Annotated in this window: 172 protein-coding genes and 3 tRNA genes (2 of these 175 running past the window's edge); 66 read left to right on the top strand and 109 right to left on the bottom strand. The window is 63.7% G+C overall.

Going from position 1 to position 230686, the window contains the following annotated elements; all coding sequences use genetic code 11:
• On the bottom strand, nucleotides 1-797 hold the 5' portion of the coding sequence (locus CLAM6_RS02735) for an oxidoreductase (RefSeq protein ID WP_153635100.1). It extends 355 nt beyond the left edge of the window; only the first 797 of its 1152 coding nucleotides appear in the window; its start codon is at nucleotides 795-797; its stop codon lies beyond the left edge, outside the window.
• Nucleotides 798-1083: 286 nt separating this feature from the next.
• On the opposite strand from CLAM6_RS02735, the gene CLAM6_RS02730 reads away from it, so the two are divergent.
• The 7 genes from CLAM6_RS02730 (at nucleotide 1084) to glpQ (ending at nucleotide 9594) form a co-directional block, all read left to right on the top strand.
• A complete protein-coding gene (locus tag CLAM6_RS02730) occupies nucleotides 1084-1749 on the top strand; it encodes an NAD(P)-binding oxidoreductase (protein ID WP_153635099.1) in 666 nt (221 codons plus the stop codon).
• 184 nt (nucleotides 1750-1933) lie between these two features.
• Nucleotides 1934-3880: an exoribonuclease II gene (locus tag CLAM6_RS02725; RefSeq protein ID WP_153635098.1), complete on the top strand. Its 1947-nt coding sequence runs from the start codon at nucleotides 1934-1936 to the stop codon at nucleotides 3878-3880.
• 290 nt (nucleotides 3881-4170) lie between these two features.
• Nucleotides 4171-4548 (top strand): hypothetical protein, encoded by a 378-nt coding sequence (locus CLAM6_RS02720; RefSeq protein WP_153635097.1) that lies wholly within the window; start codon nucleotides 4171-4173, stop codon nucleotides 4546-4548.
• Nucleotides 4549-5271: 723 nt separating this feature from the next.
• The gene (locus CLAM6_RS02715; RefSeq protein WP_153635096.1) at nucleotides 5272-6396 is read left to right on the top strand and encodes a glycosyltransferase family 4 protein; all 1125 of its coding nucleotides are present in this window, start codon (nucleotides 5272-5274) and stop codon (nucleotides 6394-6396) included.
• Nucleotides 6389-7231, top strand: coding sequence for a DUF2334 domain-containing protein (locus CLAM6_RS02710; RefSeq protein WP_153635095.1), 843 nt, complete (start codon nucleotides 6389-6391; stop codon nucleotides 7229-7231). The genes CLAM6_RS02715 and CLAM6_RS02710 overlap by 8 nt, the downstream gene beginning before the upstream one ends.
• Before the next feature lie 63 nt (nucleotides 7232-7294).
• Nucleotides 7295-8299: a lysylphosphatidylglycerol synthase transmembrane domain-containing protein gene (locus tag CLAM6_RS02705; RefSeq protein WP_043333997.1), complete on the top strand. Its 1005-nt coding sequence runs from the start codon at nucleotides 7295-7297 to the stop codon at nucleotides 8297-8299.
• Nucleotides 8300-8433: 134 nt separating this feature from the next.
• Nucleotides 8434-9594, top strand: coding sequence for a glycerophosphodiester phosphodiesterase (glpQ, locus tag CLAM6_RS02700; RefSeq protein WP_197738701.1), 1161 nt, complete (start codon nucleotides 8434-8436; stop codon nucleotides 9592-9594).
• A 158-nt stretch (nucleotides 9595-9752) separates the two neighbouring features.
• Here glpQ and CLAM6_RS02695 read toward each other — a convergent pair whose 3' ends face one another.
• From CLAM6_RS02695 to sdhC, 10 genes are all read right to left on the bottom strand, one after another.
• On the bottom strand, nucleotides 9753-10295 hold the full coding sequence (locus tag CLAM6_RS02695) for a DUF302 domain-containing protein (protein ID WP_197738700.1): 543 nt from the start codon (nucleotides 10293-10295) through the stop codon (nucleotides 9753-9755).
• A 298-nt stretch (nucleotides 10296-10593) separates the two neighbouring features.
• Nucleotides 10594-11466 carry a succinate--CoA ligase subunit alpha gene (sucD, locus tag CLAM6_RS02690; protein WP_043333998.1) on the bottom strand — a complete coding sequence of 291 codons (873 nt, stop codon included), beginning with the start codon at nucleotides 11464-11466 and terminating at the stop codon, nucleotides 10594-10596.
• A complete protein-coding gene (gene sucC / locus CLAM6_RS02685) occupies nucleotides 11466-12632 on the bottom strand; it encodes an ADP-forming succinate--CoA ligase subunit beta (protein ID WP_043333999.1) in 1167 nt (388 codons plus the stop codon). Before sucC ends, sucD begins: the two co-directional genes overlap by 1 nt.
• 108 nt (nucleotides 12633-12740) lie before the next feature.
• Nucleotides 12741-14180: a dihydrolipoyl dehydrogenase gene (gene lpdA / locus CLAM6_RS02680; protein ID WP_043334000.1), complete on the bottom strand. Its 1440-nt coding sequence runs from the start codon at nucleotides 14178-14180 to the stop codon at nucleotides 12741-12743.
• Between the two features lie 113 nt (nucleotides 14181-14293).
• Complete coding sequence (odhB, locus tag CLAM6_RS02675; RefSeq protein WP_153635094.1) at nucleotides 14294-15874, bottom strand: 2-oxoglutarate dehydrogenase complex dihydrolipoyllysine-residue succinyltransferase; 1581 nt, start codon at nucleotides 15872-15874, stop codon at nucleotides 14294-14296.
• 51 nt (nucleotides 15875-15925) lie between these two features.
• Entirely contained in the window at nucleotides 15926-18760 is a 2835-nt protein-coding gene (locus CLAM6_RS02670) for a 2-oxoglutarate dehydrogenase E1 component (RefSeq protein ID WP_043333104.1), read from the bottom strand.
• A 227-nt stretch (nucleotides 18761-18987) separates the two neighbouring features.
• Nucleotides 18988-19692, bottom strand: coding sequence for a succinate dehydrogenase iron-sulfur subunit (locus CLAM6_RS02665; RefSeq protein WP_043333105.1), 705 nt, complete (start codon nucleotides 19690-19692; stop codon nucleotides 18988-18990).
• 159 nt (nucleotides 19693-19851) lie between these two features.
• Nucleotides 19852-21624, bottom strand: a complete 1773-nt coding sequence (gene sdhA / locus CLAM6_RS02660) for a succinate dehydrogenase flavoprotein subunit (protein ID WP_043333106.1) — start codon at nucleotides 21622-21624, stop codon at nucleotides 19852-19854.
• Between the two features lie 3 nt (nucleotides 21625-21627).
• Nucleotides 21628-21975, bottom strand: a complete 348-nt coding sequence (sdhD, locus tag CLAM6_RS02655) for a succinate dehydrogenase, hydrophobic membrane anchor protein (protein WP_043333107.1) — start codon at nucleotides 21973-21975, stop codon at nucleotides 21628-21630.
• A complete protein-coding gene (gene sdhC / locus CLAM6_RS02650) occupies nucleotides 21969-22346 on the bottom strand; it encodes a succinate dehydrogenase, cytochrome b556 subunit (RefSeq protein WP_043333108.1) in 378 nt (125 codons plus the stop codon). The genes sdhD and sdhC overlap by 7 nt, the downstream gene beginning before the upstream one ends.
• Before the next feature lie 391 nt (nucleotides 22347-22737).
• On the opposite strand from sdhC, the gene gltA reads away from it, so the two are divergent.
• Nucleotides 22738-24024: a citrate synthase gene (gene gltA, locus CLAM6_RS02645; protein WP_043333109.1), complete on the top strand. Its 1287-nt coding sequence runs from the start codon at nucleotides 22738-22740 to the stop codon at nucleotides 24022-24024.
• 253 nt (nucleotides 24025-24277) lie between these two features.
• A complete protein-coding gene (locus CLAM6_RS02640; protein ID WP_043333110.1) occupies nucleotides 24278-25165 on the top strand; it encodes an NAD(P)-dependent oxidoreductase in 888 nt (295 codons plus the stop codon).
• Between the two features lie 530 nt (nucleotides 25166-25695).
• On the opposite strand, the gene CLAM6_RS02635 is transcribed toward CLAM6_RS02640, so the two are convergent.
• The 3 genes from CLAM6_RS02635 to gltX all read right to left on the bottom strand — a co-directional run bounded on the left by CLAM6_RS02635 (nucleotide 25696) and on the right by gltX (nucleotide 27556).
• A tRNA-Glu gene (locus tag CLAM6_RS02635) sits at nucleotides 25696-25771 on the bottom strand.
• Between the two features lie 18 nt (nucleotides 25772-25789).
• A tRNA-Ala gene (locus tag CLAM6_RS02630) sits at nucleotides 25790-25865 on the bottom strand.
• A 215-nt stretch (nucleotides 25866-26080) separates the two neighbouring features.
• A complete protein-coding gene (gltX, locus tag CLAM6_RS02625; protein ID WP_043333111.1) occupies nucleotides 26081-27556 on the bottom strand; it encodes a glutamate--tRNA ligase in 1476 nt (491 codons plus the stop codon).
• A 257-nt stretch (nucleotides 27557-27813) separates the two neighbouring features.
• Between gltX and cydD the strand changes: the two genes are divergently transcribed.
• From cydD to CLAM6_RS02610, 3 genes are read left to right on the top strand one after another with little or no spacing between them, the layout of a single operon-like run.
• Nucleotides 27814-29652, top strand: a complete 1839-nt coding sequence (gene cydD / locus CLAM6_RS02620; RefSeq protein ID WP_052384462.1) for a thiol reductant ABC exporter subunit CydD — start codon at nucleotides 27814-27816, stop codon at nucleotides 29650-29652.
• Complete coding sequence (cydC, locus tag CLAM6_RS02615) at nucleotides 29649-31556, top strand: thiol reductant ABC exporter subunit CydC (RefSeq protein ID WP_052384463.1); 1908 nt, start codon at nucleotides 29649-29651, stop codon at nucleotides 31554-31556. The genes cydD and cydC overlap by 4 nt, the downstream gene beginning before the upstream one ends.
• 37 nt (nucleotides 31557-31593) lie before the next feature.
• Nucleotides 31594-32406, top strand: coding sequence for an SDR family NAD(P)-dependent oxidoreductase (locus CLAM6_RS02610; RefSeq protein WP_052384464.1), 813 nt, complete (start codon nucleotides 31594-31596; stop codon nucleotides 32404-32406).
• A gap of 20 nt (nucleotides 32407-32426) precedes the next feature.
• Here the strand turns inward: CLAM6_RS02610 and CLAM6_RS02605 are convergent, their stop codons facing one another.
• The 3 genes from CLAM6_RS02605 to CLAM6_RS02595 form a co-directional block, all read right to left on the bottom strand.
• A complete protein-coding gene (locus CLAM6_RS02605) occupies nucleotides 32427-33326 on the bottom strand; it encodes a LysR family transcriptional regulator (protein WP_043333112.1) in 900 nt (299 codons plus the stop codon).
• Nucleotides 33327-33767: 441 nt separating this feature from the next.
• On the bottom strand, nucleotides 33768-34829 hold the full coding sequence (corA, locus tag CLAM6_RS02600) for a magnesium/cobalt transporter CorA (protein WP_084589333.1): 1062 nt from the start codon (nucleotides 34827-34829) through the stop codon (nucleotides 33768-33770).
• Between the two features lie 957 nt (nucleotides 34830-35786).
• Complete coding sequence (locus CLAM6_RS02595) at nucleotides 35787-36341, bottom strand: carboxymuconolactone decarboxylase family protein (RefSeq protein WP_043333113.1); 555 nt, start codon at nucleotides 36339-36341, stop codon at nucleotides 35787-35789.
• Nucleotides 36342-36638: 297 nt separating this feature from the next.
• On the opposite strand from CLAM6_RS02595, the gene CLAM6_RS02590 reads away from it, so the two are divergent.
• From CLAM6_RS02590 to CLAM6_RS02580, 3 genes are all read left to right on the top strand, one after another.
• A complete protein-coding gene (locus CLAM6_RS02590; RefSeq protein WP_043333114.1) occupies nucleotides 36639-37256 on the top strand; it encodes a TetR/AcrR family transcriptional regulator in 618 nt (205 codons plus the stop codon).
• 148 nt (nucleotides 37257-37404) lie between these two features.
• Nucleotides 37405-38412, top strand: coding sequence for a tRNA dihydrouridine(20/20a) synthase DusA (dusA, locus tag CLAM6_RS02585; protein ID WP_052384479.1), 1008 nt, complete (start codon nucleotides 37405-37407; stop codon nucleotides 38410-38412).
• A gap of 456 nt (nucleotides 38413-38868) precedes the next feature.
• The gene (locus tag CLAM6_RS02580; RefSeq protein WP_052384465.1) at nucleotides 38869-40266 is read left to right on the top strand and encodes a peptide MFS transporter; all 1398 of its coding nucleotides are present in this window, start codon (nucleotides 38869-38871) and stop codon (nucleotides 40264-40266) included.
• A gap of 128 nt (nucleotides 40267-40394) precedes the next feature.
• Here the strand turns inward: CLAM6_RS02580 and CLAM6_RS02575 are convergent, their stop codons facing one another.
• Nucleotides 40395-41420 carry a succinylglutamate desuccinylase/aspartoacylase family protein gene (locus CLAM6_RS02575; protein ID WP_043333116.1) on the bottom strand — a complete coding sequence of 342 codons (1026 nt, stop codon included), beginning with the start codon at nucleotides 41418-41420 and terminating at the stop codon, nucleotides 40395-40397.
• A gap of 233 nt (nucleotides 41421-41653) precedes the next feature.
• Between CLAM6_RS02575 and CLAM6_RS02570 the strand changes: the two genes are divergently transcribed.
• From CLAM6_RS02570 to CLAM6_RS02555, 4 genes are all read left to right on the top strand, one after another.
• Nucleotides 41654-42424 carry a sulfite exporter TauE/SafE family protein gene (locus CLAM6_RS02570; RefSeq protein ID WP_234368262.1) on the top strand — a complete coding sequence of 257 codons (771 nt, stop codon included), beginning with the start codon at nucleotides 41654-41656 and terminating at the stop codon, nucleotides 42422-42424.
• Nucleotides 42425-42538: 114 nt separating this feature from the next.
• Nucleotides 42539-42880, top strand: coding sequence for a DOPA 4,5-dioxygenase family protein (locus CLAM6_RS02565; protein ID WP_043333117.1), 342 nt, complete (start codon nucleotides 42539-42541; stop codon nucleotides 42878-42880).
• Nucleotides 42881-42994: 114 nt separating this feature from the next.
• Nucleotides 42995-43486 (top strand): CreA family protein, encoded by a 492-nt coding sequence (locus CLAM6_RS02560; protein ID WP_043333118.1) that lies wholly within the window; start codon nucleotides 42995-42997, stop codon nucleotides 43484-43486.
• Nucleotides 43487-43662: 176 nt separating this feature from the next.
• Nucleotides 43663-44154 (top strand): pyridoxamine 5'-phosphate oxidase family protein, encoded by a 492-nt coding sequence (locus CLAM6_RS02555; protein ID WP_043333119.1) that lies wholly within the window; start codon nucleotides 43663-43665, stop codon nucleotides 44152-44154.
• A gap of 174 nt (nucleotides 44155-44328) precedes the next feature.
• Here the strand turns inward: CLAM6_RS02555 and adhP are convergent, their stop codons facing one another.
• Nucleotides 44329-45357 carry an alcohol dehydrogenase AdhP gene (adhP, locus tag CLAM6_RS02550; protein ID WP_172978611.1) on the bottom strand — a complete coding sequence of 343 codons (1029 nt, stop codon included), beginning with the start codon at nucleotides 45355-45357 and terminating at the stop codon, nucleotides 44329-44331.
• A 319-nt stretch (nucleotides 45358-45676) separates the two neighbouring features.
• Nucleotides 45677-47197: an acetaldehyde dehydrogenase ExaC gene (gene exaC, locus CLAM6_RS02545; protein ID WP_043333120.1), complete on the bottom strand. Its 1521-nt coding sequence runs from the start codon at nucleotides 47195-47197 to the stop codon at nucleotides 45677-45679.
• 454 nt (nucleotides 47198-47651) lie between these two features.
• On the opposite strand from exaC, the gene CLAM6_RS02540 reads away from it, so the two are divergent.
• Complete coding sequence (locus tag CLAM6_RS02540) at nucleotides 47652-48455, top strand: response regulator (RefSeq protein WP_052384467.1); 804 nt, start codon at nucleotides 47652-47654, stop codon at nucleotides 48453-48455.
• Nucleotides 48456-48544: 89 nt separating this feature from the next.
• Here CLAM6_RS02540 and CLAM6_RS02535 read toward each other — a convergent pair whose 3' ends face one another.
• The 8 genes from CLAM6_RS02535 to CLAM6_RS02500 form a co-directional block, all read right to left on the bottom strand.
• Entirely contained in the window at nucleotides 48545-49861 is a 1317-nt protein-coding gene (locus CLAM6_RS02535; protein ID WP_240548686.1) for an Nramp family divalent metal transporter, read from the bottom strand.
• A gap of 259 nt (nucleotides 49862-50120) precedes the next feature.
• Nucleotides 50121-51605: an ATP-binding response regulator gene (locus CLAM6_RS02530; protein ID WP_052384468.1), complete on the bottom strand. Its 1485-nt coding sequence runs from the start codon at nucleotides 51603-51605 to the stop codon at nucleotides 50121-50123.
• Nucleotides 51595-52785: a nitric oxide-sensing protein NosP gene (gene nosP / locus CLAM6_RS02525; RefSeq protein ID WP_052384481.1), complete on the bottom strand. Its 1191-nt coding sequence runs from the start codon at nucleotides 52783-52785 to the stop codon at nucleotides 51595-51597. The genes CLAM6_RS02530 and nosP overlap by 11 nt, the downstream gene beginning before the upstream one ends.
• Nucleotides 52786-52897: 112 nt before the next feature.
• Complete coding sequence (gene recD / locus CLAM6_RS02520) at nucleotides 52898-55042, bottom strand: exodeoxyribonuclease V subunit alpha (protein WP_043333121.1); 2145 nt, start codon at nucleotides 55040-55042, stop codon at nucleotides 52898-52900.
• On the bottom strand, nucleotides 55035-59297 hold the full coding sequence (recB, locus tag CLAM6_RS02515) for an exodeoxyribonuclease V subunit beta (RefSeq protein ID WP_052384469.1): 4263 nt from the start codon (nucleotides 59295-59297) through the stop codon (nucleotides 55035-55037). The genes recD and recB overlap by 8 nt, the downstream gene beginning before the upstream one ends.
• A complete protein-coding gene (gene recC / locus CLAM6_RS02510; protein ID WP_052384470.1) occupies nucleotides 59294-63364 on the bottom strand; it encodes an exodeoxyribonuclease V subunit gamma in 4071 nt (1356 codons plus the stop codon). The genes recB and recC overlap by 4 nt, the downstream gene beginning before the upstream one ends.
• 204 nt (nucleotides 63365-63568) lie before the next feature.
• Nucleotides 63569-64906 carry an MFS transporter gene (locus CLAM6_RS02505; RefSeq protein WP_052384471.1) on the bottom strand — a complete coding sequence of 446 codons (1338 nt, stop codon included), beginning with the start codon at nucleotides 64904-64906 and terminating at the stop codon, nucleotides 63569-63571.
• A 561-nt stretch (nucleotides 64907-65467) separates the two neighbouring features.
• On the bottom strand, nucleotides 65468-65887 hold the full coding sequence (locus CLAM6_RS02500; protein ID WP_043333122.1) for a DUF1499 domain-containing protein: 420 nt from the start codon (nucleotides 65885-65887) through the stop codon (nucleotides 65468-65470).
• 415 nt (nucleotides 65888-66302) lie between these two features.
• On the opposite strand from CLAM6_RS02500, the gene CLAM6_RS02495 reads away from it, so the two are divergent.
• Nucleotides 66303-67721 (top strand): exonuclease SbcCD subunit D C-terminal domain-containing protein, encoded by a 1419-nt coding sequence (locus tag CLAM6_RS02495; RefSeq protein WP_064503257.1) that lies wholly within the window; start codon nucleotides 66303-66305, stop codon nucleotides 67719-67721.
• On the top strand, nucleotides 67718-71263 hold the full coding sequence (locus CLAM6_RS02490; RefSeq protein ID WP_153635093.1) for an AAA family ATPase: 3546 nt from the start codon (nucleotides 67718-67720) through the stop codon (nucleotides 71261-71263). Before CLAM6_RS02495 ends, CLAM6_RS02490 begins: the two co-directional genes overlap by 4 nt.
• A gap of 34 nt (nucleotides 71264-71297) precedes the next feature.
• On the opposite strand, the gene CLAM6_RS02485 is transcribed toward CLAM6_RS02490, so the two are convergent.
• The 3 genes from CLAM6_RS02485 to CLAM6_RS02475 all read right to left on the bottom strand — a co-directional run bounded on the left by CLAM6_RS02485 (nucleotide 71298) and on the right by CLAM6_RS02475 (nucleotide 74591).
• On the bottom strand, nucleotides 71298-72053 hold the full coding sequence (locus tag CLAM6_RS02485; RefSeq protein WP_043333125.1) for an endonuclease V: 756 nt from the start codon (nucleotides 72051-72053) through the stop codon (nucleotides 71298-71300).
• A gap of 53 nt (nucleotides 72054-72106) precedes the next feature.
• Nucleotides 72107-72679: a PRC-barrel domain-containing protein gene (locus tag CLAM6_RS02480; protein ID WP_043333126.1), complete on the bottom strand. Its 573-nt coding sequence runs from the start codon at nucleotides 72677-72679 to the stop codon at nucleotides 72107-72109.
• Nucleotides 72680-72884: 205 nt separating this feature from the next.
• Nucleotides 72885-74591 carry a DEAD/DEAH box helicase gene (locus tag CLAM6_RS02475; protein ID WP_043333127.1) on the bottom strand — a complete coding sequence of 569 codons (1707 nt, stop codon included), beginning with the start codon at nucleotides 74589-74591 and terminating at the stop codon, nucleotides 72885-72887.
• Between the two features lie 591 nt (nucleotides 74592-75182).
• On the opposite strand from CLAM6_RS02475, the gene CLAM6_RS02470 reads away from it, so the two are divergent.
• Nucleotides 75183-75704 (top strand): YaiI/YqxD family protein, encoded by a 522-nt coding sequence (locus CLAM6_RS02470; RefSeq protein WP_084589335.1) that lies wholly within the window; start codon nucleotides 75183-75185, stop codon nucleotides 75702-75704.
• 71 nt (nucleotides 75705-75775) lie between these two features.
• Here CLAM6_RS02470 and CLAM6_RS02465 read toward each other — a convergent pair whose 3' ends face one another.
• Both CLAM6_RS02465 and CLAM6_RS02460 read right to left on the bottom strand, forming a co-directional pair.
• On the bottom strand, nucleotides 75776-76786 hold the full coding sequence (locus tag CLAM6_RS02465) for a glutathione S-transferase family protein (protein WP_043333128.1): 1011 nt from the start codon (nucleotides 76784-76786) through the stop codon (nucleotides 75776-75778).
• A 155-nt stretch (nucleotides 76787-76941) separates the two neighbouring features.
• Nucleotides 76942-77847: a LysR family transcriptional regulator gene (locus CLAM6_RS02460; RefSeq protein ID WP_043333129.1), complete on the bottom strand. Its 906-nt coding sequence runs from the start codon at nucleotides 77845-77847 to the stop codon at nucleotides 76942-76944.
• 509 nt (nucleotides 77848-78356) lie between these two features.
• Between CLAM6_RS02460 and CLAM6_RS02455 the strand changes: the two genes are divergently transcribed.
• The gene (locus CLAM6_RS02455; protein ID WP_225347504.1) at nucleotides 78357-79970 is read left to right on the top strand and encodes a peptidoglycan DD-metalloendopeptidase family protein; all 1614 of its coding nucleotides are present in this window, start codon (nucleotides 78357-78359) and stop codon (nucleotides 79968-79970) included.
• 132 nt (nucleotides 79971-80102) lie between these two features.
• Here the strand turns inward: CLAM6_RS02455 and CLAM6_RS02450 are convergent, their stop codons facing one another.
• The 3 genes from CLAM6_RS02450 to CLAM6_RS02440 all read right to left on the bottom strand — a co-directional run bounded on the left by CLAM6_RS02450 (nucleotide 80103) and on the right by CLAM6_RS02440 (nucleotide 81886).
• Nucleotides 80103-80330: a hypothetical protein gene (locus CLAM6_RS02450; RefSeq protein WP_043333131.1), complete on the bottom strand. Its 228-nt coding sequence runs from the start codon at nucleotides 80328-80330 to the stop codon at nucleotides 80103-80105.
• 236 nt (nucleotides 80331-80566) lie between these two features.
• The gene (locus CLAM6_RS02445) at nucleotides 80567-80881 is read right to left on the bottom strand and encodes a hypothetical protein (RefSeq protein ID WP_043333132.1); all 315 of its coding nucleotides are present in this window, start codon (nucleotides 80879-80881) and stop codon (nucleotides 80567-80569) included.
• Nucleotides 80882-81523: 642 nt separating this feature from the next.
• Nucleotides 81524-81886 (bottom strand): hypothetical protein, encoded by a 363-nt coding sequence (locus tag CLAM6_RS02440; protein WP_153635092.1) that lies wholly within the window; start codon nucleotides 81884-81886, stop codon nucleotides 81524-81526.
• A 722-nt stretch (nucleotides 81887-82608) separates the two neighbouring features.
• Here CLAM6_RS02440 and CLAM6_RS02435 point away from each other — a divergent pair.
• A complete protein-coding gene (locus CLAM6_RS02435) occupies nucleotides 82609-83166 on the top strand; it encodes a PRC-barrel domain-containing protein (protein ID WP_153635091.1) in 558 nt (185 codons plus the stop codon).
• Between the two features lie 261 nt (nucleotides 83167-83427).
• Here the strand turns inward: CLAM6_RS02435 and CLAM6_RS02430 are convergent.
• A tRNA-Ile gene (locus CLAM6_RS02430) sits at nucleotides 83428-83504 on the bottom strand.
• A gap of 208 nt (nucleotides 83505-83712) precedes the next feature.
• On the opposite strand from CLAM6_RS02430, the gene CLAM6_RS02425 reads away from it, so the two are divergent.
• From CLAM6_RS02425 to fhuB, 9 genes are all read left to right on the top strand, one after another.
• Nucleotides 83713-84417 (top strand): hypothetical protein, encoded by a 705-nt coding sequence (locus tag CLAM6_RS02425; protein WP_043333134.1) that lies wholly within the window; start codon nucleotides 83713-83715, stop codon nucleotides 84415-84417.
• 277 nt (nucleotides 84418-84694) lie between these two features.
• Nucleotides 84695-86827: a TonB-dependent siderophore receptor gene (locus tag CLAM6_RS02420; protein WP_084589336.1), complete on the top strand. Its 2133-nt coding sequence runs from the start codon at nucleotides 84695-84697 to the stop codon at nucleotides 86825-86827.
• 444 nt (nucleotides 86828-87271) lie between these two features.
• The gene (locus CLAM6_RS02415) at nucleotides 87272-88906 is read left to right on the top strand and encodes a pyridoxal phosphate-dependent decarboxylase family protein (RefSeq protein ID WP_225347503.1); all 1635 of its coding nucleotides are present in this window, start codon (nucleotides 87272-87274) and stop codon (nucleotides 88904-88906) included.
• Nucleotides 88899-90485 carry a lysine N(6)-hydroxylase/L-ornithine N(5)-oxygenase family protein gene (locus CLAM6_RS02410; protein ID WP_064503259.1) on the top strand — a complete coding sequence of 529 codons (1587 nt, stop codon included), beginning with the start codon at nucleotides 88899-88901 and terminating at the stop codon, nucleotides 90483-90485. Before CLAM6_RS02415 ends, CLAM6_RS02410 begins: the two co-directional genes overlap by 8 nt.
• A complete protein-coding gene (locus CLAM6_RS02405; protein WP_052384473.1) occupies nucleotides 90482-93199 on the top strand; it encodes a GNAT family N-acetyltransferase in 2718 nt (905 codons plus the stop codon). The genes CLAM6_RS02410 and CLAM6_RS02405 overlap by 4 nt, the downstream gene beginning before the upstream one ends.
• Before the next feature lie 255 nt (nucleotides 93200-93454).
• Nucleotides 93455-94222: an RNA polymerase sigma factor gene (locus CLAM6_RS02400; protein ID WP_064503260.1), complete on the top strand. Its 768-nt coding sequence runs from the start codon at nucleotides 93455-93457 to the stop codon at nucleotides 94220-94222.
• 99 nt (nucleotides 94223-94321) lie between these two features.
• Entirely contained in the window at nucleotides 94322-95089 is a 768-nt protein-coding gene (locus CLAM6_RS02395; protein ID WP_043333135.1) for an ABC transporter ATP-binding protein, read from the top strand.
• A gap of 8 nt (nucleotides 95090-95097) precedes the next feature.
• Complete coding sequence (locus CLAM6_RS02390) at nucleotides 95098-96042, top strand: ABC transporter substrate-binding protein (protein WP_225347502.1); 945 nt, start codon at nucleotides 95098-95100, stop codon at nucleotides 96040-96042.
• Entirely contained in the window at nucleotides 96029-98149 is a 2121-nt protein-coding gene (gene fhuB, locus CLAM6_RS02385) for a Fe(3+)-hydroxamate ABC transporter permease FhuB (protein WP_225347501.1), read from the top strand. Before CLAM6_RS02390 ends, fhuB begins: the two co-directional genes overlap by 14 nt.
• Before the next feature lie 124 nt (nucleotides 98150-98273).
• On the opposite strand, the gene purU is transcribed toward fhuB, so the two are convergent.
• The 6 genes from purU to glyA form a co-directional block, all read right to left on the bottom strand.
• The gene (gene purU, locus CLAM6_RS02380; protein ID WP_043333136.1) at nucleotides 98274-99149 is read right to left on the bottom strand and encodes a formyltetrahydrofolate deformylase; all 876 of its coding nucleotides are present in this window, start codon (nucleotides 99147-99149) and stop codon (nucleotides 98274-98276) included.
• 240 nt (nucleotides 99150-99389) lie between these two features.
• Entirely contained in the window at nucleotides 99390-100091 is a 702-nt protein-coding gene (locus tag CLAM6_RS02375) for a sarcosine oxidase subunit gamma (protein WP_225347500.1), read from the bottom strand.
• Complete coding sequence (locus CLAM6_RS02370) at nucleotides 100084-103191, bottom strand: sarcosine oxidase subunit alpha family protein (protein WP_043333137.1); 3108 nt, start codon at nucleotides 103189-103191, stop codon at nucleotides 100084-100086. The genes CLAM6_RS02375 and CLAM6_RS02370 overlap by 8 nt, the downstream gene beginning before the upstream one ends.
• Nucleotides 103188-103514: a sarcosine oxidase subunit delta gene (locus CLAM6_RS02365; RefSeq protein WP_043333138.1), complete on the bottom strand. Its 327-nt coding sequence runs from the start codon at nucleotides 103512-103514 to the stop codon at nucleotides 103188-103190. Before CLAM6_RS02365 ends, CLAM6_RS02370 begins: the two co-directional genes overlap by 4 nt.
• A gap of 25 nt (nucleotides 103515-103539) precedes the next feature.
• Complete coding sequence (locus CLAM6_RS02360) at nucleotides 103540-104790, bottom strand: sarcosine oxidase subunit beta family protein (protein ID WP_043333139.1); 1251 nt, start codon at nucleotides 104788-104790, stop codon at nucleotides 103540-103542.
• 141 nt (nucleotides 104791-104931) lie between these two features.
• The gene (gene glyA, locus CLAM6_RS02355; protein ID WP_043333140.1) at nucleotides 104932-106242 is read right to left on the bottom strand and encodes a serine hydroxymethyltransferase; all 1311 of its coding nucleotides are present in this window, start codon (nucleotides 106240-106242) and stop codon (nucleotides 104932-104934) included.
• Between the two features lie 372 nt (nucleotides 106243-106614).
• Between glyA and CLAM6_RS02350 the strand changes: the two genes are divergently transcribed.
• A complete protein-coding gene (locus CLAM6_RS02350; RefSeq protein WP_043333141.1) occupies nucleotides 106615-107505 on the top strand; it encodes an AEC family transporter in 891 nt (296 codons plus the stop codon).
• Nucleotides 107506-108064: 559 nt separating this feature from the next.
• Here CLAM6_RS02350 and nhaC read toward each other — a convergent pair.
• Together nhaC and CLAM6_RS02340 are read right to left on the bottom strand one after the other, a co-directional pair.
• Nucleotides 108065-109597 carry a Na+/H+ antiporter NhaC gene (gene nhaC, locus CLAM6_RS02345; protein WP_052384475.1) on the bottom strand — a complete coding sequence of 511 codons (1533 nt, stop codon included), beginning with the start codon at nucleotides 109595-109597 and terminating at the stop codon, nucleotides 108065-108067.
• 215 nt (nucleotides 109598-109812) lie between these two features.
• Nucleotides 109813-110922, bottom strand: coding sequence for a hybrid-cluster NAD(P)-dependent oxidoreductase (locus CLAM6_RS02340; protein WP_043333184.1), 1110 nt, complete (start codon nucleotides 110920-110922; stop codon nucleotides 109813-109815).
• A 619-nt stretch (nucleotides 110923-111541) separates the two neighbouring features.
• On the opposite strand from CLAM6_RS02340, the gene CLAM6_RS02335 reads away from it, so the two are divergent.
• The gene (locus tag CLAM6_RS02335; RefSeq protein ID WP_043333142.1) at nucleotides 111542-112825 is read left to right on the top strand and encodes an aromatic ring-hydroxylating oxygenase subunit alpha; all 1284 of its coding nucleotides are present in this window, start codon (nucleotides 111542-111544) and stop codon (nucleotides 112823-112825) included.
• Nucleotides 112826-112972: 147 nt separating this feature from the next.
• Here the strand turns inward: CLAM6_RS02335 and cyoE are convergent, their stop codons facing one another.
• From cyoE to cyoA, 5 genes are read right to left on the bottom strand one after another with little or no spacing between them, the layout of a single operon-like run.
• Nucleotides 112973-113827, bottom strand: coding sequence for a heme o synthase (cyoE, locus tag CLAM6_RS02330; protein WP_043333143.1), 855 nt, complete (start codon nucleotides 113825-113827; stop codon nucleotides 112973-112975).
• Between the two features lie 13 nt (nucleotides 113828-113840).
• Entirely contained in the window at nucleotides 113841-114170 is a 330-nt protein-coding gene (gene cyoD / locus CLAM6_RS02325) for a cytochrome o ubiquinol oxidase subunit IV (protein WP_043333144.1), read from the bottom strand.
• On the bottom strand, nucleotides 114167-114778 hold the full coding sequence (cyoC, locus tag CLAM6_RS02320) for a cytochrome o ubiquinol oxidase subunit III (protein WP_378080002.1): 612 nt from the start codon (nucleotides 114776-114778) through the stop codon (nucleotides 114167-114169). The genes cyoD and cyoC overlap by 4 nt, the downstream gene beginning before the upstream one ends.
• Before the next feature lie 17 nt (nucleotides 114779-114795).
• The gene (cyoB, locus tag CLAM6_RS02315) at nucleotides 114796-116805 is read right to left on the bottom strand and encodes a cytochrome o ubiquinol oxidase subunit I (protein ID WP_052384476.1); all 2010 of its coding nucleotides are present in this window, start codon (nucleotides 116803-116805) and stop codon (nucleotides 114796-114798) included.
• A 3-nt stretch (nucleotides 116806-116808) separates the two neighbouring features.
• Nucleotides 116809-117777, bottom strand: a complete 969-nt coding sequence (gene cyoA / locus CLAM6_RS02310) for a ubiquinol oxidase subunit II (RefSeq protein WP_084589337.1) — start codon at nucleotides 117775-117777, stop codon at nucleotides 116809-116811.
• A 1493-nt stretch (nucleotides 117778-119270) separates the two neighbouring features.
• Here cyoA and CLAM6_RS02305 point away from each other — a divergent pair.
• Both CLAM6_RS02305 and CLAM6_RS02300 read left to right on the top strand, forming a co-directional pair.
• Nucleotides 119271-119900, top strand: a complete 630-nt coding sequence (locus CLAM6_RS02305) for a flavin reductase family protein (RefSeq protein WP_052384477.1) — start codon at nucleotides 119271-119273, stop codon at nucleotides 119898-119900.
• Nucleotides 119901-120132: 232 nt separating this feature from the next.
• The gene (locus tag CLAM6_RS02300) at nucleotides 120133-121713 is read left to right on the top strand and encodes a BCCT family transporter (protein ID WP_043333147.1); all 1581 of its coding nucleotides are present in this window, start codon (nucleotides 120133-120135) and stop codon (nucleotides 121711-121713) included.
• Between the two features lie 127 nt (nucleotides 121714-121840).
• Here CLAM6_RS02300 and CLAM6_RS02295 read toward each other — a convergent pair whose 3' ends face one another.
• The 3 genes from CLAM6_RS02295 to CLAM6_RS02285 all read right to left on the bottom strand — a co-directional run bounded on the left by CLAM6_RS02295 (nucleotide 121841) and on the right by CLAM6_RS02285 (nucleotide 127128).
• Nucleotides 121841-122080: a hypothetical protein gene (locus CLAM6_RS02295; RefSeq protein ID WP_043333148.1), complete on the bottom strand. Its 240-nt coding sequence runs from the start codon at nucleotides 122078-122080 to the stop codon at nucleotides 121841-121843.
• 261 nt (nucleotides 122081-122341) lie between these two features.
• Nucleotides 122342-125368 (bottom strand): molybdopterin-dependent oxidoreductase, encoded by a 3027-nt coding sequence (locus tag CLAM6_RS02290; protein ID WP_153635090.1) that lies wholly within the window; start codon nucleotides 125366-125368, stop codon nucleotides 122342-122344.
• Nucleotides 125365-127128 (bottom strand): NADH-ubiquinone oxidoreductase-F iron-sulfur binding region domain-containing protein, encoded by a 1764-nt coding sequence (locus CLAM6_RS02285; RefSeq protein ID WP_052384562.1) that lies wholly within the window; start codon nucleotides 127126-127128, stop codon nucleotides 125365-125367. Before CLAM6_RS02285 ends, CLAM6_RS02290 begins: the two co-directional genes overlap by 4 nt.
• Before the next feature lie 420 nt (nucleotides 127129-127548).
• Between CLAM6_RS02285 and CLAM6_RS02280 the strand changes: the two genes are divergently transcribed.
• On the top strand, nucleotides 127549-129138 hold the full coding sequence (locus CLAM6_RS02280; protein WP_043333742.1) for a BCCT family transporter: 1590 nt from the start codon (nucleotides 127549-127551) through the stop codon (nucleotides 129136-129138).
• Between the two features lie 153 nt (nucleotides 129139-129291).
• Here the strand turns inward: CLAM6_RS02280 and CLAM6_RS02275 are convergent, their stop codons facing one another.
• On the bottom strand, nucleotides 129292-129684 hold the full coding sequence (locus CLAM6_RS02275) for a DUF4168 domain-containing protein (RefSeq protein WP_043333741.1): 393 nt from the start codon (nucleotides 129682-129684) through the stop codon (nucleotides 129292-129294).
• A 684-nt stretch (nucleotides 129685-130368) separates the two neighbouring features.
• Here CLAM6_RS02275 and CLAM6_RS02270 point away from each other — a divergent pair.
• Entirely contained in the window at nucleotides 130369-131001 is a 633-nt protein-coding gene (locus tag CLAM6_RS02270; RefSeq protein WP_167333696.1) for a DUF4174 domain-containing protein, read from the top strand.
• Between the two features lie 103 nt (nucleotides 131002-131104).
• On the opposite strand, the gene CLAM6_RS02265 is transcribed toward CLAM6_RS02270, so the two are convergent.
• The 10 genes from CLAM6_RS02265 to CLAM6_RS02220 all read right to left on the bottom strand — a co-directional run bounded on the left by CLAM6_RS02265 (nucleotide 131105) and on the right by CLAM6_RS02220 (nucleotide 145047).
• Complete coding sequence (locus CLAM6_RS02265) at nucleotides 131105-131992, bottom strand: hypothetical protein (protein WP_043333740.1); 888 nt, start codon at nucleotides 131990-131992, stop codon at nucleotides 131105-131107.
• A gap of 33 nt (nucleotides 131993-132025) precedes the next feature.
• Nucleotides 132026-133480, bottom strand: a complete 1455-nt coding sequence (locus tag CLAM6_RS02260) for an electron transfer flavoprotein subunit alpha/FixB family protein (protein ID WP_064503289.1) — start codon at nucleotides 133478-133480, stop codon at nucleotides 132026-132028.
• The gene (locus CLAM6_RS02255; protein WP_043333739.1) at nucleotides 133477-135687 is read right to left on the bottom strand and encodes a (Fe-S)-binding protein; all 2211 of its coding nucleotides are present in this window, start codon (nucleotides 135685-135687) and stop codon (nucleotides 133477-133479) included. The genes CLAM6_RS02260 and CLAM6_RS02255 overlap by 4 nt, the downstream gene beginning before the upstream one ends.
• A gap of 88 nt (nucleotides 135688-135775) precedes the next feature.
• Nucleotides 135776-137854 carry a dimethylglycine demethylation protein DgcA gene (dgcA, locus tag CLAM6_RS02250; protein WP_043333738.1) on the bottom strand — a complete coding sequence of 693 codons (2079 nt, stop codon included), beginning with the start codon at nucleotides 137852-137854 and terminating at the stop codon, nucleotides 135776-135778.
• Nucleotides 137855-138132: 278 nt separating this feature from the next.
• Complete coding sequence (locus CLAM6_RS02245; protein WP_043333737.1) at nucleotides 138133-138669, bottom strand: DUF5943 domain-containing protein; 537 nt, start codon at nucleotides 138667-138669, stop codon at nucleotides 138133-138135.
• Nucleotides 138670-138768: 99 nt separating this feature from the next.
• The gene (locus CLAM6_RS02240) at nucleotides 138769-139779 is read right to left on the bottom strand and encodes a dipeptidase (protein ID WP_052384560.1); all 1011 of its coding nucleotides are present in this window, start codon (nucleotides 139777-139779) and stop codon (nucleotides 138769-138771) included.
• 248 nt (nucleotides 139780-140027) lie between these two features.
• Complete coding sequence (mtgA, locus tag CLAM6_RS02235; protein WP_084589412.1) at nucleotides 140028-140789, bottom strand: monofunctional biosynthetic peptidoglycan transglycosylase; 762 nt, start codon at nucleotides 140787-140789, stop codon at nucleotides 140028-140030.
• A gap of 293 nt (nucleotides 140790-141082) precedes the next feature.
• The gene (locus tag CLAM6_RS02230; RefSeq protein WP_043333766.1) at nucleotides 141083-142264 is read right to left on the bottom strand and encodes a GlxA family transcriptional regulator; all 1182 of its coding nucleotides are present in this window, start codon (nucleotides 142262-142264) and stop codon (nucleotides 141083-141085) included.
• Between the two features lie 688 nt (nucleotides 142265-142952).
• Nucleotides 142953-143816: an S-formylglutathione hydrolase gene (gene fghA / locus CLAM6_RS02225; protein ID WP_043333736.1), complete on the bottom strand. Its 864-nt coding sequence runs from the start codon at nucleotides 143814-143816 to the stop codon at nucleotides 142953-142955.
• Nucleotides 143817-143937: 121 nt separating this feature from the next.
• Complete coding sequence (locus CLAM6_RS02220; RefSeq protein WP_043333735.1) at nucleotides 143938-145047, bottom strand: S-(hydroxymethyl)glutathione dehydrogenase/class III alcohol dehydrogenase; 1110 nt, start codon at nucleotides 145045-145047, stop codon at nucleotides 143938-143940.
• 286 nt (nucleotides 145048-145333) lie between these two features.
• On the opposite strand from CLAM6_RS02220, the gene CLAM6_RS02215 reads away from it, so the two are divergent.
• Complete coding sequence (locus CLAM6_RS02215) at nucleotides 145334-146227, top strand: LysR family transcriptional regulator (RefSeq protein ID WP_043333734.1); 894 nt, start codon at nucleotides 145334-145336, stop codon at nucleotides 146225-146227.
• 137 nt (nucleotides 146228-146364) lie between these two features.
• Here CLAM6_RS02215 and CLAM6_RS02210 read toward each other — a convergent pair whose 3' ends face one another.
• Both CLAM6_RS02210 and CLAM6_RS02205 read right to left on the bottom strand, forming a co-directional pair.
• Nucleotides 146365-147891: an NCS1 family nucleobase:cation symporter-1 gene (locus CLAM6_RS02210; RefSeq protein ID WP_043333733.1), complete on the bottom strand. Its 1527-nt coding sequence runs from the start codon at nucleotides 147889-147891 to the stop codon at nucleotides 146365-146367.
• On the bottom strand, nucleotides 147848-148243 hold the full coding sequence (locus tag CLAM6_RS02205; protein ID WP_153635089.1) for a hypothetical protein: 396 nt from the start codon (nucleotides 148241-148243) through the stop codon (nucleotides 147848-147850). Before CLAM6_RS02205 ends, CLAM6_RS02210 begins: the two co-directional genes overlap by 44 nt.
• A gap of 487 nt (nucleotides 148244-148730) precedes the next feature.
• Between CLAM6_RS02205 and CLAM6_RS02200 the strand changes: the two genes are divergently transcribed.
• From CLAM6_RS02200 to preA, 4 genes are all read left to right on the top strand, one after another.
• Entirely contained in the window at nucleotides 148731-149633 is a 903-nt protein-coding gene (locus CLAM6_RS02200) for a nitrilase-related carbon-nitrogen hydrolase (protein WP_052384559.1), read from the top strand.
• An 84-nt stretch (nucleotides 149634-149717) separates the two neighbouring features.
• Complete coding sequence (hydA, locus tag CLAM6_RS02195) at nucleotides 149718-151160, top strand: dihydropyrimidinase (RefSeq protein ID WP_043333732.1); 1443 nt, start codon at nucleotides 149718-149720, stop codon at nucleotides 151158-151160.
• A 195-nt stretch (nucleotides 151161-151355) separates the two neighbouring features.
• A complete protein-coding gene (locus tag CLAM6_RS02190) occupies nucleotides 151356-152756 on the top strand; it encodes an NAD(P)-dependent oxidoreductase (protein ID WP_043333731.1) in 1401 nt (466 codons plus the stop codon).
• Nucleotides 152756-154120 carry an NAD-dependent dihydropyrimidine dehydrogenase subunit PreA gene (preA, locus tag CLAM6_RS02185; protein ID WP_084589409.1) on the top strand — a complete coding sequence of 455 codons (1365 nt, stop codon included), beginning with the start codon at nucleotides 152756-152758 and terminating at the stop codon, nucleotides 154118-154120. Before CLAM6_RS02190 ends, preA begins: the two co-directional genes overlap by 1 nt.
• A gap of 161 nt (nucleotides 154121-154281) precedes the next feature.
• Here preA and CLAM6_RS02180 read toward each other — a convergent pair whose 3' ends face one another.
• The 3 genes from CLAM6_RS02180 to CLAM6_RS02170 form a co-directional block, all read right to left on the bottom strand.
• Entirely contained in the window at nucleotides 154282-154902 is a 621-nt protein-coding gene (locus tag CLAM6_RS02180; RefSeq protein ID WP_043333730.1) for a TetR/AcrR family transcriptional regulator, read from the bottom strand.
• A gap of 170 nt (nucleotides 154903-155072) precedes the next feature.
• Entirely contained in the window at nucleotides 155073-156281 is a 1209-nt protein-coding gene (locus CLAM6_RS02175) for a CmpA/NrtA family ABC transporter substrate-binding protein (RefSeq protein ID WP_043333729.1), read from the bottom strand.
• A 50-nt stretch (nucleotides 156282-156331) separates the two neighbouring features.
• Nucleotides 156332-156907 (bottom strand): ANTAR domain-containing response regulator, encoded by a 576-nt coding sequence (locus CLAM6_RS02170; RefSeq protein ID WP_043333728.1) that lies wholly within the window; start codon nucleotides 156905-156907, stop codon nucleotides 156332-156334.
• Nucleotides 156908-157458: 551 nt separating this feature from the next.
• Here CLAM6_RS02170 and CLAM6_RS02165 point away from each other — a divergent pair.
• Nucleotides 157459-158817 carry a NarK family nitrate/nitrite MFS transporter gene (locus CLAM6_RS02165; protein WP_043333727.1) on the top strand — a complete coding sequence of 453 codons (1359 nt, stop codon included), beginning with the start codon at nucleotides 157459-157461 and terminating at the stop codon, nucleotides 158815-158817.
• A gap of 121 nt (nucleotides 158818-158938) precedes the next feature.
• Here CLAM6_RS02165 and CLAM6_RS17735 read toward each other — a convergent pair whose 3' ends face one another.
• Both CLAM6_RS17735 and CLAM6_RS02160 read right to left on the bottom strand, forming a co-directional pair.
• Entirely contained in the window at nucleotides 158939-159106 is a 168-nt protein-coding gene (locus CLAM6_RS17735) for a hypothetical protein (protein WP_166019763.1), read from the bottom strand.
• Between the two features lie 163 nt (nucleotides 159107-159269).
• On the bottom strand, nucleotides 159270-159719 hold the full coding sequence (locus CLAM6_RS02160; protein WP_167333695.1) for a GNAT family N-acetyltransferase: 450 nt from the start codon (nucleotides 159717-159719) through the stop codon (nucleotides 159270-159272).
• A gap of 45 nt (nucleotides 159720-159764) precedes the next feature.
• Between CLAM6_RS02160 and CLAM6_RS17730 the strand changes: the two genes are divergently transcribed.
• Entirely contained in the window at nucleotides 159765-160082 is a 318-nt protein-coding gene (locus CLAM6_RS17730) for a hypothetical protein (protein WP_167333694.1), read from the top strand.
• Here CLAM6_RS17730 and dbpA read toward each other — a convergent pair.
• Nucleotides 160072-161472 carry an ATP-dependent RNA helicase DbpA gene (gene dbpA / locus CLAM6_RS02155; RefSeq protein ID WP_043333726.1) on the bottom strand — a complete coding sequence of 467 codons (1401 nt, stop codon included), beginning with the start codon at nucleotides 161470-161472 and terminating at the stop codon, nucleotides 160072-160074. The genes CLAM6_RS17730 and dbpA overlap by 11 nt on opposite strands.
• 1107 nt (nucleotides 161473-162579) lie before the next feature.
• Here dbpA and CLAM6_RS02150 point away from each other — a divergent pair.
• A complete protein-coding gene (locus tag CLAM6_RS02150) occupies nucleotides 162580-164175 on the top strand; it encodes a hypothetical protein (RefSeq protein WP_197738699.1) in 1596 nt (531 codons plus the stop codon).
• A 342-nt stretch (nucleotides 164176-164517) separates the two neighbouring features.
• Here CLAM6_RS02150 and CLAM6_RS02145 read toward each other — a convergent pair whose 3' ends face one another.
• On the bottom strand, nucleotides 164518-164952 hold the full coding sequence (locus tag CLAM6_RS02145; RefSeq protein ID WP_043333725.1) for a hypothetical protein: 435 nt from the start codon (nucleotides 164950-164952) through the stop codon (nucleotides 164518-164520).
• Nucleotides 164953-165378: 426 nt separating this feature from the next.
• Between CLAM6_RS02145 and CLAM6_RS02140 the strand changes: the two genes are divergently transcribed.
• Both CLAM6_RS02140 and CLAM6_RS02135 read left to right on the top strand, forming a co-directional pair.
• Nucleotides 165379-165882 (top strand): hypothetical protein, encoded by a 504-nt coding sequence (locus CLAM6_RS02140; RefSeq protein ID WP_153635088.1) that lies wholly within the window; start codon nucleotides 165379-165381, stop codon nucleotides 165880-165882.
• A 203-nt stretch (nucleotides 165883-166085) separates the two neighbouring features.
• Nucleotides 166086-166400, top strand: coding sequence for a hypothetical protein (locus tag CLAM6_RS02135; RefSeq protein ID WP_043333722.1), 315 nt, complete (start codon nucleotides 166086-166088; stop codon nucleotides 166398-166400).
• Between the two features lie 336 nt (nucleotides 166401-166736).
• Here the strand turns inward: CLAM6_RS02135 and CLAM6_RS02130 are convergent, their stop codons facing one another.
• Genes CLAM6_RS02130 through CLAM6_RS02120 form a run of 3 tightly spaced genes read right to left on the bottom strand, consistent with a single transcriptional unit; the run spans nucleotide 166737 to nucleotide 169525 of the window.
• Complete coding sequence (locus tag CLAM6_RS02130; protein WP_153635087.1) at nucleotides 166737-167726, bottom strand: IS481 family transposase; 990 nt, start codon at nucleotides 167724-167726, stop codon at nucleotides 166737-166739.
• Nucleotides 167707-168276: a hypothetical protein gene (locus CLAM6_RS02125; RefSeq protein ID WP_153635086.1), complete on the bottom strand. Its 570-nt coding sequence runs from the start codon at nucleotides 168274-168276 to the stop codon at nucleotides 167707-167709. The genes CLAM6_RS02130 and CLAM6_RS02125 overlap by 20 nt, the downstream gene beginning before the upstream one ends.
• A gap of 4 nt (nucleotides 168277-168280) precedes the next feature.
• The gene (locus CLAM6_RS02120) at nucleotides 168281-169525 is read right to left on the bottom strand and encodes an AAA family ATPase (RefSeq protein ID WP_084589407.1); all 1245 of its coding nucleotides are present in this window, start codon (nucleotides 169523-169525) and stop codon (nucleotides 168281-168283) included.
• A gap of 514 nt (nucleotides 169526-170039) precedes the next feature.
• Between CLAM6_RS02120 and CLAM6_RS02115 the strand changes: the two genes are divergently transcribed.
• The 3 genes from CLAM6_RS02115 to CLAM6_RS02105 all read left to right on the top strand — a co-directional run bounded on the left by CLAM6_RS02115 (nucleotide 170040) and on the right by CLAM6_RS02105 (nucleotide 172895).
• Entirely contained in the window at nucleotides 170040-170930 is an 891-nt protein-coding gene (locus CLAM6_RS02115) for a pseudouridine synthase (RefSeq protein WP_043333721.1), read from the top strand.
• Nucleotides 170931-171072: 142 nt separating this feature from the next.
• Nucleotides 171073-172266, top strand: a complete 1194-nt coding sequence (locus CLAM6_RS02110) for a DUF3500 domain-containing protein (protein ID WP_197738698.1) — start codon at nucleotides 171073-171075, stop codon at nucleotides 172264-172266.
• Complete coding sequence (locus CLAM6_RS02105; RefSeq protein WP_043333720.1) at nucleotides 172263-172895, top strand: hypothetical protein; 633 nt, start codon at nucleotides 172263-172265, stop codon at nucleotides 172893-172895. Before CLAM6_RS02110 ends, CLAM6_RS02105 begins: the two co-directional genes overlap by 4 nt.
• Before the next feature lie 173 nt (nucleotides 172896-173068).
• Here CLAM6_RS02105 and guaA read toward each other — a convergent pair whose 3' ends face one another.
• Both guaA and guaB read right to left on the bottom strand, forming a co-directional pair.
• Nucleotides 173069-174643, bottom strand: a complete 1575-nt coding sequence (gene guaA, locus CLAM6_RS02100; protein ID WP_043333719.1) for a glutamine-hydrolyzing GMP synthase — start codon at nucleotides 174641-174643, stop codon at nucleotides 173069-173071.
• Nucleotides 174644-174808: 165 nt separating this feature from the next.
• Complete coding sequence (gene guaB / locus CLAM6_RS02095; RefSeq protein WP_043333718.1) at nucleotides 174809-176278, bottom strand: IMP dehydrogenase; 1470 nt, start codon at nucleotides 176276-176278, stop codon at nucleotides 174809-174811.
• Between the two features lie 426 nt (nucleotides 176279-176704).
• On the opposite strand from guaB, the gene xseA reads away from it, so the two are divergent.
• Entirely contained in the window at nucleotides 176705-178072 is a 1368-nt protein-coding gene (gene xseA, locus CLAM6_RS02090; RefSeq protein ID WP_043333717.1) for an exodeoxyribonuclease VII large subunit, read from the top strand.
• A gap of 200 nt (nucleotides 178073-178272) precedes the next feature.
• On the opposite strand, the gene glrR is transcribed toward xseA, so the two are convergent.
• The 6 genes from glrR to CLAM6_RS02060 all read right to left on the bottom strand — a co-directional run bounded on the left by glrR (nucleotide 178273) and on the right by CLAM6_RS02060 (nucleotide 186475).
• Nucleotides 178273-179640, bottom strand: a complete 1368-nt coding sequence (gene glrR, locus CLAM6_RS02085; RefSeq protein WP_043333716.1) for a two-component system response regulator GlrR — start codon at nucleotides 179638-179640, stop codon at nucleotides 178273-178275.
• 120 nt (nucleotides 179641-179760) lie between these two features.
• A complete protein-coding gene (locus CLAM6_RS02080) occupies nucleotides 179761-180327 on the bottom strand; it encodes a hypothetical protein (protein ID WP_052384557.1) in 567 nt (188 codons plus the stop codon).
• 4 nt (nucleotides 180328-180331) lie between these two features.
• On the bottom strand, nucleotides 180332-181888 hold the full coding sequence (locus CLAM6_RS02075; RefSeq protein ID WP_054555310.1) for a sensor histidine kinase: 1557 nt from the start codon (nucleotides 181886-181888) through the stop codon (nucleotides 180332-180334).
• A gap of 1089 nt (nucleotides 181889-182977) precedes the next feature.
• Nucleotides 182978-184288 carry an amino-acid N-acetyltransferase gene (argA, locus tag CLAM6_RS02070; RefSeq protein WP_043333715.1) on the bottom strand — a complete coding sequence of 437 codons (1311 nt, stop codon included), beginning with the start codon at nucleotides 184286-184288 and terminating at the stop codon, nucleotides 182978-182980.
• A 182-nt stretch (nucleotides 184289-184470) separates the two neighbouring features.
• Nucleotides 184471-185754, bottom strand: coding sequence for an inorganic phosphate transporter (locus CLAM6_RS02065; RefSeq protein WP_043333714.1), 1284 nt, complete (start codon nucleotides 185752-185754; stop codon nucleotides 184471-184473).
• Nucleotides 185755-185794: 40 nt separating this feature from the next.
• Entirely contained in the window at nucleotides 185795-186475 is a 681-nt protein-coding gene (locus tag CLAM6_RS02060; RefSeq protein ID WP_043333713.1) for a TIGR00153 family protein, read from the bottom strand.
• Between the two features lie 475 nt (nucleotides 186476-186950).
• On the opposite strand from CLAM6_RS02060, the gene CLAM6_RS02055 reads away from it, so the two are divergent.
• Together CLAM6_RS02055 and CLAM6_RS02050 are read left to right on the top strand one after the other, a co-directional pair.
• On the top strand, nucleotides 186951-187961 hold the full coding sequence (locus tag CLAM6_RS02055) for a CYTH domain-containing protein (RefSeq protein ID WP_052384555.1): 1011 nt from the start codon (nucleotides 186951-186953) through the stop codon (nucleotides 187959-187961).
• A 149-nt stretch (nucleotides 187962-188110) separates the two neighbouring features.
• On the top strand, nucleotides 188111-189148 hold the full coding sequence (locus CLAM6_RS02050) for an ion transporter (protein ID WP_084589405.1): 1038 nt from the start codon (nucleotides 188111-188113) through the stop codon (nucleotides 189146-189148).
• 127 nt (nucleotides 189149-189275) lie between these two features.
• On the opposite strand, the gene CLAM6_RS02045 is transcribed toward CLAM6_RS02050, so the two are convergent.
• Nucleotides 189276-189899, bottom strand: a complete 624-nt coding sequence (locus tag CLAM6_RS02045; protein WP_043333712.1) for an L-threonylcarbamoyladenylate synthase — start codon at nucleotides 189897-189899, stop codon at nucleotides 189276-189278.
• A 65-nt stretch (nucleotides 189900-189964) separates the two neighbouring features.
• Nucleotides 189965-190930 (bottom strand): PHP domain-containing protein, encoded by a 966-nt coding sequence (locus CLAM6_RS02040; RefSeq protein ID WP_052384554.1) that lies wholly within the window; start codon nucleotides 190928-190930, stop codon nucleotides 189965-189967.
• A gap of 263 nt (nucleotides 190931-191193) precedes the next feature.
• On the opposite strand from CLAM6_RS02040, the gene CLAM6_RS02035 reads away from it, so the two are divergent.
• From CLAM6_RS02035 to mnmC, 3 genes are all read left to right on the top strand, one after another.
• Nucleotides 191194-191775 carry a septation protein A gene (locus CLAM6_RS02035; protein WP_043333711.1) on the top strand — a complete coding sequence of 194 codons (582 nt, stop codon included), beginning with the start codon at nucleotides 191194-191196 and terminating at the stop codon, nucleotides 191773-191775.
• On the top strand, nucleotides 191775-192074 hold the full coding sequence (locus CLAM6_RS02030) for a YciI family protein (RefSeq protein WP_043333710.1): 300 nt from the start codon (nucleotides 191775-191777) through the stop codon (nucleotides 192072-192074). Before CLAM6_RS02035 ends, CLAM6_RS02030 begins: the two co-directional genes overlap by 1 nt.
• Nucleotides 192075-192215: 141 nt before the next feature.
• Nucleotides 192216-194558 carry a bifunctional tRNA (5-methylaminomethyl-2-thiouridine)(34)-methyltransferase MnmD/FAD-dependent 5-carboxymethylaminomethyl-2-thiouridine(34) oxidoreductase MnmC gene (mnmC, locus tag CLAM6_RS02025; protein WP_318527670.1) on the top strand — a complete coding sequence of 781 codons (2343 nt, stop codon included), beginning with the start codon at nucleotides 192216-192218 and terminating at the stop codon, nucleotides 194556-194558.
• A gap of 14 nt (nucleotides 194559-194572) precedes the next feature.
• Here mnmC and CLAM6_RS02020 read toward each other — a convergent pair whose 3' ends face one another.
• Complete coding sequence (locus tag CLAM6_RS02020; protein WP_043333708.1) at nucleotides 194573-195310, bottom strand: response regulator; 738 nt, start codon at nucleotides 195308-195310, stop codon at nucleotides 194573-194575.
• A 65-nt stretch (nucleotides 195311-195375) separates the two neighbouring features.
• A complete protein-coding gene (locus tag CLAM6_RS02015) occupies nucleotides 195376-197193 on the bottom strand; it encodes an ATP-binding protein (RefSeq protein ID WP_052384552.1) in 1818 nt (605 codons plus the stop codon).
• A gap of 192 nt (nucleotides 197194-197385) precedes the next feature.
• On the opposite strand from CLAM6_RS02015, the gene CLAM6_RS02010 reads away from it, so the two are divergent.
• Nucleotides 197386-198696 (top strand): 2-hydroxycarboxylate transporter family protein, encoded by a 1311-nt coding sequence (locus CLAM6_RS02010; protein WP_043333707.1) that lies wholly within the window; start codon nucleotides 197386-197388, stop codon nucleotides 198694-198696.
• 157 nt (nucleotides 198697-198853) lie between these two features.
• On the opposite strand, the gene CLAM6_RS02005 is transcribed toward CLAM6_RS02010, so the two are convergent.
• The 13 genes from CLAM6_RS02005 to ccmA form a co-directional block, all read right to left on the bottom strand.
• Nucleotides 198854-199132 carry a YheU family protein gene (locus CLAM6_RS02005; RefSeq protein WP_043333752.1) on the bottom strand — a complete coding sequence of 93 codons (279 nt, stop codon included), beginning with the start codon at nucleotides 199130-199132 and terminating at the stop codon, nucleotides 198854-198856.
• Nucleotides 199133-199224: 92 nt separating this feature from the next.
• The gene (ligA, locus tag CLAM6_RS02000; RefSeq protein ID WP_052384565.1) at nucleotides 199225-201339 is read right to left on the bottom strand and encodes an NAD-dependent DNA ligase LigA; all 2115 of its coding nucleotides are present in this window, start codon (nucleotides 201337-201339) and stop codon (nucleotides 199225-199227) included.
• 422 nt (nucleotides 201340-201761) lie between these two features.
• On the bottom strand, nucleotides 201762-202874 hold the full coding sequence (locus CLAM6_RS01995) for a cell division protein ZipA C-terminal FtsZ-binding domain-containing protein (protein WP_043333706.1): 1113 nt from the start codon (nucleotides 202872-202874) through the stop codon (nucleotides 201762-201764).
• Nucleotides 202875-203287: 413 nt separating this feature from the next.
• Nucleotides 203288-206809: a chromosome segregation protein SMC gene (gene smc / locus CLAM6_RS01990; RefSeq protein ID WP_043333705.1), complete on the bottom strand. Its 3522-nt coding sequence runs from the start codon at nucleotides 206807-206809 to the stop codon at nucleotides 203288-203290.
• A gap of 281 nt (nucleotides 206810-207090) precedes the next feature.
• Entirely contained in the window at nucleotides 207091-208443 is a 1353-nt protein-coding gene (ccmI, locus tag CLAM6_RS01985) for a c-type cytochrome biogenesis protein CcmI (protein ID WP_064503286.1), read from the bottom strand.
• Nucleotides 208440-209003 (bottom strand): cytochrome c-type biogenesis protein, encoded by a 564-nt coding sequence (locus CLAM6_RS01980; RefSeq protein WP_064503285.1) that lies wholly within the window; start codon nucleotides 209001-209003, stop codon nucleotides 208440-208442. The genes ccmI and CLAM6_RS01980 overlap by 4 nt, the downstream gene beginning before the upstream one ends.
• Nucleotides 209000-209578 (bottom strand): DsbE family thiol:disulfide interchange protein, encoded by a 579-nt coding sequence (locus tag CLAM6_RS01975; RefSeq protein ID WP_052384551.1) that lies wholly within the window; start codon nucleotides 209576-209578, stop codon nucleotides 209000-209002. Before CLAM6_RS01975 ends, CLAM6_RS01980 begins: the two co-directional genes overlap by 4 nt.
• Entirely contained in the window at nucleotides 209575-211575 is a 2001-nt protein-coding gene (locus tag CLAM6_RS01970) for a heme lyase CcmF/NrfE family subunit (RefSeq protein ID WP_052384550.1), read from the bottom strand. The genes CLAM6_RS01975 and CLAM6_RS01970 overlap by 4 nt, the downstream gene beginning before the upstream one ends.
• The gene (gene ccmE, locus CLAM6_RS01965) at nucleotides 211575-212081 is read right to left on the bottom strand and encodes a cytochrome c maturation protein CcmE (protein WP_153635084.1); all 507 of its coding nucleotides are present in this window, start codon (nucleotides 212079-212081) and stop codon (nucleotides 211575-211577) included. The genes CLAM6_RS01970 and ccmE overlap by 1 nt, the downstream gene beginning before the upstream one ends.
• Before the next feature lie 81 nt (nucleotides 212082-212162).
• Nucleotides 212163-212429, bottom strand: a complete 267-nt coding sequence (gene ccmD, locus CLAM6_RS01960; RefSeq protein ID WP_217485884.1) for a heme exporter protein CcmD — start codon at nucleotides 212427-212429, stop codon at nucleotides 212163-212165.
• The gene (locus CLAM6_RS01955; protein ID WP_153636755.1) at nucleotides 212426-213193 is read right to left on the bottom strand and encodes a heme ABC transporter permease; all 768 of its coding nucleotides are present in this window, start codon (nucleotides 213191-213193) and stop codon (nucleotides 212426-212428) included. Before CLAM6_RS01955 ends, ccmD begins: the two co-directional genes overlap by 4 nt.
• 165 nt (nucleotides 213194-213358) lie before the next feature.
• Nucleotides 213359-214081 (bottom strand): heme exporter protein CcmB, encoded by a 723-nt coding sequence (gene ccmB / locus CLAM6_RS01950; protein WP_043333704.1) that lies wholly within the window; start codon nucleotides 214079-214081, stop codon nucleotides 213359-213361.
• A complete protein-coding gene (gene ccmA, locus CLAM6_RS01945) occupies nucleotides 214078-214845 on the bottom strand; it encodes a cytochrome c biogenesis heme-transporting ATPase CcmA (RefSeq protein WP_084589400.1) in 768 nt (255 codons plus the stop codon). The genes ccmB and ccmA overlap by 4 nt, the downstream gene beginning before the upstream one ends.
• A gap of 475 nt (nucleotides 214846-215320) precedes the next feature.
• On the opposite strand from ccmA, the gene CLAM6_RS01940 reads away from it, so the two are divergent.
• Together CLAM6_RS01940 and CLAM6_RS01935 are read left to right on the top strand one after the other, a co-directional pair.
• Nucleotides 215321-215797, top strand: a complete 477-nt coding sequence (locus CLAM6_RS01940; RefSeq protein WP_043333703.1) for a LexA family protein — start codon at nucleotides 215321-215323, stop codon at nucleotides 215795-215797.
• 26 nt (nucleotides 215798-215823) lie between these two features.
• Entirely contained in the window at nucleotides 215824-216450 is a 627-nt protein-coding gene (locus tag CLAM6_RS01935) for an IMPACT family protein (RefSeq protein ID WP_043333702.1), read from the top strand.
• A gap of 93 nt (nucleotides 216451-216543) precedes the next feature.
• Here CLAM6_RS01935 and CLAM6_RS01930 read toward each other — a convergent pair whose 3' ends face one another.
• Nucleotides 216544-217173 carry an FMN-dependent NADH-azoreductase gene (locus CLAM6_RS01930; RefSeq protein ID WP_043333701.1) on the bottom strand — a complete coding sequence of 210 codons (630 nt, stop codon included), beginning with the start codon at nucleotides 217171-217173 and terminating at the stop codon, nucleotides 216544-216546.
• A gap of 153 nt (nucleotides 217174-217326) precedes the next feature.
• Nucleotides 217327-218307, bottom strand: coding sequence for an MliC family protein (locus CLAM6_RS01925; RefSeq protein ID WP_167333692.1), 981 nt, complete (start codon nucleotides 218305-218307; stop codon nucleotides 217327-217329).
• 611 nt (nucleotides 218308-218918) lie between these two features.
• Here CLAM6_RS01925 and CLAM6_RS01920 point away from each other — a divergent pair.
• On the top strand, nucleotides 218919-219830 hold the full coding sequence (locus CLAM6_RS01920; RefSeq protein WP_043333699.1) for a LysR family transcriptional regulator: 912 nt from the start codon (nucleotides 218919-218921) through the stop codon (nucleotides 219828-219830).
• A 237-nt stretch (nucleotides 219831-220067) separates the two neighbouring features.
• Here CLAM6_RS01920 and CLAM6_RS01915 read toward each other — a convergent pair whose 3' ends face one another.
• The 4 genes from CLAM6_RS01915 to CLAM6_RS01900 all read right to left on the bottom strand — a co-directional run bounded on the left by CLAM6_RS01915 (nucleotide 220068) and on the right by CLAM6_RS01900 (nucleotide 223338).
• Complete coding sequence (locus CLAM6_RS01915) at nucleotides 220068-220274, bottom strand: cold-shock protein (protein ID WP_043333698.1); 207 nt, start codon at nucleotides 220272-220274, stop codon at nucleotides 220068-220070.
• 214 nt (nucleotides 220275-220488) lie between these two features.
• Nucleotides 220489-220938, bottom strand: coding sequence for a lipocalin-like domain-containing protein (locus tag CLAM6_RS01910; RefSeq protein WP_043333697.1), 450 nt, complete (start codon nucleotides 220936-220938; stop codon nucleotides 220489-220491).
• A 24-nt stretch (nucleotides 220939-220962) separates the two neighbouring features.
• Entirely contained in the window at nucleotides 220963-222624 is a 1662-nt protein-coding gene (locus CLAM6_RS01905) for an ATP-binding protein (RefSeq protein ID WP_153635083.1), read from the bottom strand.
• 3 nt (nucleotides 222625-222627) lie between these two features.
• A complete protein-coding gene (locus CLAM6_RS01900) occupies nucleotides 222628-223338 on the bottom strand; it encodes a response regulator (RefSeq protein ID WP_043334706.1) in 711 nt (236 codons plus the stop codon).
• Between the two features lie 599 nt (nucleotides 223339-223937).
• Between CLAM6_RS01900 and CLAM6_RS01895 the strand changes: the two genes are divergently transcribed.
• The 3 genes from CLAM6_RS01895 to gnd all read left to right on the top strand — a co-directional run bounded on the left by CLAM6_RS01895 (nucleotide 223938) and on the right by gnd (nucleotide 229762).
• Nucleotides 223938-226838 (top strand): ribonucleoside-diphosphate reductase subunit alpha, encoded by a 2901-nt coding sequence (locus CLAM6_RS01895; protein WP_043334707.1) that lies wholly within the window; start codon nucleotides 223938-223940, stop codon nucleotides 226836-226838.
• A 282-nt stretch (nucleotides 226839-227120) separates the two neighbouring features.
• Nucleotides 227121-228374: a ribonucleotide-diphosphate reductase subunit beta gene (locus tag CLAM6_RS01890; RefSeq protein WP_043334709.1), complete on the top strand. Its 1254-nt coding sequence runs from the start codon at nucleotides 227121-227123 to the stop codon at nucleotides 228372-228374.
• Between the two features lie 404 nt (nucleotides 228375-228778).
• Entirely contained in the window at nucleotides 228779-229762 is a 984-nt protein-coding gene (gnd, locus tag CLAM6_RS01885) for a phosphogluconate dehydrogenase (NAD(+)-dependent, decarboxylating) (RefSeq protein ID WP_043334711.1), read from the top strand.
• A 149-nt stretch (nucleotides 229763-229911) separates the two neighbouring features.
• Here the strand turns inward: gnd and CLAM6_RS01880 are convergent, their stop codons facing one another.
• Together CLAM6_RS01880 and CLAM6_RS01875 are read right to left on the bottom strand one after the other, a co-directional pair.
• A complete protein-coding gene (locus tag CLAM6_RS01880) occupies nucleotides 229912-230454 on the bottom strand; it encodes a retropepsin-like aspartic protease family protein (protein WP_043334714.1) in 543 nt (180 codons plus the stop codon).
• A protein-coding gene (locus CLAM6_RS01875) for a hypothetical protein (protein ID WP_043334718.1) crosses the window boundary here: on the bottom strand, nucleotides 230451-230686 show its end. The gene runs 262 nt beyond the window's last position; 236 of the gene's 498 nt are visible here — the last part of the coding sequence; the start codon falls outside the window, past its right edge; the stop codon is at nucleotides 230451-230453. Before CLAM6_RS01875 ends, CLAM6_RS01880 begins: the two co-directional genes overlap by 4 nt.

Below are 230686 nucleotides of genomic sequence, written 5' to 3'. Positions count from 1 at the left end.
GCCGTCGGCGCCGCCGTCAGTGCACTGGCGTGCAGCTCCACCACCAGACCGGGGTGCCTTGGGTGGTGGGCGTAATCGAGCACGGCGTGGAAGAAATCATCGGTCACCGCGCCCTCGCGCTGGGCGCGACGCGTGAGCTGGATGGCGCTCGGTTCACCAAACAGGCACAGCGCCTGATCCAGCAGGTGCGGGCCGAGGTCATACCACAGGCCGCTGCCGGGCAGTGCCTGCTCACGCCAGCGGTTAGGCACCGTCGGGCGGAAGCGGTCGAAGTGGGATTCCAGATGCGCGATGCGCCCCAGCGTGCCGTCGTTGATCAATTCCGCCAGCGTCAGGAAGTCGGCATCGAAGCGCCGATTGTGAAATACCGCCAGCACCCGTCCGGCCTGCTCGGCCTGGCGGGTCAGGGCCTCGCCTTCTTCAAGCGTCACCGTGAAGGGCTTGTCGACGACCACATGCTTGCCTGCTGCCAGCGCCGCAGAGGCCAGCGGGGCGTGAGTCTCGTTGGGCGTCGCGATGATGATCAGGTCGATGTCGTCACGCGCAAGCAAGGCCTCCGGGGTGGCCTCCACCTCCAGCTGTGGGCGCTCGGCCCTGACGACCTCGGGCCGCGAGGTGGACAGCGCCACCAGCGCCAGCCCGTCCGTGGCCTCGATCAAGGGCGCATGGAAGGTGCGCACCGCCATGCCATAACCGATCAGCCCGACCCGGATCGCGCTCTCGGAGGGGAAGGCGGCGCCGTGCCATGCGGCGGTGTCGCTGTGATCATCAGTGTCGGGGTGGGCTATGCGGCTCATCGGGCATCCTTGTCGTTGGCGCAATCTTGAGGGAGTCGTGCCTGGCAGCGCCATCCTAGCAAGGCTCCCGTGCCACAGACAGAGATGACAGCCGCCTTTAATGCTTGTCCATCGCAGACTTCATCCCGCGAGCGAGTCGCCGCGTAATGCCCGCCATCGAACAGCAGTCCCCTTGAAGTCTCAAGGCTCAGCCCGCAGACCTTGCTGTACCAGGAGGGGCGTGGTTGTGAGTGGGAAGGTCACTCGCCAGCCGCCTCGCCATTTGATTCGCGAAGGAGCAGACAGCATGCGCAAGACGCTCATCATCGGTGCCAACGGCAAGATCGGTCGTCAACTCTGCGAGAAGGCTCAGGCCGCCGGCGAACCCGTCGTCGCGATGATCCGCTCGACCGAGCAGCAGAGCTGGTTCCATGAACGCAGCATCCCGACGGTACTGGGCGATCTGGAAGGCGAGATGCGCCAGGCCTTCTATGGCTGCGATCAGGCGGTGTTCGTCGCGGGCTCCGGCCCGAATACCGGCCCGGACAAGACACTGACCATCGACCTGCACGGTGCGATGCGCACCGCGGAGCTGGCCGCCGAATTCGGGCTGTCGCGCGTGATCCAGGTCAGCTCGATCCGCTCCGAGACACCGCTGGCCGGTCCGGCGGCGATGCGCCCCTACTTCGCGGCCAAGAAGGCGGCCGACCTGTGCCTGGCCGAGAGTGGCCTGCGTCACGTCATCGTCAAGCCCGGCCGTCTCACCAACGAGAGCGGCAGCGGCAAGCTGACCCAGAATGCCGATGACTCCGACGAGATGCAGGTCTCACGCGCCAATGTCGCCGAGTTCCTGCTTGGCTTGATCAAGGCCCGCGAGATCGGTGGCCGTCATCGCAAGGCGCCCATCTTCACCCTGTTCGACGGTGATACGCCGGTTTCGGGTCTGCTGAACGCCACGTCGACCGCCGACTGAGTGCGCGCCCGAGCCTGTGGCAAAGCGCACTGGCAGGTCGCTTTCGCCAGGCTTGCCCGCGGTTGACCTGCCGCTCATCCACGCCTGCGCGCAGCCCGCGCGGGCGTTGGGCCATCTGGTAGCTTTCCCCCCATGCTCCATGTCCGTATAGTGAGCCACTGACCCCGCCAACAGAACTTCCGAAATGCTGCAGAACAATTCGCTGCTGGCGCAGCTGAAAGATCAAATCCGCCAGGAAATTCCCCGTGTCACGGGGGTGATCAAAGGCACCGACAAGGGCTTCGGCTTCCTCGAATGCGAGGACGGCGAGTCTTACTTCGTGCCGCCACCCGCCATGAAGCAGGTACTGCACGGCGATACCGTCGAAGCGACCGTCAAGGTGGAAGGTGAGAAGAAGTCCGTACAGCCGGAAGTGCTGATTGAGACGGGTGTCGATCGCTTCGTCGCTCGTGTCGGCAAGCGTGATGGCCGCCTGAACGTGATGCCGGATCATCCCTCCATCAACACGCGCATGAAAGCGCGCGTGAAGCGTGGCATCAATGAGGAAGCCCTCAATGATGGCGACTGGGTCGTGGCACGTCTGCTGCGTCACCCGATGCGCAAGGACGACCGCAGCTTCTTCGCCCAGATAGAGGAAGTCATCGCCACCGTGGACAACCCGCGTGTGCCGTGGCGCGTCACCCTGGCGCGTCACGCGCTGGAACAGGCCTCTCCGGAGGGCGGCACTGACTGGCCGCTGCTCGAGGAAGGCCTGACTCGCGAAGACATGACCCACGTGCCCTTCTTCACCATCGATGGTGAGAAGACGCGTGACATGGATGACGCCCTGCACATCGTCGAGCGCCCGGAAGGCGGCTGGACCCTGAGCATCGCCATCGCGGACCCGACCGCCTACGTGCCGGAAGGCAGCCGTGTCGACGAAGAGGCGCGCACGCGCTCCTTCACCGTCTACCTGCCGAGCCAGAACGTCACCATGCTGCCGGAAATCCTGGCCGACGACCTGTGCTCGCTGAAGGAAGGTGAAGACCGTCCGACGCTGATGTGCATCGTCGACATCGATACCGATGGCGTGATCGGCGAGCCGAAGTTCTTCGCGGCCACCATGCGCTCCCACCACCGCCTGACCTACGACAACGTCTCCGACTGGATCGAAGGCCAGGAAGGCAGCTGGAAGCCGGAAACCGAAGAGCTGGCCGAAGGTCTGCGTCAGCTGGAAGCCTTCACCCAGGCGCGTATCGCCTGGCGTGCACGCAATTCCCAGGTCTTCCGCGAGCGTCCGGACTTCGAGTTCGAGCTGGATGAGGAAGGCAACGTGCTCAACGTACGTGCCGACCACCGCCGCATCAGCAATCGCATGATCGAAGAATCCATGATCACCGCGAACCTGAGCTGCGCACGTCTGCTCTCCAAGCACATCGGTCACGGTATCTTCAACGTGCACCAGGGCTTCGCGCCGGAGAAGTACGACGACACCATCGAGTTCCTGGCTGGTCAGAACATCACCGCCACGCCGGAACAGCTGGGCAGCCTGGAAGGCTACCGCCTGATCCGTCAGGAGCTGGACAGCCGCGAAGACACCTGGCTGGACGTGCGCATGCGTCGCTTCCAGGGTTACACCGTGATGTCCGCTCAGCCGGGACCGCACTTCGGCCTGGGGCTGGAAGCCTACGCGACCTGGACCTCGCCGATCCGCAAGTACGGCGACATGGTCAACCACCGCTTGATCAAGCGCGTGATTCTCGGCCAGGACGTGCCGGCGGAAGCCACCGAGCAGCTGACCGAGCACCTCAGCGAACGTCGTCGTCTCAACCGCATGGCCGAGCGCGATGTGAAGGACTGGCTCTACGTGCGCTACCTGACCAAGGCCGCCGAAGAACAGCAGATCTTCACTGGCGAGATCATCGACATCCGTCGTGGCGGCATGCGCGTGCGTCTGGAAGAGAATGGCGCCAGCGTCTTCATTCCGGCACCGCTGATCCACAGCGATCGCAAGAAGGTCGCGATCGATGACAAGGAAGGCCGCGTGCGCATCGAAGACGAGCTGCGTTACTCACTGGGCGACATCATCAAGGTCTCCTTGACCGAAGCCCGTGAAGAGCGTCGTTCACTGGTAGGTCGTCCGGCCGAATAAGCCGCGACCCACCACTGCCGTATGTAACTGCCTTGTCATCACGGGCAATTGCCACGGCCATCTACGCCCCGGAGCGCTCTGCGCCCGGGGCGTTTTTCGTTCTTGTGCATTACGTATACGCATCGTGTGCCAAACGTGAAAAATTGTAATTTTGTGAAACAGAAGCTCACGCTATACTCCTCACATCGACACACGACATCTGCTTTCACTGCTGCAGCGTTACTGGATTGACCAAGCGCGAATGACTGAAGCCTGTCCCTGATGAAGTTCGTCCATGCGAGGACCCGGAAATGAAAACTCATCGCTCCACTGCAGCGACTTCACTGCGTCACCTGGCCGAGCATGCCGCCATCGTTCGTCACCCGGCCATGAGCTATGCCCGTGTCGACGCCGGAGCAGACAGCAGCTCAGACAGAAGCTCGGATGGCAGCTCCACCTCTCCGGAGCGCCAGCGTGAGATTCAACGTGAAGCGATGGAACATGTCGCGATGCTGCTGGAACGTGATCGTCGCCGCACCCGCAACCGTCTGCTGCTGGCCGCCGGCCTGCTGCTGAGCCTTGTACTGCTCGCCAGCCAGCGCCCAGCCGAGCCGGAAGCCGCCTTCTCGCAGGAGCTTGGCCAGGCAATGCCCAGCGCCCTGCACCTGCCCCAGCATGGACTGGCGTGATGACGCCCGATCTCCCTCCATCAGGACAGATAACGATGCCAGGACCCCATGCAACACCAGGCACGGATGCCAGACATGACTGAGTCGATCCACTGCTAGACCCTGCAATGCCCGCTCCGGCGACCCTCCCCCCCTGTCGCCCTCTGTATTCCTGTAGTGCACGCACTTGCCCTGTCCGGTGGCTCCGGACAGGGTCTTTTTTTGCCTGTCGTATGGCTTCTCTTGCGCAGCACTGACCAGAGGCCAGCTGCCGCACTCCCTGCTGGACCATCGCCAGCATGGCGTGACTTCTCTCCTCCCCTCGCAGTGAACCTGATGCCAGGGACCGGATGCCAAGAGCCTAATGCCAGGAGCTTGATGACAAATGTCCGAGAGCGGGAGCGCATCGCACCAACATTGTTCCCTGTTGTCACACAGACCAGTCATCTCCTGATGTAACGTCATTGCCAGCCGCAGTGTGGAACATCGCGTGGCGAAGCGTCTCGTCACGCGCGACACCGCATGTCATGCCTCGTGCCCTTGGTTTCACGTCGGGTTCCCCCCATGACTTGACCAGAGGCTCGTTCGTCATTGCCACTGGCTTGCTGGAATCTGCGTGCTCGATTTCGTTTTCCTCGAACATCCTGAAGCACCCTGAAGCACGACAAAGCAGCCATGGCGGGCAGTGACGTCGGGATTCATCTTCATCGCGCACGACCGGTAAAGCGGTCTTGAGGAGTCCGTGTGCATATCGCTGACATGACCATGTTCCATGCCCCCTCCAGTGGCGGGGTCAGAACCTACCTGGAAGCCAAGCGACGACGTCTGCGGACGCGGCCCGATGTTCGTCACAGCCTGCTGGTCCCCGGCGAGACCACCAGTGTCAGTGATGACCTCTACAGCGTGCCGGCACCGCCCATTCCCTTCGGCAACGGCTATCGCTTCCCCCTGCGCCGGGGCGGCTGGGTCAGCACGCTGCTGGCACTGCAGCCGGATGTCATCGAGGCCGGCGACCCCTACGTCACGGCGTGGGCGGCACTCGATGCCGGTCGCAAGCTCGATGTCCCGGTGCTGGGCTTCTATCACTCGGACCTGCCACGCCTGATCACCAATCGCCTGGGCGAGTGGTCAGGGGCCAACGTCGATCGCTACGTCAAACGCCTCTATCGCCATTTCGATCGCGTGCTGGCCCCCAGCCAGGTGATGGCCGACCGGCTCGACCGGCTCGGCGTCGACAATGTCCATATCCAGCCACTCGGTGTCGATCTTTCCACCTTCCACCCTGACTGCCGCGATGAGAGCCTGCGCCGCGAGCTTGGCCTGGAAGACCATGTGCGCCTGCTGGCCTTCGCCGGACGCGGCTCACGCGAGAAGAATCTGAATGAGCTGCTGGAGGCCGCTCGCCTGCTCGGCCCCGACTACCATCTGCTGTTGATCGGCTCGGGCATGCCGCGGCATCTGCCCGACAATGTCAGCGTGACCGGGCATTTCTGCAGCAGCACCGAAGTGGCGCGCCTGGTGGCCTCGGTGGATGTGCTGCTGCATGCCGGCACCCAGGAAACCTTCGGTCTGGTGGTACTGGAAGCCATGGCCTGCGGCACGCCGGTGGTGGCGGCACGCGCCGGCGCGCTGGCGGAGAATGTGCCACTTGGCTGCGGTCAGCTGTGCAACCCGCACTCGCCGCATGCCATGGCGCGTGCCGTGCAGGAAGTCTTCGCCAACGACCCCGCCGCACTGGGTCGTCAGGCGCGGCGGCATGTCGAGAAGCACCACGCCTGGGACCGTGTCGTGGATGGCTTGCTCGGGCATTATCACGCGGTCACCGGGACTCGCATGCAACCGGTACTCGAGGAGGTGACCCATGGCTGAATCGCCGGCTGCCAAGCAGCACTTTCTGCTGGTCCTGCATGATGTCGCGCCCGAGACATGGTCCGACTACCGGGACTTCGTCGCCGAGGTGGATGCTCTCTGCCAGGCACGCCTGAACCACCCCTGCCCGATCACCTGGCTGGTGGTGCCTGACTTCCATCATCGCAGCGCCCTGGAAGACGCTCCGGAATTCATCGCCCTGCTGGACTCTCGCCGCCAACAGGGGGACGAGCTTGCCCTGCATGGCTTCCATCACTGCGATGACGCGCCAGCCCCCCGCACCCCGCGCGATTACCTGATGCGCCGCGTACTGACCTGGGAGGGCGAGTTCTACCCCCTCGATGAGGCCGAAGCCAGACGACGCCTGCTGGAAGGCGCCGCACTCTTCAAGCGTCTCGGCTGGCCATTGGACGGCTTCGTGGCCCCTGCCTGGCTGATGAGTGACGGCACTCGCAAGGCCCTGAAGTCCCTCGACTTCCGCTACACCAGCGATCCCCAGCATCTCTATCGACTGCCTGACTTCACGACCATCGATGCGCCCGGACTCGTGTGGAGCGCACGCTCCGCGCCACGCCGCCTGATGTCGCAGTGGGTGACGCAGCGCAAGCTGAGTCGCGAGCAACAGGCGCCGGTGTTGCGTCTGGGCCTGCATCCGGTCGACATGCGCCATGCACGCTCGCGCCAGTATTGGCTGACGCTGGTCGAGCGCCTGCTCGATGAAGGGCGCCAGCCGATGACCAAGATCGGCTGGCTGACGCAGCAGGGGCTGCTCACCCCCGCCACCTCTGACACGACGCAACTTAACTCGCACCAGGCGGCTCACAATGCTGCCTGATACCCACCTACCGGATGAGTCCCGTCGTATGGGCCTTGTGACAACCCGCTGCGGGAATCTGCCATGAATCGTGCCCTCTGGTTACTGGGTGCTGGCCTTGTGATGGTCATCGCGATACCGCTGGTGCTGGGTGGCAGCGGACTGGGCGGCCAGCTGCGCCAGTTCCCCCTCGACACCTTCCTGTTGATGCTGGGCATGATCGTGATGTGCTGGAACCTGAACGCCGGCCGGTTGCGTCTGCTGCTGGCCGGACGTGGCGGTCACCTGGGGCAACGGCGCGCCGTCGGCATGGTGATGGCGACCGAATTCGCCATCAGCGCCACCCCCGGCGGCAGTGGCGGCCCGCTTACCCTGATGGGGCTGCTGTCACGTCAGGGGGTGCGCCCGGCGCAGGCCACGGCGGTCTTCGCGGTCGATCAGATCACCGACATGCTGTTCTTCCTCTCGGCGCTGGCCAGCATCGGGCTCTACGCCCTCTCGCATACCATTGACCTGCGCCTGGGGTGGATGCTGGCCGTGCCGGCGCTGTTGCTGATCATCGGCTTTGGCCTGCTGGCCGCGCTGGGCAAGCATCATCGGCGCCTGCTCAAGACCAGCGGACGCCTGCTGCGCTGGCTCAAGGTACGCCATCGCTCACGCGTCAAGCTGGCGCGGGGCCTGATCCACTTCCGCCATGCGCTGGTCGAGACACTCGCCCTGCCGCGCCTGACGCTGAGCCTGATCTTCCTGCTCTGCTGTGCCCATTGGCTGCTGCGCTACTCGATCCTCTATCTGGCCGTGTCCGGACTGGGGCAGGACATCGACTGGAGCTGGACCTTCATCGTGCAGATGCTCTCGCTGGCAGCGGGCCAGCTGACGCTGCTGCCCGGCGGCGCCGGAGGCGCGGAGCTGTCCTCCACTGCCCTGCTCAGCCCGATGATCGGCGCCGCCAGTGCTGCGGCGGCCGTGGTGATCTGGCGAGCGGTGACCTTCTATTTCTACCTGATCGCCGGCGCCCCGGTGTTCTTCGTGATGGCGGGACGCAGCATGCTGGGAAGCTTGCTCAAGCGTCGCTCGGCGACCACATGACAGGACGACCGAGCAGCGCTGCAGACATCATCATGAAAAACACTTGATCATCGCCATATTAATAAGACTTTGTTATGTTGGCAGGCGTCTTTATTGAACGGCCATACAATAACCACAGCTCAAGGTGATCTCACATGCCGCATCCTTTCCAGCGTCACCCGACTTCCGCCCGCATTCGCCGCCCGCTGGCCATGATGGGCGTGGTCGGCTCGCTGCTGGCCACCTCGACCTCAGCGGCACTCGCTGATGACAGGCCCCTGCGCAGCATCGACCCCGGCCATGGCACCGACAAGGTCGTGGTCGCCCACCGGGGTGCCTCGGGCTACCTGCCGGAGCACACCCTCGCTGCCAAGGCGATGGCCTACGCCCAGGGCGCCGACTTCCTCGAGCAGGATGTGGTGATGAGCAAGGATGACCAGCTGGTGGTGCTGCACGACCGCTTCCTGGACCGGGTGACCAATGTCGCCGAGGTCTTCCCCGAGCGTGCGCGTGATGATGGCCGCTACTACGCCATCGACTTCACGCTGGATGAGCTGCGCAAGCTGTCGTTCAGCGAGGGCTTCACCGTCAAGGATGGCGAGCAGGTCGCCGACTACCCTGAGCGCTTTCCGCTGGGCAAGTCGCACTTCGGCCTGCACACCCTGAGTGAAGAGATCGAGATGATTCAGGGCCTGAATCACTCCACCGGACGTGATGTCGGCCTGTATGTGGAGATCAAGGCGCCCTGGTTCCACCAGTCAGAAGGCAAGCAGGTCTCGCGAGCCGTGCTCGAGACCCTCAAGCACTACGGCTACGTCGCGCAGGATGACAATGCCGTCGTGCAGGTCTTCGATCCCAATGGCCTCAAGCGCATCCACGACACGCTGCAGCCCGAACTGGAGATGGACCTGCGCCTGGTGCAGCTGATTGGCGAGACCAGCTGGGACATGACCTTCCAGCCGGATGCGGAGGGCAAGCTTGAGCCCTACGACTATGACTGGATGTATCAGGAGGGCGGCATGCAGCGCATCGCCACCTACGCCGATGGCATCGGGCCGTGGAAGCCGATGGTGATCGAGGACAGCTCGACCCGGGACGACATCAAGGTCACACCAATGGTCGAGGAAGCCCATGCGCAGGGCCTGATCGTGCTGCCCTACACCTTCCGCCTCGATGAAGGGCGCATCCCCGACTGGGCCAGCGATTACGACGACATGCTGCGCGCCTTCTTCGTCGACGCCAAGGTTGATGGTGTCTTCACTGACTACCCTGACCGCGCCGTGCAGTGGCTGAAGCAGCACGGTGATGCTCTGTAAGCAGCCCTTCAAGCCAGGCAGTCCTTGGCAGGGGAACATCAAAAAGCCGGACTCCGTGAGGAGTCCGGCTTTTTCGTCCTGCCTGATCGTCAGCGCTCGATCGTCAGCACCCGTTGTCAGTTCACGATATCAGCATCGATACGTGATGAGCGCTGCCTTCATTGACCCGCCGCTTCGGCGGCCAGCCCCTTGAGCAGCCCGGCGATCTTGTCCAGCGGCAGCTTGCAGTCGCCCAGATCATGACGATTGGCCATGTACTGGGGATCATTCCACTCGATCACGCTGCCACCCTCCACGGCGCGAATCAGCATCTTCTGCGGCAGGTCCAGGGCGGCCGCCCCGTTGCACTGCATCAACAGGGTGCCCACCTTGGGATTGCCGAAGATGACGGTATGCGTCGCGGGCAGCTCCATGCCGACCTTCTCGGCACCCGCCTCATGATCAATGACGCTGAACAGCGTCAACCCCTTGGCCGTGAGCGCCGCCTCGAGACGCGCCTGGACGTTGGCGACATCATCACGACTGGTCACCGACTCGATGCCCTTGGCAGGCACCTGCATGCTCGCTGAAGCTTCAGGGGCGGAGGCTGCCGCCGCGCCGGAATCTGCACTGGCAGACAGCGGCACGCCGGCAGCCAACGGCAGGGACAGCAGTGCCAGCAGGCGCGCGGAGCGCGTAAGGGCGGGGAATGACTTGAGCATGGAACATCCTTATCAGTGAGTCGTGTTGCGCCGTGGGGCATCTGCACGTGTCGCTTGGTCAGGTGCCAATGAACAGTCATCAGATTAGCAACTGCTTGATATGAACGCACCTGCCCCGCCTGCATCAGCCGAAACACCTCTCACCTCGCCTGCGCCACCGGCCGCAGGCAGCCCCGCCGGCATGCACTAGAGAGAGACTAGTGAGGGCCAGAAACGAAAAAAGGGCAGGCCCTGTGGGCCTGCCCTTTCGGTGACATGCGATCCGCTTGGCGCCGATCGCTGTCAGGAGATCAATGGCTTACCAGCCAGTGACTTCCTTGATGGCATCGCCGATCTGCGCGAGTGAACGCACAGTCTTGACGCCAGCTGCTTCCAGAGCCGCGAACTTCTCGTCGGCAGTACCCTTGCCGCCGGAGATGATGGCGCCTGCATGGCCCATGCGCTTGCCCGGAGGCGCAGTCACACCAGCGATGTAGGAGACGACCGGCTTGGTGACGTTCGCCTTGATGTAGGCAGCCGCTTCTTCTTCAGCAGAACCGCCGATCTCGCCGATCATGACGATGGCTTCGGTCTTCGGGTCCTTCTCGAACATCTCGAGGATGTCGATGAAGTTGGAACCCGGGATCGGGTCGCCGCCGATGCCGACACAGCTGGACTGACCGAAACCGTGGTCAGTGGTCTGCTTGACGGCTTCGTAGGTCAGGGTGCCGGAACGAGACACGATACCGACCTTGCCCGGCTGGTGGATGTGACCCGGCATGATACCGATCTTGCACTCACCCGGAGTGATGACACCCGGGCAGTTCGGACCGATGACGCGCGCGCCCAGCTCGTCGCACTTGACCTTGACTTCCAGCATGTCGAGAGTCGGCACGCCTTCGGTGATGCAGACGATCAGCTTGATGCCTGCATTGGCCGCTTCAAGGATGGAATCCTTGCAGAACGGTGCCGGCACGTAGATGACGGACGCTTCAGCGCCAGTCTCGGCAACGGCTTCGGCGACGGTGTTGAACACCGGCAGGCCCAGGTGAGTCTGACCACCCTTGCCCGGCGTCACGCCACCGACCATCTTGGTGCCGTAGGCGATGGCTTGTTCAGAGTGGAAGGTACCCTGGCCGCCAGTGAAGCCCTGGCAGATCACCTTGGTGTTCTTGTCGATCAAAATGCTCATTACTTGCCCTCCGCAGCTTTGACAACCTGCTGCGCCGCGTCAGTCAGGCTGGTAGCAGCGATGATGTTCAGACCGCTTTCGGCCAGCTTCTTGGCGCCGAGTTCAGCGTTGTTACCTTCCAGACGCACCACGACCGGCACGTTGACACCGACCTGCTCGACGGCACCGATGATGCCTTCGGCGATCATGTCACAACGCACGATGCCGCCGAAGATGTTCACCAGAACAGCTTTGACGTTGTCGTCGGACAGGATGATCTTGAATGCTTCTGCAACGCGTTCCTTGGTAGCACCGCCACCCACGTCGAGGAAGTTGGCAGGCTTGCCGCCAGACAGGTTGACGATGTCCATGGTGCCCATCGCCAGGCCTGCGCCGTTGACCATGCAGCCGATGTTGCCGTCGAGGGCAACGTAGTTCAGTTCGAACTTGGCAGCATGCGCTTCACGCTCGTCTTCCTGAGACGGATCGTGCATCGCCTGCAGGTCCGGGTGACGGTAGACGGCGTTGGCGTCGATGTTGATCTTGCCGTCGAGGCAGTGGAGGTTGCCTTCGTCGGTGATGACCAGCGGGTTGATTTCCAGCAGCGCGAAATCCTTGTCGGCGAACATCTTCGCCAGACCCAGGAAGATCTTGGTGAACTGCTTGATCTGGGTCGGGTTCAGACCCAGCTTGAAGGCCAGTTCACGCGCCTGGTACGGCTGTGCGCCGACCAGCGGATCGATCTCGGCTTTCAGGATCTTTTCCGGCGTCTCTTCAGCAACCTTCTCGATTTCCACGCCGCCTTCGGTGGAAGCCATGAAGACGATGCGACGAGTGGTGCGGTCAACGACGGCGCCCAGGTACAGCTCTTCGGCGATGTCGGTGCAGTTCTCGACGAGAATCTTGGTGACCGGCTGACCGTTTTCGTCAGTCTGGTAGGTCACCAGGTTCTTGCCCAGCCACTGGGTCGCGAAGTCGGAAGCGGCTTGTGCGCTGTCGACCAGCTTGACGCCGCCAGCCTTGCCGCGGCCACCTGCGTGGACCTGTGCCTTGACGACCCACTTGTCGCCGCCAATCTTCTTGCACGCTTCAGCAGCGTCTTCCGGGGTGTCAACGGCAAAGCCCTTGGACACCGGCAGGCCATAGTCGGCAAAAAGTTGTTTTGCCTGATATTCGTGAAGGTTCATCGTGTCATGCCATTGGTTGCATTAGACTCGAACGGCAGTCGCAAGATGCCACTGCCACCGTTCGCCCCGGCCTGGCCGGGGCGACGCGCCTCTTGTTCGGAAGGACGCTTACTTGCGCTTCTTGCGGTTTGCGATGTGAATCGCATGCCCGTCAACGGCCAGCGCGGCTTCGTGCACGGCTTCCGACAGTGTCGGGTGAGCCGTGCAGATCAGTGCGAGGTCTTCGGCGCTTGCGCCGAACTCGAGGGCAGTCACACCCTGTGCGATCAGCTCACCGGCATGCTGGCCGATGATGTGAACGCCCAGGACGCGATCAGTCTCAGCGTCGGCAATGATCTTGGCCAGACCTTCAGTGGCATTGTTGGCCATGGCACGACCGCTTGCCGCGAACGGGAAGCTGCCGGTCTTGACTTCGATGCCTTCGGACTTGGCTTGCTGTTCGGTCTTGCCGACCCACGCCACTTCCGGGAAGGTGTAGATGATGCTCGGGATGGCGTCGTAGTTCATCTCGGCCTTGTGGCCGGCGATGATGTCGGCAACCATCACGCCCTCTTCAGAGGCCTTGTGCGCCAGCATCGGGCCACGCACCACGTCGCCGATGGCGTAGACGCCCGGCACGCTGGTCGCGCACTGGTCGTCGACGTGGATGAAGCCACGCTCGTCCAGATTGATGCCGACATCGCTGTCGAGCAGGCTCTGGGTGTACGGACGACGGCCGACCGCGACGATGATCTTGTCGAAGGTCTGTTCCTGTTCGCCGTTGGCGTCGGTGTACTTGACGACGACTTCGCTGTCCTTGATGTCGGAACCGGTCACACGGGCGCCGAGCTTGATGTCCAGACCCTGCTTCTTGAGCAGCTTCTGGGCTTCCTTGGCGACGGCCGCATCGACCATCGGCAGGAAGCTGTCGACCGCTTCCAGCACGGTGACTTCAGAACCGCAACGGCTCCAGACGCTACCGAGCTCGAGACCGATGACACCGGCACCGATGACACCCAGACGCTTCGGCGCTTCGTCGAACTCGAGCGCGCCGGTGGAATCGACGATCAGACCTTCGGTCAGCGGCGTCGGCGGAATCTCGACCGGCACGGAACCGGACGCGATGACGATGTTCTCGGCTTCGTAGGTCGCCTTGCCACCGTCGTGATCGGTCACTTCGACCTGCTTGTTCGGCAGCACCTTGCCGGTACCTTCCAGCGCGGTGACACCGTTGGCCTTGAACAGACCGGAGATACCGCCGGTCAGGTTCTTCACGATCTGCGCCTTGCGCTCGATCATCTTGGCCACGTCGATCTCGACGCCGTCGGCCTTGATGCCCAGTTCGGCGAACTCATCACGCGCTTCGACGTACTTGTGCGAGGTTTCCAGCAATGCCTTGGACGGAATGCAGCCGACGTTCAGGCAGGTACCGCCGTGAACGACCTTGCCTTCCTTGTTGACCCACTTCTCGACGCAGGCGGTCTTCAGACCCAGCTGAGCAGCGCGGATAGCGGCAACATAGCCACCAGGGCCAGCGCCAATGACGATCACATCAAATTTATCGGCCATGTCTCTTCCTGTTGGTGCAGTTCGATTCGGGTTGGCAACCCGGCGAGTGTCAGTGCCACCCGCCGGGGCCGCTCACGCTCTCGAGATCCTCAAGGGCGTGAGACATTGCGGTCTCAGACGTCGAGCAGGAAACGAGCCGGATCTTCCAGCAGGTCCTTGATGGCGACGAGGAACTGGACTGCATCCTTGCCATCGATCATGCGGTGATCGTAGGACAGTGCCAGATACATCATCGGACGGATGACGACCTGACCGTTCACGGCCATAGGACGCTCCTGGATCTTGTGCATGCCCAGGATGGCGGTCTGCGGCGGATTCAGGATCGGGGTGGACATCAGGGAACCGAAGATGCCGCCGTTGGTGATCGTGAAGGTACCGCCCTGCATCTCATCGATGCCCAGCTTGCCGGCGCGGGCACGCTGACCGAAGTCGACGATGGTCTTTTCGACATCGGCGAGCTTCATGGTGTCGGTATCACGCAGCACCGGCACGACCAGACCGCGGTCGGAAGACACGGCCACACCGATGTCCTGGTAACCGTGGTAGACGATGTCGGTGCCGTCGATGGAGGCATTGACGTCCGGGAAGCGCTTGAGCGCTTCGGTGGCCGCCTTGACGAAGAAGCCCATGAAGCCGAGCTTGGTGTCGTGCACCTTCTGGAAGGTGTCCTTGTACTGCTTGCGCAGTTCCATCACCGCGCTCATGTCCACTTCGTTGTAAGTGGTGAGCATGGCGGCAGTCTGCTGGGCATTGACCAGACGCTTGGCGATGGTCTGGCGCATGCGGCTCATCGGCACGCGCTTCTCGGGACGCTCGCCCTCGAAGGTCGGTGCAGATTTCGGCGCGGCCTTGGCATCGGACTTGGAAGCGCCGGACTTGGCAGCCGGCTTGGCAGCGGACTTGGCCGCAGTGCCTTCCTTGACGGCCTTGGCCACGTCTTCCTTCAGCACGCGACCGCCCTTGCCGGTACCGACCAGCTTGCTGACGTCCAGATCGTGCTCGGCGACCATCTTGCGCGCTGCCGGGGCGAGGATCTTGTCGCCGACCTTCTCGTCCTGACCTTCGTCAGAGCCGGACTTGTCGTCGCTTGCCTCAGCGGCCGGCGCGGCGCCACCGGAAGCACCAGCGCTGAACAGTGCCAGCACGGCTTCGGTCTCGCAGGTATCGCCTTCCTCGACCTTGATCTCGCTCAGGGCGCCGTCGGCCGGAGCCACGACTTCCAGCACGACCTTGTCGGTCTCGATCTCGACGATCAGCTCGTCGCGCTCGCAGGCTTCACCGACCTTCTTGTGCCAGGTGGCGACGGTGCCTTCGGCAACGGATTCCGGGAAGCTCGGTGCCTTGACTTCCAGCGTCTTGCCTTCGCCACCGGCGGCCGGCTTGCTCTCGGCCTTGGCGTCGTCCTTGCTCTCTTCAGCGGCGGAGTCGTCCTTGGCGTCAGAAGACGCAGCGGCGTCTGCATCACCGATGGAGCCCAGCACTTGCTCGGACTCGCAGGTGTCGCCTTCCTGAACCTTGATCTCGCCCAGGGTGCCGTCCTGCGGTGCGACGACTTCCAGCACGACCTTGTCGGTCTCGATCTCGACGATCAACTCGTCACGCTCGACGCTGTCGCCGGGCTGCTTGTGCCAGGTCGCCACAGTGCCTTCGGCGACGGATTCCGGAAAAGACGGCGCTTTGATATCGATAGCCATTGGAGTTCCTTAACTCAATTCTCTCTCGGTGCCCTTGCGGGTCGCGAGCCTTTACTTGTTGAAGGCGTCGTCGACCAGCTGGCGCTGCTGCTCGTTATGAACGGACATGTAGCCCGCGGCAGGTGCCGCAGAGGCCGGGCGTCCGGCGAAGTCCAGGCTCATGCCAAGCCCCTGACGGTGCTGCTCAGCGACCTGACGCATATGGTGCTGACTCTGATACCAGGCACCCTGGTTGAGCGGCTCTTCCTGGCACCACATCACCTGCTCGAGATTCTCGTAGTCGGCGATGGCGGCCTGGAGCTCTTCCTTCGGGAAGGGATAGAGCTGCTCGACACGGATGACGGCAACATCTTCACGGCCCTGCTCGGCGCGATAGGCGGCCAGGTCATAGTAGACCTTGCCCGCACACAGCACGACGCGCTTGACCTTGGAAGCTTCCAGGTTGCCCTTGTCGGACAGCACCATCTCGAAGCGGCCATCGGCCAGTTCGTCGAGGGTGGAAGTCGCTTCCTTGTGACGCAGCAGAGACTTGGGTGACAGCACGACCAGCGGCTTGCGCAGCGAGCGGATGACCTGACGACGCAGCAGATGATAGATCTGCGCCGGCGTGGTCGGCATGCATACCTGCATGTTGTGCTCGGCACACAGCTGGAGGTAACGCTCGAGGCGTGCGGAGCTGTGCTCCGGGCCCTGGCCCTCGTAGCCGTGCGGCAGCAGCATGGTCAGACCACACAGGCGGCCCCACTTGCTCTCGCCGGAGGAGATGAACTGGTCCATCACCACCTGGGCGCCGTTGGCGAAGTCACCGAACTGGGCTTCCCACACGACCAATGCCTTGGGCATGGTGGTGGCATAGCCATATTCAAAGGCCAGCACCGCTTCCTCGGAGAGGTAGGAGTCATGGATGGTGAAGGTCGCCTGACCATCCTTGATGTGCTGCAGCGGCACGTAGGTGTCGCCATCCTTCTGGTTGTGCACCACCGCGTGACGGTGGGAGAAGGTACCGCGACCCACGTCCTGACCGGTGATACGCACCGGGTGGTCGGCATCGACCAGGGTGGCGTAGGCCAGTGTCTCGGCGAAGCCCCAGTTCAGCGGCATGCCACCGGCGGCCATCTTGCGACGATCTTCGTAGATCTTGTTGACCTGACGCTGGACCGAGACGCCGTCCGGCACTTCGCACATCTTGTTGGCGAGGGCCTGCAGCTGCTTCATGTCCATCGAGGTATCGGCAACGCCGGTCCACTCGTGGCCCAGGTACGGCGTCCAATCGACGAACAGACCGGTGTTGGGCTGCTTCACCAGCGCATTGGCAACGTGGTTGCCGGCATCCAGGTCAGCACGGTACTGATCGACCAGGTGCTTGGTCTCTTCCGCGCTGAGCACGCCTTCCTCGACCAGACGGTCCGCATACTTCTCGCGGGCAGTCTTCTGGGACTTGATCTTGGCGTACATCAGCGGCTGGGTGCCGGACGGCTCGTCGGCTTCGTTGTGACCGCGCTTGCGGTAACACACGAGGTCGAGCACGACGTCACGCTTGAACTGCTGACGGTAGTCGATGGCGACCTGAGCGGCGTGCAGCACGGCGTCCGGATCATCTCCATTGACGTGGATGATCGGCGCCTGAACCATCTTGGCGATGTCGGTGCAGTATTCGGTCGAGCGAGCGTCATCGGCACGCGAGGTGGTGAAGCCCACCTGGTTGTTGATGACGACATGCACGGTACCGCCCGTCTTGTAGGCACGGGTCTGCGACATCTGGAAGGTTTCCATGACCACGCCCTGACCGGCGAATGCCGCGTCACCGTGGATGGAGATCGGCAGTACGCTGTCGCCTTCGCTGTCTTCGCGACGGTCCTGACGGGCACGCACGGAGCCTTCCACCACCGGAGAGACGATTTCCAGGTGCGACGGGTTGAATGCCAGCGCCAGGTGGACTTCGCCACCCGGGGTCATGACATTCGAGCTGAAGCCCTGGTGGTACTTCACGTCGCCGGAACCCTTGGCAATCTGCTTCTTGCCATCGAATTCCTCGATCAGCTCTGACGGGCTCTTGCCCAGCAGGTTGACCAGCAGGTTGAGACGGCCACGGTGGGCCATGCCGATCACGACTTCCTTGGTACCGTACTTGCCGCTGCGCTGGATCAGCTCATCCATCATCGGAATGAAGGATTCGCCGCCTTCCAGACCAAAGCGCTTGGTGCCCGGGTACTTGCTGGCGAGATAGCTCTCGAGGCCTTCGGCGGCGGTCAGACGTTCCAGCACGTGATGACGGACATCGCGTGAGAAGTTCGGCTTGGAACGTACGGACTCGAAACGCTGCTGCAGCCAGCGCTTCTCTTCCGTATTGACGATGTGCATGAACTCGGCGCCGATGCTGCGGCAGTAGGTCTGCTCCAGCGCGGCGTGGATTTCCTTGAGCGGTGCAACATCCTTGCCGAGGAACAGCGAGCCGGTCTGGAACTCGACGTCCATGTCAGCGGCGGACAGCTGATGGAAGGACAGTTCGAGGTCCGGTACCGGTGCCGGCTTGCGCAGACCGAGGGGATCGATATCCGCCTTCTGGTGGCCACGGAAGCGGTAGGCGTTGATCAGCTGGAGAACACGTACCTGCTTCTTGTTCTCGCTGCTTTCGCCCGCAGAGACAGCCACCGGGCGGCGACTGTTGCGACCCATCTCGTAGAACTGATCACGGATCGGCGCTAGCGGAACATCCTGGGAGGGGCTGCCGTCATGACGCGGCAGAGTATCAAAGTAGTTGCGCCACTCGTCGGGAACCTCATTCGGGTCGACAAGATAACGCTCGTAGAGATCTTCTACGTAGTGGACATTCCCCCCGCTCATATGGGAAGTGCGCCACATCAACTCCATTGTGCCTTCTTGCATCTCTCGGTCACCCTGACTGATGGGGTGGGGTAGGCGCCTGACAAGCGCTGTCGGCGTCACTCGATTATGCCCTGTATGGCGAAACCATGGAGGCCTTCACCATCTGAGTCTTCTTTTATCGTCAAAAGCCGGTGCACAAGGCACCGGCTTCAGCAAGCTGTGCGCTGCGACAAGGTGTGACACCCTGCCGCAGCTGACGTGCATCATAGCAAGCTAAGGCGCGGCTTTTAAGTGGCGTTTGCCAGCAAAAGCTCACGAATCTTGCCGATGGCACGTGTCGGGTTCAGACCCTTGGGGCAAACCGCGACACAATTCATGATTCCGCGACAACGGAATACGGCAAACGGGTCGTCCAGCTCGCTCAAACGCTCCTTGGTGGCGGTGTCACGCGAGTCCGCCAGGAAGCGATAGGCCTGCAGCAGACCGCTCGGACCGACGAACTTGTCCGGGTTCCACCAGAAGGACGGGCAGGCAGTCGAGCAGCAGGCACACAGAATGCACTCGTAGAGACCGTCGAGCTTGTCACGGTCTTCCGGCGACTGCAGACGCTCGATGGCCGGCGCCGGCGTGTCGTTGAGCAGGTACGGCTGGATGCGCTCGTACTGCTTGTAGAAGATGCTCATGTCGACGACCAGGTCACGCACGACCGGCAGGCCCGGCAGCGGACGCAGCACCAGCTTGTTGTCCTTGACGACTTCGGACAGCGCGGTGACACAGGTCAGGCCGTTCTTGCCGTTCATGTTCATGCCGTCCGAACCGCAGACACCTTCACGGCAGCTGCGACGATAGGCCAGCGAGCTGTCCTGTTCCTTGAGCATTTCCATCACGTTCAACACCATCAGGTCACGACCCTGGGTGTCGACCTGAAACTCCTGCATGTACGGCGCAGTATCGGTTTCAGGGTTGTAGCGGTATATGGATACCTGAAGCATGGTTTCCCCTCCGGGCAAACGGGTCAGGTGCGTGCAGTGACCTGCACGCACCTCGATCACGGCGAACTCAAGCGAGAGTGAACTCGAGCGAGTGCGAACTTGGTCTGAAGGAAGGCGCGGCGTCCCGAGCGGATCGCGACGCGCGCCTTGGGTTCAGACTCAGTAGGTACGAATCTTCGGCTCGAAACGCTCGACGGTCTTCGGCGCGAAGTTCACATCACGCTTGCCGACACGCTTCTCGTTCGGGAAGAACAGAGAATGCTTGAGCCAGTTCTCGTCATCACGATCCGGGAAGTCGTAACGGGAGTGAGCACCACGGCTTTCCTTGCGGGTCAGGGCCGCAATGGCAGTGGCTTCCGCCACTTCCATCAGGTTGTCCAGCTCGAGAGCTTCGATACGCGCGGTATTGAAGACCTGAGACTTGTCGGACAGACCCGCCTTGGCGATACGCTCACGCAGATCGGACAGCTGCTTGACACCCTCTTCCATCTTGTCTTCCTGACGGAAGACACCGAAGGAGTTCTGCATGATCTGCTGCAGTTCGCGCTTAAGTTCCGGCACGGACTCGCCGCTTTCGGACTCGTTCCAGCGGTTCAGGCGTACTAGGGCAGCATCGATGTCGCTCTGCGTCGGCTCGAGGTACTCGACACCTTCGTTGAGCGCGCTTTCGATGTACTTGCCCGCGGCGCGGCCGAAGACGACCAGATCCAGCAGCGAGTTGCCGCCCAGACGGTTGGCACCGTGAACGGACACACAGGCCACTTCACCCACGGCATAGAGGCCGTTGACGATGCGGTCGCTGCCGTCTTCGTTCTGTGCGATGGCCTGACCGTGCACGTTGGTGGCGATGCCGCCCATCATGTAGTGGCAGGTCGGCACGACCGGGATCGGCGCGTTGGTCGGATCGACGTGCGCGAAGGTCTTGGACAGCTCGGAGATACCCGGCAGGCGCTTGTTCAGCACTTCCTCGCCCAGGTGATCCAGCTTCAGGAAGACGTGGTCGCCATTCTCGCCACAGCCACGGCCTTCGAGGATTTCCAGCACCATGGAGCGCGCGACGACGTCACGGCCCGCGAGGTCCTTGGCGTTCGGCGCATAACGCTCCATGAAGCGCTCGCCGTCCTTGTTGACCAGGTAGCCACCTTCACCGCGGCAACCTTCGGTGACCAGCACGCCCGCACCGTGAATCCCGGTCGGGTGGAACTGCCACATTTCCATGTCCTGGACCGGCAGGCCGGCACGCAGTGCCATGCCGATACCGTCGCCGGTGTTGATCAGGGCATTGGTGGTGGAGGCGTAGATACGGCCCGCACCGCCAGTGGCCAGAACGGTGGCCTTGGACTTCACGACCACGGTCTCGCCGGTCTCGATGCACAGGGCAATCACGCCGACGATATCGCCGTTCGCATTCTTGACCAGATCGATGGCGTACCACTCGTCGAGGAAGACGGTGCCGTTCTTCAGGTTGGCCTGATACAGAGTGTGCAGCAGGGCGTGACCGGTACGGTCAGCCGCGGCGCAGGTACGAGCCGCCTGGCCGCCCTTGCCGAAGTCCTTGGACTGACCACCGAACGGACGCTGGTAGATGCGGCCGTTGTCGAAACGGGAGAACGGCAGACCCATGTGCTCAAGCTCGAAGACCGCTTTCGGGCCTTCGGTACACATATATTCCGCAGCGTCCTGATCAGCGATGTAATCGCCACCCTTGACGGTGTCATACATGTGCCAGCGCCAATCATCATTCGGATCAGCAGAAGCGATGGCACAGGTGATACCGCCCTGGGCAGAGACAGTATGCGAGCGTGTCGGGAAGACCTTGGACAGCACGGCGGTCTTCTTGCCGGACTGGGACAGTTCGAGACCGGCACGCAGGCCAGCGCCGCCGCCGCCGATGATGATCGCGTCGAATGTCAGGCTACGCATGGTGGACATGTATCAGGCTCCCCACAGGACTTGAACGCCCCAGACCAAGAAGATGAACAACGCAAGGATGACGAAGACCTGGAAACCGAAACGCAGTGCGGTCGGCTTCATGTAATCGGTCGCCACGGTCCACAGACCGATCCAGGCGTGTGCGGCAATCGAGATGAATGCCATCAGAGAGAAGATGCGCATCGCCGTGTTCTCGAACAGACCACTCCAGGTGGTGTAGTCGAGGTTCGGATGGAGCAGCAGGTAGCCGACCATGAACACGGAATAGACTGCCAGAATCACGGCAGAAACACGCTGCAGCACCCAGTCGGACAGACCGCTGCGACTGAAATTGGTGATGTTGTTTACCATACCCAGACTCCCGCCAGGACCACGAGAACAGCACTGATCACGACAGTGACCTGCGCCTTGCGATTAGCACTTTCCAGTTCGACACCAATATCCATGTCCATCAGCAGGTGCTTGATGCCAGCCACGAAGTGGAAACCGAGGGCAGACAGCAGGCCCCAGGCCACGATCTTGGCCAGGAAGTTGGTCGCCAGGGTGTCGCGCACTGCCTCGAACCCTTCCGGGGAGGACAGCGAGGCATCGAGTGCCCACAGCGCAAATACCAGGCCCACGAACAGAATCACGCCGGTAATACGGTGGGTGATTGAAGTCAGCGCAGGGAGAGGGAACTTTATCGTCGTCAGATCGAGATTTACGGGTCGTTTGCTATTCACGGCTCTTACACACTCTCTTGGCCCAACACGGACGCAAGCCCGCAGGGGCGGTGGTTTGAGGAAGGGTCTCGGGCGCAGGCCATCCACGGTACCGAGCCGAATTTCCCGCCAGTCGCGCGACGGTGGATTATAGGGGTTGGCCATTGGCATGACAAATGGCATGACGTCGCAGGGCCGCAACCACGGATTGCACAAAATGCAGTGAACAGGACGCGACCTGACGGCACGGGATACGTAAACGTCGGGGAACTGACGCACAGCAGCATGGCGCGCGTCTCTACGCCGTGTGGCGAATTGACAATCTTTCGCGGGCTTCTATAGTGGGCGGGATTGATGCAAGCCCGGCATGGCAAGCAAGTCAAAGAGTTACGCGAATAATGAGGAGGTCGGCATGACTGACAAGAAAGCGACATTGACAGTAGACGGTATCGACAAGAGCATCGAGTTCCCGGTCTATTCCGGCACGCTCGGCCAGGACGTCATCGACGTTCGCGGCCTGACCGCCGAAGGCATGTTCACCTACGACCCGGGCTTCGTCTCCACTGCCGCCTGCGAATCATCCATCACCTTCATCGATGGCCAGAAAGGCGTGCTGCTGCATCGCGGCTACCCCATCGACCAGCTGGCCAAGAGCTCCAACTACATCGAGCTGTGCTACCTGCTGCTGTTCGGAGAGCTGCCGAGCGACGAGGAATACGACAAGTTCGCCCAGCTGATCAGCAACCACACCATGGTGCATGAGCAGATCGTCAACTTCTTCAAGGGCTTCCGTCGCGACGCCCACCCGATGGCGATCCTGTGCGGCGTGGTCGGTGGCCTGGCCGCCTTCTATCACGACAACCTGAACATCACCAACGAGAAGGAACGCTACGTCAGCGCCGTGCGCCTGATCGCCAAGATGCCGACCCTGGCGGCCATGTGCCACAAGTACAACATCGGCCAGCCGTTCATGTACCCGCGCAATGACCTCTCCTACGGCGAGAACTTCCTGTACATGATGTTCGGCAACCCGTGCGAGGAGTACAAGATCAACCCGGTGTTCGCCAAGGCGATGGACACCATCTTCATGCTGCACGCCGACCACGAGCAGAACGCCTCGACCTCTACCGTGCGTCTGGCCGGCTCCACCGGAGCCAACCCGTTCGCCTGCATCAGCGCCGGTATCGCGGCACTGTGGGGCCCGGCACACGGCGGCGCCAACGAAGCCGTGCTGGCCATGCTCGACGAGATCGGTGAAGAGTCCGAGGAAAACATCCAGCGCTTCATCGACAAGGCCAAGGACAAGGAAGACCCGTTCAAGCTGATGGGCTTCGGTCACCGCGTCTATCGCAACTTCGATCCGCGCGCCAAGGTCATGAAAGAGACCTGCGACGAAGTGCTGGAGCAGCTGGGCATGGCGGACGACCCGCAGCTCAAGATCGCCAAGCGTCTGGAACAGATCGCGCTGGAAGACGAGTACTTCATCGAGCGCAAGCTGTACCCGAATGTCGACTTCTATTCCGGCATCATCCTCAAGGCGATCGGCATCCCGACCAACATGTTCACGGTCATCTTCGCCATGTCGCGCACCATCGGCTGGATCTCCCACTGGAACGAGATGATCGCCGGCGGCCACCGTATCGGCCGTCCGCGCCAGCTCTACACCGGCCACCCGCAGCGCGACTACCCGGCCAAGTAACCCAGCACCAGGCAACATCGGGTCATTCGCCTGCAGGACAGACCGCCTCTTCGGAGGCGGTTTTTTTGGCCTGTTGCCTCTCATGCGCGCAGCCCCTGCCTGACAGCAAGCCACAAAGCCGCCCCATCCCCGCCCCGGACGTGCTAGCGTGCTGATGTACCGGCCTCTTCACGTCCTGTGCGCGCCGGCACGCCATGCGCCCCACCGCGAGCGGCGCAACCTCATTCCTGATTGATGGCAAGGAGCCCCCAGCATGTCAGACACACACACAACGCCACGTACCGCGGCCTTCATCGGACTCGGTGTCATGGGTTACCCCATGGCCGGCCATCTGAAACGCACAGGCCTGGAGGTGCGGGTCTACAACCGCACACGTGCACGCGCCGAGCAGTGGAGCGAGGAATACGGCGGCAGCCATCACGCCACCCCGCGAGAAGCCGCCGAGGGCGCCGATATCGTGCTGATGTGCGTGGGCAACGATGATGACGTGCGCAGCGTCACCTACGGCGACGACGGTGTGCTGGCCGGCATGGCGAGCGGCAGCCTGCTGGTGGACCACACCACCGCCAGTGCCGACCTGGCACGCGAGCTGGCCGCCGCCGCGGGCGAGGCCGACATCGGCTTCGTCGACGCACCGGTCTCCGGCGGCCAGCAAGGCGCCGTGAATGGCGTGCTGACCATCATGTGTGGCGGCAGCGAAGCGGATTACGCGCGTGCCGAGCCGGTGCTGACGCACTACGGCCGCATGGTGAAGCGCATCGGCGAGACCGGTGCCGGCCAGACCACCAAGATGGTCAACCAGATCTGCATTGCCGGGCTGGTGCAGGCGCTTTCCGAGGGCCTGCACTTCGCCGAGCAGGCCGGACTGGATCGTGAGGCGGTGATCGAGGTGATCTCCAAGGGCGCCGCCGGCTCCTGGCAGATGGAAAATCGTCACGCCACCATGATCAAGGACGAGTACGATCACGGCTTTGCCGTCGACTGGATGCGCAAGGACCTCGACATCTGTCTGGCGGAAGCACGCCGCATCGATGCCAGCCTGCCGGTGACCGCGCTGGTCGATCAGTTCTATGCCGACGTGCAGACCATGGGCGGCAATCGCTGGGACACCTCCTCGCTGCTCAAGCGCCTCTCCAGATGAAGCGGGTCTGAATACACGCGAGCGAGCTGAATCGCATCACACGGCCTCGCACTGAAAACGCCTCATTCCAACGCCATATGGACGCGGGAATGAGGCGTTTTTTGATGCCGCAGCGCAACATCCCAGACAGCAGCGGCGCTCATGATGTTTTTCCACACTATCTGTGGATAACCTCGTTGATAACCCCTAGACAAGCGCGGCGAACCAGCATGACAGCGGGCTTACCAACAGATTGCACAAAATTTAACCAGCGCATAAACCATTGATATAAAAGAAATTTTTCGTAACACGACGTAAGCGCCAGCCGCAGGGGCCGCACTTTGGGAAGAGATGCAGGGGGAGATGTGACAGCGCGCGAACAGTGGACAAGACCCGGGGTCTGTCAAGGGCGACTTGGGGATAACATGCTTTTCTGCCGACACACAGGCTGTGCATAAGCCAGAATCAGGGACAAAAAAAACACACCCCGCAAGGTGTGCTTTTTTGTTGACTTCACGAGACCTGGAAGGTGACTCGAGATGTCTGAAGAGTGGCGTCCCATAGGGGGTTCGAACCCCTGTTACCGCCGTGAAAGGGCGGTGTCCTGGACCACTAGACGAATGGGACGCAGTCGCTTGAGAAACTTGGTGGAGCCTAGCGGGATCGAACCGCTGACCTCAACACTGCCAGTGTTGCGCTCTCCCAGCTGAGCTAAGGCCCCGTCTCTCAAGAACGAGGCGTATCTTACTGATAACCCTCGGGGTCGTCAACTTCTTTTTCACACAATTCTCATCGTGCTGCTGATCAGCACTGAAAGCGCTGTTCAGCGCCCTGCTGCAAGACATGGCCCCCATGACGACATACGTCACGGGGGCCATCATCTGCACATCGCAGACACCCTTGCAGGTCGCGATATTCTTGCAGGTCACGATATTCTTACAGGTCGCGATATTCCTTCTCGAAGCGCTTGGCAGCCTTCTTGGAGACGCCACCCAGCACGGCCACGGCGTGACGCAGACGCGCGCGCGTCATGTCGGAGCCCAGAATGACCATCGCATCCATCACCGAGGTAGAGGTCGCCGAGCCGGTCACCGCCACGAATACCGGTGCCAGGAAGTCCTTCATCTTGAGCCCGAAGTGCTCGGAGAGCAGCTTCACTTCCGCCAGCAGATGCTCCTTGTCCCAGCGGCTCACGGCTTCAAGCTTCCAGGTCAGGAACTGCATCTGACGCACCAGGTCTTCGCCTTCCAGCTTCGCCTTGGCGAAGTCGTCCGGCGTGATGGCCGGCAGACCGGAGAAGAAGTGGCCGGCCAGCGGAATCGCCTCGGACAGCGTCTCGATGCGCGGCTTCACTTCCGGCAGGATCTGCTTGACGTAGGACTCGTTGAAGGCCCACTGACGCAGCTCGCTCAGCAGCTCGTCCTCGGACAGATCGCGGATGTAGAGACCGTTCAGCCAGCTGAGCTTCTCGACATCGAACACCGGGCCACCCAGCGAGACACGCTGGATATCGAAGTGCTCCTGCATCTCGCTCAGGGTGAACTTCTCGCGCTCGTCCGGCATGGACCAGCCGAGACGACCGAGATAGTTGATCACCGCCGCCGGCAGGTATCCCATGCGACGGTAGTAGAGGATCGAGGTCGGGTTCTTGCGCTTGGACAGCTTGGTCTTGTCCGGGTTGCGCAGCAGCGGCATGTGGCACAGTTCCGGCATCTGCCAGCCGAAGTATTCATACAGCAGCTGATGCTTGGGCGCCGAGTTGATCCACTCCTCGCCACGCAGCACGTGGGTGATCTCCATCAGGTGATCATCCACCACGTTGGCCAGGTGGTAGGTCGGCATGCCGTCGGACTTGAGCAGGATCTGCGCATCGACCTGGGCCCACTCGACCTCGATCTCGCCACGCAGCATGTCCTTGACCACACAGGTGCCGCTTTCCGGCACGTTCATGCGGATGACGAAGGGCGCGCCCGCCGCTTCACGACGTGCCACTTCTTCTGCCGGCAGCGCGAGATCGGACGGCTTGAGCGCCATGTGCAGACCTTCGGCCTTGCGCGACTCGCGCAGCTCGTCCAGCTCTTCACTGGTGCGATAGCACTTGAAGGCATGGCCGGCATCGATCAGCTGCTGGCAGTGTCTGGCGTAGATGTCGCCACGCTCACTCTGACGGTACGGGCCGTGCGGACCGCCGACATCCGGGCCTTCGGCCCATTCGATGCCCAGCCAGCGCAGCGAGTCGAGGATCATCTGCTCGGATTCGCCGGTGGAACGCGTCTGATCGGTATCCTCGATACGCAGAATGAACTCGCCACCGTGCTGACGAGCGAAGCACTGGTTGAACAGGGCGATGTAGGCGGTGCCGACGTGGGGATCACCAGTCGGCGACGGTGCGATGCGCGTACGAACGGTCATGTGGAGTCCAGTAGTTCGAGAAGAGAGGGCAACAAGCGTCTCGGCAATGACTGACTGCCGGGGCGTGAAATCACGCTGCTGTTTCAGCAGCAAGTGCTGGGGCATATTATACGCAAGGTGAAGATGTGCGACAGTGCGTCACCGTGTACCAACGCTATCTCGGCGGTAAGCTTGCGCCAGATGCGTCATTCTCTGCCTTGAGACGTGACGCCAGCGCCTCCCTGCAACTATCTCTGCCACCACCGGCAGGAGCATGAATGCCCCGAACTGCCGCTGCACCCGATGTTTCACCCTCCCCCACCGATGCCACTGCATCGGCAGAATTCGTGCCACGCCGCTGGCTGGAGACACTGGCACGTGCCGGTGGCCGCTGGCCCCAGCTCGCCATTCTGTGCGCCCTGCTCTCGACACTTGTACTGCTGGCGCAGGCCTGGGCCATCGCCCGTCTGGCCCAGGGCGTGGCGATCGACCGCGAAGGCCTGACGACACTGTGGCCGGCCATCGCGGTGCTCGCCGCCAGTCTTTCGCTGCGCGGCGCGCTCACTGGCCTGCGTGGCTATGCCGGCACCCGCGCCAGTCAGCAGATCCGCCGTCGCCTGCGCGAGCGACTGTTGCAGCGCTTCGCCGAACTCGGCCCGCTGTGGGTGCGTCGCCAGCATCGTGCCAGTCTCGCCAACCGCGTCTGGGACCAGGTCGAGTCACTGCACGGCTACTACGCCGACTTCCGCCCACAGACACGCCTCGCGGGGCTGATTCCGCTGATGCTGCTGTGCGTGGTGTTTCCGCTCAACTGGGCGGCCGGCCTGATTCTGGCCACCACCGCACCGCTGGTGCCGATCTTCATGATTCTGGTCGGCATCGCGGCGCGCAAGCGCTCGCAGGAGCAGTTCCGGGAGATGGACCGCATGGGCCGTCACTTCATGGACCTGCTCACCGGCCTCAAGACCCTGAAGCTGTTCGGCAGTGCCAGACGCGGCCCCCAGGTCGAGGCGGTCAGCCATGCCTTTCGCAAACGCACCATGCGCGTGCTGCGCCTGGCCTTCCTGTCCTCCACGGTGCTGGAATTCTTCACCGCGGTGTCCATCGCGCTGCTGGCGGTCTACCTCGGCTTCCATTTCCTCGGCCATCTGCAATTCGGCACCTGGGGCGACTCACCGCTGACCCTGCAGACCGCACTCTTCATTCTGGTGCTGGCGCCCGAGTTCTATCAGCCGCTGCGCGAGCTGGGCGTGCACTATCACGCCAAGGCCGAGGCCGAGGCTGCCGCCAGTGATCTCGCCCCCATCATCGGCAGTGCCCCCTTCACGCAAGAGGCCGAGGCTGCCACAAAGACGCACAATGCCAACAGCGACCTGCCCGCGGCGCGCCCTCAGACCCGCAAGTTGCACTCGCTGATGCTGGAAGAGGTCTGTGTGCGCTACCCCAATCAGTGGAACCGTCAGACCAGCACACTGACTCCGCCGGCGCTCGGCCCGCTGACCCTGCGGATCACCCAGGGCGAGCGTGTCGCGCTGACCGGTGCCTCCGGTTCCGGCAAGTCGACGCTGCTCAATCTGCTGCTCGGCTTCGTCGAGGCCAGCGACGGCCTGCTGTATCTCAATGGCCATCCGCTGAGCCACGGCCTGCCGCCGGGCATGGCGACCTGGGTCGGTCAGGAGACGGTGGTCCTGTCCGGCACGCTGGCCGACAACCTGCGTCTGGCCAGGCCTCACGCCAGCGACGCCCAGCTCGAAGCGGCGCTGGACAATGCCGACCTGCTTGACTGGTACCAGCACCTGCCGCGCGGGCTCGAGACGCGCCTTGGCGAGGGCGGTCAGGCGCTGTCCGGCGGTCAGGCACGCCGCCTGTCACTGGCCCGCGCCTTCTTGCATGACGCGCCACTGGTGCTGCTGGATGAACCCACCGCCAGCCTGGACGCCGACAGCGAAGCGCGCGTGATCGCCGCGCTCAAGCGTCTCGGCGAGGGCCGCACCCTGCTGCTGCTGACCCACCGACCAGAGCTGCTGACGCTGTGCCAGCGCCTGATCCACCTGGACGATGGCCAGCTGGTGCAGGACCGCCCGCTCCCCCTCCCGACGCCGCGAGGTGACGCATGAGCCGCGCCATCCGCAAGCCCGCACCTGACACGCCCGCAGCTGTCACGTCTGCGTCTGGTACGTCTGCGCCTGATACGCCCGCAGCTGTCACGGCCAGTGAGCCAGCACTGGCCGAGTCGCACGCCGAACAGCGCCCGCGTCTACGCGAACTGGCGCCCTATCTGGCCTTGATGCGCGAGCATCGCGGCTGGCTGGGCATCGGCGCGCTGCTGGCGCTGATCACCCTGCTGGCCGCCACTGGTCTGCTGGCGCTGTCGGGCTGGTTCCTCTCCGCCACCGCCGTGGCCGGCTTGAGCGTCGCCGCCACCCAGGCCTTCAACTTCTTCACCCCGGCGGCAGGCGTGCGCGGGCTGGCACTGGCACGCACCGCCGGGCGCTATGGCGAGCGCGTCACCACCCACGAAGGCACGCTGCGTCTGCTGGCGAGCCTGCGCCGTCGCCTGTTCGAGGCCATCGAGCCACTCTCCCCCGCCGCCCTGCAGCAGGCCGGCCAGGGAGAGCTGATGACCCGCTTGGGCGCGGATGTCGACGCCCTCGACAGCCTCTACGTGCGCGTATTGATTCCCTCGCTGGTGGCGATCTGCGCCATCCTCGCCGCCGGCACGCTGATCGGCATCTTCGCGCCGACACTGGCGCTGGTGGCGGTGATCGGACTGGTGCTGACCGGCGGACTGGTGCCGTGGCTGGCCTGGTGGCGTGGCAGCCGTGACGCCATACGGCATCAGTCCTCGGCCAGCCGCCTGCGCGCGCGCCTGCTGGAGCGCCTGCAGGGACTGGGAGAGCTGGTGATCTATGGTCGCTGGAATGAAGAGCTTGAGCGCCTGGCCGAGCAACAGGCCGAGCGGGACCGCATCGAGCGCGCCCAGGCACGCCGTCAGGCACTGGCCAGCTGGCTGAGCCACAGTCTGCTGGGGCTGACACTGGCCGGCGTGGCGCTACTCGGCGTCATGCAGATGGCGCCATATGCGAACAACGACATGACGATGCTTTCTGGCGAGCTGCTCGATGGTCGCCTGCTGGCGCTGTTCCTGTTGGCCGTGCTCGGCGCCTTCGAGGCGCTGGCACCACTGCCGCTGGCCTGGCAGGGGCTCGGTCGCTGTCTGTCGGCGGCCGCGCGTCTCAACAGCGTGCAGGCCAATACGCCGGCGGCCCAGTTCCCCAGTGACTGCGAGGCTGCCACGCCGGTGGGTCATGCATTGGAGATCGAGCAGTTGAGCGTCACCCACGGCGACACGCCGGTGCTTGAAGAGCTTTCCCTGACGCTGGCCGCAGGCGAGCATCTGGCACTGCTCGGCCCGTCCGGCAGCGGCAAGAGCACCCTGCTGGACGTGCTCAGTCGCTTCCATATTCCCAGCGCCGGACACATCACGCTGGGCGGCGTGGCGCTGGAATCACTCGATGAGGCCACGCTGCGCGCAAGCTTCGCGGTCTGCCCGCAGGACACGCATCTGTTCTGTGCCAGCTACGCCGACAACCTGCGTCTGGCCGCTCCCGAGGCCAGCGATGAGGCACTGACGCGCATGCTGGAAAGCCTTGGCCTCGGCGACTGGCTGGCCCGCCAGCCACAGGGACTGGCCGGCTTCCCGGATGAAGGGGGGCGTTCATTGTCCGGTGGCCAGCTGCGCCGCTTCGGCGTGGCGCGTGCGCTGCTGTCACCGGCACCGATCGTGCTGCTCGATGAGCCCTGCGAAGGACTGGACCGCACCAGCGCCGAGCAGGTGATGAGCGCGATTCTCGCCGCCTGCGAGGGCCGCAGCCTGATCATGATCACCCACCAGCCGCTGGGGCTGGAGCGCTTTGCGCGCCTGGCGCTGCTGGAAGCGGGCCGCCTGCAGGAAGACGCCACCCCGACCACGCTCAGCAGCGATTCCCGTCTCGCCAGGCTGATGGAGCGCACTGCCTGACGACAGTCACATTCGGCCACTACGGAGGGAGACATGCATGGCAGATAGCAGACTGGAAGATCAGCCATTGGCGGCGGACACCTTCGCGCGCCTGCCACAGGGCTTCTGCGCACTGGTCACCGGTGCCAGCGGCGGGATCGGGCGGGCGCTGATCGCTGAGCTGCTCGCCCATCCCCACTGTGGAAAAGTGCTGGCGGTGAGTCGCGATGTCTCGTGCCTTCCGGCACATCCCGAGCTCGAGACGCTGGAAGCCGACCTGACCACCGAGCAAGGCACCGCGCGCCTCGAGGAGTGGCTGGCACAGCAACTGGATGGCGAGAGCGAGACGGGACAGCCACCGGCGCTGATACTCAACGCGCTGGGCCTGTTGCATGACGAGCGCGAGCAGCTATGGCCGGAGAAGCGTCTGGAAGACTTGAGTCTGGCGGCCCTGACGCGTCTGCACCAGGTCAACGCCTTCGCTCCGGCCCTGCTGCTGGGAATGCTGGCGCCACGTCTGCGCCGACGCACGCCGGTGATCTTCGCCTCGCTGTCGGCGCGGGTCGGCTCGATCTCCGACAACCGCAGCGGCGGCTGGTATGCCTATCGCGCCAGCAAGGCCAGCCACAACATGCTGCTCAAGACCGCCGCCATCGAGATCGCGCGCCGCAATCCCGAGGCGCTGCTGGTCGCGCTGCATCCCGGCACCACTGACACCGGCCTCTCGACGCCCTTCCAGGCCCGCGTGCCCGAGGGCAAACTGTTCACCACGGGCTTCGTGGCGCGCCGTCTGCTGCGCGTCGCCTCTGAACTCCCGCCCACCGCCAGCGGCGGCTTCTACGACTGGGCCGGTCAGGCCATCGAGTGGTAACCCTCTCGGTAGTGGCAACGTCAGAGCTGCAGATGCTCCTGGAACCACTCGGTGATGAAATCGAGGTAGGCGCGGGTCTTGTCGGGCAAGTACTTGCGTGAGCGGAACAGCACCACCATCGAGCCATGCTCGTTCCAGTAGGGCTGCAGCAGCGGCACCAGCTCACCACTTTCCACTGCCGCGCGGGCCGAGAAGGTCGGCAGATAGGCGAGACCGAAGCCGGCCTTGGCCGCCTCCACCACGCCGAGCAGATTGTTGATCACCAGCCGCGACTCCGGCTCCACATCGAAGGGCTGACCATTGAGCGTGAAGCGCCAATGGGCCCCCAGATCGTAATTGCCGTAGAAGATGGTATCGAAGGCACGGATGTCCTGGGGCTGCACCGGCGGCGCATTGACGCGCGCCAGATAGTCCGGCGCCGCATACAGGCCATAGACCACCTTGCACAGCGGGCGCGAGACCATCGAGGAATCCGGCAGCGGCCCCATGCGAATCGCCAGATCCACCGACTCATCGATGGGCTCGAAGCGCTGATCCTCGAGCAGAATCTCGACGCTGACATCCGGGTAGCGGCGCATGAAGGCGGTGGTCGGCGCGGCCAGATACATGAAGCCGAACGACACCTGCGCCGACACCTTGAGCTGGCCCATCGGCTGCGAGGTGACGGACTGCACGCGGGCCTCGGCGGATTCCAGCTCCTCGCGGATGCGCAGGCCGTGCTCGTAGTAGATACGTCCCGCCTCGGTGAGATGCAGCTTGCGGGTCGAGCGATTGATCAGGCTGACGCCCAGCTGCTCTTCCAGTGCCGCCACCCGCTTGGATGCCAACGACTTGGAAATTCCCAGTCGCCGTGCCGCCGCCGTGAAACTGGCCGCGCGCACGACCTCGACGAATACGCGCAGTGCATCAAGTGTCGCCATGTGTCTCCCTCACCCTCGCTGTGCAACCGCCATGGCCCCCTGAACACGGCCAGACACCCCATCAATCTTCCAGGTTTCCATATTGGAAACCCTAGTTTTCGATTGTACGCGCTTATTCTCCAAAGCGCGGCACCCTATACTGTGCGCCACGAACATGCGGGAGCAGGCGCGCCGCGGCATCGGCCGCCTGCTTCCGGACTAGACCGACGACGGCCGGGCCTGCGTGGCGCAGCCCGACCGTCCAGGTTCGCGCTCAGGTAGTTGCACTGCTCATCCCACCGATTCCCGGTGACTGGTCTGCATGGCGACGCCCCCACGCGCGGTTTCGCTGTCGGCCCATCCCGGGCCTCGGTGGCGATCTTCAGTGTTGTAATGCAAGTTTCTTGTGCGCCTGGCCGTCTCACGACGCCAGGCGCTTTTTTTATGCCTGTCTTCAGTGACTTACAGCCACTTCTTCCACTTGAAGAACAGATAGGTCGAGAGCGCCGACACGCCCATCAGGCACAGCGCGAAGGGGTAGCCCCAGTCCTCGTCCAGTTCCGGCATCCAGTGGAAGTTCATGCCGTAGATGCTGGCGATCAAGGTCGGCGGCATGAAGACCACCGCCGCCACCGAGAAGATCTTGATGATGCGGCTCTGATCGAGGTTGGTGAAACCGATCGAGGCATCGAGCAGGAAGTTGACCTTGTCGAAGATGAAGGTGGTGTGCGGATTGAGCGAGTCGATGTCGCGCAGCATGTCGCGAATCTCCTGGCGTCGCGACTTCTGGCGTGGCGCCGAAGGCAGGTGGCGCGTCAGCTGACGCAGCAGGCGCTGACTGTCCAGCAGCGACTGGCGCACCTTGTCGTTGTAGCGCTCCTGCAACAGGATGCCGTGCAGGGTGTCTTCCAGCGCCTCGGGGTGCACCGCCTGCTTGCCCAGCGCCTCCAGCGCCCGGTAGATATCCTCGATCTCATCGGCCAGGTAATCGACCTTCATCGCCAGCAGCGCCAGCAGCACCTCCCAGCCATCCTCCGGGCTCAGTCGCTGGCGACGCAGGTGATTGCGGAACAGCCGCAGCAGGCCGATATCCTCGTGGCGCATGCTGATCAGCTGGCGCCCATGCAGATGGAAGGCGACGTTGGCCGTCTGTGGCTCGCGCCCCTTGCGATGCGGAAACAGCGAGACGACGTGGATGCCATCGCCTTCCAGATAGAAGCGCGACGACGACTCGATCTCCTCCAGCTCCTCGACATCAGGCAGTTCCACCGTGAACTGCTCACTCACCCAGCGCTTTTCCTGCTCATCCGGCTCGCAGAGGTCGATCCACAGCACATCGCTTCGCACCAGTATCGGTGGCGCCAGCTCGTCATCGGCCAGTAACCCGGCATGCAGGGCAGCCGCTTCTTCAGCGCTGTCCGCCAGGCGCGGCGGCGCATCGGGCTGGCCGGGCTGCGGGTCGGGCAACACGATATGTTCGCCGCGCAGGCGGCCATCATCGTGCAGTCGATAGAGTGTGATCATGATGACTTCCTCGAAAAGCCCCGCGGGTCGCGCCTGTGCACTGACTGATGACAATGACTGGCCGCAATGGCCAACCGTCTGAAAAGGCAACGAAACCCGGGCGCCTTGGCGGCGTGGGAATAGGATGTCGTCATTCTAAACGAGATGGCGCGCCAGCGGAGGCCGAGCGACGGGGCGTTATCAAGCACGAGGCCGCGTGCGAGAGATCGCCCGCAGGAGTGATTGAGCGAGTGATCGTGCGAGAGATCGAGCGAGGATCGAGCTAGCGCGCCAGAGCAGCGTCTGACGGCCAGACACGAAAAAAGGCGACCCGTGAGAGTCGCCCTAAGACCGTGACTAGCTTGATGAGGAGAAACCCGAACAGGGGCCTGACTCCGCTGTTCTGGCTACCGCATTCCATGGCGGGAAGCGATGAATCCAGATTATGCTCTCCAGCAGACGCCGTCAATACTAATGAGAAATATTTTCATTAACATTGAGTCAGCGTTTATCTCACGCGCCGCTGGCCTCCCCTCACCGGCTGACGTATCATGGCGCCAGAATATCAAGGTCGTGACTGGCCTGATGAGACGCTTGCCAGGGACCTGACATCCAAATCTGGTGAGCATGAAGCACCGCTCGACTCGCAAGCCTTCCTCCCTGTCATTGGCAGACGGAAAGCGAATGAATCGAGAAGCGCTTCCGGACGCCTCCCTCGTGCAAGCGAAGGAGGCGTCTTTTTTTGCGCATAAAAAAGCGGCCCACCCCGTAGGATGAGCCGCTGGCAAGGACCGTAAAACTGTCTGATGAGAAGCCTCCCGGACAGGGGCCTGACTCCGCTGGCCGGGACACCGCTACCCATGGCGGGGAAGCGATGACCCCAGAATATGACCCGCAGGCTCAGACGTCAACACTAATGAGAAATATTTTCATTAGCATTGGAGAGTCAGGCACTTGCCGTGCCTTCTCGCCTCAGCTTCAGCCCTGCTTGTGCCACTCGAACTTCTTGAACGGCTCGTCGATCGGCGTCTCGGCCAGGTGATTGGTGTAGTTGCTCATCACCTTCTGGGACAGGCCCAGAATCACTTCCAGCACATTGCGCTTGGTATAACCGGCATCGAGGAAGGTCTGCACGGTGGCGTCATCGACGAAGCCACGCTCACGCACCACGGCCAGCGTGAAGGTACGCAGGGCTTCCAGGCGCTCGGTCGGCAGCGGCGTCTCGTTGCGCAGCGCCTCGATGATGGCGTCATCCACTTTCATCGACTTGGCGATACCGGTATGCGCCGGCACACAGTAGTGGCAGTTGTGCTCGACGTTGATGGTCTGCCAGACGACGGTGGTCTCTTCATCATCGAAGCTGCTGTCGAGGAACAGCTGGTGCAGCACCTGGTAGCCTTCCAGCAGGCCCGGGGCTTCGGCCATCACGGCGTGCAGGCCCGGCACCATGCCGAAGGCTTCGACGGACTTGCCGAGCAGCGGCTTGCTGTCCTGCGGGGCATTGTCGGCGGTGTACAGCGTGAAATCTGTCATGAGGACTCCTTCGGAATGATGAGCGAGATGCGCGGAGCCTCAGGGGCGGGCTGCCAGTCAGTGACATGAAGCCTTGAGCAGCGCCCCTGGGGATGCAGGGCAAGATATGAGCAAACGCTCAAAATAACGCCTGACCATCCGCTACACTGCGTTGTCGGGGAACACACTAGCTGGATTTGAGCGATCATTCAAGTTAAACTTGAGTACTCACTCAATACCTTGCTCCTTGCAGACCGCCCGCTTCGCCAAGCCGTGCGAAGACAGGCGTCACTCGCGAGCCCCATCGTCAGGACAGCCATGCCACGCGCGACCTTGCACAACCGCCAGGATTCCCTCGAACGGGCGCTCAATCTCTTCTGGCAGAAGGGCTTTCATGCCACTTCACTGAAGGATATCGAGCACGCGCTCGACATGCGTCCCGGCAGCATCTACGCCACCTTCGGCAGCAAGGATGGCCTCTTTCAGGAAGCGCTGGACTGCTACTCCGCGCGCAGCCTGCGCGAGATGGAAAGCCTGATGGCCAGCCACGACTCGCCATTGACCGCTCTCGCCACCTATATCCGCAAGCTCGGCGGACTGCGCGACTGCGAAGTGCCGTCCCGCGCCTGCATGCTGGCCAAGAGCCTGCTGGAACTCGGCGAGCGTGAACAGGCCGCCCGCGACAAGGTCGAGACGCTGCTCGCCAACATGGAAGCCCGCTTCCGCCAGGCCTTCGCGGACGCCCGCGACGCCGGTGAACTCATCGACCCCGAGCGCCCCGCGCACCAGCCGGAACGCCTCGGCCGCCGCCTGCAGGCCGAAGTCATGGGCCTGCGCGCCTACGCCCAGCGTGAAGGCGAAAGCGAAGCCGTTCGCCAGCTCGCCGAAGACATCGCCCAGGACATCGAGGCGCTGAAGGTCAACAACACGCATTGAGCCATGAGCGGCGCATTGGCTCGCGGCTCCCTCTGACTCAGCGCTTCGCATCACAAGCTGCTAGAATCACCGCCCGCTTGTCTCGACAGCGCCTGCACCTGATGCTCCGATCCCTGCCCCCACACCAGCCGATATGACTGCCATGCCGATGACACCGATTGACCGCACCTTTTCCGTTGCGCCGATGATGGAATGGACGACCCGTGACTACCGCGCCTTCGCGCGCGTGTTGAGCCGTCGTACGCTGCTGTACACGGAGATGGTGACCACCGGGGCATTGCTGTTCAATCCGGACCGCGAGCGCTTCCTCGGTCACGACGAGACGGAGCATCCGCTGGCGTTGCAGCTGGGTGGCAGTGACCCGCAGGCGCTGGCCGAGTGTGCGGCGATCGCCGAGAGCTGGGGCTATGACGAGGTGAACCTGAATGTCGGCTGCCCGAGCGATCGCGTGCAGAACAACATGATCGGTGCCTGTCTGATGGGCCATCCGGAGCTGGTGGCCAAGTGCGTGGCGGCGATGCAGGCGCAGGTGAAGATTCCGGTGACGGTGAAGTGTCGCATCGGGATCGATGATCAGGATGAGGACGCCGATCTCGAGCGCTTCATCACCACCGTGGCCGATGCCGGCTGCGACACCTTCAGCGTGCATGCACGCAAGGCGTGGCTGCAGGGCCTGTCGCCGAAGGAGAACCGCGATGTGCCGCCGCTGAACTACGGCCGCGTGCACCGCCTCAAGCAGGCGCACCCGTCCTTGCATATCGGTATCAACGGCGGCCTGAAGCTGATGGATGAGCTGCACGAGCAGCTGGAGCATGTCGACAGCGTGATGGTCGGCCGTGAGGCGTACCACAACCCCTGGTTGCTGGCGACGGTGGACAGCGAGCTGTACGGCGAGGCCGAGAATCCGCACACCAGCCGCCACGATGCGCTGCGTGCCTTCCGCCCCTACATCGAGAAGCGTCTCGCCGAGGGCGTGCGCCTCAACCACATCAGCCGCCATCTGCTGGGGCTGTTCCAGGGTCAGCCGGGCGGTCGCCAGTTCCGCCGTCATGTCTCCGAGAACGCCCACAAGCCGGGCGCGGGCATCGAGGTCATCGATGACGCCATGGCGCGCGTGCCGGAGCACCGCCCTGAGGCACAGGTCGAACAGGCCTGATCGAGCTGGCCTGCTCGCGCCGCTTCTGCTGCCTCTTCTTCCCTCTCTCTTCTGCCCTCTCTTGAGAGCAGCGCTTTCAAAAAGACAGTCCCTCGACACCCGGCCCTCGCGCCGGGTGTCGTCGTCTCGGCAGTCAGCAAAGTGTCAGTGCTGTACTGGCAGGCATGACACCTGACGCAACCCTGCGTCGCCATCTAAGCTAATAACCCCTTAAATACCAACAACATGCATGACTTTCGTTTGATTGTCTGACAAAGCCATCTCGCGCAGAATGGCTGACCATACGGACAACAACCGGTCTCGACATCGTCACGCCATGCTTGCGTGAGGTCAGCCAAACAACTGCTCCGTCATCGGCGATTCCTCCACAGTCCTCCTCTGCAGCCCTGTGGGCCGGTCCATGCAGTCCCGTCATCCGGGCTGCGCTGCTTCTGCTGACACTTCCTTCGAGGTTCCATGTCCACACACTCCCCTACCGGAGCCAACAGCCGTGAGCTGTTCGGGCATCCGGCCGGACTCTATCTGCTGTTCTCCACGGAACTGTGGGAACGCTTCTCCTACTACGCCATGCGTGCCCTGCTGGTGCTCTATCTCACCGATGCCGTCACCAGTGGCGGTCTGGGCTGGAATCAGGGCGATGCCCTGCAGCTTTACGGCATCTTCACGGGCCTGGTGTACATCACGCCGATGTTCGGCGGAGCGCTGGCCGACAACTGGCTGGGCGCCCGCCGTGCGATCCTGATCGGGGGTCTGATCATGGCGGCCGGGCAATTCGTGCTCGCCGTGCCGCCGGCCATGAGCGGCCTCGACCCCGAGATGCTGCTGTATGTCGGTCTCGGCCTGCTGATCGTCGGTAACGGCCTGTTCAAGCCCAACATCTCCACGATGGTCGGTGACCTCTATCAACAGGGCGATCACCGCCGTGATGGTGCCTTCACCATCTTCTACATGGGCATCAACATCGGTGCGCTGCTGTCGGGCATCGTCGCGGGCTCCATGGCTGAAGGCTATGGCTGGAACGCCGGCTTCCTGGTGGCCGGTATCGGCATGCTGCTGGCGGTCGCCATCCAGCTCATCTTCGCGCCGCGCCATCTGGGTGACCTGGGGGTCGAACCCAGCGCCCGGCGTGAGGCACGCCTGAGCAAGAGCAGCAACCGCAAGACACCGCTGAGCCGCGAAGAGCGTGACCGCATCAAGGTCATCATGGTGCTGGGCCTGTTCACCATCCTGTTCTGGGCCGGTTTCGAGCAGGGCGGCGGCCTGATGGCGCTGTATGCGCAGGACTACACCGACCGCATGCTGATGGGCTTTGAAGTGCCGGCGGCCTGGTTCCAGTCGCTCAATCCGCTGTTCATCATCCTGCTCTCGCCGCTGCTGGCGGGTCTGTGGACACGCATGGACAACCGCGAGCCCAGCTCGCCGGTCAAGTTCGCCTTCGGCCTGATCGCCCTCGGCATCGGCTTCGTGTGCATGATCGGCGCGGTGCTGGAGCAGAAAGCCGCAGGCAGCGCCTCGATGATGTGGCTGGTCGGCGCCTTCTTCTTCCACACTCTCGGCGAGCTGTGCCTGTCGCCGGTGGGGCTGTCGATGGTTACCAAGCTGTCACCGGTGCGCATGGGCGCGCTGATGATGGGCGCCTGGTTCGCCTTCGTGGCGCTGGCCAACTATCTGGCCGGCATGATCGGCTCGCTGGTCGGCGAAGCCGGTGCCATGAGCGTGTTCGGCGGCATCGCCATCACCGGCGTGCTCGGCGGCCTGCTGTTGCTGGTGTTCGCCGGCAAGCTGGTGGACTGGATGCACGGCGCGGAAGCGCGTCATGACGGCCCGCTCGAGACCCAGACCAGCCACGGCTGAGTGCTCTGTGACGGTGACTATCGCTGTCGACCAGACGACAGACTGCTGCAACGCAAACGCCCCGCTCAATGAGCGGGGCGTTTGCGTTATCACTGCCAGCAACAGGGCAGTAAAGGGGCGTGAAGCGCCTAGATGGAATCCGGCACGAACAGCTGCTGGAAGTTGTCGACGGCGCTCTCGGCATCGTCGATCGCATGGAAGCGCGCCACGTGGTAGAGCGCCTCGCCCTCATTGGCCAGCGGCAGGTTGGCCATGCCGATGATGATGCCATCCGCGGGTGACAGCACCTCGCTTTCGCTGTTGCCGAAGGGGTCGGCGACGATGCCCAGCACCTGATGCTTCTCGACGCGGTCCCCCAGGCCCACGCGGCTCTGGACGATGCCATCGATGGAGGCCCGCGCCCAGCTGGAGCCGTTGGACATCTCCACCGCACGCGAGCTGGGCTTGCGGTCGCGGTCCTTGGCCAGCATGCCGATGGAGCGCATCACGCGCTTCACGCCGCTGACGCCGGGGCGAATCGCCCACTCATCGAAGCGCAGCGCCTCGCCGGCCTCATAGGTGATGACCGGCACGCCGCGCTCGCTGGCATAGGCGCGCAGACTGCCCTCGCGCAGCTCGGCATTCAGCAGCACCGGCGCACCGAAGGCGTCCGCCATCTGACGTGTGGCATCACTGCCCGTCATGGTGGCGCGGATCTGCGGCAGGTTGGTGCGATGAATCGCGCCGGTGTGCAGGTCGATGATGTGGGTGGCCTGATCAGCGATCTGCTCACGGAACAGCGCCGCCACCCGCGAGCCCAGCGAGCCGCTCTCACTGCCCGGGAAGCAGCGGTTGAGATCACGGCGGTCCGGCAGGTAGCGCGTGTGCTGCACGAAACCGAACACGTTGACGATGGGCACCGCGATCAGGGTGCCGCGCAGCCGCGCGAGGCTGGAACTCTTGAGCAGCCGCCGCACGATCTCGACGCCGTTGATCTCGTCACCGTGGATGGCACCGCACACCAGCAGCACCGGGCCGGGCTGACGGCCATGCACCACCTCGACGGGGATGTGCAGCGGCGCATGGGTGTAGAGCTTGGCGACAGGTACATCGACCTGGGCCCGCGTTCCCGGCGCGATGCGGGTACCGCTGATTTCAAATGGAGCGCGTGACATCGCCACCTCAGAGATTGTTCGACCAACGAGCGGCAGGCACTGCGACATGCCCGCCAGATCAGGCTACTCGCCCAGTGTCTCGAAAGAAAACACTGTGCGACATGCGCCTTTTAGCGCATTGGTGCGCCAAGGGAAAGACTTCATTGCAGCGTGTCGGGATGAAGCGCGGGCAGAATTGTTCAACAATGGGCCTTCACGACTCACCTTGCCCGCCCTCTCGACATGAGATGCCCGTGACCGATTCTCTCGACGCCCTGCTGACACTGCCCGATTACTCTGCGCTGGCCTGGAGCGCGATCATCTTCTCGACTTACCTTACCGGCATCTCCAAGGGCGGCTTCGCCGGTGGCTTCGGCTCGCTCTCGGTGCCGCTGATGGCGCTGGCCATCGGGCCGCTGGAAGCCGCCGGCATCCTGCTGCCGCTGTTGCTGGTGATGGACTTCCTGAGCTCCCGCGCCTGGTGGGGCAAACAGCTGTGGTCGGAGGTGCGCATCATCCTGCCCAGCGCCGCCATCGGCATCGCGGTGGGCGTGGTGCTGTTCGATGAGCTGGACGAGAACATGATTCGCGGCCTGCTGGGCGTCATCTCGCTGCTGTTCGCAGCCTATATGCTGTTCAAACCGACAGCCAGGAAACCGCTGCCCCGCTGGCTGGCCATTCCTGCCGGGGCCACCGCCGGTTTCACCAGCTTCTTCGCCCACGCCGGCGCCCCGCCCTACAACCTGTACATGATTCCGCGCCAGCACCCCAAGGAGACCTTCATCGCCACCACGGTGATCATCTTCGCTGGCATGAACCTGATGAAACTGGGCCCCTACGTGGCGCTGGGCGAGATCAACCTCACCAGCCTCTCCACCTCGCTGCTGCTGGTGCCGGTGGCCTGGGCGGGGGTCAGAAGCGGCCTGTGGCTGCAATCCCGCGTCAACGAGAAGCTGTTCTTCCGCCTGATCATCATCGCGATGGCGCTGGTGGGTGTGCAGCTGATCTACAAGGCCTGGGGCTGATGGCCGCAAGGCCCATCACGCCTTGGCAACCACCGCCGCCAGCCATTGAAAACTCCCGCCACGGCCCTTGAGGCCGAGCGCAGGAAGCCCCTTGAGAACGATCGAGACAACGCCATGACACACCACATCAGCTACTACCACGCCCACCTCTACTACACCGATGAGCAGAGCCTGGCCGCCGCTCGCGAACTGGCGGCCCAGGCCGAACAGCGCTTCACGCTGCGCGTCGGCCGCTTCCACCAGCAGCCGGTCGGCCCGCACCCGCTGTGGAGCTGTCAGCTGTCCTTCCTGCCTGAGGAATTCGGGCGCATCATTCCGTGGCTGGCACTCAACCGTGGCTCGCTGGACATCTTCGTGCACGCCGGCACCGGCGATGACCTCTTCGATCACACCCAGGGCGTGATGTGGCTGGGCAACTCACATACGCTGAATCTCGCTGCCTTCGCCAGCGAGTGAGGCCGCGGCAAGCATTGAGCCCGCGGCAAGCATTGATGCCAGGGCGATGGTTGACGCCCACTGCGGGTCTGACACGCTATCATCGCCTGACACCACTGACTCAAGGATGCCCCCATGACGCGACTGCGCCGCCTTTCCCCTCGTGCTGCCCTGCTGGGTGTGATTGCCTCAGGCCTGCTGCTGGCCGGCTGTGATGACAACGAGGTCGGGGATGTCTCGCTGGGCCTGTTCACCACCAAGGACATCAAGATCGAGAGCCTGATCGATCCCAAGGTGCCGGGCGTGACCTGCCACCTGAGCAACATCGAGGCGGACCTCGACTTCTCCGATCCCTCCGACATGAGCATCGCCTGCCGCCAGACCGGCCCGATCACGGCGGAGATGATCGCCGACATCGACACCTCCAAGAGTGGCGAGGAGGTCTATCGCAAGTCCAAGAGCGTGCTGCTCAAGAGCCTCAAGATTCGCCGCATTCTGGATCGCGACTCCCAGAGCCTGCTCTATATCGCCTACAGCACCAAGGAAACCAGCGGCAGCTTCAAGCATGCACTGAGCAGCGTGCCGCTGTGGGGCAGCGACGCCTGGCAGGCACCGGCAGCGCAGTGAGTCACCTCGGCGCCTGAATCAAGCGCCGATTGATCAAGCGCCGACTCATCAAGTGCTGGCTCATCAAGCGAAAGCTTCACCATCATCCCTTGAAGTTGGGGGCTGTCGCTCCAAGGTCTTGTGCAACGGCTAGCCAGCCGGATTTTCATTCGCATGACGCAAAGGAGTGACACACGATGTCGAGCCCGGAGCACAAGCAGAAGATCTGGAAGCTGATCAAGGATGTGAAGGTCGGCATGTTGGTGACGCAAGGCGACGGCATGCCCCACGCCCGCCCGATGCATCTGGTGCAGGATGACTACGACGGCACCCTGTGGTTCTTCACCCGCGCCAGCGCCGAGAAGGTGTTTGAGGCCAGGAAGGACAGCGAGGTCTGCCTGAGCTTTTCCGATCAGGATGATGGCGTCTACGTGTCGCTGAGCGGTCATGCCAATCTGCACCGCGATCAGGGCCTGATCGACAAGTTCTGGAACCCGTTCGTGGCCGCCTGGTTCCCGGAAGGCAAGGATGACCCCGACGTCACCCTGCTGGAGATCTCGGTGCAATCCGGCGAGCACTGGAAGGCCAAGGAGAGCAAGGCCTATCAGCTCTACGAGGTGGCGCGCGCCAACCTCGACAAGGACCACACCCCGGACATGGGCGAGAACGAGAAATTCGGCACGGTGTAAGCAGAAGCCCGAGCTCGTCAGAGAGAGCTCTTTGCAGTGCCCGCGTGAGAGTCAACTCGCACGGCCAAGCCAGACACGACAACGCCAGCCCTCGGGCTGGCGTTGTCGTGTCTGGCAGCCTGCCGCTTCCAGCAGGCTTGTCATCGGTGGGGAGGATTCAGGCCAGCGAACGCCTCAGGCCTTCATGTCGAGCACGATGCGCCCCTCGATCTTGCCGTCGATCATGCGTCCGAAGATGTCGTTGATGTCCTCGAGCTTGCCGGTCTGCACGGTGGCAGCGACCTTGCCTTCCGCGGCGAAGTCCAGCGCCTCCTGCAGGTCCTGACGCGTGCCGACGATGGAGCCACGCACCGTGATGCCATTGAGCACGGTGGAGAAGATCGGCAGCGGGAAATCGCCCGGCGGCAGGCCGTTGAGCACCAGGGTACCGCCACGGCGCAGCATGTTCTGGGCCTGATCGAAGGCCTTGGGCGACACCGCCGTCACCAGCGCGCCATGCGCACCGCCGATCTCGCGCTTGATGACGCTCGCCGGGTCTTCCTTCATGGCATTGACGGTCACGGTCGCGCCCAGACGGCGGGCCAGTTCCAGCTTGGCATCATCCACATCCACCGCCGCCACGTTCAGGCCCATGGCGCGCGCATACTGCACCGCCATATGTCCCAGCCCACCGATGCCCGAGATCACCACCCACTGGCCGGGGCGGGTGTCGGTCATCTTGAGTCCCTTGTAGACCGTGACCCCGGCGCACAGCACCGGCGCGATCTCCACGAAGCCCACGCTGTCCGGCAGTCGGCCGACGTAGCCTGCGTCCGCCAGCGTGAACTGGGCGAAGCCGCCATTCACCGAGTAGCCGGTATTCTGCTGACTCTCGCACAGCGTCTCCCAGCCGCCCAGGCAATGCTCGCAGTGGCCGCAGGCCGAGTAGAGCCAGGGCACCCCGACACGGTCGCCTTCCTTGACGTGGGTGACGCCCTCGCCCACCGCCGCGATGGTGCCGACGCCTTCATGGCCGGGAATGAACGGCGGATTGGGTTTCACCGGCCAGTCGCCATGCGCGGCGTGCAGGTCGGTATGACAGACCCCGGAGGCGGCGACCTCGACCAGAATCTCGCCACGCCCCGGTCGCGGTACCGCGACCTCCTCGATCACCAGCGGTGCACCGAATTCACGTACCACGGCGGCTTTCATGCTGTTATCCATGACGTACTCCTCATCCATTGAAGACTGACGAACATTCAAGAAAGACGGACATTCAAGACAGACGAACCAGCAGAGCTGCGGCGGAGAGTTGCGCCGGAGAGTGTGGGCTGGCGCCTGCATGCGCCAGCGCCCGTGCCAGCGCCTATGCCTGCACTCAGACCAGTGCAAAGCTTGCCTCTCCATTGAAACCAGACGCAGCGCTCCCTGCCCTGCGCCAGATCAAGCAATCGGATCTGGCGCGGGCATCGATGTCATTTCTCAAGCAAGAATCGCGGGAGTCGTGCAGCACCACCAGTCGCGGTGGCGCTGCCAGACAGGCCTAGAAGAAGCCGAGCGGATTGATGTCGTAGCTGACCAGCAGGTTCTTGGTCTGCTGGTAGTGCTCCAGTGCCATCTTGTGGGTCTCGCGACCGACACCGGATTTCTTGTAGCCACCGAAGGCGGCATGGGCGGGATACTGGTGGTAGCAGTTGGTCCACACGCGACCGGCCTGGATGCCGCGCCCCATGCGGAAGGCGACGTTCATGTCGCGGCTCCAGACGCCGGCGCCGAGACCGAATTCGGTGTCATTGGCGATGGCCAGCGCCTCGGCCTCGTCACGGAAGGTGGTGACGGCCACCACCGGCCCGAAGATCTCCTCCTGGAAGACACGCATCGAGTTGTTGCCCTTGAGCAGGGTCGGCTGGATGTAATAGCCGTTGGCCAGCTCGTTCTCCAGCTGCTCGCTGCTGCCGCCGGTGAGCACCTCGGCGCCTTCCTCGCGGGCGACATCCATGTAGGACATGATCTTGTCGAACTGCTCGCGGGAGGCCTGGGCGCCGACCTGTACGTCGGTGTCCAGCGGGTTGCCGCGCTTGATGGTCTTCACGCGCTCCATCACTCGGGCCATGAAGTCGTCGTAGATGCTTTCCTGGATCAGGGCACGCGACGGGCAGGTGCACACCTCGCCCTGATTGAAGAACGCCAGCACCAGGCCTTCGGCGGCCTTGTCGATGAATTCGGGTTCGGCATTCATGATGTCGGCGAAGTAGATGTTGGGCGACTTGCCGCCCAGCTCCACCGTGGAGGGGATGATGCTGTCGGCGGCGCACTTGAGAATGTGCGAGCCCACGGGAGTGGAGCCGGTGAAGGCGATCTTGGCGATGCGCTTGCTGGTGGCCAGCGCCTGACCGGCCTCGGCCCCGTAGCCGTTGACGATGTTGAGCACGCCCGCCGGCAGCAGGTCATTGATCAGCTCCGCGAGCACCAGAATCGAGGCCGGGGTCTGTTCCGCCGGCTTGAGCACCACGCAGTTGCCGGCCGCCAGCGCCGGGCCGAGCTTCCAGGCCGCCATCAAAATCGGGAAGTTCCACGGGATGATCTGCCCGACCACGCCCAGCGGCTCATGGAAGTGGTAGGAGACGGTATTGGCGTCGATATCCGCCGCGGTGCCTTCCTGGGAGCGCAGGCAACCGGCGAAGTAACGGAAGTGGTCCGCCGCCAGCGGAATATCGGCGTTCAGCGTCTCGCGCACCGCCTTGCCGTTGTCCCAGGTCTCGGCGACGGCCAGCATCTCGAGGTTCTGCTCGATGCGATCCGCGATCTTGAGCAGGATGTTGGAGCGCTCCTGCACCGAGGTCTTGCCCCAGGCAGCGGCTGCCTTGTGGGCGGCGTCCAGCGCGAGGTCGATATCCTCCGCACTCGAACGCGGGATACGGCAGAAGGCCTCGCCCGTCACCGGGCTGACATTGTCGAAGTACTCACCCTTCACCGGCTCGACGAAGCGACCGCCGATATAGTTGCCGTAGATATCCTTGAACGTGACCAGCGCATCGGCGCTGCCCGGGGAGGCGTAGATCATGGCGAACTCCTGTTGGCCGGATTCACGAGTGGCGCTCGTGATCGACGGCCTGTTGTTGTCATTGCTGCACAGTCGTTATCGTTGCTGAGAAGTCGTTGTCGCTGCTGAGAAGTCGTTGTCGTGTCAGCGAAACGCCTGTGTTGGCCCTTCTGCAGTGGCCCCGTTGGCGCTGACCCGCTACCCGCTCTATCGAGAGCATCTTGATCAGGCGACTCTCACAGTCTTGACCACCGACGCCAATCGCGACATGCCCCCATGGGCGGAGACCGTCTCATCCCTTGGGAGGAGAAAAGGAAGGAGAAACGAACGCCGCCATACCGCGAAGGCCGCAAGGCACGACACCACGCCATGACGTTATGCTCAGGGTAGCTATGATCAGCAAGGTCATGATCAGGATCGTCATGTTAAGAAAAGCCATGCTCAGGATATCGCCCGCCACCGGCCAGGAGCCTCCATGTACCGTCTGTTGATCGCGGATGACCATCCGCTGTTCCGTGATGCCATCAGTCGTACCCTGAGTCTGAGCGTCGCTGACGCCCCGGCACCGCCCTACGAGCTGCTGCAGGCCGCCAGTCTCGCCGAGACGCTCAGCCTCATCGACGCGCATGCCGATAGCCTCGACCTGCTGCTGCTGGATCTCGACCTGCCCGACAGCCACGGCCTGGAAGGCCTGATGCGCTTGCGCCAGGAGGCAGACTGGCTGCCGGTGGCGATTCTCTCCGCCCACGAGGCGCGCGAGACGGTGCTGGAGGCCTTGGCACTCGGCGCGGTCGGCTATCTCTCCAAGTCGAGCTCGGCGGAGGTATTGCGCGAGGCGCTCGCGCGCATGCTGGCCGGTGAGGTCTATGTGCCCGCTCGACTGATGCGCGCCGCCCCGCGCCCGGCGCTGGCGAGCCAGGCGGCTTCCTCCTCAGCCTCAGTATCGGCCTCAGCACCAGTGCCATCGCCAGCGCCTCAACTCGCGCCGAGCCTCAGCGAGGCGGAATTCGCGCAGCGCTGGCAGACCCTCACCACCAAGCAGCGCGGCGTGCTGGAGCGCATGGTGCTGGGCGAATCCAACAAGATGATCGCCTGGCAGCTGGGCGTGGCGGAGACCACCGTCAAGTCGCATGTCTCCGCCATCCTGCACAAGCTGGGGGTCGCCAGCCGGGTACAGGCGATTCTGCTGGCCAGCCACGCCCTGCCTGCCATGTCTGGCGCGAGCGCGCGCCCTGCCGCCCCACAACGCGCAACGCCCCGCCGGGGCGCTCACGAATGAGGCACACAGCGGGGCGTTGCGAGGTCCTGCCACCAGCAGGGCTTTTACCTCTCACAAGGGCATAGGAACTGGGGCATAAAGCATGGGGCCTACATCAGCTCGCCGACCAGCACATAGCCATTGAGCAGGATGATGATCGCCGCGACCAGCACCCCGATGGCCGTCACCCAGTGACGATTGACCAGGTCTCCCATCAGGCGGCGGTTGGCGGTGAACATCAACAGCGGCACCAGCGCGAAGGGAATCCCGAAGCTGAGTACCACCTGGCTTGCGACCAGCACCTGCTGCTCCGGCAGCTCCATCAGGATGATGGCGATGGCCGGCGCCATGGTGATCACGCGGCGCAGCCACATCGGAATGCGGAAGTTGACGAAGCCCTGCATCACCACCTGACCGGACAGGGTGCCGACGATGGAGGAGGACAGCCCCGCCAGCAGCAGCGTGAAGCCGAAGATGAGACTCGCCGCATCCTGCCCCATCAGCGGCGACAGCAGCTTGTAGCTCTCGGTGATGGAGGCCACGCCGGTCTCGCCGTTGCCGTGGAAGACCTTGGCGGCCAGCACCAGCATCGCCATGTTGATCAAGCCGGCCAGCGCCATGCCGATGATGACATCCAGACGGTAGTAGCCCATCACGCGACGGCGCTGACCGCTGTCACGCACTCGGATGCGATTCTGGGACAGTGCGGAATGCAGGTAGATGACGTGGGGCATCACGGTGGCACCGAGGATACCCGCCGCCAGGAAGATGGCATGGCTATCCGGGAAGTTCGGCGACAGCAGACCGTAGATGATCGGCTCCACCGGCGGACGACTGAGAATGATCTCGAGCAGGAAACCCGCCGAGACCGCCAGTATCATCGCGCCGATGATCATTTCCATCATGCGGAAGCCGAAACGCTGCATCACCAGCACCGCATAGGTGATGGCGCCGGTCAGCAGCGCCCCTTCCAGCATGCTGAGCCCGAACAGCAGATTGAAGGCCAGCGCCGCCCCCAGGAATTCAGCCAGATCGGTCGCAATGGCGACGATCTCCGCCTGCACCCAGAAGGCCCACACCACCGGACGCGGGAAGCGTTCACGGATGACCTCGGCCAGATTCTTGCCGGTCGCCAGCCCCAGCCGCGCGGACAGGGTCTGGATCAACATCGCCATCAGGTTGGCCCACAGCACCACCCACAGCAGGGTGTAGCCATAGCGGGAGCCGGCCTCGATGTTGGTCGCGAAGTTGCCCGGGTCGATATAGGCGACGGCGGCGATCATCGCCGGGCCGAGGAATGGCAAGGCGCGGCGCAGGCGGCCAGCGAGACGGACAGGGGAAGCTGTGTGCGCACCACCGGCAGCAGAGGCGTCGCCTTCGCTGCCCAGTGACATGCTTGCGGCATGACGTACGGATTTATCGGACATGACATTCAGCATGGGGGGAAAACCTGCCAGATCAATGACCCGCGAACAGATAATGAAATATGCGGGAGGCTATGGGACCAGCATACACGCCAAATGCCATTGATTCTCATTAAAAATAAGCGTGATGCTCGATAGGCTCCTTCAATCCCCCCCCGTGGCGGACGCCTATTTGCCATTGTCTTTTTCAACCCCTCCCTAGTCCCCTTTCCAGCTTCTTTCTCCCCCCTTCCAGCATCTCTTCCAGCACTTCTGCGCGCGGCTAGCGACAATTGACCAGCAACTGGCGCAGGCGCAGTGGCTTGACGGGCTTGAGCAGAAACCCGAACCCGAGCGCACGCGCCCTGGCCTTGAGCGGCGCCGAGTGGTCCGCGCTGATCACCACCACCGGCAGGCCCGGCCAGCGTTGCCGCAGGCGTTGCGCCTGCTTGAGGCCATCGGGCTGCCCTTCCCCAAGCTGATGATCGACGATCAAGACCTGCGGCGCGGCCACGGCCTGCTGCAACAGCACCTCGGCATCCTCGGCGCAGTAAACACTCGCGCCCCAGCCCCCGAGCAATGACTGCATGCCGGCACACACCTCCCGATCATCCTCGACCACCCAGATAACGGTATCGAGCAGCGGCTGCGTGAGCGGTGACGCGCAAGGCTGGCCAGTAGAAGAGGCGTCAGCCGCCGAGCCCACCACACTGGCAGGCTGACGAATCGGCACGCGGACCGCGAAGGCGGCGCCGCGCCCCGGCGTGCTGGTCAGCGACAGGGGGTGCTCCAGCAGGCCGGTGATGCGCTTGACGATCGCCAGCCCCAGCCCGAGGCCGCGCTGCTCGTTGTCCTGGCGCGGCGCCAGACGTCGGAATTCCTGGAAGACCACCTCGCGCTGATGCTCGGCGATGCCGGGGCCGTTGTCGGCCACGGTGATCTCCAGCCAGTCACCGCGGCGCCGACACCCCAGCAGCACCCGCCCGCGCGTCGAGCCATCCGGCACATGGCGCAGCGCATTGCTCAGGAAGTTGCGCACCACTCGCGCCAGCAATTGCAGGTCCGACTCGATACTCAGATGACTGGCCACGTAATGCAGCTCGAGCCCACGGGCGGCGCCCAGCTGGCGATATTCCTCGGCGAGCACATCCAGCAGTTCACGCACCGGGAAGATGGCGACATCCGCCGTCAGCACGCCGGCATCCAGCCGCGAGATATCGACCAGCGTGCCCAGCAGGCTCTCGACATCTGCCAGCGAGCGCCCCAGCCGCGCCACCAGCTCGCCGGGCGTGGAGACGCCCTGCGAAGCGTCGCCCGGCGTGACGTCAGAAATGGCATCGCCCGGCACGGAATCATTCAGCGCCAGCCGCGCCAGTTGCTCTTCCAGGGCGCTGGCGAATAGCCGGGCGGCATTCAGGGGTTGCAGCAGGTCATGGCTGATGGCAGCGAGAAAGCGGGTCTTGGAGTGGTTGGCCGCCTCGGCGGCGGCCTTGGCGGCGGTGAGGCGTCGATTGAGTGCCCCCAGCTCATCGAGGGTGCGATGCAGGGCATCGGTGCGCTCGCGCACCTGATCCGCCAGCAGCACCGCATGTTCGAAGGCGGCGTAGGGCGCGCTCGGTGAAGGGCTGCTGGATTCGACCCGCTCGATCAGGGCGGCGTTGATCTTCTCCAGCTGGCGATTGCGTGCCTTGAGGGCGGCGAGTTCGGCGCTTTGAGCGTCCGTCTCAGTCAGAAAACCCTGCTCGGTCAGCGGCGTATCAGGCGACATCCTCTCCTCCCGTGCCGTCGGCAACCGAGCGGCGCTGGCCGATCACCACCCCTGTGAAGGTCTGGTTGATGTGCATGCCGTGGTGCTGCTCACCATAGGTATTGAAGCCGATCACCCGGTGCCGCCTGAGCATGCGCGAGGCCTCATCCTCCAGTGCCAGCGCCTCGATCTCCATGCGCCGCAGGAAGCAGTCGCAGCCGATGGTCAGCGCGGGCGGCCCCAGGCGCGCCTCCACCTCGGCCAGGCGCTGCTCGAGCTGCTCGAGAATCGGCGTGGCCTGCATGGCAGTGAGCACGATGCCGGTCTCCACCGCGCAGTAGAAACTCAGGCTGGCATCCTCATTCACGCGCTGGATGGAGCGCACGTAATGCGCCTCGCCGATGCGCACCGCCAGCGGGCAACGCGCGAAGACCGCCTCCTCCAGCGCCTCGGGCGCGACGCCGGCCAGCCGGGCGTACTCCTCGGCGGCGGGTTCGGCATTCAACTCCAGCACGCGGCGCGAATCGCGATCCACCGCCGTCACCACCAGCTTGTCAGCCAGCGGCGTGAGGTGATGGGTGCTGATGACCTCGAATGGCAGCCGCGTATTGACCACCACCACGACCGCCGCCTGATCATGGAAGACGCCGTCGGCGTAGACATAGGTGTGCGACAGGCGATTGTCATCCCCGGCGGAGCCACCGAAGGCGGGGATGCTGCCCAGCGCCGCATCCAGCGTCGCCAGCACCTGCTCCTCGCTGCTCGAGAGCCCATCGAGCAGCGTCAGCGCGAAGCTGTTGCCCATCACCGGCGCCACGGCCTGCTCGCGACAACGCGCCAGCAACTCATCACTCAGCGCCTGGGCACGCGGAAGATCGAAACCGCTCAGGTCATCGATCAGCACCTGCGCCAGCGCGAAGTCACTGCGCGCAAGGCCGATGGCGGTGATGGAGCCGCGCGCATAGCCCTCGGGCGTGATCTCGCCGGCGGTGGTGCAGCCGCTCACCGGCACCTCGGCGAAGGTGGCGGCCAGCGCCTGGCCCAGTGCCGCCAGCGGATAATCCGCCGAGCAGAAGAACAGCACCCCGCCGAGCCGCTCACGACTCCCCAGCGCCAGATCAAGCGTTCGGGCAAGCTCGGCCACTGCCGCCTGCGGGTCCTTGAGCTGACTGGCCGCCGTGGCCAGCGCCACGGCATGCATCTCGCTCTGTGGCTGCGCCCTTTCCTTCACGCGACTGCTGACGTCCGTCATGTCCCCTCCTCCCGTCGAGCGCGGCGGAGCCGGAGATGACGGTCATCCGTCGGTGTCCGGCCTAGAGCACCAGCCCGCTGGCTCTCACCACGCGTCGTTCAATGGCGCCTTCCAGCGTCTCGCGGCGGGTTCCCGCCAGCGTGACCCGCGACTTGGCCCGCGTGATGCCGGTATAGACCAGCTCGCGGGTCAGAATCGGGTTGGCGCCCTCAGGCAACACGAATAACACATGGCGGAACTCGGAACCCTGCGACTTGTGGACCGTCATCGCGAAGACGGTCTCCACCGCCTCGAGGCGTGACGGCAATACCGCGCGCACGCCACGGTGGAAGCGCTGGATGTCGGTGTCCTGCTCATCACGCTCGGTGTCTGGCGTCGCCTCCTCCTCGACCGGGAAGAACACGCGCAGGCGCCCGCCGGCAGCGGGGTCCGGCAGAGTGATGCCGACATCGCCGTTGTAGAGTCCCAGCGCGCGGTCGTTGCGCGTCACCATCACCGGGCGACCGGCGTACCAGCCGCGCTCGTCCGCGATCAGGCCGCGCCGCATCAGCACCCGCGCCACGCGCTGGTTGAGGCCATCGACGCCGTAGGGGCCACGGCGCAACGCGCACAGCAGCTGGAACTCGAGCAGCAGGTCGATCACCTCACGCGCCGGACGCCGCTCACGCACGGCCTCCAGCGCCGGGCGGTAACCATTGACTACCAGCTTCTCGAGATCGCGGTCCTCCGGGCCACTGAGCTTGAGCCAGGCGATGTCGCGATAACCGGCCTTCCAGACATCGCGCAGCGCCTGACGATCCCCGGCGTTGCTGGCGCGTGCCAGGGCGCCGATGCCACTGTCGGCAGAGAAGCGATAGCTCTTCTGCAGCACCACCACGTGATCGGCGAGGCGGCCACGTGTCGCTGATGTTTCCTCCAAGTCCTGGCCATCAGGCGCGGCGATGGCCTGTTCCAGCGTTTCGCAGGTCAGGCGGCTCAAGTCGGCACACAATGCCGGTGAGTAGCGCGGCGGCAGCGCATGCTCGCAGAGATCGCCCAGCACGGCGCCGGCTTCCACCGAGGCCAGCTGGTCCTTGTCGCCAAGCAGAATCAGGCGGGCGTGGGCGGGCAGCGCGCCGAGCAGTGCGGCCATCAGGTCGAGATCGACCATCGAGGCCTCATCCACCACCAGCAGGTCCAGCGCCAGCGGGTTGCCCGCGTGATGGCGGAAGTGGCGCGAATCCGGGCGAGCCCCCAGCAGGCGGTGCACGGTGCTTGCCTCGCGCGGGATGGCGGCGCGTACCGCGTCTGGCACCTCGAGCTTCGCCACCGCCCCCCGGATCGACTCCGACAGCCGCGCCGCCGCCTTGCCGGTCGGGGCGACCAGGCGGATATCCAGCGCCCGCCGCTCGTGCGGATGGCCTGTCTCAGCGCTCTCCAGCTCGCCCTCTGCACCGTCAGCGCCACCCACCAGCGCCTGAGCCTGCAACAGCGCCAACAGTCGCGTGACGGTGGTGGTCTTGCCGGTGCCGGGGCCGCCGGAGATCACCGTCAAGCGCTGACGCAACGCCAGGGCGCAGGCCAGCTTCTGCCAGTCCGGCTCGCCGTGCGGGTCCGGCTGATTGCTGGCGAACAGCTCGCACAGGCGCTCGCCCAGCGCATCGCTGACCCGCGTCTCGCCCTCCTCGCTCGGCCCCATCCGCGCACGCAGCCCCGCCGCGACTTCACGCTCGGCCTGCCAGTAACGGCGCAGATAGAGGCGCTCGCCCACCAGCACCAGCGGGCGCAGCGGCAGATGGCCTGCCGGGGAATCGGCCTGCGCCAGCACGCTGACCAGCCGCGATGCCGCCAGCTGCTCGGCCCAGCGGCTGGCATCGAGATCCGCCAGGAAGGCTTCCGGCAGGGCCACGCTGACCTCGGCCAGATGCGCCTCGGACTGCTCCAGCGGCGGCAACGACAGGGTCGCGCGTGGCTCGGCCAGCGCCCGCGACAGCGACAGGCACACATGCCCGCGTCCCAGCTGGTGGCTGGCCAACGCGGCCGCCAGCAATACGCTGGCCGGGGCCTCCGGCACATGGCGCGCCATGAAGCGCACCAGATGGGCATCGACGCGCCTAAGCCAGCCCAGCTCCACCCACAGGCCGAGCGTGGCGAGCAGGGTGTCGGCAGTCGAGGCGTCAGGGGCAGCGCTGAGCTGCTGTGTTGGCACAGACATGGTGTCAGACATCGAAGGCCCCCTGCTGGCCGCTTTGCGTGAGTGGCGAGGTGTCGGTGGTGTTGAGGAGCAGGCTGTCCAATGCGGAGCTGTCGCCGCCCAGCCAGAGATCCAGCGCCTCGATCAGCGCCTGTGATGGCCGGCGCTGGAAGACGCCGGGCGTCGCCACGCCAAGCGTCGCTGTACCTTCAAGGGGCCGGCCGGGCGTCGCTTCAGTCTCATCCACCGCAAGCGCGGGTGAATCACCGCCGGCATCCAGGCCGCGCAGGAAGACATACAGCACCCCGCCCATGCAGCGCTCGTAATCGTAGTCGTCGCCGAGGCGCGCCTTGAGCAGGCGATGCAGCGCGAGGGTGTAGAGCACGTATTGCAGGTCGTAGCGGTGCTCGACCATGGCGCGGGCCAGTGACTCGCCAAGATAATCCTCGGGGCGCTCGCCCAGATAGTTGGATTTCCAGTCCAGCACGTACCAGCGCCCGCCGGACTGGAAGGTCAGATCGATGAAGCCCTTGAGCATGCCGTGCATGCGGCGTGGCGCGAGCCTGGGCCGCGAGCGCGGCAACGGTTCCAGCGCGGTGACCACGGCATCCAGCGGCAGACTGCGTGCATGCACGGCCGGCAGCCAGAATTCCAGCTCCGGCAGCCAGGCCTCCAGCCGGTTGAGCAGGATAGGCTCGCCCTCGAAGCCTTGCAGCGGGCGGGTCAGCGCCTGCTCCAGCCAGTCGGTGAGACGCGGCTGCCAACTGGCATCGAAGCCACCGAAATGCAGCCGTGAGCCCACCAGCCGTTCAAGCTCGCCGCGATAGTCATCCGCGCCGAGGCGATCGAGATCCACCGCCTCCAGCAGACCATGCAGGAAGGTCCCCGGGCGCGGTCCGCGCGGGAAATCATGCAGATGGATCTCGCCCACCGTCATCGGCAGGCCACCGGCCAGCAGCGGGCCGGACTGCCCCGCCACCTCGCGGTCCGGGCGCGTCAGGCCCTGCTCGCCCTCTTCCAGCGCGATCTCGGTGGCGCCCTCGGGCACGCGGTCATCCGCGGCATCGGCGGTGTCTTCCAGCGCCGCCGTCACCTGACGGGCATCGGTGAGCAAGGCGGTGTAGGAGGCGATCCACCAGTCATCCTCAATGCCGCCCGCGAAGTGGCGCGCGCCGTGGAAGTGCTGATCGCGCTCCGCCGGGGGCTGATATTCGTGGCCTACTGGTGCGGGCAGGCCGGAAACGCGCGCCAGTCCGGCAGACTGCTGATCACACCAGCCGTGCAGCGCGGCCTCGATGGCGCTGGCCTCGATATCCGGGGTATCACTCAGGCCAAGCAGGTAGCCGACGGCGGTGGACGGCAGGCTCAGCTGCTTGCTGAAACCGCCCTTGCCGATAGGCGCCAGCCCCAGCCAGCAGGCGAACTTGGGACGCGTCAGCGCCACGTAGAGCAGACGCACATCTTCCATCAGGCGTGCATGGTCGGCCGCCGCGATGGCCTCCCTGGAGGGCTTCTTGACCAGGATGCTGTCATCGAGAGCGTCATCCTCCTGATCGACTCTGTGAGCAGGCACTTCCTCGTTATCGTCTTCCTCGTCAGCGCCTCCCTCGTCATCACCTTCCACGTCAGCCGTGGCCAGCCAGCGCTGCTTGAGGGTCAGCAGGCCGAAATTCCTGTCCGGCTCGGCCGCGCGGAAGCTGGCCATGAACGGCAGCAGCACGATGGGATACTCAAGCCCCTTGGACTTGTGGATGGTGACGACGCGCACCAGCCCCTCATCACTTTCCAGTCGCTGACTGAGGCTGTCACTATCCAGCGCCTCATGGCCGGATTCCAGCGCCTGATGCCACCAGCGCAGCAACGCCTGCTCGCCATCGAGGCGCTGGGCGGCATTCTGGGCCAGCTCGCCAAGGTGCAGCACGTCGGTCAGGGCACGCTCGCCCCCGGCGCGCGCCGCCAACCGCTCACCGACCCGGAAGTCGCGCATCACGCCGCGCAGCATCGGCAGCACGCCGCGCCGCTGCCAGTCGCGGTGATAGCCATCGAAGCGCTCGACCTCACGCTCCCAGGCCAGCTCATCCACCGCGAGGCGTTCGACCAGCGAGAGATCCTCGGCCAGCAGCCGCGTCGCCAGCGCCGCGCGCAGGCGGCGGTCATCACGCGGATGGGCCACGGCCTCGAACAGCTGCAGCAGCTCGAAGGCCTCCGGCGTGTCGAATACCGAGCTCTTCTCGCTCAGATAGACGCTGCGGATGCCGCCTTCGGCCAGCGCGCCCCGCACCGCTGCGGCCTCGCGGCCATTGCGCACCAGCACGGCGATATCGCTGGCGGCCACGCCACGTGGCGTCGCATCCCCTTCATCCATGAATACCAGCCCCGGCTCGCCCGCCGCCAGACGCTGCTGTCCTTCCAGCAAGGCCTGGATCTGGGCGCGACAGGCACCACTCATGGCACGGCGGTGGTCATCGGCGCTCAGACGCTCACCGCTGGCCCACCACAGATTCAGCGCGCAGGCGGCCTCTTCGCGGCCATCCGGATGACGCAGCACCAGCCGGGTGCGCGTGCCCTGGGCCTCGACTGGCTGGAAGGGGATGTCCTCACTGCCGAAGGGCGCCTGATGCTGGGCGAACAGGGCATTCACCGCGGATACCATCGCGGCGCTGGAGCGGAAGTTGCGTGGCAGGGTGAAGCGCGAGCTGGTGACCTTGCGCGCCGCCAGATAGGTGTCGATATCGGCGCCGCGGAAGGCATAGATGGCCTGCTTGGGGTCACCGATCATCAACAGCGTGCTGGGCGCCTCGCCAGCATTGCCATTGACGGCATCGTTGCCGATGGCATCGTAGTCGGACGGGCCATCGCCCGCCGTCTGCGGATAGATGCGCCGGAAGATGCGGTACTGGACCGGGTCGGTATCCTGGAATTCGTCGATCATCGCCACCGGCAGCTCCTGACGGATCTGGCGCGCCAGACGCTGGCTGGCCTCGCCATTGAGCGTCGGGTCCAATGCGTGATCGAGATCATTGAGCAGGTCCGAGAATTCCCACAGCCCGAGGCGGCGCTTCTCGCAGATCAGGGCGCGGGCGACGCTGTCACGCGCGTGCACGGCGACCTGATCCAGCAGCACGGCGTCCGGGGCGGGCACCTCGGCCAGCATGTCCAGCGCCGCGAAGAAGGGATGGCGCGGCGTCTGGCAGTTCTTCTTGGTGCCCTTCTCGAGCTTGGCCTGACTCAGCCAGCACAGCTTCTTGCTGTCGAGCATGTCGGCGGCGAAGTCGTGCTCGCCGCTGGCAAGCCAGGCGGCCGTCGCCGCCAGGCGGGGCTCGAGCTCGGCCTCCTTGTAGCTGTTGCCGTTGAGCGCCTTGCTGGCGAAGGCCTCACCCATCACCGCGCGGATGGCCGCCTCATCGAAGCTTTCCTCGACGGCGCGCCGGGCGGCCTCCTGCTGCTGACGCCACTGTTCGGCATTGCCGAGCAGCTCGCTCAGGTCATGCGGGGCCTCAAGACATTCGCCGTCGCGGTACAGCGGGCGTGGCGTGCCATCCCGCAGCAGGCCGCGCAGCTCTTCTCCCAGCGCGTCGGGGCCGGCCCAGCGCCCACGGATCAAGGCCTGCCACTCGCGGGCCAGCGGATAGAACTCGCAGCGCCAGTAATCCTCGACGCAGCGCGCCAGCAGCGACTGGCCATCCTGCAACAGCTCGGCGCCGAAGCGTCCGCCGGCATCGAAGGCATGCCGGCTGAGCATGCGCTGGCAGAAGCCGTGGATGGTGAAGATGGCGGCGTCATCCATCAGGCGCGCTGCCTGATCGAGACGTCGTGCCGCGGCGGCCTTGAGGCGCGCTGCGTCCTCGGCAGGTGATGATGTCAGCAGCGGCGCGAGCAACTCGGCCAGCACCGGATCAGGACTGGCACGCTCCAGCAGCGCCTCACGCGCCTGCTTGAGGCGTGCCCGAATACGGTCACGCAGCTCAGCAGTGGCGGCTTCGGTGAAGGTCACCACCAGAATCTCCGGCGGCGTCAGCGGGCGCGGATAGCAGACGCCCGCGTCCTGGCCAGGCAAGGGCCCGAGCACCAGCCGCACGTAGAGCGCGGCGAGGGTGAAGGTCTTGCCGGTGCCGGCACTCGCCTCGATCAGATGCTGACCGAGCAGCGGCAGCGTCGGAATATCGAGGGCCTGGCCCTGCTGGCTCTGATCCATCTCGTCACACATTGCCGCTTCCTTGTCCTGAGCGATGCCACTCCTCACGCCACTCTCCACACCGCGCATGTCTTCCACTTCGGTATCGCTCATGACGTCGCCTTCCCGGTGGCAAGCTCCACCGCGCGTTCGCCGAGAATGCCCTGCCGCACACCGATCATGCTCTCGATCAGTGGCTGGTAGAGCTGCACGCTGTTGAGCACGCCGCCGGCCTGTGCAAAGGCCTCGAACTCCGGCCACAGCTCGCCCAGCGCGCCTTCCTGCCGCCTGAGCGCCTGGGGGCCCTTGAAGATGTCTTCGCTGAAGCGGGTTTCCATGGCGCGCGTCAGGCTGTCGGCAAGCCAGGGCTTGTGAATGGCGGCCAGCGCCGTCTCAAGGTTTGCGCTGCCATCAGCGGCCTGCGCCTTGAGCGCGCCGAACAAGGCATTGCGATCCTCCTCGCCCACCACCTCCCAGAGCGTGGTCGCCAGTTCCAGCGCGGCCGCCAGCGGTGCCTGCCAGCCCTGAGCATACGCCTTGACGAGATGGCGCAGCGCGGCCTCGGCCTGCTCGATGCGCAGCGCGGGGAACAGCAGCCAGCGGTCCTCGAACACCGCCAGCCACTGATAGCCCTCACGGCTTGCACCCTGATCACCTGCCACTTCCCCGAGGCCGGGGCGCGCATTGGCCATCAGCCAGTCGAGATAGCCGGCCAGCAGACGATGCGGCTTGCCGAGCTTCTTGTAGCGCCCTTCCTTGCCGGGCTTGAGGGTGCCGAAGTGGGTCGCCTCCAGCGTGGCCAGCAGGCGGCTTTCGCCCTCGGCGTCATCGCGCAGCTGCTGACGGCTGATCAAGCGCGTGGTGAGAGTCACACGCAACATCTCGCCGCCCTCATCCTGCATGATCAGCGGTACCTCGAGGGTGCGCGGCGGCAGCGAGATGGCATCGCTGAGCTGGTCACGCCAGCTGGCCAACTGCTGGTCGAGACGCTTGAGGCGCGGTTCGATCAAGGCATCGGCAAAGCCCAGCGCCGGCAGCCGCCCGGCCCGGCGCAGACGTTCGGCGGCCAGCGGCAGTGACTGCCCGGCAAGCGCGGCGTCCAGCAGCTCGCGGGTCAGGGTGAAGTTCTCCAGCCCGTCGGGGGCGAAGGGTTCATTGTCTTCATCCGGCACCTCGGCATCGCGAAAGCGCACGCCGACGCGGTCCAGCCCCAGCTGCCAGGGGCGGCGCAGGAAGCGCGCCAGCGAATCGGCACCGAGGCGCAGATGGGACTCCGGCGCCTGCTCCACCAGCTGCCTCAAGGCAGTCGTGGCCGCCGCTTTTACCTGACTGGCATTGCTTGGGTTTTCCTGAAGTGTTTCAGTCACTTGAGCCTGACCCGCCGCGCGATACAGGCTCGACCAGCTGGCGTCATAGCTGAACAGATCGACGACCGCCGCCTGGGAGGCATGGAAATAGCGCCGCGAGAACGGCTGCAGCGGGTGCTCGGTGATCAGGCGCTCACGCAGCGCCGCCTCACGCGAACGCTTGGCGGAGTGCGGCTGCGAACTTTGCTCGGGCTCCCAGCCCAGCTCGATGTAGTCGAGCAGTTCACCGACCAGCACCGAGGGTGGCCGCTCGCCGTTGTCGCGCTGGTCACGCCCCACCCACGAGATCGACAGACGATCCCGCGCCGCCAGCAGCGCCTCCAGGAACAGGTAGCGATCATCGTCGCGCCGTGAGCGGTCGCCCGCCTGCGGGCGGCTGGCCATCAGGTCGAAATCCTGCGGCATGCGCACCCGCGGGTAGTCGCCATCGTTCATGCCCAGCAGGTGCACTTCGCGGAAGGGAATCGCACGCATCGGCATCAGGGTGGCGAAGTTGACGCGCCCGGCGAGGAAGCGCTGGGCGAGACCACCGCTGTCCAGCTCGCCGCGCAGCGCCTCGCGCACCACCTTGAGCGACAGGCAGCCCTCGAAACCGGCCTGCTGCCAGCCCTTGTCGAGGCGCGAGAGCGCCGCCTGCAGACGCGCCAGAATGTCGAATTCCTCGGCGCTGTCCGGGCTGAGGCTCTCCTCCCACAGCCGCTGCAGCGTGGTGGCCCAATCCGCCGGCGTGCGCGAGGTATCCAGCCAGCGCCGCCAGCGATCCAGGCTCTCGATCAGCTCGCCGACCTTGCCTGCCAGCTCGGCCTCGAGACCGGCCACTTCATCGAAGGGCACCACGCCATCGAAGCTCAGGCCATTCATGTCGACAAGGCCGTCCATCAGATCGTCCATCAGGTCAGCGCTCTGCTCATCGCCAACTCCCCCCTGCGCGGGGCGGCCGGCCACCGGGGAGCCGGCCGCCGGGGCGCCGGTGGCGTAGCCCAGCAGCATGCGCTCGAGCCCGAAGCGCCAGCTGTTTTCATCGAGGGGCATGAAGCCGAGCTGCTCGCGGTGCTCGCCGGAGAGGCCCCAGCGCACGCCGCTGTCGGCCAGCCAGCGCCGCAGACGCTCGAGCTCACCCTCCTCGATGGCGAAACGACGCCGGAAGGCAGCGACATCCAGCGCATCCAGCACCTCGCTGACGCCGAGGCGCCGCTCCGGCAGTTCCAGCAGCATCAGCACCAGCCCGAGCAGCGGGTTGGCCTGACTGGCCACGCGGTCGGCGATGGTGAAGGGAATATGGCGCGGATTGCCCGGCGGCAGCTGACCGAAGACCGCCTCGATATAGGGAGCATATCGGTCGATGTCCGGCACCATCACCAGGATGTCGCGCGGCCGCAGCGGCTCGCCCTCGCCACGTTTCTCGGCGTCATGGGCCCGCTCGAAGGCCGCCAGCAGACGGTCGTGGAGGATCTCGACCTCGCGCAGCGCCGAGTGGGCGCTGACCAGACTGATGGAGTCGTCATCGGCCGCGAGCGCCCGCGGACTGCCCTCGGCCAGGGCACGCTCGCCGGGGTGGACCAGTTCGAGTATCTCGTCCTGGATCTGCTGCAGCAGCGGTGCCTGCTCGGGTGGCGTGTCCTCGCTGATGCGCGGCACGAAGACGTCCAGCTCGAGATCGAAGCCGCTGTCACGCCCCGACAGCGCGCTCTCGAATTCATACAGGCTGACGATGAAGTCACGCCCCTGTGCGCCAAGCCCTGCCAGCAGCGGGTTGGCCTTGAGGTGCAACTCCTCCTCTGCCAGCCCGATCAGCGCCGGTGCCTCGGGGTGACGGGCACGCTGTTGCGCGAGGCGCTCGCTGTCCATGCGCTGGCTGTCTGCTCGCGAACTGCGCCGCACGGCTTCGCGGTCGGAGACGATATCGCCCCAGTAATGGCGGCAGGGATTGGTGATCATCAGGTAGATGTCCATCACCCCGGACAGCGCATGCAGCGCATCCAGCGTCTGGCCCGGCAACGCCGAGATACCGAACACGAACAGGCGTGGCGGCAGCGGATGACGACGTGTCGAGGGCAGTGTCTCCAGCGCGCGCGCCGCCGCGACGAAGCGACCATGCAGGGCGGCGCGGTGATGCTGGCGGCTGCTGGATGGCGCATCGGCCAGCACCGCGCGCCACAGTGCCGGCTGCCACTGCTGGCTGTCCGGCAGGTTGTCGGGCAGCAGATTGGCCGGCAGCTCGCTTGCGGCCTGCTGGCGCGCGAAGGCATCCCGGAAGTTGTCGTCTTCAAGCCCGCTCTCCCAACTGCGTACCCACTCGGGGCGATAGTTGAGGTACTGATCGAACAGATCCGCCAGCTGGCAGGCCAGCTGCCACTGCTGACGCTCAGCCTCCGGGCCTTCGGGCAGCGCTGGCAATGCGTCCTCACCGACCGCCTCGATCAGCTGGCCACGCTCGTCGCGGCACAGGTAATCCCTGAGCGGCGCATAGCATTCGGCCTGGGATTCATCGGCCAGCAGCCCCGGCAGCAGGCGCAGCAGACGCCAGGCAAGCGGGCCCTTGTCAAAGGGCGACAGTTCCGGAATCTCGTCGCCCAGCACGCCGCCCAATACCCCGCGATAGGCACGCCACACGAAGCTTGAGGGCAGTGGAAAATCCACCGAGGCGGCGATGCCATCGGCCTCGGCCAATGACAATCTCAGCCACTGGGCCATGCCGTTGGACTGGACGAGGAAGGTTTCCGGCACCAGCGGAGGCTGAGGCGCGGCCTTGATCACCTTGAGGGCCAGATCGCGCAGGTCCTCGAGGTGATTGGCGTGAAGAACGGTAAACATGCGGGCATCCTGCTGGGAGTGACAACCCGGCCATCGTGGCCGTGGCAAGCCGCTGCGCGGAAGAGACAATGAATGGCTCTATCCTAGCGTCGCCGTGGCGCCGGCCCAAACGAAAAACGCGCACCACCCAGAGGGTGATGCGCGTTTTCAGGCAGAGGCGGGCCCAAGGGCCTGCCTCTCATCCTGCGATGCCAGATACGCTGATCAGACGATGCGCATCAGTTCGCGGCCGCGCGGGCTGATCGCCAGCCACAGGCCGAGCACCACGCCCATCAGCGACAGCGCCGCCACGTACCAGGTGGGCGACAGCGGCGAGACGGTCATCATCAGCGAGACCAGAATCGGCGTGAAGCCACCGAAGATGGCGTAGGCGACATTGTAGGAGAACGACAGGCCGGTGAAGCGCACCGCCGGCGGGAAGCCGCGGATCGCGATGCTCGGCACCGCGCCGACGATGCCGACGCTGAAGCCGGTCAGGCAGTAGAGCGGCACCAGCAGGCTGGGGTCTGAGTGCATGGTGGCGAGGAAGACCCAGTAGGTGATGCCCAGCAAGGCGCTCCACAGCACCAGGGTGACGCCGGCGCCGATGCGATCGACCATGTAACCGGAGACGATGCAGCCGACGCACACCGCCACGATCGCCAGACTGTTGGCGGAGAAGGCCGCGGCACGGCTCAGGCCCTCGAGGCCCGCGATCAGGCTCGGCGTCATCAGGATCACGACCACAATGGCAGCGGTCAGAATCCAGGTGACCGCCATCGCCACGGCAATCGCCGGACGCTGTTCCCGCAGGATCATCTTCAAGGGCAGCTCGGCGGCCAGCGCCTTCTTCTGCTGCATCTCGGCGAATACCGGCGTCTCGTGCAACCAGCGACGCAGATAGACCGAGAACAGCCCGAACACGCCACCGATGATGAACGGAATCCGCCAGGCGAAATCACTGACCTCTTGCGGGGTGTAGACACTGTTGATGGCGCTGGCCATCAGCGAGCCGAGCAGGATGCCACCCACCAGCCCCATCGAGAGCGTGCCGCAGGCCAGGCCATTGTGACGCGGTGCGACGTGCTCGCTGACGAACACCCAGGCACCCGGCACCTCACCGCCGACCGCCGCGCCCTGGAACAGACGCAGGATGATCAGTAGCAGCGGCGCCCACATGCCGATGACGGCATAGGTCGGCAGCATGCCCATCAGCAGGGTCGGCAGCGACATCATGAAGATGGATAGCGTGAACATCTTCTTGCGGCCGAGCGTATCGCCGAAGTGGGCCATGATGATGCCACCCAGCGGGCGCGCCAGATAACCGGCGGCGAAGATGCCGAAGGTCTGCACCTGACGCAGCCACTCGGGAATGTCGGGCGGGAAGAACAGCTGGCCGACGACAGTGGCGAAGAACACGAAGATGACGAAGTCATAGAACTCGAGGGCGCCGCCGAGAGCGGACAGACCGAGTACCTTGATGTCACCACGCTTGAGCGAATTTTCGTTGGGCAAATCGTGAGCAGCGGAGGCGGAGCCCGCTGCGGGGACGGAATCGTTCATGGATCTCTGTTTAGCGGGGGCTGGTGTCCAGCGATGGTCAAGGGTGATTCACGCGTCGCACATCTTGTCTTGGAGGCTTTCAGTCGGGGAGACATCATCCTGTCGAAAGACATCATCCAACCGAGAGACATCATCGGTCACGGAGCGGAAGTCGTGCTGATGATGACTGAAAGCACCGGGGTTGCCCCGGAGGCGTGGCGATCATGCGGAATCCTGCCAGCGTACGACGCATCACTGTATTGCAAAAAACACAATACAGATCGATGCAATCATGCGTCTCATGTATCGCGTCCAGAGTAGCAAAGGCGACCTTGGCTGGGTAGCGTTCGCTCACTGTTTGGCAGGGGTCTTGCGGGAAATCACGCCGACCTTGCCAAGAGTTGGCATGAAAAACCCCGGCGCCTCGAGAAGGCGGACCGGGGTGGTGAACGTCATCCTGTGCAGTTCAAGCAATTAGGGATGTGGTGGGTGTCATGCAGTGAGTCATCTTCTCTCGCCTGCCGGGCGACGCCCGAGACCTGAATTCAAGCTCAGATTCAAGCTCAGGTTCATCGACAAGCGTTAGCTGCAGTAGCCCCAGCCTTCCAGGCGCTGGCGAATGTCCTCGACCCGCTGGCGGTTCTTGCCGAGATCGGAATGCCCTCTGCGCGAGACACTGCGCACATGACAGACCCCCTCCTCTTCATTGCAGACGATTTCCACATCATCGACGAAGCCCAGCACGGGGGTGTGGAACTCGGCATGCAGATAGCCGCCATCTTCGCTGACGATTTCAGCATGACCCATCGATTCTATGATGCCGTGCAACTTCTCCATCGCACTGACGCAGCAATCCTGCGGCATCGGGAGTGGCGCGACATAATGCTTGCTGTCAGTGGCCTGGGAACTGACCCCGTTGGGGGTGCTGGGGGCCGGAGCCAGCATGCCATCATGCAGGCCGAGATTGTCGGGACGAGGTGAAGCAAAAAGACCTTGGCGCATTTCGAATCCTTCCTGTCATCTCTGGGCGTCGGTAACAGCATCCTCTGTCACCAGCCTGATTGTTATCCAAGTCAGCTTGAAGACGTTGCGAAGACTGTGCGCAAGAAAGCCCCATGCGGGCTTCTCCGCTGATGTGATTCGCTTGAGACAACTCCCACACGCTGCCATCGCGTGGGCTTGTCGGTGAATGACAAGGGCCTCGACTTTCAGCGTAGCGACTTTTGTCGATTTTGCCCGTGGAAGGCCTTGATCCAGATCATCTGCCTGATAATGCGCCGCACCTTGAGCGGCTTGAGGCCGCGCCCTCTTCCGCCCCAGCGAAGCCAGACCGTACACTGGGCAGCATTTCACCCGGCCCGGCTTGCCCCAGCCGCAGCCCCAGCCGCCGGCCAGACGACTTCGCAAGGACCCCATCGTGAGCTTCCGCTTTCTGCACACTTCCGACTGGCATCTCGGCCAGAGCTTTCACGGCCAGAGCCGTCACGTCGAGCATGCTGCCTTTCTCGACTGGCTGCTCGGGCAGCTCAAGACTCTGGCGCCGGATGCGCTGCTGATCGCCGGAGACCTGTTCGATGTGGTCAACCCGAGCCTGGCCGCCCAGGAGCTGCTCTACGACTTCATCGTGCGCGCCCACGAACAGGACGCGGCGCTGGAGATCGTGATGATCGCCGGCAATCACGATTCCGGCTCCCGCATCGAGCTGCCGGCCGCGTTGCTGGCACGTCTCAAGACCCATGCGCTGGGGCGCGTGCGCTGGGTGGATGATTCCGCCGACGGCGGCGATGCCCACAGCCTCGACTGCCAGCATCTGCTGGTGCCCCTGCATGATCGTGACGGCAAGCGCCGCGCCCTGTGCCTGGCGGTGCCCTTCCTGCGCCCGGCCGAAGTCACCGGCCTGAGCAGCGGCGAGCAAGCCGAGCAGGAAGGAGAAGCAGCAGGCAAGGCCGAACGCACCCGCAGCGAGGCCTACCGCGATGGCGTGGCCCGCGTGCACCAGCAGCTGGTCAGTGCTGCGCGCGCCGCCCGCCAGCCCGGCGAGGCGCTGATCGCCATGGGCCATGCCCACATGCGTGACGGCGAGGTGTCCGAGAACAGCGAGCGCCCGATCCTGATGGGCGGCGAAGAGGCGCTCTCGACCAGCCTGTTCCCCGACGACATCGCCTATGTGGCGCTGGGCCACCTGCATCGCCCGCAGCGCGTGGGTGGCGAGGAGCGCATCCGCTATTGCGGCACGCCGCTGGCGATGGACTTCTCCGAGGTCGACTACGGTCACCGCATCCTCGATGTCACGCTCAACAATGACAGCCTGGAGAAGGTCACGGAGCATCGCGTGCCCTGCCATGTCGCGCTCACGCGCGTCGGGCCTGCGCCACTGGCCGAGATCACCACCCAGCTCACGGCGCTGGTCGCCGAGGCGCAGGCGGATCTCGAGCCGACACGCTGGCCGTGGCTGGAAGTGACCGTGCAGCTGGAAGCCCCGCTGATCGATCTGCGCGCCCGTATCGAGGCACTGCTGGAAGGCGCGCCGCTGCGACTGATCAAGCTGGTCACCCGCTACCCGGCACCCAGTGCCGAGCATCGCGCGCCGAAGGGCGTGAAGCTCGATGAGCTGGGGCCGATGGGGCTGTTCGAGCGTCACTATCGCGCCACCTATGACAGTGAGCCGGACCCGACGCTGATCGAGGATTTCGCCCAGCTGCTCGAGGAGGTCGAGGCCGCGCGCGAGACGCGCCTCGAAGGCGAGTCGGCCACCCGACCCGCTCGCAAGGCCGACAAGGCGGCTTCGATAGACAAGACAGCCTCGGCAGACAAGGCCAAGGGAGGTCAGGCATGAAGATTCTCGCCCTGCGCCTCGACAACCTGGCGTCGCTTGCCGGCACGCATGAAGTCGACTTCGAGAAGGCGCCGCTATCCGATGCCGGCCTGTTCGCCATCACCGGCCCCACTGGGGCCGGCAAGAGCACGCTGCTCGATGCCCTGTGTCTGGCGCTCTATGGCACCACGCCGCGCCTGCGCCAGACGCCGAGTGGCGGTCAGCTGGAGGATGTCGGCGAGCATCAGCTGACGCTCAAGGACCCGCGCAGCCTGCTCCGGCGTGGCTGCGGCGAAGGCAAGGCCGAGGTGGATTTCATCGGCCGCGATGGCCTGCGCTATCGCGCCAGCTGGACGGTCAGCCGCGCGCGCGGCAAGCCTGGTGGGCGCCTGCAGAATGCCAAGCAACATCTCCAGCTGCTGCCCGCCGGCGATGACACCCAGCCGGCTCAGACCCTCAACACCACCAGCAATGACGCCAAGGCGTTGATCATCGACAGGCTGGGGCTGAATTTCGAGCAGTTCACCCGCGCCGTGTTGCTGGCGCAGAGCGAGTTCAGCGCCTTCCTGCGTGCCAATGACAATGAACGCTCGGAGTTGCTGGAGAAGCTGACCGATACCGGCCATTACTCCGAGATCTCGATGGCCGCCCATGAGCGCGAGCGCGCCGCCCGCGAGGCCGTCAATGAACTGGAACGCAAGCTGGAGGGCCAGTTACCAGCCAGCCCGCAGGAGCGCCAGGCGCTCGAGGAGGAGGTGCGTCTGCGTCAGACGGCCATGACCCGGCTCAGCGAACAGCATGATGCGCTGACGACCTATCACCAGTGGACCACCACGGCGGGCGAGCTCGAACAGGCTCTGCGTCAGGCGCAGCAGGAGCAGACCGAGGCTCACGCCGCCAGCGATGGGCTTTCCCGTCAGCGCGAGCAACTCAGCGCCCTGGAGGCCCTCGCGCCGATTCGTCCTGCCCTGCTGCGCCTCACGGCGATCGCGCCGCAGCATGCGCAGCTGGTCACGCAACTGGCCCAGCTGGAGCAGCAGCTCGGCGCCCTGTCGCCCAGGGTTGAGCAGGCCAGAGCCGCCAGGCACACCGCCGATGAACGCATGCAGCGCTGTGATACCTGGCGTGGCGAGCAACTGCCGAAACTTGAAGAGGCACGTCAGGTGGCTTCGCGTCTGGCGCAACAACGCGAAGCACACGCCAGCCAGCAGAGTGAACAGCAACGCCTGCGCGACACGCTCGGCCAACATCAGCAGGAGCTGGAGGCTCAGGATCGCCAGCGCCAGCAGCTGGAGCAGCAACTCCAGCAGCTGCAGGCAACGCTGGTCGACGAGTCCGGCCGGCCGCTGCGCGATGCCGAAGACTATCGTGACCAGCTGCAACGTCAGCGCGATGCACTACTGGAGCTCAAGCCCGTACTCAGCGAGCAGATCAGTGGTCTGGCCCGCCGTGATGAGGTGCAGCAGCGTCTTGTCGAGCTGGAGCAGCAACTGCCCCGACAGCAACAGGCGTTGCGGGATGTGGCTGCCCGGCAGGCGCAGGCCTTGCAGGCCCGTGATCAGGCGCGCCACGAGGAAGACGCCGAGCGCCACCAGCAGGAGCAGGAGCGTCTGGCGCGCAGCGACAACGTGATGGCGCTGCGCCGTGGGCTGGTCCAGGGCGAGGAGTGTCCGGTGTGCGGCAGCCACGAGCACCCCGCCGCCGGCCAGGCCGCACCGGCCGAGGCGCTGATCGCTCAGCTGGAGCAGCAGGCTCGCGAGCGACTTGACCAGCGCCGCCAGGCCACGGCCACCGCGCAGCAAGCCATGGAAACGGCCAGTCACGAGCACGCCCGCCTCGAGGAGCAGCTCGGCTATCTGCAGCAGGAACAGACTCAGCTGCACACGGAGCTGCAACGCCTGCAGCAGCAGGCGCAGAGCTGCCAGACAAACCTGACCGAGCTTCTGGCCCGGCATTCGCTGTCGGAGCAGCCCCAGCTTGAAGCCTTGCCGCAGCTGCCGGTTGCCCACGCACTGCAACTGATCGAGCAGCGCCTTGGGGAACTGGACGCCCGCCAGAACACGCTGGTGACGACACTGCGCCAGCTGACGCCGCTGCGTGAGCAACGCCAGGCACTGGCAACACGTCACGCCACGCTGACGACGCAATGCCAGCATGGCGAGGCGCAGCTTCAACAGTGCGAGACGCAGATCACTGCGCTGGCGAGTGAGATCGAGCAGCTCAGTGACACGCTTGCCCAGCAGCTGAGCGCAGACCCCAAGCGACAGCATGCCAGCGTGAGCGACTGGTCTGACTGGATCGAGTCGCTGACCACCCGGATGCGCAACGAGCAAGAGGATGCGCGGCAGGCACTGCAGGAATTGAGCGACCAGCAACAGCAGCTGACGCAGCAGCAGGCCAATCTGCAGCAACGCCAGACGGAGCTGCGCGAAGAGCAAGACTCGCTCGACCGCGAACGCGTGGATTGGCAGACAGCGAATCCCGGCCTGGATGACGCGCGCATCGCGGAGTTGCTGGCCGTCGAGGATCACGAGCTGCAGGCACTGCGCCAGCAACTGCGCAGCGCCCACGAGCGCGTCGCACGCGCGGATGCCCTGTGTGAGGAGCGCAATGCGCGTCAGCTCACCCACTGGCAGGCCGCTCGGACCTCCAGTTGGCAGGCAGCACTCGAGCAGCTGGCAGCACTCGAACAGCTGGCAGCGCCCGCCGAGGAGACGTCAGGAGCAGGTATCGCGGGAGAAGGCACGGCGGCAACGGAAGAGACGGGCGTCATCCGCGCCCAGGCCCAGCAGGCCCTGGCGCTGCATGCTCGCTTGCAGGCTCATGCGCAACCCCCGCAAGAAGATGCCGCTGGTGCGTCGGAGGATGCGCAGCCACAGCCCGAGGAAGACACCCACGCGCTTGGCGAGGCGTTGGCCACTCTGATCACGGCGCTCAAGGCACCGCTCACTGCCGTGCGCGAGGCCCATCAATCGGCTCAGGCGGCGATACTCAATGATGATCAGCGCCGCAGTGGCAGCGCCGAACTTGGCGAGCAGCTGGCCCGCGCCCGCGCAGTCCATGAACGCTGGGGCGCGCTGTCGGAGCTGATCGGCAGTGCCAGTGGTGCCAAGTTCCGCACCATCGCCCAGGCCTTCAACCTCGAGCGCCTGATCGAGCATGCCAATCTGCATCTGGCCAATCTGGTTCGCCGCTATCGTCTGGCACGCGGCGCCAGCCCGCTGGGGCTGGTGGTGGTGGATACCGAGATGGGTGACGAGCTGCGCAGCGTGCATTCGCTGTCCGGCGGCGAGACCTTCCTGGTCTCACTGGCCCTGGCGCTGGGCCTGGCGGGCATGGCCTCCGGTGAGCTGCGCATCGAATCGCTGTTCATCGATGAAGGCTTCGGTAGCCTCGACCCGGATTCACTGGCCCTGGCGATGGAGGCGTTGGATGGCCTGCAGGCCAGCGGCCGGCGCGTCGGGGTCATCTCGCATGTGGCCGAGATGCATGAACGCATTCCGGTGCGTATCGCGGTGCGCCCCTCGGGCAACGGCCAGAGCCGACTGGAGATCGAGGGCTAGCGGCTGCCGGGCATCGCATAGCCGCTTGAGGCGGCTAGGTATCGCGGAGCCGCTTGAGGCGCCGGCTGGCGAGCTGGTCCGCCAGTCGGGTCGGCTCGGGCAGCTTGGTCTTGCCCAGACAGTGCAGGGTCATCGCCAGCGCCGTATCCAGGTTCATGCGCTGGCCCGGCGAGACGAACACCGGCTTGACCTTCGCGCGTGAGCGCAGCACGGCGCCCAGCTGGCTGCGCTGTTCGCGTTTGGGCAGCTCGCTATTCTCGATGATGCCGAGCTCGCCATCCGCTTCACGCACGCGATCCGTCAGCGCGACCCAGTCACCGCGCTCCTCGCCCGGTTCGCCATGCTTGCCACACAGACGCTTCTTGGCCACGCCGAAGGATGGCAGGTCACACCACAGGCCGAGATGCGCCGCCACGCCCAGGCGGCGCGGGTGCGCGATGCCGTGGCCGTCCACCATCAGGCATTCGGGCGCACGCTCCAGCGATTCGAGGGCGGCGATGGCGGCGGGCAGCTCCCGGAACGACAGCAAGCCCGGAATATACGGCATGCGTGTCGGCTGACGGACCAGCTGCTGCTCGAGGGGCTCCAGCGTCGCCAGATCCAGCGTCACCACCGCCGCACGTGTCACCTCACCCTCATCCTCGAAGCCGATATCGACCCCGGTGATGGTCGCTGGCCACTCACCGGGACTTGCTCCCCAGGGCGGCGTCAACGTCAGTCGAGTGGCCATTTCGCGTTGCTTGGCAACGGCGGCGGCAGGGTCGAGATTCCAATCGTGCAGTGCTGTCATCCACTCACTCATGCATTCCCTCACGGCGGTTGCGGGTCTCTCTCCCTCAGATGCTATCGATCGCCCTCACCTTCAAGCTGCTTGCCCAGTGAACGCAGCACCTCCGCCGCCTGATTGCGGAAGGTGTCCAGCCCGTTGCCGACCTCCCCCATGCTGCGTTCCAGCTGGCGTGACAGGCGATTGGAAAGCGGCTGGTCCGCGCGGGCCGTCAGCTGCTCCGGCGTCATGTCGAGCACCAGACGGTAGCGGATATCGCCGGGGGCCTCAGCCGCCAGCGGGTCACTGACCGCCTCACGGGTGAAGCGCGCGAAGTCGATGCTGGCCGCCTTGTCGCCACCATCAGGGCGAATCAGCAGGCGATGGATCTGACCACGGGTGTCACTGAGCACATCCTCGACCTTGCCCAGCGCCTCGCCCTGCGGTGAGACCACCGGCGCCAGACGCAGGGCCTCCAGCGAGACCAGCGGGACGCGAATCTCCGGCGTGGCGCTGCTGGCGGACATGCCGGACTCGGCGTGGGCCGCACTGAGTGGCAGCCAAGGGGTCGCCAGCAGAGCGCACAGCATCAGCTGGCGGGCAGGCGTGGCCTGCAGGCCACGGCGCAAGGCATCGAGTGAAGAGATCATGTGGGCATCCTCGGGAAATGATGAGCGGTGGAGCTATGATGAGCGGTGGAGCTACGATGAGCGGTGGACCTACGCCAGCACAGGATACCAGCCCCAGTGGTGCCTTTCGTCCAGGCACAAAAAAACCGGCACCTCGTGAGAGGTACCGGTCTTTTCAGAAGCCGTGGCCAGCACTGCGATCAGTGCCGGCCCGACTCAGGCCTGATCAGGCGCGACGACGGTCATCGTTGCCACCTTCACGGCGCTGCGGACGAGCGCCCGCACCGTCTTCTGCCAGTTCCAGCGGGCGGCCAGCGACGCGAGCACGCGCCATCTTGGACACGATGCTGGTCGGCAGACCGCTCGGCAGTTCCACGACACTGTGCGTGTTGCGGATGTCGATGCGACCGATGCGTGAACCTTCGATGCCGCCTTCGTTGGCGAGAGCGCCAACCAGCTGGCCCGGCTTGACGCCATCACGGTGGCCGACGGCCACACGGTAGAGCTTCATGCCTTCACGTGCGACCGGCGCGGAGTTGCGACGCTCACCGCGTTCCGGACGCTCGGTGCGCTCACCGCGCTCGGAACGCTCGTTGCGACGCGCACCCGGCTTCGGCAGAGACTGGATCGGCGTCTCTTCGGCGCGAGCCATCTTGACGAAGACAGCGGCCAGCTCGACCGGATCGTGACCTTCTTCGACCAGGCTCTGGACCAGAGCGCGGTGACCGTTGGAGCTGCTGCCCAGGGCTTCGACGACGCGAGCACGGAAGGCGGCGTCACGGTGGCCACGGATCTCTTCTTCGCTCGGCAGCTGGCGTTCGGTGATGCGCTGGCCCAGGGCCTGCTCCATCCAGCGAACCTTGCGCATTTCGCGACCGCTGACGAAGGTGATGGCGCGACCTTCACGACCGGCACGGCCAGTACGGCCAGTACGGTGGACGAAGGATTCGCTGTCACCCGGCAGGTCGTAGTTGAAGACGTGGGTGATACGCGCCACGTCCAGACCACGAGCGGCGACGTCGGTCGCGACCAGCACGTCGACCTTGCCACGCTTCAGGCGAGTCACGGTGCGCTCGCGCAGGGACTGGTCCAGATCACCGGACAGCGCTGCCGCGGAGATACCGCGAGCGATCAGCTGTTCGACGACTGTGGTACAGGCGGCACGAGTACGCACGAAGACGATGGCCGCATCGACGGTCTCGACTTCCAGCAGACGGGACAGCGCTTCGAGCTTAGCGCCGCCTTCGACACGCACCATCATCTGTTCGATGGTGGAAGCGGTACGCGATTCGGACTTGATGGCAACCTTGACCGGATCAACCAGGTAGCGGTTGACGATACGCTCGATCTCGGTCGGCAGCGTCGCGGAGAAGAAGACGCGCTGCGCTTCCTTCGGGGTATCGGCGACGACGCGCTTGACGTCATCGATGAAGCCCATGCGCAGCATCTCATCGGCTTCATCCAGCACGAGGGCTTTCAGGCCGTTCAGGTTCAGGCTCTTGCGGTCCAGGTGGTCGATGACACGACCCGGGGTGCCGACGACGATCTGCGCGCCGCTCTTGAGGCTACGCATCTGCTCGCGGTAGTCCTGACCACCGCAGAGAGTGGCCACTTCCAGGCCACGCATGAACTGACCGTAACGTGTGAAGTTGACGGCGACCTGTTGGGCCAGCTCACGGGTCGGGGCCAGCACGAGAACCTGCGGTTCACGGCGGTCGAGGTCCAGACGGGTCAACAGCGGGAGTGCAAAGGCAGCGGTCTTGCCGGTACCCGTCTGTGCCTGGCCGATCATGTCACGGCCTTCGAGCAGACTCGGGATGGTCTGAGCCTGGATCGGGGACGGAGTTTCGTAGCCCAGCTTCTCGAGAGAGGTCAGGACGGCAGGCAGCAGGGCAAGATCGCTGAAGCGATCGACGACGGAAGTCGTGGTCATGTATATCTCACACCTAAATGGCTACAAGTAAGGCTTGCAGCTGAAGAATGGGTCGGGTTGAACCGACACGAAGCGTAAGGGCTCCGTCTGGCGATGCAGTCAGGCACGAGGCGCTGGCATCATCAGAAAAAACGTACGAGTGCTGGACGTCTTGGCATGGACGGGCCCGGGTTGCTCTGAAGGTGGACGCAATTCCACTTTCAGGCACAACGCTGCGGCGACCGTACAGCAACCAGAGGCTCTTCTACTCAGAGTCTCGGGGCGCTCCATCATGCACACTGTGGACAGGGACGGGTCTTGCATCGCGGCGGCCGGACATCGATCGAATCGAGGGGTCACGGATGGCTGGGGCAAGCTACGCCACGCGGTCCGGGAGGCGCGAAATACCGGCTGATGGCCACAAGAAACGGCGATCACGTCGGGCTCGGCTACTCAGGATGGTGGGTCACTACATGCGAGGAGCTGGCATTCTAGCAGCCTCTCACGCATTCTGCATCCTTTCTTTTGACCTTGGTCGCAGGCCGGCCGCCCTCGGGCAGGCATGCGCCCTGCCATCACGACTCGCTGAACAACCACCTGACAGGAGCCTGCATGACTGACGCGCAAGACCATGACGCCCCCTCCCCACAACATCCCGCCGAGCATGTCACCACGCTGTGGGTCGACGCCGATGCCTGCCCGCGCGCCGCGCGTGACATCCTGGTGCGCGCGGCGGAACGCACCGCGACTCCCACCTGGTTCGTCGCCAATCATCAGGTGCCGCTGCCACGCTCGATGCACGTCAAGGCGCTGTCGGTCCCACAAGGGGCAGATGCTGCCGATCAGTTGATCGTCGAGCGCGCCCACCCCGGCGACATGGTGATCACCTCCGACCTGCCGCTGGCGCTGGAGGCGATCGAGAAAGGCGCGCTGGTGATGACGACCCGCGGCGAAGCGCTGGACAGCAACAACATTCGCGCCAAGGTGCAGATGCGCGACTTCATGGAGAGCATGCGCTCCAGCGGCGAGCACACCGGCGGCCCGTCCGCATACGGCCAGCGTGAGCAACGCGACTTCGGCAATGCACTGGACCGCTGGCTGGCCAAGATCAGACGCCCGACACCGCGCGCCTGATCCAATCGCCGCTGCTCGCCATCAACTCGGGCGCCATCAACTCGGGCGCGATCAGCTCAGACTTCAAGACCTCAGGCGTGACGGCGAATGCCCTGGCCCGGCAGACGCTCGCGGTCATGGGGAGCGTCGAGCGCCAGACTCGGGCCAACCGGCACGATAGCGGTGGGATTGATGGTCTGCTGACTGGCGTAATAGTGGGTCTTGATATGCGCAAGATCGCAGGTCTCGGCGATGCCCGGCCACTGATACAGCTCGCGCAGATAGTGCGAGAGATTGGGATAGTCGGCGATACGGCGCTGATTGCACTTGAAGTGCCCGAAGTAGACGGCATCGAAGCGGATCAGGGTGGTGAACAGGCGGATGTCGGCTTCGGTCAGCCATTCACCGGCGAGATAGCGCGAGTCGGCCAGTCGGCGCTCCAGTGAATCCAGGCACTCGAACAGCGCCGTGAAGTGACGCTCGTAGACCTCCTGCCGCGTGGCGAAGCCGGTCTTGTAGACGCCATTGTTGACCTTGTCATAGACCTCGGCATTGATGGCATCGATCTCGCCGCGCAGGTCCTCCGGATAGAAGTCCAGATCATTGCCAGTCAGCGAATCGAAGGCGTCATTGAAGATGCGTACCAGTTCCGCCGACTCGTTGTTGACGATGCGACCGGTCTGCTTGTCCCAGAGCGCCGGCACGGTGACACGGCCGGTGTAGTGCGGGTCGGTCAGGGTGTAGAGCTGGTGGTGATAGCGCACGCCATTGATCGGATCACCGCTGGAGCCTTCTTCCTCGAGATAGCTCCAGCCATGTTCGAGCATCAAGGGGCTGGTGTAGGACATGCCGACCAGCGGCTTGAGTCCCTTGAGAGAGCGCATGATCAGCGCGCGGTGCGCCCACGGGCAGGCCAGCGAGACGTAGAGATGGAAGCGGTCTGCACTGGCGGGCACGGCCGCTTGTCCCTGCGGCCCCTCGAGCGGGGCATCGGGCGCCACGACCCAATCCCTGAGTCGCGCGCTCTCGCGCTTGAATTCACCGCCGGTGCTGTCGGTGTCATACCAGCGATCCTGCCACTTGCCGTCGACCAGTAAGCCCATCTTGCACGCTCCTTATATGGCTGAGGGATGCCCCCAGCCTAAGAGTCGAGCGCGACAGCGCAAGCGAATTCACTGCGTGGCAACGATCGAGTTTCTCGAACGATCACGTCGTGCGCTCTTCTCAAGCCCTCACGCTTTTCAGACCCTGCACGCTTTCAGGAGCGCCGCTCGCTGGCGTCCTGCTCGACGGCAGCGTGCAGCTGCGCCTTCATCGCCCGGACGGCAGGGCCCGCGCGATCATCGTCCGGCAGATAGAGCATCAGCGACACTTCGCGCTCGCCGCCATTGGCCAGCGGCAGTGGCAGCAGCCGCCCTCGGGCCAGGGCCTCGCTCATGCGGGTACGGGGTAGCCAGGCGAAGCCCAGTCCGCGTTCGGCAAGATCGACTGACGTGGCCAGGTGGCTCACCGTCCAGCGCGCCTCGGCCTTGAGCCAGCCGGCATCCATGCCGCTGGAACGGCTGCTGTCGCGCACCACCAGCTGGCGATGCTGCACGAGATCACGCAGATCCAGCGGCCGCCCGAGGGCGTGCAGCGGGTGCCCCGGCGCCGCCACGGCGATGAAGGTTTCACGCAGCAACGGGGTGCTGAGATGGCCATCCAGCATCAGACCGCTGATCAACAGGTCCGCTTCCTTCTCCTCGAACAGCTCGCGCCCGCCGGTCAGCGTCGTCTCGTGCAGCTGGACACGCACCTGAGGGTAGGCCGTCGAGAAGGCTTCCAGCGCCCGTGCCAGCACATCCGGCGGAAACAGCTGATCCACTGCGATGGCGATCTCGCTCTCCATACCTGCCGACAACGCATCGGCCACATCCTCGAGTGCCCGCGCATTCTCGATCAGCTGACGCGCCCGGCGCAGCAGCAATTCACCCGCCTCGGTCAGCCGGACATTGCGCCCGACCGGCTCCAGCACCTGCACGCCCAGCAAGGCCTCCAGGCGATGCACGGCGTGATTCAGGGTCGAGGGGCTCTTGTGGATCGCGGCCGCCGCGCGCGCGAAGCTGCCGTGGTCCACCACGGCGGCCAGCATCTGCCACTGAGCCAGTGTCACGCGTGACGACATCAGGATTCCTCTTGCAGAACGTACGGGAATGCACGGGGCAATCCTGACATGCCAGACGCAAAAAACCAGACACCTGATACTGCAACCCGACGGGAGCAAAAGAGCATTCTGTGCTGTCAGACTCCCGACATCTGGTCGCAATCCTCGGACATCAGGACGGCATCCTCTGAAATGCAGGAGGCCAAATACGCTATTTTGCGTAACTTTACAAAATTTAACACCAAGCAGGATTTACTGCCTGAACAGCGTTTCCTAAGCAAAAATGGCGCTATTTTCGCCAGACCTCATGTTGCCGGTACCGCCAATTGCGCCGTCAATGATCTAAACAGGGTTGAATTACTCATACTGGACATGCGTCCAGCCTATCGAACGATGGGAACCTTGGTTAAGGTTCGAATGCCTCATTGTTGCCATCTTTTCATTTCACATAACTTTATCGGTCACATATGCTGCGAATCCTTCATTCGCTCCCTCGCGCGCACAAGTATCTTCTTTTACCTGTTGCCACCATGGTTACCGTGCTGGGTGCTCACAAGCTTCTCGAAACATTCGATGCTCCTGATGTCTCTACGGCCTCACAGTCCATCGCCATCGACCTGGCCAGTGCAAATTCCAGCACCCCGGCCAAGCTGCCGCTGGCGATTGCTGCCGCCGATGACACTCAGTCTCCCCTGAGCCCGGCGCAGCTCGCCAATCAGACGGCGACCAGCTCGACCTCCGGTGACATTCCGCTGGCAGCGCTGACGCCCAGCGAGATCGTCGCCATCGATTTCGACATGCCGACGCTGCTGACGGATGCCAACTATCATCCCGACAGCCAGACGGCAGGCCCGATCGTGGCACTGGCGCCGGCGGCAGTGAAGACGGCAGAAGCCGTCATCGGCACCGCGACCGACGAACAGGCCGGCGGCACCTCCTATGACGACCTCTCCGTCGACCCGGTCGAGCTCGGCGAAAGCCCGACGCTGCAGACCGAGCTGGCGGCCGAGGAAGTCTATGTGCCCGAGTGGCAGACCTATACCGTGCAGGCCGGCGATACCTTCGCCGTGATGGCGGAGCGCTCGCTGGGCCTTGGCTACAGCGAGACCACGCGCATCCTCAAGGCGCTGCCTGACAAGCGCGTGCTGACCCATTGGCGCATCGGCGACAGCTTCGATTACAAGCTGGATGAAGACGGCAACCTGCTGGCGTTGCGCATCATGAAGGATGCGCGTCGCGGCTTCATGGTCAAGCGTGAGGCCGGCGGTGAAAGCTTCAATGTCGCCAAGATCGAGAAGGCGACCCAGGCCACTCAGCGCATGTTCGCCGGTACGGTCAGTGGCAGCTTCTCCCTGTCAGCGGAAGCCACTGGCCTGGGCGTCGCGGAAGTCAGCCAGCTGACCCAGGTGCTGGGCAAGAAGATCGATTTCCGTCGCGATACGCGCAAGGGTGACAGGTTCCAGGTGCTGGTCGAGTCCGACATGATCGACGGCACCAGCATGGATTCCCGCATCCTCGCCGCACGCTATGAAGGTTCTCGCAAGTCACTGACCGTGGTGCGCAACAGCAGCGATGGCCGCTACTACACCCCCGACGGTAAGGGCCTCGACCCGGCCTTCAATCGCTATCCGCTGGCGCACAAGGCGCGCATCAGCTCGCCGTTCAACCTCAGCCGTCGCCATCCGGTGACCGGACGCATCAGCCCGCACAAGGGCACTGACTTCGCGGTGCGCATCGGCACGCCGGTGCTTTCCACCGCGGATGGCGTCGTCGAGCTGGTCGGCAACCACCCGCTGGCCGGTCGCTATCTGGTGCTGCGCATGGACAACGGCTACAAGACCCGTTATCTGCACCTGTCACGCCCGCTGGTCAAGAAAGGCGAGCGCGTGACCATGGGTGAGAAGATCGCCCTGTCAGGCAACACCGGCCGCTCCACCGGCCCGCACCTGCACTATGAGGTGATGGTCAACAACCGCCAGGTCGATGCCATGCGCGTTCAGCTGCCGAACAACAAGTCTCTGTCCGGCAAGGCGCTCGCCAACTTCAAGCGTCAGTCAGAGAACATGCTGGCCAAGCTGGAAGCCGCCGACAACACTGGCGCCATCGCCAAGGCCTCTACCCCGAGCCAGGGTGACGAGAGCTAGACGCGACCCCAGGCGCGGGCTCGCAAGCAATAGGGCCTGCGCCTGACATGAAATGTGCCCGACAAAAGAAAAGGCCCCTCACCTCACGGTGGGGGGCCTTTTCTTTTGTCGGTGTCTCGGCCAGAGATCAGGTCACTTCTTCATGCCCTTGTTGGAGGCCTGCTCCAGCAGCTCTTCCGCTTCGCTGCTCGCGCCCTCCTCTCGCATCCTGGCCACATCGGCATATAGGCAGACGTAGGTACCGCAGGATGCACAGAACACCTTGTCGTCGGGATTGTGGACCTGCGAGACGCGGACTCGCTGGCTGCCACAGTCCGGGCACGGCTTGGGAATACGCAGTTCCTCGGAAAGATCTGACATGAAGCATTCTCCTGTTCGGTGTCTGAGCCGCTCGCCTTGAGGCTGGTCGATTGGCGTCTCCCCAAGACATGGGGCCACTCACACGGCATGCAACCCCGCTGGCGGGGAGTCGCTCGTCTTTCGGCTCGAGATACCTCACCGAGCTACCTCGCCCAGGCACTGCCCGGCACTACGCTCAGACGCAAAGCCCCGGCACGGTGGCCGGGGCTTGAGGGGCAGGCGCGAACAGACAGATGTCACGCGGCGCTGATGCTGCCGGCAAGCGACTCATGGCTGGTGCCGTGGCTTGCGGTGTTGGACATGCGTGCGACGGGGCGCTCCGGCACACGGTGCTGGCCGTGTGACCTGGCGCCATCACGCGTCAGGCGGAACTCTTCCTGCAGCGCCATCTCACGTGCCGCCAGGCGAAAATCGCCCATCGAACACAACGCATGGCCGTTCGGGCACTTGAGGATGTGATCATCCGGCAGATCACGGGCAGGCCAATCCAGCGCTTCGTTGCATTCGGGACACTGAGGGCCATTACGGGTCGGGACTGATGGGGTAAACATGCGCGAACTCCTTTTCGACGCAAAAGATGACGATGTCATGACCAGATTCTCAGTACAGAAAACATCAAGACGTGGCTCGGTTTGCGTGCGCATGATGGAGACAGATAGCGACAGACTCCATTGCACTTTCGGTTAGATGCCACAATTTTATCGCTGGTCAGTCTCTGCGCTCACGGCTGCGGAAGGTATCGCGCAGAGCGCGGAACACACTTCATGGCAGCGCGACCGGCAAGAGTCTGACAGCACTATCTTACAGTCTGATAACACCTCGCGAATGACGCAGATCAAACGCATACCAGATCAGGGGGTGTCCGCCGCACCGTTATTCAAACGGGCGTCAGACGGGTATTCATGGGCTTGAAGCCAAAAAAATCCCGACCAAAGGCCGGGAAAACACTCTCAGGCAGAACAGGACCTATCGCGGAAGCAACGCGGCTCGCCGCAGGTCGACCAGGACGCTGAACAGTCGTCAGCGGTATCACGGAAATCTCGACTCCACCTGCAGTGCCATAAATTCAGTTTCGCTGCCCCGGGCAACAAGCCCGCGACCAGGGCGAAACAGCGAATCCGACTGGCACTGAGGTAAAAATTCTTGTGCGCCCTCACACGCACTGGCGAACACTGGCCTTACATGCGCTTGCTTCAGGCCGAGGCGTCCAGCTGCTGGACCACCTTCTGCGCCATCAGGGCCGGGTCAATCGCAGCTCGCTTGCGGGCACTGACTTCAAGGCGATCACGCAACATGAACCAGACACCCAGAAACTCATCACATTCTGCACAACTGACGATGTCATCATCTGCCGGGGAATCTTCGAGGTGAACCCGGTTGCTGCCACAGCGTGAACACTCCATGGGAACCTTACGTACTGTGTTCATCTCGATGCCCTCCATTGGATCCATGATGAAAACCTTGTGCTCGAAACCGGTGGAGCGGGCGGCATGACGATGTAAAAACTTGCGGCAACCTGACAAGGGATTGAAAAAGCGGCTCTGCGGCTCCATCAATGTTGTATCAGGGTGATCTCCTGCCTGCCCCGCCGTGCTTCGACAGTTGCAAAGTTAGACACTTCCAAAACCTTGTACAAGTTTTAACGCGTATCAGAACGTATCTGTATAGCTAATGTAGACGCATTGGCAGGCGTTTTCGTGTGCGCTGATCAAGCGTTTACCTCTCCCCATGCGCCCGCTGTAGCACGAGAGCGCCCCGCCAGAACCGTGTAACATTTCGCTACAAAAAAGCCTCTTATGAAGTGCAAAAACAGCTTGTTCCACTCGCCAGGCAGCCAATCAGAGAGCAGAAAAAGCCTTGAACGCGCACTGATTGCGACATATCCACGTGCATCATCTCGACTTCTTGCCTTGAACGGCGCGGGCCTTGGTATCCATGCAATCCTTCAGCACCTCATCTCTCTGCTCGCCCCTCTACTCGAACCCTTCGTCAGAGCCCTGCTGACAGAGCGCTTGCGGGCGGCCTGTTCGCGACAGTTATGGAGCACCAGAAAGCCCACTCTCTTGGCACGACGACATTGCCCCTTTACACCTTGCATGTGACAGACAGAGAAATTCTCGTACAAGTTTTTCTTCCCCCCCCCCTTGAAACTTGTCGGTCTCGTCAGGATCTCAGTGGGTAGGGTCATGGTTCTGGCGAATCATTTGCGCCACGAGCGAGAAGGAAGCGCTTGAGGGACCGGACCAGAAGTACCGATTCAACACGCAAGGAGTACGGCATGAGCAATATGAACCGCAAACAGATTCTGGGTGCGATCACCGCGACCACGCTGCTGTCCACTACCAGCATGGCCATGGCCAGTCCGCAGGGGCTCTACTCCGCAGATGAGCTGATGGATGCCGACGTCTACCTGCAGAACGATGACAACAACGTGATCGGTGAAGTCGAGGACATCCTGCTCGACGACAACATGCAGGTCGCCGCTCTGGTCGTCGAAAGCGATTACTCCATGGGGCTGGACGAGAACCAGTACGTCGTGGAAACGGGCAAGTTCACCCTCGAGACCGAACAGGGCGATGATCTGGATGCCCTGGAATACCGCATCCACCTCGACATGGATGTGAGCGAGTTCGAGCAGCAGCCGAACTACACCACCGACTGGTGGCAGGACACGCGCAAGAGCGCCGCAGCGGCCTGGGATGAAACCAAGAACACCGCTGCCAGTGCCTGGCAGGACACTCGTCAGGCGACCGCCAATGCGCTGACCACCGCCGGCAACGCCATCAGCGGTGCCGCCAATGACACTGAGCAGGAAATGGAAGAAGAGACTCAGTGATAGCGACCCTGCAAGAGATCACCCGAACCGGATGATCCGCGGCAATGCAGAGGAAAACGCCTCATGCCCCACGGCATGGGGCGTTCGTGGTTCAGGACCACGAGAAATCACGCCATTGATGCACTGGTGGGGGAAAGAAGGGAAAGAAAGAACAGCAAGAAAGGCCGGAATGGCAGGCACAAAAAAAGCCGCCATTGGCGACTTGTGGGGGCACTGAAGCTTTTGAGCATCAGCTGAATGACCCCCACTGGCATGCATGCATGGTGGGCCCAGCAGGACTTGAACCTGCGACCAATCGATTATGAGTCGAGTGCTCTAACCAACTGAGCTATGGGCCCATGCAGCGCGCATATGATAGCGAAAGCATGAGCCTCGGGAAAGCCCGAAAACTCAACAACATAGCGATTCTCCCCTCCCGGCTGCGACGAGTGTCGCGAACCCTTGGAGCCGCCGCCTGTCCAATGTCCCATCTGCAGCATCGAATCTTTTCCAGGCGCTCATGGCGGGCCTCGCCCGATCAAGCCCCTGGCCATCAGGAGTCATGACATGTCATTGCCTTTCTCTCGCTGGACCCGCGCCCTGAGTCGCACGCTTGCGCGTCGCTCGACCGGCAAACCCGCCAGCCGCCTCACCGCCACAGCCGCCAAAAGCCGCTTCGGTGCCCCGATCAAGGCCGCGGCACTGGCCTTCGCCATGAGCGGTATCGGTGTCAGCCTGCCGACACAGGCCGCCTGGCAGCTGGTGCCCGACAGCAGCGGCGCCACCGCGACACTGACCGCGCAGGGCAGCCAGGGCAATGTGGAGCACGTGCATCACCTCAATGGCCTGAGCGGCACCGTGGGAGATGACGGCAAGATGAGCATTCCCTTGAGCGTCGGCCAGACCGATCTGCTCGACAAGGTCGGCGAGCTGCCGCCGTGGCTGTCCGGCGTCAGTCAGATGCGCCTGGCCACGCTGACCCTGAATCTTGACCCGCTGGCCATCGCGGCTCTGGAGCCCGGCCAGACGACGCGCATGCAGGTGCCCTTCTCGGCCACCGATGGCAACCGCACCCACCGCGAGACCCTGCCGCTGGAGGTCACCCGTCAGGATGCCACCCACCTGACCTTCATCAACGCCGACCCCATCTCACTGGACAGTGCAGAAGTAGCCAGGAATCAGGTCGGCAGCACCCTGCTCAACCTGCTGGGCTACGGCAAGCTGGTAGGCGACATTCCCGTCACGCTGCAGGGCGAGATGGTCGACCAGTAACCTTCAGCACAGCGCGAGCCTGCGCATCGCGTCATCAGAACCGCCCCACGGGGCGGTTTTTTTGTGTCGGTAGCAGCCGAGGATAACGGCCTGCGCCAGCCAGCGAGAGCGCGCATGACGGCGATGGTCAGCCCTCATGACACCACGACATAAGAGAATGATAAAAATAATTCTCATTCATGGTTCAGAAAGCTGTCATCTGAACGTCTACCCACAGGAGAGAACGACGAACAAGAATCATTCCTATATAAATCATTCCGGATGGAACACCGCGCTCATGAAAGACTCCGCCGCACATAAAGCCACTCGCTCCCTGCTGATGACCCTGCCCAGGCACCCTCTGGCACTGGCGATTGGCCTTGGCCTGCCCTTCGCCGGTCAGGCCATGGCGGCCGACCACCGTGAGTCTCAGGACGAGACCCTCGACACCATGACGGTGACCACCACAGCGGCTACCAAGACCGACACCGGCTACCTGGAAACCCCACAGGCCGTCTCCACCATCACGCGCGACGATATCGACAAGCGCGCAGCCGAGACAGTCCAGCGTGCAGCGGACTACACGCCGGGCGTCTTCACCAACCAGATCGGTGCCTCCAACCGCTATGACTATCTGGTGCTGCGTGGCTTCTCCGATGGCAGTGTCAGCAACACCTTCCTGGATGGCCTGAAGCTGATGGGCGACTCGGGTTCCTACAGCTCGATGACCATCGACCCCTACTTCCTCGACAGCATCGAGGTGGTGAAAGGGCCGTCTTCCGTCCTCTACGGTCGCTCCTCGCCGGGTGGCCTGGTCGCGATGCAGTCCAAGCGCCCCGAGTTCCAGGACTCCGGCCAGGTCCGCTTCACCGTCGGCGACGACAACGAACGCAGTGCTGCATTCGACCTCACCGGCCCGCTGGATGACGAGCAGCGCATCGCCTATCGCCTGACCGGCCTCGCCAGTGCCGAGGACACCCAGGTCGACTCCGTCGAGGAAGAGCGTTACGCCTTCTCGCCGCAGATCACCATGGACGTCACCGACGACACCACCGTCACCCTGATGGGCTACTTCCAGAAGGACCCGGAAGGCGGTTACCACTCCGGCCTGCCCTATGAAGGCACGGTGGTCAGCTACAACGGCACCAAGCTCGGCAACGACTTCTACGAAGGTGACGAGGACTACGAAGAGTTCGATCGCACCGAACGCATGCTTGGTTACGATTTCGAGCACCGCTTCAACGACGCTGTCACCGCACGCCAGAAATTCCGCTATCTGCGCTCCGATGTGGACCTCGAGCAGGTCTACGCCTATGGCTGGGCCTCGGACACCGAGCTGACCCGCTACTACTCCGGTGGCGAAGAAAGCCTGCGCGCCTGGACCGTCGACAACCAGCTGGAGAGCCGCTTCTCCACCGGCGCCTTCGATCACACCCTGCTGTTCGGCGCCGACTATCAGACGCGCACCAATGACGTGGACTGGGAATACGGCACCGCCAGCACGCTGGATGTCTCCAGCAGCAGCGATGCCGATGTCTCCATCTATGCCACCGAGAACCAGAAGCGTGAACTGGACCAGACTGGTGTCTACCTGCAGGACCAGATCAGCTGGGGTCGCTGGAACCTGGCCGCCGGCCTGCGTCAGGACTGGGTCAACATCAAGAACACCGATCGTGACTACAACACCACCAGTGAGCTGAACGACAACGAGATGAGCGGCCGCATCGGCCTGATCTACGGCTTCGACAACGGCATCTCGCCCTATGTCAGCTACTCCACGTCCTTCTCGCCGAACTCCTACACCGATGAAGACGGCGACCTGCTCGACCCGACCACCGGCGAGCAGGTCGAAGTCGGCATGAAGTACCAGCCCAACGGCACGCGTGATCAGTACAGCGTCTCGCTGTTCCGCATCAATCAGGAAAACGTCGCCTCCAAGGACCCGGAAGACAGCTACTACACCGCCTACGGCGAGATCGAGTCCCAGGGCCTGGAGCTGGAAGCCCGCACTCAGGTGACCCGCGACTTCGCGCTGCAGGCCGGTTACAGCTACACCGACGTGACCTATGCCAAGGCGGAAGATGGCACCGAAGGCAACGATGCCAACCAGGTGCCCAAGCACCAGGTCAGCGTCTGGGGTGACTACGCCTTCAATGAAGGCCCGCTCACGGGACTGAATGCCGGCCTCGGCGTGCGCTACTACGCCGACATGTGGGCAGATTCCGAGAACACCGAGAAGGTGCCGAACTACGCGCTGGTCGATGCCCTGGTCGGCTACGACCTGAGCCAGATCGGCTGGAGCGGCACCAGCGTGCAGCTCAACGTCAGCAACCTGTTCGACAAGGAATACATCGCGTCCTGCTACAACACCAGCTTCTGCTACTACGGTGCCGAGCGCAGCATGACCGCGACACTGACCTATGATTTCTGATTTCGAAAACTCCGCAGTCCGTCGATTCTGAATCGACCCGCACGACCCGCCGGCGGCAAGGATGTCGCCGGTACCATCGCCCTGAACCACTCATCGTCTGATAGCTCTGGCGTGTCCAGCACATGACACCGGGGATGCCGGCCACCGGGATTGCCGGCCACCGAGCTTGCCCGACACAGGGGTGCTCGGTGACGACTCACTCTGCCGATGCCCACGGCAGACGTGACTGACCACGCCGACGGCTTTGCCAACAGCTTCACCAACAACAACGACCGCAAACGCGGCACTTGATGAATGTCCTGACTGGTCCTCGCACCTGAGCCATCTGTCCCAGCTGGCTGCGAGTCTCTTCCAAGTCTTTATCTGCGAACATTCGCATAAGGTTATGTAATGCACAGCCTTCAAGATTCCGCCGCCACCTACGGCGCTGCCGCAGGATCCTCCGTGTCTGACGCCCAGACCGACGCCTGTGCGCGCTCACTGTCCAGCTCGCCGCGCGCCGCCCTGTTCTCGCCTGCCAACATGGATGCCTGGCAGACAGGCATGGACCGCATCAGCCAGCTGGTGGCTGAACAGCTCGACAGTGTTCAAAAGCCGTTCAGTGGCATCACCCCGGAGGCCCTGCGTCCGGCCTTTGCCGACCTCGATCTCGAGACGCCCCTCGAGAACCTCGAAGCCGGTCTGGAGGAGCTCAAGTCGCTCTACCTCAAGGATGCCGTCTACTTCCATCATCCCCGCTACATCGCGCACCTCAACTGCCCGGTCGTGCTGCCCGGTGTATGGGCCGAGAGCCTGCTGGGCGCGATCAATTCCTCACTCGACACCTGGGACCAGAGCGCCGGCGGCACCCTGATCGAGCAGCGCCTGATCGACTGGACCACCGAGCGCCTGGGCCTGGGCCCGACCGCCGATGGCATCTTCACCAGCGGCGGCACCCAATCCAACCTGATGGCACTGCTGCTGGCCCGTGATGCGGTCTGCGAGAAGCTGCCCAACCATCCCGGCAACCAGACCCACGGCCTGCCGCCGGAAGCCGGACGCCTGCGCGTCTTCGCCTCCGGCATCAGCCATTTCAGTCTGCAGAAGGCCTGTGCCCTGCTCGGCCTCGGCCACAACGCCGTCATCCCGGTCGCCGTGGATGAGCGCCGCCGCATGGACCCCGTGGCCCTGCGTGACGCCCTCGACAACGCCCGCGCCGAAGGCCTGATCCCGATGGCCGTGGTCGCCACTGCCGGTACCACCGATTTCGGCAGCATCGACCCGCTGCAGGCCATCGGCCGTGAGTGCCACGCCCGCGGTATCTGGTTCCATGTCGATGGCGCCTATGGCGGCGGCCTGATCACTTCTCGTCGTCATGGTCACTGGCTCAAGGGCACCGAGATGGCCGACTCCGTCACCATCGATTACCACAAGACCTTCTTCCAGCCGGTCAGCTGCAGTGCCTGTGTGGTACGTGATCGCACCCAGCTGCGCCACGTCACCTATCACGCCGACTACCTCAACCCGGAGCTTCAGGCCCGCGAAGGCACGCCGGATCAGGTCAACAAGAGTCTGCAGACCACGCGCCGTTTCGACGCCCTGAAGCTGTGGATGACACTGCGCCTGATGGGCGCCGATGCCCTCGGCGACATGCTCGATTGCGTGATCGACCTCACCCGCGAGGGCTACCAGCTGCTCGAGGCGGCGCCGGACATCGATGTCGTCCAGGCGCCGGAGCTCAGCACCCTGGTATTCCGCTTCCATGACGCCAGTGAAGAGACCCTCAGCGCCGAGCAGTGGGACGCCTTGAACCGCGAGATCCGCAAGCGCCTGTCACGCAGCGGTGAAGCCATCGTCGCCGCCACCAAGGTCTCCGGCCGTCAGTACCTGAAGTTCACTCTCCTGAACCCGGAAACGCGCCAGGAAGACCTGGCCGCCGTGGTCGAGTTGATCCGTCAGCACGGCCAGGCGCTGGTCAAGGCGCATCATCTGGCCGTCAGCACCACCGCCCAGCCGAACCATGGCGCACCACTGGCCGACATTCCGGCCGCCAGCCGTCGCAGTCACACCACAGAAGCCAAGGAAAGCCGTCATGCATGACACCTCGAACCCTCACGTCACAGACACTCTGGAAGCGCGCGATGATGTGCTGGACTTCGTTGCCATCGGCATCGGCCCCTTCAACCTCAGCCTTGCCTGCCTGAGCGAGCCGCTGGAAGACGTCCAGGGCGTCTTCCTCGAGCGCAAGGCCGCGTTCGACTGGCACCCGGGCATGCTGCTGGAAGATGCCAGCATGCAGACGCCCTTCATGGCGGACATGGTCTCGCTGGCCGACCCGACCAGCCACTTCAGCTTCCTCAACTATCTGAAGCTGCATGACAAGCTCTACAACTTCTACATCCGCGAAGACTTCTTCCTGCTGCGTCGCGAGTACAACCAGTACTGCCAGTGGGCGGCGCGCGAGCTGACCAGCCTGCGCTTCGATCACGACGTCCAGGACATCCAGCATGTCGGCGACATCTATGTCGTGCGCGGCACTCGCCCCAGCACCGGCGAAGCCTTCGCCTATCGCGCACGCAAGCTGGTGCTGGGCACCGGCACCCAGCCCTATCTGCCGAAAGCCGCCGATGCCGTGCGTGACGTGGTGCCGGTCGCGGGCAGCCGCGTGTGCCACAACGCCCACTATCTGGCGCGCAAGGAGGAGCTGACCTCCCAGCCGGCCATCACCATCATCGGTTCCGGCCAGAGCGCCGCCGAGATCTATCTCGACCTGCTGCGCGAGATCGACCAGCACAGCTACCAGCTCAACTGGATCACGCGCTCGCCGCGCTTCTTCCCGCTGGAATACGGCAAGCTGACGCTGGAGATGACCTCGCCGGATTACATCGATTACTTCCACGCCCTGCCGCGTGAGCAGCGCAACACCCTGCTGGCGACCCAGAAGGGCCTCTACAAGGGCATCAATCTCGAGCTGATCGACGAGATCTACGACACCCTCTATGCCAAGCAGCTGCAAGGCGTGGTGCCCACCACCCTGATGACCAATACCGAACTGACCTCGCTGAACAAGCAAGAGACCGACGGCGACTTCACGCTGGGGCTCTATCAGCGCGAACAGCAGCAGGCCTGGCGTCATGACACCAGCGCCGTGGTGCTGGCCACGGGCTATCACTACGTGGCACCGCCCTTCCTGCGCAGCATCGAATCGCGCATTCGTCGTGACGAGGAAGGCCGCTACGCCGTCGGTCGCTTCTACGCCGTCGACACGCAAAGCACCGCGGATGCTGACGGCAACGAGGGCGATCAATCACCGTTCGCCGGCGAGATCTTCGTCCAGAATGCCGAGCTGCATACCCACTCGCTGGCCGCGCCTGACCTGGGCATGGCCTGCTATCGCAACAGCTGCATCCTGCGCGCCATCACCGGTCGTGAGGTCTATACCATCGAGCGCCGCATCGCCTTCCAGAGCTTCGGCGCGCCCGGCTCTGAAAAGGGCTGTGGCAATGGCTTCACACCGCTGCCCGCCGCACACCTGCCCTACGGCGAGACGGATATTCACGCCGGCCCATCCTCTACCGAAAGCTCTTCTACCGGCCTCTCTTCTGCCGGCACCGTCTCTGACACCCAGGCCGATACGACTCACACCGCTGCACCGCAACACCGGGAGACCACCGCATGAACATGCCAGTCGACATCACCAGCGCCGCAAGCGCCGAACAGTCCAGCAGTGCGGCAAGTTCTCACAGTGCAGCGACACCCTCACAGCAGCTGTTCGGGACGACCTCACTCGCCGCGCCGGCACCGCTCGATCTGCTCAGCCCGGCACCGGGAACGCGCTTCACCCGCCGCGCGGTGGAGCTGGAGCAAGCCCAGGCACGCCTGCGCAAGCCAAAGGATGACAGCACGAGCGAGCGCGCCGAATTCGCGCTACGCCCGCTCGACCTTGCCGCCGACATGGCGATGGTGGATGAGTGGACCAGCGGCGAACGCGCCAGCTTCTGGGGCATGAGTGATGACCTCATCACCACCAAGTACGACTTCTACCAGGGCCTGGAAGAAAGCCAGCACGCCCAGGGCTGGGTCGGTTTCTACAACGACAAGCCGGCCTTTCTGGTTGAGCTCTATGACCCGGCGCACGACCCGCTCGGCAAGCATTACAGTGTGCAGCCCGGCGACTTCGGCATGCACTTCCTCGTCGCGCCGCGCAGCGAGGACCAGGCCCCCATCAGCGGCTTCTCGCGGGCGGTGATCGAATCGATCATGGCGATGATCTTCGCCGGCCAGTTCCGCGATGAGCATGCCGATGAAGGGAAAGATGCAGTCCGTCCCGTGACCCGTGTGGTGGTGGAGCCGGACAGCCGCAATCGCGCCATTCATCCGCTGAATGCCGCGGTGGGCTTCGTCGATCATGGCCCGCTGGATCTCGACGGCAAGCCGGCGCGCCTGTGCTTCTGCACCCCGCAGGACTTCCGCGCCGCCCTGGCCACTCGCAGCCCGCGTCTGGACCGCGGCGTGACCGCCAACCCGGCCGCGGCCAGCCAGCACCTCACCGGCCCGGACTGGCAGCAGGCCAATCGCCTGCTGGTGCGCAAGGCGCTGGCCGAGTTCAGCCACGAGCGTCTGATCCACCCGCAATGCGCCGATGGCTGCGGCACCCGCACCGCCTGCCAGAGCCATGACAACTGGCATCACTTCCGCCTGCCGCTGGCAGCGCAGGTCAGCGACACGCCGCCGGTCAGCCGCCGCGCGGCGGAATATCGCTTTGTGGCGCGCCGTTTCCAGCTCGATCACTGGCTGATCGATGCCGCCTCCATCCAGCGTCTGGATGCCGACGGCAACGCCCTGCCGCTGGACGCGCGTGAGCTGATTCTGGAACTCAATGACGTGCTGGAGATTCCGCCGCGTCTGCTGCCGGTCTATCTCGAGGAGGTCAGCGCCACGCTTGCCTCCAGCGCCTGGAAGATGCAGCGCGCCGTGCGCGAGAATCAGTCCGCCCGCGTGCTGGCAGGTGCCTCCTTCCAGACCCTGGAATCGGCGATGAGCGAAGGCCATCCGTGCTTCGTCGCCAACAATGGCCGCATGGGCTTCGATGCGCTGGACTATCGCGCCTACGCGCCGGAAGCCGCGCAGCCGTTCTCGCTGGTGTGGATCGCCGTGCATCGCGACAACGCCCATTACTCGGCCGTGGATGGTCTCGATCCGCGCCGTCTGCTCGAGGAAGAGCTGGGTGAAGCCGAGCTGGCACGCCTGGAACAGCAGTTGACCGAGAAGGGCCTTGCGCCCGCCGACTACCTGATGATGCCGGTGCATCCGTGGCAGTGGAGCCACAAGCTGGCGATCACCTTCGCCGCAGAGATCGCCAGTCAGCACATCGTCTGTCTCGGCCTGGGGGAGGACCGCTATCAGGCGCAGCAGTCGATCCGCACGCTCTACAACCGCAATCAGCCGAACCGTCGCTATGTGAAGGTGGCGCTGTCGATCCTCAACATGGGCTTCATGCGCGGCCTGTCGCCCTATTACATGCGTGCCACTCCGGTCATCAATCAGTGGCTGCAGGGCCTGATCGATTCGGACCCGTCCTTCGAGAAGTGGGGCTTCCGCCTGCTGCGTGAAGTCGCGGCCATCGGCTATCGCGATGATGTGCTGGAAGACGCGGACCCGGCAGCCGTCGGCTATCGCAAGATGCTGGCCAGCCTGTGGCGCGAGAGCCCGGAAGACGTCAAGGACGAGGGCGAGCGCCTGATGACCATGGCCGCGCTGCTGCATGTCGACAACGATGAAAAGGCCTTGCTGCCGGCGCTGATCGAGCGCTCCGGCATCGGCGCCGAAGCGTGGATCGACAAGTGGCTGACGGCTTACATGACGCCGCTGCTGCACTGCTACTTCAAGCACGACCTGGTGTTCATGCCGCACGGCGAGAACCTGATCATGCGTCTGCGCGATGGCGTGCCGTGTGGTGCGCTGATGAAGGACATCGCCGAGGAAGCGGCGCTGTTCGCCACCGAGGAGACGCGCGCACTCGAACTGCCGGCAGGGGTCGAGCGTCTGGTGGTCGAGGTGCCGGAACCGATCCGTATCCTGTCGCTGCTCACCGATGTCTTCGACTGCATCTTCCGCTTCGCGGTACCGCTGCTGGTGCGCGAGCAGGTGATGACGGAAGAGGCCTTCTGGTCTCGCGTCGCGGCCTGTATCCATGACTACCAGGATGCCCATCCGGAGATGGCCGACAAGTTCGCGCGTCATGACCTGTTCGCGCCGCGCTTCACGCTGTCGTGCCTCAACCGCCTGCAGCTGCGCAACAACCAGCAGATGGTCGATCTCACCGATCCGTCCGGCGCCCTGCAGCTCAAGGGCGAGCTGGATAACCCCATCGCGGCCTTCGCCCGCCGCTAGGCGGTGACGCTTGGCGATCACCAGGTCGCGATGACCTGGTGATCGCCATGACCCGTCAGCTACGGCCCGTCAGCCAAGAACAGCTAACTACGACCAGCTAACTACGACCAGCTAACTACGACCAAGCAGCACCGGGACCGCCCTTGTCATGCACGGGGGTGGTCCTTGGCGTTCCTGACACACAATCATTGATAATGATTCGTAACAACAATACCATTACCCTCCCATCACGACAGATCTCATTGCGAGCCGTGGATGTCCTCTCACGCCAAGCCCCCTGTTCGGCCTCATCGCGACACGGATGAGCGAACGCCTGACGCACACGGGCCAGAAGCTGAAACGCCCGCTGAGCTTCAGGCTTGTGCTGCACAGCAATACCGTCACTCGCTGGACCAGCTGTTTGCCGAGCATCGTCACGAACTGACCGGCTTTCTGGTGCGTCAGCTGGGCTCGCATGAGCTGGCGGAAGACATCAGCCATGAGGTCTATCTGCGTCTGCGCCTAACCGGAGACTGGCCCGCCAACCCGCGCGCCTGGCTGTTTCGCATCGCACGCAATCTGATCATCGACCATCACCGCCACCAGTCCCGCGCACCGGAATTCGAATCGGTGTCCGAGGGCGATGAGCGCGTGGCGGCCGCCCATCTGGACCCGGAGAGGAGCCTGGCGCGCCGCCAGAAGCTGCAGGTCGTCGATGCGGCACTCTCCGAGCTGGCGGGCCATTTTCGCCTCGCCCTGACCTGGTATCGCCTCGAGGGCCTGACCAAGCGCGAGATCGGCGAGCGACTCGGCGTGTCCGAGCGCATGGCAGGCCGCTACGTCACCCAGGCGCAGCAGCACTGCGAGATGCGCCTGGCCGCGGCGGGCTGTTATCGCAATGAAGTCAGCCGCGACTGCGCCGCCAGCCAACAGGACACCACGAACTCGCCGCCAGCCGCGCAGCGCACGTCAACCGCGCCCGGCAAGGCGCGACGACGAAGCCGGCGTGATGACAGCCCGACAGCAAGAGGCGATCAGCACTGATGGCCCCGCGGAGCACGGATGGGCGAACGTCTCCGCGTCATGTCGCCCAGAATGAATCGCCCCTAGCCTGACGCCCTGACCACGGATGACGATGCTTTCATGTTCACTCTCGACCACCTGCGCTTTGACCTCGGCGAGCGCTGCCTGCTCAAGACGCAGTCTCTCGATTTCGCCCCCGGCCAGGTGCATGGCCTGATCGGCCACAATGGCTCCGGCAAGTCGACACTGCTCAAGCTGCTGGCGCGTCAGAACACCCCGACCAGTGGCAAGCTGGCGCTGGATGATCGCCCGCTCTCGCAGTTCGGCAGTCGGGAATTCGCGCGGGCGGTGGCCTACCTGCCGCAGCATCTGCCGGCGGCCGAAGCGCTGACCGGCCGCGAGCTGGTCGCCTTCGGCCGTTATCCGTGGCACGGCCTGCTCGGCCGTCCCGGCCCCAAGGATGAAGAAGCCATCGAGCGCGCCATCGCGCTGACCCACACCGAAGCCTTCGCCGAACAGCAGGTCGATACCCTCTCCGGTGGCGAACGTCAGCGCGTGTGGCTGGCCATGCTGCTGGCCCAGGGCAGTCGTTATCTGCTGCTGGATGAACCGCTGGCGGCGCTGGATATCGCCCATCAGATCGAGGTGATGGAGCTGGTCTCGCACCTGAGCCACACCCTCGGGCTGGGTATCATCATCGTGCTGCACGACATCAATCTGGCCGCGCGTTACTGCGATCGCCTGGTGGCGCTGCACGGCGGCCAGGTGCTGGCTGAAGGCGCACCCGACGCGATGATGAACCCCGTCACGCTCAAGGATATCTACGGCGTCGAGATGCAGGTGATCACCCCGCCGCAGAGCCAGCAGCAGATCGCGGTGCCGCTATGAAGTGGCTGTTGGCACTGATCAGTCTGAGCCTGCTGGCGGTGGGGGCCGCCAGCGCTGCCACGACGGACGAGACAGTCCGGCCACCGGCCGGCTTCGTCGATCGCCCCATCGTGGCACTGGACTGGACCCTGGCCGAGACCCTGACCGGAATCGGGGTACGCGCCATGGGTGTGGGTCAGGTCGCGACCTACGCAAGCTGGGTGGATCAACCGGCGCTGCCGCAGGGCACGCGGGATCTCGGCCTGCGCACCCAGCCGAACCTGGAGCAGCTGGCCGCCCTCGCCCCCGCCGATATCCTGATCAGCCCGATGCTGTCCAGCCTCGCGCCGCGCCTGTCGGCCATCGCGCCGGTCACCAGCATCGCCATCTATACCCCGGACGCCGACACCTGGCAGACACTGGTCAAGGCGACCCGCCAGCTGGGCAAGCTGACGCAGCGCGAGCCCCAGGCCGAACAGCTGATCCGCCTGAGCACCGCTCGCCTCGCCGGTTACAACGCCGCGCTGCGCCAGCAGGCGGCACGCAAGGGTCAATCGCCCCTGCCGCTGTTGATGGTGCAATTCATGGATGACCGCCATGTGCGCATCTTCGGCGACAACAGCCTGTTCCAGGCCGTGATCGAGCGCATGGGCATCGCCAACGCCTGGCAAGGGGACACCAACGCCTGGGGCTTCGCCACCGTCAGTCTCGAGAAGCTGGTGACGCTGAAGGGCCGCATGGTGGTGGTGGAGCCGCTGCCGCCCGGCGGACACCAGGCACTGGCGCATAACGGTCTGTGGCAGGCCATGCCCGGCGTGCGCGAGAACAGTCAGGCCTCGGCGCCGCTGTTCCTGCCGCCGGTCTGGAGCTTCGGCGCCCTGCCCTCGGCCAATCGTTTCGCCGCACTGCTTGCCAGCCATCTGATTGATGATGAGGCGACACTTGAGGGGGAGACCACCGATGGCAACCACTGAGCAGGCCATGAGCACCCGCCCCGCATCAGGCCGGCGACCGCTGCATCTCTCGCCGGGCCGGGCCTGCAGCCTGTTGGCCCTGGCCCTTGTGGTACTCGGCAGCCTCGCGCTCAACCGTGAAGGCCTGAGCCTGATGCAGGGCCTGACCGCACTGTGGGCATCGCCCGACTTCAGCGCTGCGGCCAGTCTCGGCCAGGCAGACAGCGCGCTGCTCTCCGCGCAGCTGGTGGCCCATGTCAGCTGGTGGCCGCGTCTGGTCTGCGCGCTGCTGGCCGGTGGCGCGCTGGGCATGGCGGGCGTGCTGATGCAGCAGGTGCTGCGCAATCCACTGGCTGCGCCCACCACTCTCGGCGTCGCCAGTGGCGCGAGTCTGGCGATGATGCTGGCGACGCTGTTCGCCCCGGCACTGATGGCCGGCACGGGTCTTGGGGGAGACGGCTTCCAGCTGGGCCGTGAATGGGTCGCGCTGGCCGGTGGCCTGGCCGCCATGGGGCTGGTATTCGCGCTGGCCTGGGCGCGAGGCATGTCACCGACCGTGGTGGTACTGGCAGGGCTGGTGGTCAATCTCTACATCGGCGCGCTGGGCATGGTGCTGTTGCTGTTCAATCAGGAGGCCCTGCACGGCACCCTGGTATGGGGCGCAGGTTCGCTGGCCCAGAACAGCTGGGATGGCGTGATCACGCTGCTCTCCCGTCTGCTGCCGGGCATGTTGCTGGCACTGGTGCTGATGCGTCCGCTGGCAGTACTGGACCTCGACGAGGCCAATGCCAGAAGCCTTGGCGTCTCGCTGCGCAAGCTGCGCCTGATGAGTCTGGGACTGGCGGTATTTCTGAGCGCCTGCGTGGTCAGCGTGCTGGGCATCATCGGCTTCATCGGCCTGGCCGCGCCAGCGTGCGTGCGTCTGATGGGCGCGCGCCGCCTGGGCCAGCGCCTGCTGTGGGCACCATTGTTCGGGGCGCTACTGCTGGCGGTGACGGACCAGGTGGTCGCCAGTCTCGATGGCCTGCTGCCCAACCTGATTCCAACCGGCGCGATGACGGCGGCCCTCGGCGCGCCGCTGCTGCTGTGGCTGATTCCGCGCCTCAAGATGGCGCAGGGGGCTGGCCCCGCCAGTCATCACGGCATGTCACTGACGCATCGTCACCCCCGCCCCGACCGCCTGCTCGGCTGGCTGCTGGCCGGGGTCTGCGTGGCCCTGATGCTGGCCCTGCTGGTCGGCAATGGCGCCGATGGCTGGACCCTGGGCAGTGACATGCTCCAACAGCTGATGGCCGGCCAGACCAGCGTGCTGGACTTCCGCCTGCCACGGGTACTGGCGGCGGCAGGCGCCGGCGTACTGCTGGCCCTGGCCGGCACCCTGTTGCAGCGTCTGACCAGCAACCCGATGGCCAGCCCCGAGATTCTCGGCATCAGCGGCGGCACCGCCATCGCCCTGATGCTGACACTGCTGCTGGTCCCGTCACCGGGGCAGCTGACCCTGCTGGGCGCAGGCATCTGCGGGGCGCTGGCCTGTCTGGCGCTGCTGGTGATGCTCAATCATCGCAGTGGCTTCATTCCCGAACGCGTGCTGCTGTGCGGGGTGGCGATCACGGCGCTCTACGATGCGGTGCGCGGCATCATCCTTGCCGATGGCGACCCGCGCGGTCAGCAGATTCTGGCCTGGCTGTCCGGCTCCACCTATTACGTGGGTCTCTCCGCGGCGGTCGGCGTGCTCGCGCTGGCGATCATCGCGGTCCTGCTGGTGCGTCCGCTGGCGCGCTGGCTGGACATCCTGCCACTGGGCATGGCGAGCGCCAGTGCGCTGGGCATCGGCGTGACCCGCGCCCGCCTGGTGCTGCTGGGCGCGGTGGCGGTGCTCACCGCGCTGGCGACCCTGATCGTCGGCCCGCTGTCCTTCGTCGGCCTGCTGGCCCCGCATCTGGCGCGCCTGCTGGGCCTGAGCCGCGCCCGCGAGCACATGCTCGGCGCGGTGCTGTGCGGCGCGCTGTTGATGGTGCTGGCCGACTGGCTGGGCCGCCAGCTGCTGTCGCCCTACGAGATTCCCGCCGGCCTGATGGCCTCGCTGATCGGCGGCAGCTACTTCCTGTGGAGCCTGCGCAGAAGCTGACGCGCATACGCACACGCAGGAACGACGAAGCCCGCCACCGAAAGGTCGCGGGCTTCGTCGTTGGTGGACGTTGTGGAGCTCGTGAACTGCATGAACTGAGTGAACTGACGGACGCAGCCCGGGCTCAGTTACCGAACACCACCGTGCGCTTGTCATGCAGGAAAACGCGACGCTCGAGGTGATAACGCACGCCGCGCGACAGGGTCAGGCACTCGATATCACGGCCCTTGGCGATCAGGTCTTCGGGATAGTGGGCGTGATCCACCGTCTCGACGCCCTGGGTGATGATCGGCCCTTCATCGAGATCATCATTGATGTAGTGCGCGGTGGCACCGACCAGCTTGACGCCCTTCTCGTAGGCCTGGTGATAGGGGCGCGCACCCTTGAAGCCCGGCAGCAGCGAGTGGTGGATGTTGATCGCCCGCCCCGAGAGCTTCTCGCACATGTCGCTCGACAGCACCTGCATGTAGCGCGCCAGAATCACCAGCTCAGCCCCGGTGTCCTGCACGATCTGCCATACCCGAGCCTCCTGCTCGGCCTTGGTCTCGGCGGTGATCGGCAGGTGGTGATACGGCAGGCCATGCCACTCGGCCAGCGGTGCCATGTCCGGATGGTTGGAGATGACGGCGGTGATGTCCATCGGCAGCTGGCCGATGCGATGCCGATAGAGCAGGTCGTTCAGGCAGTGGTCCGAGCGCGAGACCATGATGACCACCTTCATGCGCTCATCCGGCGCACTCAGGCTGACGTCCATCTCGAAGTCGGCGGCACGCGTACCCAGGCCCTGCTCGAAACTCGCGGCATCGAAGCCGTCATCGAGGGTGCCGGCCTCGGTCTGCGGACGAAATTCGGCCCGGATGAAGAAGCGCCCCGACAGGCGGTCATCGAAGGAATTGAGCTCGGTGATATAGCAGCCCTGCTCGCGCAGGTAGCGTGTCACGACGTCCACCGTGCCGATGCGGCTGGGACATTGGGCGGTCAGAATCCAGGTATCACGCATACGTAGGTGCCTGTCATGTAAGGATTATCTATTGTTGGAAGCAGCAACGTCAGGGTTGCATCCGAGGCCCTGCGCGACAAACCAATATTATTGAGGCGGGCTTCAGTATTTCTGAAGCCCGCCTCCTGGCCCGGGCAAGGCCCCTGGCAGTCGATTCAGGTCATTGCGTGCGCCTGCGACAGACCTCTCTCCAGACGCAGATCTATCTCCAGACGCAGACCTCTCTCTCCAGACGCAGAATCAGCCCTTGATGCAGACCCCGAATTCCTCGCTGGCATCCAGCAGCCAGCGGCCGAGGTAATCGGCGAAGCTTCTGCGCACCACCAGCTCGAATTCGCTCTCGCTGACGCGGCGCAGCACCAGTGTCGCCTTGGCGAACACCGCCGGCACGCCACGTCCGACCGGGAAGGCACGCGGGTGCACATCGGTGGGCGTCGACTTCATCAGCACCTGACGCGCCTGGTCGCCACTCAGCGAGATGACGGTCTGACCACCGCTGACGTTGACCACCTGATAGCGGCCGGCCAACGCCTCATGCAGCGCCTTCTCGACAGTGAAGGCTTCCTCGCCGGGCACCAGGATCAGCCACTCATCCGGTGACAGCCACTGGATCGAGCGACCGCCCTCATTCTGGTGGAGGGTCGCCGGCGTCAACGGCAGCGCCAGACCCAGCGCCGCCTCGACACCCTCGGCGAAGCCCGGCTGCGCGGGGTCACCGCGCAGCGTCAGGTGACCGAGAAACGCCTTTTCCTGCAGCACGATGCCGGCATCGCCGTCATCGCGGGCCGTGAACAGATGCGCCAGCGGCGAACGGGCGCACTGAGCGTGGACCTCGGGCGTCGGGCGCTGGTCGATCACCGACGTCTGAGAACTTGTCATGTCCTGCGGCTGCGCATCGACGGCGGCACCCGCTTGCGGGTCGAGTGTGGTGGCATCAGACATGCTGGCGCTCCCCTTTCTTGTCGTAGAACACCGGTGAGGTGATTTCGGCTTCCAGCGTCGTGCCATCGGCCTGCGGCAGGAACACCGTCTCGCCGATGCGCTTGGCACCGCCCTTGACCACCGCCAGCGCGAAGCCATGTCCCAGCGTCGGGCTGTAGTAGCTGGAGGTCACGTGGCCGACCATCGGCATCGGGATGGCATGCTCGGGGTCGAAGACGATCTGCGAGCCTTCCGGCAGCACGATGCGCTCATCGCCGGCCTTCTTGCGCGTCGGAATCAGGCCGACCATCTGCTTGCGGTCATCGCGACGGGTATCCGGACGCGACAGCGCACGCTTGCCGATCCAGGAATACGGCTTGTTGTAGCCGACGCACCACTGCATGCCGAGATCTTCCGGGGTGATCGAGCCATCGGTGTCCTGACCGACGATGATGAAGCCCTTCTCGGCGCGCAGCACGTGCATGGTCTCGGTGCCGTAGGGCGTGAGGCCGTACTTCTTGCCGCACTCGAACAGGCGCTTCCAGACATGCAGCCCGTAGTTGGCCGGCACGTTGAGCTCGTAGGACAGCTCGCCGGTGAAGGAGATGCGGAAGATGCGCCCGGGAATGTCGGCAATCAGTCCTTCACGCACTTCCATGAACTTGAAGCTGTCGCGATCAAGGTCGATGTCGGTCAGCTCGCCGACCAGCGCACGCGCCTCGGGGCCGGTGACGGTCAGGGTTGCCCAATGATCGGTGACGCTGGTCATCTGCACGTCCAGTTCCGGCCATTCGGTCTGGTGCCACAGTTCCAGCCATTCCAGGATCGAGGCCGCGCCACCGGTGGTGGTGGTCATCAGGAAGTGGTCTTCGGCCAGACAGGTGGTGACACCGTCGTCCATCACCATGCCGTCGTCGTGACACATCAGGCCGTAGCGCGCCTTGCCGACGCCCAGCTTGGCCCAGGCATTGGTGTAGATGCGGTTGAGGAATTCGCGCGCATCGCGACCGGTGATGTCGATCTTGCCCAGGGTCGAGGCGTCCAGAACGCCGACCTTCTCGCGCACCGCCAGACACTCGCGCTCCACCGCGGCATGCATGTCCTCACTGCCCTGCGGGTAGTACCAGGGGCGCTTCCACTGGCCGACATCCTCGAACTTGGCGCCCTGCGCTACGTGCCATTCGTGCATCGCGGTGTAGCGGATCGGGTCGAACAGCTCGCCGCAGTGACGGCCGACGATGGCGCCGAAGGTCACCGGCGTGTAGTTGGGGCGGAACACGGTGGTACCGGTGTCGGGGATGGTCTGCCCCAGACAGCGCGCGGCGACCGCCATGCCGTTGATGTTGCCCAGCTTGCCCTGGTCGGTGCCGAAGCCCATCGCGGTGTAGCGCTTGACGTGCTCGATGGACTCGAAGCCTTCACGGGTGGCGAGCTCGATACCGGCGGCGGTGACGTCGTTCTGCAGATCGACGAACTGCTTGGGCGCGCGAGCGGTGGGCTTGTCGTGCGGCACCTGATAGAGCGGCAGCATCGGCGTTTCTGCAAGTTCGGAGACCGCAGGCACCTCGGCCTGGGCGGTCTCGAACTCACAGGCTTCCACCGCGGCGACACCGCTGGCGTAGGCCGCGACCAGCACATCTTCCAGCGCGAAGCTGCCATTGGCGGCGCCGCAGGCATCGAAGCCCTTGAGCATCGGTGCGCCCAGCGCGGGCAGGAAGCCGTGGATCTCGTCGCTCCATACCGGACGCGCACCGGTGTGCGCCGCCAGGTGAACCACCGGGCTGTAGCCGCCGGAGCTCGCGATGGTGTCGCAGGCGAGCTCTTCCACTGCCCCCGTCACGCTGAAGGCATCGATATCGATGGCCGCGATGCGTGCGCCTGTCACGCGACGCTCGCCCTTGGCCTCGATCACCGCGGCGCCGGCGATGATGCGAATGCCCGCGGCACGCGCCGCCTCGACCATCACGCCGGCAGGGTCCGGACGCGCATCGGCGATCGCGACCACTTCACGACCGGCCGCCGCCCAGGCAAGTGCCGCGCGATAGGCGTGGTCGTTGTTGACCGACAGCACCAGCTTGTCACCGGCGGCGACGCCGTAACGGGTCAGATAGGTGGTGACGGCACCGGCCAGCAGGTTGCCCGGCACATCGTTGTGGCTGTAGACCAGTGGCCGCTCGTGGGCGCCGGTGGCCATGATGACGCGATGGGCACGCACGCGGTGCAGACGTGAACGTGCCTGCTGGGCGCCGCGGGCATTCAAGGGCGCGAGGTCAGCCTGATGCTCGGTACGGCGCTCGTGCAGGGTCACGAAGTTGTGATCGTGGTAGCCGTTGGCGGTGGTGCGCGGCAGCAGCTGCACATCCTCGCAGGCTTCGAGTTCCGCAAGCACCGCGTCACGCCATTCGATGGCAGGCTGGCCATCCAGGGTCTGATCGAGACAGTCCGCCGACATGGAGAGCAGCGAGCCACCCAGCTCTTCCTGCTCATCACACAGGATGACGCGCGCGCCGCTGCGGGCCGCGACCAGCGCCGCCATCAGGCCCGCCGGGCCGGAGCCGATCACCAGCACATCGGTGTGCTGATGCAGGTGATCGTAGATGTCCGGGTCCTCCTCGAGCGGAGAACGCCCGAGACCGGCGGCCTTGCGGATGTACTTCTCGTAGGTCATCCACAACGAGGCCGGCGCCATGAAGGTCTTGTAGTAGAAGCCCGGCGGCATGAACTTGCCGCCCAGCTTGCCGACCTGCGGCAGGAAGCGGCTCATCAGGTCCTTCTGCGCCTTGACCCAGCCGCTGACGGCGTGGGCTTCCAGGCCGTCGTAGAGCGCCTGCTGGGTGGCACGCACGTTGGGCACCTGGCCGGCTTCGGTGCTGCCCAGCTGCAGGATGGCGTTGGGCTCTTCGGCACCGGCGGCGACCAGACCGCGCGGACGCGCATACTTGAAGCTGGCGTTGAGCACGTCGAGGCCGTTGGCCATCAGTGCCGAGGCGAGGGTATCGCCTGCCAGGCCCTGATAGCGCTTGCCATTGAAGGTGAAGGTCAGCGGCGTGGCGCGATCGATGCGTCCACCCGAGGCGAGACGGCGCGGGGCAGCGGCGGTCTGGTTGTCTTGCTGGCTCATGCGCTCACCCCCTTGGCTTGCGTAGTCGGATCGGCTTTCGTCTCACCGGTGATGGTGGGCTGCTCGCCCATGCGATAGGTCTCGAGAATCTCGTAGGTCACGGTGTGGCGGGTGATGTTGAAATACTTGCGACAGCCCACGGCGTGAATCCACAGCTCGTGGTGGACGCCACGCGGGTTGTTGCGGAAGAACAGATAATCCCCCCACTCGGCATCGGAGCAGGCTTCGGGGTCCTTCGGGCGCTCGATATGCGCCTGGCCCTTGACGTGGAATTCCTCTTCCTCGCGCAGCTCGCCGCAGTAGGGACAGAAGATATGCATCATGGTCGGTCGTCTCCTGACGGCAGGTTCAGTGCGCGACGCCAGCGGCGCCGTGTTCGTCGATCAGCTTGCCCGTGTTGAAACGGTCATAGGAGAAGGGTTCTGCCAGCGGATGGGTGCGCCCCTTGGCCAGTGTCCAGGCAAAGACGTTGCCGGACCCCGGCGTGGCCTTGAAGCCACCGGTCCCCCAACCGCAGTTGAAATAGAGCCCCTTCACGGGCGTCTTGGAAATGATCGGACAGGCGTCCGGGCAGGTGTCGACGATGCCGCCCCACTGACGGTTCATGCGTACCCGCGAGAAGATCGGGAACATCTCGACGATGGCCTGCAGGGTGTGCTCGATGGTCGGGTAGCTGCCACGCTGGCCGTAGCCCACGTAGCCGTCGATGCCGGCACCGATGACCAGGTCGCCCTTGTCCGACTGGCTGACATAACCGTGGACGTGGTTGGACATCACCACGGTGTCGAGAATCGGCTTGAGCGGCTCGGAGACCAGCGCCTGCAGCGGGTGGGATTCCAGCGGCAGGCGGAAGCCGGCCTTCTCGGCCATCACCCCGGAGTTGCCGGCGGTGACCACGCCGACACGCTTGGCACCGATGAAGCCGCGTGAGGTTTCCACCCCGACGATGGCGCCATCCTGCTTGCGGAAGCCAGTGACTTCGGTCTGCTGGATCAGGTCGACGCCGAGGCTGTCGGCACCGCGCGCGAAGCCCCAGGCCACGGCGTCGTGACGTGCCACGCCACCGCGCGGCTGCCAGGAGGCGCCGAGAATCGGGTAGCGTGCGCGGCTCGAGCAGTCCATCGCCGGCACCAGTTCCTGCACCTGCTGAGCATCCAGCACTTCGCCATCGATGCCCTGCAGACGGTTGGCATTCACGCGCCGCTGGATGTCACGCATGTCCTGCAGGGTGTGGCCCAGGTTGAGCACGCCACGCTGGGAGAACATCACGTTGTAGTTGAGATCCTGGGACAGGCCTTCCCACAGCTTCATGGAGTGCTCGTAGAGCGCCGCCGCCTCATCCCACAGATAGTTGGAGCGCACCAGGGTGGTGTTGCGCGCGGTATTGCCGCCGCCCAACCAGCCCTTCTCGATCACCGCGACATTGGTGATGCCGTGCTCCTTGGCCAGATAGTAGGCCGTGGCCAGACCATGCCCGCCGCCACCGACGATGACGACGTCGTATTCCTTCTTGGGTTCTGGACTACGCCAGACCTTCTGCCAGTTCTCATGGTGGCTGAGCGCATGCTTGACCAGCCCGAATCCCGAGTAACGCTGCATTTGCCACCCTCCTCACATCTTTGCCACCGCAAGCGCTGTCCGGTGCTCTCGCCCGAGTGATGTCTGTTGTTGTCACCCGAGTGATGTCTCTGCGCTTGCGGCATGTGTCGTTGTTATCGTTGTCTCTCGCCAGCGCCTTGTTCAGGCAAGCGCGGCGGGGTCGGTCACGCTGTTCGATGCATAGACCGGGAAGCGGGCACAGACTTCCTCGACCTTGCCGCGCACCTCGGCTTCCACCTTGGCGCTCTCGCCGGTGGACAGCGCGTCGAGCAGATCACAGATCCAGCCGGCCAGTGCCTCGCATTCCGCCTCGCCGAAGCCGCGCGTGGTGGCGGCCGGAGTGCCGATGCGCAGCCCGGATGTCACGAAGGGACTCTGCGGGTCATTCGGCACGCTGTTCTTGTTGACGGTGATATGGGCGCGGCCCAGTGAGGCATCCGCGTCCTTGCCGGTCACGCCCTGACGGATCAGCGAGACGAGGAACAGGTGGTCATCGGTACCGCCGGAGACCACGTCATAGCCGCGCGCCATGAAGACCTCGGCCATCACGCGGGCATTGGCGATCACGCGGGCCTGATAGCTGACGAAGTCCTGGCTCATCGCTTCCTTGAAGGCCGCGGCCTTGGCGGCGATGACGTGCATCAGCGGGCCGCCCTGCTGGCCGGGGAAGACGGCGCCATTGAGCTTCTTGTGCAGCGCTTCATCACCGGTGGCGGAGAGAATCAGGCCACCGCGCGGGCCGCGCAGCGTCTTGTGCGTGGTGGTGGTGACGACATGGGCGTAGGGCAGCGGGCTCGGGTAGTGACCCGCCGCGACCAGACCGGCCACGTGGGCCATGTCGACCATCAGCCAGGCGCCGATCTCGTCGGCGATATCGCGGAAGCGACGCCAGTTGACCACCCGCGAGTAGGCGGAGAAGCCGGCGATGATCATCTTCGGCTTGTGCTCGCGCGCCAGACGTTCCATTTCCTCGTAGTCCAGCTCGCCGCTCTCGGTCAGGCCGTATTGGATGGCGTTGTAGTGCTTGCCGGAGAAGTTGGGCGCCGCGCCGTGGGTCAGGTGGCCACCATGCGCCAGGCTCATGCCGAGGATGGTGTCGCCCGGCGAGACGAGTGCCATGAACACGGCCGCGTTGGCCTGGGCGCCGGAGTGCGGCTGCACGTTGGCGTAGTCACAGCCGAACAACGCACAGGCGCGCTCGATGGCCAGCGTCTCGACCTTGTCGACGAATTCGCAGCCGCCGTAGTAGCGCTTGCCGGGATAGCCTTCGGCGTACTTGTTGGTCAGCTGACTGCCCTGAGCCTCCATCACCAGCGGGCTTGCATAGTTCTCGGAGGCGATCAGCTCGATATGCGCTTCCTGACGCGCTGTCTCTTCGAGGATGGCCTCGGCCAGTGCAGGGTCGAGTCTGGCCAGTCGGTCATCACGGGTGTAGCCATGTTGCTGAGACATTGCGCGCCTCCGGTAAGCGGATCGTTGTTGTTGGAGTGGATCGATGAAGGGTGATCAGTGTTCGTCTGTTCGCTCAAATCCTGTCGAGTCAGCCGGCGCCAAGGCCATGGGTGGCTGTCTTGACCCGATACTAGCCCTGCCCCCCTGCGGCAAACTGCTTGTCAGCGTCACCCCGCAGCGCGAATGCGACATCGGCAGGCAAAAGCGACATCTCGACGGCCCGCGCAGAGCTGCTGCGAATAGTGGCTGCCCGCCACTGGCGCTACACCGAAGCCCCTGCGGGCAGGTATGCTAGACACCGATATCGTGCGATCAGGCGCCGGATGACGACTGATCCATGCAAGCGCGCGCCTGAGGAAGGGAGTTGAGAATATGCTGATGGAATTGCTGGCGGTGATGGCACCGGTACTGTGTGGCGCCGCCATCGGCTTCTTCTGGGTCAGGCTGGGCAACGACTACCCGATGGCCTTCGTCACCCGGCTGGTGCTCTACATCGGCACGCCGGCGCTGATCCTCAATGCGCTGGGTAGCGCCGAGATCGACAACTCGAGCTTCCTGCGTACGGGCCTGGCGACGCTGTCCGTGATGGCTCTGCTGCTGGCGCTGAGCTGGCCCTTCGCGCGCCTGATCGGCAAGCCCTGGAAGGTCGCGGTGGCGCCGTTGCTGTTCTCCAACGTCGGCAACATGGGCCTGCCGGTCTCGCTCTACGCCTTCGGTCAGGCCGGCTTCGCCTACGCCATCACCATCATGGTCACCATGTCGCTGCTGCAGTTCACCCTCGGCGCCTGGCTTGCCAGCACCAGCGGCAACCCGCTGCGCAGCGTGGTGCGCTCGCCGACCATCTGGGCCAGCATCGTCGCCACCCTCATGCTGCTCTGCGATGTGCACATGCCGCGCTTCGTCGCCAACAGCCTGGAGTTGATCTCCGGCTTCACCGTGCCGCTGATGCTGATCACCCTGGGCGTGTCGCTGGCCAGCATTCGCGTCAGGAATCTGGCGGCGGGCGTGGGCTTCAGTGTCCTGCGCATTCCCTTTGCCGCCCTGTGTGCCTGGGGGATCGGCACCCTGCTGGACCTGCCCCCGCTGGCGCTGCATGTGTTGACCATGCAGATGGCCATGCCGGTGGCGGTCTACAACTACATGTTCGCCCAGAAGGCCGGGCGTGAGCCGGAGTACGTCGCTACGCTGGTATTCTGCTCGACGCTCGCCGCCTTCCTCTATCTGCCCATGCTGCTGGCGGCGATGGGGGCGACACTGGGCTGAGCAGACTGCGGCTGCCCGAGCATTTCCGCAGTGAATGACAGGCACAAAAAAACCACGCGAGCCTGAGCTTGCGTGGTCGTGTGACACCTTCCTGCGGAAACTGCCGTGCCGTGAAGAAGACGGTATTGCACCATCCCGATATTGAGCAGCACGGCGCTTCCTGTTGCGACGATCAGCCTTGTAGTCCTGCTGGCACCCGCTCCCGGCCTGGAGGTGGCGCACTGTTCCCCTGTGTCATCATTGCCCTTTTGACCAAACCCGTGACTGGAGTGGCAGTCGTGGACCTGACGTGAACGCTCTCCGCTCTCGACCCGCAGCTGAAGGTGGCATGCAGCCCAACGGGGCCTTGTGCTTATGGCACCAGGGCAAACCCTGGCATGGCCTGGCGGGACTTCCCGCAGAGCCCCCTGCACTGCATGCGCTCATTCACGTGGCAACATCTGAAGGGTAGCCCCGAAGTCGTCTGCACCTCCAGATGGTTTGTGCCGTCTTCCTGCGCGAGTCGACTTGCTCATGAACCTGAGCATGAAGTCTTAGAGCACTCATGCCGAGCAGACTGTCAGCGCACCTCGGGCGTGGCGGCTGGCAGTCCCGCCAGGCCCTCGGCCTGCTGCTGACGCAGCTGGGCCAGCGTTGTCACGGCATGTCCCCTGGCTTGCCATTCGGCGCGCTCATCATCATCGGCCCGAATGATGAAGCGTCCAAGCAGGGTGTAGAGCAGCCCCAGCAACGGTGACAGCCAGCAGGCGAAGGCCAGCGGAATGTACAGCAGCCCCTCCATGCCCGCGCCACCGGCCATCAGCCCCAGTGAACTGACCACCACCGCACCACCGGCATTCCAGGGAATCAGCGGTGAGATCAGCGTGCCACCCTCTTCCAGTGAGCGCGACAGATTGAGCGTCGAGTATCCCTCACCGCGATAGATCGGCGCGTACATGCGCCCCGGCAGAGCGATGGAGAGGTAGGGGTCGCCCGCGATGACATTGGTCAGCGCCGCCGTGGAACTGGCCGCGACCTGCAGACCGAAGATACCGCGCACCTTGACCAGCACCGCGGCACACAGCGCCTCCAGACAGCCGATGATTTCCAGCAAGCCCCCGAAGGCCAGTGCGATCATCACCAGCAGGATGACCCAGGCCATCGACATGATGCCGCCGCGATTGAGCAGGCTGTCGATCTCGCTCACGCCGGTGCTCAAGGCGTAGCCGCCCTGCATATAGCCGAACAGTGCCTTGACCGCCTCGCCCTGTACGCCGAATGCCACGACCGCCCCGGCCAGCACCCCGACGAACAGCGCCGGGAGTGCCGGCATGCGCGCAACGGCCAGTGTCATCACCAGCAGCGGCGGCATCAGCACCCACAGATTGAAGGTGAAGTGTCCGGAAAGCCCTTCGGTGATGGCGGTGATGCGCTCGAGATCCAGCACCTGACCGGCGGCGAGCAGGTTGCCGGCGATCAGGTAGATCACCAGTGCGATCAGCATGGCGGGAATGGTGGTCGGCATCATGTTGCGGATGTGCGCGAACAGATTCACACCCGTCACCGCCGGCGCCAGATTGGTGGTATCCGACAGCGGCGAGACCTTGTCACCGAAGAAGGCGCCGGACACCACCGCACCGGCGGTCCACCACGGCGGAATGCCGAAGCCGGCCCCGATGCCCATCAGCGCAAGCCCCACCGTGCCCACGGTGCCCCAGCTGGTACCCAGCGCTACCGAGACCACCGCGCACAGCAGCATGGCCGCCGCCAGGAAGTATTCCGGCGAGACCAGCTTGAGTCCGTAGTAGATGATCATCGGCACGCTGCCGGAGGCGATCCAAACCCCGACCGTCATGCCGACCAGAATCAGGATCGCGATGGAAGGCAGGCCGACACGCACGATGCGCATCATGCCCTCTTCCATCGCCGACCAGCCGTGGCCCAGCTTCCAGCCGACCAGCGCCGTCATCGCGACGCCACAGATCAGCGGTACGTGCGGAGTGAATTCACCGAAGACAAACAGTTGCAGGGCCAACACGGCCAGCGTTGCCAGGATAGGCAAGCTGGCCATGGGCAGGGAGGGGCGTTGCGGTGCATCGACATCACGAGTCATGAGACATTGCTCCATTAGCCAGTTTTACTTGTTGTACCCCCACGCTAACCGACCCATGTCCCGACAGATGACTGACAGCGTCACCGGCCTCCCTGTATGCGACATCGTCTACGACTTTCCGCCTATCACTTGCGCGAGATTCATTCACCTCGCCGGGGACTGTCACCAACTTCATCTTGTGGTGAAAAGACGCTCTCCACTAGAACCTCAGATCCTCAGTAATCGATCACCACATCGCCATTGGGCACACTGCAGCAGGACAGGATGAAGCCTTCGGCGACGTCTTCATCGGTGATGCCGCCGTTGTGTTCCATCTCGACCTCGCCCGAGACCTTCTGCACCCGGCAGGTGCCGCAGATGCCCATGCCGCAGGCCTTGGGAATATGCAGGCCGAGCTTGGCGGCGGCGGCGTGGACGGTCTCGCCCGGGGCGATCTGCACCGACTTGCCGGTGGCGGAGAACTCGACCCGCGTGAGATCGGAGCGGTCCAGCTCATCGGCCAGCACCTCGGCCTGTTCGGCCTGCTCGATGGCCTCTTCCTCGACATCGACCGGCGTGGCACCGAAGGATTCCTCGTGATAGCGGCTCATGTCGAAGCCGTGGCTGCGCAGCAGATGCTTGACCGCATTCATGTAGGGCGTGGGGCCACAGCAGAAGATCTCGCGCTCCATGAAGTCCGGCGCGATCATCTCGAGCATCGCATCGGTGAGATAGCCGCGATAGCCGGACCAGGTCTGGCCGGTCTCGAAGCGTTCACAGATGACGTGCATGTTGAACTCCGGCACGCGGGAATCCATGAACTCGAGCTGACGCCAGAAGATGATGTCGCGCGGGCTGCGCGCACTGTGCACGAAGGAGATGTCCACATTGGCATTGGTATCGAAGTACCAGCGCGCCATCGACATCAAGGGCGTGATGCCCACGCCACCGGACAGCATCAGAATGCGTTCCGCCGGGTAGTCGATGCAGTTGAAGTTGCCGACCGGGCCGTGCACCGCCAGCACATCGCCTTCATTGAGGTTGTCGTGCAGCCAGTTGGAGACCAGCCCGCCCGGCACGCGCTTGACGGTGATCGAGAAGCTGTAGGGCACCGACGGTGAGCTGGAGATGGTGTAGGAGCGCATGATCTGCTGGGCATCGATCTCGAGCTCCAGGGTCACGAACTGCCCCGGCTTGAAGAAGAACATCACCGGCTGTTCGGCCATGAAACAGAAGGTGCGAACGTCCCAGGTTTCCTGAATGACCTTCACGCAGCGCACGCTATGTCGACCGTTGGTCCAGGTCTGCGTCGTAACTGGATTGAAGTTGCTGAGAGTGGTGCTCATGAAGGCCTCGCTGGGCATGTTGTTCTTGGAGACATGTTCTTGAAGAGACAGTGTCAGGCCACCCTGCGCTGCGTGCGCGGCCAACGGTGGGACATGCTCAGGATTGTCGAGTCAGCGCCCGGCAAGCATTTATCCGTGCACGACAGAAACATGCCCGATCACTCCAATCCCGCCCCCGCAGCGCCCTGCCGCCGCCTCATCGCTACGCCTGCCTGTGCCTCAAAGCCCCTGCGCAGACGACCGGCGTCGGAAATACATCATTGAGCGTCGCCATCAGACATAAGTCGTGACTTGACCTCAGCCACACTGCGATCCATGCGTGGCAATGCCACTCAGATGTCATGCGGACTGCCTGAACTTCCACGCTGACTATCCTGTCGAGCGAGCGGCACTCTGCCTGCGCCGCCCTCGACACCCGAACCGACCAGGACGGGATGACGCACCGCGCGATGCATTGGCACTCCCTCATGGGGCCCCGATGTAGCCCCGCGGTGCTGCCCGGCAATGGTCTGTTCACTCGTTCCCTCTGTCCCGGCTTCACAACAACAATGATCAGCACACTCACTCAACCCAAGGCGACCCTGCTCCCGGCGCCTACCGACCGTGCGAGGACACCGCGATGAGCGACTTACTGGAACACGCTCAGGATCAGCAGCGTCAGGCGGTACGCGAGGCCGCCGCGCGGCTTCTAGAGGCCCGCAGTCCCGGCTACACCCTGCCCCAGCCCTTCTACAATGATCAGCGCCTGTTCGATCTCGACATGAAGGAGATCTTCGAGCGCGAGTGGCTGTTTGCCGGTCTCAGCAGCGAGATCCCGCTCAAGGGCAACTTCATGACCATGGATGTAGGCAACAGTCCGATCATCATCGTGCGCGGTGACAACGGGGCCATCCATGCCTTCCATAACGTCTGTCGCCATCGCGGGTCCCGCCTGTGCAGCACCGAGCGTGGCAAGGTCGCCAAGCTGGTGTGCGGCTATCACAAGTGGACCTATGAGCTGGATGGCCGCCTGCTGTTCGCCGGTTCCGACATGGGTACCACCTTCGATACCAGTGAATACGGCCTGCACCCCGTCCACGTGCGCTCAGCCGGCGGCATGCTGTTCATCAACCTCGCCGAGCAGCCCGAGAACTGCGAGCCGTTCTTCAAGACGCTGGAGTTCTACCTCAAGCCCTACGACATGGAGAACGTCAAGGTCGCGGCCAGCTCCTCCATCATCGAGGAAGGCAACTGGAAGCTGGTGATCGAGAACAATCGCGAGTGCTATCACTGCGATGGCTCCCACCCGGAGCTGCTCAACACCCTGCAGGAATTCGATGACACCGATGACCCGCGTGCCACCGAGGCCTACAAGGCGCTGGTCGCCAAGAAGCAGGCCGACTGGGATGCCGAGAAGGTGCCCTATCAACTGGTGCGCTTCGGTCGCCGCAATCGCATGACGCGCACGCCGCTGCTGGAAGGCACCGTCTCGATGACCACGGACGGCACCCCGGCGTGCAAGAAGCTGCTGGGTCGCCTGCAAAGCCCCGACATGGGCTCGCTGCGCATCCTCAACCTGCCCAACTCCTGGAACCACTTCATGGGCGATCATGCCGTGGTCTTCCAGGTCGACCCGATCGGCCCCCTCAAGACCCGCGTGACCACCAAATGGCTGGTGCACAAGGACGCGGTGGAAGGTGTCGACTACGACCTGGCGAAGCTGCGCAAGGTGTGGGACGCCACCAATGATCAGGACCGTCAGCTGGTGGAAGAGAACCAGCGCGGCGTCAACTCCAGCGCCTATCAGCCCGGCCCCTACTCGGCGACCTTCGAGTTCGGTGTCGTCGACTTCGTCGACTGGTATGCCGAGCGCATGCAGGAAGCGCTCAAGGGACAGCAGGAGCCGCATCTGCAGCTGGCCTGAGGGCTTGAGTCCTTGAGTCCTCGAAACCTGAGACTCTGAAAGACAGGCAAGAAAAAACCCGCCACCGGCAAGCCGGTGGCGGGTTTTTTTGGCTTTCACTCGGGCAACACGCCGATGGCGGGTCACCCGAGAGGTACTACGGCTGGATTACAGCTGCGTGTCCAGGCTCATCATCAGGCTGAGCGCCATGACGATGATGATGGAGAAGCCGAACAGCTTGCGTGCCCAGGAGGCATCAGGCTGATCCTTGAGGCGCCAGGCGGCCAGATACAGCCACCAGCCACCCGTGACGGTCGCGACTACCAGATACCAGATGCCGGTATATCCCCACAGTGTCAGCAACAGCGACACCGGGATGAAGCCGGCAATGTACCCCGTCACTACACGCTTGGCATGCTCCATGCCTCGCGCTACCGGGAGTACCGGAATATTGGCGGCCCGATAGTCATCGACACGAAACATGGCAATCGCATAGGAATGCGGCATCTGCCACATGCTGAAGATGATCAACAGCAGCAGCGCCCCCATGTCCGCCTGACCGGTGACGGCCAGGTAGCCGACCACTGGCGGCGCAGCGCCGGACAGTGAGCCGATGAGGGTGCCATACACCGAGCCACGCTTGAGCCACATGCTGTAGGCCCCGACATAGATCACGAAGCCCAGCCCCACGGCGATCATCGCCATGAGATTGGTCATCGCGGCCAGAAGCCAGAAGCCTGCAAGGCCCAGCACGCTGCCGAAGACGAAGGCCCCCTTCAGCGAGATGTCGCCCTGCACCAGAGCACGGCCCTGGGTACGTGCCATGTGGCGGTCGATATCGCGATCGATGCAGTTGTTGAACACACAGCCTGAGGCCACGATCAACGCCACCCCGACCAGGGTGGCGATGAACAGCGCCCAATCCACCTCACCACCGGAAGCGAGAAAGAAGCCGCCGCTGACGGTGATCAGGTTGCCGAAGATAATGCCCGGCTTGGTGGTACGCAGGTAGTCCTTGATCATCAGGCTCACGCTATCAGATGGGCATCATGTTCTGATTCAGCTCGATCATGATCCATATGGAACCACCAACGACGATTGCCACGATCACCACGGTGAACAGCATGGCCATGACATTCCAGCTCTGCTCCTTGGAGCCGTCCAGGTGCAGGAAGAAGTACAGCTGCACGAAGACCTGAGCGATGGCGAAACCGTAGATGGCCCAGATCACGCCGACACCCGGATCATCCATCATCATCACCATCCCGAACGGGATGATGGTCAGGATGATGGAGAGAATCAGACCGGTCACGTACTGCTTGACGCTGCCGTGATTGTCGTTGTGGTCGTTGTTGGAATGGCTCATAGCATCACTCCTGTGAGATAGACGACGGTGAAGACGCAGATCCAGATGACGTCCAGGAAGTGCCAGAACAGGCTGAGCATCATCAGACGACCGCGATGCACTTCCGTCAGACCTTTCTTCTTGACCTGGAAGATCAGCAGCGCCATCCAGATCAGACCGACGGTCACGTGCAGACCGTGGGTGCCGACCAGGGTGAAGAAGGCAGACAGGAACGCGGACTTGTCCGGACCCTGGCCGTTCACGATCAGGTGGTAGAACTCATAGATTTCCATCGCGATGAAGCCTGCGCCACAGGCGAAGGTGATCATCAGCCACTTGATCACCGCGGAGCTGTCTCCGCGGTTCATGCCCAGCATCGCCAGGCCGTAGGTGAAGCTCGAGGCCAGCAGCAGCGCGGTCTCGACCAGCACGAAGTTCAGCTCGAAGATCTCGGCGCCCGTCGGGCCACCGGCATACGCCTGGCTCAGTACCACGTAGACCGCGAACAGCATCGCGAACAGGATGCAGTCGCTCAGCAGATAGAGCCAGAAACCGAAGACCTTCAGGCCGTTGGTATCGTGATGCTCGTGATCGTCATGGGCGTCATGCGCCCCATCGTGAGATGTCATTGCATTATTCGCCATGATTACCCCTGAACCACTGTGTCGTTAGGTGTGCGGGCGCTGGGCAGGGCGCGACGCTCGCGACCCTCACGCTCGACACGCTCCACTTCCTCGACGGACACGTAGTAGTCGATGTCGTAGTTGAAGGAGCGCACGATGAAGGTAGCGATCATGCCGACCAGCCCGACCACGGCCATCCACCAGATGTGCCAGATCAGTGCGAAACCGAACACCAGGCTGAAGGCGGAGATGATGACGCCAGCAGCGGCGTTGCGCGGCATGTGGATCGGCGCATAAGGCTTCTTGGCCTCCTGCTCGATGCCACGTTCCTTCATTTCCCAGAACTCGTCGAGCTCGGAAACCTGCGGCTCGTGAGCGAAGTTGTAGAACGGTGCCGGTGAAGTGGTGCTCCACTCCAGGGTACGACCGCCCCAGATATCGCCAGTGGTGTCCTGCAGCTGCTTGCGGTTCTTGATGCTGACCGCGATCTGGATCACGGTGCACGCGATACCGATCAGGATCAGGACAGCACCGATGAAGGCGACGACCAGGTACGGCACCCACAGCGGGTTGTCGACGTGCTGCAGACGACGGGTCATGCCCATGAAGCCGAGGATGTACAGCGGCATGAAGGCGAGGTAGAAGCCAGTGATCCAGAACCAGAAGGAACGCTTGCCCCACTTCTCGCACAGCATGAAGCCGGTCGCTTTCGGGAACCAGTAGGTGATACCGGCCATCGCACCGAAGACCACGCCGCCGATGATGACGTTGTGGAAGTGGGCGATCAGGAACAGCGAGTTGTGCAGTACGTAGTTGGCGCCCGGAACGGCCAGCAGAACGCCGGTCATGCCACCGATGGTGAAGGTGACGATGAAGCCCAGGGTCCACAGTACCGGAGAGGTCATTTCGACGCGACCGCGGTACATGGTGAACAGCCAGTTGAAGATCTTCACACCTGTCGGGATCGAGATGATCATCGTCGCGATACCGAAGAAGGCGTTCACGTCAGCGCCGGCACCCATGGTGAAGTAGTGGTGCAGCCAGACGATGAACGACAGGACGGTGATGACGAGAGTCGCCCACACCAGCGAGGTGTAACCGAACAGCTTCTTCTTGGAGAAGGTGGCGATGACTTCGGAGAACACACCGAAGACCGGCAGCACCAGGATGTACACCTCAGGATGGCCCCAGGCCCAGATGAGGTTGACGTACATCATCATGTTTCCACCAAGGTCATTGGTGAAGAAGTGGAAGTCGAGGTAGCGATCGAGCGTCAGCATCGCGATGGTAGCGGTCAGAATCGGGAAGGCCGCGACGATCAGGACGTTGGCGCACAGTGCGGTCCAGGTGAAGACCGGCATCTTCATCAGGGACATGCCCGGCGCACGCATCTTGAGGATGGTGGCGATGAAGTTGACACCTGTCAGCAGGGTACCGACACCGGAGATCTGCAATGACCAGATCCAGTAATCCACCCCGACCCCGGGGCTGTAATTGGCCCCCGACAACGGCGGATAGGCCAGCCAGCCAGTCTTGGCGAACTCACCCAGACCCAGAGAGATGTTGACCAGCAGCGCGCCGACCACGAACAGCCAGAAGCTGAGCGAGTTCAGGAACGGGAAGGCCACGTCACGTGCGCCGATCTGCAGCGGCACGACAACGTTGATCAGACCGATGACCAGCGGCATCGCCACGAAGAAGATCATGATCACGCCGTGGGCAGTGAAGATCTGGTCGTAGTGATCCGGGGGCAGATAGCCCTGACCACCACTGGACGCCAGCATCTGCTGGGAACGCATCATGATCGCATCGGAGAAACCACGGATCAGCATCACCAACGCGACGATGATGTACATCATGCCGATCTTCTTGTGATCGACAGAGGTGAACCACTCATTCCACAGGTAGGCCCACTTTTTCTTTACCGTGATGAAGCCGACAAGGGCTGCACCACCGAGGATTACCGCCGCAAGCACGATCATGATGATCGGCTCGTGATACGGAATCGCCTCTAATGTGAGTTTTCCAAGCATTGCTTATTCCTCGGTTGCCATCGCAGATTCAGCGTGACCAGAAGCGTCATGATCGGACATGCCGTCTTCGGCGCTGTCGTGATGCATTCCACCCTTCTTCATGTGGCGCATCTGATCATCGCTCATGCCCAGCTCCATGCCGTCCATGTAGGGCGCCATGATCTGCTCATACAGGTTCGGCTTGACCTGACCATAGAAGGTCGGGGCGACGTCCTCGCTCGGCTCCTTGAGAGCGGCAAGACCAGCGTCATCCAGCACCTTGCTGCTGCCGCGTGCCTTCTCGATCCAGGCGTCGAAGTCGCCTTCGCTCATGACATGCGCCTTGAAGTGCATGTCGGCGAAGCCGGCGCCGCTATAGCTGGCAGAGATACCGTCGTAGGTACCCACTTCACTGCCGATCAGGTGCAGACGGTTTTCCATCCCCGCCATTGCATAGATCTGGCTACCGAGCTGCGGGACGAAGAACGAGTTCATCACCGTGTCGGATGTGATGTGGAAGCGAACCTGACGATCCACCGGCATGGCCAGTTCATTGACCGTCGCGATGCCCTGCTCCGGATAGATGAACAACCACTTCCAGTCCATGGACACGACCTGCACCTCGATCGGCTCACCGCCGTCGACGATCTCGGCACGCGGGTCCAGCTCGTGCGTGCTCTTCCAGGTCAGGATGCCCAGAGCGAGGATGATCAGGCACGGAATGCCCCAGACCACGATCTCGATCTTGGTGGAATGCGCCCAGTTGGGCGTGTAGGTCGCCTTGCTCTGCTTGGTATCGCGATAGCGCCAGGCGAACCACAGCGTCATGAAGATGACCGGGATAACAACCACGAGCATCAGGTAGGTAGCAGTCAGGATCAGCGACTTTTCGGATTCACCGATAGGCCCCTTGGGATCGAAGAGTACGGCGTCACAGCCGGACAGCATCAATAATCCCGCGAGGATAGGGAGTCCCCGCAGAGCCCCCCGCATTAGGCTTTTTCTCATCTCACGACCTCGTTGGAACACGCCATGGCGTCATGACGAGCCCACATGTGGAACACAGCGTTCGAAGAAATGACCAACAGGAAGCCGTCGATCTTTCGAACGAAATCAGAAGATTTCCCGCAGGCGGGCACAGGATAGAGAAAAGACAGGGGGGCTGACTACGGGGCAGGATGACGCACCAGGGGCCACATGCGGATGACTTCGGCCATCCGGTGCGCGCCAATCATGCCTTGAGCGGCATGAGTTCTCTCACGCTCGAGGGAGGTTAAAGCAGCGGGATCGGAGGGGGAAGCCGACACTCACGGCAATGATGTCGCGACAGTGCATGCCTTGCAGGGCCAGACAGCTCGTCATTCACCGGCCTTCTCCGCGATGCCAGCCCCCCTGCCCTGCTTGATGATGCCCGTGAGAATCACGACCTTGTCGCGTCACAATTCAGTGCATCCCCACAGATGTCCTCGCCATCGGCGCACCAGGTGGCGTCGAAGCAACCACTACCGCCACACGATACTGCGCAACAAAACCCCAATAAACAGCCACCAATTGAAATTAAATGCCAAAAATTGTACCGATAAGCCTTTCAAAAGTTGCTGAAGTACTCCCCCAACCCGGGCGAGAGAGGCATTTTCCCGACATGATACTTGTATGAGGCCGGCGTTCATTGACGAGAAAACATGCATCATTATCGATCATTACCTGACAGGTAAATGCACCATGATGCGTCTCACATGATGCTGGCATTCCCGATCAACAGGGGACACTTTTTCGCAACCTTGGCATGCCATTCTCATGATCAATGCCGAACCAAATGGCCTGATGAGTGTCATTTTCCGTCATTCATTTACGCGGACTCACCACCTTTCTGCCAGATGACGCCCAGCCTTCCATCATAAAAAATACACAAATAAACACACCTCAGAAACTCTCTGGTTACCAATTTTGCACAAAAATCCGGTTTCCCGCCCCCATTGTGTGACTTGAGTCAGACAAGGAATGAACTCGACCGCGGCGTCAGGAACAACATCCTCGAAAAAGGTCAAGACCTGCGACAATTGACCACACCAAAAATAGGGACAATGATCTGGGAGAATTTCCCGGGGCCTTTTCCACGCCCAGCGGCCACACAGGTCTCTCTTCACCAGCACCATCGGCCTGAGGTCAGGCGCGATTCGCGTTCCCCATCAGCGATGATTCGCGGCCGCCACTCGCCGCGACGGCCAGATTCTCGAGCTCTCGGTCTAGCGGTCTCTTGGCTTGCCGGGTCTCTTGGCTTGCCGGGTCTCTTGGCTTATCGGGCTCTGGGCCTGGCGGGCTCACACTCTCTCCAATGTCAGGGCCGTGCGACATGCTGCCTGAGCGGGTCGAGAGCCATGCCCTGAAACGCCCGCTTTGCGATGACAGCTCTGCGATGACAGCTCTACAGCTACAGCTCTGCAATGACAGCTCTACAACAACAGCCCTGCAACGAGAGCCCTACCATGACTGCCTCCTCGACCACGCATTCCCTCATCGCCGCCGACCAGCTTCCCGCAGGCATCCTCTATCGCCTGTTCTCGGGCAGCATCGCGCCCCGGCCGATCGCCTGGGTCTCGACCATCGATGCGGCAGGCAACACCAACCTCGCGCCCTTCTCGTTCTTCACCATCGCCAGCATCAATCCGCCGGTGCTCGCCTTCAGCCCGCTGCGCAATGGCGAAGGCAAGACCAAGGACACCCTCAACAACCTCGGGCAGGTCGCGGAATGCGTCATTCACATCGGTGGCGAGGCGATGAGCGAGGCGCTCAATCTCACCAGCGCCAGTCTCGCCGCCGACGAGGATGAGTTCACCCACGCGGGCCTGAACAAGGTGGCCATGCCGCCGCTTGCGGTCCCGCGCGTGGAGGGCGCCCCGATCGCCTTCGGCTGTCGACTGCGCGACATCATCTCGTTCGGTGATCAGCCGCTGGCCGGTTCACTGGTGCTGGCCGAGGTGGTGGTGATGCATGCCGACGCAGCGGTCTGGGATGGGCGGCATGTCGACAATGAGGTGCTGCGTGCCATCGGGCGCATGGCCGGCAGTGACTATGCACGCACGGATAGCCTGTTCAGTTTACAGCGCCCCGAATGACTTTCCGGCACGGATAGGAAATCCATAAACCTTAATACAATCAATGCCTTTCAGCGCACGACAAGGATGGCTCAAGGTTTGACGCCACCACCTGCAACTGGCAGAAAGGCGCATGTTGCACAAGGCTTCAGACCAAGGTCTGAACGCTTCCACCAGGCGGGACAAGGTCCCTCATTCTGACTCGAGATGCCCACAGGAGCGGCTATCGAAAGAAAACATACGAGGTAACTCCATGTCATCGAATCCGTATGTGACGGATTACCAGATCGGTCAGGACAATGTTCAGCGACTCGGGCTGGATGTCCACAAGCCGGTCTTCACCATCAGTGCGCTGCTGATCGTAGGCTTCATCCTGTTCACGCTGCTGATGCCCGAGTCGGCCGAGTCGGCACTGGGCGGCGCCAAGGCATGGTCCATCACCCATGGTGATTGGCTGTTCATGCTCTCCAGCAACTTCTTCATCCTGTTCTGCCTACTGCTGGTCCTGCACCCGGTCAGCCGCCTGCGTCTGGGCGGACGCGACGCCAAGCCGGAATTCAGCCGGATGGCCTGGTTCGCGATGCTGTTCGCGGCCGGCATGGGCACCGGCCTGATGTTCTGGGGGGTCGCCGAGCCAGTGGCGTACTACACCGACTGGTCCGGCACGCCACTGAACGCACCACCGCGTACGCCGGAAGGCGCAACGGCGGCACTCTCGGCCACCGTCTTCCACTATGGGCTTCACCCGTGGGCCATGTATGCCGTGATCGGCCTGTCGCTGGCCTTCTTCGCCTACAACAAGGGCCTGCCGCTGACGCTGCGCTCGGTGTTCTACCCCTTGCTGGGTGAACGTGTATGGGGCTGGAGCGGCCATATCATCGATATCGTCGCGGTGCTCGCCACCCTGTTCGGCCTTGCCACCTCTCTGGGGCTGGGCGCGGCACAGGCGGCCTCGGGGCTGGACCATCTGTTCGGCATCGGCGATGGGCTGGTCAGTCAGATCGGCGTGATCGTGGCGGTCACGCTCGCGGCCATCTACTCGGTGAGTCGCGGCCTGGATGGCGGCGTCAAACGCCTCTCCAATCTCAACATGATGCTGGCCGCGCTGCTGGTGGTGTTCCTGTTCATCGTCGGCCCGACCATGGACATCATCACCGGACTCGGCACCACCAGCGTCGGCTATCTGGAATATCTGCTGCCGCTCTCCAACTGGATCGATCGCCCCGACGAAGGCTGGTTCCATAGCTGGACCATCTTCTACTGGGCCTGGTGGATTTCCTGGTCGCCGTTCGTCGGCATGTTCATCGCGCGTATCTCGCGCGGACGCAGCGTGCGCGAATTCGTCACCGCCGTGCTGGTGGTACCGACCCTGGTCACCATCGTGTGGATGACCGTCTTCGGCGGCACCGCACTGGAAGAGGCACGAGCCGCCGGCAGCGAGCTGGCCCAGGGCATCGACACTCCCTCGATGGCCATGTTCCAGATGTTCGACAGCCTGCCGCTGTCCTCCATCACCTCCTGCGTCGCCATCGTGCTGGTGCTGGTGTTCTTTGTGACCTCCTCCGACTCCGGCTCGCTGGTGATCGATTCCATCACCGCCGGTGGCAAGCAGGATGCTCCGACGCGCCAGCGCATCTTCTGGGCAGCGGCCGGCGGCCTGATCGCCTGTGCCCTGCTGTATGGCGGCGGCAGCACCGCACTGAGTGCGCTGCAGGCGGGCGCCATCTCCACGGGACTGCCCTTCACGGTGGTGCTGCTGGTGATGTGCTTCTCGCTGTTCCGCGGTCTGCGCTGGGAGAAGCGCGAATACGATCGCGCCAACGCAGCGACCTGAGCCACTGCGCGCAGTGAAAAGAGGCGAGTGAGCACCCACGCAAAAGGGCCTGTCAGTCGACAGGCCCTTTTGTTCATCTGGCAATCAGTGTCAGCGCGCGGCGCGCAATCTTTCAGGAGTGCCGCGCCTAGCGCAGTCCCGGCAGCAGATACTTGTCCAGCGCCTGGCGCACCGACGGCAGCAGGATATCGGAGTGCATCACCAGCTCGCGCACCAGTTCCTGCAGGCCCGGCACGCCCACCTCGGCATGCTTTCTGAGTGCCATGCGCGCGCAGGTATCCGCGCAGGCATGCTCGGAAATCTGCACGCCCAGCGCCACCAGCCGCTCACGAAAGTCTTCGTGATCAATCAGCTCCACGATCATCATCGTCATTCTCCTTGCTCGCTGACGGCGGGCATTGTCATTGGTATTGACCCACTCTGTTCTGAGCATAGCCTTTCTGAGGATAGCCGAAATGCACGACGGGCTGTCTCCGACATTCTGGTCAGACCGGGGCGCCCTCTGCGTGCCTGCCCACGCCACTGGCGTAGGCATTTGCGTCAGGCGCGTCTGGCTCGGTTGCGGTCTATTGCCTCGATCTATCCGCTCGGTCCAGCCCGCTTGCCATGTCCGCCTCACATGTCTGCTTCAGCTCTCCACACCCGCCGAGGCGGGTTCGGCTCTGGCCAGACGGCAGGCGGCGTACTTGAACTCGGGAATCTTGCCCACCGGATCGAGCGCCGGATTGGTCAACAGGTTGGCGGCGGCTTCGGCGTAGCAGAATGGCACGAAGACCATGCCGGCCGGCGTCAGCGGATCGGCGCGGGTAGCGAGGGTGATCTGGCCACGTCGCGTGGTGATCGAGAGCGGCTCGCCCGGCGTGATACTCAGGCGCTCCAGCTCCACCGGATTGAGCGTGGCCACGGCGGCCGGCTCGAGATTGTCGAGTACCGCCGCGCGGCGCGTCATCGAGCCGGTATGCCAGTGTTCGAGCTGACGGCCGGTGGTCAACACCGTCGGATAGTCGTCATCCAGCGTCTCATCCGGCGGCGTGGGCCAGGTCGGTACGAAGCGGGCACGGCCGCTGGCGCGCGGGAAGCCCTCGCCGAATACCACATCCTCGCCCTCGCCCCCCGGCGTCAGGCACGGATAGGTCACCGAGTTCTCCTCGGACAGCCGCGCCCAGTCGATGTTGTCGAGGGAATCCATGCCTTTTTGCATCTCGGCGTAGATCTCCTCCGGCCCGGCGTAATCCCAGTCAAGCCCCATGCGCCGCGCCAGCTGCTGGGTGATCCACCAGTCCGGCTTGGCCTCGCCCGGGGCGCGCAGTGCCGCCCGGCCACGCTGCACCTGCCGGTTGGTATTGGTGACGCTGCCGTCCTTCTCCGGCCAGGCGTACGAAGGCAGCACCACATCGGCGAACTGTGCCGTCTCGGTGACGAAGATGTCCTGCACCACCAGGTGCTCCAGATGCGCCAGCGCGCTGCGCGCATGCTCGAGATCCGGGTCCGACATCGCCGGATTCTCGCCGAGAATGTACATGCCGCGGATCTGATCGGCGTGGATGGCGTGCATGATCTCCACCACCGTCAGGCCCGGCGTCGCCGAGAGCGGGGTCTGCCACAGCGCTTCCAGCCGCTCGCGCGCCGCCGTGTCGCCCACCGGCTGATAGTCGGGGAACACCATCGGAATCATCCCGGCATCCGAGGCACCCTGGACATTGTTCTGACCGCGCAGCGGGTGCAGGCCGGTGCCTTCACGCCCGACATGACCACACACCAGCGCCAGCGCGATCAGGCAACGCGCGTTGTCGGTGCCGTGGGTGTGCTGCGAGATGCCCATGCCCCAGAAGATCATCGCGCGCCTGGCGGTCGCGTACTCGCGGGCCACGGCGCGAATCTCTTCTGCCGCCACGCCACACAGCGGCGACATCGCCTCCGGCGTCAGCGCCGCGACATGCTCCGCCAGCGCGGCGAAGTCCTCGGTGTGTGCCTCGATATAGGCCTGATTGGCCAGCCCCTCGCTGATGATGACGTTGAGCATGGCATTGAACAGCGCCACGTCCGCCCCCGGCGTGAACTGGATCGAGCGATGCGCCTGACGACGCAGCGCCAGCGCACGCGGGTCGATCACCACGATGCGTGTGCCACGCTTGGCGGCGCGCTTGAAGAAGGTCGCCGCCACCGGATGATTGACGCCCGGGTTGCAGCCGGTCAGCACGATCAGATCGGACTGCTCGGCCTGCATGAAGGAGGCGCTCACGCCGCCCGAGCCGACGCCTTCCATCAGCGCCGCCACCGAACTTGCATGACACAGACGCGTACAGTGATCGACATGGTTGGAGCCGAAGCCGGTGCGCACCAGCTTCTGGAACAGCCACGCCTCCTCGTTGGTGCACTTGGCGCTGCCGAAGCCCGCCAGGCTGTCGGGGCCATGCGCGCGCTTGAGGCGCATGAGCCCCTCGGCCGCGACCTCGAGGGCCTCGTCCCAGCTGGCCTCACGGAAGTGGGTCAGCGGGTGGGCGGGGTCAAAGTTCGCATCCAGCCCCTTGGCTACGCCGTCACGGCGGATCAGGGGGCGGATCAGACGCTCCGGATGGCGCGGATAATCGAAGCCGAAGCGCCCCTTCACGCACAGCCGGCCGTGGTTGGAGGGCCCGTCGCGGCCACTGACCGCGATGATGTTGTCCAGCCGCGTATCCGCGACGCGCTGTCGGCGCTTGTCAGTCTTGAGGGAGTCGCCGTCCGCCATGCCCTGCTGGGCATCCGCCAGGGTCGCGACCGGCTGGCCCTCGACACTCAACGCCTCGCCGCTGCCGCGACTGACCTGATACTCCAGCTGACAGCCCACGCCGCAGTACGGGCAGATGGAGGCGACGCGCTCATCGACGGCGGCGCTGTCGCCGAAGCCCTGCTCATCCACCTGGGCGGCAGGCATCAGGGCGCCGGTCGGGCAGGCCTGCACGCACTCGCCGCAGGCGACGCAGGTGCTGTCGCCCATCGGGTCCTCGAGATCGAACACGATGCGCGTATTGCTGCCGCGCCCCGCCAGCCCGATCACGTCATTGACCTGTACCTCGCGACAGGCGCGCACGCACAGGCCGCAGCTGATGCAGGCATCATGATTGACCGCCATCGCGGTATGGGAGTGATCGAGAGCGCTGGCCTGCGTCGGCAACCACTCCTCCACCGTATCCCCCAGCCACTCGCGGACCGTCTCGCGGGCGCCGCACAGGGTCTCGCGAGCGCGCCCGACATCCACCGCCAGCAGCTCGGCCATCGCCATGAAGTGGCTGCTGACATCGGGGTTGTGCGCCTCGGCGGGCATATCGGCGGCGAGCAGCTCCACCACCATCGCACGCGCCTCGCCGGCACGCCGTGAGCTGGCACTGCGCACCACCATGCCCGCCCGCGCCTCGCGGATACAGCTGGCGGCGAGAGTGCGCTCGCCATCGATCTCGACCATGCAGGCGCGACAGTTGCCATCGCCGCGATAATCCGGCGCTTCGCTGTAGCAGAGATGGGGAATCGTCTCACCGGCACGCTTGGCGATCTTCCATAGCGTCTCGCCGGGATAGGCCGTCACCTCCGCACCATCCAGCGTGATGGTGAAGCCATCCTCGCGCAGCGGCTGATCATCCGAGGATGAGTTGCCCAACCCTGTCAGCGCATTCATGCCTCACCTCCCGTGGCGTCAGCCGCATGGCTCGTGGCGATCAAGCGCACCCCGCTGCTGGCGAGGGTCTCCCGGAAGTCCTTGAGCAGGCCGAGCACCGGATTGGGCGCGGCCTGACCGAGCCCACAGATCGAGGCGTCCATCATCACCTGCGACAAGCGCGTCAGTAGCGTCTCATCCCACTCATCGCCGCTGAGCGCCGCCAGCATCTGACGCGTGCCGACACGACACGGCGTGCACTGGCCGCAGGACTCGTCCATGAAGAAGCTCATCAGATTGCGCGCCACCGCTGCCAGATCGTCCTTATCCGACAGCACCACCACCGCGGCCGAGCCGATGAAGCAGCCGTGGGCCTGCAGGGTGTCAAAATCCAGCGGCAGGTCCGCCTTGCTGGCCGGCAGAATGCCGCCGGAGGCGCCGCCGGGCAGATAGGCACGCAGACGATGGCCGTCGGCCATGCCGCCGCCATATTCCTCGACCAGCTCGCTGAGCGTGATGCCGGCCGGTGCCAGATACATGCCCGGGCGTCTGACGCGCCCGGAGAGCGAGAAGCTGCGCAGCCCCTGACGTCCCTGACGGCCGGCCGCGACGTAGTGGTCATGGCCTTCGCGATGGAGCCGCGCGATCCAATAGACCGTCTCGACGTTGTTGACCAGGGTCGGGCGACCGAACAAGCCACATTGCGCCACGAAGGGCGGCCGCTGACGCGGCTTGCCGGGCTTGCCTTCCAGCGACTCGATCAGTGCCGATTCCTCGCCACAGATATAGGCGCCGGCGCCACGCCGCAGCTGGATATAGCCCGGCGCGACGAGGCCTGCGGCTTCCAGCTCCGCGATGCACTCGCGCAGCACCTCATTCAGGGTCGGGTATTCGTCGCGCAGATAGAGGTAGAGCGCCTCGGCCTCGATGGCATGCGCACTGGCCAGCGCGCCCTCGAGGAAGGTGTGCGGCTCACGCTCCAGATAGCAGCGGTCCTTGAAGGTGCCGGGCTCGCCTTCATCGGCATTGATCACGCAATAGCGCGGCCTCGCCTCGGCACGCACGAAGCCCCACTTGCGAAACGTCGGGAAGCCCGCCCCGCCCAGGCCACGCAGACCGGCCTGCTCGATCATCTGCGCCAGGTCCTCGATGCTGACCTCACCGCCATCCAGCGCGGCGAGCAGCCCATAGCCACCACTGGCGCGATATTCCGCCAGCCGCGGATAGTCGAGACTCGCTGCCGGCGCGGCATGCACATGGCCTTCGGCAATCGCCGCCGTGACGCCTTGCACGCTGGCGTGGCCGAGATGGTAATGCCCGACCTCCGCCACCGGCGCACTGTCGCAGCGCCCCATGCAGGGCGCACGCAGCACGCGCACCTGTTCGGGGTCCAGCCCCGAGGCGAGACCGGCGCGCAAGGCCTCGGAGCCGGCCAGCTGGCAGGACAGCGAATCACAGACGCGCACGGTCAGCGCCGCGGGCGGCGTCTCGCCATCGCGAACCACGGTGAAGTGGGCATAGAAGGTGGCCGTCTCGTAGACCTCGGCCATCGGCAGGCGCATCCACTCGGCCAGCGCGCGCAGATGGGCCAGTGTCAGGTAGCCGACCTCATCATTGAGCACATGCAGATATTCGAGCAGAAGGTCACGCTGCGCCGGGGCATCGCCCAGCAGGCGCTGTACCTCGGCCCAGGCCTCGGCATCCAGCGGACGGCCGCGCAACTGGCTGCGCGAACGGCGGCGAGCGACAGGTGTCGGCTCGGTCAGGGTCTCAGGCGTCATGGCGGCACCACGGTGTTGTTATTGGGCAGGAGCAGGCAAGGACTGGCGTATCGCGCGAGGAGTGAAGTCTCGGGCGCGAAAGTGGTGCGCGGTCAGGGAGCACGCACCACTTTCCTTCACTGTAGATCGCAATCTACAAAGCGGGCACACCTGCGACAACCGCTCTGAGCGCTGAATCGCCCCCTATGTCAGTCACGCATATGCCGGCGTCGTATCCAGCTAACTCGCTCTCGCCCAGCCCTCACACAATCACGAGGGCCGGTGGCGACCTGCCCCGCAGTCAGACTCGCCACCGCGCTCCGGATTGCCATTCCACCCCCTTCCCACATCGCAGCCCCGGGAGACACCCACGACAACACCTCGCTTCACGCCAGCTGCCCTGCCCGGCTGGCGACACCAATAACAACATGAGGTCACCACATGTCATCGAATCCGTATGACACGGACTACGAGATCGGCCAGGACAATGTCCAGGTCATGGGTCTCGATGTTCACAACCCCGTCTTCGCGATCAGCGCCGTGCTGATCGTCAGCTTCATCCTGTTTGCCATCCTCTTCCCAGCGGGCGCGGAAAGTGCCCTGGGCGGCGCCAAGGCCTGGTCCATCGCACATGGCGACTGGCTGTTCATGCTGGCCGGCAACCTCTTCGTGCTGTTCTGCCTGCTGCTGATCGTGCACCCGGTGGGCAAGCTGCGCCTGGGCGGTCAGAAGGCGAAGCCCGAGTTCTCGACACGCTCCTGGTTCGCGATGCTGTTCGCCGCTGGCATGGGCATCGGGTTGATGTTCTGGAGCGTCGCCGAACCGGTGGCCTACTACACCGACTGGTACGGCACGCCACTGAACGCACCCGCCGGGACGCCGGAAGGAGCACGCGCCGCGCTGGGCGCCACCATGTATCACTGGGGCCTGCATCCCTGGGCCATCTACGCCGTGGTCGGGCTGTCGCTGGCCTTCTTCACCTACAACAAGGGCCTGCCGCTGACCATCCGCTCGGCGTTCTACCCGATACTCGGTGAGCGCACCTGGGGCTGGATGGGGCATATCGTCGATATCCTCGCCGTGCTGGCGACCATCTTCGGTCTGGCGACTTCGCTGGGGCTGGGCTCCGCTCAGGCAGCATCGGGGCTGGACTACCTGTTCGGCGTCGGCGATGGCCTGCCGACCCAGATCGCGATCATCATCCTGGTGACGCTGGTGGCCATCTACTCGGTCAGTCGTGGCCTGGATGGCGGCGTGAAGCTGCTTTCCAACATCAACATGATCATCGCCGCTGTCCTGATCATCTTCATCCTCATCTTCGGGCCGACACTCGCCATTCTCATGGGCCTGGGCACCACCACCCTCAGCTATGTGGAATATCTACTGCCGCTGTCCAACTGGATCGGCCGCCCCGATGAAAGCTGGTTCCACGGCTGGACCGTCTTCTACTGGGCGTGGTGGATTTCCTGGTCACCGTTCGTCGGCATGTTCATCGCACGTGTCTCGCGCGGCCGCACCGTACGCGAATTCGTCACCGCCGTGCTGCTGGTACCGACACTCGTCACCATCGTGTGGATGTCAGTCTTCGGCGGTACCGCACTGGAACAGGCCATCAATGGCGTCGGCGCGCTGGCCAATGGCATCGATTCCGTGTCGCTGGCCATGTTCCAGATGCTCGACAACCTGCCGCTGTCCGGTGTGGCGTCCTTCATCGCCATCCTGTTGGTACTGGTGTTCTTCGTGACCTCCTCGGATTCCGGTTCGCTGGTGATCGATTCGATCACCGCCGGCGGCAAGGTGGATGCACCGATCAGCCAGCGCATGTTCTGGGCAGCGATGGAAGGCCTGATCGCCGGTGCCCTGCTCTATGGCGGCGGAAGCGCTGCGCTGGGCTCGCTGCAGGCGGGCGCCATCGCCACGGGGCTGCCGTTCACGCTGGTACTGCTGGTGATGTGCTATTCGCTGTTCCGTGGCCTGATGCAGGAAAAGAAGGCACAGGACATGCTCATTCGTCCGGTCGCCGGCGCCTGACATGCGGCGCTGACCATAGCTTTACTGACCAAAGCTTTACTGACCAAGGCGGTACTGACTGACAGGCCGCAAGACATGGGCACAAAAAAACGCCGCCCCCGGCAACCGGGGGCGGCGTTTTCATTGGATGACCCGAACGTCATCCAGGCGAGATCAGGAGTTTTCCTGAGCCAGCTTCTGCACCTTCTTCATCAGGTCCGGGTCGTTCTGGACCGCTTGACCGATGGAGTTGAAGGTAGCGACTTCCAGACCGGAGTCTTCGACAGCGCTGACCATCTCGTCGTTGGCTTCCTGACGCACGCTCTGCTTGGCAGTCTCGTCGTCGGCTTTCTGCAGCTTGCCGGCGAATTCCTGAGAGATGCGTGCGATGTCCTGAGAGGCCGCAGCGAACTGTTCCAGCTGAGCGTCAGTGAAATCGCCAGCCTGAGCCTGTGCCGCCTGGGCAGTAGACTGACCCTGGGCCGGTGCGTCAGCAGCGAACGCCGGTGCCGACATCATGCCCGCGGAAATCAGGGCAGCCGTCATGTATGCAGTCATCCGTTTCATTGCAGCCTCCAGCAGTGATCAATAAGTGTTTGCCCTAACTCAGACGGGCCTGACGACAGGATGTTCATTTTTTCATGCAACTCTTTGAAAACATTCTGTATCGCCAGAGTTACATGAGTCGCAGATCAGCAACGTAAAAACCGCGGGGCCGCGCATGGCGGGCGTCATGACGGCTGGACGCGCATACAGCTTGCGCCACGATTGTGAAAATATCTGCAGCAAGCCGCGTGAGGTCTGCCCGCCACGCACTCGCCCCGCCCTCGATACAGACATGCCTCTGCGCTCGCTACGCGCTCTAGCAAGGCATGCCACCTGCTGCCGCCGCTATCGGTATGTCGCCACTGGCCTTTTCACAGGCTGAATGAGGGTGGCATGTCATGAAGTACCACATAAATCGCGCGCCAACGGGCAGCAAACTCTCGGCGACTGTCTTAGTCTTGAAGGAGAGGCTGTCATCCCGGGTGTGCCATTCTCCTGTGCAACCTGCTTCTGCAGCCCAGGCTGGCTAGCCCAGCTCATAACATTCGTTGCCGGAGGACTGCCATGTCCACGCACATACCGTCCACGCAGAGACTGTCCAAGCAGAGACTGTCCAAGCAGAGACTGTCCAAGCAGGTACTGTCCACACAGATACCGCCCGCACTGCCTCGACTGCTCTCGCATCACAGGCTGATGCCGGGCCTGATGAGCCTCTTGTTGGCCCTGCTGCCGGCCCTGCTGTTGAGCTCGCCGGTGCATGCCATCAGCCTGCTGGATTCGGATGCCGACCTGAACGCGCCCGCCGAGACATCCACTGGCGCGCCGCCGCCCCCGACCTCGCCGGACACCGCGGAGACCACCATGACCGCCGCCAATGTCGACCCCGCCGCCAACCCGCTGCTGGGCGAGACCTGGAACCGACGCTCGCTGGTGCTGATCGCGCCGGATGAGCAGGACCGGGACCTCGAGCGTCAGCGCGAGGAACTGCGCGCCACGCGTGGCGAGATGCAGCAACGCGACATGACGCTCTATACGCTGATGGGCACGCGCGGCATCCACGATGGCGTGCCGATGAGCTTCGAGGAGGTGCGTGCCCTGCGTGATGCCATGCAACTGCGCGAGGGCGCGCCCTTCACCGTCATCCTGATGGGCAAGGACGGCGGCAAGAAGATGCAGCAGGAAGGCTTCGTCTCCCCCGACCAGATCTATCAGGTGATCGACAACATGCCGATGCGCCAGCGCGAAGCCAGTCAGGCAGCGCGCAAGCCCCCCCAGGGCACCGACGAGCACACCTCGCCCGACCCCTTGAACGATGAGGACTGGCAGTGGGAGGAGTGACCTTTCTGTAAGGAGCGACCTTCTGTGAGGAGCTACTTTCTGTGTTGCATGAAAAAGCCCCTGTCAGCTCGGCTGACAGGGGCTTTTTACCGTCTGCGCGGCTTCAGCGCAGTACGCCTTCCTCACGCAGCAGCTTGAGGATTTCCGCCGCGCCCTCCTCGGCGCTTACGCCTTCCAGCCGCTTGCCACCACCCCCTTCGGCCTTGGCGGCCGCGGCCTTGAAGCGGTCCCGCGCGCTGGTCGCCTTGATGCGCTTCAAGCGCTTGGGACGCTTGCGAGCCGGGGCCACGCCGAAGGTCTCGGCCTGTGCATCATGCACCAGCTCGCCGCTGGCCAGTGTGGACAGCTCACCGCGCCGCGCCTGTGCAAAGGCCGACTGACGCGCCGCCGGCGCCGCGGAATCGACGCTGACAAGTGCCGGCAGCTTCACGCGCAACCGTCGCCGCTGGCCACGCGGCAGCGCCTGCAAGGCGGTGAGATGCGCGCCATCGCAGCTCTCGATCGCGACGATACCCTCCACCAGCGGCCAGCCAAGACTCTCCGCCAGCAGATGCGGCAGCAGGCCACTGCCCTCACCGGTCTCGCCCTGGCCGCCACACACCACCAGCTGCGGTGCCGCCTGCTTGAGGCGCGTGACCAGCAGCGGCCAGACATCAACGACCGGTTGATCAACAGCCTTGAGCGGGTCAGCGCCAGGAGCATTCGGCGTCACCAGCGTCAACGACTCCAGCCCCATGCCCAGATAGCCGCGTAGCGCCTGATCCTGCTCGCTGCCGAGCGCGATCTCGCTGCCACTGGCATGCCAGGCGCTGAGGCTTACGGCACCGGGTGCCGACTGACGCTCCAGCGCCAGACACAGCTCCAGGGCGCGGGCGTCCTGCTCGGCGCGCCGCAGACGCCCCGAAACCGGGTGCTGCCCCAACGACACCAGACTCACGACCTCAAGCGGCGCCGAGGCCTGCTGCGCAACGGACGAACGATCTGCCTTCATGTCCTTCTCCTTTCCCCTGTCACAGGCGCGAGTTCAGGCCGCGTCGGCGGCAAGCGTGGCGGATGACGCACTGGATGATGTCGAGGGCGCGGCAGGTGCCTGACCCGCCGCCGAGGCATCACTGACGGCACTGCGTTCGGCCTCGAGCTGCTGACAGAGGCTGGCGAGAATCGCCCCGGCGTCACCGATCACCGAAAGATCGGCACGCTTGACCATGTCACAGCCGCCATCGGTGTTGATGGCCACCACCTTGTCGCAGCGCTGGATGCCCTGCAGATGCTGGATGGCCCCCGAGATACCCACCGCGACATAGACCCGCGCCGTCACCCAGGTACCGGTGGCGCCGACCTGGCGGGCACGCGGCATGAAGCCGTCATCCACCGCCACCCGCGAGGCGCCTTCGGTGGCGCCCAGCAGGCTGGCGGCGCGGTGGAAGCCATCCCAATCGCGGATGCCGTTGCCCGCCGAGAGAATGAATTCGGCCTCGCCCAGCGCGATCGCGGAGGGATCGACGGCCACCGGGCCAAGGTCTTCGATCACGTCTGGCACGGCGCGCGCGGTGCTGGCCGCCTCCCACTCGAGCGGCAGCGCGGCGTGGCGCACATCTTCCACCGGCTCGGCGCATTCCGCCTCGCACAGCACGATACGGGTCAGCGGGCGGGTCAGGTCCTGCTGACCATTGCCGCTGCGCCCGGTGACGCTCACCTCGACAAGCTCGCCACGCCCGATGGCGGCAAGCTCGCCGTCAAGCTGATAGGCATTGCCGCTGGGCCGCGCCAGCGCATCGCCCCGGCACAGCAGGCGCGCACCGAGACGTCGGCCGCGTTCGCCGCCGCCGGTACGGGATTCCGGCAGCAACCACAGCCGTGGTGCCAGCTTGCCATCGATGGCCTCAAGCTCCGCCAGCTGAGCCAGCGGCGCGTAGCCATCGTGGAGAGTATCGGCAAAGTGCAGCCAGCGATCGGCACCCGCCGCGCCGAGTCCGACACTGTCGGCGGCGTCACCATCCTCACGCAGCGTGCCGAAGGTGATGGCCAGCACCGCGCCCTGATGGGCGGGGTCGGCATCGGCGATCTGACGCGCCAGCCCCAGTACATCGCGGTCGTGACTCGACAATCGCCCACCGGTCATGTCCGGCACCACCGCGATCAGGAAGGCGGGTGATGCGATCTCGACCAGCGGCAGTACGCGCGCCTTGGCCACGACTGCGGGCTGGCCAGCACCCGCCGCGGCAGGCCCGGAGCGGCCACTGCGGTCGATGCGCTTGCGACCATTGGCGGCGATGAAGTGGCCGACGTGCGGATCGCGACGCGTCACGCCCTTCGGGCCCATCCAGCGTTCCTGAGGGGCTGCCGCGCCGCGGCCCAGCGCCTGCAGCGCGATGAGATGCTGCGGGTGCAGGCGATTGCGTGCCTGCTGCTCCAGACGCGGGTCACGGCGTGGCAGTGACTCGCGCTCGGTTGCTTGTGGATCGACGGGAATCGTCATGCCGCCACCTCCGCGTCAGTGGGCTGCGTGGTCGACGTCGCCAAGCCTTGCGTGGACGCTTCCAGTACCAGCGCCCGCGCCATCAGTTCCGCCAGATCCAGCACCTGGGGTTCGGCTTCACCGGCCGGAGCCACCACGCCTTCCAGCATCGCGGTGCACTGCGGGCAGCCGACCGCCACGACCTCGGCGCCGGTCTCGCGCACATCGCCCATGCGCATGTCGGGGATACGCTGCTTGCCGGGGATGTCCGTCACCGGCGCTCCACCACCGCCGCCACAGCAGCGTGAGCGGAAACCGGAGCGCTGCATCTCGCGCACTTCCAGCCCCAGCGCCGCCAGCAAGCTACGTGGCGCCTCGAATTCACCGTTGTAGCGACCCAGATAGCAGGGGTCGTGCCAAGTGACCGCGCCGAGCGTCGCCAGTCTGGTGGCATCAAGGCTCAGGCGACCGGCCGCCAGCAGCTCGTTCATGTAGCTGGTGTGGTGGTTGACGAGGTAGTCGCCACCGAAGGCGGCATATTCGCGCCCCAGCACATGGAAACTGTGCGGATCGCAGGTGATGATGCGCGCGAAGCGATACTTCGACAGGGTGGCGATATTGCGGGTGGCCAGCGACTGGAAGGTCGCCTCATCCCCCAGGCGGCGCGCCACGTCGCCACTGTCACGTTCTTCCGCACCGAGGATGGCGAAATCCACCCTGGCGGCGCGCAGCACCTGCACGAAGGCGCGCAGCGTGCGCTGATTGCGCATGTCGAAGGCGCCATCGCCCAGCCACAGCAGCGCTTCCACCGGACGCGGATCACGCGCTGCCTCGCGGGCGGCCTGCAGCTCGGCGATGCGCGGCAGGTCGAGGTCCGCCGCCCAATGCAGACGCGCTTCGAGCGCGAAGCCGCCCGGATTGTCGGTGGCGATCAGGTTGTCGAGCACCTCGACACCCTTGCCCGGTGTCGCGCCCTGCTCCAGCGTCATGTGACGGCGCATGTCGACGATGGCATCGACGTGCTCGATCATCATCGGGCACTCCTCGACGCAGGCACGACAGGTGGTGCAGGCCCACAGGGTTTCCGGCTCGACCAGTACCTTGAATTCGTGGATCAGCTTGTCGCCATCTGTCGCCTCACCCGCAGCACCCGGTGCCGCCTTCATCTGGATCGGCCCAGAGGCAACGGTCTGGCTATCAGAGTCAACGGCCTGAGCTGCCGGGCGAGCATGCGGAGAGGCCCCGACGATGGTCTGCTGCGGGCCGCCGCCATGCTGGCCGGGCGCGCGCCTGGGCTCATCGCCCGGATAGGGCGAACCGGCGTAGGCGGCATCGCTGCCACCGGCCATGCCCACCACCATGTCCTGAATCAGTTTCTTGGGATTGAGCGGCTGACCGGCCGCGAACGCCGGGCACACCGCTTCACAGCGCCCGCATTGCACGCAGGCATCGAAGCCCAGCAGCTGACGCCAGTTGAAGTCGGACGGCTTGCCGACGCCCAGCGGTGCCTCGGGGTTGGTCAGGTCCAGCGGCAGCAGTGCGCTGTCGCGGATGCCGGCACTGTCACGGGTGCTGAAACGTGCCGGACGCCGATGGAAGGCCAGATGCAGCGCGCCGGCGAAGGCATGTTTCGTCGGCCCGGTGATGCGCGAGCCGCCGCCGGTCATGCCGACGATCATCTCGAGCAGTCCCCAGGCGATGCCCGCTACCAGCACCAGCCCAAGGATACCGCCGGAGATCATGCCGCCGACGCCTTCCGGCAGCACCAGTGACAGACTCATCACGAACAGGCTTGCGGAGAACACCAGCAGGCTCTTGGGCAGACGCATCCACGGGCCACGCGACAGGCGCGCCGGCGGGTCGAGGCGACGACGACGCACGAACAGCGCGCCACCGAACATCGCGCCACTGGCCAGCAGCAGCAAGACGCCCAGCCAGGCGGAGTCGATGCCGAAGCCGTAGACCACCACCATCAGCAGCGCCGCGGCCACGAAACCACCCCCGGTGGCGACGTGGGTGTTGGCCATGTAGCGGTCCCGCGCGACCACGTGGTGCAGGTCCACCCCGTAGCGGCGCGGTACCTTGGCAAGGCTCGCGATCAGCTCTCCCACACTCATGGACGTGGCGTCCGCCCGCCCCTGGCGCCACAGACCAATACGTTTGACCGCGCCGAGGGCAGCCAGCGCCAGCGCGGTGAAGATCAATACCGACAAGATCGTGTCATTCATGCTGCTCACCCTCTTTCTTCAAGCCCGCTGTCGACCGGACGACTGCCGAGCCGGCGCACAGGAGCAGCCGGCTCGGCAGATCACGTCATCAGAAGTCCTTGCACAGACGCAGGGCGTCATAGATGGCGGCGTGGGTGTTGCGCGGTGCGTTGCAGTCACCGAGGCGGAACAGCAGGTAATCATTGCCTTCGGTGGCCTGGCTCAGGCACGGCTGCGGCTTGATGGCGTAGAGCGACTCGACGTCGATCTGGCCCTTGTTGAGCGAGCCGTCCTTGAAGGCGTAGTAGAGCGCCTCATCCGGGCGTACGCCGTTCTCGACCACGATCTGATCGACGACGCGCTCTTCCAGCGTGCCGGTGTATTCGTTCTCGAGCACCGCCACCAGGCCCTCGCCTTCGCGGTAGACCTCATGCAGCACCATGTCGGAGGTCATCACGACTTCCTTGGCATACAGGCTGCGGTAGTAGGTCGGGAAGGTGGTGCCGCCGACCGCCGCACCCGGCTTGATGTCGTCGGTGACGATCTCGACCCTGGCGCCCTTGTCGGCCAGATAGTCGGCCACCGAGACCCCGGAGAACTCGCAGATGCTGTCGTAGATCAGCACGTTGCTGCCCGGCGCGACGCGCCCGTCCAGCACGTCCCATGAGGAGACGATCAGGCTCTTGGCCGGGTCTTCGTCGTAGCCCCAGGACGCGAACTGGTCCATGAACGGACGACCGCCCACCGCGAGGATCACCACATCGCCGCGCAGGTCACGGATGGTGGCCTCATCGGCTCGGGTGCCGAGGCGCAGGTCAACCTTCAGGCGCGCAAGCTCCAGCTGATACCAGCGCGTGATACCGGCGATCTGATCCCGCTGCGGCGCCTTGGCCGCGATGGTGATCTGGCCGCCCAGCTCGTCACGGGCCTCGAACAGCGTCACGTCGTGGCCGCGTTCGGCGCACACGCGGGCTGCCTCCATGCCGGCCGGACCGCCGCCGACGATGACGACCTTGCGCACCGGGCCGCTGGTCTTCTCGATCTGATGCGGCAGGCCCATGTATTCGCGCGAGGTGGCGGCATTCTGGATGCACAGCACGTCGAGGCCCTGATACTGGCGGTCGATGCAGTAGTTGGCGCCGACGCACTGCTTGATCTGGTCGAGCTGGCCCATCTTGATCTTGGCGATGATGTGCGGGTCGGCGATGTGGGCGCGGGTCATGCCGACCATGTCGACATAGCCGCCTTCCAGAATGCGCTCGGCCTGGTTGGGGTCCTTGATGTTCTGGGCGTGGATCACCGGAATCGAGACGACTTCCTTGATGCCGGACGCCAGGTGCAGGAAGGGTTCCGGCGGGTAGGACATGTTGGGAATGACGTTGGCGAGGCTGTTGTGGGTATCACAGCCGGAGCCGATCACGCCGAAGAAGTCGAGCAGACCGGTGGCATCGTAATAGGCCGCGATCTGCTTCATGTCGTCGTGGGACAGGCCATCGGGATGGAATTCATCGCCACAGATGCGCATGCCGACCACGAAGTCGTCGCCGACCTCGGCGCGCACCGCCTTGAGCACCTCGAGGCCGAACTTCATGCGGCCCTCGAAGCTGCCGCCCCACTCATCGGTGCGCTTGTTGACGCGCGGGCTCCAGAACTGGTCGATCAGGTGCTGGTGCACGGCGGACAGCTCGACGCCGTCCAGGCCGCCTTCCTTGGCACGCCGCGCCGCCTGGGCGAAATCGGCGATGATGCGCTGGATCTCCTCCACCTCGATGGTCTTGCAGGTGGAGCGGTGTACCGGCTCGCGGATGCCGGACGGTGACATCAGCGAGGTCCAGTCGAAGCCGTCCCAGCGCGAGCGACGGCCCATGTGGGTAATCTGGATCATGATCTTGCCGCCATGCTTGTGCACGGCATCGGCCAGATTCTGGAAATGCGGAATGATGCGGTCGGTCGACAGATTGACGGAGCTCCACCAGCCCTGCGGGCTGTCGATGGAGACCACCGAGGAGCCACCACAGATGCACAGGCCACACCCGCCCTTGGCCTTCTCTTCGTAGTAGCGCACGTAGCGCTCGGTGGTCATGCCGCCATCGGTGGCATACACCTCGGCGTGGGCGGTACTGACGACGCGGTTGCGGATGGTCAGCTTGCCGATCTCGATCGGCTGGAAGAGTGCGTCGAATGCCATGGTGAGAGCTCCTCGCCGGGGAGAACGCCGCCTTGTCACGCTGGCCTGGCCTGCCCGCCGCCACGAGTCGTTGCTGGTGGCGGCGGGGTCGGCGTCAGGCGTCTTGCATGTCAGGAAAGGCGGCGCTCAGGCGTTGCGTTGTCGTTGTTGTGGGTGGTGAGTGTCGTGACAGAGAGATGATCGGGCAGCCGGCTTGTGCTGTTGCCTTTTGCCTGGGCCGGGCCTGGGCCTTGGCCTTGGCCCGAGCCATGGAATAGAGAGTGGCGGATCCGAAAACGTCACACTGTTCCGGGAGCGACCTCGAAATACCCCACGTCACAGCCTTCCTCACCGCCGCTCTGGGTCTGGACGGCGACGGTGCGCAGCTCGCTGCCACGCGCAGCCAGAATCTGGTCCATCGCGCCGGCGAACCAGCCGGTGAACATGTACTCGAGCTTGGTACCTGTCTTGCCCTGCTGATAGACGAAGCAGGAGTGTTCCAGGCGCACCTTGCAGGTACCGCGCTCCAGATCGATCTCCTCGGTGATGAACAGGCCCCAGCCGCGCTGCGACAGACGCTTCATGTAGTGCTCGAAGACTTCCACGCCGACCAGGCCATGCAGCTCGGCTTCCTTCTCGCACCAGTGCCAGGCGCTCTTGTAGCCGGCGTGATAGAGAATCTCGGCGTATTTCTCCACGCCCAGCGCCTCTTCCACCGCGACATGGTTGTTGATGAAGAAGTGGCGCGGCACGTACAGCATCGGCAGCGCATCGGACGTCCAGACGCCAGTCTCGCTATCCACTTCGATCGGCAGTTCAGGGGCCATCTTGCTCATGTCGGTGTCCTCCAAAGGGGGCTTGAGGGAATTGCAAAAGAGAGATCAGGAAAGAGAGATCAAGTAAGAGCGATCAAGAAAAGGCACAGGCAGCCAGACTCAGCCGCCCCAGACATTTTCCAGCGTGCGCAGCCAGTTCTCGCCCATGATCTTGCGCACCTGATGCTCGCTCATGCCGCGACGCAGCAGCGCCTCGGTCAGATTGGGGAACTCACCGATGGTGCGGATGCCTTCCGGATTGACGATCTTGCCGAAGTTGGTGAGACGACGGGCGTAGCCCTTGTCGTGGGTCAGCCACTCGAAGAAGTCCTGGCCGTGGCCCTGGGTGAAATCGGTGCCGATGCCGATGGCATCCTCGCCGACCAGGTTCATCACGTATTCGATGGCCTCGACGTAGTCGTCGACGGTGGCGTTGACGCCGGCCTTGAGGAAGGGGGTGAACATGGTGACGCCGACGAAACCGCCGTGTTCGGCGATGAAGCGCAGCTCGGCATCGGACTTGTTGCGCGGGTGGTCCTTGAGACCGGCCGGCGCGCAGTGGGAATAGCAGACAGGTACCTTGGATTCGAGGATGACTTCCTCGGAGGTCTTCGAGCCGACGTGGGAGAGATCACACATCACGCCGACGCGGTTCATCTCGGCGACCATCTCGCGGCCGAAGCCGGACAGGCCGCCGTCGCGCTCGTAGCAGCCGGTGCCGACCAGATTCTGGGTGTTGTAGCACATCTGCACGATGCCCACGCCGAGCTGCTTGAAGACATCGACATAGCCGATCTGGTCTTCATAGGCGTTGGCATTCTGGAAGCCGTAGATGATGCCGGTCTTGCCGGCGGCCTTGGCGGCGCGGATGTCGGCGGCCGTGCGCGCCACGCAGACCAGATCACTGCTCTCGGCGATCAGCTGGTTGCTCTTGACGATGTTGTTGACGGTCGCCTGGAAGCCTTCCCAGACCGAGACAGTGCAGTTGGCAGCGGTCAGACCGCCCTTGCGCATGTCCTCGAACAGCTCGCGCTGCCACTTGGCGATCACCAGACCATCGATGACGATGCTGTCATCGTGCAGGGCGCGGGCCGCATCGGACCCACCGAAGGAGGAGGAGAATTCGGACATCATGTCGCTCCGGCGCTGGGCAGGCGGCTCTGGAAGTCAGGTCACTGCCCGTACCCGGCGGACAGGGCCTGCCGGAACACGATCTCCAGCAGGCTGTGCCAGCATAGTCCTGCCCTCTTTCCCCTCTGACGCCAGATGCGACCCGTGGCTATCGAATCGCGTCAGGGCTGTCGTTTCTGAAACGACGACGCCCCGACTCGAGAGAGCCGGGGCGTCGTGGGACAGCCGATGGTGTACCGTCAGGCCGGTCAATGCGCGGGGGACAGCTCCTTGAGCGAAGGCAGCAGGTCCCAGCTCAGCCAGCCACGCGGCTGCTCCAGACGCTTCAAGTAGCCCATGCCGAGATTGTTCATCTGACGGCGCGTCCAGCTGGCGCGGCGCTGGATATAGGCCGAGGGCTTGCCGGCATTGAAGCGGATCGGGTTGGGCAATACCGCCGCCAGCAGACTGGCCTGGTAGGCGGAAAGGCTGGCGGCATCGGTATTGAAGTGATGCTCGGCCGCGGCCTCGACGCCGAAGACCCCCGGCCCCCATTCGGCGACATTCAGATAGACCTCGAGAATGCGCTCCTTGGGCCAGATCACTTCGATCAGGATGGTGAACCAGACCTCCAGCCCCTTGCGCACCCAGCTGCGCCCGTTCCACAGGAAGACATTCTTGGCGGTCTGCTGGCTGATGGTACTGGCGCCGCGCAGACGCTCACCGGCCAGCCGCGCATCGATGGCCTTGACGATCTGATCGACATCGAAGCCGTAGTGATCGGGGAATTTCTGGTCTTCCGAGGCGATCACCGCCAGACGGGCATTGTTGGAAATCTGCTCCATCGGCACCCAGTCATGCTGCAGCGCCATCGGCTCGCCGGTGACCAGGCCATAGCCCCACTTCTCGAGCATCACCATCGACACCGGCAGCGGCACGAAGCGCAGCAATACCACCAGGCCGATGCAGGCCACCATCCAGCAGGCGACGACCTTGAATGCCCACACCGCCAGCCAGCGCAGACGCTCCATCGGGCGCATGCCGGCACGCGGCGCCGGGCGGCGTGTCGCCCCGCGCCGAGCACCCGCCACACGCTCCGTGCCTTCCTGCCTGCGTTGCTGTCCTCGTGCCATCCCTTGCCGTCCCCTGTCGTGCGTGTCGTGGCGCGTCATTCCGCCACCGAGCCATTGTCGTGTCAGCTACTGCTTCCTGGTGCCTTCGAGTGTACCAGAGCGTGCCAGTGGCTCCTGTGAAAACGACAACGCCCCTGCCGGAGCGGCAGAGGCGTTGGATGTTGCGGGAAGCTGCTGTCAGTCGGCAGGCGTCAGCCCTGCAGGCGCACGCTGGCGTAGGTCGGCTCACCGCGCGCATTGGCCAGTGCCAGAATCGCCGAGGAGACGGGGGACTCGCTGGCCGGTTGCAGGGGCGCATTGCCGACCATGCTCTGACCGATCGACTGGTGCAGCAGCCCTTCCAGACTGGCGACTCCGGTCAGCTGATGGTCGCCATCGGCGCGACACGGCACCTCCAGCACGCTGACACTGCGCTCGCCACCGATGCGCTCATCACGCGGCGGCATGCCGAAGTACTCGCGGTAGCACTTGGAGAAGTGCGGCGTGGACACGAAGCCACAGGCCGAGGCCACCTCGATGATCGACAGCGCCGTCTGCTTGAGCAGCTGACGCGCGCGGGTCAGGCGCAGCTTGAGGTAGTAGCGCGACGGCGAACAGTGCAGATACCGCTGGAACAGCCGCTCCAGCTGACGGCGCGAGACATCGACATAGTGCGCCAGCTCGTCCAGGCCGATGGGCTCTTCCAGATTGGCCTCCATCAGCGCGACGATTTCCAGAAGCTTGGGCTGGGTGGTGCCCAGCACATGCTTGAGCGGCACGCGCTGCTGGTCCTGCTCGCCACGTACGCGATCACAGATGAACATCTCGGAGATGCCCGCCGCCAGCTCGCGGCCATGCTCGCGACCGATCATGGTCAGCATCATGTCCATCGGCGCGGTACCGCCGGAGGCCGTGGCGCGGTCCTGATCGATGGAGAACAGTCGTGTGGTCAGCGGCACGCGCGGGAAGGCTTCCTGCATCGCGGCCAGGCACTCCCAGTGGATGCTGGTCTCATGGCCTTCGAGCAGCCCTGCCTGGGCCAGCGCCCAGCTGCCGGTGCAGACGGCACCCAGCTTGCGGCCGGCACGTGCCTGGGCCTGCAGCCAGCTGACATGCGGGCGATGCACGGAGCGCTGAATGCCGACTCCACCGCACACGATGACGATATCCAGCGGCGGGCAGGCCTCGGTGGAGGTATCGGGCGTGACCTGCAGGCCATCGCTGGCGCGCACGGGGGCGCCTTCCAGCGTCACGGTATACCAGCGGTACAGCTCGCGTCCGGCCAGCTGATTGGCCATGCGCAGCGGTTCCACCGCCGAGGCCAGCGAGATGAGCGTGAAGCTGTCGAGCAGCAGGAAGCCGATGGTCTGCGGCTGGCGCGTCTCGCCGGCCATTCCTGCAGCGGATGAGTGAGCTTCGTACGGGCGGGCGAAACGGCCACTGGTCAATGCCATGAGGGGAGTCCTTCTCTATATCTGCTTGAGTGGCAGACCGGGGCCTCGTGGTGCCCTCTCCCGTGGCCTGATGAGGCCGGCGGGGGTCCGCAGTATTATCGTTATTGGGTCTCAGCAGGGAGCGAACCTTGGGGGGTCAGCTCCAGCAGCGACAACATCGGCGATCGGTCCCATCAGGGGGAGGTCAATAAGCGACCTCTGCAATTCCGATAGCGTCAGGGATGTCGTGATTCACTGCCTGGACGTCGTGCGTTGTCCACCTCTCGACAGTAAACCATCGCGCCTGCCTGGCGCAGTGACTTTATCGCCGCTGTGCAGCAAATCATCGTTGCCGTACGGCACAGAATAACGCCTGAGTTGGCTACCACTGACGCAGCATAAGCAAACGCCACCAAAACGGGCTTTCATGCCTGAAGGTTCTGAAAAACTCTGCTTCTCATGACGAAAAAACGACAGTCCCGCTATCCATCAATCGATAGCGGGACTGTCGTTTCTGTCTTTCACGCAGTGTCTCTGCTCGGCGAGCGATCAGCTGCGACTGGCGCTTTCATACCTCAACGCCTGAGGCTCACCTCAAAGCAGGTGTTTCGCGTGCCTTTTCATTTCTACCGGCGACCACACTCACACCTCAAAGGAGGTGTTTCGCATGGTAGGCAAGATGCTCATCGATGAAGCTGGCCATGAAGAAGTAGCTGTGGTCGTAGCCGGGCTGACGACGCAGGACCAACGGGTGATCCAGCTCGGCGCAGACCGCCTCCAGGCGCTCCGGCTTGAGCTGCTCCTCGAGGAACTGATCACTCTCGCCCTGCTCGACGAACAGCTCCTGACGCTCGGTGCCGCTCTTGCTCGCCTGCTTGACCAGCTCGCAGGTGTCCCACTGCGCCCACTGGGCGCGGTCATCGCCGAGATAGCCGCTGAAGGCTTTCTCGCCCCACGGGCAGGCCATAGGATTGACGATCGGCGCGAAGGCCGAGACCGAACGATAGCGGCCCGGATTCTTCAGCGCGCAGATCAGCGCGCCGTGGCCGCCCATGGAGTGACCGGAGATCGATTCGCGCTCGCCGTCCACCGGGAAGTGACGCTTGACGAGCGCCGGCAGCTCCTCAGTGACGTAGTCATACATGCGGTAATGACGCGCCCACGGCTCGCGGGTGGCATTGACGTAGAAGCCTGCGCCACTGCCGAAGTCGTAGCTGTCGTCTTCGCCGTCCAGATTGACGCCGCGCGGACTGGTGTCCGGGCAGATCAGGGCGATGCCCAGTTCCGCCGCCTTCTTCTGCGCGCCGGCCTTCTGCATGAAGTTCTCGTCGGTGCAGGTCAGCCCCGACAGCCACCACAGCATCGGCACCGGGCCCTGTTCGGCCTGGGGCGGCAGATAGATGGCGAACACCATGTCGCAATCCAGGCTGCCGCTGCGGTGACGGTAACGCTTGAGCCAGCCGCCATGCACCTTGTTGGCGCTGACCAGCTCGAGTTGTTCGGTCGCGGTCATCATGCTCTCCCTTGTGATATCGCCCATGAAAACGGCGTCGGCAAGCCGACGCCGTTTCGCGTTCCAGACCTCACCGGGCAACAGGTGTTTCCGTGTTGCCCGGCGGCAGTTCAGCCCCGGATCAGAAGCTCAGCACGGTACGGATCGACTTGCCTTCGTGCAGCAGATCGAAGGATTCGTTGATCTTCTCGAACGGCATCTGGTGAGTGATGAAGTCGTCCAGATTGATCGCGCCGTCCATGTAACGCTCGACGTAGCCCGGCAGTTCGGTACGGCCCTTGACGCCACCGAAGGCGGAGCCTTTCCAGACGCGCCCGGTCACCAGCTGGAACGGGCGGGTGGAGATCTCTTCACCGGCACCGGCGACGCCGATGACGATGGATTCGCCCCAGCCCTTGTGCGCGCACTCAAGCGCGGCACGCATGACATTGACGTTGCCGATGCACTCGAAGGAGTAGTCGACGCCGCCGTCGGTCATGTCGACGATGGCTTCCTGGACCGGCACGGACAGCTTGCTCGGGTTGACGAAGTCGGTGGCGCCGAACTTGCGGGCCAGGTCGAACTTGTCTTCATTGATGTCGATGGCGATGATGCGCGACGCCTTGGCCATCACCGCGCCCTGGATGGCGGCCAGACCGATGGCACCGAGGCCGAAGATGGCGACGGTAGAGCCCGGCTCGACCTTGGCGGTGTTCATCACCGCGCCGATACCGGTGGTGACGCCACAGCCCAGCAGGCAGATCTTGTCCAGCGGCGCTTCCTTGGACACCTTGGCCAGCGAGACTTCCGGCACCACGGTGTATTCGGAGAAGGTGGAGGTGCCCATGTAGTGGTGCAGCATCTTGCCATCGAGGGAGAAGCGCGAGGTGCCGTCCGGCATCAGGCCGCGACCCTGGGTGGCACGCACGGCGCTGCACAGGTTGGTCTTGCCGGAGAGGCAGAACTTGCACTTGCCGCATTCGGCGGTGTAGAGCGGAATGACGTGGTCGCCCGGCACCAGGCCAGTCACGCCTTCGCCCACTTCCTCGACGATACCGGCGCCTTCGTGGCCCAGCACGGACGGGAACAGGCCTTCCGGGTCTGCGCCGGACAGGGTGAACGCATCGGTGTGACAGACGGCGGTATTGACGATGCGTACCAGCACCTCACCGGCCTTCGGCCCTTCGACATCGATCTCGACCAGTTCCAGCGGCTTGCCGGCTTCCAGCGCAATCGCAGCACGTGATTTCATGAATCTCTCCTAGTGAGCATCAATAGCGGTAAACTGGCTGCCAATCTCATGCCCCCTGGTGTGGTGATGATCACCACGGAGGCCACCCTGAAAGGTAGCCGCACCTGACAGGTTGCATGGATGAGTCGCCCGAGGGACTCCCCACGCGACAGGCACTGGGCTTGTCCTTGCGGTTCATCCTTGCGGGCTTGGCATGGAGCACAGTCTACGCAGTCATGCGGGTGGGATTAAGCCGTTGGCACTCAGATGATTATTGCCACTCAACAACAATGAAAGAGGAGCCAGCATGCAGCGCTGGGACCGTATCGAAGCCTTCGTGGAAGTCGTCAGAATCGGCTCATTTTCCGGTGCTGCCCGTCATCTCGGGGTGTCCAGCTCACATGTCAGTCGTCTGATCAGCCAGCTGGAAGCCCAGCTCGATACCCAATTGCTCTACCGCACCACCCGTCAGACGCGTCTCACCGATGCCGGACAGGTGTATTTCGAGCACTGCCATCACCTCTTCGATGGCTTCCGCGCCGCCGAACAGGCCATCGGCGACTTCCACGCCCGCCCCAGCGGCGTGCTCAAGCTGACCAGCGCCACCACCTTCGGCGAGCGCTACGTCGCGCCGCTGGTCAACGACTTCCAGCTGCTGCACCCGCAACTGGAAGTGCAGATGCACTTCACCAACCGTCCGGTGGAACTGATCGACGAGGGCTTCGACGTCGCCATCCGCATGGGCGTGCTCAAGGACTCCTCGCTGATCGCAAGGCGGCTGGTGGATCGCCGCGAATTCGTCGTCGCCTCGCACGACTACTTCCAGCAGGCACCGCGCCCGCACACCCTGGCCGAGCTCTCCAGTCATCGCTGTCTGGCCGGTTCCAAGCGCGAGTGGCTGTTCGAGGTCGAGGGTCAGCGCCGTGAGGTGCGTATCACCGGCAGCTGGCAGGCCAACTCCGGCCCGGCGCTGTTGGACGCCACGCTCAAGGGCCTCGGCCTTGCCCAGATTCCCGACTATTACGTCGCGCCCCATCTGGCCAGCGGCAAGCTGATCTCGGTGCTGGATGAGTACCAGGTGCGCGATACCGGGGTGTGGATCGTCTATCCCCGCCACCGCCACCTCTCGCCCAAGGTGCGCCAGTTCGTCGACTTCATGGTCGAGCGCTTCGAAGATGGCACCCCCGGCCTTGACGCATGACGCGCCGCCGCGGATGAGCTGCCGAATTGATGAACGAATAAGTTGATGAGCGGATGAGTTGATAAGCCGACGAACGACAGACGGGCTGCCAATCGGCAGCCCGTCTGTCATTGCACTCACCATGCTCATAAGCGGCGTCAGGCGCGCTGCGCCCCGCTGCCCGGTACTGCCTCCGGCAGATGCACCGGCGGTGCCTTGACCAGCAACTTGCTGGCCACGAAGTAGACCAGCGCCCCCAGCAGCGAGCCGGTGAACCAGCCGTAGTCGTAGAACCAGGAAAGTCCGGGCTGCGAGAAGCTGATCACCGTCAGTCCCACCGGCACGAAGAAGGCGATGAAGCCCGCCGGATTGAAGGCCGGATAGGTGCTGCCATCCAGATAGAGTGCCGGCAGATCAAAGGACTGACGACGGATCACGAAGTAGTCGACGATCATGATCCCCGCGATCGGCCCCAGCAGACTCGAATAGCCCAGCAACCAGTTGGAATAGAGGCTCTCGAGACTGACGTCCGAGACGATCCAGCCCATCTTCTTGATCAGCTCGAAGCCCATCAGCAGCACCCCGACCAGCCCGGTCAGCAGCACGCCGCGCGTCTGGTTGATCAACTTCGGCGCGATGTTCTGGAAGTCATTGGTCGGCGAGACGATGTTGGCCGCGGTATTGGTGGAGAGCGTCGCGATGATGATCAGCACCATGGCGATGGCGACCCAGCCGGGGCTGTCGATACGACCGATCAGGTTGACCGGGTCGGAGATGGTCTCGCCTACCAGCGAGCTGGACGCCGCGGTCAGCACCACGCCGAGCGCCGCGAAGAAGAACATCGTCAGCGGCAGGCCAATGATCTGACCGACGATCTGGTCCTTCTGGCTCTTCGCGTAACGACTGAAGTCAGGAATGTTCAGCGACAGCGTCGCCCAGAAGCCGACCATCGCGGTCAGGCCCGCCATGAAGTAGCTGGCCACGCCATCGCCTTCGGGACGATTCGGCGGCTGGGCCAACAGCTCGCTGATCGAGGTATGCGGCAGCGCCCACACCATCAGGCCGACCCCCACCGCCAGCAGCAAGGGCGCGGACAGCGTCTCCAGCCACTTGATGGATTCCGCGCCGCGAATCACCACGAACAGGTTGAGCGCCCAGAACACGAAGAAGCCGATGACCTCGCCCACCCCGCCCAGCGCCTTCCAGTCGGCCGAGAGGCTCGACAGCAGCAGGTGGATGGCCAGCCCGCCGAACATCGTCTGGATACCGAACCAGCCACAGGCGACCACCGCGCGAATCATGCATGGCACGTTGGAGCCGATGATGCCGAAGGAGGAGCGCAGCACCACCGGGAAGGGGATCCCGAAGCGCGTGCCGGGGAAGGCGTTGAGGGTCAGCGGAATCAGCACCACCAGGTTGGCGACCAGAATCGTGAACAGCGCCTCGCCGACGCTCAGGCCGAAGTAGGCGGTCAGGACGCCACCCAGGGTGTAGGTCGGCACGCAGATCGACATGCCGACCCACAGTGCGGCGATGTTCCAGCGCGACCAGGTGCGTTCGGCACTCCTGGTCGGCGCGATATCCTCGTTGTAACGCGGGCTGCGGGCGACATCCTGTGCCACCACCAGCTCGATCATTTCCTCATTGCTGCGCACCATGTGCGAGCGCGTCTGTGTCGGGGCCATGAGTCCTCACCTGTTCAGCTGTTGTTATTGTTGAGGGTGATGCACTGCGCTTGCCTTGTGTCACTTGTCGTTTCCTGTCTTCCTTACCTTCTCCGTCGCTTTCCTGACTCCTCTTCGCTCCTCCCCGTTCGGCACACATCATCAGGCACACTTCATTCGGCACTGCATGCAGAAGATTCTGATTCAGAAGATTCTGCGGCAGACGAATCTGTGGCAGGCCGTGTAGAAGAAACACCTTGCGCAGTTCGTGTGGAAAACCCTGTGGCAAATCGCATGCCGCCGGCCGGATTATTGCCGACAAATCAAACCTGTCTTGCAAGACAACTTGAGATGCAATGGCGCGTATTTTCATTCATGACGCCTGTCAGGTGGCGACAAGCCGTGTTCGCGCCAACTGTCAGTATGGTCAGGTTCCAAGCTGGTGCAAGGCGGTCTTGCGCAATGCCCACGCAAACGATCACAAGCCACTGTTGTGCATCGTCTTTTCCTTTGAAAATCGCGTGAACCACGCTGATTCTCCAGGCACCACAATGGTGAAATATGGCCTTTTATTGAATAAAAACTCTTTGATAACAACAAGATAAATCCACAAGACTTTATTTGACACTTCATCTTGCCGAACGCGGGAACACTGTCTAATGTTCATTAAGCTGACTGGTGAGACAGGATTTAAATCGGACCTTTCCTGACCCATGACGCCTGCCAGCGGCATGCAGACTTGCCAGGCAGGCGGCGTGTTTTTCCTGGGGCCATTTCGCGCTATCCCTGCTCACCCGCTCAGCCCACCAGCACTCATTGAAGACAACAACAACCGGCGCCAAGCGCCCGATGAGGAAGACATGTCGAACGATTCCCGCATCTCCTATACCGAGGATGCCGGCAAGCTGCGCTGCGCCGTCATCCAGATGGGACTCAACGTCTCCACCGACCTCGAGCCCGCGCAGATCCGTGATGCCATGAACGAGGCCCACCTGCCGCTGATCGACCAGGCCGGTGAGGCAGGCGTCAAGATCCTGTGCTTCCAGGAAGTCTTCAATCAGCCCTATTTCTGCCCGAGCCAGGATGCCAAGTGGTATGCCGCCGCCGAGCGCGTGCCCGACGGCCCCACCGTCACCCTGATGCAGCAGTACGCGAAGAAGCATCAGATGGTGATCATCGTGCCCATCTACGAGGAAGTGCAGCCGGGGGTGTACTACAACACCGCCGCCGTCATCGATGCCGACGGCAGCTATCTGGGCAAGTATCACAAGACTCACATCCCGCAGGTGGCGGGCTTCTGGGAGAAATTCTTCTTCAAGCCGGGCAAGTCAGACTGGCCGGTCTTCGACACCGCCTACGGGCGCATCGGCGTCTACATCTGCTACGACCGCCACTTCCCGGAAGGCTGGCGCGCACTGGCGCTCAACGGCGCCGAGATCATCTTCAATCCCTCCGCCACCGTCGCGGGCCTCTCCCAATACCTGTGGGAGCTGGAGCAACCCGCCTCCGCCGCCGCCAATGGCTGCTACATCGCCGCCATCAACCGCGTCGGCCATGAACAGCCCTGGGATATCGGCGAGTTCTACGGCTCCTCCTACTTCGTGAATCCACGCGGCCAGATCGAAGCCCAGGCCAGCGCCACCGAGGATGAGCTGCTGATCCACGACCTCGACATGGCGATGGTGCGCGAGGTGCGCAACAACTGGCAGTTCTTCCGCGACCGTCGCCCGGATGCCTATACCCGCCTCACCGACGGCGAATGACGGACTGACGACCCGCACGACAACAACAAGACGACCTGACACTCAATGCCGGACAAGGCCGCGCGATGCGGCCGGGAGAGACTCATGGCAATCCTGATCAAGGGCGGCAGCATCCAGACCCACGAAGAGCGCTACACCGCCGATGTGCTGTGTGACGGCGAGACCATCACCGCCATCGGCACCGACCTGGACGTACCGGACGACTGCGAAGTGATCGACGCCAGCGGCTGTCTGGTGATGCCCGGCGGCATCGACCCGCACACCCACATGCAGCTGCCCTTCATGGGCACCGTGGCCAGCGAGGACTTCCAGACCGGCACCGCCGCGGCGCTGGCCGGCGGCACCACCATGATCATCGATTTCGTGATCCCCTCCCCGCAGCAACCGCTGATGGAGGCCTATCACACCTGGCGCGAATGGGCCGAGAAGTCGTGCTGCGACTACAGCTTCCACGTCGCCGTCACCTGGTGGGACGAGAGCGTCAGCCAGGACATGGCGACGCTGGTCGCCGATTACGGCGTCAACAGCTTCAAGCACTTCATGGCCTACAAGAACGCCATCATGGCGCCGGACGACACCCTGGTCTCGAGCTTCGCGCGCTGCCTGGAGCTGGGCGCGATTCCCACCGTGCATGCCGAGAACGGCGAGCTGGTCTACCACCTGCAGCAGAAGCTGCTGGCCGACGGCATCACCGGCCCGGAGGCGCACCCGCTGTCACGCCCGCCGCAGGTCGAGGGCGAAGCCGCCAGCCGCGCCATCCGCATCGCCGGCACCCTGGGCACGCCGGTGTATCTGGTCCACGTCTCCACCGCCGATGCGCTGGAGGAGATCCGCTACGCCCGCGAGCACGGTCAGCCGGTCTACGGCGAGGTGCTGGCAGGCCATCTGCTGATCGATGAAGAGGTCTATCAGAACAAGAGCTGGGAATTCGCGGCCGGCCACGTGATGAGCCCGCCGTTCCGTTCGCTGGAGCATCGCCAGGCGCTGTGGGGCGGCATCCAGTCCGGTGACCTGCAGACCACCGCCACCGATCACTGCTGCTTCTGCGCCGAGCAGAAGGAGATGGGCAAGGACGACTTCTCGAAGATTCCCAACGGCACCGCCGGGGTCGAGGACCGCATGGCGATGCTGTGGCACGAAGGCGTCAACACCGGGCGTTTCTCCGCCGAGGACTTCGTCGGCCTGACCTCCACCAATGCGGCCAAGATCTTCAATCTCTATCCGCGCAAGGGTGCGATCCGCGTCGGCAGCGACGCCGACATCGTGGTCTGGGACCCCAACGCCGAACGCACCATCTCGGCCAAGACCCACCACCAGAACATCGACTTCAACATCTTCGAAGGCCGCACCGTCAAGGGCATTCCGCGTCACACCATCAGCCGCGGCGACTGGGCCTGGCGCGATGGCGAACTGCATGCCAAGCGCGGTCACGGCCAGTATGTCGAGCGTCCGGCCTACCCCAGCGTGTTCGACCAGCTCAAGGCCCGCGCGGAGAGCAACGTCGTCAGCGCCGTGGATCGCAGCTGACGGTCGGCGAACGGCCCACCTGAGACAACTGAGACAAGTACGACACGACTGAACGGCGGCCTGGCGGCGCACCTGACGCGCTGCCAGTCCCTTAGCACTGCTAAACAAGCCGCTGCCAGTCAAGAAGCGCAACCCGACTCGCCTGCAAGACCAACAACAACGACCCCGCGCCTGAGCGCGGGCAGGAGCCACACCGTGACCACATCCTCCACTCCTTCCCACTGGGCCCCGAGCGGGCTCGCGGAAGAGGCGCTGAGTGCGCGTTTCACAGACCTGCATCCGGCGCTCAGCAAGCGCCAGGCCTTCATCGAGAGCTCGCGCTGTCTGTACTGCTACGATGCCCCCTGCATCAAGGCCTGCCCGACCAGCATCGACATCCCGACCTTCATTCGCCGTATCCACGATGACAATCTCGAAGGCGCCGCCAGCGAGATTCTCGATGCCAATATCCTCGGTGGCAGCTGCGCCCGCGTCTGCCCCACCGAGATCCTCTGCGAGCAGTCCTGCGTGCGCAATCAGGGCGATGAGTGCCAGCCGGTGCTGATCGGCCTGCTGCAACGCCATGCGCTGGACAACGCCCAGTTCGAAGCCCATCCGTTCACGCGTGGCGCCAGCACCGGTCGGCGTATCGCGGTGGTCGGCGCCGGGCCTGCCGGGCTTTCCTGCGCCCATCGCCTGGCGCGTTTCGGCCACGACGTGGTGATCTTCGAGGCCGAGGAAAAGGCCGGCGGCCTCAACGAATACGGCATCGCCCGCTACAAGCTGACCGATGACTTCGCCGCCCGCGAGGTCGAATTCCTGCTCGAGATCGGCGGCATCGAGATCCGCCACGGCCAGCGCCTCGGCGACAACCTGGCGCTGGCCTCCCTGACACGCGAATTCGATAGCGTCTTCCTGGGCCTCGGCCTTGGCACCAGCCATGCCCTCGGCCTGACCGGCGAGGATGCCAGCGGCCTGATGGCGGCCACCGACTTCATCAAGGTGCTGCGTCAGAGTGGCGAACTGAACGCCCTCGCGGTGCCCAGACACGCCGTGGTGATCGGCGCCGGCAACACCGCCATCGATATCGCGGTGCAGGCCAGGCGCCTCGGCGCGCAGACGGTGGACCTGGTCTACCGGCGTGGCGAAGAGCAGATGTCCGCTACCCATCACGAGCAGGAAATCGCGCGCGCCAATGGCGTGATGATCCACACCTGGGCGCGCCCGCTGGCGCTCGATGTGGCAAACGATAGTGGTAGAAGCGAAGAAGGTGATGACGCCGCGCTCAGCGCGATGCAGTTCGCGCGCACGCGGGTCGAGGATGGCCGCCTCGTCGATACCGGCGAGACCTTCACGCTGGCCTGCGACGGGGTCTTCACCGCCATCGGCCAGGGCTTCGATGACGCGAGCCTGAGCGATGCGCATGCCGCAGGGCTGGTCCGCGAGGGGGCCAAGATAGAGGTGGACGAGATGCTGCGCACCAGTCTGCCCGGCGTCTATGCCGGCGGTGACTGCATCGCCCGCGGGCAGGACCTCACCGTTCAAGCCGTCGCCCACGGCAAGCTGGCCGCCGAGGCCATCCATCACGATCTGATGCTCAAGGTGGAGGCCGCCTGATGACCATTCATACCCCGCTCAATGACGATAACGCGCGCCCGGCAGGTGCTGGATCAAGTGCTGAAGCAAGTGGCGATCACGTCGCCAGCTACAAGGCCGATCTGTCGGTCAACTTCGCCGGCATCCGTGCCCCCAACCCCTTCTGGCTGGCCAGCGCCCCGCCCACCGACAAGGCCTACAACGTGGTACGCGCCTTCGAGGCCGGCTGGGGAGGCGTGGTCTGGAAGACCCTCGGCGAAGACCCGGCCGCGGTGAACGTCTCCTCCCGCTACTCGGCGCACTATGGCCCGAATGGCGAGGTCAGCGGCTTCAACAACATCGAGCTGATCACCGACCGCTCGCTGGAGATCAACCTGCGCGAGATCACCCAGGTCAAGAAGGACTGGCCGGACCGCGCGCTGATCGTCTCGCTGATGGTGCCGTGTGAGGAAGAGGCCTGGAAGACCATCCTGCCGCAGGTCGAGGCCACCGGCTGTGACGGCATCGAACTCAACTTCGGCTGCCCCCACGGCATGCCGGAACGCGGCATGGGCGCGGCGGTGGGCCAGGTGCCGGAGTATGTCGAGCAGGTCACGCGCTGGTGCAAGACCTACAGCTCGCTGCCGGTGATCGTCAAACTGACCCCCAACATCACCGACGTGCGCGAACCGGCCAAGGCCGCCTGGCGTGGTGGCGCCGATGCCGTCTCGCTGATCAACACCATCAACTCCATCACCCACCTGGATCTCGACCGCATGGTCGCGCATCCCATCGTCGGCGACCGCAGCACCCACGGTGGCTATTGCGGCAGCGCCGTGAAACCCATCGCGCTGAACATGGTGGCCGAGATAGCGCGCACGCCGGAAACCGCCAACCTGCCGATCTCCGGCATCGGCGGCATCTCCAACTGGGAAGATGCCGCGGAATTCATCGCCCTCGGCGCGGGCAGCGTGCAGGTGTGCACGGCGGCGATGCTGCACGGCTTCCGTATCGTCGAGGAGATGAAGGATGGCCTGGGGCGCTGGATGGACAGCAAGGGCTATCAGCGTATCGACGAGTTCTCCCGCGCGGCGGTGCCCAACACCACCGACTGGAAGCAGCTGGACATGAACTATCAGGTGATCGCCCGCATCGACCAGGACAAGTGCATCGGCTGCGGACGCTGCTATATCGCCTGCGAGGACACCTCGCACCAGGCCATCATGCATCTGGCCAAGGACAACGGCACCGCCCGCTATGAGGTAAAGGACGCCGACTGCGTGGGCTGCAACCTGTGCGAGATCACCTGCCCGGTCGAGGACTGCATCACCATGGAAGTGCAGGACACCGGCAAGCCGTACATGAACTGGATGGAGGACCCACGCAATCCGCATCGCGCGGCCTGATCGTCTGGTGCTCCTCTGATCCCGGGGCGCAGGTAGCAATAGATGGGAACCAAAAAAAGGGGCTGCCAGCAATGGCAGCCCCTTCTTCATTGTCTTGATGACCAATCAACGATGACCATGATTAGCTTAAGGACAATGAAATCATGGAGTCAACTGCTGACTCAGGCGGACAAACCGACGCCCTTCAGCAGCACCCGCGTCACGTTCTGCACCGCCTGCTCGAATTCCCGATCACTCAGCGCCTTGCCCTGATTGAGCACCGCGATCTGGTGATCGAAGTCGGCGTAATGCTGAGTGCTGGCCCAGATCATGTACAGGTAGGCGGAGGCATCGACGTTGTCGATGCGGCCCTCGCCGATCCACTGGCGCAGACGTGACTTCTTCATCTCGGCCCACTCGTCGAGCCACACCGTCAGCTCTTCGCCCAGCACCGGCGCACCCTGCATGATCTCGCTGGCCCACACCTTGGAGCCATAGGGGCGCTGGCGCGAGTGCATCATCTTGGCGCGAATGTAGGTGGAGAGCACCAGCTGCGGGTCGTCGTAGGCCTCGAAGCACAGCGCATCTTCCTTCCACAGCGCCAGCAGGCCATCGAGCACCGCGCGATACAGCGCTTCCTTGGTGCTGAAGTAGTAATGCAGATTGGACTTGGGCAGCTCTACCTCGGCGGCAATATCGACCATGCTGGCGCCGACATAGCCCTTGAGAGCGAAGATCTTTTCGGCGGCGAGCAGGATGCGGCCGACATTATCCTTGCGAATCTGAGACTTGCGAGTGGTCATGCGATCCCCTGACGCGGTGCTGGCAGTGCGATGAGAATATCACAACCGCACTGCCAACATGTCTGAGCCGTCAGGTTTGCCCTGTCATCCGGCAAAGGAGATGGCGACTTATCTACAAGTGCTGTGCAATCCCGCGCCAGCGCGGATCGGCAAGGACCGCGCCCGCGACATCACTCGAAGACCGCACCATCGATGAAGCCATCCGCCGGCATCGGCACCTGGCCCGCCTCACCGCTCAGCCACCAGGGCGCCGGATGCGTGCCTTCACTGCGCTCATCCGCCACCGGTACCACCATGCCCAGCTTGCGGGCCGCCGTGCGGTAGAGGTCCGGACGCACACAGCGCGCCAAGGTCGCTTCGAGATCATTGTCGCTGATGCCCTCGAGATGCCCCCAGCGCTGCATCTGGGCGGCATACCAGCGCGTCTGGGAACGCCACGGGAAGTTGGCCGCGTAGCGATGGAAGATGGTCCAGCCGGGATTGTGCTGCTGGAAGTCGTCCACCGACTGCTCGACATCGACATCTTCCAGTCCGCGCGTCACCACGCTCATCGGCACCTCCGGCATGCCCTCGTCATGCAGCCACTCGGCGGCTCTGGCCCGATTGCCGGGGCGATCCAGCCAGGCGCAGGCATTGAGCAGCGCGCGAATCAGCGCCTGATGCGCCAGCGGATGCTGCTCCGCCCAGTCCTCGCGCACGCCCAGCACCTTTTCCTGCCCGAAGCGCCAGATATCGTGACTGCCCGCCACCACCTGCCCCATCCCCTGCGCCGCTGCCAGGCTGTTCCAGGGCTCTCCGACACAGAAGCCGTCCAGCGCACCGCTGGCCAGCTGCGCGGCCATCAGCGGCGGTGCCACGGCGCGCATCTCGACGTCGCGGTCCGGATTGATGCCGCCCGCCGCCAGCCAGTAGCGCAACAGATAGCGATGCGAAGAGAACGGATGCACGCTGGCCAGCTTGAGCAGCGGCTCACCGCGCTGCTTGCGCTCGCGCATATGCGCCGCCAGCGCCTTCGCGACCTGCAACGGACTGGAGAGGTCGTGGCCGTCCTCGCCGAGGGCGGCCATCAGCGCGCGCGACAGCGTGATGGAGTTGCCGCCCAGATTGAGCGTCATGGCACTGATCACCGGCGTGGCGCGGCCATCCAGGCCCAGGGTGGAGGTCAGCGGCATCAGCGCCAACATCTGCGCGCCCTGCAACACGCCGGTCTGCAGGTCATCACGCAACGCCGCCCACGAAGGTTGCCACTTGAGTGTCACCGCCAGCCCTTCCTCGCGGAAAAGCCCCAACTGCTCAGCGACCACGAAGGGCGCGGCATCATTGAGTGGCATCAGGCCCAGCGTCAGCTGATGGCCATTCAGGGGTACATCTGTGGGCATCACGCACACCTCTTGAACGATCGAGAGAGAAGGACAGTACGGCGACCGGCTCAGCGCCGACGCGCGGCCTTGAGCAGCTCATCGGCCAGCTCATGCAGGGCCAGGCGCCGGTTCATGGCGGTCTTGCGCAGGTATTGGTAGGCGGCATCTTCACTGAGCCCGCGCGTCTCCATCACCACGGCCTTGGCGCGATCGACGCTGCGCCGCTGCACCAATGTGGTCTGGGTACGGTTGAGCTCCCCCTTGAGCGCACGGTGCGCCTCGAAGCTGGTGATGGCGACCTCGACCATGCTGCGCACCATCGCTGGTATAACGTGGTCCACCACATAGGCCGAGACACCGGCGCCTGCCGCCTCACGCACGAGGTCCGGGGCATCTTCACTGGCCAGCATGATCATCGGCTTGGGATAGCGTCGCCCCAGCTGGCCGAGATGCTCCAGGGTGTCGCGGCTGGGCAGGTCGGCGTCGATGATCACCGCATCGGGCTGATGCTGCTCGACCAGCGCGTGCAGGTCCTCGTGCTCGTCAACGCGCAGCGCCACCTCGAAGCCGGCGCTCAATAGCGCCTGCTCCAGCGCGGCGGAGCGCTCACTGCGGACATCGACGATCAGCACGGTCACGGGCATGTCAGGTTTCCTTGGGTCGGGCATGAGACTTGCCGTACACCCAAGCAGGATTCGTGCCGCAATCTGGTGCAACCCTGCGGTTAAAGGCCTTCAGAGCGGCCGAGCCGAAAGCGTCGCTGCACTGCAATGAGGCATGCGCCTTGCCGACCCTCCCAGCGCCATCTTCGTGCGCCAGACTGGTACCTCGCGCCTTGCTGACGCACCGCCAGCGCGCACCCAGCCCTAGACACCGCCTGCACGTGCCAACCTATTGTCCTCGCCAAGCCATTGATCTTCTGGGACTTGTCCCGCCCACACCCCCGCAACTGGCGCGCTACTTGCTTTGTTCCTGTCACTTGCCGCACAGACGCTCTGCTGCCGGCAACCATGGCATCACCGACTGCTGCCATCGCTATCCATGACGTGGACCAGGCTCTTCGGAGTACGAGTGCGTCGAACCAGGCCCCTCAATGACGAGGCGCCCTTGCTGTCGTTCATTCACAGCCGTTCGACCACTCGCCGAGCACACCTGACTTCGTGCCCGGCACCGACGCTGAATCAGGAGCCCACTCATGGATATCCGCAACAAGGCCAGCCGCATCCGGCTGTTCAGCTTCAACACCCCGCAAATGCGCGCTTTCCACATGTCGTGGTTCGCCTTCCACGTCTGCTTCTTCGGCTGGTTCGGCATCGCGCCGCTGATGGCCGTGGTACGTGACGACCTCGGCCTGACCAAGACCCAGATCGGCAACACCATCATCGCCTCCGTCGCCATCACGGTGATCGTGCGCCTCGCCATCGGCGTGCTGTGTGATCGCATCGGGCCACGCAAGGCCTACACCTGGCTCTTGTGCCTCGGCTCGCTGCCGGTGATGTGCATCGGCTTCGCCGACAGCTTCGAATCCTTCTTTCTGGCCCGTCTGGCCATCGGTGCCATCGGCGCTTCCTTCGTCATCACCCAGTACCACACCTCCGTGATGTTCGGCCCCAACGTGGTCGGCACCGCCAACGCCACCACCGCGGGCTGGGGCAACCTGGGCGGCGGCACCACCCAGATGCTGATGCCGCTGGTGATGGCCGGCCTGCTGATGCTGGGCGTCGAGCAGACCCTGGGCTGGCGTCTGGCGATGGTCGTGCCGGGCATCGTGCTGTTCCTGACCGGTATCGCCTACTACTTCTTCACCCAGGATGCACCGGACGGCAACTTCAGCGAGCTGCGTGAGCGTGGTGAGCTGCCCAAGGCCGAGAAGGAATACAGCATGCGCGCCACCTTCGGCGCGGCGGCACGCGACATTCGCGTCTGGGCCCTCTTCCTCGTCTATGGCGCCTGTTTCGGGGTCGAGCTGACCATCAACAACGTCGCCGCCATCTACTTCTTCGATCACTTCGATCTCGACCTCGCCACCGCCGGTCTCATCGCGGGGCTGTTCGGCCTGATGAACCTGTTCGCCCGCACCCTGGGCGGCGTGTTCTCCGACCTGTTCGCCCGCCAGTCCGGCCTCAAGGGCCGCGTGCGCTGGCTGTTCATCGCGCTGCTGTGTGAAGGCGTGGCGCTGGTCGGCTTCGCCCAGATGGAAACCCTCGCGGTCGCCATCGGCATCATGCTGGTCTTCAGCCTCTTCGTGCAGATGGCGGAAGGCGCGACCTTCGGTATCGTGCCCTTCGTCAATCGCAAGGCACTCGGCGCGGTCGCCGGTATCGTCGGCGCGGGCGGCAACGCAGGCGCGGTCGCCGCGGGCTTCCTGTTCCGCAGTGAGGAGCTGACCTACCAGGAAGGCCTGATGTACCTGGGCATGGGCGTGATCGTGATCTCGCTGTTCGCACTGCTGGTGCGCTTCAGCGCCGCCACCGAGGCCGAGGAAAGCCGCGCCTACGACGCCGCCGTCGCGGACCGCAAGCAGCAGAGCGAGCAGCAGCCCGCCTCGGCATAAGCGGATTGCTTTCTCCCCGAGCCAGACACAAGAAGGCCCCGCCTCATGGGAGGCGGGGCCTTCTTGTGTCTGGCGACAGCTCAGGTCAGCGGCGACTCATCGCGGCGCTGGCATCCGAGCCTCAGCTATCGGTGGCGTTCTCGACGCTATCACCGGCTTCCTCGACGGCGTTGTCCATCTTCTCACCGGCCTTCTCCATCGGGCCTTCGTCCTCGCAACCGGCGAGCGACAGGCCACCGAGACCGAGCATGGCAATCATCAGCGAACTACCCAGAGTCTTGAGCTTCATGATGTCTCTCCTTGAATCATCGGTCGGAATGACGCGACAGCTGCCATCACACTCAGGCTGCCACGTGGTGTTACCCATGACATGGAGCTGGAGCCTTGCCGTTTCAAGGGTCACGCAACGCCGAGTTGCCTGTTGCTGATCAAAACCAACCGCTCAAGGCTGCTCAGATACCCAGCTCAGAGAAGGTATCGGGAAACTGCACTTCACCGCCCAGCCCCTCCAGATAGTCCGGCAGCAGCTCGAAGGCGACGAAGGAACCCGGCACGTCGTCATGATGGCAGTAGAGCCCGTAATGACCCGCCGGATGAAAGCCCAGGTGGGTATAGAAATCCGCATGGCCTGCCGCCACCACGGCCCCCGCCCCCAGCAGCCGGCAGCGCTTGACCGCCGAGATCACCAGCCGCTTGCCGATGCCGTGACGCTGATGCTGGGGCAGCACCGCCAGCGGCGCCAACGCCATCAGCACGCGGTCCGGGTAGCCGGAAAGCTCCACCCGCGACACCATCACATGCCCCAGCAGGCCGCCCTCGCCTTCGCTGAGGTGGCGGCCGGTCTCCGGGTCGGTGACACGCTCGGCCACCAGCGAGATCTGCGCCAGATTGCCTCGACGCAATCTGTCACCCAGGCGCGCTTCACGATGGCCGGCAAAGACGGATTCATGAATGCGGTAGATGCGCTCATGATCAATGAGACGTTCTTCACGAATGCGAAGATTATCGACGGCGTTGGCAGTCATCACGAGGTACCGAATCAGCGCCCTGATGGCCAGGGACGTTACCTCAAGCTTAGCCACCGCCCGCAGCGGCTGCGAGCGTCAATCTGCTGCTCAAAAAGCACGATGCCCGCCGTGGTGGCGGGCATCGCTTGGGGTGATATCAAGGTCGCATGGCAGATGAAAAGCCTGGTTCAGCCCCTCTCAGACATGTCGCCGATACCGGTCAGGCGCGTCACCGACGCCGCCCGCCTCAGCTCTTGAGACGACGCGCGCGGAAGGAGCGCCCCTTGAGCTTGCCATTCATCAGCTGGGTGAGTGCCGACTTGGCGACATCACGCTCCACGGCGAGGAAGGTGGTCCGCGCCAGTACCTTGATCTTGCCGATCTTGCTGCCTTCCAGGCCGCCGTCACCGGTCAGCGCGCCGAGGATATCACCGGGGCGCAGCTTGTCCTTCTTGCCGCCGTCGATCTGCAGCGTCGCCATGCGCGCATGGAACGGCTCACGCGTCAGCATGCTTTTCGAGGGCAGCGGCTCGGCTTCCAGCGTCTGCTCGAGGAATTCGCCCAGCTTGGTCAGGCGATAGTCTTCCTTCTCGGTGTACAGCGTGCAGGCGATGCCGGAGCTGCCGGCGCGGCCGGTACGCCCGACACGGTGCACGTGAGCGTCGAGATCACGCGCGATCTCGTAGTTGAACACCGCGTCCAGCGCTTCGATATCCAGCCCGCGCGCCGCGACGTCAGTGGCCACCAGAATCGAGGTGCTCTTGTTGGCGAACATCACCAGTGTCTGGTCACGCTCGCGCTGTTCGAGATCACCGTGCAGCGCCATGGCGCTGAAGCCGTGCTCATTGAGCGCGTCGCTGACTTCCTGCGCCTGACGCTTGGTGTTGCAGAACACCACGCTGGACTCCGGGCGGTACTTGAGCAGCAGGATACGCAGCGCCTCGAAGCGCGCCTCGTCATCGGCGACACGGTGAAACAGCTGACGGATGCTGCTGTCATCGTGGGTGGAGGCCACCTCGATGCTGACCGGGTCACGCAGCATGCGCTCGGCGATCGGACGCACGCCATCGGCGAAGGTCGCGCTGAACAGCAGCGTCTGACGCTCCTCCGGGGTCTCGGCGACGATGGCATCCAGCACCTCGGCGAAGCCCATGTCGAGCATGCGGTCGGCTTCATCCAGCACCAGGGTATTGAGCTCGACCAGGCTCAGGCTGCCCTTGCGCAGGTGCTCATCCACGCGTCCCGGCGTGCCGACGATGATGTGCGCGCCGTGTTCCAGCGAGCCCAGCTGCGGGCCGAAGGGCGCGCCGCCGCACAGGGTCAGCACCTTGACGTTGTGCAGGCCGCGCGCCAGACGACGGATCTCGCCGGCGACCTGATCGGCCAGCTCACGCGTCGGACACAGCACCAGTGACTGCACACGGAAGCGCGAGACCTTGAGGCGTGACAGCAGCCCCAGGCCGAAGGCAGCGGTCTTGCCGGAGCCGGTCTGGCCCTGGGCGATGACATCGCGGCCTTGCAGCATCGGCGGCAGGCTCTGCGCCTGAATCGGCGTCATGGTGTGATATTCGAGCGTGGCGAGGTTGTCGAGCAGCTCGGGCGCCAGCGCCAGAGAGGCAAAGGCAGGGGTGGCGGTGGCGTCAGTCACGGGGACATTCCTTCAATCGATGAACAGGCACGAGCCGAACGGGCTTACGCGCGGGCGCAGAGCATAGCAGAGCGTGGCCACTAACGCCTGCCACGGATGCCAGCACCTGATACCGGCTCCCCAGGCGAGATAGCCTTTTTGAGCAACGCCCTCTCTTGCCCGCCAGACTCACCTCTCAGCACACCGTATGAGCCAGCTCGAATGTGACTCAACTCAAAGCATGATTTTCGTCACGACAGGATTCGATTCCCGCCAAATATCATTTATTAATTATCGTTAATTAAACAAAATGGCCAACGGTCAGTTGGCATGTCACGAAATCCCATATCAGGCGGTGGCTGAGTCGCTGCATATTTCACGCCGTGCATTTCCTGCAGCGCACTTCACGAAAATGGCGCCGACATTCGTGACGGGATAATCATCAAGACGTTCTTGTTATCTGCCTCAGACTATCAGTGCCAATGACACACCAGGATTGGCGCATACCGAGATGGGCCCACCCCCATGCCGGGTATGAGGAATGCCACCTCTCATCAGTGATGTGCTGCTGGATACCGCTCGGCTATTGCTCGGCTACCGCAGCGGTGCCGCTGCGCGTCCAAAGGATCCATCTGAACCGATATCATGAATATCAATGACTTGCAGATAGCGAAATGCTGTCTGTGTCGCACAGGCGTTTTCGATCTCGGGGTGGTCTCCCGAATTGGATCGTTGCAAGCGTACTGACAGCTCGTGTGAAGCCGGTCATCACGCTGGTCATGAAACCGGTCATCAAGCCCGGCGCAAGGCACAGGTCGCCGGCACTCAGAACCGGCACTCAGAACCGGCAACACCATGGAAACAGCATTGACGTGAATCCGGCAGCTTCATTGCCGCAATGCACGGCATAACGCGCATGCAAGTTGCTGTAATAGCACATCAAAGAGCAAATGATATCGCACGGACAGGCGATCTTTGCCACCCGAAACACCACGGTCACCGCTGCCCCGACAACAGGGGAGCAGCAATAGAGCGGCGCAGTCTTCAAGCCGCCAGCTGTAAGAGGGGATCACACCTCTCTACCCAAACAGCCACAAGATGTCACTACGACCCAGGGAGCAAGACGACATGAAGGACCTCTTAAGAATCACGGGCTACGGATGTATCGTGGCCGGTGTCGGCCCGGCAGGCATGGGATTTCTGTTCAATGCCCTCAAGACAGGCCAGATCACGACACTGGCCCGCCACGGACTGTTGATTCTCGATGCCGGCGGTACCCACGCCAGCGGCAAGCTTGGCGCTGGTCGGCTGGGTGAATATCGCATCACCGCCAACTCGGTCGGCGATGTGTTCCTCGACTGCCTGCGCGACCCGGCACTCGCCGACGTGCTGGCCCCGCTCGAAGGCGAACCCTGCCTGGAGCGAATCCGCGCCGATCCCTACTCCTCCCCGCGACTCGATGAGATCGGCGAGCTGCTGGAAGCCGCCAGTGCGCTGGTATTGGCGCACATCACCGCCCTGCCGGGCGTCGAGATGTGGTGCGGCACCAGCCTGGACACGCTGCAGTACCTCGACGGCACCAGCATTCTGACCCTCTCGCATGAACCGGAAGTGGCCCAGCGCACGTCGCGGCTGCGCACCGAGAACCTGGTGCTCAATCTGGGCGGCCAGCAGTGCCCGGAGCGATTGACCCAGAGCCTCAATCGTCAGGGACTGACGCCGTCGCGGCGCGCACGCATCTACAGCGGCGATGAGCTGTTGCGCATGCCGCCGGGACAGCTGCGCAGCCTGCTGTTGCCGCGTCTGCGCCGTGGTGGTCGCGTCTGTGTGGTGGGTGGCTCGCACAGCGCCTTCTCGATGCTCGACGTGCTGGCCGACGCGCTGCGCAATACCCGCGTCAAGGAGATTACCCTGCTGCATCGCTCGCCGATTCGGCTGTTCTTCGAGAATGCCGAAGAAGCGCGCGCCGCAGGCTATCACTACGATGCCGAGCGCGATGTATGCCCGATCAGCGGTCGCATCAACCGCTCCGGCGGGCTGCGCTACCGGGCACTGGCCATCGGTCAGGAAATACTGGCCACCGGCCGCATCGAAGAGTGCGCGATGGACATCCAGCTGGTGCAGACCGGTCCCGGCAGTGCCCAACGCCTGGAACTGGCCAGCGAAGTACTCGCCGACGCGCCCATCGTGGTGCAGTGCAACGGCTATCAGCCGATTCTGCCCACCATCAGCGACGCCCATCATCAGCCCATCACGCTGCGTGAAGTGAATGGCGGGCTGGATTCCGATGCCAACGGCAACCCCTGCGACATCCACGGCCAGCGTCTTGCGGGCCTCTACATGTTCGGGCTGGGCGCCGGTCTCGCCGTCGACCCGACGCTGGGCAGTGAAGCCTCCTTTGATGGCCGCATCTACGGCGTCTGGCAGTTCCACAATCACGCCAGCCTGCCGGCCCTCCACGCCATCATCGCGCGCAACGCCAGTGACGACGCACTCGGCAGCGATACTGCTCACTCCGTCGGTCAGGTGATCGCCAGCGATCGCGGCATGGCAAGCGTCAGCGGCAGTGGAATGCCCAGCGACAAGAGCAGCGCAAACAGTGTCGTCAGTGAGAAAGCCAGCGCGGACAGCCTCGCACAGGCGAGCGAAGCCGAGGACTTCTCCAGCGCCCTCAAGGTGCTGAGTGACTCACTGGGCCTGCATCAGAAATCCCGCATGGCGTAGCAAGGCATGACGTGACCTGAGCAAGCACAGTGCTGCCTGTGGGCCTTGCCATCAGATGATTACGTAATGCCGGTTATGGAGCACAGTAGAAACAATCATGGGCTTTACTATCTGCACACAAGACAAATGATTGCCTTTTGGATAAACATAACAAGAAAAAACACATAACGACGCTGGAGCCCCTACTCTCCCCGGCGCAAGCAAGCAAGGCCACACGAAGACGCACGATGGCGATACCTCCCCACACAAAAGCGCCGCCCGGGCATGTCCCGAGCGGCGCTATTGTGTGTCATCTCAGCAAGGGCAGTGGCCGAACCTTGCAGCCAGCTCGACCACGGTCACTTAGCGTGCCGCTTCTTCCTCAAGACGCGCCTGCTTGCCACCGAGGGTGAAGCAGGTATCGATCTCGCGCAGCATGAACAGCGCGACACAGGCGGCCAGCATCGGCCAGGCAGCGAAGAACAGCAGGTGATCGAACGGGTCCAGATACTGCTTGAAGGCAGAGAAGGTAGACCCGGCGTGCAGCAACAGCACCAGACCGTAGGTGAGGGTCTTCTTCACGCCGGTGACGAACAGCAGCAACAACACCATCTCGATGACGGCAATCGCGATGACGATGCCCTCGCCCATGCCACCGATGGCATAGAACTTCTCGAAGATGGCGGCGGCGTGGCCAGGATTGAAGAACTTGTCCAGTGTCCACATCGTGATAACGAGGAAGACCCCGAGGCGCAGCAGCAGCAGGGAAATGCGGATTCGATCGGCGTACTTCGTCATGTCAATTCTCTCCAGGGGGAATGGGCCAGCGCTGCAACGCAGCGGGCACGTGCTGCTGTGTACGCACGAAGTGGCCGCCTGGTTGCATTGATTGATGATTTTTCTCGCAAAATTAATCACTTGGCAGCCTAGCCCGCCGCGTGACTCCTTGGCGCAAACGCCTGCTGCATAGGCCGCTTAAGCGACCCCGAGCTGCCATTGTTGGGCAATACAGCAGCAGTGACTGCCGCACAAGAGACGCTGACTCGCCCGCCATCCAACACTCTGCCCTTCTCGCTGTCTGATTCATCAGCGGCTAGCGTCTTTGCAGCCTCGCTGTCTGATTCATCAGCGGCTATGGCCTTTGCTGCCTCGCCCTGACCCTGGACCCTAGCCCTCGCCCTCGACCGGCCTGCCGGTTCGCCCTTCGCGCTGGAGTTTATCCACATGGCCTCCAAGACTGATCCCCCGTCTGCTTGTCCGTCGTCAGACGCTTCAATGCCGGGCTCTTCCACCCAGCCCCTTCCTGCGCTGCGCCGCTGGCGAGCGCCCGGGCCTGGCGACTCTCACCTGCCGCCACGCATTGCCAAGGCGCGCTTTCCGGCCTTGAGCGCCCAACTGCTGGCGCATGCCGCGCGCATTGCAGCAGAACGCGAGCGCGGCGAGATTCTCGACTACGCCTGTGCCATGAGTGCGGTGCCGACGGTGATTCAGGAGATCTGGCTGGCCAGTGGCGAGCTTGAGACATTCGCATTACGCGAAGGCATCCAGATCGAGAGCCTGGCGGAGCTGCTGGGTGAGCACACTCCGCCTGACAGCCCCGCCACCGCTGCACAAAGTGGCGAGCCAGCGCGGGTCGTGAGGCCACTTGATACTTTCGACTGGCTGCATCTGGCGCTGGAGCAGCTGTTGCAGATACATCAGGATAAGCAACGTTTACACTCAGACTGATGTATCTCGGCGCCAAAACTCGTATGGTGAGAGAGAGGCTCGGCCTGTCGTCGATCAAGATGACGCGCGAGCCTCGAGCACGACTGTCATATGCACGACTGGAACGCATTTCTGGTACGAGCAACAAGGCACGACATCAAGCACAGCACGCGGAGCAGAACATCACGATCGATCATTGAAAACGACCAGCCGAGGAGGTTCACATGAAGGTCTACAAACCTGAATGGCGTTGCACGCTCGACGTGACGGAAGGCCCCGACCCCACCGCCCGCTGGAAAACACGGCTTGCCTGGCGCTTGCGCGCCCTAGCCGACCGCTTTGATGGCGGTAGTCGTACGATGAAGATTGACTGCAATGTCACCCCGGCGCTCACCCGCGAAGAGGTCGACACCTGCCTGGGCAAGGGCTTCGCCCTCAGCCAGAACCTGATGCTGCAACTGGCCAACCACAGCGCCTGCGAAGATGTCCTACGCGACGCCAAGGCCGAGCTCTACGAAGAAGAGCAACACCCGATGTAATGGTCTGATCTGAGTAGAACCCCGCAGATCAACCCATCGGTGAACGTAGTCCGCAAGACGCATGTAAAAGCCCTCCCGGCGATGCCGGGAGGGCTTTACCTTGACCTAACATCTAATAACCCTTACTCCTCACTTAATCCAATATATGGCTCCAGAATAGGATAAAGCACTGTATCTTCAATTATACACCAGCTTATGAATGCACTATATTTAGAGGAAGGCATTATTAAAAGCTTCATTCTTTCTATAGCATTTTCTTTCTCAACTTCAAGACTCGTTTCGTCAAAATACTCACATTGTAACTCAAGAAATATATTAAACTGCTTAAAAACCTCCTTACGTGTCGGGTTCCGTCTGATTGACTATAGCTTGCGTAAACAGCTCAGGTCGTTCGACCTGCCACTCCTTCATTGCTGCTATAGGCGCTTTGTGGTGTAGTGCCTTCTGAGGAATGTGGTGGTTATAGAGCCAGCAATAACGCTCGAGTGTCTGTTCTAAATCCTCACTTGAGTCATAACGCCGAGTCGCCAGAACATCGCTGATACGCCCATTGAAGCGCTCCACCATCCCGTTCGTTTGGGGTCTGCCTGGCCTGATCAATCGATGCTCAATACCATGGTTCTGACATTCCTGATCGAAAAGATGATTTCCACTGGGCTTACGTTCGCCACCCACGGTGAAGCGATCGGTAAAGGATTTACCATTGTCCGTGAGCACGGTTCGAATCGTGAAGGGAGCCTCCTCTTCCACACGCTTCATGAACGCCTGGGCGTCCTTTGCAGATTGACTTGATCTGACCTCCAGATACACCCACCGAGTGGCACGATCAATCGCGACGTAGAGATAACGCTTCTGATCTTCGTCAGGCATTTGGGGCAGGTGCTTGATATCAATGTGCACATACCCGGGCTCATAATCCTTGAAAGGCCGATGCTTGGGCTTCTCGTCCTCCTTCGCATCTTGACGCGCCAGCTTGGCGAGAGTCGGTACATCACGTCGTTTGAGCATGCGCTGAAGCGCGGAACGCGACAGATTGGGGTTCAGGAATTCCCGAGCAACGACAAGTAGATCATCGAGCCCCAAGCGAAGCAGTTCACGAGCGGCAATGACGATCTCTTCCTGTTCTGAGGTCAGAGTCGCGAGTAGGTTATGACGTGTGTGGGAGCGATCCAGGACATCATCACGATAGCGCCAGCGCTGTATAGTTGAGACGCTGACCCCGAACTGACGAGCGAGATCTTTGTTCGTCATGCTCGAAGGAGCTGCTTGGATGTCGGCACGGATTTTCGGTGTCGTCGTCGCTTGCTTATGCAGCTTGATGTCCATGAAGCTTTTCCTGAATCAATTGCTTGATGAGCTCACGAGAGGCTAACAAAGGATAGCTTCGTTGTGAAATCCGATCATCCGGCACCCTACACTTACGCAAAGCTACAGCAGTAACCATTTTAGTATCGGTATGGTCACTATTATAAACTTTATTTAACAACTCAGCCGTCGCCAAAGTACTTTCATCTACAAGCTGTGGTTCTATTTCCAATCTTTTTGCATAAGGGGTAGTAGGTGGCTTGTGCTTTATTGCTCTCAAAACATCGGTATTTGTATCGCAGCAGTCTAGCAGATTATTATACCCCTGAAGTTTTATGTTATTGCACCGTGCACATGATAAGTATAGATTCTCCCAATCGAACTTTTTATTCAAATCTCCATTATGAGATGAAAAATGCTCTACATTAATATCTAAAGGTTCTTTAGTCTCACAAATATAGCACTTCTTGAAAAACACTTTACAAAGCTCATCCAATACATCTTTAGAATTGTATTTTTGACGACGTGATAGAGACGAGGGCGCTTCTCGTGTTCTTATTGTATTAAACATGGCTCTAAACCTCTTTCTTGCTTTTACGAATAGCAACCTTTGCTAAATTAACGTAATACAACGTCTCTGGATCTAGATCGTCGTCTTTAGGGAGTCTACTTAATATATCTTTTATCTTAGCGATATCTATAAAACTGCTACTTGTGAGCTTGTTTAAGTAGCTGATCTTTTCTTGCATATTGTTAGATACTGGTAGCACATCAAAAAGTCCTTCCAAAATAGATTCATAAGAGTACATAGACAAATCATCTATTTGCTTATTAGATGATAGATCATAGATCACAGCATCTTCGACTGATGAAACTACAAATGGTGAATGAGTAGTAACAATAAACTGAACTTTTGGGAAAGATATTGTTAGGAATGAAAGTATCTTCTTTTGTAAAGAAACATGTAAATGCGCATCGATTTCATCTATGAGCACTACTCCTGTTAACTCACTAGGATCTACTGAGTAAAGTGAAACCTTTGTGATTAACTCCGCATATATAGCCATTATAGAAGAAAAGCCAGATGATAAAGATTGTAATGTATAAGGTTTTTTTCCTGACTGATTTATTTCGAAAGAAAGTGTGTCTGATTTAAATTTTATATTTAGAGAATTATCCTCGAATAGGTTTTTCAAATCTTCCTCTAGCTTAACAAACCATTTGTTAATTCGTTTGGCCTCTCCCGCATCATTATTTATATTAGGAGATTCCGAGAAAGCTTGGAGAGCCATATTAGATACTAAAAACTGTTCAAAAAGAGAAGAGCTAGACTTAAGCTCCCTGTCCATAGATGTTCTTCTGTCTTGTTCGCGCAACTTATCAAAACTAACAATAGATGTTGGTTTGACAATTTCTGACTTCCTCATGGCCCCAAAATTAGATAATATTGCTGTAGATTTTTCGACCTTTAACACAAAATCATCTAACCCATTAATAACAACAGGCGGTCGTTGTGCTTTAGCAAGTGCAAGCCGAAGATTATTTAGGTTTTCCTTTGTAATCTTATAGTTTTGAGACGAAACATTCAAAGTGCCAATATAATATTCCGTGTTCCTGATATCACGCTCAACATCATTAACATTTTTATTGTCACGCTCAATAACAGAAGACCATAACTCCTTATAAATACAGCTTAACAGTTGTGTCTTGCCACACCCATTAGAGCCAGTTATGATTAAATTCCTTCCCTTAAGATCAATTCTTACCTCTTTACCAGTACTAGGGATAACCAGGTCTATTTCTTCAATATATTTTGTCATCAGACAACCCTTATTAGCATTAATCGGCGAAAATTGAATTAGGAGGTTAGCTAGGCGCTATTTTTTGATCTCATATAAAGATAATATGCTCCTACAACAAAGCAACTGGATTACGAATATTATGAGCACTTAATAAATTACGATATTACACAACTTCTCTCATTCCCCCTTGACTCACAATCAACCTTCTAATTTCACAGATAATACTTAACGTCGCTGCTCAAGGCTCTACGACAAAGTCGGCGTCCACTGCAGAGACAAACGCAGAGCTCTCTTGACAATAGCCTAAAATTATCATGTAGGTAAATGCGCGATGGTAGCTCTTGATGACAACGATATACAGCCGGATTCCTATTTCGTGTCGCAAATACTGACTGGACGTTGATCAGTGTCATAAGACCCGATCATATATCGGCGACACAGATAACCTATCCTCTACTGACACTCGCTCCCCACCTCACCCTGTACAATGGCTCCCTCAAGCCGCCCCCCCCCCCTCAACCTCAGGCCTTCCATGTCCATTTCCGCGCGTCCTTCCAAGCTGAGCCTGCCTCAGGTCAATCCCGGTGTGACGACGGTGCTGGAGTATCTGCTGCTCAAGTTTCCGGCGATTGCCGAGTCACGCTGGCGCGAGCGCATGGCCGAGGGCAAGGTGCATCGCGATGATGGCTCGCGGATTACGCCAGAGTCGCCCTACCAGCCACATCTACGCGTGTTCTATTACCGCGAGGTGGCAAGCGAGCCGAGCATCCCCTTCGCGGAGCGGATTCTCTATCAGGATGAGCACATTCTGGTGGCCTACAAGCCGCATTTTCTGCCGGTGACACCCGGCGGCCTGTACGTGAATGAGTGCCTGCAGCAGCGACTGCGCAAGCGCACCGGGATAGAGGCGCTGCAGGCGGTGCATCGCCTGGATAGGGTCACGGCGGGGCTGGTGCTGTGCTCCGTCAATCCCGACACGCGCCCCCTCTATCATCAGCTGTTCAAGTCGCGGAATATCCACAAGACCTATCAGGCCATCGCGGAGACCCACAGCGATGAGTCCCTGGTGGGCCAGCAGTGGGAGGTGAAGAATCGTCTCGAGCAGAGCGAGCAACGCTTCCGCATTCATGTCACCGACGGCGCGGCCAACAGCCACTCGGTGATTCGCTGCGTGCAGCAGACAGACCGCCAGGCATTGTTCGAGCTGCATCCTGTCACCGGCAGAACCCACCAGCTACGCGTGCACATGCAGACGCTGGGCTGGCCGATTCTGAATGACCGCTACTACCCCGTGCTGCAACCGCTCTCGCCGGATGACTACGCGCGCCCCCTGCAGCTGCTCTCCAAGGGATTCGAGTTCATTGACCCCGTCACCGGCGAGGAAAGGTGCTTCGAATACGACGGTGACCTGACACTGGCGTGAGCCGTGACATGGCCCGTGGCTGTCGTCGCCAGCCGACGCACAGCCCACCGCATGTGCACAAAGAAATCATCTGGCGAAGGCTTCCTGCTCGACGTCAGGCGGGCTAAGGTTTTCCTCCTGTCCCCGGAAAATAGGCCCATCGATGTCCCGACGTCTCGCAGTGACCGGAGGAGCCGCGCTGGCCGCGCTCCTGTCCTTCCCCGTCCTCGCACAGCAAGGGCACGATGGGCCGCCGCCCGATCACGATGGCCCGCCGCCGATGTCAGCGGAAGACCAGGCGCTGAGCGAGGCGCTGCGCGCGCGCATGGGCGACACCAGCACCCAGATGCAGAGCGTGCCCATCCCCGAGAGCGCCGCCGAGTGCGGCGACACACCCGGTTATGCGCGCATGCTGTGCCTGATTGATCTGCTCAAGGCGGATATCTCCGACGACGACATCCTGCAGAACCTCCAGCATGACTACTCCCTCGCTGAGGCCGAGAACTGGAGCAATCTGCCCGCTGGCGCCTTCCCGAAACGCCCCGGCGTGCTGCTGGGCGAGCTGAACATCAAGCAGCGCGGCCTCGTCAAAGCCATCATGCTGGAAGCCACCGGCCACGCGCCCGATGAAGGCTTCGACGAGATGCTCCAGACGCTCAACGCCGATGACTACATCAACACCGTCAGCACCGACTACAAGGCCGGTTACTCCTCCTACAACACCAAGTTCGCCTTCCTCGGCACGCCCGGCGAGACCGGCACCTGGGAGCTGTACTACGGTGGCCACCACATGGCCTTCGCCAACACCTATACCGACGGCAAGCTGGCCGGTGCCACGCCCTCCTTCCGTGGTGTAGAACCCTTCCCCTATTTCGAGATGAACGGCCGGGTGAACGAGCCGCTGACCCAGGAGCGCGATGCCTTCGCCACCCTGTTGAGCTCGCTCTCCGATGACCAGAAGGCCGAGGCCACGCTGGCAGGCACCTACCGCGATATCCTCGCTGGCCCCCAGGCCGACGATGCCATCCCCGAAAGCTATGAAGGCCTGCCGGTCTCCGAGTTGGATGATGACCAGCGAGCGCTGCTGCTGACGGCCATCGAAACCTATGTGGACGACATCTCCGCCCCCGAAGCCGCGGCCTACATGGAGAAGTACACCTCCGAGCTTCCCGAGACCTATCTCGGCTTCTCCGGCACGCCGCAGGTCAGCGCCGAAAACGATTATGTGCGCATACACGGCCCGTCGCTGTGGATCGAATTCTCGTTGCAGTCCAACAAGTCCACCGACAAGGTCGGCAACCATCCGCACTCGGTATGGCGTGACCGCACCGACGACTACGGCGGCCAGAGCGAATGACCCGCAGCTCGCCGTGGCGCGCGGCGCTGCTCACGCTCGCGGTGATGATCGGCGGTATTGCCACGGGAATCAGCGGCATGGGTGTCAGCGGCATGGGCATCATCCAGTCGGCTCACGCCCATGCCCTGCCCGGCAGCACGCTCATCTTCCAGCAGCAGCCGCAGCACACGCTCAAGCTCACTCTCCAGTTCCCGCGTGAAGACCTGCTGATCGCAGCGCCACAACTGGCAGCGCTGGGTGACGCCAAGCCCGATGCTCCCTTGGCGCAGACGCTGACAGATCAACTCAGCGACTATCTCAATCAGCATCTGGCACTCTCCAAGGATGGCGACGCGCTACCGCTGACGCTCACCGAGGCGCATCTCACCTCCACCTATCAGCCACAACTCGGCGACTACCTGCTGGTCGTCACTCAATGGAATGTGAAGACCGAGCAAGCCGATCTGGACTCACTGCTGCTGAAGTACGACGCCGTGATGCACGAAGTCCGCAATCACCGCGCCGAAGTCGAATGGCAAACTCCCGCAGGCGACACCCGCCTGTTGGCCGACTTCGGCTTCTTCCACTCCGCCCACGGCGTCCGGCTCGATCTACGCAAGGCCAGGCAGGCGCCAGCCAAGCAGGAGTGAGCCGAGCTGGAGTAAACAAGGCGGTAAGCGTTTCCTGAATCGCGCCCACAAAAAAGCCCTTCCAGCCAATGGCCAGAAGGGCTTTTTGCTTGCTGCGTTCTCGTCTCGATCAGCTCAAGAGACCGTCAAGACAGAACGCTGCGTCAGCTCAGCGAGGGGGGATCGTCAGGCGATCATTCCCACTCGATGGTGGCCGGCGGCTTGCTGCTGACGTCATAGGTGACGCGCGAGACGTGCTCCAGCTCGTTGATGATGCGGTTGGAGACCTTCTCCAGCAGCTCATACGGCAGGTGCGCCCAGCGGGCAGTCATGAAGTCGACGGTCTCGACGGCACGAATGGCGATGACCCACTCGTAACGACGGCCATCGCCGACGACGCCGACGGACTTGACCGGCAGGAAGACGGCAAACGCCTGGCTGGTCTTGTGGTACCAGTCGAAGTTGTGCAGCTCTTCGATGAAGATGGCGTCGGCTTCACGCAGGATATCTGCGTATTCCTTCTTCACTTCACCGAGGATACGCACGCCCAGACCCGGCCCCGGGAAGGGGTGACGGTAGACCATGTCGTAGGGCAGGCCGAGTTCGAGGCCGACCTTGCGGACTTCGTCCTTGAACAGCTCGCGCAGCGGCTCGACCAGTTCCATCTTCATGTCGTCCGGCAGGCCGCCGACATTGTGGTGGGACTTGATGACGTGAGACTTGCCGGTCTTGCTGGCAGCGGATTCGATCACGTCCGGGTAGATGGTGCCCTGAGCGAGGAAGTCGACATCCTTGAGCTTGGCGGCTTCGGCATCGAACACTTCGATGAAGGTGTTGCCGATGGCCTTGCGCTTGGCTTCCGGGTCGCTGACGCCAGCCAGCTTGCCGAGGAAGAGGTCTTCGGCGTCAACACGGATGACCTTCACGCCCATGTGGCGAGAGAAGGTTTCCATGACCTGGTCGCCTTCCTTCTTGCGCAGCAGGCCGTTGTCGACGAAGACGCAGGTCAGCTGGTCGCCGATGGCCTTGTGCAGCAGCGCCGCGACCACGGAGGAGTCGACGCCGCCGGACAGGCCGAGCAGCACCTTGCGGTCACCGACCTGAGCGCGAACGCGATCCGTGAGGTCTTCGATGATCTTGGCCGGAGTCCACAGACGCTCGGACTGGCAGATCTCGATCACGAAGTGCTCGAGGATGCGCTGGCCCTGCAGGGTGTGGGTGACTTCCGGGTGGAACTGCACGCCGTAGAACTGCTTCTCTTCCCACGCCATGGCGGCGATCGGGCAGCTCGGGGTGGAGGCGGTGACGGTGAAGGTCTCCGGGACTTGCGCGACCTTGTCACCGTGGCTCATCCAGACGTCGAGCAGCGGGCGGCCTTCGTCGTCCAGGTGGTCCTTGATGTCCTTGAACAGCGCGGACTCACCGTCGACACGAATCTGGGCATAGCCGAATTCGCGCATGTTGGAGCCTTCGACCTTGCCGCCGAGCTGCTCGGCCATGGTCTGCATGCCGTAACAGATGCCGAACACCGGCAGACCCATCTCGAACACGCACTCAGGCGCACGCGGCGAGTCCAGCTCGGTGACGGATTCCGGGCCACCGGCCAGGATGATGCCGTTGGGGTTGTACTCGCGGATCTCTTCTTCGGTGATGTCGAAGGCACGCACCTCGGAGAACACGCCCAGCTCACGCACGCGACGCGCGATCAGCTGTGTGTACTGGGAACCGAAATCGAGGATCAGGATCTTGTGGGAATGGATGTCTTGCATCTTCAGTCTCTCATTGGGGAGTCGTGAGACCCGCTTCGGAGCTGCGAGGGAGCGCAGGGCCGAAACAATCTGGCGTCGAGGGTAGCCGATACCGAAAGTTCGTTCGACCCAAGCAAAGCGGGAACCCGTGTTGGGCTCCCGCTTTGCGTCGCGCTTCGCTATGTATCAGTCGCGCCGATAGTTGGGCGCTTCCTTGGTGATCTGCACGTCGTGGACGTGGGATTCGGCGAAGCCGGCACCGGTGATCTGCACGAATTGCGGCACGGTGCGCATCTCTTCGATGGTCTGGCTACCGGTGTAGCCCATGGAGGCACGCAGGCCGCCCATCAGCTGGTGCACGATGGCGCTCATCATGCCCTTGTAGGGCACGCGGCCTTCGATGCCTTCCGGTACCAGCTTCTCGACGCCGGCATTCTTGTCCTGGAAGTAACGGTCGCTGGAACCCTGGGTCTGGGACATGGCGCCCATGGAACCCATGCCGCGATACGCCTTGTAGGTACGACCCTGGAACAGCTCGACTTCGCCCGGCGCTTCTTCTGTCCCGGCGAGCAGGCCGCCGATCATGACGATGCTGGCGCCTGCGGCGATGGCCTTGGCGATGTCACCGGAGAAGCGGATACCGCCATCGGCGATGACCGGCACGTCGTACTTGGCCATGGCGGCCGCGACGTTGGCGACGGCGCTCATCTGCGGCACACCGACACCGGCGACGATACGCGTGGTGCAGATGGAACCCGGGCCGATACCGACCTTGACGCCGTCTGCGCCGGCTTCTGCCAGGGCGATGGCGGCTTCAGCGGTCGCGATGTTGCCACCGATGACCTGAATCTTCGGGTGGTGCTCCTTGACCCAGGCGACGCGGTCGATCACGCCCTTGGAGTGACCGTGAGCGGTGTCGACGACGATGACGTCAACGCCGGCTTCGGCCAGTGCAGCGACGCGGTCGGGGGTTTCCGGGCCTGTGCCGACGGCGGCGCCGACCAGCAGGCTGCCGTTGCTGTCTTTTGCCGCGTTCGGGTAGGTCTTGACCTTCTCGATGTCGCGAACGGTGACGAGGCCGCGCAGGCGGAACTCTTCATCGACGATCGGCATCTTCTCGATACGGCTTTCCTGCAGCTTGGCCTTGATCTGGTCCAGCGGCGTGCCTTCCAGCACGGTGACCAGCTTCTCGCGGCCGGTCATGATGCCGGCGACGGTATCGCTGAAGTCAGGCTGGAAGCGCATGTCGCGACCGGTCACGATGCCGACCAGGTATTCGCCCTCGACCACCGGGAAGCCGGAGTAGCCATGCTCCTCGGACATTGCCAGCAGATCCTGGATCTTGGCCTTCGGGCTGACAGTGACCGGGTCACGCACGATGACGCTTTCGTGCTTCTTGACCTTGCGGACTTCCGCGGCCTGCTGGGCGATGCTCATGCTCTTGTGGATGATGCCGACACCACCTTCCTGCGCCATGGCGATGGCCAGGCGAGCTTCGGTGACGGTATCCATCGCAGAGGAGATAAGCGGGATATTGACGCTGATGTCGCGTGTGAGACGTGATCTCAGGCTGACGTCCTTGGGGAGGACCTCGGAGTAGCCGGGGACGAGAAGAACGTCATCAAACGTCAGAGCTTCTTGCGCTATACGTAGCATGTCGAACGCCCAGTAGCAGTTTATGAGGGATGCGCGAAAGCCGCAGTGCAGGGCCCGATGGACAGGCGCCATGACTACGGTTCTAGCGGTTGCTGCGAGGTAATCACCCATGATAACCCATTCGCCCCGCCCGAGACAAACGTCGCAGGCTATCAAACTCGCAACTTCACGTCCCGACGACACTAACCATCTGGTCAACTAAAGCCACGGATGGCGCGGCCTGCGGGCTGGCGGGCGGTGAGTCACCTTGCCAGAGCCGAGCCTTGCTGGGTGCCGGCCAGCGCATCCCGAGGATCGCTTTGGATCGTCTCTCGCTTCTCGCCTGTGGCATCATTGTCTTGTTCACTTCACAAGCTTCAGTGCTTCACAACTTCAATAGTCGCCCTCACTCAAGCTCCCCGTCAGCTCCAGCACAAGGAATGTCGCGTGTTCGAAACCTCGTCTGCCGCCAACGCCATCAGCGTGACCCAGCTCAACCGCGAGGCCAAGGGCCTGCTGGAGCGAGGCCTGGGGGAGCTCTGGATCGAGGGGGAGATCTCGGGCTTTTCGCAGCCGCGCTCCGGCCACTGCTACTTCACGCTCAAGGATGACAACGCCCAGGTGCGCTGTGCGCTGTTCAAGAGCCGCGCCCAGTTTCTGCGCGAGAAACCCAGGGATGGCGATCGGGTGCGGGTGCGCGCCAAGGTGTCGCTGTTCGAGGCGCGTGGCGACTATCAGCTGATCGTCGAGGCGTTGCAGCAGGCGGGGCTGGGGGAGTGGCTGGCGCGACTGGCACGCCTGAGGGAGCAACTGGCGGCCGAGGGCGTGTTCGCCAATCAGCGCGCCCTGCCCCATCCGCCGCGCCATCTGGGCGTGATCACCTCCGCCACCGGCGCGGCGCTGCAGGACGTGATCGCGGTGACGCGCAAGCGCTGGCCGCAGGCGCATCTGAGCGTGTTGCCGGTCGCCGTGCAGGGGCCGCAGGCGGTGCCGCAGCTGATTCGCGCGGTGGCGATGGCCAATCGCGACAGCGACTGTGATGCGCTGCTGATCACGCGTGGCGGCGGCAGCCTGGAAGACCTGTGGGCCTTCAATGATCAGCATCTGGCGCGCGCCATCTTCCACTCGCGCCTGCCGGTGGTGGCCGCCATCGGCCACGAGACCGACACCACCCTGGCGGAGCTGGCCGCCGACCTGCGCGCGCCGACGCCCTCTGCTGCTGCCGAGGCGCTGTACCCGGACCAACGCGCCCAGGTGCAGCAACTGACCGCCCTCAAGCAGCGCCTGTGGCGCGCGCAGCGTGCCCGCCTCGATCAGGCGGCGCAGCGGCTGGATCATGCCCGCTCGCGCCTGCGTCATCCGGCGCGTGAGCTGGAAACCCAGCGCCAGCGTGCCCGCGAGCTGGAACGCCGCCTGCACACCGCAGTGCGCATGCGCATGACCAGTGAGCAGCAGAAGGCCGATCAGCTGACCCGCCGCCTGCAGCAGGCCAGCCCCGCGCGCGATATCCAGCGCCATCGTCAGCAACTGGCGATGCTGACCCCGCGCCTCAACAACGCCCTGCCACGTCGCCTGGCCGCTGATCGTGAGCGCCTGGAAGGCGCGATGCGCGCGCTGAATGCAGTCAGCCCGCTCAATGTGCTCAACCGTGGCTACGCCATCGTCGAGCGTGTCGGCAGCCAGACGCCGGCACCCGGCGACAGCAAGGTGATTCGCGCCGCCCACCAGACCCAGCCCGGCGAGATGCTCTCGATCCGCCTCGGCGAAGGCCGCCTCGCCGTCGAGGTCAAACGCCGCTACAAGCCGCGCCCCTGATCCCCTGCCTTGCCTCGGCATGACGAGAACAAGACGCAAAAAGCCCCGCTACCTGAACAGGTAACGGGGCTTTTTCATGAGCGCTTCACGTCCGATACACCAAGCCGCTTTTGCACTCACGCTTTACGCGCGTGGGCTTGCAAGAAGCTGTGGGCCGCTTTTGACCTTACGCCTTTCGCGTGGCTTCGGACGCGATAAACCTAGAAGTCAGGCGGTCCCTGCTCGGCGCCCGGCTTGAACACGCCCGGCTCCAGATCATGTCGTCCCAGCAGCTTGTAGAAGTCGGTGCGGTTACGTCCGGCGATACGCGCCGCCTGGGTCACGTTGCCTTCGGTGATCTTCAGCACCTTGATCAGATAGCTGCGCTCGAAACCGGCACGCGCCTCGGAGAAGGACGGCAAGGCGTTCTCTTCCGCGGCCAGCGCTTGGGAGACCAATGCTTCCGGAATCATCGAGGAGCTGGTCAGGGCGACACACTGCTCGACCACGTTGACCAGCTGACGCACGTTGCCCGGCCAGGCACTGGAGGCCAGCAGGTTGAGCGCTTCCGGCGAGAAGCCCTTCACGAACGGCTTGTGGCGCGCGGCGGCCTGGCTGATCAGATACTTGGCCAGCAGCGGCACATCCTCGGCACGCTCGCGCAGGGCGGGCAGCTTCAGATTGACCACGTTGAGGCGGTAGTAGAGGTCTTCGCGGAAGTCGCCGTCGTGCATCGCCTTGTCGAGATTGCGGTGCGTGGCGGAGATGATGCGCACATCGATGGGCACCGAGGTGGTGGAGCCCAGCGGGCGAATCTGACGTTCCTGCAGTGCCCGCAGCAGCTTGACCTGCAGCGACAGCGGCATGTCGCCGATCTCGTCGAGGAACAGGGTGCCGCCGTCCGCCGCCTGGAACAGGCCCTGGTGGGCGCTGACCGCGCCGGTGAACGAGCCCTTGGCGTGACCGAACAGTTCGCTTTCCAGCAGCTGCTCCGGCAGCGCGCCACAGTTGATGGCGACGAAGGGACGCGAGGCGCGCGGGCTGGCGTTGTGGATGGCCTTGGCCATCAGCTCCTTGCCCGAACCGGACGGGCCGGTGACCAGCACGCTGACATCGGATGCCGCCACCATGCGCGCCTGCTCGAGAATCTGCTCCATCTGCGGGGAGCGAGTGATGATGCCAGCGCGCCAGGCATCGTCACCCTCCTTTACGGGCGGCGCCTGGGCCAGCGCCTCATCGATGGCGGCGAACAGCTCGTCCTTGTCGACCGGCTTGGTCAGGAAGCTGAACACGCCCTGACGGGTGGCACTGACGGCATCAGGGATGGAGCCGTGTGCGGTCAGCAGGATGACGGGCATGCCCGGCTGACGCTTCTGCAGCTCACCGAACAGGGCCATGCCATCCATTTCATCCATGCGCAGGTCGGACAGGACCAGGTCTGGACGTGCGGCTTCGAGACGGCTGAGCGCCTCGCGGCCACTGCTGGCCGTCGTGACCTTGAAGCCACGGCTTTCGAGACGCATGCCGAGCAGCTTGAGCAGGCTCGCATCATCATCGACGAGCAGAATATGCGCTTGTGCGTATTTCACACTAACTCTCCTTGCGACACCCGAGGGCCTGGGACATCGACGTCGGGGCCGCACAGTCTTGCGTCATGCAATCGCGGGGATTGAGTGACAGGGTCGTGGCCAGAGTCTGCCGCTGAGGATTCAGGGCGTGCTCTGGCGGCGCGAATTGATCGATTCTTCGATGGCCGTCAAGGCTTCCAGCTTCTTGGTCAGCTGGGCGTTCTCGGCGCTGAGCTTGCGACGGGCACCGTCATTCTTGTCACGCTCGGCGATCAGACCGCGACGCTCCTCGAGGCCATTGAGCCACTGACGAAGCAGCGGCTGCAGGCGGCTCGGGGCGGTGGGCAGGTCCGCCTTGTAGAGGTCGGAGGCCAGCTCCCAGTCCGATTCATCGCCCCAGCTGAGCACGATGGCACGCGCGAGACGACGGTCGTGGCGGTTGCCTTCCAGCTGCAACAGGGTGCTTTCACGCCAGCCGCTGTTGCCACGCTGGGCCTGCAGCGCGAAGGCGACCCATTCATCCAGCAGGCAGTCCTCGCCGGTGAAGTCCGGCAGGTCGCCGGCGCCATAGCAGCTCTCCCGCACACTCGGGCTGACCACTTCCGGCTCGCTGCCCGGCATGGTGATATTGGTCAGGGCGCCACAGGCGCTAAGCGTACTGAGCAACACGCCTGCAGCCAGGCGCATCAGTAGTCGTTGACCCTTCATCACTTCAGTTCCTTGCGTGCTTGATGGCGTTCAATGACGCCATTTCATGTGGTGTGGACTGCTGATCCGCTCCGGCGGCATCCCTGTCTGCCTGCGGTTCATGCTCGCTGCCTTCCCCTGACGTCAGCGAGCGACTCGGTGTCGGCAATGTCAGCCGGAAGCAGACATCCGCCTTGGGGTCATCCACCAGCGCCAATTGACCAAATTGGGCGCGGGCGCTGTCAGCGGCGACCGAGAGACCGATGCCGGAGCCCTTGAGCGGGCCCTTGCGCTTCACCGCGCCCTGATAGAAGGGCTTGAACAGGTGGTCACGGTCCTGGGCGGCGATGGGTTCACCGCTGTTGGCGACTTCGATGATCAGCTTGCGACGCTCCTTGCGGGCTCTCAACCACAGGTCACCGCTGTCTTCGCCATAGGCGATGGCATTGGAGATCAGGTTGTCGAGAATACGCCCGGTACGCGGCCTGTCCGCCTCCCAACTGAGGCTGGCAGGCGGAAGATGCACGCGCATGCCCTTCTTTTCCAGTGCCAGGCGATGTTTCGCCAGCACTTCCTTGAACACTTCATGCACATCGAAGCGGCTCTGTTCGAGGCCCTGATTGTGCTGCAGCAGATTGTAGTCGAGGAGTTGCTCGATCAGCTTCTGCAATTCCTTGCTGGAGTCATCCAGCAGACCAAGAATCTCGGTCTGGTGCGGACTCAGCGGCCCGGCGACCTCGTCGATCAGCAGGCCGGTGCCTTCACGGATGCTGGCCAGCGGGGTCTTGAGCTCATGCGACATGTGACGCAGGAACTGCTGCTTCTGCTCCTCGAGCTCATCCAGACGCGTCGACAGCCAGTTGAGACGCTCGCCCAGCTGCACCAGCTCCGCCGGCCCCTTGATGACGATGGGTCGCTCGCTGTCGGTGCCGCTACCCAGGCCATTGATGCGGCGCTCCAGCTGCCGGATGGGACGGATGATCAGCCAGGTGAAGAACAGCATCAACAGCAGACTGATGGAGACCAGCGCGGCGGTCTGCCACCACAGCTGATTCTTGACCTGAGAGGCGCGGGCGCGGATGCCTTCGATACGCGCATCGACAAGTTCACGCGTGGAGTTGAGCAGGCCGCTGGCCTGGATCGAGAAGGGCCCGAAGTCTTCCAGATGGCGACTGACCTGGTCGACGCTCATCTCGGGCATGCGCTCGAGCTGTGACAGCGTCGCCTTCAACTCGCTGACGCGAGGGTCGCCCTCGCCCAACAGCCGCGCCTGCTCATCCAGCAAGGTGCGGAAGCTGTTGGCCTTGTCGGCGTAGATCTTCATCAGATCAGGGTTTTCCAGCACGGCGTACTGGCGGGCGCTACGCTCCATCTCGACGGCGAGATTGGTCAGCGTGCGGGCGCGGCGGGTCTGGTCGACAGCCTGGCGGGCACTGACATCCGCCAGTTCCGACAACTCCGACAGCGCCTGCCCTGCTTGAAACATGAGCACGGCAATCGGCAGCATCACCACCAGAAATGCCATCAGAACCAGCTGCGGCAGCGAGCGGGGACGCCAGCGTCGTGACACTGTGGAGGCCATGGAAAGAACTCTATGCAAGAAAGGGGTGGTCATCATCGAATCACGTCTTCCTAGAATACCAGAGTTCACCAGCGTCCATCGCGGTTGCCAGTTCGTTAATAAATACGACTCTTATTCAAATCAATACGCCGCCACGAGACAAACCGCCCCATTGGCAACGTTTCGCATGAAATTGTTGCCCATTCAGCGCTAGACGCACAAAAAAAGAGGGCCGGCATAGCCGGCCCCAAGTACGCAGGGAACTGAAGGGTCAGTCATCACGTGGTGCCTCTGGTACCTGGAGACCAGAGGCACTACGTGATTGGCGGGCCTGACAGGTGGTCTGCCTGTCAGTCCCGGGAGAAAAGAACGTCACCTGGTGGTCGTTCCAGGTCAGTTGACGTTCACGCCGGACAGCGTCCGCGCTCCCTATCGGATGTGAAGCAGGGGGCAACACATCGCAATGTGGATGATCGAGTCGGATGGCTTGCCGACTTGCCCGCCTCGATCGTCAATTCGGGGATGACGGCAGCCAATCTCTCCGGCTACCGCATCGGTTTCGGGCATCCTTGCCCGGGCGTCCTTGCCCTCAAGATACTGTCCATGCCCACCAGGGGCCGTACCTGTCTCATCGCAACCTGAAGTCACACATCGCGTGGAGCAGACGCTTGGCCTGTCAGCGATCACGGAGCGCACAGGGTAGTGAGTACCGTCATCGCTGGAAGGCCAGAGAAAGGGGCCGGTGATGCGCCTCATATCTCTTGCTCACGGTACCTATTGCCAAAGGCGTGCCATAAACGCGAAAACACATTACAAAACAATGACTTGAAATGACGATCACGGCGACAGGCATGCCAATGTTGCCCAGGGCGGCACACAGAGTCGTGTTTTACTGGCCGATTCGTCGCGATTTGCCAACACATATACGGGTCATGCTATTTTTCCCTTCTGAATCAACGTCTTGAAACGTCTCCTTTGCAAGACAATCCCGCAAGGGGTGAGGGAAAACTGCGACACCTATGCAAGAACACCCACTGATCAGCCCTCATCGAGGGGGTCATCAGCGGGTGTTCTCCGGGCGATTCACACTGGCAGGCAAGTGAGGTGTGACTAGAGCGACTTGAGCAATACCTTGGAGTTACGCGCCGAGTTGTAGGCCTCGCGACGCATGGGCGGCAGGTCTTGCAGGCCGGCCGACACGAAACCGTGCTCGATGAACCAGTGGACGGTATGGGTCGTCAGCGCATACAGACGCTCGACGCCGGCGCGACGCGCGCGCAGCTCGATCTCGGCCAGCAGCTGCTCGCCGCGCTGTCCGCGGCGATAGTCATCATGCACGGCCACGCAGGCCAGCTCGCCCATGGCGGCGTCACGGCTGAGGTGCAGTGCCGCACACCCGATGACCATGCCATCGCGCTCCAGCACCACATAGTCGTCGATCTCGTGTTCGAGACGCTCCCGCGAGCGGGCCACCAGGATGCCACGCTGCTCCAGCGGCCCCAGCAGCGCCAGCAGGCCACCGACATCCTCGAGGCGCGCCTTGCGCAGCTGCTCATAGCCCTGACGCGTGATCATGGTGCCGATGCCGTCACGGGTGAACAGCTCGCCCAGCAGGGCGTCACGGTCGCGCCAGCTCAACAGGTGAGTGCGCCCGACGCCGCGCCGTGCGGCGCCACAGGCAGCGGCCAGGTGGCGCGACAGCTCACTGTCGTCATCGCGGGGCGGCGCCATCAGCGCGGCTTCCTCCGGATTGAGCTGACGCAGCAGCTCGCCGTCTTCGCCGAACAGGCCCTCCCCTTCGCCAAGCAGGATCAGCTTGTCAGCGGCCAGCGCCACGGCGGCATGTTCGGCGACCTCAGCGGCGTCCAGATCGAACACCTCGCCGGTGCTGGAATAGCCCAGCGGCGGCAGCACGACGATGGCCTGCTGCGAGAGCAGCCCCTGGATCGCCTCACTGCGCACGCGGCGCACCTCGCCACCATGCAGAAAGTCGACGCCATGACGCACACCCAGCGGCTTGGCCATCACCAGATTGCCGGAGACGGCGGAGAGCTCGACGCCATGCAGCGGCGTATTGGGCAGCCCCTGGGATAGACTCGCCTCAAGGCGCAGACGCAGCGTGGCGACCTGCTGCTCCAGATGGCCGAGAATCTCGCGCGTCACCACCCAACGGCCCTGATGGCGGTCCGCCTCGATACCGGCAGCCTGCAACGCCTCGGCCACCTGCGGGCGCACCCCGAACACCACCACAAGCTTCACGCCGAGGGTATGCAGCAACGCCAGATCCTGTATCAACTGCGTTCGTCGTGACGAGGACAGGGCATCGCCCTCGATCAGAATGACGAAGGTGCGGCCGCGATGGGCATTGATATAGGGAGAGGAGTTGCGAAACCAGTCCGCGAAGGGGAAACGCGTGTTCAAGAGCCAGCTCCGGGCAGGAGAGAGGGAAAATGGCATGTCAGGCATGCCCATGAATCATCATATCAGCGCCGCAGCCTGCACGGCGAGCGGTGCCCCCTGACATCCATGTGTCAGACACGAGAAAGGCGACCCGAAGGTCGCCTTTCTTGTTTTACCAATTCAGCTCTGGATCATGCGTCGGCTTAGCCGAACATGCCCTTGAACATGAAGAAGAACAGGATCGACAGGATCGCGCCGGCCGGCAGAGTGATCAGCCAGGACATCACGATGGTGCCGATGACACGCAGGTTGAGCGCTGCCATGCCGCGTGCCAGGCCCACCCCCAGCACCGCACCGACGAGGGTGTGGGTGGTGGAGATCGGCAGGCCGGTGCCGGAGGCCAGCACGACGGTCGAGGCGGCGGCCAGCGTGGCCGCGAAGCCGCGTGACGGCGTCAGCTCGGTAATGCCGGTGCCGACAGTGGCAATGACGCGACGACCATAGGTGACCAGGCCGACGACGATACCGCCGCCACCCAGCACGAGGACCCACCACGGCATGCTCGCCTTGGCGCCGATCTGACCGGCAGAGTCGACGACGCTGATGATGGCCGCCAGCGGACCGACCGCATTGGCCACGTCGTTGGAGCCGTGGGCGAAGGCCATCGCACAGGCGGTGAACATCATCAGCAGGCCGAATACCTTCTCGACGCCGCTGAAGTCGAAGTCGTCACCGGTGGCGCGATTCTTCTCCTTGAGGCGTGAACGCGCGACCTTGCGCTCCATCAGCACGCCGATACCCATCACGATGGCGCCGATGACGACGGCCAGCAGCAGGCTGGATTCGAAGCTCAGGTGCAGGCCGACATGCTTGAGACCCTTGACCATGGTCACCATCGAGATGATGAAGCCGACCAGGAACATGTACATCGGCACGTAGCGCTTGGCGGCCGCGAACGGGTCTTCGTTGTCGAAGATCAGCGTCTGCACGGACTTGAACAGCACGAAGGCGATGGAGCCCGCCAGCAACGGCGAGACCAGCCAGGAGGCCGCGATCTGACCGACCTTGGTCCATTCGACGGCATCCACACCCAGACCCGCAGCGGAGAAGCCGACGATGGCGCCGACGATGGAGTGGGTGGTCGAGACCGGCCAGCCCTTCATGGAAGCGATCAGCAGCCAGATACCGGCGGCCAGCAGCGAGGCCAGCATGCCGTAGACCAGGAACTGTGGATTCTCGATCAGCAGTGACGGGTCGATGATGCCCTTGCGGATGGTGTCAGTCACCTCACCACCGGCAAGCCAGGCACCGAGGAATTCGAAGATCACGGCGATGATGATCGCCTGCTTGATGGTGATCGCCTTGGAACCTACCGAGGTTCCCATGGCATTGGCGACGTCATTCGCACCCACACCCCATGCCATGAAGAAACCGAACAGACAGGCAAGAATGACGAGCACATCGCCGTATTGAGCAATGATGGACATAGAAGACTCTTGGACAGATGGCAGGACGTCCTGATGGCGCTCAGCGCGCCATCAGGATCTGCAGTCGGGTACCGACCTTTTCCGCTTGGTCAGCCACATCGCCGACCCAATCGATGATCTTGTAGAGGAAGATCACATCGACGGGCGGGAGACTGGCTTCCAGCGAGAACAGGGTCTGGCGGATGGCGATCTGCTGTTCGTCGGACTGCTTCTCGAGCTCATGCAGCTCGTTGATCAGCTTGTCGACCAGCTCGCTCATGTTGCGCCCGAAACCGGACTCGACGAGGTCTTCCAGTTCACCCAACGCACGACGCGCCTGGCAGACCGATTCGACCGCAGTCTTGAGATACTCACGCATGGCGGGCACCAGTGCGGTGGGTATCTGCATATGACGACCCAGCATGATCCCGGCGATGTCCTTGGTGACATTCGCGATGGAATCCTGGACATGGATCAGCTCGAGAAGGTCGGAGCGCGAGACCGGCAGGAACAGCGAGTTGGGCAGGTTGAGACGCAGCTGCGTCTTCAACTCGTCCGCTTCACGCTCCAGCCCGCTGATGGTCTTGCGAATGCTGGCTGCCTGCTCCCAATCACCCTGCTCGCAGGCGTCGAAGAAGGTCAGCAAGTGCTGGGCGCACTCGTCGGTCTTGATGATGTGGGTGTGCAGCGCCTTGAAAGGCGAGCGCCCGAACATCGAAGAGAAAGGGTTGGTCGTTACCATAGTGGCCGTCGGCGTTAAGGATTGACGCGCGGAGTGTAGCAAAGCCTTTGTGACGATCACATAACTTTCATCGTAACGTCATGATACCGCCTTGCTGTTGTCATTTACGCAACAACAGCGGCAGTTCGGGGGAACACGAAGGATTCCAGAAGAGAGATTGTCATGTAGCGGCAGGACCCGTGGTCGCTGGCTTTATCCACTGTTCGTAATATAACCAAGGACGTGACGACAGGCAATTGCTGTCACTTCAATGTCATCATGCTGTCATATAAGTGTGATTCTGCCGACAGGCCGATATCCCGCATGCCCTTCCGCCCTCCCCGAGCTTGCCTTGCCGCGGGCCAGGCGCGAGCATGAGACACACGAGCCTTCACCACCATGCACCACGCTTGCCGGAGGCTCTGCGGTCCTGGCGCCGCTGTCATCCTCAACCGTCAGTATCTGTCTTCTTTCATCTGTACAGGGAGTGCCCATCATGGCGCAGGAAATCGAACTCAAACTGGCACTGTCTCAACCCGTCATTGATCGCGATGCCATTCTGGAGACACTGGCGAGCATTGCAGAACTGGCAACGGTCGCCCCCAGGCGGCTCTGGCTGGCCAACACCTACTTCGACACCCCCGAGCATGCGCTGGAGCGCGCGCGCATGGCGCTGCGTCTGCGCCAGAGCGGTGAGGATGCCGACAGCACGGGCGCCCTGCGCCAGACGCTCAAGACCAGCGGCGAGAGCCATGGCGGACTGCATTCACGCGGCGAATGGGAGTGGGAGCTGCCCGAGGGCCAGACCGGCCTCGACCTCGACGGCCTGCGTGACCTGCCGCCCTTGCAGGCGCTGGAAGACGGCGCCCGCGAGCAGCTGCTGAGTGCACTCGCGCCCAGCTTCAGCACCGATTTCGAGCGTCATGCCTGGCAGATCGACGTCAAGGCGACACGCAGCGACGAGAATGTGAGCGACGAGCAGGTCACCGTCGGCGTCGAGATGGCGCTGGACCTGGGCGCGGTGAAGGCCAGTGGTCGCGAAGTGGCCATCCAGGAGATCGAGCTCGAGCTGACCGGCGGCGAAGAACTCGCCCCCGAGGTGAGAGAAGGCGTGCTCTGGCAGCTGGCGGATTCACTGGCCAGCCGCCTGGCATTGCGCCCGGCAGATGCCAGCAAGGCCAAGCGCGGTGCGGCGCTGCGGGATGACGAATGGCATGAGAAGACGCTGGATACCGCTGACCCCGGCGCGCTGCTGTCCGCCGCCATCGATGCGCTCGATGCCCACGCCGACCGTCAGGCGAAAGACGACCTCAAGTGGCACGCGCATGCGCTGGCCGCCCTGTCGGCCCTTGCATCACGGCTGGCCGCCAGCCAGCATCCCGGCCATATCCACGCGGTGGCGCTGGTCGAGGCGCTGGAAAGCAGCGACGGCGACGCCTCACAGGACTGGGCGACTCGCGACTTCGGCCAGCACAGCCTGTCACTGCTCGCGACGCTGCGCGGCTGAACCTCAAAACGACACTGACTGCCCAACCACCAGGCGCTAGACCACTGGCTGATGGACAACGGCCGGGCAGTCACTGAAGGTCATACTGAGACATCCCCGATACGCCCTGACATTCATCCGGCGTCGTCACGCCCGTCAAGGAAGCCTGCATGCCTGAACGCCAGGGCCCTGCCAATGAATATGGCAGCACGCCGCAAAGCCCCCCAGCGACATCCTCGCACCCCAGTGACTACGAGCCCGCGACGGGCCGCCTGCGCGCGCGGCTGTTCCACTGGATCTTCGAATCCGATACCAAGGCGGCCAAGGCCTTCGATATCGGCCTGATCCTGATGATCTTCGCCAGTGTCGCCGTGGTGATGCTCGACAGCGTGCCCTCGCTCAATGCGCAATACGGCGAGCTGTTCCGCATCATGGAGTGGGGCTTCACGATCATCTTCACGCTGGAATATGCCGTCCGCCTCTACTGCCTGAAGCATCCCGGCACCTGGGCCAAGGGCTTCTACGGCGTGCTCGACCTGCTGTCGATCGCGCCGACCTGGCTGTCGCTTCTGATACCGGGCGCCCAGGCCCTGCTGGTGGTGCGCGTACTGCGCGTGCTGCGTCTGTTCCGCGTGTTGCGCCTGATGGCCTTCGTCGGCGAGGGCCGCATGCTGGTCGAGGCCATGACGCGCAGCCGGCGCAAGATCCTGCTGTTCTTCATCACCGTGCTCAGCATCGTCACGGTGTTCGGCGCTCTGATCTATCTGATCGAGCCGCCCGAGGCCGGCTTCACCTCCATCCCCAAGGCGCTCTACTGGGGCGTGGTGACGCTGACGACGGTGGGTTATGGCGACATCGCGCCCATCACGCCGCTGGGGCAGTTCATCTCGGCGCTGATGATGATTCTCGGCTACTCGATTCTCGCCGTGCCCACCGGGGTGTTCTCGGCCGAGGTCCTCAACGGCCTGCGCATGCAGCAGACCAGCGACGAAGCCTGCCCGGGCTGTGGTCGTGAAGGCCATGATCGCAACGCCAAGTACTGCAAGTTCTGCGGCACCTGGCTGGACGAGGACACCCGCGACCCGCGCGAGCCGGAACCGGAGCCTGAGACAGAGCCGGAGTCCGAATCTGAAGCTGATGCAGAGACGCCATCGGGGGATGAGACCGCCTCCCCAGGCGACGACTCCCCTGACCGCGACCGCAGTTGACGAAGCCGAGAATCACTCAGCACACGACAACTCCTCGGAAATGACAACGCCCCCGCGACCTCAAGGTCCGGGGGCGTCTTCGTATGGCAAGGCGATGTCAGCGCCGTGAAGCGCTACGCTGTCGCGATCACTCGACGAAGCTCGAGATATCGCCGCGCCCTTCGCGCACGATCACCGGCGGCAGCTCGCGCAGGTCCACCACACTGGTGGTCTCGAAGCTGCAGGCGCCGCCGTCGATGACCAGATCCAGCGCGTGTCCGAAGCGTTCGCGAATCTCTTCGGCGTCCGTCATCGGCAGCTCCTCACCCGGCGGAATCAGCGTCACGCTCATCAGCGGTTCGCGATGGGTTTCCAGCAGGGCGTGGGTGATGGCGTGGTCCGGTACGCGCACGCCGATGGAGCGACGCTTGGGGTGCAGCAGCAGGCGCGGCACCTCGGAAGTCGCCTGCAGGATGAAGGTGTAGGCGCCCGGCGTGTGACTCTTGAGCAGGCGGAAGATGGCGTTGTCGACCTTGGCGTAGGTGCCGATTTCCGAGAGGTCAGAACACACCAGGGTAAAGTTGTGCTTGTCGTCCAGCTGACGCAGGCGCTTGATGCGCTCGATGGCCTTCTTCTCGCCCAGATGACAACCAAGCGCGTAGCCGGAGTCGGTCGGATAGGCGATCACGCCACCCTGCTGGATGATGGTGACGGCCTGATCGATGAGGCGTTTCTGGGGATTTTCGGGATGAATCTGGAAGAACTGTCCCATGCGGTGCTCCTTGCGTCTGGGCACCAGCCCGGCAGGCGGACTGGCGTCACGGTGATCTCTTGATATCACATGGAGGCAGCGTCGGCCGCAAAAAAGGGCGCGATGCGCGGGTGACACCACACGGGCGGCACCTTGGTGCGGGGCGGCGGACTCATGCTGCCGGGCGCCAGCGGGCCGCCGGGGAAGTGGAAGTCACTGCCGACGGAGGCGTAGAGGCCCAGCTCATCGAGCTGACGCGCCAGGTCACGCGCGCGATCGATATTCTGGAAGCCGCTGACCAGTTCCGCGCCTTCACCGCCGGCGGCAATGAAGTCACGCAGCAGCTCGCCACGCTTGGTGCGCGTCAGCTTGTAGCGCATCGGGTGCGCCATCACGGCGATGCCGCCATCGGCACGCACCCAGCCCACCGCCTCTTCCATCTCCGGCCAGTGCGCCTTGACGTCGCCTTTCTGGCCCGCGCCCAGATGCCGCTTGAAGGCGTCCTGCAGGTTGCGTGCAATCCCGGCCTCGACCAGCGCGCGGGCGAAATCCGGGCGTGACAGCGGGCGGTCGCCTGAGCCACTCAGCGTGGCCTGTTCCCGGGCGCGCTCGAAGGCATTCTCGAGCCCGAGCTTTTCCATGCGCGCGGCGATCTCGTGGCTGCGGCGTTCACGCGCCTCGTGCTGCTGCTTGAGACCGGCACTCAGCGCATCGCCGGCGCCCTCGGGCATCAACGCCACGATGTGGATGGTCTGGTTGCGCCAGCGGACCGACAGCTCACAGCCGGGCAGCAACGAGATTCCCTCGGCGCGGGCGGCCTGCTGGGCCTCGAAGATGCCTTCCATGCTGTCGTGATCGGTCAGTGACATGCGTGACAGACCGCGCCGCGCGGCCAGCGCCACCAGCTCTGTCGGTGCCATGCCGCCGTCGGAGGCGGTGGAATGCATGTGCAGGTCGATGTCCGGCACCTCGATATCGGAATCGAAGCGCTCCGGCAGCGGGCGAAACTCGATCGGCTTGCGGGATGCGGAAATCGGCGAAGAGTCGGACATAACGTCGGACACGGGGAACCTCTCGGGATGAACGTCTGTGCCACGCGATGCCTGAGATGCAGGCGATCCAGCGGGCCAGACGTCGGGCAGTATTGGCTGCGATGCGCGCCCGGACACACAGGGGCTTTGTCAGCAGGCAGCAATGGCGGCAGAATGAGCACATGCAGGCAGGGGTGCGCCGCTGGTGTCAGACAGGATACCACTCGCACAGGCCCTTGCCTTCCCGACGGCTGCGTCGTCGTGTTCAGGAGTGCGCATTACCCATGAAGATGTTGCTCGACTTTCTGCCGATCGTGATCTTCTTCGCCGTCTACAAGATGACTGGCGACATGATCATGGCTACCGCCGTGTTGATTCCCGCGACCCTCGCGCAGGTGCTGTACATCTACTGGCGCCACAAGCGCGTCGAGAAGATGCAGCTGGTCACCCTGGCGCTGGTCGTCGTGCTGGGTGGCGCGACCGTGCTGTTCGGCAACAGCTCCTTCATCCAGTGGAAGCCCACCGTGGTCAACTGGCTGTTCGCCGTCGCCTTCCTGCTGTCGCCGCTGTTCGGTGGCAAGCCGCTGGTGGAGCGCATGATGGAAAAGGCGATTCAGCTGCCGCGTCCCATCTGGCACCGCCTCAATCTGGCCTGGGTGGTATTCTTCCTCGCCATGGGCGGCCTCAACATCTACGTCTTCAGCCACTACTCGGAAGACATCTGGGTCGATTTCAAGCTGTTCGGCATGCTCGGTCTGACACTGCTGTTCGTCATCGTTCAGGGCGTCTACCTGTCCCGTCACATGGTGCAGGCCCCTCAGGAAGAGAACGCTTCCTCGACCAATTCTCAAAAGGATGATTCGTGATGCTCTACTCCATTGTCTGTCAGGACGTTGAAGGTAGCCTCGAAGCGCGCATGGCGGCGCGTCCGCCGCATCTGGCACGTCTGGAAGCGCTGCACGCCGCCGGTCGTCTGGTCATCGCCGGCCCCAACCCGGCCATCGACAGCGAAGCACCGGGCGAAGCCGGCTTCAGCGGCAGCGTCATCATCGCCGAGTTCGATTCCCTCGAAGACGCCCAGAAGTGGGCCGATGCCGATCCCTTCGTCATCGCCGGTGTCTATGAAAGCGCCGAAGTGAAGCCCTTCAAGCAGACCCTGCCCTAGCCCGGCGTCCGACCGGTCATCTGACCGGCGGTTTCTCACAGACGACGGACAGCCTGGCTGTCCGTCGTCTGCGTTGCAGGCCTTGCTCTGCCGCTGTCTCGCTGTGCTGCTCTCCCGCTCGACCTCCTGCCAGGAATGCCCGTGAACGATCACCCTTCCTCCCCCCGCCAGCCCGCCCCCGGCCAGTCAGCTCCTGATCAGTCAAATTCGAATCAGACCGCCTCGTCAGCCCGAAAGACTTCGCCGCAGCAAGCGCCGGGCACCGCGGCCCGCAAACCTGCCACGACGCCACCGAGCGCGATCGAGCCTGTCACGGCGTCCGGCGTGGTGCCGGACGTACCACTGGCGCCACTGGCGGCATTGGAGGAGGCGCAGCTCGAGTGGGACGACACCGCACCACAGGCCACCGATTACGGCGATGTGTACTTCTCGATCCACGATGGCCGCGCCGAGACCGTGCACGTCTTCCTCGACAGCAACCGGCTGAGCGAGCGCTTCCGTGACTGGCGGGGAGCGCGCCCCTTCGTGATCGGCGAGACCGGCTTCGGCACCGGCCTCAACATCCTGTGCGCCGCCCAGCGCTTTCTGGCAACGGCGCCCGCCGAGGCGCGCCTGCATGTCATCTCGGTGGAAAAGCACCCGATGCGCGCCGCGGATCTCGAGCGGGCGCTGTCCGCCTGGCCGGACCTCGCCTCACTGGCGAAGCCGCTGGTCGCTCAATGGCCCGCTGCCGTCCTCGGCGTGCACCGCCTGTGGCTGGATGAGCGCATCACCCTGGACCTGCACTTCGGCGATGCGGTGGAGCGCCTGTCGCGCCTGGAAGGTGGCGTGGATGCCTGGTTCCTCGATGGCTTCTCGCCGTCGAAGAATCCGCAGATGTGGTCACCCGAGCTGTTCGCGGCCATGGCAGGTGTCTCGCGCCCCACGGCGACCTTCGCCACCTTCACCGCCGCGGGCTTCGTGCGGCGTGGCCTGCGCGCGGCAGGCTTCGTGTGGCGCAAGGTGCCCGGCCACGGTATGAAGCGCGAGATGATCTGCGGCGAGCTGGACGAGCCGACCGCCGCCGCGCGCGCCGAGCTGATGGGGCTTGATGCCTCACCCGCATCCGGCCATGCCCCCATGCAGGAGCACGCGGTGCGTGGCGCCCTTCATCCGCTGCGTCGTGAGCAGCCCTGGACTCAGGCTCCGCAGCCCGCGCCCATTTCTCGCGAGTCGCATGTCGCGGTACTCGGCGCCGGTATCGCCGGCACCAGCTGCGCCGAGGCGCTGGCGCGGCGCGGCGTGCAGGTCACGCTGATCGATGCCGAAGCCCCCGGCGCGCGCGCCTCCGGCAATCGCCAGGGCGCGCTCTACGTCAAGCTGGCCGCCGAGACCAATCCCGCCAGTCGCTTCCAGCTGGCCGCGCTGCAGTACAGCCGGCGCTGGCTGGCAAGCCTCGACCCCGAGCAGACCCTGTGGTCCGCCAGCGGCGTGCTGCAGCTGGCCACCAGTGAACGTGAGCGCAAGCGCCAGCAGCGCTTCCTCGACAATCACCCGCTGCCCGAGGCGCTGCTCAAGCCGGTCAGCGCCAGCGAGGCCAGCCGGATCGCCGGCAGCGAGATCGCCTTCGACGGCCTCTTCTATCCGGTCGCCGGCTGGGTGCGCCCCAGCGCGCTCTGCCAGCACCTCGCCGCCACCCCGGGCATCCGCTTTCTGCAGGCGCGCATCGAGGCCATTCAGTCGCTGGAAGCCGAGGAAAGCGGGGCCACTGGCAACGGCGCGCCACGCTGGCAGCTGCAGACCAGCGACGGCACCAGCATGGAAGTCGATCAGCTGATTGTCGCGCAGGGGGAGCAGACTCACCTGCCCGAGCCGCTCGCGCATCTGCCGCTGCAGCCGATTCGCGGCCAGGTCAGCGAGATCACGGTAGCGGCGGAACACGCCGCGCTCCTGCCAGCGCTCGACAGCGTGGTGTGCGCCGGTGGCTATGTCTCGCCCTATCAGCGCCACGCCGATGGCAGCGTGACCCTCAGCTTCGGCGCGACCTTCGCCCCACGCGATGAGGATGAGGCGGTCCGCGAGGCGGATCACGCCGCCAATGTCGCTGAACTGCGCAGTGCCTTGCCCGCCTTCGTCGCCGCCTGGGAGCAGGCGCGTGGCGTCAGGCTGGAAGACGATGACTGGCAGGGACGTGTCGCCTGGCGCGCCGCCAGCCCGGACAAGAGCCCGCTGGCCGGCCCGGCACCGGACGCCGCGCAATGGCGTGAGGACTACGCCGCCATGGCCTTCGATGCGAAAAAGCGCGTGCCACAGTCGAGCGGCGCCCACCTGCCCGGCCTGTGGCTCTCCACCGCACACGGCTCACGCGGCTTCACCACCGCCCCGCTGTGCGCTGAGCTGATCGCCTCGCGACTGTGCGGCGAACCGCTGCCGCTGGAACGCGAACTGGCCGAGCACCTGCACCCGGGACGCCGCCTGATCCGCGATATCGTCCAGCGGCGCTGAGAGGTCGGCATCACTCAGGCCTGACGGCACTGTCTGGACAGGGCCTGACGGTCGATGACCTGATAGGTGAAGGATGGCCGGCCGATCTGACCGTAGTGGAAGGCCTCGCTGAGCATGCCGCAGGCCGCGAGATGGCGCAGGTACTTGCGGATGGTCACTCGCGACATGCCGGTGGCAGGCAGCAACGCCTCACTGGTGAAGCTGCCTTCCTCACGCGGCAGCGCCATGATGGCACTGGCCACCAGGGCTAGAGATGCCGCCGTCACGCCCTTGGGCAGGCGCCCCTCGGGTACCGCGCCCGCAGCGCCGCTGACCAGCCCTTGCACGCCGAAAAGCTGGTCCAGTTGTTGCTGGCTGACTTCACCCTCTAGGCTCTCCAGCTGCTGGCGGCCGCGACGCGCCAGTGCCAACGCCTGCTGAAAACGGGCGAAGCTGAAGGGTTTTACCAGGTAATCGCACACCCCGAGCGCATGTGCGCTGCGCACCGTGTCCGCCTCACTGGCGGCGGTGATCAGGATCACCTGGATATCGGGGGCGGCGTGGCGCCTCAGCCATCGCAACACTTCCAGCCCGCTGCGGCTGCGCAGGTAGACATCCAGCAGCACCAGGTCCACCGCTTCCTGCGCCAGCACGTCGAGTGCCGTCGCGACATCCTCGCACTGGGCCACCAGGCGCATGCCGTCGATGCGACTGAGGTATTCGACATTGAGACGCATGACCATGGGGTCGTCTTCGACTATCAGCACACGCATGCGCTCTGGCTCCTTCGTTGTGCAAATTCCGGCCGCAACGCCATCCTGTGATGCGCGGCCCCCTATCAGGGCGCCGCGCCAGTCAGCAGTCGGCAAGGCAGGGTCAGCTCGACCAGGGTACCGCCGCCCGAGGGCGCATAGAGGTGCCATTCTCCCTCGCGCGCGGTCACGATCTCCTGCACCAGCGACAGGCCCAGCCCGCGGCCTTCTCCATGACTGCTCACCCCCGCCATGCGTGCCGTCTGCCTCAGCTCCGTCGGCATGCCGGGGCCGTTGTCCGCCACGCTGATCGACAACTGCGCCTCTGCCGACGGGTCCAGTGATTCCAGCATCAACCCCAGGGTCACAGACGGGGCGTGAGCGTCAGCGCCCACCTCCTCCAGCGCTTCGAAGGCATTGTCGAGCAGATTGCCGATCACGCTGACCAGATCATGACTCAAGCTACGCTCCAGCACCGGAAACTCGGCCTGAGCGCCATCGTCCTGTGACATTCCCCACTCAGCGCAGCGGCCATGATGGCATTCGATCTCCAACTCGACCGTCAGCGTGATGCCACGCTCGCGAGCCTCGCTGTGCTTGCCGATCAAGAGGCCTGCCAGCAGAGGGTCCACGATGCGCTCGGCGGCCGCGGCATCCGCCGGCAACTCCCGCTCCACCAGCAACGCCAGATAATCGCGCAGACCGGCGAGGTCCTGCATCTGTGTCAGGCCCGACAGCACATGCAGCCGGTTGCGGAACTCATGGCGCGCGGCACGCAGTGACTCCGCCTGGCGGCGGACGCCGGTCAGCTCCTCGGCGAGGCGCTGCATGCGGTCGTGCTCGCGCAGTACCAGCACGCCGCCCATCAGAAGCTCGCCATCATGCACCCGCTGGCAACGCACCAGCAATCGCCGCCCGCCGTGGGTCACCTGGCGCAGTCGGGTCTCTTCCTGCTCGCTCACCGGCTGGTGCGCGACGAGGCACTCACGCATGCCGGTGTCGGGCAACCAGTCATCAAGGCGCTCTCCCAGCGTCGGCAAGGCCCCCAGCAACTCGCGCGCCGCGGCATTCACCAGCGTAATCCGCCCCTCGGGGTCGACCACGATGATGCCCTCTTCCAGGCTGGCCAGCACCGCCTGATGCTCCTCCACCAGCCGCGCGATGGCCGCCGGCTCCAGTCCCTTGAGCTGTCTGCGCAGATAGTGCGCAAGTCCCAGTGCGCCCAGCGTGCCGAACAGCATCAACAAACCTAGTCCGAGCAGCAGCTGGCGCTTCTCATCGGCCAGACGCCGCCCCAGGGAATCCAGCGTGATACCGATGGCCACCGCACCGACGACGGCGCGCTCACCGCCCCTGGACGCATTCGCCATGACCGGAACGAAGCTGCGCAGGCTTTCGCCGAGCGTGCCGCGGGATTCGGAGAGGTAGGAGGCGCCGGCAAGCGCACGCTGTTCGTCGCCACCCTGGAAGGGCTGCCCGATGCGTGCGGGGTCCGGGTGACTGAGCCGCAAGCCATCCGGGCGCATCACCACGATGAAGTCGACGGCATTCTCCCGACGCAGTCGCTCGATGCGTGCCGCCAGGCGGCTGTCCGCGACAGGAGGCGCAGCCTGCGGCGAGCTGGCCTCGCTCAGGGCGGAACGCACCTCGGGCAGACGCGCGATACGCTGGGCAAGAGCGGCAATGCGCTGGCCCTGAATCTCGCGCTGGGTCCGCTCCAGCTGGGCACTGAAGAGCCAGGCCGCGACCAGCAGGCTGACGATCACCATGCCGGCGGCGAGCAATGAGGTCAGCGCGCTCAGTCCGGGTTGAGAATGCCGCAACACGCCGGACAAGCCATGTGCCCCCTTGGTGGCATGGCCATTCGGCCCGGCGCATGGGCGAGCGGCAGCCGGCGCTTTCATAAGTTTCAAAAGGCTTTCTTTAATTCGCAAAACTTGGCCCTCGGGAGCCACACCGTAAGCTCCCTGTGACGCGCATCCAGTGCGCGAACATGATGTCCCTTCCCCGTCCCAAACGATCCCGCGATGCCACGCCAACGCGTCCGGGCATGACAACAGGTCCTGCAACGACAGAGTGCAGGACAAGGAGCATGCATGACACATTCCTCGCAGACCGCCACGGCCACGCCTGCCGCAGAGTCCCCCTGGCAGAAGACGCGCATCTTCGGCATGTCGCTGCCGATCTTCGCCCTGTCCTTCCTGGTTCTTGTCGCCGCCATCGCCACCGACACCCTGCCTGCGGGCATGATCGGCGCGCTGCTGGTCATGATGATTCTCGGGGAGCTGCTGGGCTTTCTGGGCGACCGCCTGCCGATCATCAACAGCTATCTGGGTGGCGGCGCCATTCTCGCCATCTTCGGTGCCGCAGCGCTGGTCTACAGCGGCTGGCTGCCGCAGGAAGTCACGGCGAATGTCAGTGAGTTCATGAAGGCCGGTGGCTTTCTGAACTTCTACATCGCGGCGCTGATCACCGGCAGCATTCTCGGCATGGACTCCCGCGTACTGGTCAAGGTCGGGGCCCGCTTCGCGCTGCCGCTGCTGTGCTCGGTGCTGTTCGCGGCGCTCTTCGCGATGCTGGTCGGCTGGGTCATGGGCTTCTCGCCCAAGGATGCCGTCATGGTCATCGCCCTGCCCATCATGGGCGGCGGCATGGGCGCCGGCGCCGTGCCGATGAGCCAGATCTACGAGCAGCTGCTGGGGCAACCGGCCAGCTACTATATCTCGATCCTGGTGCCGGCACTGGCCCTGGGCAATGTCTTCGCCATCATCATTGCCGGGCTGCTCAACGGGCTTGGCAAGCGCTTCCCGTCACTGACCGGTGGCGGCCAGATGATGCCGGGCGTCAATGTCCGCGAAGAGAAGAGCACGCCTGACCTGTCCCAGCTGGGCATCGGCATGGTGATTGCGCTGAGCTTCTTCGTCGCCAGCCAGATTCTCGGCAAGGTCATTCCGCTGCACCCCTACGCGCTGATGATCATCGCGGTCGCCGTGCTCAAGTGCGCCAACCTGGTACCGGAGAACATCAATCAGGCCGCCGCTCAATGGTTCCGGTTCGTGGCAGGCAACTGGACCTTCGCGCTGCTGTTCGGCATCGGCGTGGCCTATACCGATCTGGGCCAGGTGATCGATGCCATCACCATCACCTACGTGGTGATCGTGTTCGGTGTCGTCGCGGGCGCCGCCTTCGGTGCGGGCCTGGTGGGCAAGCTGGTCGGCTTCTATCCCATCGAGTCCGCCATCACCGCTGGCCTGTGCATGGCCAACATGGGCGGCACGGGTGACGTCGCCGTACTCTCGGCGGCCAATCGCATGCAGCTGATGCCCTTCGCGCAGATTTCCTCGCGCCTGGGCGGGGCCTTGATTCTGCTGATCTCGAGCCTGGTCGTGCCGATGTGGTTCGCATGATCCGGCGCATCGCCAGACGCCACTAACCGCAACAACTGGCGCTTCATGAACGACAACGCCCCTGGCCTGTGCCAGGGGCGTTGTCGTTTCCAGCCTCGAGGTCAGGGGCAGGGTAAGGATCAGGGCATGCTCCACACATCATGACCGCTGGCTGGGCTCAGTCGCCCTCTTCCTCATCGTCCGCCAGCTGGCGACCGAAGGACTGCCACTGTTCCAGCGTCATCACCTCGGTGGATTCGGTGCCGATGTCATGGACGATCAACAGCTTGCCGCGTGACAGCTGGCCTTCCAGCTCCGCGACCCAGCCGGCCATGCCTTCGCCGACATCGGTGGTGTCATAGCCCTGACGGGTGACGAAGGCTTCCAGCAGGGCGCGCCGTGTATCGGCGGGCAGCATGGTCTGCGGTACCTCGATGAAGCGGTCCCGCGGGTCCATCTGATCAAGTGGCATCTGGCTCATGGGTAGCTCCTGTCCATCATCAGGGTGGCGTGACGCCGCCTGCGGTGCATCGTTCAGCGTATCCGTACTCATGCATCCTCTCCCGCGCTGTCCTGCGCACTGTCTTGCACATTGGCTTGCGCACTGTCTTGCGGATTGTCCTGCTGTGCATCAGCACCGGATTCCCATTCGGCCAGGCGCTTCACGAAGGTCTCTTCGTCCAGCACCGTGAGGCCCAGCTGCATGGCTTTCTCGAGCTTGCTGCCCGCTGCCTCGCCGGCGACCACACCGGCGGTCTTCTTCGAGACACTGCCCGCCACCTTGGCGCCCAGCGCCTGCAGACGCGCCTTGCCTTCATCACGCGTCATGCTGTCGAGGCTGCCGGTCAGCACCCAGGTCTGGCCTGCCAGCGGCTGGGGGCGCTCACCGATCTCGACCTCTTCCCAGCTCAGGCCACAGGCGAGCAACGCTTCCAGCGTCTCGTTGTTGGTCGGCTGCTGGAAGAAGGTATGGATATGCGCGGCGACGATGGGGCCGACATCTTCCACTGCCTCCAGCGCGGCCTGATCCGCTGCACGCAGCGCTTCCAAGGTGCCGAAGTGCGTGGCCAGATTCGCGGCGGTGGCTTCACCGACTTCCCGAATGCCGAGGGCGTAGATGAAACGCGCCAGGGTGGTGTTGCGGCTCTTGTCCAGCGAGGCGACCAGATTGGCGGCGGACTTCTCGCCCATGCGCGGCAGCTCGGCGAGCGTGGCAGCTTCCAGGTGGAACAGGTCCGCCGGCGTCTTGACCAGCTCACGCTCGATCAGCTGCTCGATCAGCTTCTCGCCGAGGCCATCGACATCCAGCGCCTTGCGACTGGAGAAGTGCTTGAGGGCTTCCTTGCGCTGCGCGGCGCAGATCAGTCCGCCCGCGCAGCGTGCCACCACCTCGCCTTCGAGGCGCTCGATCTCGGAGCCACACACCGGGCAGCCGTCCGGCAGCACGATGGCTTCGCGGCTGGCGCCTTCGCTGGCGACCCGCACCACCTGTGGGATGACATCGCCGGCGCGCCGAATGATGACGCTGTCACCGATCTGCACGCCGAGACGTTCCACCTCGTCCATGTTGTGCAGTGTGGCGTTGGAGACCACCACACCGGCGACCTGCACCGGTGCCAGTCGGGCGACCGGCGTCAGCGCGCCAGTGCGTCCGACCTGAAAATCGACGCCCTCCAGGGTGGTTTCCTGTTCCTGCGCCGGGTACTTGTAGGCGATGGCCCAGCGCGGCGCGCGCGCCACGAAGCCCAGTTCACGCTGCAGACGCAGTGCATCGAGCTTGATGACCGCGCCATCGATGTCGTGGTCGAGGCCATCACGCTGCTCGCCGAGGCGGCGGGTGTAGTCGATGATGCCCTGAGCACCGCGCACCACCTCAAGCTGCGGGCTGGTGCGGAAGCCATAGTCGTTGAGCAGCGCCATCAGACCGGAATGATTCTGACCGGCCTCGCTAGCGAGCAGCGCATCGTCCACCCGCGCGACCTGATAGGCGCAGAATTCCAGCGGACGCGAGGCGGCGATATTGGAATCCAGTTGGCGCAGGCTGCCGGCGGCGGCATTGCGCGGGTTGGCGAACACCTTGCCATCCTCGTCGCGGCCGCGCGCGTTCAGCGCCTCGAAGCCAGCGTGGCTCATGTAGACCTCGCCGCGCACTTCCAGCAGCTCCGGCAGATCATCACCCCGCAGCTTGAGCGGGATCGAGCGGATGGTGCGCAGGTTGGTGGTGATACCTTCGCCGGTGCGGCCATCGCCGCGCGTCACGCCTTGCACCAGCACGCCATTCTCGTAGATGAGCGACACGGCCAGGCCATCGAGCTTGGGCTCGCAGCAGAAGCTCAGCTCGTCACCCGCATCCTGAGCATCTCCCAGCTCCAGCGTTTTCGCCGCACGTTGCACGAAGGCGCGCAACTCATCGTCATCGAAGGCGTTGTTGAGCGACAGCATCGGCACCGCATGCTGCACTTCTTCAAACCCGCTGGCCGGCGCGGCTCCGACACGCTGGGTGGGCGATTCCGAGGTGATCAGCTGGGGATATTTGGCTTCCAGCGCCTCGAGGCGACGCAGGCGCGTGTCGTAGTCGGCATCGGTCAGCGTCGGATCATCCAGCACGTAATAGCGGTGGCTGGCCTCAAGCAGCTCGCGATGCAGCTGCGCGACCTCCTCCATCACCTTGGCAGGCACGCCTTCCACCACGGCCGGTTCCGCGGAGCGGGAAGCGCTCGAGGCGTTGGAATCATCGGCAGGCGCCGAAAACAGATCATCCTGGGCTGACATGACACTCACTCGAAACAGTGGCTCGCCAGCACTGCCAGAAGGCAGCGCTGAGCGACCTGAAAACGGGTGGCGAACCCTCCGACCTGACGCACTTGCAAGAGCTTGCAAAGGCTTGCAGGCAGAGGGGTCGCCTTGATGCTGCCATTGTACTCAATGTGATCGACAGGCCACACATTCAAGCACTTCGGGCGACTGGCAGGGAGCGTCAAAGGCTGCAAGAGGTCGGCAGGATACGCAAACGCCAACGGCGACCCGAAGGTCGCCGTTGGCGTTCTGGCATGACTGGTCGACTCAGAGAATGGCTGGGGAGTCGATCAGTTGGCCTGGTAGCGATGCAGACGATTGCGACGCTCGAACTCATGCACCTGCTGGCGCTTGAACTCGATGGTCTGGGCCGTCATCACGCTGTGGTTCTCGTCTTTCAGCTCACCGCCCAGACGACGCACCAGCAGCATGGCGATCTCGACCATGGTCTCGAAGGCGGCGGAGGTGTCGTCCGCGCCCGGCAGCGGCATCAGGAAGGTGACGCCATCCAGCTGGCTGTCCACCATCTCGGCCGGCTTGAAGATGCCCGGCTTGACCACGTTGGCCATCGCGAACTGCAGCGGGCTGTCGTCGTCATCTTCCTCGTGGCGCAGGAACAGCCCCATCTCGGAATGACGCAGACCACAGGCCAGCGAGATGCCCAGCACGTCTTCACCACTGAAGCCTTCATCGCCACGCGCCATCACCGAGATGATGATGACTTCACTGGCATCGGCCAGGGTGTCACGTGCGAGCTGGTCATCGACCTGATTGCGTTCGGCACGCAGCACCAGCGGATGACGATCATCCTCGGGGGCTGTCGCATCGGCAGCAGGCGCTGTGGCCGCTTCCAGTGAAGGTTCCTGGCGCTGGGAAGCACTGCTGGCGACATCGGCCGGCTTGCCAGCGGAGGACGCCTCAGTCCTGACATCCTGACCTTCCTCGATCTCGGCCATCGGCTCGAGATCATCGGCCTGGGTGGAGGAGACGCTGATGCTGTCGTCCTCGGCAGTGATCACCGGCTTCTCATGGAAGTCGTCTTCGCGCGCCGTCTCGGCCTGCTCACTGGAGGCGCTGCCGAGCACGGGCTCACGATGCGCATCGTCGTGCTCATGCTCATCATCACGCCGTGCGCCCAGACTGGCCGTCACGTCGCGCATCGACTGGCTGGCACGTGCACCGAAGGCAGCCGCACGCTCGCCGAAGCCCTTGCGCTCCGGCGCTTCACGACGCTCCATGGGCTGCGCCGGACGACTCGGTTGAGTCACCCGCGAGGCCTTGATGCCGTGCGCATTGTCGAGCACGACATCTTCCTCGGCCTCGGCATGCGTCTCGGAATCGCCAACCACCCGGTAGCCGCCGTTCGGCAGCTCCCAGTTGTCACGTTCTTCCTCTTCTTCCACCGCGGGATTGCCCGCATCGTCGGTGGAATCCTCTGTACCCGCTCGATCCAGTCGGGGTACTCGACGTTGACGTTGGAGCCTGCGCACACCGTCAACGACGATGATTGCGACCAGCACCAACCCCAACAAGATGAGCCACTCTCTCAATTCCATGGGTCATTAGCCTGTTTGCTTGGGCACCATGCACGTGAACAGCATAGCGCGATTGCAGAAAAAGGGGACATTTTTTCGAATGTCAATCCTGTGGTGGTGACCTGCGCAATCGCCCTTCAATTATCCCTGACTGACACTATGACGCAAACTCGTAGTGCTTTCGATCTCTAGATGCAACACGATCTTGCCAACTAGGCCGCCAAGGCGGCCACTGGCTACCGCGCCGGAGGATGACCTTGCCCTCCTGAACGGCTTTTCCCTCACGCTTCGGCAAGCACGGCAGCTTCTTCTATCCCTACAGAGACAAGGCGCGAGACGCCGGGTTCCTGCATGGTGACACCCATCAGCCGATCTGCCGCTTCCATGGCGATCTTGTTATGGGTGATATAGATGAACTGTACGCTTTCCGACATCTCCTTCACCAGCCTCGCATAGCGTCCGACGTTGGCATCATCCAGCGGTGCATCCACCTCATCGAGCATGCAGAACGGGGCCGGATTGAGCTGGAAGATGGCGAAGACCAGCGCCAGTGCCGTCAGTGCCTTCTCGCCGCCTGACAGCAGGTGAATGGTGGAGTTTTTCTTGCCCGGTGGCCGCGCCATGATCGCGACCCCCGTCTCCAGCAAATCATCACCTGTCAGCGTCAACCACGCGGCCCCGCCACCGAAGATCTTGGGGAAAAGCGCCTGGATTCCAGCATTGACCTTGTCGAAGGTGTCCTTGAAGCGCACCCGTGTTTCCTGGTCAATCTTGCGGATGGCGCGCTCGAGGGTCTCCAGCGCTTCGCTCAGCTCGGCATGCTGGGCTTCCAGATAGTTGCGACGCTCGGCCTGCTGGTCGTATTCCTCGATGGCCGCCAGGTTGATGGCCCCCAGCCGCTTGATGCGCTCACCGATCTGCTCGAGGTTGTGACTCCAGGCCGATTCGGTGGCATTGGGGTCCAGCTCGTCCTCGAGCTGCGTGATCGCCGCCTCGTCATAGCCCAGTTCCACCAGTTGCTCGTCCTGCGCATCGCCCTTGAGGGTCAGCGCCTGCACCTGCATGCGGCCTTCCTCGAGGCGCTGGCGAATCCCCTCGAGATTGCGCTCATGAGTCTGACGCGACTGTTCCGCCTGACGCATCTGTTCGACCAATTCATGAGTCTTGTCACGACAGGCGTTGAGCTTGGTTTCCTGATACAGACGCGTCTCGAGCAGCATCTCGAGCTTTTCGCGCTCTTCTTCCTGCGGCAGTGAGGCTTCTTCGCGGCTGGCCTCGAGCATCTCGATGCGCTCGGTGAGCTTCTCGCGCTGCTCGACGGCTCGCATGCGCTGGCCCTGCATGCCGTCACGCTCGGTGGTCAGGCGCTGACACTCCATGTCGAGACGATTGACCTGCTCACGCGCGGGCGCCAGCTGGGCACGCAGCCCGGCCAGCGCCTCCTGATGTTCGCGCCGTGAACGCTCCAGCGACTCGCGCGACTGGGCATTGTTCTCGACCGCCTCCAATGCCTGCTGCCAGCGCTCGCGCGCCTCCTCCAGCGTCAGGGCCTGAGTCTCGCGCGTTTCCGCCAGCTGCTCGAGCTCCTCATCCAGCTCACGAGCGCGGCCATCGACATGCTCCAGGCGGCTGGCGATGCCGGCCTCCTTGAGACTGAGTTCACGCTGGCGCTCGCCAAGCTCCCGCTCTTCGACGCGCAGATGCTCGAGCTGCTGCTCGGCGCCGGCAATCTGTTCGGCGGCTGCGGCCAGACGCGTCTCGATCTCCTCGAGACGCTCGTCCAGTGACTCGAGCTCCAGCACGACCTGCTCGAGGCGCGCCCGCTGGGCGATGACACTATCGGCACGTTCACCGGCCACCTGACGGCGGCTCCAGCCCTGCCCCAGCCACAGGCCATCCGGGGTCAGCACGCTCTCGTGCGCGGCCAGCGAATCACGCCTGGCCCAGGCGGCTGCCTGCGACTCGACACAGTGGATGCTGGCCAGCCAACCGGCCAAGGCATCCGCGCCGCTCACCTGCGCCGCCAGGGTGCCAGCGGGGCGGGCTGCCGCGCTGGACGCCGGCGTGCCATCGACCAGCAACAGCTCGCCGCCGGGCAGCTCGTCCATCAGCGTAGCCAGCCGCGACGGCTCGCTCGCCGCCAGACGCGCCTTGAGGAAGGGCCCCAGCACCCAGGCGCTGGCCGATTCCCAGCCCTCGGCGACCTCGAGCCCCTCGGCCAGCGCCGGGGTCTCGGCGAGCCCATGCTGCTCCAGATGGCTCGCCAGGCTGTCATCGTCGTCACGCAGCGCCGCGTCGATCAGTGCCTCAAGCGAGGCTTTCTCACCCTGTAAGACGTTGCGACGCTGGCGCAGCTGATCGCGCTCTCCATCCAGCGCCAGACGATCGGCCTGGGCCTGCTCACGGGCTTCACTGGCCTGCTCGCGGCGCGACTCCAGTGATTCGCCGCTGAGCGACAATTCATCAAGCTGCTCGCGCAGCTCCTCGCGGGCTTCACGCAACTCGGCGACATCCGGCAGCTCCGCCAGCTGCTGGCGACGGCGCTCGCGCTGGCGCTCGGCGTCGGCGATGGCATTCTCGAGCTGCTGGATCTCGCTCTGGGCCCGCTCGGCGCCACGCTGGGATTCGTTGTCGGCCTGACTGAAGCGCTCCCACTCGCTCTGGCTGTCCTGGCGGCGCTCTTCGGCCTCATCCAATGACAGCTCGAGCCCATCGAGGGTCTCGCGGGCCAGCTCGAGTTCCGGGGCGATGTCTTCCAGGCGCGCATCGATCATCTCGAGGCGCTCGCCGTCCTCACCCTCGACGCGCTGGATGTCGCTCAGCTCACGCCTGGCCATCTCGAGGTCCGCCGCCAGCTGCTGCTCACGGGTGCGAGCGTGCTCGAGGCTCTGCTCGATACGCGCGATCTGGGCGCCGGTCTCATAGAAGGCGGCCTGATGGGTTTCCAGCTCACCGGCCAGCTCGTCGTGCTGATAGCGCTGCTCTTCCAGCTGGCTCTCGCACTGACGCTGACCGAGAATCTCGCGCTCGACGCCGGTTTCCAGCTCCGCGACGCGTGACTGCTGCTCGCGCTGCTGCGCACGCAGGCCCCGCCGACGCAGCACGGCCAGCTCGCCCTTGAGGCGATATTCGTCCTGCTTGAGGGTCTGATAGCGCTTGGCGGCCTCGGCCTGACGCTTGAGGCGCTCGAGCTGCTTGTCGAGCTCCTCACGCAGGTCATCCAGGCGCTCCATGTTTTCCTGGGTGCGCTTCATGCGATTCTCGGTCTCGCGGCGGCGCTCCTTGTACTTGGAGATGCCCGCGGCTTCCTCGAGGGTGCTGCGCAGGTCATCCGGGCGCGCCTCGATCAGCTGCGAGATCATGCCCTGACCGATGATGGAGTAGGAGCGCGGCCCGAGGCCGGTGCCGAGGAAGACGTCGGCGATATCACGCCGGCGACATTTCTGGCCATTGAGGAAGTAGCCGGACTGGCCATCGCGCGTCACCAGACGCTTGACCGCTATCTCGGCGTACTCGGACCAGGCGCCCCCGAGGCTGCCGTCGGCATTGTCGAAGGTCAGCTCGATGGAGGCCTGCCCCACCGGCTTGCGCCCGGTGGAGCCATTGAAGATGACGTCCGTCATCGACTCGCCGCGCAGGTTCTTGGCGCTGGACTCGCCCATCACCCAGCGCACAGCATCGATGACGTTCGATTTCCCACAGCCGTTGGGGCCGAGAATCGCCGTCATGTTGCTGTCGAAGGGCACGGTGACCGGATCGACGAAGGATTTGAAGCCGACCAGCTTGATCGATTTGAGCCGCATTGCGCCTGGCGCGTCCTTGAGTCTGGAGAAAGAAGGTCTGAAGAAATAAGTTCTGGAGAAAGAAGCTCTGACGCAGGAAAACCTGAAATACCGCGGCGTCGCAGACCTTTCGAGAAGAGCCCGCACCGCCGCAAGGTAAACATGTCCTTACGACGAGACAGCCGGTCATCGAGGGTATTTTCGAAAAACCAGCGCGCAGTCTACCCAAAAGCGGCGATGGCCCCAACCGGCGCAATGACAAACGAAGCCGTCATCGCGCGGGATATAAGGCCAATCGCAGCTTACTGAGTGACGCGGTGATCGATGCGCAGTGCCAGCGGCGCCTGTGTCGCATCAGTGCCCTTCTCGTCATCGGCATCGGCACTGCGCGTGACGATGACATTCTCGAGCTTGCCTTCGAGATCCCCCGGCTGGGCCGTCGGCTGCCCGGAAGCGGAGATACGCGCCACGAGCGTGACGCGCTCGGCCATCGAGAGCCGCGCCATCGGGGCCATGGCGTTGTCGTCCGACAGAGTGAGCGTCAGCGGCAGCTTGTCCGCGGTGGTGCGCACCACTGCCAGCGGCGGCAGCTTGCCTTCGCCATCACGCGCCACGATGTACAGGGTCGCCGCTTCGGCACTGACCGGCATCGCCGCCAACTGCGCCTCGAGCGCCGGGTCCAGTGACACCTTGAGCGTCAGACGTGCGGCGCCCTCCTTGCTGTCCTGATCAGCCGCCGAGCCTTGCTCTGGCGCGACCGAGTTGGCCAGGGCGACCGAGGTATCGACATCACCGGCGCTGGCCATGCGCTGGCGCGCGGCCTTGATACCTTCGCGCAGCGCCTTGGCGGCATCGGGATTCTCGAAGCCGGCAATCGCCTTGCGCCAGTAATCGATCGCCTCGGGATAGCGGGCATGATCGAAGGCCTCGATCCCGAGCAGGCCGAGTACCGTCGGCTGACGCGGATCGGCCGCCAGCACTTCATCGACCAGCGCCTGGACCTCATCGGTCAGGGTGCGCTGGGCCGCGAAGAACTTGAGCTGCGCCAGCTGCGCGATCAGCGCAGGCACGCGGCCTTCGAGCGTGATCAACGCCTCGAGCGACTGCATGGCCTCATCGAGACGTCCGGCATCGCGGTAGAGCGGGAACAGCGCCATCCACACCTTGGCGTTGTCGGGCTGGGCCTCGGCCTCGGCGCGCAGCCGGGCGATGCGCGCCTCGAAGCTGGCAGCATCGTGGATCGGCGTGGCGGCAATCGCCTGCGCCAGCGCCAGGTCCCCGCTCGCGCCTTCGCGCTGATACCAGTAGAGCGAGCCCGCCACCATCGCCACCAGCAACACGGGCACCAGCACACGGCCACTGCTGGCCGCCTTGAGCGGAGAGCGCTTGAGGGATTCGGCGTCTTCCAGCAGGCTGCGTTCCAGCTCGACCCGCCCTTCCGCCAGCGCCGTGTCATCCAGCTCGCCACGCGCATGGCCGCGCTCCAGTGAGGCCAGTCGACGCCGATAGACACGCACGTTCTCGGCGCCGAGGCTGTCGTAGTCCTCGAACGCCTGCTGATCGGCATGCACGCGACGCGCCCGCCGCAACGGCAGCAACAGCAGCCAGCCGGCGGGAATCAACAGCACGGCAATCGCCAGCCATAACAGGATCATGAGCGCTCCTTGGCAGTGTGTTGCCCAGCGCCGGGCTGCTCATCACCAGGCTGCTCATCAATGGACTGGCGGTGCGTAGCAAGCAGTGCCGACAGGCGCGCCTGCTCATCATCATCCAGCGCACGCACACGCGCACGTCGCCGGGCGCGCACGATCAGCGTCACGACCAGCAAGCCGAGCAGAATCAGGACAGCGGGACCGCCCCACAGCAGCCAGGTGCGCCCATCGAGGCGCGGGTTGTAGAGCACGTACTCGCCGAAGCGCGCGACCATGAAATTCTGGATGTCGCTGTCACTGCGGCCGTCCTTGAGCAGGTCCGCCACGTTCTGGCGCATGTCACCGGCGATGGGGGAGTCCGAGTCACCGATCGCCTGGTTCTGACACTTGGGGCAGCGCAGCGCGGCGGTCAGGCTGTCGTAGCGCTTCTGCAGCACCGGATTGTCGAACTGATGCATCTCGATGGCGGCCTGCGCCTTGCCGGCTGACAGCCAGGCAAGAAACATCAGCACCACCAGCGCCTGCACCAGCGGGATGGCGAAACTCCTGAGCACGGATTTCATGAGCTGGCCTCCTCATCGGGCGTGCTGGCGGCGTTAGTCGCGGGCTCCGCGATGCGCTCCAGCGTCGGCAGGATGACGTCGCGGACATCTTCGGGCCGGATGTAGCCGGTGTGGTGATAGCGGATCACGCCCTCGGCATCGACCAGGAAGGTTTCCGGTGCCCCATAGACGCCGAGATCAAAGCCCAGCGTGCCGTCGGGATCGAACAGATTGACGCTGAACGGGTTGCCGAATTCCTCCAGGAACTGACGGCCCTTGGCGCGGGTGTCCTTGTAGTCGACGCCGACCATATGCACGCCGCGGCTGGCGAGATCCAGCAGCTGCGGCATCTCGTGCTTGCAGGTCGGGCACCACTCGCCCCAGACGTTGACGAGGCTGACCTGCCCCTTGAGCAGCGAGGCATCGAGGCGCGACTGCGGATCACTCAAGGTGCTGAGCGAGAATTCGGGGAAGGGCCGCGACAGCAGCGCGGAGTCCCGTGCATAGGGGTCATCATCGAGGCGCTGGTAGAGGAAGGCACCCAGCCCCACCACGACCACCAGCGGCACGAACAGCACCAGACGACGAACATTCATGGGCGAGCCTCCTGCGTGGCGAGGGAGCGGGTGTCAGACGCCGTGCTGGCCTCGACACGGCGGCGATAACGGCGATCCAGCACGGCGATCACGCCGCCCGCCCCCATCAGCAGGGCGCCCAGCCACAGCCAGCGCACGAAGGGTTTGACCTGGATGCGTACCGCCCAGCTGTCGTCATCCAGCTTCTCACCCATGGCGACGTAGAGGTCACGGGTGAAGCCGGCATCGAGCGCGGTCTCGGTCATCGGCATGCCGCTGGCCAGGAACAGACGCTTCTCGGGATGCAGTGTCGTCACCGCCTTGCCATCACGGCTGACTTCCACCGTGGCGCGGTCCGACAGGTAGTTGGGGCCGCGATATTCACCAAGTTCGGTCATGCGGAACTGATAGCCGCCCACGCTGACTTCCTTGCCCTGCACCATGCGCACGTTCTCGGCGACCTCGGTATTGGAGACCAGCGTCACGCCGACGATGGTCACCGCCAGCCCAAGATGCGCCAGCTGCATGCCCCAGTAGCTGGGCGTGAGGCGCTTGAGCCCCGCCCAGCGCCCCGCCTTCGAGGCACTCTTGTCCCACAGGTCGCGCAGCAGAGGCAGCACCACCCACAGCGCGATGATCAGCCCGAGCGCCACCGAGAAGCTCCACTCGATATCCAGCGTCAGCGGCAGCAGGCCGCCGATGACGAGTGCCGCGCTGCCGGCCAGCGCCAGACGACGCGTAAGCTCGCGCCCCGGCATCTGCTTCCAGCGCGAGGCCGGCCCGAGGCCCATGAAGGCGCACAGCAGCGTGGTCAGCGGCACGAACAGCGCATTGAAGTACGGCGGGCCCACCGAGATCTTGCCCAGCCCCAGCGAATCCAGCACCAGCGGATAGAGGGTGCCCAGCAGCACGGTGACCATCATCACCAGCAGCACGAGATTGTTGACCAGCAGGAAGGCATCCCGCGACAGCCAGTGAAAGCCCAGCGTCGAACGCACACGCGGTGCACGCAGCGCGAACAGCAGCAGCGAACCACCGACGGTGATGCCGAGCAGTACCAGAATGAACAGCCCGCGATCGGGGTCACTGGCGAAGGCGTGCACCGAGGTCAGCACGCCGGAGCGCACCAGGAAGGTGCCCAGCAGTGACAGCGAGAAGGCGAAGATCGACAGCAGTACCGTCCAGCTCTTGAAGGCGCCGCGCTTCTCGGTGACCGCCAGCGAGTGGATCAGGGCGGTACCGGCCAGCCACGGCATCAAGGAGGCGTTCTCGACCGGGTCCCAGAACCACCAGCCGCCCCAGCCGAGCTCGTAGTAGGCCCACCAGCTGCCCAGCGCGATGCCGACGGTAAGGAAGGCCCAGGCGATGTTGGTCCAGGGGCGCGCCCAGCGTGCCCAGGCCGCATCGAGACGCCCGCCCATCAGTGCCGCCATCGCGAACGCGAACGCCACCGAGAAGCCCACGTAGCCCATGTAGAGCATCGGCGGATGGATGATCAGCCCGATGTCCTGCAGCAGCGGATTGAGGTCCGCGCCGTCAGCCGGCATGTCCGGCAGCAGGCGCGCGAAGGGATTGGAGGTCAGCAGCACGAAGGCCATGAAGCCGGTGGAGATCAGCCCCATGATGCCCAGCACCCGTGCCAGCATGTCGCGCGGCAGATGGCGCGCGCCCAGCGAGACGGCAAAGCCCCAGCCGGCCAGTATCAGGCTCCACAGCAGCACCGAGCCCTCGTGGCTGCCCCACACGGCGCTGAACTTGAAGTACCACGGCAGCTGGCTGTTGGAGTTGTTGGCGATGTAGGCGACGCTGAAATCATCCAGCAGGAAGCTTGCGGTCAGGCAGGCATAGGCGATCAGCACGAACAGGAACTGCCCCCAGGCCATCGGCTGGGCGAAGCTCATCCACAGCGGACGGCGCGTACTGGCCCCCGCCAGCGGTACGACCGCCTGCACACAGGCCAGACAGGCGCCCAGAATCAGCGCGAAGTGGCCGATTTCCGGCAACAGTTGCGTCACCATCACGGGGTCTCCTGCGGATCGAGCGCGGCCTTGGCTGCGCTGCTGTCGCTGGTCAGGTTGCCCGTCCTGTTACCAGACACATCACGCCCGGAGGCCTTCAGCGCCTCCGACACCTCCGGCGGCATGTACTTCTCGTCATGCTTGGCCAGCACCTCGCTGGCCTCGAGATGCTCACCATCGAAGGTGCCCATCACCACCACGCCCTGCCCTTCACGGAACAGGTCCGGCAGGATGCCCTGATAATGCACCGTCACGTCATGATCGAAATCCGTGACGGTGAAGATGGCATCCAGCGTCTCGTTGTCGCGCCTGACACTGCCATCACGCACCATGCCGCCCGCACGGATCTGCCGCCCCTGGGGCGCTTCGCCGGTGGCGATCTGCGTCGGGGTATAGAAGGCGTTGATGTTGGCGCGCAGGGCATAGAGGGTCAGGCCCACCGCGAGGGCGGCCAGCAGCACGATGGCCGTGACGATATACAGGCGCTGCTTGCGTTTGGGAGTCATGGTCAGGGCTCGATCAGGGCAAGGGACGGTCAAGCCTCTCGCGGCCGGCGGGACAACCGCCGCGGGAGGGAGAAAACAGATTCAATCACGAGAGCTGTGGCGCGAAGCCTGATGTGACGAACGATGCGAAGCGCGGTGTGAAGCAGGGTGCGAAGAATGACGAGAAGCGTCACGGCGCAGCCGGCGACGGATATCCGCCTCCAGCGCGCGACGCGACAGCCGCGTGGCGATCACCAGCCCCACCAGACACGCCGCCGTCAGCCCCCAGGCCGACCACACATACAGCGCATGGCCGCCCATGGCGAAGAACTCGCTGACACTCGAGAAAGCGATGCCCGGCAGGTTCATGACTTGTCCCCTTCTGTCGCGACCACCGCAGCGTCGGGGCGCGCACGCGAAGACGGACTCAGCAGATCACGCACCCACTGCTTGCGACTCTCGCGTCTCAGCACCTCGACCCGCGTGCGCATCAGCACCAGCGCGCCGAACAGGGCGTAGAAGCCGATCACCATCATCAGCAAGGGAATCCACATGCTGGCCGGCATCGGCGGCGCTTCGCTGAGCGTGAAGGTGGCCGGTTGATGCAGTGTGCTCCACCAGTCCACCGAATACTTGATGATCGGGATGTTGACCATGCCGACCAGCGCCAGGATCGAGGCCGCGCGCGAACCGCTGTCACGGCTGGCGAAGGAGCCACGCAGCACGATCACGCCCAGATACAGGAACAGCTGGATCAGCATCGAGGTCAGCCGGGCATCCCAGATCCACCAGGTGCCCCAGGTGGGGATGCCCCACACCGAGCCGGAAAACAGTGCCAGCGCCGTCATCAGGGCACCGACAGGCGCGGCGGCCGTGGCGACCATGTCCGCCAGCTTGATCTTCCACACCAGGAAGATGAGCGCACACACCGCCAGCAGCATGAAGCACGACTGGGCGAGAATCGCCGCCGGCACATGCACATAGATGATGCGGAAGCTGTTGCCCTGCTGATAGTCGGCGGGCGCGAAGGCCAGCCCCCAGACACTGCCGGCCACCAGCGCCATGATCGCCAGGGCCCAGAGCCACGGCAGCCAGCGCTGGCTGGCCGCGAAGAAGGTCGCCGGTGCGCCCATGCGATGCAGCCACGGCCATAGCCCACCCTTGCGGGGGCGAACCTTGCGGGCAGGCGCTTGAGGAGAGTCGGAGTCGGCGGTCACACGGGCCTCTTGTCAGGGGCAATGAAGAGCCTTGCGAATGCCCGAGAATGCTCGGGCAGCGTCATGCAGTTCTTGATCGGACTAGCCATTGATGCTCAGCCTGAGTCCGGCGGCGATGGCGAGCGGTGCCAGCAGCAGGGCCAGCGCCAGCATCGCGCCCAGAATGGCCAGATGGGCCAGACTGGGCATGCCGTTGACGGCGCTCTGTACGGCGCCGGCGCCGAAGATCAGCACCGGAATGTACAGCGGCAGGATGATCAGCGAGAGCAGCACCCCGCCACGCCGCAGCCCCACCGTGAGCGCCGCACCGATCGCGCCGATCAATGACAGGCTCATGCTGCCCAGCGCCAGCGAGGCGATCAACACGCCAAAGGCGCCGCTCGGCAGTCCCAGCATAACGCCCAGCAAGGGTGCCATCAGCGCCAGCGGCAGGCCGGTCAACAGCCAGTGGCCTGCCACCTTGGCCAGCACCAACAACGGCAATGGCTGCGGCGTCAGCAACAGTTGCTCGAGGCTGCCGTCCTCCAGATCCTGCCGGAACAGACCGTCCAGTGACAGCAGCGTCGCCAGCAATGCCGCCACCCACAGCAGGCCCGGCGCCAGCGTCGCCAGCAGCGCCTTGTCCGGGGAGATGCCCAACGGAAACAGCGTGATCACCAGGGCGAAGAACACCAGCGGATTGATCAGCTCACTGCGTCGGCGCAGCGCCTGACGCAGGTCGCGCGCGAGGGTCGCCTTGAAGGCCCCGGCCAGCGAACTGGTGGGCGGGGCCTCGGGCAATGCCGTCAGCAGCTCATGGTTCATGCCGAGGCGCCTTGTGTCGAGGCTGTGTCTTTCCCGCCCACGCCCTGCTCTGAACCCTGCTCTGAACCCTGTTCGGCCTTCTCCCCTTCCTTCGCGCCCAGGCACAGGCGGCGCAAGCGCGAGGCCTGCGAGAAGCGATGATGAGTCGTCATCACCACGCTGCCCCCACGCTGGGCGTGAGCCAGCAGCAATGCCTCCAGTGCCTGAACACCATCACGATCGATGGCGGTGAAGGGCTCATCGAGCACCCACAGCCGGCGCGGCGTCAGATGCAGCCGCGCCAATGCGATACGCCGCTGCTGACCGGCGGACAGCTGTTGGGCAGGCATATCCTCGAAACCGGCCAGCCCCACGGCGTCCAGCGCCGCCCAGGCGAGCTCGCGGCGGGCCTCTACCTTCGCCTGCGGTTGACCGCCAAGCGCCTGATACCAGGCAAGGTTTTCCAAGGCGGTCAGGGTGCCCTTGATGCCGGGCTGGTGACCCAGATAGAGCAGTGAACCCAGAAAGTCGTCACGCACCCGCGAGGTGGGCTGGCCGCGCCACAGCACCTCGCCCTCGTAGTCATGGAACTGACCGGACAGAATCTTGAGCAGGGTCGTCTTGCCACTGCCATTGGGGCCCTCGACCTGCAGGATCTCTCCCGCATGCAGCGAAAGATCCAGCCCCTCGAACAGCCAGCGCTCATCACGCTCACAGCCGAGCGCCACGACCGCCAACAGAGGCGGCGCGCTACGAACTTCATCGCTGGCAGGCTGGCTGGGCATCCCGGATTCTCGCGGCTGAGCCGTCGCGGAGTGCGACATCAAGGGCAGACCCCGTGGGGTCACTGCGAGCCATTCTACGAGCTGAGGTCGACACTGACCACCGAGCAGCCGATCGCCTGACCTCGCAGCCCCGCCATGACGGGCAGTCAAGCACTCGAGAAATATATCAGCGACATGTGGTGCACATTCATACGACACACTTTCGCTGGATTGGCGCCGGTCGATCCGCTCACCTCTTGCCACTTCGCGAGAGCTTGCTATGATGCAGACACTGTATACAAAAACAGTATCCATACAGTACCTTCATCACACGCCTGCCGAGTGCAGGCACAGACTGATCGGGTCGGCTCAACGCGTTGTCAGCATGTTCGCGGAGCCTAGCAGGCGACAGATGAACTCAGCCTGACGACCCTCCACGCTGCACCGCAGGCCGACGCACCATCCGCGCCGACCGCACGGCATCAGGGGATAGCTCATGTCACGTCTTCACGCTCCGCACTACCTTCAGCGTCTTCACAACCTGCCGCTCAATGACCAGGCCTGGCAGGAAATCACCGCCAGCGACATGATGGATATCCCGCTGCTCGGCAACATCACGGCCGGCATGCCCATCGAAGCCATCGCCGACTGCGGTACGGTTGCCGTGCCGACGCGCATGGTGCGCCGCAATACCTACGCCCTGCGCGTGCGCGGCCATTCGATGATCAACTGCAATATTCATGATGGCGACATCATCATCATCGAACGCAGCGAAAGCGCCGAGAATGGCGAGACTGCCGTGGTGATGATCAATCAGCAGGAAGTGACGCTGAAGAAGCTGTATATCGAGAAGACCGGCGTGCGCCTGCAACCGGCCAACGACAGCATGGCCCCCATCTATCTCAAGAATGCCGATATCGAAGTGCTGGGCATGGTGATGGGCGTGGTGCGCGGCAATGCCGTCACTCACTGAGGGTGACGCTTTGGTAAGATGGTGCCATGACCTATCTGATACCGGCACTGGCGCCCGAGGCGCACCATGAACACAGCATCGAGATCGAGAAGAGCCGCTTCATCGCTTGGCTGGCCCATGCCCCGACGCCAGAAGGCATGACGCGGCTGCTGGCTCAGGCGCATCTCGCCCACCCCAACGCACGCCATCACTGCACGGCGTTCATCGCCGGGGCGCCCAATGAACAGAACGCCATCGGCTTCTCCGATGATGGCGAGCCGGGCGGCACTGCTGGCAGGCCGATGTATCAGGTGCTCGAAGGCAGTGGCGTCGGCCAGGTGGCCTGCGTGGTGATCCGCTACTTCGGCGGTATCAAGCTGGGCACCGGCGGCCTGGCGCGCGCATACAGCCGCGCGGTGCTCGAGGCGCTCGAGCACCTGCCCACCACGACCTTCACGCCGCGCACGCCCAGGCGTCTGAAGGTCGGCTTCGCCCATGAGGCCGATGTTCGCCACTGGTTGAGCGGCTACGATGTGCCGGTGGATGCCAGCGACTATGGTGCCGATGGCGTGGTGTTGACGGCGGGCTGGCCGCAAGGCGGCGCCCAGCCGCCGCTGGAAGAACTGCATGCGCGCCTCAAGGGAGCGCTGGAAGTGCTCGATTCCCGCGACTGACCGGCGCCAGCGACTCCCTTTGGTTCTCCACAAACACGAACGCCATCGCCACCCCTTGTCCGGGCGGCGATGGCGTTCGTGCTTTCACTTCTCTCAGCGGAACTGCAGGGCTTCCACCTGATTGGCGATGGCTGCCTTGGCCTCAGCCAGCGAGGCGGCCCTGGGCTCATCGCCCATGCTGAGGCCTTCGGCATACACGAAGTGCTGATCCGTGATGCCCATCAGCCCGAGCATGGATTTCAGATGTGGTGTCTGGGAGTCCATTTCAGTGCCCGCGTACATGCCGCCACGCGCCGCCAGTACCAGCGCCTGCTTGCCTTCCAGCAGGCCCACCGGCCCTTTCTCGGTATAGCGGAAGGTTTCGCCGGCACGCAGCACCCGGTCGAACCACGCCTTCATCTGCGTCGGCAGGCCCAGATTGTAGAGCGGTGCCGCGACGACCAGCAGGTCTGCCGCTCTCAGCTCGGCCAGAAAACCATCGGACAGTGCGGCGAGCTTGCGTTGCTCGGCGCTACGCTCATCCGCCGGCGTCATCCAGGCCTGCATTTCCGCGCCATCGAGATGCGGCAGGTCACGCTCGACCAGATCATGATGCGTCAGCTGAAATGGCTGCCCGGAGGCCTCGAGCGCACTGACGAAGGATGAGGCCAGCGCACGTGAATTGCCCTTGTCGGCGAACAGGGAAGCAGACACCAGCAGGACATTGAGCGAAGCTTTTGACATGTGGAGGGTCTCCATGAAAGTGAGGCGCGATCCTGTCGACGGTGTTCGACCCGATCCGCATGTACAGCATGATAAATGAACCATTCCACACGAAAAGCGACTTAAATCGCCTATATCATTCGAAAAAAGCGAACAATTAGTCGGTCATCACCCTTATTCGACTGCCGACTGATAACGGAACGCCTCGCCACAACCCTTCAATTCCTGCCCTGCAATCGTCAAGGTCGCCGTCAGTGGATAGGGCGCGCCCTGCATGGAATCGAAGCAGGCGCCCGGCGCGACCACCAGCTGCAATGGCTCGCCCTGCTTGCCGTCAGCCGGGAGCTGCGCCTTGAGCACACGGCTATCATTTGCCTCACGGGCGACCCGATAAGGCAGCTTGACCACCTGGACACCTGACGAGCGAGCGCCAGCCTCCGCTTCTGCAGAGCGCTCGGATGCCTGCGCCTCGTGCGGCGACTCGAGCAAGCCCTGCATAGCTGTCAGCGTCAGCAGATTGTGCTCGCTGTCGAGACTGACCTGCCAGCCGGGCTCATTGCCCTGCGCCACCAACAGCGGCTTCTGCGTCGTCGGATGAATCACGCGCCGATCATCCTGCACACATTCCAGATTGCCGCGGGCATTCTGCAGCATCGCCTCGGAACCCTTGAACCACACCTCCAGTCCCTCTTCACCGGGCAACACCTTCACACCACCAGACGCCTTCTCGGCCGGCGATGCACCGGCATTGGCCTGATAACGCTCGCCCGAGGCACTGACGACCCGCTCCAGGGTATAGGCATGCCGGCGTGACCACAGTCGCAACCAGTCATGCGACGCCTCGGCGTCGCCTTCGCTGAAGGCCATCAGAAGATCCTGCGCCGGAGTACAGCGCCATACCTGATACTCACTCGCCCGGGGCGGTGGCAGAAAGCTGGAGGGCAAGGTCACCGCAGCGGCCTTGCCCAGCGATTCCGCACTGGGCGGCGCAGGTTTCTTCGCCACCTCATGCACCACGGGGCCCGGGTCCTGTGCGGGGGCTGGCACCTTCAGCGGCGGCTGGCCAGCATCCGTCCCTGACGCGGCATCCTGACTCCACGGCAGGGAGGTACATCCCGCCAGCAGCAGGGGCACCGCCAGAGGCGACAGGCGCAAGCCCGCTCGACCGGCAGCGATCATCCCTGGCGTGAGGCTCGCGGCCCACCTATGGGGCAACACACGGGAAATGGCAAAAAGACGACAGCAATGACGTGACATGATGGACCCTCCCTGGGCATGTCGGACGACAAGATGCAGCGCAGCACTCTCGCGACGAGACACTGCGGCATGGCTGGACTTCAAGGCGGAGACGGCGGCCTTCCTGGCGCACCCTGCCAAAGTCTATCAAGCGCAGTGGGGCTTGTGGGGATGGGAATGCACTGAGGGTACAAGGCGCGTGCCCTGCCGGCCTTGCATGACACCCTCCTGGCGCCTGACTCCAGCGCCCTTCGTGTTCCGCCGCCCCGAGTGATACGCGAATCGCCATGAATATGAGACAGTGTCATGAGCGCTCTCGAGCAGACGCGCGTCACGGCGGTGGCCTGGCAGGGGGGAGATCCCGCTGCCACTCCCCCACTGATCCAGTCTCGCGGGAGTGATTGACCCGCTCGCGGCTTGCACCAGGACTTTCGATTTATCGTTCTCGGCTTGCCTGTCTCAACTGGCCTGTCTCCACTTGCCGTTCACAACACATCTTTCTCAACCTCTCAACATGAGCACCATTCATCATGCTTGAATTGCGCCATCTGCGTACCCTGCTGGCCCTGCGTGATGCTGGCTCGCTGGTCGAAGCCGCGGAGCGTGTCCACCTCACCCAGTCCGCCCTGTCCCATCAGCTGAAGGACCTCGAGGAGCGCCTGGGCGCGCCGCTGTTCATCCGCAAGACGCGCCCTGTGGAGTTCACCCGCGCCGGACAGCGCCTGTTGTCGCTGGCAGAGCAGGTATTGCCGCAGTTCCGCATGGCTGAGCGCGACATTGCTCGCATGGCGGGTAGCGAGCAGGGCCGGCTGCACATGGCCATCGAGTGCCATAGCTGCTTTCAGTGGCTGATGCCGACGGTGGATCGCTTCCGCGATCACTGGCCGGAGATTGAAGTCGATATCCCCTCAGGCCACAGCTTCGCCCCTCTGCAGGCATTGGGCCGCGAGCAGCTGGACCTGGTCATCACCGCCAACCCGGTGGAGATGAGCGGCATCCAGTACATTCCGCTGTTCCGCTATGAGGTCATGCTGGCCGTGGCACGCCAGCATGCACTGGCCATCAAGGGCCATGTGGAGCCGCAGGACCTGTGTGACGAGACCTTGATCATCTATCCGGTCGAGCATGATCGCCTGGACGTTTTCACCCAGTTCCTCGAACCGGCCAACGTGAGCCCGCGCGAGATCCGCAGCGCGGAGATGACGGTGATGATGATGCAGCTGGTCGCCAGCGGCCGCGGCGTCACGGCGCTCCCCAACTGGGCGCTGGCCGAGTATCTGTCGCGCGATTACGTGCGCGGCCTGTCGCTGGGCGACGGTGTCTGGGCGACACTCTACGCCGCCGTCAGAGAAGATCTGCTCGGCACGCCGTGGATGGACGACTTCCTGCGTACCGCCCGTGAGACATCATTCGAGGTGCTGAGTGGCGTGAAGCCTGCCTGATACCCGAGCCTCAGCGCTTACGAGGGATAGATACACGAAAGCCCCACCACTCGACAGGCCGCAAGGCATCGATTGGTGGGGCTTTCGTGTATCTGCTGATCACTGCCTGTTCGCGCCATATCACTACGGCTACGCAAAAGACTTTTCTTCAGCACAAACAGAACCGCCCCAGCATGAGCTGGGGCGGTTCTTGACATCTATCATCTCAAGCGGAAAGCATTCCGCAATGAGTGATGATCAGTCGATAGCCTTGACGTTGGCTGCCTGCAGGCCTTTCTGGCCCTGAGTCACGTCGAAGGAGACCTGCTGGCCGTCCTGCAGGGTCTTGAAGCCATCAGCCTGGACTTCGGAGAAGTGAACGAACAGATCGTCACCACCATCAGCCGGAGCGATGAAACCAAAACCTTTAGCGTCGTTGAACCACTTAACTGTACCTGTAGCCATGAGAAATTCCTCTCTGATTAGCATGTTTGAAATAACGGGCATTACCCGAAGAGCGTGGGCAAAGCAAAACCATGCATCAAATCAGCGAGGCTTCTCGGGGCGCTCAAGGCGATTTACCGAGCAGCACAGGCGACTGAGTGGTGCGTCTTGCTATCCAACAGGGGCTACATTGCACGCTAACCCATGATCACGTCAAGCCTTTTCGACAATCACTTCACACAGTCGCCAATCGATGCCACTCCAGCCAGGTCAGGAATCCCCCTTCGGGCAGCTGCAGATTCGGCGCATCGGTGCCCAGCAGCAGGCGGTCTCCCTCGAGCGTGACGCGCCGCACAAGCGTCACCTCATCCCAATCGGCGATCGTGGCCAGCGACAGATGATGGCAGACCTCCTCCCGCTCACTGTCCCACTGCCAGCGCCCACAGTAGGCAAAGCCCTCACGAAAGGCGGCGACCAGCTGATCATCCGTCGGCGCCATTCCCAGAGGCTGACGCTCACAGGACACCAGCTGCACGCTCATATAGCCATTGGCCATGTAATGCAGCTGGCCCTTGCACTCGCCCAGCGGCTCCAGCTCGCGTCCATCCGGCCAGGCATACCAGAAACGCTCGAGCCGCCACGCGCCGATCAAGTCAGGATGCAGTGACAAGGAAGATTCCCGCATGGCCGATTCCTCAAACGGTCGTGATCAGGTGGCGTGCTCGTCCTGGAGTGACGGCGGCTTGACCGGCGGCAAGGGCACAGGCGCCTTGCGTTCCAGCTGACTGGAGGTCAGTGGCAGCAACAGGCTGAAGCGCGCGCCCTTGAGCGACCTGCCCTTGTCCACCACCACGCTGCCGCCGTGGGAATGCAGGATCTTCTGCACGATGGAGAGCCCCAGCCCGTAGCCGCCGGAGGCACGCGTACGCGAATCATCCAAGCGCGCGAAGGGTTTGAAAACCTTCTTGCGATCTTCCTCGTTGATGCCGGGGCCATCGTCCTCGACATCGAGCCTGACCACCTGCGGGTCACTGGTGATGCGCACCAGTACCCGGGAATCCGCGTGCCGGCAGGCATTGGAGACCAGATTCTGCAGCGCCCGCTGCAGATAGCGTGCCTCGGCCTCGACCTCCAGCGCCTCGCCTTCGATGCTCAGCAGCAATTCAGGATGCAGCGGCGCCAGCGTCTCGCAGACCTGCTCCGCGATCTCGCGGCAATCCACCATGCCGAGGTCCAGCTGGATACCGGCGGCATTGTTGAGTCGTGCGTAGGTCAGGATCTCGTCGATCAGCTTATCGAGCTCCTCGATGTCGCCGTCTGCGCCCTTTATCTGACGCTGGACGAAATCATCATCGACCATGTCCTCGATCATCTGCAGCGCGAAGCGGATGCGCGCCACCGGCGTGCGCAATTCATGCGAGACCGCCCGAATCATGTCCTGCTGCGCGCCCAGCAACCCCTGCACCCGCTCGGCCATGCCATTGAAGGCCATGCCGAGACGCCCGAGAAAGTCATTGGACTCGATGCGCACCCGCGTATCGAGATAGCCGCCCGCGATGCGTGTCGCGGCCTTTTCCAGACGCGTCAGGCGCGCCTCCAGTGAACGCACCACCAGATAGATGACGCCGCCCAGCAGACTGATGACCGCCAGTATCATGGCGATGATCAAGGCCGGTGGTGTCGTCTCGAAGCCACGGATGGGCCCGACCTTGAGCATGGCGCGGTCCCCCAGACGAGTATAGAGCGCCATCGCCTGGCCATGACTGGCCACGTTGAGCACCACCCGACCGGCCTCCAGGCGACTGGCCTGCTGTGCATCGAGATTCTGCGGAATGTCCGGCAACAGCGCGAAGGACAGACCGGAGGCCTGCTGCAGCTGGGCCAGCAAGTCGCTGCGCTGCTCGGCATTCATGGGTTGCAGGGTGTCATGCAGAGACACCATCAACCCACGTAACTGCCGCTCCGCGAGATGCAGCAGCCGGAATTCCAGCACTCTCTCTTCGCCGGGCACCGCCATCAACAGCTGCCAGCCGGCGTCATCATGCGGCCTCACCAGCGGCCGCCCGGCCTCAAGGCGGCGCTGCTCCCACCAGTTGAGGTCAAAGACCGCCGCCGGTGCCAGCAACAACCGCCCATCCAGCAGGCGGGCGGTCCGATTGAGGAAGGCCCCGCGCTCTGCCTCCGGCGTGGCCGCGATCTGGCTCACCAGCAGGCGCATCGGCGCCGCGCCCAGACGCGTCTGGTAGGCCTCCAGCCGGACCATGTTGGTCAGCTGAAAGCCACCCAGCGCGATGCCCAGCGTTAGCACCAATGCCACCAGCAAGGCGACATAGACACGCAGGAAGATGCTGTCGGAGAGAGCCCGGCGCATCGTCTAGAGGTCCTTGACGAACAGGTATCCCTTGCTGCGCACCGTCTTGATCCGCTCAGGATGATTGGGGTCATCGCCAATCTTGGGGCGGATGCGCGAGACACGCACGTCGATGGAGCGGTCCTGGCCGTCGTACTTGATGCCGCGCAGCGCAGAGAAGATCTCCTCGCGCGTCAGCACGCGTCCCGCATTCGAGGACAGCAGCCACAGCAGGTCGAACTCGGCACTGGTCAGTTCGATGCGCTCGCGCGCCAACCATGCCTCACGGGTGGCGTTGTCGATCTCGAGATCATTGAACACCAGGCGCGTCTCACCGGCGGCCACTTCGGGGCCATCGGCGCGACGCAGCAAGGCCCGCATGCGTGCCAGCAATACACGCGGCTGCACCGGCTTGGGCACGTAATCGTCGGCGCCCATCTCCAGACCCAGCACCTGGTCCATGTCATCGGTACGCGCCGTCAGCATCAGGATCGGCCCGGCGAACTGAGGCCGCACGCGACGACAGATGGACAGGCCATCCTCGCCCGGCAGCATCAGGTCCAGAATCACGATGTCGGGGCGCAGACTGATGATCAGGTCCACCGCCCGCGCGCCGTCATTCTCGACGCTCACGCGGAAGTTGTTGGCTTCGAGGTATTCGCGCGTCAGTGTCGCCAGACGCTCGTCATCCTCAACAATCAATACATGTTCTTGCGCATTGGTATCCAAGGGCATTCCATCCGCATCGTTGGGTCAACGTGGCCAGCAGCTCACAAGCAGTTACTTTCCTGTGCCACGTCGTAACCTTTTCAGGGTGATTTGTCACGAATGATACGCCAATTTGGGCGTTTACGCGCCAGCAGCGCAGGCACCATCTGCATTGACGGAGCGCAGAAAATTTAACACCTGAACTCTTGACATCCCTCAGCGGCAAGGCCGGATTTTCAACCACACCTTACCCACAAGTTATCCACTTGCACGCCCCACCAAACAACACTATCTTGTGTCCAAAACCAGCTCACACCCCATATGTAGGGTTTTGGCGACGTCGACACCCATAGATCATGGCGACGATTGTCAAGCCCCGAAAGCATGAATCAGCGTATGGGACGGCAGTCACGCAAGGCTGCTGGAACCGTGTCTCATGAACGCTATCAGGCTCAGCCCGGGCGCCGATTGCCCCGCCTGAGCCTGATAGCGTTTCTCGACGACAAGGCTGACGACGACAGAATATCCCCGGGCGCCGGCAGGAATTTCCAGCCTGCGCCCCGATACGAATTGCCCTCGAGCCCTAACGGGCAACGATTCACCTTCAGACGATTCAGGAAGGCGTCATGGATTCCACTTTCAGCACCGATCAGGCGACAGTCGACGTGACTGCCCCCCAGCGCCTGCGCGTCATCAAGCGCAATGGCGATGTTGCGGCCTTCGACGCCAGCAAGATCTCCGTCGCTCTCTCCAAGGCGTTCATCGCCGTGGAAGGCGATCAGGTCGAGTCCAGCTCGCGCATCCGCGACCTGGTTCAGCAGCTGACCAGCCAGATCACCGACGCCTTCCAGCGTCGCATGCCTGACGGTGGCACCCTGCACATCGAAGACATCCAGGATCAGGTCGAGCTGGCGCTGATGCGTTCCGGCGAGCACAAGGTCGCCCGTGCCTATGTGCTGTACCGCGATGAGCACGCTCGTGCCCGCAGCGCCCAGAGCGACGGCATCGCCAAGCCGCACCCGACCATCAACGTCACGCACCTCGACGGCAGCGTGCGCCCGCTGGATCTGGGCCGTATCGAGACCCTCGTCTTCGATGCCTGCGCAGAGCTTTCCAACGTCGATGCCCAGAAGATCGTCGATGACTCCCTGAAGAATCTGTACGACGGCGTGCCGGTCGATGGCGTGTCCACCGCGCTGATGATGACCGCGCGTACGCTGGTCGAGAAGGACCCGAACTACACCTACGTCACCGCCCGCCTGCTGCAGGACAACCTGCGCCGCGAAGCCCTGAGCTTCCTCAAGGTCGCTGACGAGGCCACCTTCGGCGAGATGAAGGACCACTACCCGGTCGCCTTCAAGGCCTACATCGAGAGCGGCATCGCCTTCGAGCAGCTGGACGAGCAACTGGCCACCTTCGATCTGGAGCGTCTCGGCGCGGCCATCGATCACACGCGTGACAACCAGTTCACCTACCTCGGCCTGCAGACCCTGTACGACCGCTACTTCCTGCACCAGAACGACGTGCGCTATGAGCTGCCGCAGGTCATGTTCATGCGTGTCGCCATGGGCCTGTCCCTGAACGAGGAAGACCGCGAAGGCCGTGCCATCGAGTTCTACGAGCTGCTGTCCAGCTTCGACTACATGGCTTCCACGCCGACGCTGTTCAACGCCGGTACCCGTCGCAGCCAGCTGTCCAGCTGCTACCTGACCACCGTGCCGGACGCCCTCGATGGCATCTACGGCGCCATCCGCGACAACGCCATGCTCTCCAAGTGGGCGGGTGGTCTCGGCAATGACTGGACGCCGGTGCGCGCGCTGGGCTCCTACATCAAGGGCACCAACGGCAAGTCCCAGGGCGTCGTGCCCTTCCTGAAGGTCGTCAACGACACCGCCGTTGCCGTCAATCAGGGTGGCAAGCGCAAGGGCGCCGTCTGTGCCTATCTGGAAACCTGGCACATGGACGTCGAGGAATTCCTCGACCTGCGCAAGAACACCGGTGATGACCGTCGTCGTACCCACGACATGAACACCGCCAACTGGGTGCCGGATCTCTTCATGAAGCGTGTCTTCGATGACACCGAATGGACCCTGTTCTCGCCGTCCGACTGCCCGGACCTCCACGACCTGTACGGCGCGGCCTTCCAGGCGCGTTACGAGCAGTACGAGGAGATGACCCGTCAGGGCCAGCTGAAGCTGTTCAAGCGCGTCAAGGCGCGTGATCTGTGGCGCAAGATGCTGTCCATGCTGTTCGAGACCGGCCACCCGTGGATCACCTTCAAGGACCCGTGCAACCTGCGCAGCCCGCAGCAGCACGCCGGTGTCGTGCACTCGTCCAACCTGTGCACCGAGATCACCCTCAACACCTCCGAGGACGAGATCGCGGTCTGCAACCTGGGCTCGATCAACCTGGCGCAGCACGTCATCGACGGCAAGCTGGATGGCGACAAGCTCAAGAAGTCGGTGCGTACCGCCGTGCGCATGCTCGACAACGTCATCGACATCAACTACTACGCCGTACCGCAGGCGCGTCGCTCCAACATGCGTCACCGCCCGGTCGGCCTCGGTATCATGGGCTTCCAGGATGCGCTCTACGCGCAGTCCATCGCCTATGCCTCCGAAGAAGCCGTGACCTTCGCCGACGAATCCATGGAACTCGTCAGCTATCACGCAATCGAAGCTTCCAGTGATCTGGCCGCCGAGCGTGGTCGTTACGAAAGCTTCGACGGTTCGCTGTGGAGCCAGGGCATCCTGCCGATCGATTCCATCGAGAAGCTCAAGACCGAGCGTGGCGCCGACTACATCGAGATGGACGAAAGCCAGACCCAGGACTGGGACTACATCCGCGAGAAGGTCCGCACCCAGGGCATGCGCAACTCCAACGTGATGGCGATCGCGCCGACCGCGACGATCTCCAACATCTGTGGTGTCTCGCAGTCCATCGAACCGACCTACCAGAACCTGTTCGTCAAATCGAACCTGTCTGGCGAGTTCACCGTGGTCAACGCCTACATGGTCAACGACCTCAAGGCGCGCGGCCTGTGGGACGAGGTCATGATCAATGACCTCAAGTACTACGACGGCAGCGTGCAGCCGATCGAGCGCATCCCGGAAGACCTCAAGGCGCTGTACGCCAACGCCTTCGAAGTCGAGCCGAAGTGGATCGTCGAAGCCGCCTCGCGTCGTCAGAAGTGGATCGATCAGGCCCAGTCCCTGAACCTGTACATCCAGGGCGTGTCCGGCAAGAAGCTGGACGTGACCTACCGCATGGCATGGTTCCGTGGCCTCAAGACCACCTATTACCTCCGTGCTCTGGGTGCGACCGCCGTGGAGAAATCCACTGTCGATCGCAGCAAGCACAACGCCGTCGGCAATGCACCGACTCCGGCACCTGCTCCCGCGCCGACCCCGGCACCGGAAGCCAAGCCGGAACCGCGCGGCATCGAAGACTTCCTACAGGGCAAGAGCGGCCAGCGCGCCCCCTCCGCCAGCAACATCGATGAGTTGGGCTGTGAGGCCTGTCAGTAAGCGATTGCGCCAGAACCGAGTCCGCGCTGACGACGCTGACTCACCGCCTGCCAGGACACACCTTGCAGGCGGACTGCGGCAAATCCACAAGACCGAGCCCCGCTCGGTCTTGTGCCGCCACCAACAATCACTGCCTCCTGACATTCCCTCGAAACAAGCCCGGGCCTGACTCCCTGTGGGAGCCACGCCACTCGATGGCGCTCGCGTCGTAGAACGCACCGCCCCTGCCTTTTCGTCACGCTGACTGCCCGCGTGACCATCACCGAACACGAGGAACGCAACATGTTGAACTGGGACGATTTCCACGAAGACGAAGCCCCCGCTGCCGAGAAGCCGGCGACGGCCAAACCGGCGCCGCAGGCCGAAGCTCCCGCCGCTGCCCCGGCGGCTGACGCTGTCGTCGCGAGCGAGAACAGCGAAGGCTACGCGATCAGCGATGCCGAGCGCATCGCCCGCGCCCAGCAGGCGCTGGACGATCTCGACGTGGCCAAGGGTCTGGAAGAACTGGAAATGGGGGCCCAGCGCATTCAGGTCGACGAGAAGCGCATGATCAATGCCCGCGCCGACGTCAACCAGCTGGTGCCCTTCAAGTACGATTGGGCATGGCAGAAGTACCTCGACGGCTCCGCGAACCACTGGATGCCGCAGGAAGTGAACATGAACGCGGACATCGCGTTGTGGAAGAGCCAGGACGGCCTGACCGAAGACGAGCGCCTGATCGTGATGCGCTCGCTGGGTTACTTCTCCACTGCCGACTCGCTGGTCGCCAACAACCTGGTGCTGGCCGTCTACAAGAACATCACCAACCCGGAGTGCCGCCAGTACCTGCTGCGCCAGGCCTTCGAAGAGGCGATCCACACCCACGCCTACCAGTACTGCATCGAGTCACTGGGCATGGACGAAGGCGAAGTCTTCAACATGTACCGTGAAGTGGACTCCGTGGCGCGCAAGTCCGCCTGGAGCCTCAAGCACACCCAGGCGCTGGCACGTGCCGACTTCCACACCGGTACACCGGAAGCGGACCAGGAATTCCTGCGCAACCTGATCGGCTTCTACGCCGTCACCGAAGGCATCTTCTTCTACTGCGGCTTCTCCCAGATCCTGTCCATGGGTCGTCGCAACAAGATGACCGGCGTCGCCGAGCAGTTCCAGTACATCCTGCGTGACGAGTCCATGCACCTGAACTTCGGCATCGACGTGATCAACCAGATCAAGGTCGAGAACCCCCACCTGTGGACCGCCGAATTCCAGGACGAAGTCACCCAGATGATTCTGGAAGGCACCCAGCTCGAGATCGAATACGCGCGTGACACCATGCCGCGCGGCGTGCTGGGCATGAACGCGGCCATCATGGAGGAATACCTCCACTTCATCTGCAACCGTCGCCTCGCGCAGCTGGGCCTCAAGGAGCAGTTCCCGGGCGCCAAGAACCCGTTCCCGTGGATGTCCGAGATCATCGACCTGCGCAAGGAGAAGAACTTCTTCGAGACGCGCGTCACCGAATATCAGGTCGGCGGTGCCCTGAGCTGGGATTGATCTAATTTAGTTAAATACACGTCATAACTTTCTGCGCTTGCGCTCATCAGTGCATAACTATAGTTTCACTAATGAGCTAAAAAGCCATGTACTCGGAGAATTACAGCGATGGTCAGAAAAACAAGAAGCGACTGCACTGTAGGTACTTTTGAGAAGTCACGAGGATTACCTCCTGGTTCAGTGAGGAATCCCGATGGACGTGATACTAGGTCAGATAAGAAAATCGGCACCATTCGAAAAGAACATGGAAAGCCACTAAAGAAGCAATAAATAATAGCTAATATTTTTGTGAAGATCCCCAACGGGCCATGTCATTGATATGGCCCGTTTTTGCGTCCAGCGCCCGCACAGGGTAGGCTTCGCGCCGTCCCGACTCTCCCCGGCTTCACGTGAAAGGAACGAACATGCAACTCGGTATCATCGGACTCGGCCGCATGGGCGGCAATATCGCTCGTCGCTTGATGCGCAATGGTCACGAAGTGGTCGCCCATGATCGTGACGCGGCAATCGCCCAGTCACTGGTCGCCGACGGTGCGACGCACGTCGATAGCCTCGTGGAGCTGGTTCAGCAGCTCGAGGCGCCGCGCGCCGTCTGGGTCATGCTGCCGGCTGGCGAGATCACCGAGCAGACCATTGCCACGCTTGCCGAGCTGATGGAAGCCGGCGACACCATCATCGATGGCGGCAACACCTTCTACAAGGACGACATCCGCCGTGCCACGGCCCTCAAGCTGAAGGGCCTGAACTACGTCGATGTGGGCACTTCCGGCGGCGTGTGGGGCCTGGAGCGCGGCTACTGCATGATGATCGGTGCCGAGAAGGCCGTGTTCGAGCATCTCGAGCCGCTGTTCGATACCCTCGCCCCGGGCTATGGCGATCTCGAACGTACCAAGGGCCGCAACGCCCCGGATGAGCGCGCCGAGCGCGGCTACATCCATGCCGGTCCGGTCGGCGCCGGTCATTACGTGAAGATGGTCCACAACGGCATCGAGTACGGCCTGATGCAGGCTTACGCCGAGGGCTTCGAGCTGATGCAGAGCAAGGGCTCCGACGCCCTGCCGGAAGATCAGCGCTTCGACCTCAATCTGGCCGATATCGCCGAGGTGTGGCGACGTGGCAGCGTGGTCTCTTCCTGGCTGCTCGACCTGACCGCCCAGGCACTGGCCGGTGACGAGCGTCTGGACCACTACAGCGGTGCCGTCTCTGACAGTGGCGAAGGCCGCTGGACCGTCGATGCCGCCGTCGAACAGGGTGTCGCCGTGCCGGTGCTGGCCAATGCGCTGTTCTCGCGCTTCAGCTCGCGCAAGGAAAACACCTACGCCAACCGCCTGCTGTCGGCGATGCGCTTCGGCTTCGGCGGCCATGTCGAGCCGCCCAGGAAAGACTGAGCACCTGCTCTGACACGCCAGACGTGAAACGCCCCGCTCATGGAGATCATGAGCGGGGCGTTGTCGTTTGCGGGGCCTGCTGGCAGAGCGGTGGAGTGTCAGCTGCCCTTCTTGCCAGCCCTGTCAGCCATCTGTGTCAGCCACTGGCGTTATCGAACGCCGCCAGCGCCATCCACCGGCGTCAGCGTCATCTGCTGACCGCGCATGTTGATATCGAACTCCCCCAGGAAACTCATACCCAGCAGCACCACCTCATCGTGCATGCCCGGCACGATGGCCCCGCGCACCTCGCGCTGGCTGAGCCCCGCCAGACTGACAGCGTCCAGTGTGGTCAGGGCACCGTGGCTGACGCCATTGGCGGTAGTGAAGCGCGCATCCCGCCCGAGTGGCAGCTGCAGGCGCTCGGCCAGCGCTTCGGACACCGAGACATAGGTGGCGCCGGTATCGAGCAGGAAGGTCACCGGCTGATCATTGATCGTACCGGGGGCCACGAAGTGACCTGAGCGATTGCGCGACAGCGTCAGTGGCTCTCCGGATGACAGCGACTGGCCAGCCAGCGAGGCATTGGGCCGGGTGCGCTCATCAAGCTGGCCCTGAAACCACCACACCAGCATGGCGAGAATCAGCGCCCAGCACAGCACCAGCATGCCGACACCATAACGGCGGGTCGCGCCGCCCCCTGAATCACTCATCCACCACCACCCCGCAACAGCAGACGCAGGCCGACGGCGCACAGTGCGAAGCCGAGAATCAACGGCACCCCGATCAGCCAGCCGCGCGTCCCCGGCAGGCTGGCCTCATGCGGGGCGTCGAGGTGATAGACCAGCGCCACGCTCTCCCCCACGGCGGGTGTCGGCGAGGGCACCGCCAGCGGCGAGATGATCTCGTGCCAGCCATCACGCTGATCCTGATAGCGCACCACGG

The organism is Cobetia sp. AM6 (assembly GCF_009617955.1).
Lineage (GTDB): Bacteria > Pseudomonadota > Gammaproteobacteria > Pseudomonadales > Halomonadaceae > Cobetia > Cobetia amphilecti.
The sequence above is the reverse complement of the archived record's forward strand: the minus strand, read 5'-3'. Positions and strand labels throughout refer to the sequence as shown.

What these genes read in the sequence shown, in the direction of transcription:
- CLAM6_RS02730 (WP_153635099.1), top strand. Translation starts at nt 1,084, where the DNA reads ATGCGCAAGACGCTCATCATCGGTGCCAACGGCAAGATCGGTCGTCAA.
- CLAM6_RS02725 (WP_153635098.1), top strand. Translation starts at nt 1,934, where the DNA reads ATGCTGCAGAACAATTCGCTGCTGGCGCAGCTGAAAGATCAAATCCGC.
- CLAM6_RS02720 (WP_153635097.1), top strand. Translation starts at nt 4,171, where the DNA reads ATGAAAACTCATCGCTCCACTGCAGCGACTTCACTGCGTCACCTGGCC.
- CLAM6_RS02710 (WP_153635095.1), top strand. Translation starts at nt 6,389, where the DNA reads ATGGCTGAATCGCCGGCTGCCAAGCAGCACTTTCTGCTGGTCCTGCAT.
- CLAM6_RS02705 (WP_043333997.1), top strand. Translation starts at nt 7,295, where the DNA reads ATGAATCGTGCCCTCTGGTTACTGGGTGCTGGCCTTGTGATGGTCATC.
- glpQ (WP_197738701.1), top strand. Translation starts at nt 8,434, where the DNA reads ATGCCGCATCCTTTCCAGCGTCACCCGACTTCCGCCCGCATTCGCCGC.
- CLAM6_RS02695 (WP_197738700.1), bottom strand. Translation starts at nt 10,295, where the DNA reads ATGCTCAAGTCATTCCCCGCCCTTACGCGCTCCGCGCGCCTGCTGGCA.
- sucD (WP_043333998.1), bottom strand. Translation starts at nt 11,466, where the DNA reads ATGAGCATTTTGATCGACAAGAACACCAAGGTGATCTGCCAGGGCTTC.
- sucC (WP_043333999.1), bottom strand. Translation starts at nt 12,632, where the DNA reads ATGAACCTTCACGAATATCAGGCAAAACAACTTTTTGCCGACTATGGC.
- lpdA (WP_043334000.1), bottom strand. Translation starts at nt 14,180, where the DNA reads ATGGCCGATAAATTTGATGTGATCGTCATTGGCGCTGGCCCTGGTGGC.
- odhB (WP_153635094.1), bottom strand. Translation starts at nt 15,874, where the DNA reads ATGGCTATCGATATCAAAGCGCCGTCTTTTCCGGAATCCGTCGCCGAA.
- CLAM6_RS02670 (WP_043333104.1), bottom strand. Translation starts at nt 18,760, where the DNA reads ATGCAAGAAGGCACAATGGAGTTGATGTGGCGCACTTCCCATATGAGC.
- CLAM6_RS02665 (WP_043333105.1), bottom strand. Translation starts at nt 19,692, where the DNA reads ATGCTTCAGGTATCCATATACCGCTACAACCCTGAAACCGATACTGCG.
- sdhA (WP_043333106.1), bottom strand. Translation starts at nt 21,624, where the DNA reads ATGTCCACCATGCGTAGCCTGACATTCGACGCGATCATCATCGGCGGC.
- sdhD (WP_043333107.1), bottom strand. Translation starts at nt 21,975, where the DNA reads ATGGTAAACAACATCACCAATTTCAGTCGCAGCGGTCTGTCCGACTGG.
- gltA (WP_043333109.1), top strand. Translation starts at nt 22,738, where the DNA reads ATGACTGACAAGAAAGCGACATTGACAGTAGACGGTATCGACAAGAGC.
- CLAM6_RS02640 (WP_043333110.1), top strand. Translation starts at nt 24,278, where the DNA reads ATGTCAGACACACACACAACGCCACGTACCGCGGCCTTCATCGGACTC.
- gltX (WP_043333111.1), bottom strand. Translation starts at nt 27,556, where the DNA reads ATGACCGTTCGTACGCGCATCGCACCGTCGCCGACTGGTGATCCCCAC.
- cydD (WP_052384462.1), top strand. Translation starts at nt 27,814, where the DNA reads ATGCCCCGAACTGCCGCTGCACCCGATGTTTCACCCTCCCCCACCGAT.
- cydC (WP_052384463.1), top strand. Translation starts at nt 29,649, where the DNA reads ATGAGCCGCGCCATCCGCAAGCCCGCACCTGACACGCCCGCAGCTGTC.
- CLAM6_RS02610 (WP_052384464.1), top strand. Translation starts at nt 31,594, where the DNA reads ATGGCAGATAGCAGACTGGAAGATCAGCCATTGGCGGCGGACACCTTC.
- CLAM6_RS02605 (WP_043333112.1), bottom strand. Translation starts at nt 33,326, where the DNA reads ATGGCGACACTTGATGCACTGCGCGTATTCGTCGAGGTCGTGCGCGCG.
- corA (WP_084589333.1), bottom strand. Translation starts at nt 34,829, where the DNA reads ATGATCACACTCTATCGACTGCACGATGATGGCCGCCTGCGCGGCGAA.
- CLAM6_RS02595 (WP_043333113.1), bottom strand. Translation starts at nt 36,341, where the DNA reads ATGACAGATTTCACGCTGTACACCGCCGACAATGCCCCGCAGGACAGC.
- CLAM6_RS02590 (WP_043333114.1), top strand. Translation starts at nt 36,639, where the DNA reads ATGCCACGCGCGACCTTGCACAACCGCCAGGATTCCCTCGAACGGGCG.
- dusA (WP_052384479.1), top strand. Translation starts at nt 37,405, where the DNA reads ATGACACCGATTGACCGCACCTTTTCCGTTGCGCCGATGATGGAATGG.
- CLAM6_RS02580 (WP_052384465.1), top strand. Translation starts at nt 38,869, where the DNA reads ATGTCCACACACTCCCCTACCGGAGCCAACAGCCGTGAGCTGTTCGGG.
- CLAM6_RS02575 (WP_043333116.1), bottom strand. Translation starts at nt 41,420, where the DNA reads ATGTCACGCGCTCCATTTGAAATCAGCGGTACCCGCATCGCGCCGGGA.
- CLAM6_RS02565 (WP_043333117.1), top strand. Translation starts at nt 42,539, where the DNA reads ATGACACACCACATCAGCTACTACCACGCCCACCTCTACTACACCGAT.
- CLAM6_RS02560 (WP_043333118.1), top strand. Translation starts at nt 42,995, where the DNA reads ATGACGCGACTGCGCCGCCTTTCCCCTCGTGCTGCCCTGCTGGGTGTG.
- CLAM6_RS02555 (WP_043333119.1), top strand. Translation starts at nt 43,663, where the DNA reads ATGTCGAGCCCGGAGCACAAGCAGAAGATCTGGAAGCTGATCAAGGAT.
- adhP (WP_172978611.1), bottom strand. Translation starts at nt 45,357, where the DNA reads ATGGATAACAGCATGAAAGCCGCCGTGGTACGTGAATTCGGTGCACCG.
- exaC (WP_043333120.1), bottom strand. Translation starts at nt 47,197, where the DNA reads ATGATCTACGCCTCCCCGGGCAGCGCCGATGCGCTGGTCACGTTCAAG.
- CLAM6_RS02540 (WP_052384467.1), top strand. Translation starts at nt 47,652, where the DNA reads ATGTACCGTCTGTTGATCGCGGATGACCATCCGCTGTTCCGTGATGCC.
- CLAM6_RS02535 (WP_240548686.1), bottom strand. Translation starts at nt 49,861, where the DNA reads ATGTCCGATAAATCCGTACGTCATGCCGCAAGCATGTCACTGGGCAGC.
- CLAM6_RS02530 (WP_052384468.1), bottom strand. Translation starts at nt 51,605, where the DNA reads ATGTCGCCTGATACGCCGCTGACCGAGCAGGGTTTTCTGACTGAGACG.
- nosP (WP_052384481.1), bottom strand. Translation starts at nt 52,785, where the DNA reads ATGCATGCCGTGGCGCTGGCCACGGCGGCCAGTCAGCTCAAGGACCCG.
- recD (WP_043333121.1), bottom strand. Translation starts at nt 55,042, where the DNA reads ATGTCTGACACCATGTCTGTGCCAACACAGCAGCTCAGCGCTGCCCCT.
- recB (WP_052384469.1), bottom strand. Translation starts at nt 59,297, where the DNA reads ATGAGCGATACCGAAGTGGAAGACATGCGCGGTGTGGAGAGTGGCGTG.
- recC (WP_052384470.1), bottom strand. Translation starts at nt 63,364, where the DNA reads ATGTTTACCGTTCTTCACGCCAATCACCTCGAGGACCTGCGCGATCTG.
- CLAM6_RS02505 (WP_052384471.1), bottom strand. Translation starts at nt 64,906, where the DNA reads ATGAACGATTCCGTCCCCGCAGCGGGCTCCGCCTCCGCTGCTCACGAT.
- CLAM6_RS02500 (WP_043333122.1), bottom strand. Translation starts at nt 65,887, where the DNA reads ATGCGCCAAGGTCTTTTTGCTTCACCTCGTCCCGACAATCTCGGCCTG.
- CLAM6_RS02490 (WP_153635093.1), top strand. Translation starts at nt 67,718, where the DNA reads ATGAAGATTCTCGCCCTGCGCCTCGACAACCTGGCGTCGCTTGCCGGC.
- CLAM6_RS02485 (WP_043333125.1), bottom strand. Translation starts at nt 72,053, where the DNA reads ATGACAGCACTGCACGATTGGAATCTCGACCCTGCCGCCGCCGTTGCC.
- CLAM6_RS02480 (WP_043333126.1), bottom strand. Translation starts at nt 72,679, where the DNA reads ATGATCTCTTCACTCGATGCCTTGCGCCGTGGCCTGCAGGCCACGCCT.
- CLAM6_RS02475 (WP_043333127.1), bottom strand. Translation starts at nt 74,591, where the DNA reads ATGACCACGACTTCCGTCGTCGATCGCTTCAGCGATCTTGCCCTGCTG.
- CLAM6_RS02470 (WP_084589335.1), top strand. Translation starts at nt 75,183, where the DNA reads ATGACTGACGCGCAAGACCATGACGCCCCCTCCCCACAACATCCCGCC.
- CLAM6_RS02465 (WP_043333128.1), bottom strand. Translation starts at nt 76,786, where the DNA reads ATGGGCTTACTGGTCGACGGCAAGTGGCAGGATCGCTGGTATGACACC.
- CLAM6_RS02460 (WP_043333129.1), bottom strand. Translation starts at nt 77,847, where the DNA reads ATGTCGTCACGCGTGACACTGGCTCAGTGGCAGATGCTGGCCGCCGTG.
- CLAM6_RS02455 (WP_225347504.1), top strand. Translation starts at nt 78,357, where the DNA reads ATGGTTACCGTGCTGGGTGCTCACAAGCTTCTCGAAACATTCGATGCT.
- CLAM6_RS02450 (WP_043333131.1), bottom strand. Translation starts at nt 80,330, where the DNA reads ATGTCAGATCTTTCCGAGGAACTGCGTATTCCCAAGCCGTGCCCGGAC.
- CLAM6_RS02445 (WP_043333132.1), bottom strand. Translation starts at nt 80,881, where the DNA reads ATGTTTACCCCATCAGTCCCGACCCGTAATGGCCCTCAGTGTCCCGAA.
- CLAM6_RS02435 (WP_153635091.1), top strand. Translation starts at nt 82,609, where the DNA reads ATGAGCAATATGAACCGCAAACAGATTCTGGGTGCGATCACCGCGACC.
- CLAM6_RS02425 (WP_043333134.1), top strand. Translation starts at nt 83,713, where the DNA reads ATGTCATTGCCTTTCTCTCGCTGGACCCGCGCCCTGAGTCGCACGCTT.
- CLAM6_RS02420 (WP_084589336.1), top strand. Translation starts at nt 84,695, where the DNA reads ATGAAAGACTCCGCCGCACATAAAGCCACTCGCTCCCTGCTGATGACC.
- CLAM6_RS02410 (WP_064503259.1), top strand. Translation starts at nt 88,899, where the DNA reads ATGCATGACACCTCGAACCCTCACGTCACAGACACTCTGGAAGCGCGC.
- CLAM6_RS02405 (WP_052384473.1), top strand. Translation starts at nt 90,482, where the DNA reads ATGAACATGCCAGTCGACATCACCAGCGCCGCAAGCGCCGAACAGTCC.
- CLAM6_RS02400 (WP_064503260.1), top strand. Translation starts at nt 93,455, where the DNA reads ATGTCCTCTCACGCCAAGCCCCCTGTTCGGCCTCATCGCGACACGGAT.
- CLAM6_RS02395 (WP_043333135.1), top strand. Translation starts at nt 94,322, where the DNA reads ATGTTCACTCTCGACCACCTGCGCTTTGACCTCGGCGAGCGCTGCCTG.
- fhuB (WP_225347501.1), top strand. Translation starts at nt 96,029, where the DNA reads ATGGCAACCACTGAGCAGGCCATGAGCACCCGCCCCGCATCAGGCCGG.
- purU (WP_043333136.1), bottom strand. Translation starts at nt 99,149, where the DNA reads ATGCGTGATACCTGGATTCTGACCGCCCAATGTCCCAGCCGCATCGGC.
- CLAM6_RS02375 (WP_225347500.1), bottom strand. Translation starts at nt 100,091, where the DNA reads ATGTCTGATGCCACCACACTCGACCCGCAAGCGGGTGCCGCCGTCGAT.
- CLAM6_RS02370 (WP_043333137.1), bottom strand. Translation starts at nt 103,191, where the DNA reads ATGAGCCAGCAAGACAACCAGACCGCCGCTGCCCCGCGCCGTCTCGCC.
- CLAM6_RS02365 (WP_043333138.1), bottom strand. Translation starts at nt 103,514, where the DNA reads ATGATGCATATCTTCTGTCCCTACTGCGGCGAGCTGCGCGAGGAAGAG.
- CLAM6_RS02360 (WP_043333139.1), bottom strand. Translation starts at nt 104,790, where the DNA reads ATGCAGCGTTACTCGGGATTCGGGCTGGTCAAGCATGCGCTCAGCCAC.
- glyA (WP_043333140.1), bottom strand. Translation starts at nt 106,242, where the DNA reads ATGTCTCAGCAACATGGCTACACCCGTGATGACCGACTGGCCAGACTC.
- CLAM6_RS02350 (WP_043333141.1), top strand. Translation starts at nt 106,615, where the DNA reads ATGCTGATGGAATTGCTGGCGGTGATGGCACCGGTACTGTGTGGCGCC.
- nhaC (WP_052384475.1), bottom strand. Translation starts at nt 109,597, where the DNA reads ATGACTCGTGATGTCGATGCACCGCAACGCCCCTCCCTGCCCATGGCC.
- CLAM6_RS02340 (WP_043333184.1), bottom strand. Translation starts at nt 110,922, where the DNA reads ATGAGCACCACTCTCAGCAACTTCAATCCAGTTACGACGCAGACCTGG.
- CLAM6_RS02335 (WP_043333142.1), top strand. Translation starts at nt 111,542, where the DNA reads ATGAGCGACTTACTGGAACACGCTCAGGATCAGCAGCGTCAGGCGGTA.
- cyoE (WP_043333143.1), bottom strand. Translation starts at nt 113,827, where the DNA reads ATGATCAAGGACTACCTGCGTACCACCAAGCCGGGCATTATCTTCGGC.
- cyoD (WP_043333144.1), bottom strand. Translation starts at nt 114,170, where the DNA reads ATGAGCCATTCCAACAACGACCACAACGACAATCACGGCAGCGTCAAG.
- cyoC (WP_378080002.1), bottom strand. Translation starts at nt 114,778, where the DNA reads ATGACATCTCACGATGGGGCGCATGACGCCCATGACGATCACGAGCAT.
- cyoB (WP_052384476.1), bottom strand. Translation starts at nt 116,805, where the DNA reads ATGCTTGGAAAACTCACATTAGAGGCGATTCCGTATCACGAGCCGATC.
- cyoA (WP_084589337.1), bottom strand. Translation starts at nt 117,777, where the DNA reads ATGCGGGGGGCTCTGCGGGGACTCCCTATCCTCGCGGGATTATTGATG.
- CLAM6_RS02305 (WP_052384477.1), top strand. Translation starts at nt 119,271, where the DNA reads ATGACTGCCTCCTCGACCACGCATTCCCTCATCGCCGCCGACCAGCTT.
- CLAM6_RS02300 (WP_043333147.1), top strand. Translation starts at nt 120,133, where the DNA reads ATGTCATCGAATCCGTATGTGACGGATTACCAGATCGGTCAGGACAAT.
- CLAM6_RS02295 (WP_043333148.1), bottom strand. Translation starts at nt 122,080, where the DNA reads ATGATGATCGTGGAGCTGATTGATCACGAAGACTTTCGTGAGCGGCTG.
- CLAM6_RS02290 (WP_153635090.1), bottom strand. Translation starts at nt 125,368, where the DNA reads ATGAATGCGCTGACAGGGTTGGGCAACTCATCCTCGGATGATCAGCCG.
- CLAM6_RS02285 (WP_052384562.1), bottom strand. Translation starts at nt 127,128, where the DNA reads ATGACGCCTGAGACCCTGACCGAGCCGACACCTGTCGCTCGCCGCCGT.
- CLAM6_RS02280 (WP_043333742.1), top strand. Translation starts at nt 127,549, where the DNA reads ATGTCATCGAATCCGTATGACACGGACTACGAGATCGGCCAGGACAAT.
- CLAM6_RS02275 (WP_043333741.1), bottom strand. Translation starts at nt 129,684, where the DNA reads ATGAAACGGATGACTGCATACATGACGGCTGCCCTGATTTCCGCGGGC.
- CLAM6_RS02270 (WP_167333696.1), top strand. Translation starts at nt 130,369, where the DNA reads ATGAGCCTCTTGTTGGCCCTGCTGCCGGCCCTGCTGTTGAGCTCGCCG.
- CLAM6_RS02265 (WP_043333740.1), bottom strand. Translation starts at nt 131,992, where the DNA reads ATGAAGGCAGATCGTTCGTCCGTTGCGCAGCAGGCCTCGGCGCCGCTT.
- CLAM6_RS02260 (WP_064503289.1), bottom strand. Translation starts at nt 133,480, where the DNA reads ATGACGATTCCCGTCGATCCACAAGCAACCGAGCGCGAGTCACTGCCA.
- CLAM6_RS02255 (WP_043333739.1), bottom strand. Translation starts at nt 135,687, where the DNA reads ATGAATGACACGATCTTGTCGGTATTGATCTTCACCGCGCTGGCGCTG.
- dgcA (WP_043333738.1), bottom strand. Translation starts at nt 137,854, where the DNA reads ATGGCATTCGACGCACTCTTCCAGCCGATCGAGATCGGCAAGCTGACC.
- CLAM6_RS02245 (WP_043333737.1), bottom strand. Translation starts at nt 138,669, where the DNA reads ATGAGCAAGATGGCCCCTGAACTGCCGATCGAAGTGGATAGCGAGACT.
- CLAM6_RS02240 (WP_052384560.1), bottom strand. Translation starts at nt 139,779, where the DNA reads ATGTCCGAATTCTCCTCCTCCTTCGGTGGGTCCGATGCGGCCCGCGCC.
- mtgA (WP_084589412.1), bottom strand. Translation starts at nt 140,789, where the DNA reads ATGGAGCGTCTGCGCTGGCTGGCGGTGTGGGCATTCAAGGTCGTCGCC.
- CLAM6_RS02230 (WP_043333766.1), bottom strand. Translation starts at nt 142,264, where the DNA reads ATGGCCGGCGAGACGCGCCAGCCGCAGACCATCGGCTTCCTGCTGCTC.
- fghA (WP_043333736.1), bottom strand. Translation starts at nt 143,816, where the DNA reads ATGACCGCGACCGAACAACTCGAGCTGGTCAGCGCCAACAAGGTGCAT.
- CLAM6_RS02220 (WP_043333735.1), bottom strand. Translation starts at nt 145,047, where the DNA reads ATGAAATCACGTGCTGCGATTGCGCTGGAAGCCGGCAAGCCGCTGGAA.
- CLAM6_RS02215 (WP_043333734.1), top strand. Translation starts at nt 145,334, where the DNA reads ATGCAGCGCTGGGACCGTATCGAAGCCTTCGTGGAAGTCGTCAGAATC.
- CLAM6_RS02210 (WP_043333733.1), bottom strand. Translation starts at nt 147,891, where the DNA reads ATGGCCCCGACACAGACGCGCTCGCACATGGTGCGCAGCAATGAGGAA.
- CLAM6_RS02205 (WP_153635089.1), bottom strand. Translation starts at nt 148,243, where the DNA reads ATGAAAATACGCGCCATTGCATCTCAAGTTGTCTTGCAAGACAGGTTT.
- CLAM6_RS02200 (WP_052384559.1), top strand. Translation starts at nt 148,731, where the DNA reads ATGTCGAACGATTCCCGCATCTCCTATACCGAGGATGCCGGCAAGCTG.
- hydA (WP_043333732.1), top strand. Translation starts at nt 149,718, where the DNA reads ATGGCAATCCTGATCAAGGGCGGCAGCATCCAGACCCACGAAGAGCGC.
- preA (WP_084589409.1), top strand. Translation starts at nt 152,756, where the DNA reads ATGACCATTCATACCCCGCTCAATGACGATAACGCGCGCCCGGCAGGT.
- CLAM6_RS02180 (WP_043333730.1), bottom strand. Translation starts at nt 154,902, where the DNA reads ATGACCACTCGCAAGTCTCAGATTCGCAAGGATAATGTCGGCCGCATC.
- CLAM6_RS02175 (WP_043333729.1), bottom strand. Translation starts at nt 156,281, where the DNA reads ATGCCCACAGATGTACCCCTGAATGGCCATCAGCTGACGCTGGGCCTG.
- CLAM6_RS02170 (WP_043333728.1), bottom strand. Translation starts at nt 156,907, where the DNA reads ATGCCCGTGACCGTGCTGATCGTCGATGTCCGCAGTGAGCGCTCCGCC.
- CLAM6_RS02165 (WP_043333727.1), top strand. Translation starts at nt 157,459, where the DNA reads ATGGATATCCGCAACAAGGCCAGCCGCATCCGGCTGTTCAGCTTCAAC.
- CLAM6_RS17735 (WP_166019763.1), bottom strand. Translation starts at nt 159,106, where the DNA reads ATGAAGCTCAAGACTCTGGGTAGTTCGCTGATGATTGCCATGCTCGGT.
- CLAM6_RS17730 (WP_167333694.1), top strand. Translation starts at nt 159,765, where the DNA reads ATGAATGCGGTAGATGCGCTCATGATCAATGAGACGTTCTTCACGAAT.
- CLAM6_RS02150 (WP_197738699.1), top strand. Translation starts at nt 162,580, where the DNA reads ATGAAGGACCTCTTAAGAATCACGGGCTACGGATGTATCGTGGCCGGT.
- CLAM6_RS02145 (WP_043333725.1), bottom strand. Translation starts at nt 164,952, where the DNA reads ATGACGAAGTACGCCGATCGAATCCGCATTTCCCTGCTGCTGCTGCGC.
- CLAM6_RS02140 (WP_153635088.1), top strand. Translation starts at nt 165,379, where the DNA reads ATGGCCTCCAAGACTGATCCCCCGTCTGCTTGTCCGTCGTCAGACGCT.
- CLAM6_RS02135 (WP_043333722.1), top strand. Translation starts at nt 166,086, where the DNA reads ATGAAGGTCTACAAACCTGAATGGCGTTGCACGCTCGACGTGACGGAA.
- CLAM6_RS02130 (WP_153635087.1), bottom strand. Translation starts at nt 167,726, where the DNA reads ATGGACATCAAGCTGCATAAGCAAGCGACGACGACACCGAAAATCCGT.
- CLAM6_RS02125 (WP_153635086.1), bottom strand. Translation starts at nt 168,276, where the DNA reads ATGTTTAATACAATAAGAACACGAGAAGCGCCCTCGTCTCTATCACGT.
- CLAM6_RS02120 (WP_084589407.1), bottom strand. Translation starts at nt 169,525, where the DNA reads ATGACAAAATATATTGAAGAAATAGACCTGGTTATCCCTAGTACTGGT.
- CLAM6_RS02115 (WP_043333721.1), top strand. Translation starts at nt 170,040, where the DNA reads ATGTCCATTTCCGCGCGTCCTTCCAAGCTGAGCCTGCCTCAGGTCAAT.
- CLAM6_RS02110 (WP_197738698.1), top strand. Translation starts at nt 171,073, where the DNA reads ATGTCCCGACGTCTCGCAGTGACCGGAGGAGCCGCGCTGGCCGCGCTC.
- CLAM6_RS02105 (WP_043333720.1), top strand. Translation starts at nt 172,263, where the DNA reads ATGACCCGCAGCTCGCCGTGGCGCGCGGCGCTGCTCACGCTCGCGGTG.
- guaA (WP_043333719.1), bottom strand. Translation starts at nt 174,643, where the DNA reads ATGCAAGACATCCATTCCCACAAGATCCTGATCCTCGATTTCGGTTCC.
- guaB (WP_043333718.1), bottom strand. Translation starts at nt 176,278, where the DNA reads ATGCTACGTATAGCGCAAGAAGCTCTGACGTTTGATGACGTTCTTCTC.
- CLAM6_RS02080 (WP_052384557.1), bottom strand. Translation starts at nt 180,327, where the DNA reads ATGAAGGGTCAACGACTACTGATGCGCCTGGCTGCAGGCGTGTTGCTC.
- CLAM6_RS02075 (WP_054555310.1), bottom strand. Translation starts at nt 181,888, where the DNA reads ATGGCCTCCACAGTGTCACGACGCTGGCGTCCCCGCTCGCTGCCGCAG.
- CLAM6_RS02065 (WP_043333714.1), bottom strand. Translation starts at nt 185,754, where the DNA reads ATGTCCATCATTGCTCAATACGGCGATGTGCTCGTCATTCTTGCCTGT.
- CLAM6_RS02060 (WP_043333713.1), bottom strand. Translation starts at nt 186,475, where the DNA reads ATGGTAACGACCAACCCTTTCTCTTCGATGTTCGGGCGCTCGCCTTTC.
- CLAM6_RS02055 (WP_052384555.1), top strand. Translation starts at nt 186,951, where the DNA reads ATGGCGCAGGAAATCGAACTCAAACTGGCACTGTCTCAACCCGTCATT.
- CLAM6_RS02050 (WP_084589405.1), top strand. Translation starts at nt 188,111, where the DNA reads ATGCCTGAACGCCAGGGCCCTGCCAATGAATATGGCAGCACGCCGCAA.
- CLAM6_RS02045 (WP_043333712.1), bottom strand. Translation starts at nt 189,899, where the DNA reads ATGGGACAGTTCTTCCAGATTCATCCCGAAAATCCCCAGAAACGCCTC.
- CLAM6_RS02040 (WP_052384554.1), bottom strand. Translation starts at nt 190,930, where the DNA reads ATGTCCGACTCTTCGCCGATTTCCGCATCCCGCAAGCCGATCGAGTTT.
- CLAM6_RS02035 (WP_043333711.1), top strand. Translation starts at nt 191,194, where the DNA reads ATGAAGATGTTGCTCGACTTTCTGCCGATCGTGATCTTCTTCGCCGTC.
- CLAM6_RS02030 (WP_043333710.1), top strand. Translation starts at nt 191,775, where the DNA reads ATGCTCTACTCCATTGTCTGTCAGGACGTTGAAGGTAGCCTCGAAGCG.
- CLAM6_RS02020 (WP_043333708.1), bottom strand. Translation starts at nt 195,310, where the DNA reads ATGCGTGTGCTGATAGTCGAAGACGACCCCATGGTCATGCGTCTCAAT.
- CLAM6_RS02015 (WP_052384552.1), bottom strand. Translation starts at nt 197,193, where the DNA reads ATGAAAGCGCCGGCTGCCGCTCGCCCATGCGCCGGGCCGAATGGCCAT.
- CLAM6_RS02010 (WP_043333707.1), top strand. Translation starts at nt 197,386, where the DNA reads ATGACACATTCCTCGCAGACCGCCACGGCCACGCCTGCCGCAGAGTCC.
- CLAM6_RS02005 (WP_043333752.1), bottom strand. Translation starts at nt 199,132, where the DNA reads ATGGACCCGCGGGACCGCTTCATCGAGGTACCGCAGACCATGCTGCCC.
- ligA (WP_052384565.1), bottom strand. Translation starts at nt 201,339, where the DNA reads ATGGAGGAGGTCGCGCAGCTGCATCGCGAGCTGCTTGAGGCCAGCCAC.
- smc (WP_043333705.1), bottom strand. Translation starts at nt 206,809, where the DNA reads ATGCGGCTCAAATCGATCAAGCTGGTCGGCTTCAAATCCTTCGTCGAT.
- ccmI (WP_064503286.1), bottom strand. Translation starts at nt 208,443, where the DNA reads ATGATCCTGTTATGGCTGGCGATTGCCGTGCTGTTGATTCCCGCCGGC.
- CLAM6_RS01980 (WP_064503285.1), bottom strand. Translation starts at nt 209,003, where the DNA reads ATGAAATCCGTGCTCAGGAGTTTCGCCATCCCGCTGGTGCAGGCGCTG.
- CLAM6_RS01975 (WP_052384551.1), bottom strand. Translation starts at nt 209,578, where the DNA reads ATGAATGTTCGTCGTCTGGTGCTGTTCGTGCCGCTGGTGGTCGTGGTG.
- CLAM6_RS01970 (WP_052384550.1), bottom strand. Translation starts at nt 211,575, where the DNA reads ATGGTGACGCAACTGTTGCCGGAAATCGGCCACTTCGCGCTGATTCTG.
- ccmE (WP_153635084.1), bottom strand. Translation starts at nt 212,081, where the DNA reads ATGACTCCCAAACGCAAGCAGCGCCTGTATATCGTCACGGCCATCGTG.
- ccmD (WP_217485884.1), bottom strand. Translation starts at nt 212,429, where the DNA reads ATGAACCTGCCGGGCATCGCTTTCTCGAGTGTCAGCGAGTTCTTCGCC.
- CLAM6_RS01955 (WP_153636755.1), bottom strand. Translation starts at nt 213,193, where the DNA reads ATGGGCGCACCGGCGACCTTCTTCGCGGCCAGCCAGCGCTGGCTGCCG.
- ccmB (WP_043333704.1), bottom strand. Translation starts at nt 214,081, where the DNA reads ATGAACCATGAGCTGCTGACGGCATTGCCCGAGGCCCCGCCCACCAGT.
- ccmA (WP_084589400.1), bottom strand. Translation starts at nt 214,845, where the DNA reads ATGCCCAGCCAGCCTGCCAGCGATGAAGTTCGTAGCGCGCCGCCTCTG.
- CLAM6_RS01940 (WP_043333703.1), top strand. Translation starts at nt 215,321, where the DNA reads ATGTCACGTCTTCACGCTCCGCACTACCTTCAGCGTCTTCACAACCTG.
- CLAM6_RS01935 (WP_043333702.1), top strand. Translation starts at nt 215,824, where the DNA reads ATGACCTATCTGATACCGGCACTGGCGCCCGAGGCGCACCATGAACAC.
- CLAM6_RS01930 (WP_043333701.1), bottom strand. Translation starts at nt 217,173, where the DNA reads ATGTCAAAAGCTTCGCTCAATGTCCTGCTGGTGTCTGCTTCCCTGTTC.
- CLAM6_RS01920 (WP_043333699.1), top strand. Translation starts at nt 218,919, where the DNA reads ATGCTTGAATTGCGCCATCTGCGTACCCTGCTGGCCCTGCGTGATGCT.
- CLAM6_RS01915 (WP_043333698.1), bottom strand. Translation starts at nt 220,274, where the DNA reads ATGGCTACAGGTACAGTTAAGTGGTTCAACGACGCTAAAGGTTTTGGT.
- CLAM6_RS01910 (WP_043333697.1), bottom strand. Translation starts at nt 220,938, where the DNA reads ATGCGGGAATCTTCCTTGTCACTGCATCCTGACTTGATCGGCGCGTGG.
- CLAM6_RS01905 (WP_153635083.1), bottom strand. Translation starts at nt 222,624, where the DNA reads ATGCGCCGGGCTCTCTCCGACAGCATCTTCCTGCGTGTCTATGTCGCC.
- CLAM6_RS01900 (WP_043334706.1), bottom strand. Translation starts at nt 223,338, where the DNA reads ATGCCCTTGGATACCAATGCGCAAGAACATGTATTGATTGTTGAGGAT.
- CLAM6_RS01895 (WP_043334707.1), top strand. Translation starts at nt 223,938, where the DNA reads ATGGATTCCACTTTCAGCACCGATCAGGCGACAGTCGACGTGACTGCC.
- CLAM6_RS01890 (WP_043334709.1), top strand. Translation starts at nt 227,121, where the DNA reads ATGTTGAACTGGGACGATTTCCACGAAGACGAAGCCCCCGCTGCCGAG.
- gnd (WP_043334711.1), top strand. Translation starts at nt 228,779, where the DNA reads ATGCAACTCGGTATCATCGGACTCGGCCGCATGGGCGGCAATATCGCT.
- CLAM6_RS01880 (WP_043334714.1), bottom strand. Translation starts at nt 230,454, where the DNA reads ATGAGTGATTCAGGGGGCGGCGCGACCCGCCGTTATGGTGTCGGCATG.